A 230,686-nucleotide genomic window follows, 5' to 3' on the forward strand; every position below is an offset into this window, starting at 1 on the left:
CTTGCGACACCTGACACTTTTGACAGTACCGGTAAAGGCTTCCGACAGGCTGAATGACTTGACCCCGAATACATCCTGGGGCCTGGAAAAATCAGCAATCAACAGGGAGTAAATCATGTCGACTAACAACACTATTGAAACACTTCGTAACGCGAGCGAACTAGACCCTAGCTTTGGCGATAAAGGCCTCGCCCGACTCCAGTCGCCAAATCCCAACTATCCTAACTATGAATCAATGACAGTCGCCACCGGCCCTGACAACAAAATTTACGTTGCAGGCTTGGCATATAAGGAATCCAGCCACTCGATCTACACGTTGGCGCGACTCGACGAAAATGGCTTTATCGATATAAGTTTTGGCGAGCAAGGTTATTTCAGCGATTTTTTTACCAATTTTCCATCTAATTTTTACTGCGATAATATTAATTTTTTGAATGGCAAAATTGTGCTTAGCGGGCTTCTCATTCATCGTGAGAACGGTAGTTCAAGGCTGGACAAGGGGGTTTCTTGCATTCTTCCAAGCGGAAAAATCGACGAGAATTTTGCAGACCATGGAAAGTTTATTTTCAGAGCTCCGCGAGAGTCAGAACATCCGATTATTGCACCAGCCAACAATGAAGACCTCAGCGAAAAAGCCAGATTGAAGCCAGGTAACCCCCCTCATTCGAGAGTCTCTGAACGGAGTATTCAAAAAATCTGCACGATTACCAACGAGCACATTTTGCTGTTGCACGCGACCAGTACGGGCGGAACTCAGGATAGCTTTATCATTCGCCTCGATCACCGCGGGGTGCTCGATTACACGTTCAATGGCGCTGGCTTCGTTCGCGTCAAACACGAAATTTTTAACCGACTGGAGCTGTCCAGCCTGATCGTTGATGACAGTGGAAATTACATAAGCAGTGGTAACGTCAGAGTTATTGATGGCGGCTTACCGGACGCCATAGTCTTGGTAAAACACCATCAGGATGGCAGGCTTGATACAACCTATCAGCGGGGTGGATTCCTGTTTCTGTCGAGTGAAAACCCAGGGCACCACTTCGTTCTTGAAAAGACTGTAAAGCAACCGAACAACCGCGTTCTGTGCGCAGGCACGGTTGTCGACCCAAATAGTCTGGAAAGGCCCGGACTGTTAATCAGTCGTGAAGCAGATGGATCCAGCAATATCCAGTTCAATAAGGGGAACCCTGTCCTTACTGCCGTGAGCTCGTCACGAGTATTATTGTTTAATACCGATTTCCAGCCCGACGGCAGTTTCCTCGCCACTGCAGTTGTAGAGACGGATGACTTATCGAGTAACAATTACGGTATTGCACGCTTTTTACATGACGGAACTCATGACAAAAGCTTCGGCAACGGTGAAGGCTGGCTGAATTACATAGACTCACAACACTTCAGACAGCACACGTCAGTCATTACAAACAAAGGCGTTGTGATATCTGTGGAGTTTAACAACGGCGGGGTATTTGACAGTGCCCTCGCACGCGGCCTGCTCCCCTGATTGGCAAAAGCCCCACACCTGATGAAGGTGTGGGGCTTTCGGCCACCCGTGTGACATGGCCTGGCTCATAGTGAATTCTTGCCTGAGAACTCAACGCTTAAGCACGGGGCAGGAACACGTCCGCCAGCAGTTGATTGCGCGGCAATCCCGCCAGATACAAGCGCCGGGCAAACGCATCGACGCTGTCCGGTGCCCCACAGACCAAAGCCAGGGTTTGCCGGGAAACAATCCGCAGTTGTGCCAAAGCCGCCGGCAACTCGGCCGGGGTCCAGAGCTCGATACTGAGGTTCGGGCGGCTGGCCGCCATGGCTTGCAGGGGTTTGGCCAGGTAATGTTCATTGGCGTCATGGGCCAGGTGGATGACGCGGATGGCGCCCCGATGATCCTGACGCAACGCTTCGCGCAACACGCCAAACAACGGGCCCAGCCCGGTGCCGGCCGCCATCAGCCACAGCGGACGGTCGTGCCAGTCCGGATCGTAGTGCAACGCGCCACCACGCAACTCGCCGAGGCGGATCGGGTCGCCGATGCTCAGCTGACGGGCTGCCTCGCAAAATTCCCCCGACTGGCGACAATCAAGGTGAAACTCGAGAAAGCGGTCCTCTTCCGGCAGGCTGGCGAGGGAGTATGGCCGCGCCACATTGCCCGCCCATAACACCAGATGCTGGCCGGCGCTGTAGCGCAATGGCCGCTGCGCAGTCAGGCGCAAGCGCAACACGCTGGGGCTCAGCCAATCGGCGGCAGCGACCTCGGCCGGGCGACCGTCCTGTTGCGGGTCGAAGGTGTGCACCTGCAAGTCCTCGACCACCTGACACTGGCAGGCCAGGCGCCAGCCTTGCTGACGCTGCTCTGCGCTCAGAGCATCGGGGCGACTGTCGCTCGGCAGCCCTTGCACGCATTGCACCAGGCACGCATGGCAACTGCCGGCACGACAGCTGTAAGGCACTGACACGCCGTTCTGATTCAGGGCATCCAGCAGATTACTGCCAGTGGCCACCGACCATTGGCGGTCGCCAACACGCAACTCAGGCATCGACGTTTTCCCATGCCGCTGCGCACCGGTTGCGACCGTCACGCTTGGCCCGATAAAGTGCCTGGTCAGCCCGCTGCAAGGCCTCGTCAAGATCATCGCCCGGTAACAGCAGGGTCATGCCCGCGGACAGGCTGAGACTGCCGACCTTCAAGCCGATCAACTGTACATCGATGAAGGCGAGGCGCAGCCGCTCGCAACACGCCGTCAATCGCCCGGCATCGCAATCAGGCAGCAACACCACGAACTCTTCTCCGCCGTAGCGCGCCAGGACATCACCGTCGCGCAGGCAGGCTGACGCCACGCCGGCAAATGCCTGCAACACCTGATCGCCAGCCGCATGGCCGTGAATGTCGTTGATGCGTTTGAAGTGATCAAGGTCGATCAGCGCCAGGCCATGCACGACACTGGCGTCCATGGCCTTGAGTTCGCGCGAAGCCAGGCGCAGGAAATGCCGGCGATTGAACAAACCGGTCAATTCGTCGGTGGCCACCAGGTCCTCGAGCTGGCGCATCATCCCGCGCAACGTATCCTGGTGTGCCTGCAAGGCGAAGCGGCGCTGACGCATGCGCAGGCGGGAGGCCTGGACGTAACGGGCGTACAGCTCCAGCCAGACCAGCACGATAAACAGCACGCACACCTGCAACACGGCCAGCGCCGGATCGGCCAGCTGGAGGTGGTAGCCCTCCCACAGCGTGATCGTGCTGAAACTGAAAAATACCAGCAACGCGCACCGTGCAAAGGCACGGCGCGACAGATGAAACAGCCCGAACAACAGAATCAGCACGTAGAACACCAGGAACGCGCCGCGGGCCTCATCCAGATTGGCAATCAACCAGGTTTGCCAGCCCAGCCCCAGCAGCACTTGCGGCTCGGTCAGGCTGGGGTCGGAAAAACGCAGGTTGCAACCGCTGTAGAACACCACGAACAACGCCGCCTGGCTGATGACCACCAGCGCGCTGCCGACGGCGACATTGGCCAGCGGCTCATCGTAATGGCCGGTGAAAAACGCCAGCCACAGCAGTAGAAGAGCCAGGGCGTAGGTGCCGGCTGCGAGGCCAAAACGTTTGAGCAACAGGCGCTGGATGGCGTTATGGGTCAATCGTTGACTCACCCTATGAAAGGAGACTGACAGAGCGTCCTACTCTACAGACCGAATGTCACTTTAGTGGTGCGGCCGATAAATAACCATTCAATTTTTGTAGGAGCTGGCTTGCCAGCGAAGGCGTCCGTCCAGTCAATAAATGGGCCGTCTCACCCACCGCTTTCGCTGGCAAGCCAGCTCCTACAGGGATCGGGGCATGACAGCCATCGGATGCCAGGCCTAACTATGCGACCAACGATTGACTGTCGGCGGGTGTGCCCGCTTGCGAGGCGCGCTATACTGCCGCGCCTTTTTAGCGTCGCGCCAGCATGCCCGGCGTGCCTTGAAAGGTGCTTGCAACCGACCGATGCACCCAAGCTGCAAGCACCTTATTGAATGTTCCCGTCTTTTAGAGGAGCGCGACTCATGACCGTGATCAAGCAAGACGACCTGATTCAGAGCGTTGCCGACGCCCTGCAGTTCATTTCCTACTACCACCCCGTGGATTTCATCCAGGCGATGCACGAAGCCTACCTGCGCGAAGAATCGCCAGCGGCCCGTGACTCCATGGCGCAGATCCTGATCAACTCGCGGATGTGCGCCACCGGCCACCGCCCGATCTGCCAGGACACCGGCATCGTCACCGTGTTCGTGCGCGTAGGCATGGACGTTCGTTGGGATGGCGCCACCATGGGCCTGGACGACATGATCAACGAAGGCGTGCGCCGGGCTTACAACCTGCCGGAAAACGTCCTGCGTGCCTCGATCCTCGCCGACCCGGCGGGTGCTCGTAAAAACACCAAGGACAATACCCCGGCCGTTATCCACTACTCCATCGTTCCGGGTAACACCGTGGAAGTGGACGTGGCGGCCAAGGGCGGTGGTTCCGAGAACAAGTCGAAAATGGCCATGCTCAACCCGTCCGACTCGATCGTCGACTGGGTTCTGAAGACCGTTCCGACCATGGGCGCCGGCTGGTGCCCACCGGGCATGCTCGGTATCGGCATCGGCGGCACCGCCGAGAAAGCCGCGGTGATGGCCAAGGAAGTGTTGATGGAATCCATCGACATTCACGAGCTCAAAGCCCGCGGCCCGCAGAACCGCATCGAAGAAATGCGCCTGGAGCTGTTCGAGAAGGTCAACCAACTGGGCATCGGCGCCCAGGGCCTCGGTGGCCTGACCACAGTGCTCGACGTGAAGATCATGGATTACCCGACCCACGCCGCGTCCCTGCCGGTGTGCATGATCCCGAACTGCGCCGCCACCCGTCACGCGCACTTCGTGCTCGACGGTTCCGGCCCGGCCTCCCTGGAGGCGCCGCCGTTGGACGCCTACCCGGAAATCGTCTGGGAAGCCGGCCCGTCGGCCCGTCGCGTCAACCTCGACACCCTGACCCCGGAAGAAGTGCAGAGTTGGAAGCCGGGCGAAACCGTCCTGCTCAACGGCAAGATGCTCACCGGTCGCGATGCTGCGCACAAGCGCATGGTCGAGATGCTGAACAAGGGTGAAACCCTGCCGGTGGACCTGAAAGGTCGCTTCATCTACTACGTCGGCCCGGTCGATCCGGTGCGCGAAGAAGTGGTTGGCCCTGCCGGTCCTACTACCGCAACGCGTATGGACAAGTTCACCCGCCAGATCCTCGAGCAAACCGGCCTGCTGGGCATGATCGGCAAATCCGAGCGTGGCCCGACCGCGATCGACGCGATCAAGGACCACAAGGCCGTTTACCTGATGGCAGTGGGCGGCGCGGCTTACCTGGTGGCGCAAGCGATCAAGAAATCCCGCGTGGTGGCATTCGCTGAACTGGGGATGGAAGCCATCTACGAGTTCGACGTGAAAGACATGCCTGTGACTGTTGCAGTCGACAGCAAGGGCGAGTCGGTACACATCACCGGTCCTGCCATCTGGCAGCAAAAGATCAGTGAAAGCCTGGCGGTAGAAGTGCAGTAAAACGCACTGAAACCTCAAAAAACCGGCCGGTCGGCAACGACAGGCCGGTTTTTTTTGGCTGGTAACAAGCTGAAACGCCTGCAATCGACCATCACGGTAAAACCCGCGCCAGCGCATGGGTTCGGGCGAGAGATGACTGCCGTCCACATGGTATGGTGCTCCCCCTCATTTTCACCTGTTGTCCACTGCATGCTGCCGACTTCCCGATCCCTGCGCCTGGCGCTGTACACCGTGCTGATCATCGCCGGTGCCGCCATTGCTGCCACCCTGGCCATGCGCCACACCGTACGCCAATCCCTGGTCGAAGACGCGGCCCGTGCCAATCAGCAACTGGCGTTGTACGCCACGTCGCTGCATACCCTGATCGAACGTTACCGCGCCCTGCCCTCGGTGCTGGCGCTGGACCCTCAATTGCGTGACGCACTCAAGGGCCCGGTAAGCCCCGAACAACAGGAAGTGCTTAACCGCAAACTGGAAAAGATCAACGGGGCCGCCGAGTCCTCGACCCTGGAACTGCTCGATCGTACTGGCCTGGCCGTGGCGGCGAGCAACTGGCGTTTGCCCAGCAGTTACGTCGGTCATAACTACGGTTTTCGCCCCTACTTCAATCAGACCCGAACCCAGGGCACCGGGCGTTTTTATGCCGTGGGGGTGACCAGCGGGATACCGGGTTACTTCCTGTCCAGCGCCGTGACCAACGACGACGGGCAGTTTCTCGGCGCCATGGTGGTGAAGCTCGAGTTTCCCGAGCTGGAACGCGAATGGCGCCAAGGCAGCGACACGCTGCTGGTCAGCGATGCACGCGGGATTATCTTCATCGCCAATCAGCCGGGCTGGCGCTATCGCCAATTGAAACCGCTGAGCGACAGCGATCAGGCCGAGCTCAAGGCCACCCGCCAATACGACAAGCAGCCGCTGACACTGCTCGACTATCAATCGCTACGCCGTTTCGACGACAACAGCGAACTGGCGCGGGTCGACGGACCGGACGGCAAAACGGATTACCTGTGGGAGTCCCTGCCGCTGACCGCCGAGGGCTGGACGCTGCACCTGCTGCGTCGTCCGCAAGTGGCGTTCGAAGACAGCCGCAACGCCGCCCTCGCCGCGGCCGGCCTGTGGCTGACGCTGGTGTTCCTGCTGCTGTTCCTCAACCAGCGCTGGCGCCTGGCGAAAATGCGCCAGCGCAGTCGCGAAGAACTCGAACAGCTGGTGGAAGAACGCACCCGCGACCTGCGCACCGCCCAGGACGGTCTGGTGCAGTCGGCCAAGCTCGCAGCCCTCGGTCAGATGTCGGCGGCGCTGGCCCATGAAATCAATCAGCCGTTGACCGCCCAGCGCATGCAGCTGGCGACCTTGCGCCTGTTGCTCGAACACGGCCGGGTCGACGACGCCTACAAGGCACTCAAACCGGTGGATGACATGCTGACGCGCATGGCCGCCCTCACCGGCCACCTGAAAACCTTTGCCCGTAAAAGTCCCAGCGGCTTGCGCGAACGCCTGGACCTGGCGGCGGTGGTGGACCAATCACTTGAGCTGCTCGACACTCGCCTGCGCGACGAACAGGTCAGCACCGTGCTGCACCTGACCCGCCCGGCGTGGGTGCGCGGCGATGCGATTCGCCTGGAACAGGTGCTGATCAATCTGCTGCGCAACGCCCTGGATGCGATGCAGGATAAACCCTGCAAACGCCTGGAAATCCGCCTCGAAGCCGACGAACAACTGTGGCGCCTGAGCGTTATCGACAACGGTGGTGGCATCGCCGAAGAAAACCTGTCGAAGGTCTTCGATCCCTTTTTCACCACTAAACCGGTGGGCGATGGCCTGGGCATCGGTCTGGCCGTATCCTTTGCCATTGTTCACGAATCGGGCGGACGCCTGAGCGCCGATAATCACGACAACGGCGCGGTGTTCACACTCACCTTGCCTATCGATCCGGAGGCCCCTGGCACATGCTCAATTCAGTGATGGTGGTCGACGACGAAAGCAGCATCCGCAGCGCCGTCGAACAATGGCTGAGCCTGTCGGGCTTCCAGGTGCAACTGTTCAGCCGCGCCGATGAATGCCTGGCGCAACTGCCCGCGCATTACCCCGGTGTGATCCTCAGCGACGTGCGCATGCCCGGCATGTCCGGGCTGGAGCTGCTGGCCGAAGTCCAGCGCCGCGATGCCGACTTGCCGGTGATTCTGCTGACCGGCCATGGCGACGTGCCAATGGCGGTCGATGCGATGCGCGATGGCGCCTACGACTTCCTCGAAAAACCCTTCAGCCCGCAAACCCTGCTTGGCAGCCTGCGCCGCGCGCTGGACAAACGCCGGCTGGTGCTGGAAAACCGCGCGTTGCACGAGCAGGCCGACAACCGCGCCAAACTCGATGCGACGTTGCTGGGGGTGTCCCGAGGCTTGCAAACGCTGCGCCGGCAAGTTCTGGACCTGGCGGCGTTGCCGGTCAACGTATTGATCCGCGGTGAAACCGGCAGCGGCAAGGAGCTGGTTGCCCGCTGCCTGCACGACTTCGGCCCACGCGCCGCTAAACCCTTCGTCGCCTTGAACTGCGCGGCCATCCCCGAACAACTGTTCGAGGCCGAGCTGTTTGGCCACGAAAGCGGCGCGTTCACCGGCGCCCAGGGCAAGCGGATCGGCAAGCTCGAATACGCCGATGGCGGCACGCTGTTTCTCGATGAAATCGAAAGCATGCCCCTGGCGCAGCAGGTGAAATTGCTGCGGGTGTTGCAGGAGCAGAAGCTTGAGCGCCTGGGCTCGAACCAGAGCATTCGTGTGGATTTGCGCATCATCGCCGCGACCAAGCCGGACCTGCTCGACGAGGCACGGGCCGGGCGTTTTCGCGAAGACCTGGCTTACCGCTTGAACGTCGCCGAATTGCGCCTGCCACCGTTGCGCGACCGTCGCGAAGACATTCCGTTGTTGTACGAGGCCTTTGCCCAGAGTGCCGCCGAGCGCCTGGGACGCACCTTTGCACCGTTGAGCGGGCCGCAGTTGAGCCATCTGTTAAGTCACGACTGGCCAGGCAATGTGCGCGAACTGGCAAACGTGGCCGAGCGCCAGGTGTTGGGCCTTGGCGAGCCTGTACCGGCGGGCATCGAGCCGGGTCAGTCTCTGGCAGCGCAGCAGGAAGCCTTCGAAGCGCAGTGCCTGCGCGCCGCGTTGACCCGGCACAAGGGTGATGTGAAAGCGGTGCTCGAAGAGCTGCAACTGCCACGCCGCACGTTCAATGAAAAGATGCAGCGGCATGGACTGACCCGCGAGATGTTCCTGCAAGAGAACTGATTCTTGCAGTGCTTCTACTGGCCTCATCGCGAGCAGGCTCGCTCCCACATTGAGCTGCGTACACCGGCCCCTTGTGGGAGCGAGCCTGCTCGCGATGAGGCCGGTACACGCAAAGCAACTTCAGGAACTGTTAAGCGGTTTTTCGCTCACACCCTCTCCAGAATAAGCGGATTTCCGCTCACAAAAACCTCAAACCCCCTCTAAACCGGCCCTCTCCCTCTTGGCACAGCTCCTGCTATAGCCCCCGCAGGCTGCGTTTATGCGCGCTCCACAAAAAATAATTAGACGAAGGATCCTTCAATGGATAACTCCAATACCCTGCCCCGTGGGTCGGTTGCCGCGCCGACAAAAGAACGAACCACCTCCAGCCGCATCAAATCGATCTTCAGCGGCTCCGTCGGCAACATGGTCGAGTGGTATGACTGGTATGTCTACGCCGCTTTCTCCCTCTATTTCGCCAAGACCTTTTTCCCCAAAGGCGACACCACTGCACAACTGCTGAACACCGCTGCGATCTTCGCCGTGGGCTTCCTGATGCGCCCTATCGGCGGATGGCTGATGGGCCTGTACGCCGACAAGGTCGGACGCAAGAAGGCCCTGATGGCCTCGGTGTACCTGATGTGCTTCGGCTCGCTGCTGATCGCCCTGAGCCCAGGCTATGAAATCATCGGTATCGGTGCGCCGATCCTGCTGGTGTTCGCCCGCTTGCTGCAAGGCCTGTCGGTCGGTGGCGAATACGGCACCTCCGCCACTTACCTCAGCGAGATGGCGACCAAGGAACGTCGTGGTTTCTACTCCAGCTTCCAATACGTGACCCTGATCTCCGGTCAGCTCATCGCCTTGGCCGTACTGATCATCCTGCAAAACGTACTGACCACCGAAGAGCTGTACGCCTGGGGCTGGCGCATTCCGTTCGCCATCGGCGCGCTGTGTGCCGTAGTCGCGCTGTACCTGCGTCGTGGCATGGAAGAAACCGAGTCGTTCACCAAGAAGGAAAAGGCCAAGGAAAGCGCGATGCGCACCTTGATGCGCCATCCAAAAGAGCTGTTGACCGTGGTCGGCCTGACCATGGGCGGCACCCTGGCGTTCTACACCTACACCACCTACATGCAGAAATACCTGGTGAACACCGTCGGCATGAGCATTTCCGACTCCACCACCATCTCTGCCGCCACACTGTTCCTGTTCATGTGCCTGCAACCGATCATCGGTGGCCTGTCGGACAAGATCGGCCGTCGTCCGATCCTGATCGCCTTTGGCGTACTGGGCACGATTTTCACCGTGCCGATCCTCACCACCCTGCACACCATCACGACCTGGTGGGGCGCGTTCTTCCTGATCATGGCGGCACTGATCATCGTCAGCGGCTACACCTCGATCAACGCAGTGGTCAAGGCCGAGCTGTTCCCGACCGAAATCCGCGCCCTGGGCGTTGGCCTGCCGTACGCCCTGACCGTGTCGATCTTCGGCGGTACCGCTGAATACATCGCGCTGTGGTTCAAGAGCATTGGCATGGAAACCGGTTACTACTGGTATGTCACCGCGTGCATCGCCGTGTCGTTGCTGGTGTATGTCACCATGAAGGACACCCGTAAGCATTCGCGGATCGTCACTGACTGACAGCCGCATCGAGGTCGGTCATACCGGCCTCTTCGCGAGCAAGCCTCGCTCCTACAGGTTTGAGTCGATCACAAATGTGTGAACGGCATCGAACTGTAGGAGCGAGGCTTGCCCGCGAAGGGGGGCACCTCGGTATCAAGTCAACTCGGCTGCCGACTGTTTCCCGTACTTGTTCTGCGCGTACGAAGCCCCCGCAATCATCACCACCAGAATCCCCGCCAACACCAGCGATGAACCGATAGTGCCGAAGTCCAGGCCACCCTTTTCATGGGGCTTGGTCAGGAAATCACCCAGCGTCGCGCCGAACGGCCGGGTGAGCACGAACGCCACCCAGAACAACAGCACCGACGAAATTTTCGTGAAGTATTTGAGCAGCACGACCAACGCAATGGTCGAGCCGATCAACAGCGCGCCACCGGCAAAGCCAAGGCCCGAATCATCGGCCAGGTAATCGCCAAGCGCGGTGCCCAGGGTGTTGGAAAACAGAATCGCCATCCAATAAAACATCTCGCCACGGAACGTCTGGACCTTGGTCACGTTCAGCGAATCGCCGCTCAGGCGCCAGGCGGCAAAAATCCCTATCAAAATCGCAATCAGGATCATCGAGCCCGTGGCGTAGCCCAACTCAAGAGTGCGGTCCATGAAGTCGGACATGGTGGTGCCCGCCGTGCTGGTCGACAGGATCACGATCCAGTACAGCACCGGCTTGTAGGTTTTGGCCATCAATTGCGTAACCAGTGTCAGCACAAACACGCTGATCAATATCAGCGAGCTGATGGCATAGCCTACGTTGAGGGTCATCGACAGCAAATCTCCGGCGGTTTCCCCCAGAGTCGTCGCGCAGATTTTCATCACCCAGAACGCCAGGGTGATTTGAGGAAGTTTATTCATCGGGGATAGAGCTCCAGTATTCATGACGACCCTTTCTTCGGGTTATGCCGCGGTGCGCAGACTGGAGGTCAGTGGGTGAAAAATGGGTAGGCGCTTTATGAAAAATCTGTCACACGGGCAAAAGAGCGGATTAATCACGAGTTAATGCGCTCCCCTCATCCTGAACCTGCCTGATCGATTAACTGCCATGCGCCCATTCAAACCTTGAAAGCGCTGACGTCTATTGGCGTTAACATCTACTTAATCGATTGTTTTTAGCATTATTTTGCGCTTTTTAATCAGTTTAATTGGCGTAGCATGAAACCCATGCCCAAGAGACAAAACGCCAAAGAACCTGGAGAAATGAAGATGAAAACCAAACTGTTCCTCGCCATCGCCCTGTCCGTACTGGCCGCCAACACCTTCGCCGCCGACGGTTACGACCGTACTGGCTCCGCTGTTGCAGCAGACGGCTATGACCGCACGGGTTCCGCCACAGTCGCCGCGGATGGCTACGACCGCACTGGCGGCGCCACCGTTGCCGAAGATGGTTACGATCGTACTGGCGGTGCTTCCGTCAGCTAATCCGCAAAAGCGGCACCAAAGCCCGGCTTCGGCCGGGCTTAGTCATTTCTGGGGTACACAAATGCCGGGTTTAACCACAGAACCTGTGGGAGCGAGCCTGCTCGCGATAGCGGATTGAAATTCACCATTGATGTTGACTGACAGATTGCAATCGCGAGCAGGCTCGCTCCTACAAGTAATTCATCTGACTGGAAATCAGCGGCCCGCCCTTGCACTATGGCGCTCCTCCGATTCACGCCTTCAGGAAGACCGGCCATGCCCGACGACATCCACTATTACGAACCCGCGAACGGCCACGGCCTGCCCCACGATCCGTTCAACGCGATCGTCGGCCCGCGTCCCATTGGCTGGATTTCTTCACAGGATGCCGAAGGCCACTTGAACCTGGCGCCCTACAGCTTTTTCAACGCCTTCAACTACATCCCGCCGATCATTGGTTTTTCCAGCATTGGGCGCAAAGACAGCCTGAACAACATCGAACAGACCGGCGAATTCGCCTGGAACCTGGCCACCCGGCCATTGGCCGAGCAGATGAACCAGAGCTGCGCCGCTGTCGGTCCGCAGGTCAATGAGTTCGAATTGGCCGGGCTGACAACCGTCGCCTCGAAAGTCATTGCAGTGCCACGGGTCGCCGAAAGCCCGGTGTCCTTCGAATGCAAGGTCACCCAGATCATTCAGCTGCAGCGGGCGGACGGAAATGTGGTGCCGAGCTGGCTGATTCTCGGCGAAGTGGTCGCCGTGCACATCGCCAAGTGGCTGTTGAAGGATGGGGTGTACGACACCGCCGCGGCAGAACCGATTCTGCGCGGCGGCGGGCCAGCGGATTATTTCCAGCTGGGGCCTGAGGCGTTGTTCAAGATGTATCGCCCGGGGGCGGTGAAGTAATTACCAGAGCAGGTCGGCGTCTTCTTTGACGTCCTTGAGGCGGGTCAGCTCTTTGGCGGCCGCCAGATCGGCGTCGTGAGCGGTCTTGAAGGTCTGGCCTTCCAGTACTTTGTGAAAACGCGGGGCGCCGGAACCACCCAACGCTTTGACGGCGATTGCGGCATGGTAACCACCCTCGCCCGGTACTACGGCTGAAACGGCTTCGAAGTGTTCAAAGGCTTTGCGTGCCATGTCGCGCATCCTGGCTGGTTGAGAATGCTGCCATTAAACCCTCAACCGGCCAGTTTGTGTACCGCTGCACCGGACTGACGCAACGCCTGCGCCGCCGACACCTCCTTGAAGGTGTGAAAATCCAGGCTGTCGACCACCAGTTCCTGCACCAGCTCGGCAAAAACCTCCATGGCCGGCGTGCTGAAGTACGCAGTCATGGCCTGCTGATTGGCCCAGAAGCCGGAAACCAGCCACAACTGCGGGTCGCATTGCGAGTGCTGCAAGGCAAAGCTCAGGCAGCCTTTCGCTGCGCGGGACGGCTCGATCAAGGCGCTCAGGCGCACACCCAGCTCTTGAGAGCGCCCGGGGCGCGCCCGGACAAAGGCCATATGACTGACGGGGATCTGCTTTGACATGTTCAACCCTCCCAGGGAGTCGCGTGGCAGCCAGGGGACGGGCTGCGACAGGATCCAAGATTAAAGGCTGGCACGCGCCTGTCGTTAGTCGATTCCTGCCGCTGCGTTGCACGATCCTGCGAGACTGAGCGGGCAGCCGGTAACAATGCGTAAAACGCTACCAATGTTCTGCCCTGCGAGTTTTGTGTAGGAGCAAGCTTGCTCGCGATGGTCGTCAACGATAACGCTGGAAACCTGATACCCCGCGTCGCTCTCGGGTTCATCGCGAGCAGGCTCGCTCCTACAGGGGGTTGGCAGTCTGCCTGGGCGCTGAGCATGCGCAGAAATAGAAGCCACCCCGTGCAGAATCAGGCAAGCATCAGGCAGGATGTGTCTACCGCTGTTGCTTGCACAAACATATGCTCTGCCCCATCACCCATGCCTTGCCGAGGATGCCTTGCATGTCGTCTCTCGATCACTTTTCACAGCCGCCGCAAGCCCCGCTGGACGCCGACATGGAAAAGCAGCGCGCGGAACTGGCGGCGATCATCCGCCGCAACACCGCCGAAGATGGCACTTATGCCACCGCTGTCGGCTCGCTGTTCATGTCGCGCCACAGCCAGAATCACGATTTCGCCCCGGTGCTTGCACAACCGGCGCTGTGCATCATGGCCCAGGGTCGCAAGGAAGTTCGCCTGGCCGACGAGTACTTCAATTACGACCCGCTCAATTACCTGGTGGTCTCGGTCTCGATGCCGCTCAGCGGGCGGGTGGTGAATGTTTCGGTAGAGGAGCCGATCCTCGCGGTGCGGCTGGACATCGACCCGGCGGAAATCACCGCGCTGATAGCCGACGCCGGCCCGCTCGGTTTGCCCACCCGGCCGACCGGGCGCGGCTTGTATGTTGAACAACTCGACAGCGCAATGCTCGATGCCGTGCTGCGCCTGGCGCGGTTGCTCGACACCCCGAAAGACATCGCCATGCTCGCACCGCTGGTTCGCCGGGAAATTCTCTACCGGTTGCTACGCAGCAAGCAGGGGCACCGGCTGTATGAAATCGCCATTGCCAACAGCCAGAGTCACCGCATCAGCCAGGCGATCAAGTGGCTCAATGGCAACTTCGAGCAGCCGCTGCGCATTGACGATCTGGCGAAGGAAGTGAACCTGAGTGTGTCGACCCTGCACCATCGCTTCAAGGCGATGACGGCGATGAGTCCGTTGCAGTATCAGAAGCAGCTGCGCCTGCAGGAGGCGCGGCGCCTGATGTTGGCCGAAGGGCTGGAAGCTTCGGCGGCGGGGTATCGGGTGGGGTATGAAAGCCCTTCGCAGTTCAGCCGGGAGTACAGCCGATTGTTCGGGGCTCCGCCGCTTAGGGATTTGGCTCGGTTGCGGTCATCGGTCTGATCTGGAATTTGCGTTGTTGCCGATGACGCTTTCGCTGGCAAGCCAGCTCCTACAGGGATATCACGAGCCTTGTAGGAGCTGGCTTGCCAGCGAAGGGGCCAGCAAGGCCAACATCAAATCAGGATCAGGCACCGAGTACGCGGCAAGCCTCCGCCGGCAATGTCACCGACACCGGATGCCCAACGCTTAAGCCAATCCCCTGACACGGCGTGCTCAGCGCCGTAAACGACACCCCGGAACACTCCACCGTGGTCTCGATGGTCGCGCCGATATCGCGTACGAACGTCACCTTGCCCAGCAAGCGGTTACCCGCCGTGGCCTGCGGCGCCGACAGTTGCAGGTCTTCCGGGCGAATCAGCATCTTCACTTTTTCACCGACCACAATGCTGCTGCAGATCGGTACTTGCAGCGCATCGCCGCCCGGCAGGCTGACCTTGCCGTTGCCCAGCGCCGTGGCCGGGAAGATGTTGCCCGAGCCGATGAAGTCCGCAACGAACTCGTTGGCCGGGTGGCGGTAGATCTCGATCGGCGTACCCACCTGCTGCACCCGGTGCTCGCCCAGCACGACGACGATATCGGCCATGGTCATGGCCTCGCGCTGGTCGTGGGTGACCATGATGGTGGTGATGTTCAGGCGCTGTTGCAGTTGACGGATTTCCACCTGCATCGATTCACGCAGCTTGGCGTCCAGCGCCGACAGCGGTTCGTCGAGCAACAGGATTTTCGGGTGATTGGCAATCGCCCGGGCAATCGCCACGCGCTGACGCTGGCCACCGGAGAGTTTCGCCACCGGCCGATCAATCATCGGTTGCAGCTGGATCAACTCCAGCAACTCCACCACCCGCGCCTGCTGATCAGCCTTGCTGACCCCGCGCAGTTTCAGTGGATAAGCAATGTTCTCGCCCACGGTCATGTGCGGGAACAGCGCCAGGGACTGGAACACCATGCCGAAATTACGCAGGTGCGCAGGCGTTTGGCCGATGTCCTCGCCATCCAGGCGAATCTCGCCGCCGGTCAGGGTTTCCAGCCCGGCGATCATCCGCAGCAAGGTGGTTTTGCCACAGCCCGAAGGCCCGAGGAAACACACCAGTTTGCCCTCGGGCAAATGCAGGTTCACATCTTTTACCGCGCAGGCCGAGCCGTAGTGTTTCTCGACGTTTTCCAGAATCAGACCAGACATAAAGCACCTCAAGAAATCAGAACGAAACGCCACCTTCACCGACCAGCTTCTCCAGCGCCCAGATCAGGACGAAGTCGATCAGCACGATCAGCACGGCAAACGAAAATACGGTGGGGTCGAGGGAAGACACGGTGCGGCTGTACATCCAGATCGGCACGGTCATCACATCGATGGTGTAGAGGAAATAGGTCACGGTGAATTCGTTGAACGAGACGATGAACGCCAGCAGCATGCCCGCCAGGATCCCCGACTTCATCAACGGCACCACCACGTCGACAATCGCCCGCAGCGGTGAAGCGCCGAGCATTTGCGCGGCCTCCTCGACTTCGCTGCCAATCGAGAGCATGGCCGCCGTGCAGTTCTTCACCACGAACGGCAACGCCAGGATCACGTGGGCGATCACCAGCCGCGAGGTGGTCATCTGGAACGGCAGGCTGTCGAACACCAGCAGCAACGCCAGGCCCAGCACCACCATCGGGAACACCAGGGGCAGCGACATCAGTTGCAGTGCCACCGCCTTGCCACGGAACTCGCAACGGGTCAGCGCATAGGCCGCCGGCACCGCGATCAGCGTGGCGAAGACCATGGTCAGGCACGAGACCATCAGGCTGGTGGTCATGGCCTTGCCCAGGCTCAGCACATCGCTGGCATCCGGTGAGACGAAGGTGTGCCAGGCCGCCTTGTACCATTGCAGGCTGTAGCTGCTCGGCGGAAAGTCGAGGTTCGACGCGCCGCTGAAGGACATGACGATCATGGTCAGGATCGGCAACACCGCCAGCAGCAGGATGAAGCCCGAGAGGATGCCGGCGAACTTGCCGGTATCACCTGGCAACAACGACTGGCGCTTCTTGATCAGGGTACTCATTGCGAAGCCTCCAGCATGCGCCGACGACGGCCAGTGATGTATTCGGACAGGGTCATGATCGCGAGGGTCGTGACGATCAGCACTACGCCAGCGGCGGATGCGGCGGGCCAGTTCATCAGCGGGGCGATCTGGTCATGCACCATCACCGCCAGCATCGGCACGCGACGGCCGCCAAGCAGCAAAGGCACCACGAAGCTGCTGGCGTTGTAGGCAAATACCAGCGTCGCACCGGTGATGATCCCCGGCAGGCTCATCGGCAGCACCACCTGGCGGAACACCTGCAGGCGACTGGCGCCGAGGGTGGCGGCGGCTTCTTCGTAGCTGCGGGCGACGCCGCGCATGGCGCTGGCAATCGGCAGCACGGCCAGCGGGAAGGCGGTTTGCACCAGGCCCATCAACACGCCGTTCTGGTTGTACAGCAACATGATCGGACGCTTGATCAGGCCCAGGCCCATCAGTGCCTGGTTGAGCATGCCGCCGGGACCGAGGATCACCAGCCAGCCGTAGCTTTGCAGCAGCAGGTTGACCAGCAACGGCAACAGCACCGCGGCGAGGAAGATCCGCCGCACGAACGGCGAGGTCAGGCGGGACATGGTGTAGGCCACCGGGATCGCCAGAATCACCGCGATCACCGCGCTGATCAGCGCCAGGCGCAGGGTCAGCATCAGCGATTTGAGGTAGTAGGGTTCGAGCAATTGGGCGTAACTGGCCAGGCTGAACCCGGACCATTCCGCGCCTTTGGTACCCACGCTCATGCGCAGCACCAGCAGGCTGGCGGCGATCAGCACGCCCAGAAACAGCATCGACGGGGTGAGGAAAAACCAGGCACGGGCCGTCGGCGAAACACCCCGATTCGGGCGCGGCTCAGCGACGCTGACCGAATGGGTCAAAGGTTGGTGTTCCATAGCAAAGGGTCTCGTCAATGGAAAGCAGCTGGCGAACACAGGACCTCAGGCCACCCCGGCCCCTTGTAGGAGTGAGCCTGCTCGCGATGGCGATCTGTCAGCCAACATTGTGGGTAAATGTCAGTGCGCAATCGCGAGCAGGCTCACTCCTACAGGGATCTTCAGTGTTTGAAGATCCTGTGTAGGTCACTCGATCAGGAAGAAAAGATTTCCGTGTAACGACGAATCCATTGGTCATGCACGGTGGCCAGGAAGGCGTTGTCGTGCATGATCGCCTTCTCGGCAATCTGCTCAGGCGTGAGGATGAACGGGCTCTTGCGTGCTTCGGCGGAGATGATCGCCTTGGCGTTGACCGGGCCGTTGTAGATGTCTTCAGCCATCTTGCCCTGCACCAGCGGGTCCAGGGAGTGGTTGATGAACGCGTAGGTCAGGTCGGTATCGCCAGGACGATTCTTCGGCATCACCGAGAGCATCAGGTCGGTGTAGAAACCTTCCTTCATGCCGAAGGTGGCACCCAGGCCGTAGTTCGGATCGCGGATCTGTTTCGGGAAGAAGGCCGGTGCGTACAGGCCACCCATGTCCAGGGAACCGGTGCGGAACAGCTCGGCGATCTGGTTCGGGTTCTCGCCCAGGGTCACCACACGATCCTTGAGCTCGGCGAGTTTCTTGAAGCCAGGTTCAATGTTGTGCTCGTCACCACCGGCCAGTTTGGCGGCGATGATGATCAGGTCCATGGCCTCGGTCCAGTTTGGCGGCGGCAGGAAGATGTTCGGCGACAGGTCGGCGTCCCACAGGGCGGCGTAGCTGTTCGGCGCTTCCTTGATGGTGCGCGTGCTGTAGACCAGGCTGTTGCACCAGAGCAGGTAACCGATGCCGTGGCCATTGGCGCCAGTGCGGTATTTTTCCGGTACGTCGACCAGGTTGGGAATGCGGTTGAGGTCGGGTTTTTCCAGCAGGTTGGCGGCGGCCAGGCCTTCGGCACCGACGCCGGCCAGGGTGATGATGTCGTATTGCGGACGATCCCCGCCGGCCTTGAGTTTGGCGACCATTTCCGAGGTACTGCCGGTGCGGTCGGCGATGACCTTGCAGCCGTACTTGTCTTCAAAGGTCGCGGCGATGTTGCGCAGTGCAGCCAGGCCGGTGTCGTCGGACCAGGTCAACAGGCGCAGGGTCTTGCCTTGAAAGCGGGTGTCGCTGGCATTGGCCTTGACGAACGGCAGGCTCATGGCCGCCGCGGCAACCGAGGCTACGCCCACGGTCTTGATGAATTGACGTCTGTTCAGATCATGCTCGCCCATTACGGACTCCCTTTGTTTTTGTAGGTATAAGGCAGGTCGAAACTGTTGCATCCGCGCGGCTGGACCCGCGTTACCCCTCGTATTTTCGAGGGCTTTACTGAGCCAGCGGGTTCATCCTGAGGTCGTGTAAAACACCTGACTATCGATAAAAATTCATTGAAGCCATGACGCCGGCGCATGCCTCACCAGGAGGCATGCGTTGACCTTTTTCGGGCCTTCAGACGGCGCGAATCACGTGTTTGATTTCCTGGAAAGCCTGCAAGCCCCACGGCCCCAATTCGCGGCCGATGCTGCTCTGCTTGTAGCCACCCCAGGCGGTCTGCGGGAAGATCACTTGCGGCGCATTGATCCATACAAGCCCCGCCTGCAAGGCGTTGGCGACGCGGTCGGCCGTTTCGGCGTTACGCGTAACGACGCTGGCGACCAGACCGAACTGGCTGTCGTTGGCCAGGGCAATCGCTTCGGCTTCCGAGGCAAAACGGCGTACGCAAATCACCGGACCGAAAATCTCTTCGCACCACAGCGCACTGTCCAGAGGCACGTCGGTGAAGACGGTCGGCTGCAAAAAATATCCGCGCGGCAGGTCTGCCGGACGATTGCCGCCGCAAACCAGTTTGGCGCCAGCGCTCAAACCGCGATCGATGTGGCCGAGCACACGCTGGTACTGCGCCTGGTTGACCAGCGCGCCCATTTCCACGTTCGGGTCGAACGGGTCGGCCACGCGAATGGCTTCGGCGCGGGCCTTCACACGGCTGAGGAACTCATCGGCCAGCTCATCGGCGACCAGCACGCGGCTGGTGGCGGAGCACATCTGCCCGGCATTGAAGAAACCGCCACCGCAGGCCACTTCCACCGCCAGGTCGAGGTCGGCATCGGCCAGCACCAGCAAGGAGGATTTGCCGCCCAGTTCCAGGCTCACGCCTTTGACCGTTTCCGCCGCCCGTTGCATGACCTGCACGCCCACCGCGTTGCTGCCAGTGAACGACACCTTGGCGATACGCGGGTCCGCCGACAGCGGTGCACCAACGGCCAGGCCGGTGCCGCACACCAGGTTGAACACACCGGCCGGCAAGCCGGCCTGGGCAATGATCGTCGCCAGTTCCAGTTCCGGCAGCGGCGTCACTTCCGAGGGCTTGAGCACCACGCAGCAACCGGCGGCCAGGGCCGGGGCGAGTTTCCATGCGGTAGTGACCATCGGGAAGTTCCACGGCACGATCAGGCCGACCACACCGCAAGGCTCACGACGCAGGCGCGCACTGAAATCGTCGGTCGGCAGTTCAACCGGGCTGTCCTGTTTCGCGTCCAGGCCTTCGGCCAGGCCGGCGTAATACTCGAACGTGGCGATCACGTCGTCGACGTCGATGGCCGCTTCGAACAATGGCTTGCCGTTGTTGCTCGACTGCAAGTGCATCAGTCGCTCGCGACCGGCCTGCACGCCCTGCGCAATCTTGCGCAGGATCGCACCGCGCTCGGCGCCGCTGGTTTGCGACCAGGCGGCGAAAGCCTTGGTTGCCGCGCCCACGGCCAGGTCGACGGCGCGTTCGTCACCGCCGTTGACCGTGGTCAACAGCGCTTCGGTGGCCGGGTTGATCACGCGCAAGTGTTCGTTGCCCGCCGACCATTTACCCTCGATGAAAAGGCCATCCAGAGTCGTCGGAAAAGTCGTGGAAACGCTCATTTCGACACCGCCTTCGTCCACTCGGTCTGATCGATTTCAATCAGGGTCGGCCCCTGGCGATCGGTGGCCACACGCAATGCCGTACGCAGTTGCTCAACACCGTTGACCGCCTCGGCGGCGCAACCCAAAGCCTTGGCCACACCGATGAAGTCCGGGGTGTAGATGTCCACGCCCACCGGCTCGATGGCACGGTTGACCATGTACTTCTTGATCTCTTCGTAACCCTGGTTATTCCACAGCAGCACGATCACCGGGGTGCGCGCTTCAACGGCGCTGGCCAGTTCCGGCAGGGTGAACTGCAGGCCGCCGTCGCCGATCAGGCACACCACTGGCGGACGTGCGCCGCCTTCGACGGTGCCGCCCAACCAGGCGCCGATCGCCGCCGGCAAGGCATAACCGAGGGTGCCGTAGCCGGTGGAGGAGTTGAACCAGCGACGCGGGCGTTCCGGGTTGAAGGTCAGGTTGCCGGTGTACACCGGTTGGGTCGAATCGCCGACGAATACTGCGTTCGGCAGTTCGTGCAGGACGGTTTCCAGGAAACGGGTCTGGGCCAGGGTCGGCGCATCCCAGGTGGCGGCCAGTTCTTCGCGCAAGCGGGCGGCGCGCACCTGGCCCCAATCGTTGCGGCGCTCGGCCAGCGGCTTGTGCGACAGCGCGCTGAGCAAGGCCTGGGCGGCGTTGCGCGAGTCGGCGACCAAGGCCACGTGTGGCGGGTAGTTGCGTACGGTCTGGTCCGGATCGATGTCGACGCGCAGCAGCTTGCCAGGAATCTCGAAACCACCGGCGAAGGTCACGTCGTAGTCGGTTTCAGCCAGCTCGGTACCGATGGCCAGCACCACGTCGGCCTCGGCGACCAGTGCGCGCGTGGCGACCAGGCTCTGGGTCGAACCGATCAGCAGCGGATGAGCGGAGTGCAGCATGCCCTTGGCATTGATGGTCAGCGCGACGGGCGCGTCCAGCAGTTCGGCCAGTTCAGTCAGCTCGGCGGCGGCATCGATGGCGCCACCACCGGCGAGGATCAACGGACGCTTGGCGTCGGCCAGCAGCTCGGTCATGCGGCTCACGGCGGACGGTGCGGCACCGGCGCGGTCGATGTTTACCGGGATGCTGGCGAGCAGGTCGTCGGCTTCTTCAACCAGAACGTCCAACGGAATTTCGATGTGCACCGGACGCGGACGACCCGCCTGGAACAGCGCGAAGGCACGGGCCAGCACGCCCGGCAACTCGGACGCCGACATCAGGGTATGGGAGAACGCCGCCACGCCGCCGACCAGTGCGCTTTGGTTCGGCAGCTCGTGGAGCTTGCCGCGACCGCCGCCCAGCTGGTTGCGGGTCTGTACGCTGGAGATCACCAGCATCGGGATCGAGTCGGCATACGCCTGGCCCATTGCCGTGGTGATGTTGGTCATGCCAGGGCCGGTGATGATGAAGCACACACCCGGCTTGCCGCTGGTGCGGGCATAGCCGTCAGCCATGAAGCCGGCGCCCTGCTCGTGACGCGGGGTGACGTGGTTGATGCTCGAACGGGCCAGCCCGCGATACAGCTCCACGGTGTGAACCCCGGGAATGCCGAATACCTGCTCGACTCCGTAACCTTCGAGTAACTTGACCAATACTTCGCCGCACGTCGCCATGTCATTGCCCTTCTTGTTCGTTTGAGACGCCGGGCCTGCGCAGTGTTTATGATGGATTCGCAGGTCCAGGGATGGCCTCATTGGAACGGGCGACACATAGCCGCAACAATGGATAAAAAGTCATACTAGCCATGTCCTCACGTCATACCTTGGATCCCAATGAAACGACTGCCTCCCCTGCCGGCGCTGCACACATTCCTGATTACCGCGCAGTGCTGCAATTTCACCCGTGCTGCCGAACAGCTGTTTATCACCCAGGGCGCGGTGAGTCGGCAGATCGCCGGGCTGGAAGATTTCCTCGGTTATGAATTGTTCATCCGCCAGGCCCGAGGCCTGGACCTGACCGCCGAAGGACGGGAATGGCTACCACGGGTCCAGCAGATTTTCGGCCTGATCGACGAGGCGGTGGAGCAGATCGGCGAGAAGCGCGAAACCTTGCAGCTCAAGGCCCCGACCTGTGTCATGCGCTGGTTGCTGCCACGCCTGTTGCAATGGCAAAGGGAACGCCCGGACGTGCCGGTGGAGCTGACCACCACGGTCAAGCACGGCGTGGATTTTCATCGCGAACAGTTCGATGCGGCAGTGATGTATGGCGCGCCGCCGGACGGCTTACTGGTGTCGCAAAAACTCTTCGATGAGCAACTGACGCCGGTGTGTTCCAAGCCATTGCTCGAAGGTTCGGTGCCGCTCCAGTCGCCGGAAGATCTGGAGCAGCACATGCTCCTGCACCCGACCCGGGATGAACGGGACTGGAAGGCCTGGCTGGCCACTGCGGATATTCGCCTGAGCAATGTGAGCAAGGGCCAGCATTTCGAAACCCTGGACCTGGCCATGTCGATGGCCTCCCAAGGCACAGGCGTGGCGATCGGTGACTGGTCGTTGATCGGCGATGACCTGAGTGCCGGGAGGCTGGTCATGCCCTTTGAATTGAAGGTGAAAACCGGGCTGGCGTATTACCTGGTTTTCCCGGAGAAGCCTGCGCCTTCGCCGAAGTTGCGCGAGTTGATGGGGTGGTTGGTGGAGCAGGCGCAATCACGGTGATCAAAAACCTGTAGGAGCGAGCCTGCTCGCGATGGACGTTAACGATGACGAGGGCTGCCTGATTCAACGCGGTGCCCCTACCACCATCGCGAGCAGGCTCGCTCCTACAGGAGATCAGTGAGCTCAATACCCGACGGTAAACCGCTGGCGAGATTGCTTCGGCGCTTCGATTTCATCGAGCATCGCAATCGCATAATCGGCGAACGTGATCCAGCTACGCCCCGCGCTGCTCACCAGCAAATCATCCTTGCCGACCCGAAAAGCCCCGGTACGCTCACCTTCGACAAACTCCGCCGACGGCGACAAGAAGGTCCAGTCCAGATCCTTTTCCTGACGCAGCTTTTCCAGGAACTCGGCACCCGCGCCCGCTTCTGCCTTGTACTCCGCCGGGAAGCCTGCGCTATCGATCACCCGGGTACCGTCCGGCAACAACAGTGAACCGGCACCGCCCACCACCAGCAGGCGTTTGACCCCGGCCTGTTTCACCGGCCCGATGACGGCACTGGCAGGCAGTGTCGCGAAATGCGCCGCGCTGATCACTACGTCATGGCCGGCGATTGCCGCCTGCAACGCGGCGGCATCCAGCGCATCGACAGCCTTGCTCACCACACCCTCACGCGCGCCGATCTTCGAGGTGTCACGGGCAATGGCGGTAACGCTGTGACCGCGACGCAGGGCTTCTTCCAGCAGTTGGCTACCGGCACGACCGGTGGCACCGATGATTGCGATTTTGCTCATAGCGTTCTCCAGTTGGGTTGGGTCAGACATGATCGTTCCCACGCTCTGCGTGGGAATGCAGCCCGGGACGCTCTGCGTCCCATTGGAACGCGGAGCGTCCCTTGAGGCATTCCCACGCGGAGCGTGGGAACGATCATCTCGATGGCGAAAATTCATTCACCCCACTTCATCTCGCCCTTGGCGACCTTGGCGCTCAGCTCCAGCGAGCTTTCCTCGCCCAGTGCCGGGAAGCGTTTTTTCATGGCCGCGATCAGTGCCGCCGAATCCTTGGCCTTGGCAGCTTCTTCGTCGAAGGCCTTGATGTAATCGGCGGTGAACTGCACGGCAGCCAGGGAGCGACCACTCTCGCCGAGGTAATGCCCCGGCACGACGGTGTTCGGCTTCAGGGTTTCGATCGAATGCAGCGTAGCCAACCAATCGGCATGGGACTGCGCGGTCTGGGTGTCGGCCATCCACACGTGGATGTTTTCTGCCACGACCACACCACCCACCACGGCCTTGATCGACGGAATCCACACAAAGCTGCGATCCGGTTGTTTGCCTTGCAGACCGAGCACCTGCAACTTCTGCCCTTCGAGCATCAGGCTGTCGCCCTTGAGCACATCCGGCACGATGGTTTTGGCGGGTGCGTCAGCCCCAAGCTTCGGTCCCCAGAACGCCAGTTTGCCGTCGACGGTGTGCTTGATGTGATCGACGGTCGGCTGTGAAGCGAGCACTTTGGCCTTGGGGAAAGCAGCCGTCAGGGTATCGAGGCCGAAGTAGTAATCCGGGTCGCCATGGCTGATGTAGATGGTGGTCAGTTGCTTGCCGCTGGCGCGGATTTTTTCCACCACTTGCGCGGCCTGGGACTTGCCGAACTGGGCGTCCACCAGGATCGCCTCTTTTTCGCCGCTGACCAGTACCGAAGTCACCGGGAATATCGCTTTATCGCCGGGGTTGTAGACATCCAGCGTCAATGTCGACGCGGCGGCGTGGGCGGCGAAACCGAGGGCGGTGGTCGCCAGCAAAACGCGCTTGAGTGTGGTGAAACCGATCATCTGATGCTCCGTGGTTCGCGGGCCAGGCTTGGCTGATAGGGGACAGAGCTTAGTTGCCTGCTTCAGTACAAAAAATGCGATGATCGAACATAGTTTGTTTCTGAAATCGGGCAAATCATGGATCGTCTACACGCTATGCGGGTGTTCGTCACGGTGGTCGATCTCGGCAGCCAGTCGGCCGCCGCCGATCACTTGGAGCTATCACGACCGGTGGTTTCGCGCTATCTGGCGGAACTGGAAAACTGGGTCGGCGCACGCCTGATGCACCGCACCACGCGCAAATTGAGCCTGACCGCCGCCGGCAGCGAAATGCTGCCCCGCTGCCGGCAGATGCTCGATCTGTCCACGGACATGCAAGCGGCCGTCAGCGTGCCGCACGATGCACCCCGTGGCCTGCTGCGAATCAGCGTCAGCACCTCGTTCGGCCAGGCGCAACTGGCCGATGCCATGGCGGCCTTCGTCAAGCGCTACCCGGGTGTCAGCATCGACATGCAGATGCTTGACCGCACGGTGAACCTGGTGGATGAGCGCATCGACCTGGCCATTCGCACCAGCAATGACCTGGACCCGAACCTGATCGCCCGGCGACTGACCGTCTGCCGCTCAGTGATCTGCGCCTCCCCCGCTTACCTGCGCGAGCACCCGACGCCCCGGCGGGTCGAAGACCTGAGCCTGCACAATTGCCTGACCCACTCCTATTTCGGCAAAAGCCTCTGGCATTTCGAACAAGACGGCGAGCAGGTGTCGGTGCCGGTGCAAGGCAACATCAGCGCCAACGAAGCCAGCACATTGCTGCGCGCAGCCATGGCCGGCGCCGGGGTGGCGATGTTGCCGACTTATCAGGCGGGTGTGCATATCCACAGCGGCGAACTGGTTCGCCTGCTGCCCCATGCCGAACCCCGGCAGATGAACGTGTACGCGGTGTACGCCTCACGCAAACACATGCCATCGGCGCTGCGCTGCCTGCTGGATTTTCTGGTGGTGAGGTTTCCCGAAGAACCGGCGTGGGACGCAAACCTGTAGGAGCTGACCTATGCTCAAGGTAGTACCGAAGGGTATTCGTTCAGAGGTCTACGCCATGAACATCAAAACAAGAAGGTACCTCGCCATCTTCATCACCTGCGCGGTCACGCTCGGGCTGTATGGCGCTGCCGCCTGGCGCGTCGAGCAGTTGCGCAACCTGCCCCGGGAATCCGCCAGCTGCAATTTCGAGCGTTGCATTCCGCACAACGCGACCCTGAACGCCCTGCGCTAACGGACGGGTCAGGCCTCGTTGTCCTGATCGGCCTTCAAGCGGTCGCGGAACGCCTTTGGCGAGATGCCCACGCGGCGCCGGAACAGGCGCGTGAAGTTGGTCGGATCAGAGAACCCCAACATGTCGGACATTTCATAAATGGTCATGCTGGTGTAGGTCAGCAGGCGCTTGGCCTCCAGCAACTGCCGTTCGTGCATGATCTGCAACGCCGGTTGCCCCGCCAGCTCACGGCAGGTGCCATTGAGGTGAGAGACCGAAATCCCCAGCCGATGGGCCAGGTCTTCAACCTTGACGTGCTGGCGATAGGTTTCTTCCACCAACTGAATGTAGCCATTGAGGTATTCCCGCGCCCGCTGCGGTCGTTGGCTGGCTGAGCGGCGCTGGATCACCTGGCGGCTGACCCACACCATGATCACGCTGACCAGCGAATGCATGAGCATTTCCCGCGCCGGTTGGTGGCTGGTGTATTCGTTCTGCAACGCGCTGAACAAACTCTTGAGGTACTCGGCGTCCTGGCCCGCCGGGTAGCTCTCGGCCTGGGCCAGGGCATTCACCGAATGCCCCAGTTGCGCCTGAAGATGCGCGATCAGCGGTGCCGCGAGGGTAACCACGAACCCCTCGACATCTTCGCTGAAGCGAAAGCCATGCACCGACAGCGGCGGCAGGATCTGGATTGCCGGCTCGGTCAGTTGCGTACGTTTACCTTCGATTTCAAGCTCTGCCTGACCTTTGAATACGAAGAGCAACTGACATAAATCGGCGTGGCGGTGAGGTTTGATTTCCCATTGATGTTCGCGACTGCGTTTGGAAATGGTTTCACAGTGCAGCAAGTCCGGGGTCGGCCAATCCAGGCTTTCACCGTAGAGCTTGAACACCGGAATCGAAGGCAGGTCAGGCTTGTTCATCACTTCAATCCAGGTTTCGGAATGGACGACGGGCGCTAATCGCACCGATTGGCAGAATGTACAGCTATCCACTCAGTTTTCACCTTCAATTGACCGACCCGCAAGTGAAAAATGCAAGCTTTCGATCCATAAAAACCATTTACCAGCCTTGATCGCCTGCGATCTGCAAGCGCTGGCCAGTGGCAAAACGGTGATGATTGACGGCCAAACCGAAGTCACCCGCGACCTGATGGCCGCTCGTCAGGTCGAAGCTTTGCAAACGATTTACCAGGCCTTCCATATGAGGCTATCGAATAGCTTCCTATCGACTTACACTGACGAGTATCCAGCTCGCCTTGCCTCTGGCGGGTCATTCACTGCCGCAGGTTTACCCGTGACCAATCTCCACCAGCCTGAATTGCCCAAACCGGCCATCCGCAGCGTGCTGATCGCGCTGATGCTGGCGATTTTCCTCGGTGCGCTGGACCAGACCATCGTGGCCGTATCGATGCCGGCCATTTCCGCGCAATTCAAGGACGTCAGCCTGCTGGCCTGGGTGATTTCCGGCTACATGGTGGCGATGACGGTGGCAGTGCCGATCTACGGCAAATTGGGCGACTTGTACGGCCGGCGCAAATTGATGCTGTTTGGCATGGGACTGTTCACCTTGGCGTCGCTGTTCTGCGGCATGGCCCAGAGCATGGAACAGCTGGTGCTGGCGCGAATTCTCCAGGGGATCGGTGCCGGTGGCATGATCTCGGTCAGCCAGGCGATCATCGGCGACATCGTGCCGCCCCGCGAGCGCGGCCGTTACCAGGGCTACTTCAGCAGCATGTATGCGGTGGCCAGCGTCGCCGGCCCGGTACTGGGCGGGTACATGACCGAATACCTGTCCTGGCGCTGGGTCTTCCTGATCAACCTGCCGCTGGGCCTGGGGGCGTGGCTGGTAGCCAATCGCACGCTGGTGGGCTTGCCGGTTCCGCAACGCAAGCCGGTGATCGATTACCTCGGTACCCTGTTGATGATCATCGGGCTGACGGCCTTGTTGCTGGGCATCACCCAGTTCGGTCAGGGTCATTCCTGGCGCAGTGCCGAGGTATTGGGGTTGCTGGCTTGTGCGGCCGCGGTGCTGGGCCTGTTCGTGCTGCATGAACGACGGACGTCGGAGCCCTTGCTACCGATGCACCTGTTCGCCAACCGCAATGCAATCCTGTGCTGGTGCACGATTTTCTTCACCAGCTTCCAGGCCATCTCGTTGATCGTGCTGATGCCCCTGCGTTTCCAGAGTGTCACGGGAGCCGGTGCGGACAGCGCCGCCCTGCACCTGCTGCCCCTGGCCATGGGCTTGCCGATCGGCGCGTATTTCGCCGGCCGTCGTACCTCCGTGACCGGGCGCTACAAGCCGATGATCCTGACCGGCGCTGTGCTCATGCCCTTGTCGATCCTCGGTATGGCGTTCAGCCCGCCCCAGGCCTTTTTGCTCAGCAGCCTGTTCATGCTGTTGTGCGGGATCGCCTCGGGCATGCAGTTTCCGACCTCCCTGGTCGGTACACAGAACTCGGTGCAACAGCGTGACATCGGCGTTGCCACCAGCACCACCAACCTGTTCCGCTCATTGGGCGGTGCGGTGGGCGTGGCGTTGATGTCGGCGCTGTTGCTGGCATTGTTGCAGGATTCGAGCTTCGCCCATCTGGCCGGCGCTTCGCTGATGGCCGAAGGTCACTCGGGGAATGTCTTGCTGGACGGCCTGAACGCCGCGCCGGGGGATGCGCAAGATGCCTTGCGCGCGGAACTGCTGCTGACGTTCAGGCATTTGCTGATGGTGAGTGCGGCGGTGTCGCTGCTGGGGCTGGCAGCGGCAATCGCCATGCCGAACATGCTGTTGCGCGGACGGGAAGACCGGGCCTTGTAGGAGCCAGGCTTGCCGGCGAAGAACGATAACGCGGTCTTACAGACACACCGCGGCGTCTGGTTCGCGGGCAAGCCTCGCTCCTACAGAAGACAGGCCATTCAAGGGCTGTAATACCCCACAGCCACCAGGAAATGCCCGACCTTTTTCAGGTAGGCATGCTTGTTCTCGACCTTCCCGGTCACCGGGTTTTTCCAGCGGTACTCATACTCGCCGTAATCCTGTTGCGCGATCAGCGCCAGCATCGGTTCCCCTACCGGCTTTCCATCCGGATCAGTGATCTTGCTGAAATCGGTGTTGATCAATCGCAGGTTGGTGCCGTGGGCGACGTAGCGCCGGGTATCGAGGTCGACGACGAATACATACAGGTCATCCTGCAGGTAGCCGCCCTTGAGGGAGTTGATCGCTTTCAGGGTGCCCTTCTCGTCCTTGGCCAGGTCGGTCGCCGCCTTGTTCAGCAAAGCCATGGCCTGTTCCGCCGAAGCCCGTGGCAGGTAGTAGCCGACCGCGAGGATTCGCTGGCCGACACGCTGATAGTAGACATGCTTGCGCTCGACCTTGCCGTCAGACCAGTTTTGCCAACGGTACTCCGCTTGCTGGATACCATTGCCCTCGGGCACTTTCAGCGCATCCTTGAAGGCCTTCTGAAGATCCGGCCCGAGCACATCCGACACATCCCGGCCAATCAGCGCCGCCGAGGGCCCGCCGCTGGCGAGCATCACGCCCTTGGTATCGACCACGAAGACATAGCGGTCCTGGTCGACAAACTCTCCCTGGCGGCTGAACGCGGCGAAGGCCTTGTCGCCATTGTCGTGGTAGTAGGCAAGGGCTTTTTCCAGCAAGGCGATGGCGGCCTGGCTGTCAGCCTTTTCGGTTCCGGCAGCCTGAACCTGGCCCAGGCACATCAGTAGCATGCCGCACAGCCAGGCCAACTTGTGCACAACTCCCATGGCGCGTCCCTCGTTCCTTTAGATGTTTGAAGGAGCGTAGACGGCAATGGCGCATGCAGGGACATTCAGCTAATCGAGGTGCACAAGGGCTCCATTCCCGGCGAACCGGGAATGAGGCAGGGCCTATTGGCGAGTGCGCAGCTGCTGTTGCAGGTTCTGGATCTGCGCTTGCAGGCTGTTGATGGTCCGGGTGACCTGGCTACGGAAGGCATCGAACTCAGCGGTGCTTGCGCCTTGAGGGGCGCCGGGACGATTGTCCTGCTGGCTCTTGAGGACGACGATGTCCTGTTCCAGGCGGTCGATGGCGGCGTTCGGATTGCCCTGTTTCTTCAGCGCCGTGATGTCGGCGCCCAGGCTCTTCAGTTGCGCGTCGAATTTCTCGGTGTCCGCCGGGGTATTTTTCAGCGTGGTCAGTTCACTGCCCAAGGCTTTGACCTGTTCCTGCACTTGCGCATTGGCCTTTTGCTGCTCGGTGTCCTGGGCGGCTATCTGGGCCAGGCGCTTGTCCAGGTCGCTGGTCTGCGCGGTCATCTGCGCCAAGCGCTTGTCAAGGTCCGAGGCCTGGCCGGCGACGCCCTGTTGTTGCTTGCCCTGGTCCTGCAACTGGCTTTGCAGCTGGCGGATTTGCAGCTTCAGCGCTTCGCTGTCGGTGCTGACGTTGGTCTGGCTGGCGACCACCTTGCCGGAAATATCCTGCAGGCGCCCCGCCGCTTCTTCACTGATTCGCGCAAAGCTTTCCTGGGTTGCCACCAGTTGTTGCTCCATCAGCGAAATCTGCTGGAAGCTCCACCAGGCAAGGCCCGCAAAGGCAAAGAACAGGGCGCCGACCAGTGCCCACAACGGGCCGGTGCTCGCCGCCTTGACCTTGACCACGGACGGCGTGCGCGAATGCACGGTGGTGCGAGTGCTCTTCGGGAAATCATCGTCATCGAGGATGTCTGCACGCAGGCTCGGTACATCGTCGAAGTCATCGTTGGCATCGTTACGCATGGACATTGAGTCAACCTTTGTGAAACGCGGTGATGGCTTGATGCGGCGCAGTATAACCCCCATGGCCGCAACCATTGACCCTGAACCCGAACCTCGGTTCAGTGAAGCGGGTTTCAGCGAATGTCCTGAGCCTTCCACCAGGCGCAGAACTCATCGAGCGCCGTCCAGAGACTGACCTTGGGGTCGTAGTCCAGATAATGCCGGGCGCGACTGATATCCAGGGTGAAATTTTTCTTCATGACCTGCATGCCCAGTCGCGACAGGGTCGGCTCGGGACGTCCCGGCCACACCTTGCAAAACCCCTCATTGAGCGCCGCGGCGGTGTAGCCCAGGCCGTAGGAACGGTAGCGCGTCACTTGTGGGACTTCCATTTTACGCATGACGTAATTGACCACATCCCACAGCGGGATCGGCGCTCCGTTACTGATGTTGTACACCTTGCCCAAGGCTGAACCGCTGGCCAGCAAACTGCTGAGCAACGCTTCGTTGAGGTTGTGCACACTGGTGAAGTCGACCTTGTTCAAACCGTTGCCGATGATCGCCAGGCGCCCCTTGCGCTGCATGTTGAGCAAGCGCGGGAAGATGCTCATGTCACCCGCCCCGGTCACGAAACGCGGACGCAGCGCCAGGGTTTCGAGGCCAAACTCCTGGGCGCCGAAGACTTTTTGCTCGGCCAGGTACTTGGTCGCGGCGTACGGGTGCTTGAAGCGTTTGGGCACCTGCTCTTCGGTCAGCCCCAGGTGATCGCGGCCATCGAAATAGATCGATGGCGACGACAGGTGCACCAGGCGCCGCACTCGCTGTTTCAGGCAGGCTTCGACCACATTTTCGGTGACCTGGACGTTGCCCAGGTGAAAGTCCTGATAACGCCCCCACAGGCCAACGGCACCGGCGCAATGCACCACGGCCTCGACCCCGGAACACAGGTCGCGTGCCAGCAGCGGGTCGCTCAAGTCGCCCTGGATGAACTCGGCGCCACGGCGCACCAGATGCTCGACACTTTCGGCCCGGCGACCGTTGACCCGTACGTCCAGGCCCTGCTCCAGGGCGAAACGCGCAAAGCGCCCGCCAATGAAGCCGCTTGCGCCGGTGACCAGAATCTTCATGTAGTGCTCCGAATATTTCGTTTTTTGCGTATTGCGTGAGGTCTTGACGCTGCCCGTCAGTCCAACGGCACCAACCATTGCCTGGACGCCTGCACCAATTGCTCGGTCAGCAACCCCAACAACTGACCGCCATTGCGCCAATGATGCCAGTACAGCGGCACGTCGATCGGTTTATCTGGCAAAAGCTCCAGCAAAATGCCGCGCTCCAGTTGTTCGCGCACCTGCAGTTCCGGCACCAGGCCCCAGCCAAGCCCGGCTTCGGTGAGGCGGATAAAGCCTTCGGACGATGGGCACAGGTGGTGTACGAAACCGCCATCGACGCCGAGGGACGCCAGGTAGCGATGCTGCAGGAAGTCGTCCGGGCCGAACACCAGCGCCGGGGTCCGGGCCAACTGATCGGCGCGCACGCCTTGAGGAAAGTGCCGGGCAATGAAGGCCGGGCTGGCCAACGCACGGTAGCGCATCGCTCCGAGCAATACGCTGCGCGCACCGGCTACCGGGCGCTCGCTGGCACACAGGCACGCCGCGACTTCGCCTGCGCGCATGCGCTTGAGGCCGACGGTCTGGTCCTCGACCACCAGATCCATCAACAGATGGTGTTGCGCGCAAAAATCCCCCACGGCCTGGGCCCACCAGGTCGCCAGGCTATCGGCGTTCAGGGCGATCCGCAGGCGCTCCGGCAGGCCCTCTTCGTCCAGCGCCGGCACCAGCGTCTGCAAATCCCGCTCAAGCAGACGCACCTGCTGCACGTGGTTGAGCAGACGCCGGCCGAGCTCGGTCGGCGACGGCCGCGTGCCCCGCACCAACACCGGTTGGCCGACCCGCGCCTCGAGCAATTTGATGCGTTGGGAAATGGCCGATTGTGACAAACCCAACACCTGGGCTGCCCGTTCGAAACCGGCCTGCTCGACCACCGCGGCCAAGGCAGAAAGCAATTTATAGTCGAACATCAGTTTTCCTAATGAGCGATCAGCAATATTGGTTTTTCTTATACAGGTTCCTACCGGAGAATGGCCAGCACGAACTCTTGCACAAGGATCATCCATATGGCTGGCGAAACATCACTGGCAACGCTGCTGCGCAGCATGAGCCCGCAACTCAACGCCGGCGAATACGTGTTCTGCACCCTGCGCGACGGCCGGCTGCCAACAGGTCTTGAGATCGTCGGCAGCTTTCGCGAGCAGGAAGGCCTGACCGTGATCCTCGAACGTTCCCACGCAGAACAGGCTGGTTTCAGCTTCGACTACATCGCCGCATGGATCACCCTGAACGTGCACTCGGCACTTGAAGCCGTCGGCCTCACTGCGGCGTTCGCCACGGCCCTGGGCAAGGCTGGCATCAGCTGCAACGTGATCGCCGGTTACTACCACGACCATTTGTTTGTCGGCCAGGCCGACGCCGAACGCGCGATGCAAGTGCTGCGCGACCTGGCAGCCAACGCGGAGTAAAGAATAATGTGGCAAAGCTATATGAACGGCCTGTTGGTGGCCTTCGGACTGATCATGGCGATCGGCACGCAGAATGCGTTTGTGCTGGCGCAAAGCCTGCGCCGTGAACATCACCTGCCGGTGGCGGCGCTCTGCGTGGCCTGCGATGCCTTGCTGGTGGCCGCCGGGGTATTTGGCCTGGCGACGGTGCTGGCACAAAACCCGACCCTGTTGGCCATTGCCCGTTGGGGCGGCGCGGCGTTTCTGTTGTGGTACGGCAGCCAGGCGTTGCGTCGGGCCTGTTCCAGACAGAGCCTGCAACAGGGTGAGAACCAGACCGTTCGTTCGCTGCGTGCGGTGATGCTCAGTGCCTTGGCGGTGACCCTGCTCAATCCGCACGTTTACCTGGACACCGTTCTGTTGATCGGCTCCCTTGGCGCCCAACAAACGGAGCCCGGCGCGTACGTGGTGGGGGCGGCCAGTGCATCATTGTTGTGGTTTTTCACCCTGGCGCTCGGCGCGGCATGGTTGGCTCCGTGGCTGGCCCGGCCGAGCACCTGGCGGATTCTTGACCTGTTGGTGGCGGTGATGATGTTCGCCGTAGCATTACAGCTGATCAGCGCTGGCTGATTTATTCCAAAAGGCTCTGGAACCTCTATTCCACACAGATGTTGCGTGGTTATGCCGCACCCCCGGTGCTATGATCCGATCCGATGCGCCGCAAAGAGTACAAACTCCCCGGCGCTTGTCTGGCCGCCCGTGATCGGCCTTGCGCTCACCGCAACTGACCTGATTAGGAGAATCATAATGGCTTTCGAATTGCCGCCGCTGCCGTACGCACACGATGCCCTGCAGCCGCACATTTCCAAGGAAACCCTGGAATTTCACCACGACAAGCACCACAACACCTATGTCGTGAACCTGAACAACCTGGTGCCTGGCACCGAGTTCGAAGGCAAGACCCTGGAAGAAATCGTCAAGACTTCCTCGGGCGGCATCTTCAACAACGCCGCTCAAGTGTGGAACCACACTTTCTACTGGAACTGCCTGGCGCCAAACGCTGGCGGTCAACCAACCGGCGCGCTGGCTGAAGCCATCAACGCAGCCTTCGGTTCGTTCGACAAGTTCAAGGAAGAGTTCAGCAAGACTTCCATCGGCACTTTCGGTTCCGGTTGGGGCTGGTTGGTGAAAAAGGCTGATGGTTCCCTGGGCCTGGCAAGCACCATCGGTGCCGGCAACCCGCTGACCAACGGCGACACCCCGCTGCTGACCTGCGACGTCTGGGAACACGCTTACTACATCGACTACCGCAACCTGCGTCCGAAGTACGTTGAAGCGTTCTGGAACCTGGTTAACTGGAAATTCGTGGCTGAGCAGTTCGAAGGCAAAACCTTCACCGCTTAAGCTCGACGCTCCTGAAAAAACCCGGCTTTCATGCCGGGTTTTTTTTCGGTTCAAAAAATGAAGACCATAAAAAAACCCGCTGACGAATCAGCGGGTTTTTCAGGGCGGCGATCAAAGGATCAGAAATCCTCCAATCGCCACACCTCATACGCCGGTGTCTCGTAGGGGTGGCTCTGTTTCAGAGCCGCCACCACCGAGCGGATCAACTCATCGGCCACTACAAGTTCAACCTTCCACTCCTCGACCTGCTCGACCTGCCCTGCCTCGCCAATGAACGGCTGGCTGCCGTCCAGTGGGCGAAACTGACCAAGCCCCCGCACTTGCCATGAACAGTGGTCGTAAGCGCCGATCCGTCCGCCACCAGCGGCGAATACGGCACTCTTGACCCCATCGACATGACTGTCGGGAACGAAGAAGCTGAGCTTGTACACGGCCCTTAGTTCACCCACACACGAGCGTTACGGAACATGCGCATCCAAGGTGCGTCTTCGTTCCAGTCTTCCGAGCGCCACGAGTTCTGCACGGCGCGGAACACACGCTCCGGGTGCGGCATCATGATGGTCACGCGACCGTCGCGGCTGGTCAAACCGGTGATCCCGCGCGGCGAGCCGTTCGGGTTGGCCGGGTAGCTTTCGGTGACCTTGCCGTGGTTGTCGACGAAACGCATTGCCACGCAACCGGACAGATCGGCTTCCAGCAGTGCCTCTTCGCTGGCGAACTCGGCATGGCCTTCACCGTGGGCGATGGCGATCGGCATGCGCGAACCGGCCATGCCTTGCAGGAAGATCGAGTTCGACTCCTGGATCTGCACCATGGCCACACGGGCTTCGAACTGCTCGGAACGGTTACGCACAAAGTGCGGCCAGAACTCGCTGCCCGGGATCAGCTCGTGCAGGTTGGACATCATCTGGCAACCGTTGCACACGCCGAGGGTGAAGCTGTCGTTACGTTCAAAGAAGCCCTGGAACGCATCGCGGGCGCGGCTGTTGAACAGCGCCGACTTGGCCCAGCCTTCACCGGCACCCAGTACGTCGCCGTAGGAGAAACCGCCGCAGGCAACAAGGCCCTTGAACTCGTTCAGGTCGACACGACCGGCCAGGATGTCGCTCATGTGCACGTCGATCGCGTTGAAGCCGGCGCGGTCGAACGCGGCCGCCATTTCCACCTGACCGTTGACGCCCTGCTCACGCAGCACGGCAACCTGTGGGCGGATGCCTTTCTTGATGTAAGGCGCGGCGATGTCCTGGTTGACGTCGTAGCTGAGCTTGACGCTCAGGCCCGGGTTGTCTTCTTCCAGCAGCACGTCGAATTCCTGATCGGCGCAGTCGGCGTTGTCACGCAGACGCTGGATCTGGTAGCTGGTCTCGGCCCACTGGCGCTGCAGCAGACGACGCTGGCCTTCGAACACGGTGTCACCGTTGAAGGTGATGTCGATCTGGCCGTTGTTGATCGGCTGACCGATCACCGACACGCACTCGCCCAGGCCGGCAGCGCTGAACTGCGCAAGGATGTCCGGGGTAGCATCCTGACGAACCTGGATCACGGCGCCCAGCTCTTCGTTGAACAGGATCGCGGCGATGTCAGCAGACGTTTCCGCCAGACCGTCGAGGTTCAAGCTCAGGCCGCAATGACCGGCGAAGGCCATTTCCACCACGCTGGTCAGCAGGCCACCGTCGGAACGGTCGTGGTAGGCCAGCAGGTGGCCGTCGGCGTTGAGGCCCTGGATCACCGCGAAGAAGGCTTTCAGGTCTTCCGCGTCGTCGACGTCCGGAGCCTGCTTGCCGAGCTTGCCGTGAACCTGTGCCAGGATCGAGGCGCCCATGCGGTTCTGGCCACGGCCCAGGTCGATCAGGATCAGGTCGGTGGTGCCCTTGTCCATGCGCAGTTGCGGGGTCAGGGTCTGACGGATGTCAGTCACTGGCGCGAAACCGGTCACGATCAGGGACATTGGCGAAGTCACGGCCTTGTCCACGCCTTCATCGTTCCAGCGCGTGGCCATGGACATCGAGTCCTTGCCCACCGGAATGGTGATGCCCAGCTCAGGGCACAGCTCCATGCCGACCGCTTTCACGGTGTCGTACAGACGCGCGTCTTCACCCGGGTGACCGGCGGCAGACATCCAGTTCGCCGACAGCTTGATGTCGGAGATCTTGCCGATGCGCGAAGCGGCGATGTTGGTCAGGGTTTCGCCGATGGCCATGCGGCCCGACGCCGGAGCGTCCAGCAGCGCCAGCGGAGTACGCTCACCCATGGCCATGGCTTCACCGGTGTAGACGTCGAAGCTGGTGGCGGTGACGGCAACGTCGGCTACCGGAACCTGCCACGGACCGACCATCTGGTCACGGGCCACGAGGCCGGTGATGGTGCGGTCGCCGATGGTGATCAGGAAGCTCTTGCTCGCCACGGCCGGGTGATGCAGGACGCGCTCGACGCAGTTGGCGATGTCCAGGGTGGACGGATCGAAATCGTCGCCCAGCTCGTTTTCACGGACCACCGAACGGTGCATGCGCGGGGCTTTGCCCAGCAGCACTTCGAGCGGCATGTCCACCGGGCTGTTGCCGAAGTGGCTGTCGGTGACGGTCAGCTGCGGCTCGGCCGTGGCTTCGCCGACGACGGCGAACGGGCAGCGCTCGCGTTCGCAGATCGCCTTGAAGCGTTCGAAATCTGCTGGACCCACGGCCAGAACGTAACGCTCCTGGGATTCGTTGGACCAGATTTCGTGCGGGGCCATGCCCGGCTCGTCGTTTGGAATGTTGCGCAGTTCGAAACGGCCACCGCGGTCGCCGTCGTTGACCAGTTCCGGGAAGGCGTTAGACAGACCACCGGCACCCACGTCGTGGATGAAGCTGATCGGGTTCTTGTCGCCCAGCTGCCAGCAACGGTCGATGACTTCCTGGCAGCGACGTTCCATTTCAGGGTTTTCGCGCTGAACGGAGGCGAAGTCCAGGTCCGCCGAGCTGGTGCCGGTGGCCATGGAGGAAGCGGCGCCGCCGCCCAGGCCGATCAGCATTGCCGGGCCGCCAAGCACGATCAGCTTGGAGCCAACGACGATCTCGCCTTTCTTGACGTGCTCTTCACGGATGTTGCCCATGCCGCCAGCCAGCATGATCGGCTTGTGGTAACCGCGAACTTCGTCACCGTGCGGGGTGGTGATGGACTGTTCGAAGGTACGGAAGTAACCGGTCAGGGCCGGACGACCGAATTCGTTGTTGAACGCAGCGCCGCCCAGCGGGCCTTCGATCATGATGTCCAGCGCGGTAACGATGCGCTCAGGCTTGCCGTACGGCACTTCCCACGGCTGTTCGAAACCAGGGATCTGCAGGTTGGACACGGTGAAACCGGTCAGGCCGGCTTTTGGCTTGGCGCCACGACCGGTCGCACCTTCGTCGCGGATCTCGCCACCGGAACCGGTGGATGCGCCCGGGAACGGGGCGATCGCGGTCGGGTGGTTGTGGGTCTCGACCTTCATCAGGATGTGCACTGGCTCCTGCACCGCGCCGTACTGGCGGGTTTCAGGGTCCGGGAAGAAACGCCCGGCCACGGAGCCGACGATCACCGAAGCGTTGTCCTTATAAGCCGACAGGACACCTTCGCTGTGCATCACGTAGGTGTTCTTGATCATGCCGAACAGGCTTTTTTCCTGGCTCTCGCCGTCGATGTCCCAGCTGGCGTTGAAGATCTTGTGGCGGCAGTGCTCGGAGTTCGCCTGGGCGAACATCATCAGTTCGATGTCGTGCGGGTTGCGCTTCAAGCCAACGAAGGCGTTGACCAGGTAGTCGATCTCGTCTTCGGCCAGGGCCAGGCCCAGCTCGGTGTTGGCTTTTTCCAGCGCGGCGCGGCCGCCACCCAACACGTCGATCGCGGTCAGGGGTTTTGGCTCGGCGTGGCTGAACAGGCCGGCGGCCTGTTCCAGGTTGCCCAGGACGATCTGGGTCATGCGGTCGTGCAGTGCATCGGCGATCAGTTGGGCGTCAGCATCGCTGAACTGGCCGGCAACGTAGAACGCAATGCCGCGTTCCAGGCGCTGGATCTTGGTCAGGCCGCAATTGCGAGCGATGTCGCTGGCCTTGCTCGACCACGGCGAGATGGTGCCGAAACGCGGCAGCACCAGGAACAGACGACCGGTAGGCTCCTGGACAGGAACGCTTGGACCGTACTTCAGAAGGCGCGCAAGCACCTGCTGTTCGTCGCCGGTCAGGACGCCGGTAACTTCGGCGAAGTGAGCGAATTCAGCATACAGGCCACTGACAGCCGGGACCTTCTGGCTCAGTTGCTCAAGGAGCTTGCTGTGGCGAAAGGCAGAAAGGGCAGGAGCGCCGCGCAGGATCAACATCTTCGGGACAGCCTCGGGAAGGGGTGTGCTTTGAGGCCGTGCATTCTAGCCTAAACAGCCCGCGACGGCACCCGAAACGCTACGCACGGTTGCACTCGGGTGCCGATCTGTGTTTCTGATTTGAGAGTCAGGTTAACCGGGCGTGTAACAACAGCTTATTTTTACTGTATCAAAATGCACAAAAGGCCCATTCCTACGGTGTTTCGGCCCTTTTTTTGATTGCTAGCAGACTCCCCCCATCGCTGTCGAGATATGGCGCCCGTGGTCCTTTGCGTATACTGCGCAAATGTTTTCCCCAACGGCTTTGCGTCCGCGGTACGCCAAATGGCTGATCGCAACCGGACTCTTCCTGATGCTCAGTGGCTGTGTTGATAAACCCAACACGCTGGAGCGCATAAAGGAGGATGGTGTGCTGCGGGTGGTTACCCGTAACAGCCCCGCCACCTACTTTCAGGATCGCAACGGTGAAACCGGCTTCGAATACGAGCTGGTGAAGCGCTTCGCCGACGATCTGGGGGTCGAGCTCAAGATCGAGACGGCCGACAACCTCGACGACCTGTTCAACCAGGTGGGCAAGCCCAATGGCCCGGTACTGGCGGCCGCCGGCCTGGTCAGCAGCGAAGCACGCAAGAAGCAGGTGCGGTTTTCCCACCCCTACCTGGAAGTCACTCCGCAGATCATCTACCGCAACGGCAAGTCGCGCCCTACCGATGCGAAGGATCTGGTCGGCAAGAAGATCATGGTGCTCAAGGGCAGCACCCATGCCGAGCAGCTCGCACAGCTGAAACAGAAATTTCCCGGCATCGACTACGAAGAATCCGACGCGGTCGAGGTCGTTGATCTCCTGCGCATGGTCGACGAAGGTCAGATCGACCTGACACTGGTCGACTCCAACGAAGTGGCGATGAACCAGGTGTACTTCACCAACATCCGGGTCGCCTTCGACCTGGGTGACGCCAGCAATCAGAGCTGGGCGGTGGCGGCCGGTGACGACAACAGCCTGCTCAACGAGATCAACGAGTACCTCGACAAGGTCAAGAAGAACGGCACCCTGCAACGCTTGAAGGACCGCTACTACGGGCACGTCGACGTACTCGGCTACATGGGCGCCACCACCTTCGCCCAGCACCTGCAGCAACGCCTGCCCAAGTACGAGCAGCACTTCAAGGCGTACGCCAAGAAAGAGAAAGTCGACTGGCGTCTGCTGGCGGCAGTCGGTTATCAGGAATCGTTATGGCAGCCCGCAGTGACGTCCAAGACCGGCGTGCGCGGCCTGATGATGCTGACCCAGAACACCGCGCAAGCGATGGGCGTGTCCAACCGCCTCGATCCCAAGCAGAGCATCATGGGCGGTGCCAAGTACCTGGCCTACATGAAGGATCAGCTGGACGAGTCGATCCAGGAACCGGATCGCACCTGGTTTGCCCTGGCCGCCTACAACGTCGGCAGCGGTCACCTTGACGACGCCCGCAAGCTGGCGGCCAAGGAAGGCTTGAATCCGGACAAATGGCTGGACGTGAAAAAAATCCTGCCGCGCCTGTCCGAGAAGAAGTGGTACAGCAAAACCCGTTACGGCTACGCCCGTGGCGGCGAACCGGTGCATTTCGTGGCGAACATCCGTCGCTACTACGACATCCTGACCTGGGTGACGCAACCACAGCTTGAGGGCGAGCAGGTGGCCGAGGGCAAATTGCATGTGCCGGGGATCGACAAGACCAAACCGGCCCAGGAACCTGCCCCGCTCTAATCGCCACCACCCATCAAATGTGGGAGCGAGCCTGCTCGCGATAGCGGTTTATCATTCAACATTTCTGTTGGCTGACACTCCGCTATCGCGAGCAGGCTCACTCCTACAGGGTTTTGTATTGGATCTTAGGCCTTGGCGGCAGCCGCCAGAATCAGCGTCTTCATCTCCGAAACAGCCGACTTGAAGCCCACGAACAACGCATGGGCCACCAGCGCGTGGCCGATGTTCAGTTCGTTGATGCCCTTGATCGCGGCTACCGCCTCGACGTTGTGATAGTGCAGGCCGTGGCCGGCATTGACGATCAGGCCTTGCGCCAGGCCGAACGCTACGCCGTCGGCGACGCGCTTGAGCTCTTCAGCCACGTCGGTTGGCGTCTCGGCATCGGCATAACGACCGGTGTGCAATTCAATGGCCGGTGCACCCACACGGCGCGAGGCTTCGATCTGCCGTTCGTCGGCGTCGATGAACAGTGACACTTCAGAGCCGATCTTCGACAGGCGCTCCACGGCAGCCTTGATCCGCGCCTCCTGCCCTGCCACGTCCAGCCCACCTTCGGTGGTCAGCTCCTGACGGGTTTCCGGCACCAGGCAGATGTGCGCCGGGCGGATGCGCTCGGCGAACTGCATCATTTCCTCGGTGATGCCCATTTCGAAGTTCATGCGGGTTTGCAGCACGTCCTTGAGCACCAGCACGTCGCGCTCCTGGATGTGTCGGCGGTCTTCGCGCAGGTGCACGGTGATGCCGTCCGCGCCCGCCTCTTCCGCATCCAGTGCCGCCTTGACCGGGTCCGGGTAGCGTGTGCCCCGGGCCTGACGCAGGGTGGCAACGTGGTCGATGTTCACGCCAAGAAGAATGCGGGTGCTGGTGGTCACGGAAGCGCTCCAGAATAAGAAAAAGTTCGGTGCACAGCATACGGGGAGACTACGGCTTGCGAAACAGCTCGCGACTGACCAGGGGACGACCACCCAGGTGAACCGCCAGTGCCTGGCGCATCAAACGCTTGGCCGCGGACAACGCACCCGGTGCACTCCAGTCGGCTTCAGACATGGCCAGCAGTTCGGCGCCGTTGAACAACCCCGGCTGCAGCAGATAGACCCGCTCCAGTCCCGCATCCACCTGCAGACGGTAGAGACCGTCTGGTGCAATGGGTTCGTCGTGGATATCGGCCGTCAATGAAAAGCCGTAGCCCAGGTCATCCAGCAAGCGCCATTCGAACGAGCGCAGCAGCGGCTCCAGCGCCCGACCTTCGGCCAGGGCAAGCAAGGTCGCGGCATAGTGATCGAACACCGAAGGGAAAGGGTCTTCAGCGGGCAGCAGGCGAATCAGCAGCTCGTTGAGGTAAAGACCGCTGAACAGTGCCTCGCCGTTGAGCCAGGTGGCGATGCCGGCACTCTCCATGCGCCCCACATTCTTCAGCTCGCCACGCCCGCGAAACTCGACCTCCAGCGGCACGAACGGCCGCGCCAGCGTCCCGGCCTTGCCCCGCGCACTGCGCAGCACCGCCCGCAGCCGACCTTGGGGCGTGAGGAAGTCCACCAGGGCGCTGTTTTCGCGGTAGGCGCGGGAATGCAGGACGTAGGCGGGTTGCGGGATGGGTTGGGACATGGAGCTCTCAATGATGGATCGCGATTTTACTGACAACCCAAAACCAATGTGGGAGCGAGCCTGCTCGCGAAAGCGGTGTAACAGTCAACATGAATGCTGAATGTTACATCCTCTTCGCGAGCAGGCTCGCTCCCACAGTGGATCTTTATGCAGTCTTACAGGTCGCCGTAACCCAGAGAACGCAAGGCGCGCTCGTCGTCGGACCAGCCGCCCTTCACCTTGACCCACAGGTTGAGCATGATCTTGGAGTCGAACAACAGCTCCATGTCCTTGCGCGCTTCGGTGCCGATGCGCTTGATACGCTCGCCCTTGTCGCCAATGATGATCTTCTTCTGGCCATCACGCTCGACGAGGATCAGGGCATGGATGTGCAGGGTCTTGCCCTGCTGCTTGAACTCTTCGATTTCGACGGTGATCTGGTACGGCAGCTCGGCGCCCAGCTGGCGCATGATTTTCTCGCGCACAAGCTCCGCGGCGAGGAAACGGCTGCTGCGGTCGGTGATCTGGTCTTCCGGGAAGAAGTGATCGTTTTCCGGCAGATGGTCGGCGATCACCCGCTCCAGCGCATCGAGGTTGTGCCCGTGCTGCGCGGAAATCGGGATGATCTGTGCGTTCGGCAGCTGCTCCTGCAACCAGGACAGGTGCGGCATCAGCTCGGCCTTGTCCTCGATGCGATCGGTCTTGTTCAGTGCCACGATCAGCGGACCGGTCACGTACTGGACGCGCTCGAGGACCATCTGGTCTTCGTCGGTCCACTTGGTGCGGTCCACCACGAAGATCACCACGTCGACGTCTTTCAACGCCGCCGAAGCGGTCTTGTTCATGTAACGGTTCAAGGCCTTTTCGCCACCCTTGTGCATACCGGGTGTATCGACGTAGATCGCCTGCACATCACCCTCGGTCTTGATGCCGAGCATGTTGTGACGGGTGGTCTGCGGCTTGCGCGAGGTGATCGCCAGCTTCTGGCCGAGGATGTGGTTGAGCAGCGTGGACTTGCCCACGTTCGGACGGCCGACGATGGCAACATAGCCACAGCGCGTTGCGTTTGTATCAGTCATTGCCATTCTCCACACCCAGGGCAATCAGTGCTGCGGCGGCCGCTACCTGTTCGGCAATACGACGGCTCACACCCTGACCTCGGCTTTTTTCATTCAAAAGGGTGATTTCACATTCGACGAAGAACGTCCGGCAATGCGGTTCACCCTGGATATCCACCACTTCGTAACGCGGCAGCTCGCAACCACGGGACTGCAGGAATTCCTGCAGGCGGGTTTTTGGATCTTTGTTGGTGTCGACCAGCGTCAGGCCTTCGAACTCTCCAGCCAGCCAGGCCAGCACGCGCTCGCGTGCCACTTCCATGCCGGCGTCCAGGTAGATCGCGCCAATCAGCGCTTCCAGGGCATCGGCCAGAATCGACTCGCGACGAAAGCCGCCGCTTTTCAGTTCACCGGAGCCCAGGCGCAGGTATTCGCCCAGGTCGAAACCACGGGCCAGTACGGCCAGGGTCTCACCTTTGACCAGGCGTGCGCGCAAACGCGACAACTGGCCTTCGCGGGCCAGCGGGAAGCGATCGAACAACGCCTCGCCGGCAACGAAGTTGAGGATGGCATCACCGAGGAATTCCAGGCGTTCGTTGTTACGCCCGGCAAAACTGCGGTGAGTCAGGGCCAGGACCATCAGTTCCTGGTCCTTGAAGGTGTAGCCGAGCTGACGCTCGAGACGGCTTAAGGAGACGCTCACGGTTTACCCACGCTGAGTTCGTGGTTGGATTCCACCGCCATCGCCGGGAATTGGCGCAGGCTTGGGACAATTAACGCTGTGTTCAAAAATAACGTCCTGAATATCGTTGTTTTCATGCCTCTGTCGCCGATTGTGCCGACTCCAGAAATGCATTCGGCGCTGTGTTCAACAGCGCCGTGTCTGATTACTGGATCAGGCCAACCCGCGAGAAATTCGGCAGGTGACTGAGTTTGGGTTCCGGCCAGCTCATCCAGACCGCGAAGGCCTTGCCGACGATATTCTTGTCGGGAACCATGCCCAGCAGATCCTTGGGAATGGCTGGATCATCCCAGTAGCGACTGTCGTTGGAGTTGTCGCGGTTGTCGCCCATCATGAAGTAGTGCCCGGCGGGCACCGTCCATGTACGGTCCGGCGTTGCGCGGTAGCGGCTCATTTCCTTGCGGATCAGGTGCTCGGCGACACCGAGTTTTTCCTTGTAGAGCTCGGCGCTGCCCAAGGTGCCCGGCTCGGAGCCGACCAGCTTTTCGGCAATTGACTCACCGTTGACGAACAGACGCTTGTCAGCGGTGTACCGCACCGTATCGCCCGGCAGCCCCACTACACGCTTGATGTAGTTGACGTTCGGGTCGCTCGGATAACGGAACACCATCACATCGCCACGCTGCGGCTCACCGACTTCGATGACTTTCTTGTCGATCACCGGCAAGCGGATCCCGTAGGAAAACTTGCTCACCAGGATGAAGTCGCCGACGTCCAGGGTCGGTTTCATCGAGCCGGACGGGATCTGGAACGGTTCCACCAGGAACGAACGCAGCACCAGCACGATGAACAACACCGGGAAGAACGACTTGCCGTATTCGACCAGCAGGGGTTCCTTGCTCAGCTTCTCGACCACCACCCCGTCAGGCTGGCTGACGCTGCCCTGATAGGAGGCGATGGCAGCACGCCGACGCGGCGCCAGGATCAACAGATCAAGCAACGCCAACAGGCCGCAGACGAACACGGCGATGACCAGCAACAGCGGGAAATTTAGTGACATAGGACCTAGCTATCCAACCTGAGCACGGCAAGGAAGGCTTCCTGTGGAATTTCCACGTTGCCGACCTGCTTCATGCGTTTTTTACCGGCCTTTTGCTTTTCCAGCAGCTTTTTCTTACGGCTTACGTCACCGCCGTAGCATTTGGCCAATACGTTCTTTCTGAGCGCCTTGACGGTTGTACGCGCCACAATCTGCCCGCCAATGGCGGCCTGGATTGCCACGTCGAACATCTGCCGCGGAATCAGTTCTTTCATCTTCTCGGTCAACTGGCGACCTTTGTAGTGCGCATTGTCACGGTGCACGATCAACGCCAGGGCGTCGACCTTGTCGCCGTTGATCAGCACGTCCAGTTTCACCAGACTAGCCGATTGGTAACGATCGAAATGGTAATCCAGCGAAGCATAGCCGCGGCTGGTGGATTTCAGGCGATCGAAGAAGTCCAGGACCACTTCGTTCATCGGCAAGTCGTAGGTCACTTGTACCTGGGAGCCAAGGAACAGCATGTCGACCTGCACACCACGTTTCTCGATGCACAGCGTAATGACGTTACCCAGGTGCTCTTGCGGCACAAGAATGTTGGCGCGCACGATCGGCTCGCGCATGTCTTCGATGGAAGACAGGTCTGGCAGCTTCGACGGGTTATCGACGTAGATCGTCTCGCCGGTCTTGAGCAGCAGTTCGAAGATTACCGTCGGCGCCGTGGTGATCAGGTCCAGGTCATACTCGCGCTCCAGGCGCTCCTGGATGATTTCCATGTGCAACATGCCGAGGAACCCGCAACGGAAGCCGAAGCCCAAGGCATCGGAGCTTTCCGGGGTGTACTGCAGCGACGAATCGTTCAGGGTGAGCTTTTGCAGGGCCTCACGGAAATCTTCGAAGTCGTCGGAGCTGACCGGAAACAGGCCCGCGTAGACCTGCGGCTGAATGCGCTTGAAACCTGGCAGTACATCGACATCCGGCGTCGAGCTCAAGGTCAGGGTGTCACCCACCGGTGCACCGTGAATGTCCTTGATGCTGGCGATGATGAAGCCCACTTCACCGGCCTTCAGGTCGGCGGTCGGGGTGTGTTTCGGGTTGAATACACCGACGCTATCCACCAGGTGGACCTTGCCGGTGGACTTGACCAGGATCTTGTCACCCTTCTTCACGCGACCGTGGCGCACGCGCACCAGGGACACGACGCCCAGGTAGTTGTCGAACCAGGAGTCGATGATCAACGCTTGCAGCGGATCTTCGATGTTGCCGGTCGGTGCAGGAATGGTGGTGACCAGGCGCTCAAGCACTTCATCGACGCCCAGGCCGGTCTTGGCAGAGCACGTGACCGCGTCGGTGGCATCGATGCCGATGATTTTTTCGATTTCTTCCTTGACGCGGTCCGGATCGGCCTGTGGCAGGTCGATCTTGTTCAGCACCGGCATCACTTCCAGGCCCTGCTCGATCGCCGTGTAGCAGTTGGCAACCGACTGTGCTTCAACACCTTGACCGGCATCGACCACCAGCAGCGCGCCTTCACAGGCGGCCAGCGAACGGCTCACCTCATAGGTGAAGTCAACGTGACCAGGGGTGTCGATGAAGTTCAACTGGTAGTTGATACCATCGCGAGCCTTGTAATACAGCGTAACGCTGTGCGCCTTGATGGTGATCCCGCGCTCACGCTCAAGATCCATGGAATCCAGTACCTGGGCTTCCATTTCACGCTCGGCCAGGCCGCCGCACATCTGGATGAAGCGATCGGCCAGCGTCGACTTGCCATGGTCAATGTGGGCGATGATGGAGAAATTGCGGATATGACTCAAATCACTCACGGATCAACACTCAAAAAGGCTGCAGGCATAGCCCGCCGAAAAATAGCCGGGAATTGTACCTGATCCACGGCGCAAGCGTCACGTTTGCAGGCCAGACGGCCCGTACAAAAACGCCCCGGTCTTGCGACAGGGGCGTTTTTGATCAGCTGCGAAGCGATGAACAGGCCGCCATCAACCGGCGCGACGCAACAACCACAGCCCGGCCAGGGCACAGACACTGGCTGGCACAAGCACTGCAAACAGTGGCGAAAAACCGAAAACCAGGCTTGAAGGCCCGAGCAAATCCTGGGCAATACGGAAAGTGAAGCCCACCAGCACACCGGTAAATACCCGCTGACCGAGGGTCACCGAGCGCAGCGGACCAAAGATGAAGGAGATCGCCATCAGCACCAGGGCAGCGGTGACCAGCGGCTGCAACACCTTGACCCAAAATGCCAACCAGTAACGGCCATTGTTCAGCCCCTGGTCAGCCAGGTAGTGGATATAGCCCCACAGCCCCGAGATCGACAGCGATTCCGGCGCCATGACCACCGTACTCAGCAATTGCGGGCTCAACGCCACGTCCCAGCGCTCGACCGGGGCGCTCACCACTTCGGTGCTCTTTTCGTGGAATACCGTGGTGGTGACGTCGGACAACTGCCAGTGATCCTTGTCGAACTCGGCACGCTTGGCGAAGCTCGCCGACAGCATGTGCCGCTCCTTGTCGAAGTGATAGCGGGTCACGCCATACAGCAGGCCGTTGGGTTGCACGGAGTTGACGTGGATGAATTCGTCACCCTGGCGATGCCACAGGCCGTGCTTGGCGCTTTGCGCGTCGCCACTGCCCTGGGCCAGCGAGCGGTTGGCCTGGGCGGTGCTTTCAGTCGCAGGCGCCACGTACTCACCAATCAGCACCCCCACCACCATCAGCACCAGCATCGGCTTCATGACCGCCCAGACGATCCGCCCGATGGACACGCCGGCCGCACGCATGATGGTCAACTCGCTGTTGCTGGCCAGGCTGCCGAGACCGATCAGACAACCGATCAGGGCCGCCATCGGCAGCATGTCGTAGAGCCGGCGTGGCGCTGTCAGCAGCACATAGCTCAGCACATCGACCAAGGTGTAGGTATCACTGGCGTCGCCCATCTCATCGATGAAGGCGAACAACGTGGCCAGGCCGAGAATGATCCCCAGTACCGCCAGGATCGCCACGAACACGCTGCTACCAATGTAGCGATCGAGCTTAACCACGGGCCACCTCCAACGCGCTGCGGCGACTCGCCATCTTCAAGCGCAAAGGCTCCCAGTAGAGCAGGCCCAGGCCAATGGCCAGGAATATCCCGTGCACCCACCACAAGCCCAGCGCTGGCGGGATCTTGCCCTTTTCAAGCGCGCCGCGAGCGGCAATCAGGATGGTCAGGTAGGCCATATAAAGAAGGATTGCCGGCAACAGCTTGAGGAAACGCCCCTGGCGCGGGTTGACCCGCGACAGCGGCACCGCCATCAAGGTCACGATGAACACCAGCAACGGCAGGGACAGGCGCCATTGCAGCTCGGTGCGCGAACGGATGTCGTCGCTGCCCAGCAAGGTCGCCGTGGTCATGGCATCACGGTCGGTCACTTCGTCGCTGACGTCCGGCTTGGGCAGCAGCACGCCGTATTCGTCGTACTTGATCGCCCGGTAATCGGCTTGCCCAGGATTGCCGTCATAACGGTAGCCGTTATCGAGGATCAGGTAGCGGTTGCCGTCGGGGCGAATTTCCTGGCGGCCTTTTTCCGCCACCAGCACGGAGATCCCGCGATCCTTCTTGTCGGAACTGAGGTTCTTTTGCGAAATGAAGACGCCCGCCAGATTGATGCGATCGTCGGACAACTGCTCGGTATAGGTTACCCGCGTACCATCGCGCAGGGCCTGGAAGCGGCCAGGCTCCAGGGTGTCGAACTCGGTCAGGGCATCCTGCTTGTTCAGCAGCAACTGGAACTGATTGGCGCCCTGTGGCGCCAGGCTCAGGCTCAACCAGGCAACGACCAGCGCCACCAGGGTGGCCGGAAACAGGGTCATGCGAAACAGGCGTTGCTGGCTCATGCCGGTGGCCGACAGCACGGTCATCTCGCTTTCAAGGTACAAGCGGCCATAGGCCAGCAGGATCCCGAGAAACAGGCCCAGCGGCAGGATCAGCTGCAGGAATCCCGGCAGGCGAAAACCCATGATGAGAAACAGCGAGCCCGGGTCCAGTTGACCCGAAGCGGCCTGTGCGAGGTACTTGATGAAGCGTCCACTCATGATGATGACCAGCAGCACCGCACTGACGGCACTCAAGGTCAACAGGACTTCACGGGATAGATAACGAAAGACGATCAAACCAGACACTCCAGGGTTGTCAGGCTATGGCGGCCAAACAAACAAATACATCAGGCAGCCCGCAAGGCAGAGCCGCCGAAAAAAGATTGCGCATTATCCTGTGATTGGGTGCGCCTGTCACTGCGCAATGCATTGCAGGACTGTAGGAGCGAGCATGCTCGCGATGGTCGTGAACGATAAAGCGGGAAGCCTGACACCCCTTGGCGGCCTGAGGTTCTTCGCGAGCAGTCGAGCGTCGACCGGCTGCTCCCACAATCGTACAACCGAGGGTTGTCAGGCGCCGCTGGCGAGGTTCAAACTGCCGCCTTCGTCGCCGGTCGATCCTGGCGCCTCTCTATTTATAAGCAAGCGCTGCCCACACCTTGTCGAGCGCTTGCGTTTTGACCACCAATTCAGGGACCCGGACATGGAACTGGTTGTAAAAAGCGTCAACCCGCAAACGTTGAAAACCGCCACGCTGGTGGTTGCCGTCGGCGAAGGCCGCAAGCTCGGCGCCGTCGCCAAACAGCTCGACGAACTCAGCGCTGGCGCCATCAGTGCCGTACTCAAGCGCGGCGACCTGGCCGGCAAGGTTGGCCAGAGCCTGTTGCTGCACAGCCTGCCGAACCTGAAAGCCGAACGCGTATTGCTGGTCGGCGTGGGCAAGGATGAAGAACTGGGTGACCGCCCGTTCCGCAAAATCATTGCCGGCATCCTCAACACCCTCAAAGGCCTGGGTGGCAGCGACGCCGTGCTGGCCCTGGACGAAATCGTGGTCAAGGGCCGCGACAGCTATGGCAAGACCCGCCTGCTGGCCGAAACCCTGGTGGATGGCGAATACCAGTTCGACCAGTTCAAGAGCCAGAAAGCCGAGCCGCGTGCCCTGAAGAAAATCACCCTGGTGACCATCAAGGCCGCCGAGGCTGAAGTGCAACGCGCCGTGACCCACGCCACCGCCATCGCCAACGGCATGGCCTTCACCCGCAACCTGGGCAACCTGCCGCCGAACATCTGCCACCCAACCTTCCTAGGTGAACAGGCGAAAGACCTGGGCAAAGAGTTCAAGGACCTGAAAGTCGAAGTCCTCGACGAGAAAAAGATCAAGGCCCTGGGCATGGGCTCGTTTTACGCCGTCGGCCAGGGCAGCGCCCAGCCGCCACGCCTGATCGTCATGCAATACAACGGTGGCAAGAAGTCCGAGAAGCCCTACGCCCTGGTTGGCAAGGGCATCACCTTCGACACCGGCGGCATCAGCCTCAAGCCGGGTGCCGGGATGGATGAAATGAAGTACGACATGGGCGGCGCTGCCAGCGTGTTCGGCACCCTGCGTGCCGTGCTCGAACTGAAGTTGCCGATCAACCTGGTGTGCATCCTGGCTTGCGCCGAGAACATGCCAAGCGGCAATGCTTCGCGCCCGGGCGACATCGTCACCACCATGAGCGGCCAGACCGTGGAAATCCTCAACACCGACGCCGAAGGCCGTCTGGTGCTGTGCGACGCCCTGACCTACTCCGAGCGTTTCAAGCCGCAAGCGGTCATCGACATCGCGACCCTGACCGGCGCCTGCGTAGTCGCCCTGGGTTCCCACACCTCGGGCCTGCTGGGCAACAACGAGCAATTGATCGACCAACTGCTGAGCGCCGGCAAGGCTGCCGACGACCGCGCCTGGCAACTGCCGCTGTTCGATGAGTACCAGGAGCAGCTGGACAGCCCATTCGCCGACATCGCCAACATCGGCGGTCCGAAAGCCGGCACCATCACGGCGGCCTGCTTTCTGTCGCGCTTCACCAAGAACCTGAACTGGGCGCACCTGGACATCGCCGGCACCGCATGGACCAGCGGCGGCAAGGACAAGGGCGCCACTGGCCGTCCGGTTCCCCTGCTGACCCAATACCTGCTGGACCGCGCCAAAGCCTGAAACCAGTGATCCCGGGCGGCGTCACTTTCGGGTGACGCCGCACAAGGGTCAGGAACCGCAATGACCAAAGTCGACTTCTATATCCTGCCCAGCGCCGATCCTTCGGCGCGGCTGGATTTCGCCTGCAAGCTCACCGAAAAAGCCTGGCGCATGGGCCATCGCGTCTACCTGCATTGCAGCGATGCGGCCCAGCGCGATGACCTCGATGCGCGTCTCTGGGCCTTCAAGGGCGAAAGCTTCGTGCCCCACGGCCCCGCCGAAAGCGAACCGGACAGCCTGATCGTGCTGGGCCTTGGCGATGACTGCGGTCAGCATCAGGACCTGCTGGTCAATCTCGACCTGAAAGTGCCGGCCTTTGCCCAGCGTTTCGCCCGCGTGGCGGAAGTGGTGGTCGAAGATCCGGTGATACGCACGGCTGCGCGGGAGAGTTTCCGTTTCTACCGCGAACAGGGCTATCCTCTGCAAGATCACCGTTTACAGCGACTCTGAGCATTCCGATGGACACTCCAAAACCGCTGCAACAATCCGCGCACCTGCTGGACGACCTCGAGTCGATCCGCCAATTGCTCGGCGATGACAACCTGCAACCGCCCCTGCTGACCGACACCGTTGAAGAAGGCGACCAGGAACAGATTCCAATGCTGTTCGACACCGTCAGCGAACCCACGCCGACCGTCGAGCCGACACCGCCCAAGCCCGCCGCCGAACCCGCGCCGGGCAACAACCAGAACGCCGATGCGTTGCTTTACCTGGACAGCGAACTGCGCGCCGCCGCGCAATTGATCATGCAAGACGTGATCGACGACTTCGCGCCGCACATCGAAACCGAAATCAAACGCCGCCTCAGTGCGCGGATGGAACGGTTGCTGAGCCAATACAACGACTGAACCAAACACCGCCCCCCCCTGTAGGAGTGAGCCTGCTCGCGATGGCGGTGTACCAGTCACCATTCAACTCGACTGACACACCGCCATCGCGAGCAGGCTCACTCCTACAAGGTATCTGCCGCGCCGTTAATGAGGCGCGCCGTCCGCCCCCGCTCGCCCTCTGCCCCAGGCCCCGCTATACTCGTCGGCTTTTCCTGAATTAATGCCAATAGGGTCCCGCCGCGCATGGATAAGACCTACCAGCCGCACGCCATTGAAACTTCCTGGTACAACACCTGGGAGTCAGAGAATTACTTCGCCCCGCAAGGCGCGGGCGAGTCCTACACCATCATGATCCCGCCGCCGAACGTCACCGGCAGCCTGCACATGGGGCATGGCTTCAACAACGCGATCATGGACGCCCTGATCCGTTTCCGCCGCATGCAGGGTCGCAACACCCTGTGGCAACCGGGTACCGACCACGCCGGTATCGCCACGCAGATGCTGGTGGAGCGTCAACTCGAAGCCCAAGGCCAGAATCGCCACGACCTGGGCCGCGACAAGTTCCTAGAGAAAGTCTGGGAATGGAAGGATCAGTCCGGCGGCAACATCAGCCGTCAGATCCGTCGTCTCGGCTCGTCCGTGGACTGGAGCCGCGAGCGCTTCACCATGGACGACGGCCTCTCGGAAGCCGTGAAGGAAGCGTTCGTGCGCCTGCACGAAGACGGCCTGATCTACCGCGGCAAGCGTCTGGTCAACTGGGACACCAAGCTGCACACGGCGATTTCCGACCTTGAAGTGGAAAACCACGACGAGAAAGGTTTCCTGTGGAACCTGAAGTACCCGCTGGCCGATGGCGCGAAGACCGCTGAAGGCAACGCGTTCCTGATCGTCGCGACCACCCGTCCGGAAACCATGCTCGGCGACTCCGCCGTCGCGGTTAACCCGAACGATGAGCGCTACAAAGCCCTGATCGGCAAATTTGTCGAGCTGCCGCTGGTCGGCCGCCGCATCCCGATCATTGCCGACGATTACTGCGATCCTGAATTCGGCACCGGCTGCGTGAAAATCACCCCGGCCCACGATTTCAATGACTACGAAGTCGGCAAGCGCCACAACCTGCCGCTGCTGAACATCTTCGACAAGAATGCCAATGTCCTGCCTGCGGCTCAGGCGTTCAACCTCGATGGCACCTTGAACGAAACCATCGACGGCAAGATCCCGGCTGAATATGCCGGTCTGGACCGCTTCGAAGCGCGCAAGCAGATCGTTGCGGCGTTCGAGGCCGCAGGCCTGCTGGTCAGCGTCGACGATCACGCCCTGAAAGTGCCGAAAGGCGACCGTTCCGGCACCATCATCGAGCCGTGGCTGACCGACCAGTGGTACGTTTCCACCAAGCCGTTGGCCGAGCCTGCGATTGCCGCCGTCGAAGACGGTCGCATCCAGTTCGTGCCGAAACAGTACGAAAACATGTATTTCTCGTGGATGCGTGACATCCAGGACTGGTGCATCAGCCGTCAGCTGTGGTGGGGCCACCGGATTCCGGCCTGGTACGACGAGTCGGGCAAAGTCTACGTCGGCCGCGACGAAGCCGAAGTGCGCGCCAAGCACAACCTCGGCCCGGACGTCGCGCTGCAACAGGACAACGACGTACTCGACACCTGGTTCAGCTCGGGCCTGTGGACCTTCTCCACGCTCGGCTGGCCGGAAAAAACCGAGTTCCTGAAGAAATTCCACTCCACCGACGTGCTGGTCACCGGCTTCGACATCATTTTCTTCTGGGTTGCCCGGATGATCATGCTGACGATGCACCTGATCAAGAACGAGGATGGTACGCCGCAGGTGCCGTTCAAGACCGTGTACGTGCACGGCCTGGTGCGTGATGGCCAGGGCCAGAAGATGTCCAAGTCCAAGGGCAACGTCCTGGACCCGCTGGATATCATCGACGGTATCGAGCTGGAAGAGCTGGTGCAGAAACGCACCTCCGGCCTGATGCAGCCGAAACTGGCGAAGAAGATCGAGAAGCAGACCCGCGACGAGTTCGCCGAGGGCATCGCCAGCTACGGCACCGACGCCCTGCGCTTCACTTTCTGCTCGCTGGCCTCCACCGGTCGCGACATCAAGTTCGACATGGGCCGCGTCGAAGGCTATCGCAACTTCTGCAACAAGATCTGGAACGCGGCGCGCTACGTGCTGGACAAGGGCGAAGACTGTGGTCAGAACGGCGAAGCCTACGAGCTCTCGCTGGCTGATCGCTGGATCATTTCGCAGCTGCAACGCACCGAAGCCGAAGTGACCCGCCAGCTCGACCAGTTCCGTTTCGACCTGGCCGCGCAAGCCTTGTACGAGTTCATCTGGAACCAGTATTGCGACTGGTACCTGGAACTGTCCAAGCCTGTGCTGTGGGACGAAAACGCACCGGTCGAACGCCAGCGCGGCACCCGCCGCACTTTGGTACGCGTACTGGAAGTCGCCCTGCGCCTGGCGCACCCGTTCATGCCGTTCATCACCGAAGAAATCTGGCAGCGCCTCGCGCCGCTGGCGGGTATCGAAGGCAAGACGATCATGCTGCAACCTTGGCCTGTGGCCAATGAAGCACGCATCGACCAGGCCGCCGAAGACGACATCGAATGGCTCAAGGGCCTGATGCTTGGCACGCGTAACATCCGTGGTGAAATGAACATCGGCCCGGGCAAACCGCTGCCGCTGTTCCTGAAGAACGTCAGTGCAGAAGATCAGCGTCGCCTGAGCGAGAACGAAGCGCTGCTGAAGAAACTGGCGCGCCTCGAATCGATCACCGTGCTGGGCGCTGGCGAAGAAGCACCGCTGTCCGCCACCGCACTGGTCGGCGAGATGGAAGTGCTGGTGCCGATGGCCGGCCTGATCGACAAAGGCGCCGAGCTTGCGCGTCTGGACAAGGAAATCCAGCGCCTGCAAGGCGAAGTGCAGCGCGTCGGCGGCAAGCTGTCCAACGCCGGCTTCGTTGACAAGGCCCCGGCCGAAGTCATCGACAAGGAACGCGCCAAACTGGCCGAAGCCGAACAGGCTCTGGGCAAGTTGGCCGAGCAGCATGCGCGGATTGCCAGCCTGTAACGGCAAATCGCAATAAGAAAGGGAGGCCCAAGTGGCCTCCCTTTTTTATTCCAGAAACACCAACATCCATTGCAGGAGTGAGCCTGCTCGCGATAGCGGTATGCCAGTCGCGATCGTCATCGACTGATCCACCGCTATCGCGAGCAGGCTCACTCCTACAATTGGTCGGTGTTGCCCCACAGATGTGGGACAATGCCCGCCACTTTTAGCCATACCCGAATCGACACGCCCATGACTGCCCCCCGCACACCCAAACCTGCGCGTAAAAAGCCTGCAAACGCGACCCCGGCCAAAGCCGTGGAACCGCGCGAAAAGGCCAGCCTGCATCCGCGCAACCGCCATCAGGGTCGTTACGACTTCCCGGCGCTGATCAAGACCACGCCGGAACTGGCGAAGTTCGTGATCATCAACCCGTACGGCAAGGAAAGCATCGACTTCGCCAGCCCGGACGCGGTCAGGGTATTCAACCGGGCGTTGCTCAAGTCGTTCTACGGCATCGCCCACTGGGACATTCCGGCTGACTACCTGTGCCCGCCGGTTCCGGGCCGTGCGGACTATGTGCACTTCCTCGCCGACCTGCTGGCCAGCGCCAATGAAGGCGTGATTCCGCGGGGCGCCGCGGTCAAGGTGCTGGACATCGGCATGGGCGCCAACTGCGTGTATCCGCTGATCGGTCACAGCGACTACCGCTGGCAATTCCTCGGTTCAGAGATTGATTCGACTGCCATCGCTGCGGCAAAAGCCATCATTCAAGCCAATGGTCTCAACAAAGCCATCCAGATTCGCCAGCAGAACAACCCCAGGCAGATCCTGCTGGGGCTGTTGGAGAGCGCCGAGCGCTTTGACCTGACGATGTGCAACCCGCCATTCCATGCCTCCCTGGACGAAGCCACGCGCGGCAGCACACGCAAATGGCGCGCGTTGGGTAAGGCCGATCCGAAACGCAAACTGCCGGTGCTGAATTTTGGCGGCCAGGCCGCGGAATTGTGGTGTGAGGGCGGTGAAGCGCGATTCGTCACCCAACTGATCAGCGAAAGCGCGCAGGTGGGGCAACAGGTGCTGTGGTTCAGCACACTGGTATCGAAAGCTTCGAACCTGCCAGCGATCCAGACTGCGCTGAAAAAAGCCGGGGCTCTGCAAAGCCAGGTGGTGGAAATGTCCCAGGGCCAGAAACAGAGCCGCTTCGTGGCCTGGACGTTCCAGACCCCAGCGCAACAACAGGCCTGGCGTCAGGCGCGCTGGGTGAAACCTTCAGCGTAATAAACTGCGGACACAAAAAAACCGTGCCCGGATCACTCCGGCGCACGGTTTTTTTTAACAAGTCTTACTTGTTAACAGCGTCGGTCAGGCCTTTAGCCACAACCAGCTTGATCACTTTCTTGGCAGCGATTTCGATGGCAGCGCCAGTCGAAGGGTTACGGCCAGTACGGGCAGGACGCTCAGTCACTTTCAGTTTGCCGATACCTGGCAGAGTGATTTCGCCGCCGTTTTCCAGCTGATCGGCAACGATTTGGCCCAGTTGGTCCAGAGCGTTACGCGCGGTGGTTTTCGGCGCGTCGATAGCTTCAGCGATGTCGGCGATCAGTTGGTCTTTAGTAAGAGCCATGTAGTGTTCCTTCCCTATCAAATTCATATGGATTGCAGAGTGCAGTGTCAGCCATCGAGCCCGATCTTTTGGATCCGGCACCCTCGGCCAAATAACCACGGGATCGGGGTTATAGATTCCGAAATCAGGGTTTGGTTCGACCTGACAAATGCTGAATGCACGCTTAACGCAGTGACTACGCGTAAGACCGGGCAAAACTAGCACAGAGGCGGGGAAATATCCGCCTCTAGCTACCCAATTGGTCAGCTTTATTGCTCTAAACCGGGAAAAAAACGCATAAGCACCACCGGTCGCCCTGCAAATGCCGTTCGCACCGCGCCAAAACCAGTGGTTGCGGTACACTGGGCGCTTTTTCGGGGAGCTCGCCCTGCTCTCTCCAACCAGCCGAGAAGCCCATGCCGATCCGTCATTGCATCGTCCACCTGATCGACAAAAAACCCGACGGCACTCCAGCGGTTCTCCACGCTCGCGACTCTGAACTGGCCGAGTCTGCAGCCATCGAGAACATGCTTGCCGACCTCAACGAAAACTACAACGCCAAACAAGGCAAAGCCTGGGGTCTGTTTCATCCGGAGTCCGGCGCCTTTCCATTCAGCGGCTGGCTGAAGGAATACCTCGATGGCGCTCAGGACTTCACGGCTTTCAGCCGCGTGGCGGTGGAACACCTGCAGAAGCTGATGGAAGAGTCCAACCTCTCGGTCGGCGGTCACGTCCTGTTCGCCCACTATCAGCAAGGCATGACCGATTACCTGGCCATCGCCCTGCTGCACCACAGCGAAGGCGTCGCGGTGACCGAACAGCTCGACGTGACCCCGTCCCGTCACCTGGACCTGGGCCAGTTGCACCTGGCGGCGCGGATCAACGTGTCGGAGTGGCAGAACAACAAGCAATCCAAGCAGTACATTTCTTTCATCAAAGGCAAGAACGGCAAAAAAGTTTCGGAGTATTTCCGCGACTTCATCGGCTGTCAGGAAGGCGTCGACGGCCCCGGCGAAACCCGCACCCTGCTCAAGGCTTTCAGTGACTTCGTCGAAAGCGAAGACCTGCCCGAAGAGGACGCCCGCGAGAAAACCAAGACCCTGGTGGATTACGCCAGCAGCCAGGCCAAGCTCGGCGAACCGATGGGCCTGGAAGAGTTGTCTGGACTGATCGACGAAGACCGCCCGAAAGCCTTCTACGACCACATCCGCAACAAGGACTACGGACTGTCGCCGGAAATCCCGGCCGATAAACGCACCCTCAACCAGTTCCGCCGCTTCACCGGCCGCGCCGAAGGCCTGTCCATCAGCTTCGAAGCGCACCTGCTGGGCTCGAAGATCGAGTACGACGAAGACGCCGGCACCTTGATCATCAAAGGCCTGCCCACTTCGCTCACCGACCAGCTCAAGCGTCGCAACTGATGCTCGGTAGCGTATTGAAGAAGTTCTTGCTGATCCTGCTGGTGGTCGTGGTCTATCAGCACTGGGGCAAGATCGAGCGGGTGTTCAACCCGTCGCAAGTGGTGTCCGAGCAGACCCAGGCCAAGGCCAACGTCGTGCTGTACGCCACCGAGTGGTGTGGCTACTGCAAGCTGACCCGGCGCTTTCTCGATCAGAAAGGCATCCCGTACAAGGAATTCGATATCGAGAAGGATGCCGTGGCGCGCAAGGCCTATGAGGCCTTGGGCGGCGGCGGGATTCCGATCATCGATGTGAACGGGACGCTGATTCGCGGGTACGACCCGGATGCGATTCTGGCCGCACTGAAATAATCCGAAACTTGTAGGAGCGTGCGGTGCGGCGACCCGACTTGCCCGCGAAGAACGATGAAGCGGTGTAACTGTTGAACCGTGTCATCGTTCTTCGCGGGCAAGCCTCGCTCCTACAAAGACATCATTGTGCTTCTATGCGGAAACCAAACCGCGGAACGTGCACATGCACCACACCGCCGCGCTCGTCTTCCCGGCGCACGATCAATTCTTCGACACCGGCAAACAGCAACTCCCCTACTATCGGATCAATGCCATAGTCCGTGGCCGCGATCAGCACTTGCTGACCGGCCTTGAAACCGTTCGGGTCGACGAACTGCTCATCCGGCAACGCTGCTGGCGTGGCATTGCGCGCAATCTCCAACGCTTCCTCGGACGTCAGATCGCTGAAAGCACCGTGACCGAAACCCAATACCCGCGCGTGCCACGCGGCAACCGCCGGGTAAGCATCGACCAGCGGCGCAGTGACCGGTGTCGCTTTAAGGAACCACAACGGGTGAGCCATGGCGAAATCGGCAATCGACGGTTCGCCGAACAGGTAATCGCCCTCTTCACGCTGCAGTTGCTGCTCCAGGCGCGCCATGATCGTCGGCCATTGGTGCCTGGCCTGCTCGGCGGATAAACGGGTTGCACTGCCGCCACTGAACAAGGCCGCCCGGTCGGCGATAAACGCCTTGATCGCCTCGGGGGGCAAATTGGCAAAACGCACCGCTATCGATTCCGGCTGGAACACCAGGCTGACCGCATGCTGGAACACGATCGAATCGGCCCAGGCCGCGAAGGTCGCGGCGACCATTTCCTGGCCTTCCGGAAAGAACGCCGGCAGGGCTTTTTCCTGTTCCAGACGGCGGGCAATCAAGGCCGTGTCGCAATAGATATCCGCACCGATCTGCAGCACCGGCGTCTTGCGATAACCGCCAGTCAACGCCGTCAAATCGGGCTTTGGCATCACCGGCGAGATTTTCACCGAACGCCAGGACAACCCTTTGAAACCCAGGAGCAAACGGGCTTTTTCGGCGAAAGGGGACGTCGGGTAATGATGCAGGATCAACTCGGACATGCTCGGCTCCGCCGCACGAATAGGAAACCCAGCTTAGCGCGCAATCGGCACGCGGCCTACAGGTCTGCCTGATGGGAACTGATCAGTCAGATTGATAAGCCGGCGGCGGCACTGGCCACCAGGCATTCCTTGGCGCTTTTCCTGAGTTTCTTGATCAGCCGTTCCTGGCGCAGCGCTTCGCTTTTATCGCGGCAGAGTTCGGTGTAGACCAGCGCCACGGCCGGGCTGGAAAGAAAGAACCGCGCGCCCTTGCCACTTTGATGGGTGGCAAAGCGACGCACAGGATCATCGCTGATTCCGCAGTAGAGCGAACCATTGGCCGCGCGAACCAGATAGACGAACCACGGCTTGGTCACCTGTGACTCGGCGTCGGCAGGTTTTTCGTTGAGGGTGCTCACGTAACGATCAAGACTTGAAAGGAAACAAGCGGCGATCTTATCAGCGACTGGCCTGGAACGCCTTCAGGCCCTTCAACGCTTGAGCGCGAACAGCGTTCTTCACCAGTGGCGTCCAGCCCAGCAACAGGCCTTTGAAACCCAGTGCCTGACGTGACCAGGCCCATAGGTCGAAACTGTCGTGATGCTCGCAGATCTTGCCGTCACGGAAGACAAAACGCGCCTGGATATCGTTGACCACGGTGTTGCCCGTCTGGCTGAACAAATACGTCGCCACCCAATGGGCGCCGCCGGTGCGTTCATCGCTGCGCACATTGTCGAATGTCAGGGAAAAATCCTTGGCCCGGGTAGTGAGCATGCGCCACATGTCGCCAGCCGCTTGGCCACGCAATTCACCGAACGCCGGATCACTGAACACCACGTCATCGGTATAGCAGGCGCTCATGGCCTCGGCATCCAGCCGCTGGAAGGCTTGGTAGAACTGGGTAATCAATGCGTTATGGGCATCACTCATGGGCAGGCTCCGTACGGTTGATGGATTGCCTGCACAATAGTCTCCAAAGACGCCGAACACTATCGGCATTCGCAGGGCGAATACCGACAGTGCGCAGGCGTCAGACCTTTTCGCTTTCGACTTGTACGTAGAGTGCCCGCCCCGCACCGAGCCCGGCGATGATCGCACCCAAGCCGATCACCCCGAAGATCCAGCCCACGGCGCTCCAGCCGCCGGTCCAGTCGTGCACGATGCCGACCGCGAACGGCCCCATCGAGGCCAGCGTGTAGCCGAAACCCTGGGCCATGCTCGACAGGTTCGCCGCCACGTGGGAATCGCGCGAGCGCAATACGATCAGGGTCAATGCCAGGCTGAAGGTAGCGCCCTGCCCCAGCCCCAGCACGATCGCCCAACCCCACAATCCTTCGATCGGGGCGTACAGGCAACCGAACAAGCCACCCAGGGTCAGCGCCATGACGATCACGATCGCCAGGCGCTGGTCCTTGCCGCGCGTCGCCAGCCAGGGTGCGGCGAGGGAGCTGATCAATTGAACGATCACCGAGCCCGACAACACCAGGCCGGCCTGGGTTGCGCTCAGGCCACGACCGATCAGGATCGACGGCAACCAGCCAAACACGATGTAGGCCAGGGACGATTGCAGCCCCATGTACAAGGTGACTTGCCAGGCCAACGGGTCGCGCAGCAGCCCCCGCACGCGGTAGGCAACGTTATGCGCGCCATGTTTTTGCCCGGTTTGCGGCAGCCAGAACATCGCCGCGATCAAGGCTGGAATCATCCAGAACCCGAGGCCCAAGCTCCAGCGGTTGTCGAAGTGTTCGCTCAGCGGCACCGTGGCACCCGCCGCCATGGCCGCGCCCAGGCACAGGGCCATGGTGTAGACACCGGTCATGGTCCCGGCCTGTTTGGCGAAGTCGCGCTTGACGATGCCCGGCAGCAACACGCCGATCACGCCGATGCTGGCACCTGCCAGCACACTGCCGGCAAACAGGCCGATTTCGCCGAAGGAACTGCGCAGGATGATCCCGCCGGCCAGTGTCAGGAGAATGCCCAACACCACGCGTTCGGCGCCGAAACGACGCGCCAGCACCGGTGCCAGCGGGGCGAACAGGCCCAGGCACAACACTGGCAACGTGGTCAGCAACCCGGCCTGTGACGCCGACAACCCGAGGTTTTTCGACACCTCGCTCAGCATCGGCGCCATGCTCGACAGTGCCGGGCGCAGGTTCAGTGCCACCAGGATCAGGCCCAGCAGCAACAACCACGGGCGCCGCAGGATCGGCTGGGTTTGCTGGACCTGTTCGTCATCGGCCTCGGCGTCGATCAGCAGCTCCTCCAGCTCTGCCGTGCGCTTGGGTGAGGTCAGATCGGTGTGCTGGCTGGACATGGTGTTCTCGGTTTCAAGGTTCATTGATCAACTGCCTCGACAGGGCTTTGGCCCGCTCCGGGTCGCGTTGCTCCACGGCATCGAGCAGCTCGACGTGCAGGTCGAAGACCTCCTGGCGTCGGGGGGTGATGTTCAGGCAGTGGCGCAATTGCTCGCCGACAACACTGGAGAAATAGCGATACAGCTCACTGAGGGTCGAGTTGTGCGCGGCGTCCACCAGGCGGCGGTGGAACACCAGATCACAGGCGATATAAGTGTCGAGATCGCCGTGATAGTGGCTGCCGCTGACGCCCAGCGCCTCACGCAAGGCCACCAGGTCTTCATCGGTGCGACGCATGGCGGCCAGGCCGATGGCCTCGACTTCAAGGATGTGCCGGGTCTCGCGGGCCTGCTCGAGTGAGCAGCGGGACAACGCCTTGAGGGTGTCCAGCGGATCGACCACCGCGCGCAGGTAGCTGCCGTCGCCCTGGCGGATTTCGATCAACCCGGAAAACGCCAACACGCGCATGGCTTCGCGCACCGTGTTGCGGCTGATGCCCAACTCCGCGGACAGCTCAGGCTCGGTGGGCAAGCGCTGGCCGACCGCCCAGGCGCCCTGGTTGATGCGCAGGCGCAACTGCTCCAGGGCTTGATCGACCAGGGAGCGCTTGATTAACGGAGAAGTGTCTGACATGGGATTCGTCCTTTCATCCAATCATAGGATGAATTTTCTGACATGTTAGTCAGCTTCACCCCAAAGGACAACCTCCCCGTAACCTGTAGGAGCGAGCCTGCTCGCGATGGACGTTAACGATGGCGCGGGTAGCCTGACACCCCGCGGAGTTCTCAAGTTCATCGCGAGCAGGCTCGCTCCTACAATGTTCAGGCGAAAAAAAAAGGCCCTTCACGGTTTGCCGTGAAGGGCCTTTTTTGACGCCCGAGTATCAGGCTTCGGTCTTGGCTGCTGCAGCTTTGGCCGCGGCGTCCTTGATCAGCGCCTGCAACGAACCATCAGCGGACATTTCAGTCATGATGTCGCTACCGCCAACCAGCTCGCCAGCTACCCACAATTGCGGGAAGGTTGGCCAGTTGGCGTATTTTGGCAGGTTGGCGCGGATTTCCGGGTTCTGCAGGATATCCACGTACGCAAATTTTTCGCCACACGCCATCACGGCCTGCGCGGCTTTCGCGGAGAAGCCACACTGCGGGGCATTCGGCGAGCCTTTCATGTAAAGCAGAATGGTGTTGTTGGCAATCTGCTCTTTAATCGTTTCGATGATATCCATGGAGCACCTCGGCTGAACTTTCCGACTCATGGGTCGGCACGGTGGCGCATTGTAACGGAAAGCCGAGCGCCCTGCTCGGTCTCTCCGTCAGATGCGATCAGGCCGCTTCCACGGTCACCGGCACACCGTTCAAGGCCGCGTTACCCGACAACTCATCGAGCTGACACTCGTCGGTCAGGTCATTGGCGCTGGAGCCTGGCTGACCACTGGCGATGCTCATTTGCACACCCGGCCGGGCATGGCCCCAACCGTGCGGAAGGCTGACCACACCTTTCATCATATCCGGGCTGGCCAGCACTTCCACTTCGATCACCCCGACCCGCGAACGGACCCGCACCCTCTGCCCGTCGCTTAACGCGCGACTGGCCAGATCATCCGGGTGCATCAACAACTGATGGCGGGGCTTGCCCTTCACCAGGCGGTGATAGTTATGCATCCACGAGTTGTTGCTGCGCACATGGCGCCGGCCGATCATCAACAACTCATCGCTGGTCGGTGCCTGCAAGGCCGCGAAGCGCGCCAGGTCGGCGAGGATTACAGCGGGGGCCGCCTGGATTCGCTGGTTGGCGGTTTTCAGGCGGGGCGCCAGGTTGGGTTTCAGTGCGCCCAGGTCAACCCCATGGGGATGATCGAACAGGGTTGCCAGTGACAGCTTGTGCGGCGACGCATCGCCGTACAGCCCCATGCGCAAACCGCGGTCGATCATCTGCGCCGGGGCGATGGTGGGCTTGAGCTCCTTGCCGGTCTTCGCCGCGAACGCCTTGGCCAACTCGACGAAAATCTCCCAGTCGTGCAAGGCACCCTCAGGCTTGGGCAGGATGGCGCGGTTGAAGCGGCTGACGTTGCGCACTGCAAACATATTGAAGGTGGTGTCGTAATGATCGTTTTCCAGTGCCGAGGTGGACGGCAGGATCAGGTCGGCATAGCGCGTGGTTTCGTTGATGTAGAGGTCGACACTGACCATGAACTCCAGGCCGTCCAGCGCCTGCTCCAACTGGCGGCCATTAGGCGTGGACAGCACCGGGTTGCCCGCCACGGTGATCAGCGCACGGACCTGTCCGTCGCCTTCGGTGAGCATCTCTTCGGCCAGCGCCGACACCGGCAGTTCGCCGCCGTACTCAGGGCGCCCGGACACCCGGCTCTGCCACAAATTGAAATGCCCGCCCGACGTCGAAGCCACCAGGTCAACCGCAGGTTCCGTGCACAAGGCGCCGCCGACGCGGTCGAGGTTGCCGGTGACCAGGTTGATCAACTGCACCAGCCAATGGCACAGCGTGCCGAAAGCCTGGGTCGAGACACCCATGCGGCCGTAGCAAACCGCTGTGGGTGCGGCGGCAAAATCCCGTGCCAGTTGGCGAATTTGCTCCGCCGGCACCGCACACAATGGGCTCATGGTTTCGGCGCTGAAACCGGCAACGGCTTCGCGCACCTGATCCAGACCGTCCACTGGCAAATGACTGTCGCGGGTCAGGCCTTCGGCGAACAGGGTATTGAGCAGACCGAACAGCAGCGCCGCATCGCCACCGGGGCGCACGAACAGATGCTGGTCGGCAATTGCCGCCGTTTCACTGCGACGCGGGTCGACCACCACGACCTTGCCGCCCCGGGCCTGGATCGCCTTCAAGCGTTTTTCCACATCCGGCACAGTCATGATGCTGCCATTGGAGGCCAGCGGATTGCCGCCCAGGATCAACATGAAGTCGGTGTGGTCGATGTCCGGAATCGGCAGCAGCAAGCCGTGGCCGTACATCAGGTGACTGGTCAGGTGATGGGGCAACTGGTCGACCGACGTCGCGGAAAACCGGTTACGGGTTTTCAGCAGTCCGAGAAAATAGTTGCTGTGGGTCATCAGCCCATAGTTGTGCACGCTGGGATTGCCTTGATAGACCGCCACCGCGTTTTGCCCGTGGCGCTCCTGAATCGCGGCCAGGCGTTCAGCGACCAGGTTGAAGGCGTCTTCCCACTCGATGGGTTGCCATTCGCTGCCCACCCGCCGCATTGGCTGATGCAAGCGATCCGGATCGTTCTGGATATCTTGCAGGGCAACCGCCTTGGGGCAGATGTGCCCGCGGCTGAAGGTGTCCTGGGGATCGCCCTTGATCGAGGTGATCTGCAGGTTGCCTTCGAGCTCGGTGGTTTCGATGGTCAGGCCACAAATGGCCTCACACAAATGGCACGCACGGTGATGGAGAGTCTTGGTCATGGCCAGTCTCTGTCTTGTTCTGGGCGGGCAATAGCGACCGCGGGAACAAAACTATGGCGCCTGCCCCAACACCGCGCCAGCGACGTTCGTCTTGTGAATCGGTGGCCATCAGGCCTGCCGATAACTGCGCCCGATCAGCTCGAAGGCAACCTCGGCGGCGTGTGCAACTGGATTTCCTGGAGGGGGGGTTCGACCTCCCCGTGGGAGGGATGCACACCGGTCAGCTCGCCGATCAGCCGCCAGTGCTCGTCAAGCCCGGCACTGATGGTGACCATGCGGTCGATCATGCGCCGTCCTGCGTCCCGCGTGACCTGGTCGTCACTGCGCAGCAGTTCGAAAGACATCGATGTCATGGAGGCGGTCAGGTGAGTCAGGGAGCGGGCCGTAAGGCCGAGCAATTCCATAAGCTGCTGTTCTTTCGATTCCATCGCTGAGCTTCCTGCGTCACTCGTGAATTAGTTATAACCCAGCACTTTGCATTCGCAAGTATTTCAGATCGCCTGCGCCCGCCCCCAAGGCCCCGAACGACAGGTCGAAAACCGACTGTCTGCTCGCCATCCCCGCCCCGCTGGATTGCCAAGTTCCACGGCGCCGGTGTACAAATGCCTGGCTGCTGTCAGGAAACAGGCTTCAAAAAGCGTTATCGCAGTCATCCGATAGCCTCTCTGAAATCCCCTAATAACCGTAGCCCTATTGGTAAGACGCGACATTTAATTATAAGATCGCGCCTTCCCCTATTTCGTCGCCCCGTGCGGCTTACGCCGCAGGTCTCGCCCGTTGTTCCGTTAAACAAGGCTTTGAGCATCTGCGGTTTGTAGCAAAAAGGTAGTCAATGATGAGCGCAAGGCACTTTCTCTCCCTGATGGATTGCACGCCCCAAGAGCTGGTCAGCGTGATCCGTCGAGGCGTTGAGCTCAAAGACCTGCGTAACCGCGGCGTACTGTTCGAGCCTTTGAAAAACCGCGTGCTCGGGATGATTTTCGAAAAGTCCTCGACCCGCACCCGAATTTCCTTCGAAGCCGGCATGATCCAGCTCGGTGGCCAGGCGATCTTCCTGTCGCCCCGTGATACCCAACTGGGCCGTGGCGAGCCGATCGGCGACTGCGCGATCGTCATGTCGAGCATGCTCGACGCCGTGATGATCCGCACCTTTGCCCACAGCAACCTGACCGAATTCGCCGCCAACTCCCGCGTGCCGGTGATCAACGGCCTGTCCGACGACCTGCACCCGTGCCAGTTGCTGGCCGACATGCAGACGTTCCTCGAACACCGTGGCTCCATCCAGGGCAAGACCGTGGCCTGGATCGGTGACGGCAACAACATGTGCAACAGCTATATAGAAGCGGCGATCCAGTTCGACTTCCAGTTGCGCATCGCCTGCCCGGAAGGTTACGAACCCAATCCCGAATTCGTGGCCAAGGCCGGCGATCGGGTGACCATCGTTCGTGATCCGCAGGACGCCGTGCGCGGTGCGCACCTGGTGAGCACCGACGTCTGGACCTCCATGGGCCAGGAAGAAGAAACCGCCAAGCGCCTGCAGCTGTTTGCCCCGTACCAGGTCAACCGCGCCCTGCTCGACCTGGCCGCCCCGGACGTGCTGTTCATGCATTGCCTGCCGGCTCACCGCGGCGAAGAGATCAGCGTCGACCTGCTCGACGACCCGCGCTCGGTGGCATGGGACCAGGCTGAAAACCGGCTTCACGCACAAAAGGCCCTGCTCGAGTTTCTCGTCCCGCCTTCGTACCATCACGCATGAGCCAGCCATTACTGCTTAACCTGCGCAACCTCGCCTGCGGCTATCAAGACCAGCGCGTGGTGCAAAACCTCAACCTGCACTTGAACGCAGGTGACATCGGTTGCCTGCTGGGCTCTTCAGGTTGCGGCAAGACCACCACCCTGCGCGCCATTGCCGGCTTCGAACCGGTGCACGAAGGTGATATCCAGCTGGCTGGCGAGACCATCTCCAGTGCCGGTTTCACCCTCGCGCCGGAGAAACGTCGCATCGGCATGGTGTTCCAGGATTACGCCCTGTTCCCGCATTTGAGCGTGGCCGACAACATTGCCTTCGGTATTCGCAAACATCCGGACAAGGATCGCGTCACCGAAGAGTTGCTCGAACTGGTCAACCTGAAGAACCTCGGCAAGCGTTATCCCCACGAGCTTTCCGGCGGCCAGCAGCAACGGGTCGCCCTGGCTCGCGCCCTGGCGCCGGAACCGCAATTGCTGCTGCTGGACGAACCGTTCTCCAACCTCGATGGTGAATTGCGCCGCAAACTCAGCCACGAGGTGCGCGACATCCTCAAGGCCCGCGGCACCAGTGCGATCCTGGTGACCCACGACCAGGAAGAAGCCTTCGCGGTCAGCGATCACGTCGGCGTGTTCAAGGAAGGCCGGCTTGAGCAATGGGATACGCCCTACAACCTTTATCACGAACCCCTGACACCCTATGTGGCCAGTTTCATCGGCCAGGGTTACTTCATTCGCGGCCAACTGAGCAGCCCGGAGTCGGTGCAGACCGAATTGGGTGAACTGCGCGGCAACCGCGCCTACACCTGGCCGGTCGGTGGTGCGGTGGATGTCTTGCTGCGTCCGGACGATATCGTTTATGCGCCAGACAGTGCATTGAAGGCGCGGATCGTCGGCAAGTCTTTCCAGGGCGCCTCGACGCTTTATCGCCTGCAAATGCTGACGGGTGCACAACTGGAAGCGATCTTCCCGAGCCATGTCGATCATCTGATCGGCGCAGAAGTCGGCATTCGTGTAGCGGCGGAACACCTGGTGCTGTTCCAGGCATCCGGCAGCATGGCGGCGCAGATTCCGGTGGTTGAATCAGGCGTTCGCCGCTACAGCAGCGCGCACTGAAATCCGAACCTGTGTAGGAGCGAGGCTTGCCCGCGAAGGCGTAGTGTCAGTCAACATCATCGTTTACTGATATGACGCCTTCGCGGGCAAGCCTCGCTCCTACAAAGTTCAGGCGCGGCCGATGTCGGCGAACTTTGCCTGGGTGTGTTCGGCCAGCACGGCGGGAGCCAACTCCACTTCCAGCCCCCGCCGTCCCGCACTCACAAAAATGCTCGCAAACGGCTGCGCCGAATTGTCGATAAAGGTCCGCAAGCGCTTCTTCTGCCCCAGCGGGCTGATACCGCCCAGTAGATAACCGGTGGAGCGCTGGGCCGCCGCAGGGTCGGCCATTTCGACTTTCTTCACCCCCGCCGCCTGCGCCAGGGCCTTCAGGTCCAGGCTGCCACCAACCGGCACCACCGCCACCAGCAACTCGCCTTTTTCACTGGCCGCCAGCAAGGTCTTGAACACTTGCGCCGGGTCCAGTCCGAGCTTCTCCGCGGCTTCCAACCCATAGGACGCCGCCTTCGGGTCATGTTCATAACTGTGCACGCGGTGTTCGGCCCGAACCTTTTTCAGCAGATCCAATGCGGGTGTCATAACAGCTCCAGACTGGGTGGCAGTAGAAAATCCTGCGCCGGATTCTAGGACATTGATCCCCAAAAGGCTCTATCGCGGCGCCGCTTCAAAAGGCGCCCGGTTCCCGCCTTCCTCCCCTGCAACGCGCGATCATTCATGTGACTAATAGTTTATTTGTGACCAACGGTTCACTTTCGACCTTTGACAGCAGCGTTTCTTGTCTATATTTTTTCGTTTCTGAAACTGTATGAAATGTCCTACCGCAGTGCCCTGCTGTAAAACGGGAACAGGATGGGGATCCTGGCTCAATGAGAAACGCGCTTTGACCATGATGGAATGGAAGCGTCACACAAGAAAAACAATGAGGTTTCAATGACAACTGCTTTACAACAACCGTCGCTGTCGAGCCAATGCATGGCCGAGTTCCTGGGTACTGCGCTGCTGATCTTCTTTGGTACGGGCTGTGTTGCCGCGCTCAAGGTCGCGGGCGCCAGCTTTGGCCTCTGGGAAATCAGCATTATCTGGGGGGTCGGCGTGAGCATGGCGATCTACTTGACCGCCGGGGTTTCCGGCGCTCATCTGAACCCTGCCGTCAGTATCGCGCTGAGCATTTTTGCCGACTTCGAAAAGCGCAAACTGCCTTTCTATATCTTCGCGCAGGTGGCGGGTGCCTTTTGCGGCGCCTTGTTGGTTTACACGCTTTACAGCAACCTATTCTTCGATTTCGAACAAACTCAGCAAATGGTTCGCGGCAGCACAGCCAGCCTTGAACTGGCGTCGGTGCTCTCTACCTTCCCCAACCCAAGCCTGTCCCCGGCCCAGGCGTTCCTGGTCGAAGTGATCATCACCGCCATCCTGATGGGCGTGATCATGTCGCTGACCGACGACAACAATGGCCTGCCCAACGGCCCGCTGGCGCCCATCCTGATCGGCCTGCTGATTGCGGTGATTGGCAGCTCGATGGGGCCGCTGACCGGTTTCGCGATGAACCCGGCACGGGACTTCGGCCCCAAACTGATGACTTTCTTCGCTGGCTGGGGTGAAATTTCCTTCACTGGCGGCCGCGATATTCCGTACTTCCTGGTTCCGGTTTTTGCACCGATTGTCGGTGCCTGCCTGGGTGCTGCTGCCTACCGCGGCTTGATTGCCCGTCACTTGCCTGGCGCCGCACCTGCTACAAAGGATGCACTACCTGCCATTGACGGCAAGCCCAGAATTTCTTGATAGCGTTGGTGCGCGACCCTGCCCGTTTGCTCGCGCGCCGAACCTCACATCCCTTTTTCGTCCAAGGCAATCGACATGACCGACACACAGAACAAGAACTACATCATTGCCCTCGATCAGGGTACGACCAGCTCCCGCGCGATCATTTTCGACCGCGACGCCAACGTGGTCTGCACCGCACAGCGCGAGTTCGCGCAGCATTATCCGCAAGCCGGCTGGGTCGAACATGACCCGATGGAAATCTTCGCCACCCAGAGCGCAGTGATGGTCGAAGCCCTGGCGCAAGCTGGCCTGCATCACGATCAGGTCGCGGCCATCGGCATCACCAACCAGCGTGAAACCACCGTGGTGTGGGACAAGAACACCGGCCGCCCGATCTACAACGCGATCGTCTGGCAGTGCCGACGCAGCACCGAGATCTGCCAGCAGCTCAAGCGCGATGGCCATGAGCAATACATCAGCGAAACCACGGGCCTCGTCACCGACCCGTACTTCTCCGGCACCAAGCTCAAGTGGATTCTCGACAACGTCGAAGGCAGTCGCGAACGCGCGCGCAATGGCGAGCTACTGTTCGGCACTGTCGACAGCTGGCTGATCTGGAAATTCACCGGCGGCAAGGTGCACGTCACTGACTACACCAACGCCTCGCGCACGATGCTCTTCAACATCCACACCCTGGAGTGGGATGCGAAGATGCTGGAACTGCTGGATATCCCGCGGGAAATGCTGCCCCAGGTGAAGTCCTCTTCGGAAATCTACGGCCACACCAAAAGCGGCATCGCCATCGGTGGTATCGCCGGCGACCAGCAGGCCGCCCTGTTCGGCCAGATGTGTGTCGAAGCCGGCCAAGCGAAAAACACCTACGGCACCGGTTGTTTCCTGCTGATGAACACCGGCGACAAAGCCGTGAAGTCCAACCACGGCATGCTCACGACCATCGCTTGCGGCCCACGTGGCGAAGTCGCCTACGCGCTGGAAGGGGCGGTGTTCAACGGCGGCTCCACCGTCCAATGGCTGCGCGACGAGCTGAAGATCATCAACGATGCCCACGACACCGAATACTTCGCCAACAAGGTCAAGGACAGCAACGGCGTGTACCTGGTACCGGCCTTCACCGGCCTGGGCGCGCCGTACTGGGACCCTTACGCCCGTGGCGCGCTGTTCGGCCTGACCCGTGGCGTGCGTGTCGACCACATCATCCGCGCTGCGCTGGAATCGATCGCCTACCAGACCCGCGACGTGCTCGACGCCATGCAGCAGGATGCAGGTGAACGCCTCAAGGCCCTGCGCGTCGACGGCGGTGCAGTGGCGAACAACTTCCTGATGCAGTTCCAGGCCGACATTCTCGGCACCCAGGTCGAGCGTCCGCAGATGCGCGAAACCACGGCACTGGGCGCCGCTTACCTGGCGGGCCTGGCCTGCGGTTTCTGGGGCAGCCTGGACGAGTTGCGCGGCAAGGCGGTGATCGAGCGCCAGTTCGAACCGACACTCGATGAAGCGGCGAAGGAAAAACTCTACGCCGGCTGGAAAAAAGCCGTCAGCCGCACGCGCGATTGGGCGGCTGAAGACGAGGCCGAATAAACCGGGATACGAGCGCGTATCTGCATGTAACTGGTAGGGAGCAGATTCCTGCGGCATCATGGGCAAATTTTGCACGGCAGCCCAAAGGACGCCCCATGAATCTGCCTCCCCGTCAGCAGCAAATCCTCGAACTGGTCCGCGAACGCGGTTATGTCAGCATCGAGGAAATGGCCACGCTGTTCGTTGTTACTCCGCAGACCATCCGCCGCGATATCAATCAACTGGCGGAAGCCAATCTGTTGCGCCGCTACCACGGTGGCGCGGCTTACGACTCCAGTGTTGAAAACACCGCCTACGCCATGCGCGCCGATCAGATGCGCGATGAGAAACAGCGCATCGGCGAAGCCATTGCCGCGCAGATCCCCGACCATGCCTCGCTGTTCATCAATATCGGTACGACCACCGAGTCGATTGCCCGCGCCCTGCTCAACCACAATCACCTGAAGATCATCACCAACAACCTGCATGTGGCCTCGATGCTCAGCGCCAAGGACGACTTCGACGTCCTGCTGACCGGGGGCAATGTGCGGCGTGACGGTGGCGTGGTCGGCCAGGCCAGCGTCGATTTCATCAACCAGTTCAAGGTCGACTTTGCCCTGGTCGGCATCAGCGGCATCGATGAAGACGGCAGCCTGCTGGATTTCGATTATCAGGAAGTGCGGGTATCCCAGGCGATCATCGCCAACGCCCGCAAGGTGATCCTCGCCGCCGACTCCAGCAAGTTCGGACGCAACGCCATGATCCGCCTGGGGCCGATCAGCCTGATCGATTGCCTGGTCACCGACCAGCAACCGGTGCCGGCACTGACGCAGTTGTTGAATCAGCACAAGATTCGCCTAGAGGTCGTTTAACCCCCTCCTGTGGTGAGGGGATTTCTGTGGCGAGGGGATTTATCCCCGTTCGGCTGCGCAGCAGTCGTCAAACCATTGCATGCGGTTTGACATTGAAATGCTGGGGCTGCTTCGCAGCCCAACGGGGATAAATCCCCTCGCCACAAAGTCCTCCTCCCGCCTGCAAAATGTTCGAATATTTTCCTTTAGCCGCCCTTCGATGAGTTTTTTCAATCGAAGTCGACTGGCTGTGCGCGTCTTTATGGGCTAAGATTTTCGCAAATGAACATTAATGTTCGAATTCAAATACAGAAAATCAAAGAATTCCGAGGCCTTAGCCGATGCCCACTTCTACTTCTCCTACGCCACCTCTCGCCGAGGTCTACGATATCGCCGTCATCGGTGGCGGCATCAATGGCGCAGGGATCGCGGCAGATGCCGCTGGTCGCGGCCTCTCGGTGTTCCTTTGCGAAAAGGATGACCTGGCCAGCCACACCTCATCGGCCAGCAGCAAGCTGATCCACGGCGGCCTGCGCTACCTGGAACATTACGAATTCCGCCTGGTCCGCGAAGCCCTGGCCGAGCGCGAAGTGCTGCTGGCCAAGGCCCCGCACATCGTCAAGCCCATGCGCTTCGTGCTACCGCATCGCCCGCACCTGCGCCCGGCCTGGATGATCCGCGCCGGCCTGTTCCTTTATGACAACCTGGGCAAACGGGAAAAACTGGCCGGCTCCAAAAGCCTGAAGTTCGGCCCCGACAGCGCGCTAAAAAGCGAAATCACCAAGGGTTTCGAGTATTCCGACTGCTGGGTCGACGATGCGCGCCTGGTGGTATTGAACGCCATGGCGGCCCGGGAAAAAGGCGCCCACGTCCACACCCAGACCCGCTGCGTCAGCGCGCGTCGCACCAAAGGCCTGTGGCACCTGCACCTGGAACGCGCCGACGGCAGCCTGTTTTCGATCCGCGCCAAGGCGCTGGTGAACGCGGCCGGCCCCTGGGTCGCCAAGTTCATTCGTGACGACCTGAAGATGGAGTCGCCCTACGGTATCCGCCTGATTCAGGGCAGCCACCTGATCGTACCCAAGCTGTACGAAGGCGAGCATGCGCACATCCTGCAAAATGAAGATCAGCGCATCGTGTTCACCATTCCGTACCTCAATCAATTCACCCTGATCGGCACCACCGACCGTGAGTACACCGGCGACCCGGCAAAAGTGGCGATCACCGAAGTCGAAACCGATTACCTGCTGCAAGTGGTCAACGCCCACTTCAAAAAACAGATCGGCCGTGACGATATCCTGCACAGCTATTCCGGCGTTCGTCCGCTGTGCAACGACGAGTCCGACAACCCGTCGGCCGTTACCCGCGACTACACCCTGGCACTGTCAGGCAGCGGCGAGGAAGCGCCCCTGCTGTCGGTGTTCGGCGGCAAGCTGACCACCTACCGCAAACTGGCCGAGTCGGCGCTGGCGCAACTGGCGTCGCACTTCCCGCATATCAAGCCAAGCTGGACCGCCAACGCCACCCTGCCGGGCGGCGAAGACATGAGCACACCGCAGGCGCTGAGCTCGCTGATCCGCGACAAGTTCGACTGGATCCCCAGCGAAATCTCGCGCCGCTGGGCCACCACCTACGGCAGTCGCACCTGGCGCATGCTCGAAGGCGTGCAGAATCTCAACGACATGGGCGAACACATCGGCGGCGGCCTCTACACCCGTGAGGTCGATTACCTGTGCAGCGAAGAGTGGGCAACCAGCGCCCACGACATCCTCTGGCGTCGCAGTAAACTCGGCTTGTTCACCACCCCCGAGCAACAGCAACGGCTCGCTGATTACTTGAGCAAGGTTGAGCAGAACCGCAGCAAGATCGAAGCGGCCTGATCTCCATCCAGGTAATGCAATGCCCCTGAATCTTCCGATTCAGGGGCATTTTGCATTCTGCGCCACCGGCGGCATTCGGTTTTCCGAACGCGACTTGGCGGTCGATTCGGTAAACCGGATTTCTTCTGCCAAAAAAAACCTCAATAAATATTTAATCTCCTTATAAATCAATGTATTGAGCCGTTCAGCCTGGCCTGGCACGAGTCATGCTCTACACTCTTGGACGAATGCCTGTTGCACGACACTTCAGGAGCCGTCAGGGCATTCGAAGCACAAAAGGGCCGATGAACTGGCTCCATAAAAAAAACAATGTCGAGGAAAATTTGATGCGCATCGTTCCCCATATCCTGGGCGCAGCCATTGCTGCCGCTCTGATCAGCACGCCAGTGTTCGCCGCCGAACTCACCGGCACCCTGAAGAAGATCAAAGAGTCCGGTGTCATCACCCTCGGGCATCGTGACGCTTCCATTCCTTTCTCCTACATCGCGGACGCTACCGGCAAACCGGTCGGCTACTCCCACGACATCCAGCTGAAAGTCGTCGAAGCCCTGAAAAAAGACCTGGACCTGCCGAACCTGCAGGTCAAGTACAACCTGGTCACCTCGCAAACCCGTATCCCGCTGGTGCAGAACGGCACCGTGGACCTGGAGTGCGGCTCCACCACCAACAACGTCGAGCGTCAGCAACAAGTTGACTTCTCCGTTGGCATCTTCGAAATCGGTACTCGCCTGCTGTCCAAGGCAGACTCCAAGTACAAGGATTTCCCGGACTTGGCCGGCAAGAACGTCGTGACCACCGCCGGCACCACCTCCGAGCGCATCCTCAAGGCGATGAACGCCGACAAGCAGATGGGCATGAACGTCATCTCCGCCAAAGACCACGGCGAGTCCTTCCAGATGCTGGAAAGCGGCCGCGCCGTAGCCTTCATGATGGACGACGCCCTGCTGGCCGGTGAAGCGGCCAAGGCCAAGAAAGCCAGCGACTGGGCCGTGACCGGTACTCCACAGTCCTACGAAATCTACGGCTGCATGGTGCGCAAAGGTGACGAGCCGTTCAAAAAGGCCGTGGATGACGCCATCAAGGCCACCTACGCATCGGGCGAGATCAACAAGATCTACGAAAAATGGTTCATGCAGCCAATCCCGCCAAAAGGTCTGAACCTGAACTTCCCGATGAGCGACGAGCTCAAGGCCCTGATCGCCAATCCGACCGATAAAGCGGCTGACGACAAGAAGTCCTGATTTTCTGACTAACCTTATCTCCTGAGAGGGCCCCGCCCTCTCGGGAGGTTGTCACTCCCTGCTGGCATTTTTGGAAACACTCGGACCGGTGGCTGTCGAGCCGATCGCGTGTGCCTGAACATCACGTTCAGGCGGGAACGGAGCTTCCCCCAAGCGGGTACTTGTACATCGATCGATCTGAGGGGAGACCCTAATGAATTACAACTGGGACTGGGGCGTGTTCTTCAAGTCCACCGGCGTGGGCAGCGAGACGTATATCGACTGGTTCATCTCCGGGCTGGGCTGGACCATTGGCATCGCCGTCGCGGCCTGGATCATCGCCCTGACACTGGGCTCGATCCTGGGCGTCATGCGCACCGTGCCGAACCGCATCGTATCGGGCATCGCCACCTGCTACGTCGAACTCTTCCGTAACGTGCCGCTACTGGTTCAGCTGTTCATCTGGTACTTCCTGGTGCCCGACCTGCTGCCGCCGGATTTGCAGGAGTGGTACAAGCAGGACCTGAACCCGACCACCTCGGCCTTCATCAGTGTCGTCGTGTGCCTGGGCCTGTTCACCGCCGCTCGTGTTTGTGAACAGGTGCGCACGGGTATCCAGGCGCTGCCAAAAGGCCAGGAATCCGCGGCACGCGCCATGGGCTTCAAGCTGCCGCAGATCTACTGGAACGTGCTGCTGCCCCAGGCCTACCGGATCATCATTCCGCCGCTCACCTCGGAATTCCTCAACGTCTTCAAGAACTCGTCCGTGGCTTCGCTGATCGGCCTGATGGAGTTGCTCGCGCAGACCAAGCAGACCGCTGAGTTCTCCGCCAACCTGTTCGAAGCGTTCACCCTGGCCACGCTGATCTACTTCACCCTGAACATGAGCCTGATGCTGCTGATGCGCATGGTCGAGAAGAAAGTCGCCGTACCGGGCCTGATTTCCGTAGGGGGTAAATGATGGAATTCGACTTCTCGGGCATCATCCCGTCCCTGCCGGGCCTGTGGAACGGCATGATCATGACCCTCAAGCTGATGGTCATGGGCGTGATCGGCGGGATAATCCTCGGCACCATCCTGGCGCTGTGCCGCCTGTCGCACAACAAACTGCTGTCGAACCTGGCCGGCGCGTACGTCAACTATTTCCGCTCGATCCCGCTGCTGCTGGTGATCACCTGGTTCTACCTGGCGGTGCCGTTCGTGCTGCGCTGGATCACTGGCGAAGACACACCGATCGGCGCATTCACCTCGTGCATCGTGGCCTTCATGATGTTCGAAGCGGCGTACTTCTGTGAAATCGTCCGCGCCGGTGTGCAGTCGATTCCCAAGGGCCAGATGGGGGCCGCGCAAGCACTGGGCATGAACTATGGCCAGATGATGCGCCTGATCATCCTGCCGCAAGCGTTCCGCAAGATGACCCCGCTGTTACTGCAACAGAGCATCATCCTGTTCCAGGACACCTCGCTGGTCTACGCCGTCGGCCTGGTGGACTTCCTCAACGCTTCGCGCGCCAGTGGCGACATCATTGGCCGCTCCAATGAGTTCCTGGTCTTCGCAGGTCTCGTGTACTTCATCATCAGCTTTGCCGCCTCGCAGCTGGTCAAGCGTCTGCAAAAAAGGTTCGCCGTATGATCTCTATCAAAAACATCAACAAGTGGTATGGGGACTTCCAGGTGCTGACTGATTGCAGCACCGAGGTCAAGAAAGGCGAAGTGATCGTGGTGTGCGGGCCGTCCGGTTCCGGCAAGTCGACCCTGATCAAGTGCGTCAACGCCCTGGAACCGTTCCAGAAAGGCGACATCGTGGTCGACGGCACCTCCATTGCCGACCCGAAGACCAACCTGCCGAAGCTGCGCTCGCGCGTGGGCATGGTGTTCCAGCATTTCGAACTTTTCCCGCACCTCACCATCACCGAAAACCTGACCATCGCGCAGATCAAGGTACTGGGACGCAGCAAGGAAGAGGCCACCAAGAAAGGCCTGCAACTGCTGGAACGTGTCGGCCTCTCGGCCCACGCCCACAAGCATCCTGGCCAATTGTCCGGTGGCCAACAGCAGCGTGTGGCGATTGCCCGTGCGCTGGCGATGGACCCGATCGTCATGCTGTTCGACGAACCGACCTCGGCGCTGGACCCGGAAATGGTCAACGAAGTGCTGGACGTGATGGTGCAACTGGCCCACGAAGGCATGACCATGATGTGCGTGACCCACGAAATGGGCTTCGCCCGTAAAGTGGCCGACCGTGTGATTTTCATGGATGCGGGCAAGATCATCGAGGACTGCAAGAAAGAGGAGTTCTTCGGCGACATCAGCCACCGTGCCGAGCGTACACAGCACTTCCTCAACAAGATTCTGCAGCACTAAGCAAAACGCCGTTCCCCTGTAGGAGCTGGCTTGCCAGCGAAGGCGGTGTCCAGACGAACTCTGGTATCCGGGCTATCGCCTTCGCCGGCAAGCCGGCTCCTACAGGGGGCGGGGCAAGGTTTGGATTTGTGTTGTGGTTGACCCAAGGCATCTGTGATGAAATGCGACCCCACTCTCTATCGCGCCACGTCGCCATCACTCGCCGTGAAACCTCGCCTGATTCGCCATCTGTTCCTGCCGCCGCTGATCATCGCGCTGATGATCGGACTGGGTTATGTCGGCTTCTGGACCAGTGAGCACTATGGCATCCGCAGCCTCGGCGAAAACGGCCAGCGCCAGCTGGAACTGCACGCCCGCGCCGTCGAGAGCGAGATCAGCAAGTACACCTACCTGCCCAGCCTGCTGGAACTCGAAACCAGTGTTTCGACACTGCTGGCCGACCCGACGCCGGAGCACCGGCAGACCGTCAACGATTACCTCGAAGGGCTGAACCGACGCAGCCGCAGCCGGGCCATCTACGTGATGGACACCACCGGCCGTGTCATGGCCACCAGCAACTGGCGCGATGTCGACAGCTACCTGGGTGAAGACCTTTCCTTCCGTGCCTATTTCCAGAATGCCGTGCGTGGCCAGCCCGGACGTTTCTACGGTATTGGCAGCACCAACGGCGAACCCGGTTACTACCTGGCCCATGGCCTGGAAGAACACGGCAAGATCATCGGCGTCGCGGTGGTCAAGGTGCGCCTCGAAGCCATGGAAGAACGCTGGCAACGCGCGCGTCTGGAAGCCTTCGTCAGCGACGAAAACGGCATCATCATTCTCTCCAGCGACCCCGCGCGACGGCTGAAATCGGTGGTGCCGCTGAGCGAGGAAACCAAGGAAAAGCTGGCCCGCAGTCTCCAGTACTACTGGTTCCCGCTGAACGAGTTGCAACCGCTAGCCCGGGAAACCCTGTCCGAGGGCGTGGAAAAACTCACCTTCCCCGCCAATAGCGAACTGGTTTCCGATGACGAAAACATCAGCTACCTGTCGCAAACCCGCCCTTTGAGCGATACGCCGTGGAACTTCACCCTGCTCACGCCGCTGCAGGACCTGCGCCGCGAAGCGATCAACCAGGGGATCCTGGTCGCCGTGGCCTTTGCCCTCGTGGCGTTCCTGCTGATTGCCTGGAACGAGCGGCGCAAAGTGATCGCCACCCGCCTCGCCGCTCGCGAAGCCCTGCAGGAAGCCAACAACCAATTGGAGCGTCGGATTACCGAACGCACCACCGACCTGCGCGCCAGCAACGAGCGGCTCAAGGGGCAGATCCGCGAACGCCGTCATGCCGAAGAGACGCTGCGCCGTGCCCAGGATGAACTGGTGCAGGCCGGGAAACTCGCGGCGATTGGCCAGATGTCCACCAGCATCGCCCACGAATTGAACCAGCCGTTGGCGGCGCTGCGCACCCTGTCCGGCAACACCGTGCGCTTTCTCGAGCGCGGTCAGCTGGACGTGGCCAGCACCAACCTCAAGACCATCAACGAATTGATCGACCGCATGGGCCGGATCACCGCCAGCCTGCGCTCCTTCGCCCGACGTGGTGACGACAAGGGCCAGGCCGGTCTCGGTAAAGCCGTGGAGGCGGCCTTGCAATTGCTCGGCGGCCGTGTGGAAAACGCCCATCTGCAATTGAATCGCCACTTCGACGATGTGCAACTGCAGATCGACCAGACCCGCCTGGAGCAAATCCTGGTCAACCTCATCGGCAATGCCCTGGACGCCATGCAGGCGCAGCCGCAGCCAGAGTTGTGGCTCGAAGGCGAAGAATTCGAGGGTAAATATCGGCTTCACGTAAGGGACAATGGCCACGGCATCGATGCCGAAGCGCGCAAGCACCTGTTCGAACCGTTTTTCACCACCAAGCCCGGCGAACAAGGCCTGGGCCTGGGCCTGACCCTCTCCGCGAGCCTGGCCGCCGCCACTGGCGGTCACCTGGGTGTCGAGCACCCGGCCAGCGGTGGTACCGCTTTTGTCCTCAGTTTACCGTTGGTAAGCCCCATTTCCGCTGAGCCAATATGAACAACGACCTTAGTGTATTGATCGTCGAAGACGACCCCCATGTGCTGCTCGGCTGCCAACAGGCGCTGACCCTGGAAGACATTCCCTGCATCGGTGTCGGCAGTGCCGAGGAAGCCCTGGAGCGTGTGGGCGAGAACTTCGCCGGCATCGTCATCAGCGACATTCGCCTGCCGGGCATCGATGGCCTGGAACTGCTGAACCGGCTCAAGGCCCGCGATCGCAGCCTGCCAGTGGTGCTGATTACCGGTCACGGCGACATTTCCATGGCCGTCGGCGCCATGCAGAAAGGTGCCTATGACTTCATGGAGAAACCCTTCTCGCCCGAACGCCTGGTGGATGTAGCCCGCCGTGCCCTGGAGCAGCGCAGCCTGGCACGGGAAGTCTCGTCGTTGCGCCGGCAACTGGCCGAGCGCGATTCCCTTGAAGGCCGGATCATCGGCCGCTCACCGGCCATGCAGAACCTGCGCGAGCTGATCGCCAATGTCGCCGATACGTCGGCCAACGTGCTGATCGAAGGCGAAACCGGCACCGGCAAGGAACTGGTCGCGCGCTGCCTGCACGATTTCAGTCGTCGGCACACCCGGCAATTCGTCGCACTCAATTGCGGGGGCCTGCCGGAAAACCTCTTCGAAAGCGAGATCTTCGGCCACGAAGCCAACGCCTTCACCGGCGCGGGCAAACGGCGGATCGGCAAGATCGAGCACGCCGATGGCGGCACGCTGTTCCTCGACGAAGTGGAAAGCATGCCCCTGCCCCTGCAGATCAAGCTGCTGCGGGTGTTGCAGGAACGCACGCTGGAACGCCTCGGTTCAAACCAGAGCGTGGCGGTGGACTGCCGGGTGATCGCGGCCACCAAATCCGATCTCGACGAGTCGAGCAAGGCGGGTGAATTTCGCAGCGACCTGTATTACCGCCTCAACGTGGTGACCCTGGAACTGCCGCCCCTGCGCGAGCGCCGCGAAGACATCCTGCAATTGTTCGAATACTTTTTGCAGCAGTCGTCCTTGCGTTTCGACCGCACCGCACCGGAACTGGATAACCAGACCCTGTCAAACCTGATGAGCCACGACTGGCCAGGAAACGTGCGCGAACTGCGCAACGTCGCCGAGCGCTTTGCCCTGGGCCTGCCGGCGTTCAAGAAACCGGGCGCCGGCGGCAGCGCCCAAGGCCTGGCCTTCGCTGAAGCGGTGGAGGCTTTCGAGCGCAACCTGCTGAGCGACGCCTTGCAACGCAGCGGCGGCAACCTGACCCAGGCCAGCCAGGAACTGGGCATGGCCAAGACCACACTGTTCGACAAAGTGAAAAAGTATGGGCTGAGCCACTGATGGATCTGATTCTCAAGGCAACCCTGGGCGCGGCGGTGGTGGTGATCCTAGCCGCCCTGGCCAAGACCAGAAACTATTACATCGCCGGTTTGGTGCCACTGTTTCCAACCTTCGCGCTCATCGCCCACTACATCGTCGGCAAGGGTCGTTCGCTGGATGACTTGAAGACCACCATCGTGTTCGGCATGTGGTCGATCATTCCGTACTTCATTTACCTGGCGACCCTCTATGTGATGGTCGACCGCATGCGCCTCGAGGCATCGCTGGCCGTGGCGGCGGTGGCGTGGTTGATCGCGGCGACGGCGCTGGTCAGCGTCTGGGTTCGCCTGCACGGCTGAGCCCGCGTGTTAAAGAAGGTTGTGTTCAGCCACAGGCTCAATCTGCGCCCAATGCGAAGTATCCTCTCGGTGAGCGCGCAGATACGGCAACACGGCCGCCAGCAACGGCGCCTTGAACGCTTCCTGGAAACGATGAGCCAGCCCCGGTATCAACTTCAACTGGCTGCCACGCAGATGCGCCGCCAGGTGCACGCCGTGCATCACCGGCAACAACGGATCGGCCGTGCCATGCACCACCAGCGCCGGCACCCGCAGTTGGTTGAGCAACGCCACCCGGCTCGGCTCGGCCAGGATCGCCAGGATCTGGCGCTTGGCCCCCTCGGGATTGAATGCCCGGTCATACGCCTGTGCCGCCTGCAGCAGCAGCGCCTGTCGATCGTCAGTCACCGCCGGGCTGCCCAGTGCCGCCAGCAGGTCCGCCTGCTGCTCCAGTGCGACTTCACGATTGGGCGCACCCCGACGCGCCAGCAACTGCAGCAGCGCCGCACTCGGCGCGGGCAAACCTTCGGCGCCGGATGTGCTCATGATCAGGGTCAGGCTCTCGACCCGTTGAGGCGCCATCGCCGCCATGTGCTGGGCAATCATTCCACCCATGCTGGCGCCCAGCACATGGAATTGCTCAATGTGCAGCGCGTCCATCAGGCTCAGCCCGTCGTCCGCCATATCGGTCAATGAGTAGGGGGCCGAGACCGGCAGGCCCAGCTTGTAGCGCAACACCTCAAACGTCAGGTTGGCCTCCACCGGGGTTTGACGCCAGGTCGACAGGCCAACGTCGCGATTGTCGTAGCGAATCACCCGAAACCCTTGCTGGCAGAGCGCGACCACCACCTCGTCAGGCCAGTGAATCAACTGCCCACCCAAGCCCATCACCAGCAGCAACGCCGGGTCCGAGGCGCGGCCGATGCTCTGGTACGCCAGGCTTACCTGATCCAGGTCGACCCGCTCGGTCGCCACGTTGACGTCACAGCGAGACGCCGAAAAAGAGGGAAAACTCAACAACAACGCGGTCAAGAAGACCGCTGTCGATAAAAATCGTGCACACATGAAAAACACCGAAACGCAGAACCCCAGTAGAGCGCGAGTCTGATGAAGTTTGTTCAAGCGCGCTGCCACAGTTGCATGACAGTTTCATGAATGCCGCTCAGTGGTCGATGCGATAACTATGTAGTGCCACGGTCCCGGGGGATTTTTTTTTAATGGCGTTTGATCAGGAGTGGACCCGCCGCTCCCCCTGGATGAGCCCCATCACCATGACCGAAAGACTGCTCCCGACCCTTCCCGTGTCCTCGCTAACCGCCATCCCCGAGTTTTCAACGCTGACGAGCCATATCGATCAGAGCCTTTTGCAAAGCGCCTTGACCCGTTGGCAGGCATGCCAGGAAGGTTTGCAGGCGCTGTTTGCAGGCAAGCCGCTGAACGAAGGCGCAGATACCTATTGGAATGCCCGCGCCCCCGGTACACCGCTGTCGCGGCGTGATCGGGCCACCCAGTTGTACCGCGAGCATATCGAAGCAACGGCTCAAGTGGCATTCGCCCTCAGCACCCTGAGCGCCGAACAATTGAAACCGCTGTGGTTGGTTCTGGATTCCGGGACTGTGGGAATGCGTCTGGACGATCAGTTGATCCAGTGCGAACACCTGGCGCTTAGGTTGAGCGACAACAGCCTCCTGAAACTGCCGGGGGCCTGGGTGATCAGCGTGGGCCACCAGCCACCGGTCGCGCAGTTGCTCTACCTGCCCTCTCGATCGGTGCCCATCCAGGCCTTCAAGGAACGGCGCGACATGGAGCACTGGTTGTCCACGCAATTACTCGCTCCGCCAGCGTTACCCAGCCATTACAGCTTCGAATACACGGCCAGCACCAGGCCGTTGACTACAGGCATCGCGGAGCTGTTTTCGCCCGAGCTGCAAGCCCGCCCCGCCGAGCTGTTTGCCCAAGCGCCAACCCTCGAGAACCTGGAGCTGAGCGAAGGTTTTGGCGATGAAGATCAACCATCGCTATTCGATAGCCTGGCTGCCGATATCCCACTGGCCCTGCGCAAGGCCTCGCTTGGCAAACAGCGTGCGGCGCTGGAAACACTGCTGGGCGAGGACCTGGACAGTGACCGTCATCAGTCACTCGACGACGCGCTCAAGGCACTGGAAACCGCAGAGCTCGCTGCAGACACGGCCGCATCCACCCTGCTTTACCGATCGCGCACGCTGGACCTGGTGACGTTCAATAGTGCCTTCAACGCACTTTACCAGGCACACAAGGCCGGCTTGAGGGCCGAGGTTGAGCTTCAACGCACACTCAATCAGCTCGATAGCACGGAACTCGAGTTGCTTAGTCTCATGCTCGCCCCACCTGACGCCGCCGAGCGCGACCCTGACGTTGCATTCGCCGGCCTGTCGCTGAGCATGAGTACAGACACTGGCGCCCCGTTGCGCCAAGAGCTCACGGGCGTGTTTGTCATTGGCCGACCGCAAGCGCTGTCCGACCCGGAATCGCCCCATGGCCTGCTGCTCTACTGGCCCGGTATCGGCGGCGGTTTGCAGCGATTCGCCAACCGCAAAGAGCTGGAACAACAGTTGCTGAAAATACAGGGGCAGGACCCGATGCTGGCCCTGCAACTGAAGACCATCACGACCGATCCGCTGCTGTACAGCCTCAATCAACAGACCAGCCTTTTCGAAGAACAGGCCGCGCACATACGCCAGCGCGCCCCTGACAACGCGCAGGCATCACAGGAACTGGAAAAGCTGCGCAGGCAAACACTGGCGTTGCTGCAGGTCCCGGTGAACGCAGCGAGAAGCCTGGCCCTCATGCACCTGCAGGAACAACGCCGCAGTGCCTCGATGGTTGCCCGTCTTCCCTCCTGGCTGGCCACCTTGGCGGCCCCTGACAGTGCCAGGCTCAAAAGCCTGACCAGCGCTTATATCCAGGCCATGCAGCGCAGCCACGAGCAACTGGAAACAATCCTGGTGCCTCGCGACGCCTTCACCCGCCGACACCTTCAGGCGCAGCTGCGCGAAGACTTTTCACTCAAAGGCGACTTCGACGTCCAATTGGACCTGCCCGACTCCGTCACGCTGCAAAAACAACTGGCGGACGGTGCGGCTCCCGGCACTCCGCAAAAACTGGTGGCAGTGCCCAGTGCCGCCAGAAGCAAGATGTCACTCGAAGAACTGGCCCAGCTCAATATCGACAACACGCCGTCGATGCAACTTGAGCCCTTGTCCCTGCGCCTGGGCTTCATGCGGGTGGAGGTCACGACGCCGGACGACGGCGAACGCCAGGCCCTGACAGCCGGTATCACCCAGGCCTACCTGCGCAAGACGCTGCCGGCGCTGGATTTGCCCAAGGCCTACGAACAGCTCATCTACGACACCTTCATGGGCAGTCTCAGCGAACCGCTGTTTGTCAGGGAGCATCGCCGGGAATGCCTGATCGAGCCCTGGCGCCTGACTCTCAAGATGCAAGGTGAGTGTGCACGCCTGCAAAGACAGATCAGCCTCGATGACCTGCAAGTCCTGAACACCGCCATCGATGCCGATACCCCGCAAGCCTGGCAAGCCGGCGGCAAGCGCATCCAGCTATTGCCGGCCTACCTGAGCGCGGGTGGCAAGGACACGCCCAACGAAGGCCCGGTGACCTTGTCTGGCGTGACGTTCATTCAAGAACAGGTCAGCGGCATGACGTTGCTGTACCTGCCGGACAGCCCCGATGGTCAGTGCCTGCGCCGCTACGACAGCCTCGAAGACGCGCGCAAGACCCTGTTCAACCTGTGCCTGCGCAGCGAGATGGCCAGCTATCTGGCCGGTCGCGCCTTGCAGGGAGACGTGCGCGCTCATGAAAGCCGGATCAACCAGGCTGTCCTCAAACACTTCGACGCCATGATCGGTGTCGGTGGGCGCTGGCCGGCAGTCACTTCCCTGGCCGCGCACCTGCTCAATACACAGATGGGACGCCTGATCGAAGCCCATCGCGGCACATCGCGCTCCAACGCTGCGTTATTCATGGAACGCTACGCGCTCAGCGGACCGAAGGCGTTGAATTACATCAGAATGGCCTTGGGGCTTGTACCCTTTGTTGGCACAGCCATTGCCCTGGACGATGCCTGGAGCAGTGCCAATCGGGCCGTCGCAGCACTGTTACGCGCTGACGTGGGTGAAGGCCTGACAGAAATAGAGTCGGTGCTATTGTCCCTGGTCGATGCCGCCATGGACCTTCTTCCCGGTACGCTGGGCAGCAAATCGGCCACGGCCGCCCGCGCGTTGACCCGTGCTCGTCAGTTGCAGGCGCTCGGCAAAGGCGCCATGGCCTTGCCAGCGACATCAAAACACCAGGCGCGGCACATCGCCCAACGTTTCGCCGGTTACGAGTATGAGAAACCGATCTCCCTCGTCGGCTTGCAGCCGGTCGAGCACGGTGTCTATCGCAATATCTACCGTCATGCCGATGGCGATTTCATAACTCGCCAGGGCCGTTTTTACCAGGTTGAACCGAGCACGGACTCTCGCGGCTGGCGACTGAGCGGCACAAATAAAAAAACCTACAAGCAACCTGTCGCTCTCGATGAAGCAGGCCGCTGGGATACCTGGTTCGGTGTTTACGGATCGACCTTCGAGGGCGGCGGGCTGGGTGGTGGTGGCGTGCTCGGGCATCTGGCGGACACCCTCGACCCGATCTGGCCGGCCGCCGTTCGCCAACGACTGCCACGGTGGTGGGCCGATCAGGCGCATCGCCGTCACCTTGCATTGACTGAAACCGCCGACAACCTGGCGCCGCTAATCGATACGCGGGTCCAGCGCACCAAAGCGGTCCTGGATGCCTACAACAGCAGCCCCATCGAAGCCCGCCCGGCCCTGCTGCAAACCGCCGAAGCAGCCTGCATCGGCGACATCGAAATGGCCAGCACCCACCACCAGACCCTGGCCGAACTGGCGCCCCTGACCCATGGCAATAAACGACGCGAGCTCAGGGACATGCAAAGTCATGACGCCCTGCTGATTGCCGACAGGCATAAGCAGCTGGTTTTTCTCGCCAACCATCGGACTGAGCCGCTCATTGGAAGAATCGACGCTTTAGTCGACCAACTGGACACACTACCGGACAGTGCGATTGTCGAACGCATTCGGATCCTGCACGACATCCGAAAGCTGCGTGCGGAATTCGTCGGCCACATGGAGCAGATTGAAACGGGCATGCGCAACCTCAACATCTGGTACGAACGCATTACGGTCAGGACCGAAAGGGCACAACTGACACCCGAAGTAGCGATGTTGAACGGACGCCTCAGCGAAACCAATTTGCTTTACCTGAAAACCGGTCAACTGCTGGAAATAGTCAAACGCTTCGACACGACAAAGGATTTTTCCTGGTTCGATCTACAAGTCCAAGCCGAGAGCCTGCGGACCCAGGTCGACCGGGCATTGTTCGTCCAATACAGCCTGCCGGAAGTCACTGCCACCCGCGCCCAGCGCAACCAGATTCTTCAGGAGTGCCTTGAACACTACCGGCAATTCCGTCGTGGCATGAATGCCTGGACCGCCAGCTATCCCCAGCACTTTCATCTCGACGCCGTGGCGCCCTTGCTGGAGGGTATCGAGAAAATGGCCGAACGAGCCCGCAAGTTCATCGACCTGCCGGCCCCATCCATGCCAGGCAGGCAACGCAGCAAGAAAGTCTTCATCACGGAAGACGACCAATTGTTGATCGGGGTGGAACGCTGGGAACCGACGACGCAGAAGCACCAATACCTCCTGACCGGCCGGGGTGGCGTCGAGGAAATATGGGAACAGGGTGCAAACGGCAAGTTTCGCTTGCTCAATCCATCCGAGCCGACCGTTCGTCCCGCACAAAGGGACCCGAGTGCCATGATTGAAGAGGCGCGTATCCGTCTGCAGGCGCAGCCGGGCTATCAGACGAAGATTCAAGCCTATGCAGCACAGGACATGCTCCCGGTCGATCTGGAGCACATGATGGTCAGCGAGGCCAGCGAACTGACACGCCGGGCGCTCGATATCGAAGCCGTTGCCCCACAGAGCCCCGTCATCGAGCAACTGCGAAACAAGGCCACGGAACTGATTGCCATCGGACGGCAAATGCGCACCCGGCAGTCACTGCGCAGCAAAAAACCTACGGATGGCATGCTCGATGATCTGATCAGCCAAAACGCCGTGGAGATACGCAAGACCAGCCCGATCAAAAGTCTGCGAAAGCGCCCTGACGGCCGAACCGATTACATGCAGGAATACGAAATCTGGGACCTGACCGACGCCCCGCCCAACGTGTTGTGGTACGCCCATTTTCATTACACCAAGGCGGCGCCTGCCTTCGCCGAGTTCGAAAAGGCCCACTTGAAGCTGCCGCTGCACCGGTTTTTGACCCACGCCGACGACGCCACCCTGCCCTATGCCGACATCGGCAAAAGGTCACCGGCACTGCGCCATTTCGATCAGGTCTGACAGGTGCAACGGGAGCGGTCGATCCGCTCCCGTTTTCTATCTCAAGCCAGTTGGCTGCGCAGTTGTCGTGCCGCGGCAACCATGTTCACCAGGGCGGCCTCGGTTTCCGGCCACGCCCGGGTCTTCAAACCGCAATCGGGGTTGACCCACAACCGCTCGGCCGGGATCCGCTTCACGGCCTTGCTGATCAACTTGACCATCTCGGCGGTGTCCGGCACCCGTGGCGAATGGATGTCGTAGACGCCTGGACCTAAGTCGTTCGGGTAATCGAAGGCTTCGAAGGCTTGCAGCAACTCCATGTCCGAGCGTGAGGTTTCGATGGTGATCACATCGGCGTCCATCTTTGCGATGGCCTCGATCACATCGTTGAACTCGCTGTAGCACATGTGGGTGTGGATCTGGGTTTCGTCACGCACACCGCTGGCGCTCAAGCGGAACGCCTCTACCGCCCAGTCCAGGTATTCCTGCCATTGCGCCCGACGCAGCGGCAGGCCTTCGCGGAACGCCGCTTCGTCGATCTGCACGATCTTGATGCCGGCGGCTTCCAGGTCCAGCACCTCGTCACGCAGGGCCAGGGCCAGTTGTTGCGCCTGGACTTTGCGCGACACGTCTTCGCGGGGGAAGGACCACATCAGCATGGTCACGGGGCCGGTGAGCATGCCTTTCATGACCTTGTCGGTCTGGCTCTGCGCATAGCTGATCCAGTCCACCGTCATGGCTTTGGGGCGGCTCAGGTCGCCGTAGATGATCGCCGGTTTCACGCAGCGCGAACCGTAGCTCTGCACCCAGCCGAAGCGGGTGAAGGCATACCCATCCAACTGCTCGGCGAAGTACTCGACCATGTCGTTGCGCTCGGCTTCGCCGTGCACCAGCACGTCCAGCCCCAGGCGCTCCTGAATCTGCACGGCGTGGCGGATTTCGTGGTGCATGGCATCGGTGTAATCGTTGGCCGACAGCTTGCCTTGCTTGAAGGCCTGGCGCGCCAGGCGAATCGAACCGGTCTGCGGAAACGAGCCGATGGTGGTGGTCGGGAACGCGGGCAGCTTCAAGCGCGCTCGCTGCTGCTCGATGCGTTTGGCGAACGGCGAATGACGTTGGCTGTCGGCTGTGCCAATGGCATCGATGCGCGCTTGCACCTCGGTTTTATGGATACGTGGCGATTCGGCGCGACTGGCGGCAATCGCGCGACTTTCCGCCAGCGCGGCTTGCACCTTGGGCGCTTGCGGGTCGTTCAGGGCATCGCGCAGTACGGCGATTTCGCCACACTTTTGCACCGCAAACGCCAGCCAGCTTTTCAGTTCCGGATCGAGCTTGTCTTCGCGTTCCAGGTCCACCGGGCTGTGCAGCAGCGAACAGGAGCTGCTGACCCACAGGTTGTCGCCAAAACGCTCCTGGGCAAATTGCAGCTGCGCCAACACCGGTTCCAGCTCACAGCGCCAGACGTTGCGGCCGTTGACCAGTCCCACCGAAAGGATCTTGTAGGTTGGCAGGCGATCGAGCACGTGCAGCAGTTGATCCGGCGCACGCACCGCATCGATGTGCAAGCCTTGCACCGGCAGGCCGACGGCCAGGCCGAGGTTGTCCTGCAGGCCGCTGAAGTAGGTGGCCAAGAGCTTTTTCAGCGGCGAGTACTGCAGGATGTGGTAGGCGCGCTCAAAGGCGTTTTTCCATTCCTGCGGCAAGTCGAGGGTCAGGATCGGTTCATCGATCTGTACCCATTCCACCCCTTGATCAGCGAGGCGCACGAGGATTTCGTTATAGACCGGCAGCAGGCGTTCCAACAGGTCGAGTTTGTCGAAGTCTGCGCCTTTGACTTTGCCCAGCCACAGGTAGGTCAGCGGGCCGATGATCACCGGCTTGACGGTGTGCCCCAGGGCCTGGGCTTCGTCGACTTCATCGAACAGCTGTTCCCAGCTCAGCTTGAACTGTTGATCAGCCGTGAATTCCGGGACCAGGTAGTGGTAATTGGTGTCGAACCACTTGGTCAGCTCCTGGGCGTATTGCGCCTGGCCATGCTCAACACCGCAGCAGCTAGCCGTGGCGCCACGGGCCATGGCGAACAGCGTGTCGAGGGTCGGCAGGCCACGTTCGTCCCGGGTGCTGGCGAAACGCTCGGGGATCACGCCAAAGGCCAGGGAATGGGTCAGTACCTGGTCGTACCAGGCGAAGTCGCCGACCGGCAGCAGGTCGATGCCGGCGTCTTTCTGTAATTGCCAGTGGGTGGCGCGCAATTGGCGACCGACGCTTTTCAGCGCTTGCTGGTCAAGGTCGCCCTTCCAGTAGGATTCGAGGGCTTTTTTCAGTTCGCGGTCGGCACCGATGCGGGGAAAACCAAGGGTGTGGGCTACGGCCATGTCGAATTGCTCCTGGGTAAAAGATGGCGCTATTGTCGACATCCGACCCATCATGAGACAAACTCAACCTTTTCGTGTTGATCACAAGTTTTCCTCATGGAGCCCCCGGTGCTTGAAATCCGTCACCTGAAGACCCTGCACGCCTTGCGCGAGGCCGATAGCCTGGTGGATGCGGCCGACCGCCTGCACCTGACCCAGTCGGCGCTGTCCCATCAGTTCAAGGAGCTTGAGGAACGCATGGGCATGCCGTTGTTCGTACGCAAGACCAAGCCGGTGCGTTTCACCAGCGCCGGCTTGCGCCTGCTGCAACTGGCCGATGCCACCCTGCCGCTGCTGCGCGCCGCCGAACGCGACATCGCGCGGCTGGCCGGCGGCACCGCCGGGCGCCTGCACATGGCCATCGAGTGCCACAGTTGCTTCCAGTGGCTGATGCCGACCATCGACCAGTTCCGCGACGCCTGGCCGGAAGTCGAGCTGGACCTGGCTTCGGGCTTCTCCTTCGCCCCGTTGCCTGCCCTGGCCCGTGGCGACCTGGACCTGGTGGTGACGTCCGACCCGGTGGACCTCGTAGGGATCACCTACGTGCCGCTGTTTACCTATGAAGCGATGCTCGCGGTGGCGAACCAGCACCGCCTGGCCAGCAAGGCCTACATCGTCCCGCAGGACTTGCTCACCGAGACCCTGATCACCTACCCGGTGGAACGTGACCGTCTGGATATCTTCACGCGCTTCCTGGAACCGGCCGACGTCGAACCGGCCCAGGTCCGCACCTCGGAACTGACGGTGATGATGATGCAGCTGGTGGCCAGCGGACGCGGCGTGTGCGGCATGCCCCATTGGGCGCTGCATGAGTACAGCTCACGGGGCTACGTGAAGGCCAAGCGCCTGGGCGAGAAAGGCTTGTTCGCGACGCTGTACGCGGCCATTCGCGCCGACATGCTCGATGCGCCGTACATGCGCGACTTTTTGCTGACGGCCAAGGACACGTCGTTTTCGACGCTCGATGGAGTCAGCGCCGTTCGATAGAGCGACGAATACCTTGTAGGAGCGAGGCTTGCCCGCGAAGAACGATAACGCGGTCTGTCTGAATGACCGCGTTATCGTTCTTCGCGGGCAAGCCTCGCTCCTACAGGGGTAGTGGTGGTTTCAGAGTTCGCGCCACATGTGGATTTTGTCGAAGTATTGCTCGCCCACCCGCACCGCCATCGGCTCCAGGCCAAACTGGACGAAGCCGCAGCGCCGATAGAGGTTGAACGCCGCATCGTTGCCGGCGGTGACGGTCAGTTTGACCAGCCGCAGATGCGGGTGGCTCCGCGCCTCGGCCAGCACCGCTTGCACCAATTGATAGCCAAGCCCGCGCTGGCGCACGTCGGCAGACACGTACATGCCGAACAGCGTCGCCTTGTGCCGGGCTTTTTCCCGGGGCTCGAAGGCCAGCCCGGCGATGCCCGCCAACCGGTCCTCGTCGAAAGCCCCGAACACCACATCGAGTTTGCCGGTCAGGCGCGACTCCCACCAGCTCAAGGGCATTGCCGAACGCTCGCGCACGCTGGAGGTGAACGCCTGCGGGTGCCGGTCACAGGCTTCCAGCGTCATCGCCCGGTAGTCCAGCGCATGGCTGGCATCCAGCCGCTGAATCCACATGTTCAGGCCATCCGTTTTTGCTCGAGCATCAAGCGCAGCGCCAGTGCCGACAACACAAAACCCATGAAATAACGCTGCATTGCCAGCCAGGTCGGATTGCTGACAAACCATGACGCAATGCCCGCCGCGAACAGGGCGATCATCAGGTTCACGCAGAAACTGACGCTAATCTGCGTCAGGCCCAGCACGATACTTTGCGTGAACACCGAACCGTGCTCGGGGGTGATGAATTGCGGAAACACCGACAGGTAGAACACCGCAATCTTCGGGTTCAGGGCGCTGGTGAGAAACCCCATCGTGATCAGCTTGCGCGACGAGTCCGGTGGCAACTGTTGGGCTTCGAACGGCGAACGCGCACCCGGCTTGACCGCCTGCCAGGCCAGCCACAACAGGTACAGCGCGCCGGCCCACTTCAACACTTCATAGGCCATCGGCACCGCCAGGAACACCGCGGTCAAACCGGCCGCGGCGGCGAACAGATGCACAAAGAACCCCGCGACCACGCCGAGCAACGAAGTCACCCCGGCCTTGCGCCCCTGGCAGATCGAACGGGAGATCAGGTAGATCATGTTCGGCCCCGGCGTCAGCACCATCAACAACGCGGCGGCGGCGAAAATCAACAGGTCTGGAAGCGGGATCATGGGCGAAGTCCTTTGCGTGAATGATCAGGCGGTCGCGGTCAGCGAAGCTCGATAAAACGGCAGGATCAGGTCCCGTGTCAATGGCGCCAGAACGACACCACCGTCGGTGAGCGGATCGATCCACAGCACCTCTTCGATCTCGGCCGCGGGGGTGACGTCTGAATCAATGCCCAGCAAAAAAATCTCGGCTTTCACCACATAACCCGGCTCATTGGCGGCCGGCGCCGAAAACTGGCCGAGGAAGGTGGCATGCGCCGGGTCGATGACCAGCCCCAACTCTTCTTCCAGCTCCCGGGCCAAAGCGTGGACCGGTTGTTCATGGGCCTCGATCTTGCCCCCCGGTTGCATGAACGCCTGGGTGCCGCGCTTGCGCACCAGCAGGGTACGGCCATCGGGGCCGATCAACAGGGCAGCGGCGATGTGGATAAGTCCGATGGGTTGGGCTGTAAGCGTCGACATGAACAAAGGCCTTTGACTCAAAAGCGGCAAGGATCACATGTCCGCCACCGATTGTGTAGGAGCCGGGTTTGATCGTTCCCACGCAGAGCATGGGAACGATCAGTCAGCGCGCAGGAATCATCAGCTCCCGCAATCCACAAGCATGTTCGACCAATTCCCCCGGCAACTTCAGCCGCTGGTCCTCCAGGTATCGATAATCCTGACGCGCCGCCGTTAACCGCTTCAGGTCCAGTTCCACCACATACTGCCCCTCGTCACGCCCGGCCTCGAACAACAGCGTGCCCAAGGGATCGACCAGCGCGCTGCCACCGGCGAACAACAACCCGCCATCACCCTCTTGCACCCGGTTTACCATCAGCGCAAACGCCTGGTTTTCCTGGGCACGGGCCATGATCGCGGTGCGGTGGGTGGGACCGTAGGGGTCCATGTTGCCGTTGGTCACCAGCAGCAACTCGGCACCCAGTTGCGCCAGGGCGCGGGCGGTTTCCGGGAACTCGATGTCGTAGCAGATCAGCAGGCCGACGCGCACCCCGTTCCACAGGCAAGTGGCGTAGCGATCACCGGTTTCATACACACCACGATCCGACGCCCACAGGTGCGTCTTGCGGTATTTGAGCGCGATCCCCTCGGGAGTGATCAACAACGTCGTGTTGTAGAAGCGGCCGTTGTCGTTCTCGCTGGTGCCGATGAGCACGGCGATGTTGCGTTCACGGGCGGCGGCGACAATCGCGCTGACGGTCGGCCCCTCCAGCGGTTCGGCGACCTCGGCCACAGATTCGGCAGAGGGGAAGCCCATCAGGTGGCTTTCCGGGAACATGATCAGTTGCGTATCGGCAGCGCAGGCGTTGATCGCTGCCAAGGCGCGTTCGAGGTTGTAGGCCGTGTCGTTGTCACGGCCCGCCAATTGGGCGAGTTCGACTTTCATGGGGAGTCCTTGTTCGGCGCACCGGAAAGATTGCCCGGTGGTTGTGTGTGCGCCAGTATGCGCAGCAAGCACGCGGCCTGAAATCACGCCGCAGGGGTAACACGATAGGGGTAGTGGCATGACACTCTCGCTGGACGACATCGCCTGGCACCGTTCGGTCGGGCAATTGATCGATGCCCTGGACAAGCCCAATTTCTGGACCCAGCTGGTGCGCCTGCTGGATCAATACGTGCCCTGCGACAGCTGGGTGGCCTTGCTGTTCAGCGCCGATCAGCACCCACAAGTGTTCGCCGAATGCCCTGGCATTGACGGCGGCCCCGACCCGCTGTTCCAGGATTACCTGCGCGGCCTGTACCTGCTCGACCCGTTCTACATCGCTTGCCGCGAGCAGTCGCACAGCGGTTTGTATCGCCTGTCGGAAGTGGCGCCGGAGCATTTCGAACTCACCGAGTACTATCAACGATACTTTCGTGTAAATGTCGTGGCCGACGAAATACAGTTTAATTGCCAACTGGAGGGCGACCGCACGTTGTGCCTGTCACTGGGCAGCCAGCAACGCTTCAGCGCCCAGCAGATTGCCCTGCTGTCGCTGATCCAGCCGTGGGTGCTCGGACTGTTGCGCCAGCGTCTACCCTACGAAATCAACCAAGGGGTGGCCCTTGCCCCAGTGCCGGTACAAGGTGACTGGCGAGTGCAACTGGAAGCCTCGGTGCAGCAACTCATGGGCGCGCAATTGACCGCGCGGGAGCTGGATGTCGGGCGCTTGATGCTCAGCGGTTGCTCCAGCAAGGAAATCGCCCGCAAACTGGAAATCTCCATCGAGACCGTGAAAGTCCATAAGAAACACATGTACAGCAAGCTGGGGATCAAGTCCCAGTCCGAGCTGTTTTCGATTTTTCTCCAGGCACAAAACGCCTGACGTAACACCGAAATGCCTTTCTGTGGGAATAGATTCCCTGTGGCGAGGGGATTTATCCCCGATCGGCTGCGAAGCAGTCGCAAAACCAATGCATGCGGTATTTCAGTTAAACCGCGGTGAATGGTTTTGGGGCGGCTTCGCCGCCCATCGGGGATAAATCCCCTCACCACAAAAGCCCTTGCCACAGGTTTGCAAACCATTGAGTCCGAACCCAAGGAAACCGTATGAGCCTGTCACTCCTGAGCCGCTACGCCTTCTTTGCCGCGTGCGTGATCTTCACCCTCGCCAGCCTGCCCTTCCTCGAGCACGACTGGCTGTGGCCAATCACCGTCGTTACCGGCATCCTCAGCCTGATCGGCATTGGCGACTTGCTGCAAAGCCCCCACGCGGTGCGGCGCAATTATCCTGTGCTGGGCAACATCCGCTACCTGGTCGAAGCCATCCGCCCGGAAATCCGCCAATACTTGCTCGAATCCGACAGCGACGCCCTGCCCTTCTCCCGCGCACAGCGCTCGCTGGTCTATTCCCGGGCCAAGAATGAGAGCGCCGACAAACCCTTCGGTACCTTGATTGACGTGTACCAGTCCGGTTTTGAATTCATCGGCCACTCGATGCGCCCTGCGCCCTTGAGCGACCCGAGCGCTTTTCGCGTCACCGTCGGCGGCCCGCAGTGCACCCAGCCGTATTCGGCGTCGGTGTTCAACATCTCGGCCATGAGCTTCGGCTCGCTCAGCGCCAACGCCATCCGCGCGTTGAACCAGGGCGCCAAGCTTGGCAACTTCGCCCATGACACCGGCGAAGGCAGCATCAGCCCCTATCACCGCGAACACGGCGGCGACCTGACCTGGGAACTGGGCAGCGGCTACTTCGGTTGTCGCACCGCCGACGGACGCTTCGACCCGCAACGCTTCGCCGCGCAAGCACAGACACCGCAAGTGCGCATGATCGAAATCAAGATGAGCCAGGGCGCCAAGCCGGGCCACGGCGGGATCCTGCCCAAGCACAAGGTCACCCAGGAAATCGCCGACACCCGCGGCATCAGCATGGGCGAAGACTGCATCTCGCCGTCACGCCACAGCGCCTTCTCCACGCCGATCGAAATGATGCATTTCATCCAGCAATTGCGCGAACTGTCCGGCGGCAAACCGGTGGGTTTCAAGTTCTGCCTGGGTCACCCATGGGAGTTCATGGGCATCGCCAAGGCCATGCTGGAAACCGGCATTCTCCCGGACTTCATCGTGGTCGATGGCAAGGAAGGCGGCACCGGTGCCGCACCGGTGGAGTTCACCGACCACATCGGCGTGCCGATGCGCGAAGGCCTGTTGTTCGTGCACAACACCCTGGTGGGCTTGAACCTGCGGGACAAAATCAAGCTCGGCGCCAGCGGCAAGATCGTCAGTGCATTTGATATCGCCAGCGTGCTGGCCATCGGCGCCGACTGGGCCAACTCGGCGCGCGGTTTCATGTTCGCCATCGGTTGCATCCAGTCGCAAAGCTGCCACACCAACAAATGCCCGACCGGCGTCGCCACCCAGGACACCCTGCGCCAACGTGCGCTAGTGGTGCCGGACAAGGCCCAACGCGTCTACAACTTCCACCGCAACACCCTCAAGGGCCTGGCCGAGATGCTCGCCGCCGCGGGCCTTGAACACCCATCGCAACTGTCGGCCAAGCACCTGGTGCGGCGCATGTCGGCGACCGAGATCAAACTGTTCTCACAGCTGCATGTGTTCCTCAAACCGGGGGAATTGCTGACCGGTGAAATCAATGGCGAGTTCTACTCGCGGATGTGGCAGATGGCGCGGGCGGACAGTTTCGAGCCCAATGAAGTGGCGGCAGCCTGACCTTCACGGCCCCGACATTGCGCGTCACCAACGCAGCGATTTGATCGGGGCCGGTTCTTTCATGACGATGAATCCGTAATCGCCAATCAGGTAAATCCGGTAGAACTGAGTCTCCACCAGCGGCGTGTAGTCTTGATAACCCACCCGTGTCGCGTTGCGTCGCTCCTTCTCCGCGACCACGTTGGTGATGCCGACTTTCGGCAGGTTTTCAGCCAGTATGTAGAAGTCGACGTTCAGCAGATAATGCAACACGGGCAGTTGCTTGAACGAACCCGCCGCCGCCATTAACCAGTGATCGGAATAGGTTACCGACATGTAGATACGCTTGGCGTCACGCAAGGGTTGATGGCTGGCGATGTCGCGCTCAAGGCTGTTCAGCGCACTGCTGGCGAAGGCTTTCTGCACCGTCAGGACCCGGCCATAGGCAAAACACAACGACAACATCGCCAGCAGCGGCACCAGCAACAGCAATGGCAAACGCTCGTGAAGCGTTGCCAGCGCCAGATGACTCAAATAGAACAGCAGCACCAGCAACACCGCGAACCCCATCAAGGTCCTGGCGCCTTCATTGAAGTCGCGGAAAAACAGCGCGACACCGGACACCAACACCACCACGACCGGCACGGTCAGCAGACACAGCAGGCCGATCAGGAGCTTCTTTGGCCCGCTGTCCTTGCGCTCGATAATCTTCAATCCCAGGCAAACAGCACCGGCAATGGCGCAGAGCAACAACCCGGCGCACACCCAGGCAAATCCGCCATGGAACAGCAGCACGACTTTCTCCAGGACTCGCGCGATGTTGATGTGGATTTGCAGCAAAGGCTGCGCCCCCCAGTCAAGCAACACCGTGCGACCTTGTCCCATAAAAGGGAATGCACTGACCCAGTAGATTAGCCACCCGAGAAACATCTGGGCGATTCGCCAGCCGATCAAAGCGCCCCAGCGCGACCAGGCCACTTGGTCACTGACCGCCCTGAATACTTCAAGGCAGCACAGGCCGAGAAATACATTGATGCTGATTTGGTAAAGGCCCAGCGCCAGCGCAATCAGGAAGGAAGGCACCAGCCATTGCAGAATGCGTGAAGGGTGATGAAAGGTGATGGCGAAGATCACCGCCACCACACTCAGGGTCATGACCGGGCCGTCGTATTGATAGGTCAGGTTTTGCAGGAAGAACGGGCTGTACCACAGCGGCAACAGCACCAGGCAACAGCTGATGGTCGGCGCGCGGAAGTGATGAAAGGTCAGGCTGGTCAGTGCCCAGGACATGGCCAGGGTGGCGATCAACAGCGGCAGTGGAAAGATGTTCGGCGCACCAGTGCTGAAGGTCAGCGCGTTGTAGAACAACTCGGCGAACAACCGGCCTTCCTGTGCCCAGGCCATGCCGGCCGACAGCGAGCGCCAGTTGTCATCGATGTAGGGAAAATCCGTGAGGATGATCGGCAGGACGTACATGAAAGTCGCAGGCAGAAAAAACAGCCAGGCCTGGCGTCGGGTGAGTTCCTTGATGAAGAAATCGCTGAACCTGCCCATGCTAGGGTTCGCGCCTGTGTTTGCCGCCGACGATGTCCTTGACCACATAGCGTGGCCGGTGCTTGGCTTCGATGTAGATGCGCCCGACGTATTCGCCAAGGATGCCGATGCCGATCAATTGCACGCCGCCGAGAAACAGAATGGCGGTCATCAATGAAGGATAACCAGGCACGCTGTTACCGAAGAAAATCTTGTCCAGCACCATGTACACCGCGTACAGCACTGCAAAAATCGAAATGCCGCCGCCAACGTAGGTCCACAGGCGCAACGGCACGGTGCTGAACGACGTCACGCCCTCCAGTGCCAGGTTCCACAGTTTCCACACATTGAACTTGCTGCTGCCGGCCACGCGCTCGGCCCGCTCGTATTCCACCACCACGGTGTTGAACCCGGCCCAGGACAGCACGCCTTTCATGAACAACTGATGCTCGGGCAAGGTGCGGATCACGTCCACCACCTTGCGGTCCATGAGCCGGAAGTCACCGACGTTCTCTTCGATGCGGGTGTAGGAAATCCGATTCAACAGGTGATAGAACAGCGCTGCGCTGTGGCGCTTCAAGTAACTATCGGCGGTGCGGTCGCGGCGCTTGGCCAGAACCACGTCCGCGCCTTTTTGCCATTGTTCGATCAACCGCGGGATGACGCTGATCGGGTCCTGCAGGTCGACGTCCATCGGGATGACTGCATCGCCGCTGGCATATTCCAGCCCGGCGAACAGCGCCGGTTCCTTGCCGAAATTGCGCGAGAAATTGATCAGCATCACCTGTTCGTCCGCCTGCGCCAGGGCCGATGCCTGTGCGGCGGTGCCATCGGAGCTGCCGTCATTGATGAACACGATCTCGACCTCAGTCCCGTCGAGTTTCAACTCACGTCGTACCGCCTGATAAAACAGATTGATCGCCTGTTCTTCGTTGAACACCGGGACGATAAGCGAAACCTTCATGAATCACGCTCACGAAACACCACGTACTTGGAAAACAGGAAGCCGAACACCAGGCTCAGCGCAGAAAACAGTGCTACGGTCAGCAAGCCATGCAAGCGCCAGACATCGCCGGCATGGCCAACGCCGAGGCTCAGCGCGCCCATCGCCAGCATGAACGACAGGTAGCCGCCGACTGACGCCTTGGCATCAAAGGTATAGAGCGCGTTCATGTAGAAGGAAAACGAGGCGGCCACGCAAAAGGCGGCCAGGTTGCTGAGCGCCTGGGTGAAGCCGGCGGCCACGCTCAAGAGAAAAAAGATCTGCCAGTGAATCAGCGTGTTCGCGACGCCAATCACTGTGTAGCTGGACAAGCCTTTGCATGAAAGTCTCACGTCAAGCTCCTGCAATAGAACGATCCTTACACAGGTATTTGAGCTTGTCTGCTGTCAGAAATCGCAGGTAAGGCGACCTTTCAGACCAGCGGTCAGGGACACGCCACGAGACATTCCGAAATACCCCGCCTTTGCAATTGCCGGCGAATCAGTCCACCCTGCGCGCCGCCGATATGCGGCGCGCAACTTTTTGCGCCTTCGTCCAATCCTTTGTTCAATACCTGTCTACGAGCCTGCCGTCATGACGCTAGCGCGCGATCACCGGATCGATTTTTTTCGCGGCCTGGCACTGATCTTCATTTTCTGGGATCACGTGCCCCACAACCCTCTGGGTCAAATCACCCTGCGCAACTTCGGCTTCAGCGATGCCGCCGAAGTCTTCGTGTTCCTGGCCGGTTACGCGGCCGTCCTGGCCTATGGCAAAGTCCTTGCGCGCGAGGGCTTTTTGATCGCCTGCGTGAAAATCCTGCGCCGCGCCTGGGTGCTCTATGTGGTGCACATCTTCCTGCTGGCGATGCTGATGGGCATTGTGTTCTTCGCCAACAGCCACGTGGAAACCCGCGACCTGGTGGAAGAAATGGGCATGCACCATTTCATCAGCGACCCTCAGCAGGCCTTGATCGATGAGCTGTTGTTGCGTTTCAAACCGAACCTGATGGACCCGCTGCCGCTGTACATCGTGCTGCTGGCAGGCTTGCCGCTGGTGCTGCCGATACTGGTGCGCAAGGTCTGGCCGGTGGTGGCGGTGTCCTTTGCGCTGTACCTGACCGTGCCGTTGTTTGGCTGGAACCTGGCCGCGATCAAGGATGGCGTCTGGTACTTCAACCCCGTGGCCTGGCAACTGCTGTTTGTGCTCGGTGGCGCGGCGGCGATACAGGCTCAACGCCCACGCTTGCCCGACACCCGGCCGCTGCTGCACCAGCCGTTGTTCATGACGGCGGCGGTGTATGCGGTACTCGCCGGGGTGCTGACGATCGCCTGGCGCTGGCCACAGATCCACGACGCCCTGATGCCCGCCAGCCTGAGCAACCTGCTGTATCCGATCAGCAAGACCAACCTGTCGCCTGTGCGCCTGCTGCACTTCCTGGCGCTGGCCTACGTCACGGCGAAACTGCTGCCCGATACCGGTTGGACACAAAACTGGCTGGCACAGCAATGCTGTCGCATGGGGCGTTTTTCACTGGAGATTTTCTGCCTGGGCGTGCTGCTGGCGCCCTTGGCGGACATGCTCAATGCGCTGACCGACGATGCGTTCGCCATGCAGATATTCACGGCGCTGGTGGGGGCTGGGTTGATGGCGTTGCTGGGGGCGTGGCTTGAGTTCAACAAGCGCTTGAATCGACCGGCTCCAGCGGTCACCGCCTTGTAATAAAAGCCGTATTTAAGAACTGGATTGGGGGGGATATCCATTGCTGCGGTAACGGCCACCTATGGTTTCGCCCTTACGGCGACTCACTTTTTCAAACGCCGGAGTGCCGGCCCAGCAAAAAGTAAGCAAAAGGCTTTGCCCCACCACTCGGTGCCTCGCCTAGGCTCGGCATGCCCTCACTCCGGCATTGCTCCGTGGGTCGCCCCAGATCAAAAACAAAAGCGAGGCGGCCTTAAAGCCGACCTGACTTTTGCACATACCCCCAATTCCCTGTGGGAGCCAGCCTGCTGGCGATGGTCGTCAACGATAACGCGCCCTGTCTGGATGAACGCGTTGCCTGGAAGTCCATCGCCAGCAGGCTGGCTCCCACAATGGGATCGCGGACAGGTCGGCTGTCAGGCCGCCTCGCTTTTGCGTTTGATCTTGATCTGGCTTTTGATTTTCTTGCCCCATCGAGAGGCCGAGTGGAGGTTCTGCGCAGTGGGTAAACCGGCATGGATGCCGGTTTAGCCGCGCTGGGCCAAGGATGGCCCATCGCGGCGGGCCCTGTAGGAGCGAGTATGCTCCGGGCGGCGTTCCGACGAAAAACCTGAGAGCACCACGGGGTGTCAGGCTCCCCGTGTCATCGTTGACGACCATCGCGAGCAGGCTCGCTCCTACAGGGCTCTTCCAAGTAACTCGCCGTAAGGGCGAAACCATAGGTCGCCGTTACCGCAGCAACGGATATACCCCCAATCCAAACGTTACGACTTACGAAGCCGAACGCACCACACCTTGGGTCGTATTAGTCGGTTGCAACTTGAACACATAGAACAACACCGTCAGCAGCACCAGGAACGCAGGCCCCACATACAGCGCCACACGCGTGTCCGGGAAATACGCCATCAGGCCCACCACCAGCACCAGGAACGCCAGCGCCAGATACGAGCTGATCGGGTACCACCACATGCGGTACTTGAGGCCGGCACGCTCGCTGGCGCTCAGGCCTTTGCGGAACTTGAGCTGGGCCAGCAGGATCATCACCCAGGTCCAGATCGCGCCGAAGGTGGCAATCGCCGTCACCCAGACAAACACCTTCTCAGGCACCAGGTAGTTGAGCAGTACACCCAGCAGCAAGGCGCCAATCGACAGCAGCAAGGCTCGACGCGGCACGCCATTGCTGGAGGTCTTGGCAAAACCGGCCGGGGCCTGGCCGTTCTGCGCCAGGCTGTAGAGCATGCGCCCGGTGCTGAAGATGCCACCGTTGCAGGACGACAACGCGGCCGTAATCACCACGAAGTTGATAATGCCGGCGGCGGTCTTGATGCCCAGGCGCTCGAAAGTCATTACGAACGGGCTGCCCTGGGTGCCGATTTCGTTCCACGGGTAGATCGACAGGATCACGAACAGCGCGCCGACGTAGAACAGCAGGATCCGCCAGAACACCGAGCCGATGGCGCTGGGAATGGTCTTCTGCGGGTTCTTCGCTTCACCGGCGGTCAGGCCGATCATTTCCACGCCGAGGTAGGCGAACATGACCATTTGCAGGGACATCAACACGCCCTGCACGCCGTTTGGCATGAAGCCGCCGTGGGTCCAGAGATTGGAGATCCCCAGGGCCACACCGTCGTTGCCGAAACCGAATGCGATGATGCCGATACCACCGAACACCATCGCAATGATGGTGACGATCTTGATCAGGGCAAACCAGAATTCGAATTCACCGAAGGCTTTCACCGCGATCAGGTTAATCGAACCCATGCTGATTAATGCCGCCAGCGCCCAGATCCAGCGCGGCACATCGGGGAACCACACGCCCATGTACACCGCCACGGCAGTGATTTCCGCGACACAGGTCACCAGCCACAGGAACCAGTAGTTCCAGCCGGTCAGGAAGCCCGCCAGCGGGCCGAGGTAGTCTTGGGCGTAACGGCTGAACGAGCCGGCGACCGGGTTGTGCACGGCCATCTCGCCGAGCGCGCGCATGATCACCAGGATTGCCAGGCCGCCAATGATGTAGGACAGCATGATGGCCGGGCCAGCCATTTCAATGGCCTTGGCCGAACCGAGAAACAGACCGACGCCAATACAGGCACCGAGTGCCATCAAGCGAATATGCCGTTCGCCGAGTTCACGTTTGAGCGGGCCGCCCTGGGCGGTCTCGCCGTGGGGCAGGTGATTGCCTACGGGCATGGGTACAACCTCGTATTGTTATTGGATATATCCACCGAGTGGCGAAGCGTTGACCGATAAGCCATCGCCTCCCTTGACCGACCCTGCTTCGTGGGCAGAACCGTCTTGCAGGCCAAAACCTGCGAGATCAGCGGGGGCAGTAGTATAAAAAGCCGATGATAGAGATTTTCACTCTATAAACCACAAAAATCAGGCATAAATCTCGTCAAAAACCCTATCCACGGAGATGAATTATCTTAGTCTTGTAGGATTTTTCGCTTTTGAAACGATGCCGAGTAGTGCGCGGTATTTGGAACAGCACTGTTTGTGGTGAGGGGATTTATCCCCGTTCGGCTGCGCAGCAGTCGCCTCAACCTTCAAATTCGATTTGGTTTTTGGGGCGGCTGCGCCGCCCGACGGGGATAAATCCCCTCGCCACAGATAAATCCCCCCGCCACAGATAAATCCCCTCGCTACAGATATATCCCCTCGCCACAAAGGCACACTCACCATTCCTTCATCACAATCAGAATATTCACTCAACAATTGAGGACCCGAAATGGCTCTCGGCACCTAGCCTTACAGCGTCACCCGACAATCACGCGAAGGAGGCAATGGATTGCCTACTCATCCGAATTCACATCGCCTACGCTACGGCCGGCATTCCGAAAACGGTCGCGCCTATCTCATCACTACCGTCATCCACGCGCGCCAGCCCATCTTTTCTGACTGGCGTTTAGGGCGCCTGGTTGTTGCGGAACTTCGTCGAGCTCATGAGTCGGGGCTAGTGAACTCCATTGCCTGGGTTGTCATGCCCGATCACTTTCATTGGCTGATGCAGTTGCATGACAGCAATCTAGGGAGTGTCATCGGCGCGACCAAAGCACGCAGCACCCAATCAGTGAACAAAATGATTGGTCGGCATGGCCCACTCTGGCAAACCAGCTATCACGACCGGGCGATTCGCGATGGTGAAGATCTCTTGCCATTCGCACGCTACATCGTCACCAATCCATTGCGCGCAGGACTTGTAGAGAAAATCGGCGACTACCCGCTTTGGGATGCAAGTTGGCTCTGATGTATCACTTATGTGACAAACGGACTTTCTGTAGTGGAGGATTTGCTGTGGCGAGGGGATTTATCCCCGTCCGGCTGCGCAGCAGTCGTAAATCCTGGCAGCTCAGTCAGTCTGAATGGACGCAGGAGGCGGCTGCGCCACCCAACGGGGATAAATCCCCTCACCACAGATAAATCCACTCTGCACAGATAAATCCCCCTGCCACAGATCAAAGTGGATCCATGATGATTGGAGCTTCACAATTTTTTCACCATCGCCAACCACCGACTAAGCTTCAGACAAGTCAGATCAATCTGCGTGAATGGATCAATCGACTATGGGCGCTTTACAGCAATCCGATTCGAGTACAACCGTGGTCCAGACTGAACCTGTGGATGAAGCGCCATCACCTGAAAAAACACCTCGTCGCCGCGTCAAGCACGGCTGGAAAGCGTTCTGGTTGTTGCTGGTAATCATTGCGATTGTCGTGGGCCTGGCGGCGTCCAAGGAGATGCGCACCTCGAGGTTTCAAGCCAGGGAAGTCAGCAAGTTTGCCAAAACCCTGAGCTATGAACTCAAACCCGGTCCCAGCGACGCAATTCATTATCCTGGCGCCGGGCCATTCGACCTGCGCCTGGGTTACAGCTCGCTGGATGAATTCCTGCCGCGCCTGCTCAAGCGTGATTACGTCATTTCCGCCCAGACCCGGTTTTCCCAGGCCTTGATGGACTACACGGACAAGGGCCTGTTCGTGCCTTATGCGGAGAAAATCCAGGCGGGCTTGTCCATCACCGATTGCCGCGCCAACCCCTTGTACCAGTACAAGTATCCGCAACAGCTCTATGCCAGCTTCGAGGCGATCCCGCCGGTGGTGGTCAATAGCCTGCTGTTCATCGAAAACCGCTTTTTGCTCGACCCGCGCCAACCCCTTGCCAACCCTGCTGTGGACTGGCCGCGATTCGGCATGGCGGCGTATACCCAGGTCGCCAAGATGTTGCACCTGCCCGGTCAATCGGCCGGTGGCAGTACCCTGGCAACGCAACTCGAGAAGTATCGGCACTCACCCGATGGCCTGACCGTGTCGGGCGGGGAAAAAATACGCCAGATGATTTCCGCCACCGTGCGCGCCTATCAGGATGGGCCGCAAACACTCAAGGCGCGGCAGAACGTGGTGCGCGACTACCTCAATAGCGTGCCGCTGTCGGCCGTACCAGGTCACGGTGAAGTGCATGGCATGGCGGAGGGTTTGCGCGTGTGGTACGGCGCCGACTTCAACAAGGCCAACGAAACCCTGGCGAGCAACGCCACGGATCCGCAAAGCCTGGCGGAAAAAGGCCTGGCCCTGCGCGAGATGCTGTCGTTGATGATTGCCCAGCGCCGACCTTCCCACTACCTCACCAAGGGCCATGATGAACTGGCCGATCTCACCGACAGCCACATTCGCCTGCTGGCACAAAACGGCGTGATCGATGCGCCCTTTGCCGCCGCAGCATTGGCCAGCAAGGTCACGTACCGCGACTGGGCGACCCAGCCGACCATTCAACCGATCGAAACCAACAAGGGCATCAGCGTGGCTCGCAGCCGCCTGGCCGGACTGCTCAATCGTCCGCTGTACGATCTCGACCGCCTCGATCTCTCGGCCACCAGCACCCTGCAAGGCGAACTGCAAACCCAGGCCACCGCTTACCTCAAACGCCTGGCCGACCCGGCCTATGCCGCCGAAATCGGCCTGATGGGCGAACGCTTGCTGACCCCCACCAGCACCACCCAGGTGCGCTACAGCTTCACGTTGTTCGAGCTGACACCGGATGGCTCACGGGTGCGGGTACAAACCGACAGCACCGATCAACCCTTCGATATCAATGAAGGCAGCAAACTGGAACTGGGCTCCACCGCCAAAATGCGCGTGCTGACCACTTACCTGCAGATCATTGCCGAGTTGCACGACAAATATGGCGAGATGTCCGTCCCGGACCTGAAGAAACTTGAGGTGCCGGAGCAGGATCGCCTGAGCCGCTGGGTGGTCGATTACCTGATCCAGAACAAGGACCACAGCCTGCAACCCATGCTCGGCGCCGCGCTGGATCGCAAGTACTCCGCCAGCCCCGGCGAAGCGTTTTTCACCGGTGGCGGTTTGCATGTGTTCAATAACTTCCGCAAGGAAGACAACGGTCGCAACCCGACCCTGCGCGATGCCCTGCGTGAGTCGATCAACCTGCCGTTCATTCGCCTGATGCGCGACATCGTGCGCTACACCACGTATTCGGGCCCCAACAACAGGGCGGAACTGCTCAAGGACGACCGCGACCCGCGGCGCCAGGAATACCTGGCGTCCTTTGCCGACCGCGAAGGCACGTCGTTCCTGCTCAAGTTCTGGAAAAAATACCGCAACAAGGACACCCAGGCGCGCCTCGAGACTTTCCTCGACAGCATGCGCCCGACCCCGATCCGCCTGGCCGCGGTACACCGCTACCTGTTGCCGCAAGCCAGCCAGCAAAGCTTCAACACCTTCGTGCGTTCGCACCTCACGGGCGAAAAGGCCAGCATCGACAAGGAGAAACTCACCGACGAGCGCCTCGAACGCCTGTACCTCGCCTATGGACCCGGCACCTACGACTTGCCCGACCAGGGTTTCATCGCCAAGGTCCACCCGCTGGACCTGTGGATGATGGGCTACTTGCTGACGCACCCGGACGCCACGTTCAAGGACATCGTCAAAGCCAGCCAGTTCGAGCGCCAGGAAGTCTACAGCTGGCTGTTCAAGAGCCGTCACAAGGGCGCGCGTGACAACCGGATCCGCACCATCCTGGAGATCGAAGCCTTCCTCGACATTCACCAGCGCTGGCAGCAAGTCGGCTACCCGTTTGATCACCTGGTACCGTCGCTGGCCACCGCCATCGGCAGTTCCGGCGACCGTCCGGCCGCCCTGGCCGAGCTGATCGGCACCATCCTCAACGACGGAGTACGCATGCCGACGCTGCGCATCGACAGCCTGCACTTCGCGGCGAACACACCCTATGAAACCAAGCTGATCAATGACCCGGATGTCGGCAAGCGGGTGATGCCGTCCGAGGTTGCCACGGCCATGCGCGAAGCCTTGTCGCAGGTGGTGGACGCCGGTACGGCCAAACGCGTTGCCGGCAGCTTCACCACCCCGGATGGCAAAGCCCTGGCCATGGGCGGCAAGACCGGTACCGGTGACAACCGCATCGAGGCCATCGGTTCAGGCGGTCGCATCCTCAGTTCGAAATCGATCAACCGCACGGCAACCTTCGTGTTCTACATCGGCGACACCCATTTCGGCACCCTGACCGCGTTTGTGCCGGGGCGCACGGCCGAAGCCTTCAAGTTCACCTCAGCCTTGCCGGTGCAAGTGCTCAAGGGCATGGCACCGATTCTCACGCCGTATCTGCAAGCGGGGAGCAACACCCAGTGCCTGCCGGTCGAGGTGGCTCGGCGCTGAAGATGAGTTGAGCAGAAAGCTGACCCGTGCGGCGTTGCAAAAAGACGCCAAGCAGTAACCGGAAAACCCTGATGCATGAGTCGATGCATCAGGGTTCTTCACCAACCCACTTCCGAGTCCCAGATCACCGTGACACTACCCGAGTAGCTCCGCGCCATCCCGGGCTTGAGCATCTCCGCGGTTTCGCCCTGGGCAATCTCGAAGTGCAGGGTTGCCGGTTTTCGATCGACATAAAAGCGCGGCTGGAACAACTCGGTGCCACTGCCGTCGCGCCGCAATGGCCGGCGGTTGACGGGCATATCGGCGTCATCCACCAGGCCATGGGGCAGGCTCACGCTGACATCCAGCGGCACGACATGCCCGGACACCGGGTCGCGCACTGCGCAGCGGTTACCATCGAGGCTGTACTGGCAGTCCATGTTCATCTTGAAGCGGCTCGACGTAGACATATTGAACGTCTGATCACGAAACAGCCGTGTCGGCTTGCGTCCCTGGGTCAGCCAGGCTTGCCAGCCGCCTTGCGGGACCAGTTCAACTCGATTGCCGCCGGGGGGGATGTCGACCTTGAGGGTGTGTTGCACCTCCAGGGTGAAATGCAAGATCAGCTCCGAATCGGTCGGCTGCATGACATCGCCCATGTCGAAATCGCCAAGTGGCCCAACGCTATAGGACAGGCGTCCCGTATACCTGCCCGAGGACATCCCCAGCGGGTTGGGTGTTACCAGCTCATAGGCGAAATCCAGATAGTCATAACGCAACCAGGGCACATTGAAACGCGCCTGCTTATCGCAGGTGCCTTCGGTTGGCGTCTTCCAGAAAAATGAATAGCTAGTCGGCGAAAAGTACCCTTCCCCACTGTAGCCGCAGGGGGCAGGCGCATTCACCCAGCTGGCGCCCCACAGTCGATGATGAGCGTCTCGATAGTCGCTGGAGCCGTCGACCAGGCTGATGACATCTTCTGTGACATACCTGGAGCCCAAACCGGCAATCCGCACCCTGACCGTCTCGGGCTCTCCCGTGGTCTCGTGGAACACGGACAGTTCACGCGACAGGGCAGGTACCTTGAACGTAGCCCCCTGGCGAGGCGAAGGGTGATGCGCTGCGATCGATGCATTGGAGTTGAACTGTATCGGCAGGCGCAAGCTGAACATCTGGTTCGCGTGACACTGGGCCGGATAGGTTGCGCAGTAGCCACTGGGTGGCGTGTCGTTGGTGAATTTGTTCCGCTGTGGGTTCGCAGAATCCGGCCTGAACGACGCCTGGATAGACACGTCTATCGCCCAGGCCGAAGAGCCGCACAGGGTTAACCATAGACTCAGGCCGACGCGAAGTCCTTTTGGGCAGGCATGCTTTAAACGGCTCATTTGACTGCTACTCCCTTGCATCATGCCTCCGGCAGCACCGCATTAAAAACCATATTGACGCTGCCAAAATAACTGCCGGGTTTGTAAACGCCGTCGGCCGGCGGCATTGGCAACACTTCCAGCAACACCCGCTTGCCTTGCGCCGCTTCGCTCATCGGCACCACCTCGCTACTGGCCAGCTCGCTTAGCAACTTGCCGTTGAACAGCACGCGCAGACCTATGTCATCGACATCCCTGCCATTTGACAGATAAGGTCGACCTTCAAGCTTGGCCTCGATGGAACCGGACTCATTCCTCACATCGAAATACTTGCGCAAACCACCCAGGGTCGAGTTCACCAGATTCCACGGCAACTGCTGCTCGCGGTGGATCCAGCCGGGGTCTGCGGGAATGACATAGAACGCCTGGCTTGGTATGGTCACGAACACTTCGAAGTGCTGCACTTCGCGGGCTGCAAATGCCGGATGGCATGCCATTGCAGACACCATCAGAACCGTCAGTTTTCTGAACATAGTCATCAACCCTTCACATCGAGTTTCTTGCTGCTCTCGCCTTCAACCAGCGTGAAGCGGTACTCGCGACCGGCCTGTTTTTCGAACTCGAAACTGCGGCCCGCCAGAATGTGATGCTTGGTGGTCGGCATGCAGTCCTGCTCGTTCTTGACCGAGCAATCCTTGAACTCATCGATCACCACCACGGTGTTGCCGTTGTTGCGAATGCGGTAATCCTTTGCGCCGTTCTCGATCACGCTGGCGTAACGCGTGTCTTTGGGACGGACGAAAAACACCGCGCCATACCCCGCCAGCACCGTGACCCCGGCGGACAGGGTTTTCTTGTACTCCTCACGCTCTTCGCCAGAGACCGCGAACTCGTCTTCCTTTTCGGGCACCACCGGCACGAAACGCACGCGGAAATAACGCTCTCGGTCACGCTGGCCCATGTACAACAGTCGCGTGCCCTGCATGCCATTGGCGGGTACGATCAACCGTGCCGGGCTGGCCATCAAGCCGTCCCGGGCGTTGCCGTCGGCACTGGACTTGAGGGGGACTTCCTGCGGCTTGCCATCGGCGTCGTAGAGGATTTCCAGGATGTTGACCTTGACGAATGCGGTGCTGTCGCCGCCGTTGAAGACGCGCTTCAGGTAGGTGCTTTTATCGCCATCCAGATAGTCGTACACCACCCCGATATTGATGCTCGGGCCCGCATAAGTGATTTGGCTCATTAAACAAAAACCAAATGATGCCAACAGGCGTTTCATATTCCAGTACCTCGTTGATTGTATGCAGCAGTGCTGCGAAGACCTGTTTCAAGAACTGGCTAAATCTCAGAATCCCAGATAACCGCCACATTGCCGGAGTATTGCCGGGACGCGTCTGGACGGATCATTTCGGCCACTTCGCCCGGAGGAATTTCGAAGTGCAGCGTTCCCGGTTTACTTTCCACATAAAAACCCGGCTGGAACAATTCGGTACCACTGCCATCACGCAGTAACTGCCGACGATTGACAGATTGCCCGCCAGCGTCGGTCAAGCCATGGGGAAGACTCACACTGACTTTCAGCGGCACCACATGACCGGAAACAGGCTCTCGTAACGAACAGCTATTACCATCCTGGGTGTACTCGCACTCCATGCGCATCTTGAATTGGGTGGAGGTCGAGATGTTGAAGGTTTGATCGCGAAATAACCGTGTTGGTCTTCGTCCTTGATTCAGCCAGGCCTGCCAACCACCTTGTGGTTCAAGCTGCACCCGATTACCGCCCGGCGGTACATCGACTTTAAGAAGGTGTTCTACCCTCAAGCTGAAATTCAATTCGATCGTGTTGTTGTCCGGTAACATGATATCGCCCATATCAATATCTGCACTTGGCCCCAGTGACACAGTCAGGCTGCCGGTGTAAGTCCCGGTCGCCATTTCCAGCGGGTTCGGAGTGCGCAGTTCGTAGGCAAAATCGAAGGCGTAGTATTGAAGTTCGGGAATATCGAAGTTGGCGTTTTTCGCGCACAGCCCATCAACAGGGATCAACCAGAAAAACAAAAACTGACTGGGCCAGGGAACAGCCTGGGCCCCCGTTGTTAAACAAGGTCGTGGGGCCGCATCCCAGTGGCCTTGATTGCCTCCGGTCCAGAGCAGACGATGTGCCATAGGATCGTTGGGAGCTACACCCACCAACTCGGCAACCGGTGTGGTGGTCTTATAGGTACTGGAAATCCCGGATATCCGAAAGCTCAACCTTTCCGATTTCCCGCCCCCGACCGGAACTACCTCCAGATCCCGCCATCCTGACCTGGCCTGTATCATCGCCCCCATGCGCGGGTTGGTATGCTTGGCACTAATAGGCCCTGTCGAGTTAAACAAGATGGGGGTATTGATGCTGAACAAGTTTCTTGATCGACAAAAAGCACTGTATTGACTGTGAGCGCAAATTCCCGTTATCGGCGTTGTGTTCTTAAAATAATTAGCGCTGGGGTTGGTGCGATCGGGTTTGAACTCGGCGGTAATAGGCACCGTTACAGCGAATGCAGGCACTGTGAAAAACAACGTCATGGCGGTAGCCAGGAGTTTCCTGGCCACACGCTCAGCCAACTCTTTCGGGATAGTCATATCAAATCCAAGTATCAAATGTATTGGTCAACTGGCCGTTTCAGCGGCATAAGTCGCCTCCGCCAGAGAGTCCGGCGTGCACCGCAAGTCACCGATCATCAGTACTTCGCTCTCGCGCCTGGCCTGACCTGGGTCGAGGCGGAACTGGCACAGCAACTGATCGCCATAACGTACTTCCAGGGTCGGTGAGCCAGCCTTCATTTCCATCGAGAAGAACCCGTCCACTTCACTGACCCCACGGCTGGCGTGGTTGATGATGTGATGACCCTTGAGCGGTTTGCCCTGAGGGTCGATCAAACGGCCGAGCACGGTCAGGGTTTTGCTGATGGTGATCTTGCGGTAATCCACACCGCCCTTGTTCAGGTGATAGCTCGACCGCGCCGGCTGGATGGTGGCGGCGGGCACGTGATTGCCTTCGAAGTCGAAGCTGACCGAGCTGCTCTTGTAGGCGGTGATCGGCACGAAATTGCGCCCGGGCTTGAGCAGCGCGCTGCCGCCGCTCAAGTCGTCGGCGCGCAGGGCGATGCCGTCGATGTCCGACTCGACATCGATGATCATGCCGGCGCCGTTGCGGCTGTACTGGCTGGTCATGACCATCTTTTGCCCACCGACGGCCACGGTGCTGTCCAGGTTGAGGCCGCCAGTGAGGTCATTGTTGTAGGACGAACGCTGGATGAATCCGTCGCCGTGGACCACGTCCGTCTGCATCGTTGCCATCGCATTCAAGCCGACGCCGTAGGTGTCGGTGATGGCCGTGGCCGAGACGCTTTGCAGCAGGTGATCCTGCAGGTCTTTGCGGTAGGTGACCGAAGCGTTGTTATCCCGCCCGCCGTCTCGGTCCGTGCGAGTGCCAATGCTGCCGGAGATCTGCTCACCCGGGCCGCCCAAGGCAATGTTGACGCTCAGGTCGATGCCTCGATTGCGGTCGTCACCCGAACTGAAGCTGCCGGGTCGGTCGAACAATGCCAGCCGCCAGTTGGCATCACTGCCAAACAGTCGGGTGCGCTGGGTCCAGCCCAGGTCCACGCCGGTGCCTTCGGTGTTGCCTTCGCTGTGGGAGACCCTGGCATTGACCGAGCTTTTGCTGGTGATTCGATGGTTCACCGACAGCGACGAGTTACTGGTCTGGCCGACAAACACATTGCGCTGGCGCACTCGCGTGCCGTCGGGCAGGGTGTCGTAGAGCCGGGTGGTGTCGAGCCAGCTGCGGTTATGGCTGGCGACGATGCTGCCGCTGCCGTAGGAATACAGCCCCTGCACATCCAGGCCGGTGCCGTAATCTTCAGTCTGGTAGACGTTGGCATAGAGACTGGCATTGTTGACGATCGCCCAATCCACCGAAGTGCCGTACTGCAACGCGTCGCGCACCTGTCGCCCGCTCAACCCCAGGATGACCCGTGGGTGCAGCAGGTAATTGAACGCCGCGCCCGCGGTCATGTCGCCATCGTCCTGCTCGTCCCAGTTGCTGAATACTTTGGACTCACGACCGGCAAACAGGTTGTAGCGCCAGCGTTCGTCGTGATTGCGCCAGTTGCTCGGTTTGTACACCAGTTCCTGGGTGCTGGAGGTGATCTGACCGTCTTCGATCAGGCGTACCTCCACTTCATAGATGCCACCCGGTAGCGGGCGGGTATCGAGGGTTTGCAACCCGGCGGGCATCGCCTGGGTATTGATCAACAAACCGTCGCGGTAGATTTCCACCGAGCCCTGGCGATTGGCGGTGACATAAATCGGATAGACCGCCGGTTTCGGGTTATTGATCGCCAGGCTGTCGGAACTGCCATACATCACGCCCAGCGCTGTGTCGGGGCTGGTGCCGAAGGTACGCGGTTGTCGGGTCAGCCCTTCGGACGAGGGCGTGAACAAACCTAAACGCAGGAAACTGCCCTCCAGTTCGCGCTGGGTGTAGAGCTCGTTCACCGAGTGATACAGCTGGTTATCCAGGCCACCCAGTCGTGACAGTTGAATGTTGACCGCTTGGGTCCAGTTACCCAGGCTGCTGCTGGCTTCAAGGCCATAGCGCCCACCCAGGTCCTGATTCTGCCCGCCGTTGAGGTTGAGCTGGTTGCGCACGATCAACCCGGTGCTGCCGCCTTCGGGCTGGCTGTAATAAAGCGGTGCCTGATCATCGCGCTCGGCGTTTTCCGTAAGGATCGACACCAGGGAGTTTTCCAGGCTGTAGTGCACCGCCAATAGTTGTTCGGGGCATTTGGCCTGGCACCCGCCCAACACCACGCCTTGTTTTAAATAGTTGGCCCAGATGTCGCGCTCGCTGGCAGTAACAACGCTGTCGCTGACATCGGCAAAGTCCATTAACGTGATGCGATCGTCGCGGCTTAGCACCACCATCGCCTCACCCAGAAACTGTTGATCAAGTTCCACCCGCACCGCCAGCGGCACATCAAAGAAGTGCTCTTCGAACTCGCTGGGCAAGCCCTTGGCCTGAGCCAATAAATTGCGCGGCGTATGGCCATTTTCAGTGGGGGCGGCAAATGCCGTTGCGCAAAAAAAAAGGGCAAGCGCCGTCGCGATGGGCGTCATCGGGAACATGAACGTAATACTCTTTATATAAGTTCGGTAAAGCCGATCGACAGATGAAATCCACCTGCCGATCGGTCTGGCCAGCGGCCAAGGGTTAACCTTGATTCAATGGCGCTTACGGGATACGCGGGATGGCGTCGAAGATCACGACCGGGTTGGCCGCGTACAAACCAACCTGGCTGGCCGTCGGTTTGGCTGCCTTGATCCGAAGCTCCGCACGCATGCCGCCGTTGGACTCGGTATCACCGACCACTTCCTGGCTGGCACCGGTCAAGGTAACGCCGTTGAAGGTGTAGGTCAGGGCAATGTTCTGCGTCGGGTTACCGTTGAACAAGTCTTGTGGACCACCTTCGACATAAGCACCCACCGAACCGTTGGTGTGCTGGATGTCGTAAAGGCCGGCCACGTCGGTCAGGGTGCCGGTGCCGAGGGTGTATCGCATGATTTCGTCTTTACCGAAGTCCGGGTTCACCGGTTGGGCGTGGAAGACCTTGCTCGGAATGTCGGCGGTGATGTTGATGGTGGAGCGCGATTCTTCCGCGGCGAAGGCCATCGAAGCACTCAGGGCCAGGAGGGTTGCGGGAACGGCGACTACAAACTTTTTGAACATTGTGGAGTACCTGTTTTTTTCGAGTAATTGGTATGTGAAAGTCGGGCTTTTATATTTTTATCGCCGTCAGTAGTGGCGATCTGGCTCAACTTTCGACGGGATGAATATTCAACCAATTTCCTGAGAAAGTAAGTACGTAAATTCCACACACCCTGTAGTAAAAACCAACTACAACTGGAAAGAAAAAACCTCACAACATTGAAATTAAACTGTTTGACCGTCAGAACCATACTACATACAGTTTTAACCGAAAAAGCAGACAGGAATAAAGCCCTTTATTTCCGGGCATGTCAGCACTTATATATAAATATCAAATGCGGTTTTAGATTAATAGCTCTAAATTACCTTGAGCGAATTTCCGGCACGCGCCCAGACTTTCCTACAAACCACCCCCTTGACCGTCGATCCGTTGCGTTTGCCTTCGCACAAGATATATCTTACGTTGTATCTAAACACGACGAGAGAAGACGCAGATGAGAGACCATCATTCCCCCCACCGCGAACACGGCGACGGCCGTGACGGCTTCGAAAAACGTCCCGGCCGCGAACGCGGCGGCCGCGGCCCACGGGTGTTCGCCCCCGGTGACCTGAAATTGCTGCTACTGGCGCTGATTGCCGAGCAGCCTTGCCACGGCTATGACCTGATCCGCCAGATCGAAGGCATGTTCGACGGCGCCTACAGCCCCAGCCCCGGGGTGATCTACCCCACCCTGACCTTTCTGGAAGAAAGTGAAATGATCCAGGGCGATGCCGAAGGCGGAAAAAAACGCTACAGCGTGACCGATGCCGGACGTCTGTCTTTAAGCGAGCAAGCGATTGCCCTGGAAGGCGTGCGCACACGCATCGACGTCAGCAAGCGTTCGTTGCGCGGCCATGATCGCCCGCCGCAAATCCACGAGGCTGTGCATAACCTGCGCCATGCCTTGCAACTGCACCACGGCCGCTGGAGCGCCGAAGAAATCCAGCGCGTCGCCACCCTGCTCAACAACACCGCGAAAGCCATTGTCGACGGCCCCGCCGTTCAATCTGCCCAGGAGCCCGCCGTATGACTGAAGTAATCATGCCTTCCCAAACCATCCACCGCGTCATGCATGAAATAAAACGTCGTCGTCTGGAGGTGCTGCGCGTCGTCGACCTGACCCCGCGCATGCGCCGCATTACGCTGGGGGGGCCTGAACTGGCCGGCTTCGTCAGCCTTGGTACCGACGACCACGTCAAACTGCTGTTCCCGCAAAACGCGGCAGAACAAGCGGCGCTGCAGACCCTGGTGCTCGGCGCCGGCAAAGACAACGGCCCGATGCCGGCCATGCGCGACTACACCCCGCGCCGCTACGACCTGGAAACCCTGGAGCTGGATATCGATTTCGTGCTGCACGGCGACGGCCCTGCCTCGACCTGGGCCGAACAGGCTCAACCCGGGCAGTTCCTGCACATCGGCGGGCCCCGGGGATCGATGATCGTGCCGGATATCTTCGACAGCTACCTGCTGATCGGCGACGAGACCGCCCTGCCCGCGATCGCCCGACGCCTCGAAGGCCTGGCGGCTAATCGACGAGCACTGGTGGTCATAGAAGTGGAAAACGGCGCCGAGCAACAAAAGCTGGAAAGTGCGGCGCAGGTCGATGTGATCTGGGTGTTGCGCGAGGGCGGCAAGGACCACTTGTTGAGCATTGTGAAACAACTGACGGTGCCCAGTGGCAGCCTGTATGCGTGGGTGGCGACCGAGAGCAAAATGTCACGGCAGATTCGCCGGGTGCTGCTGGACCAGCATGGGCTGGACGAGCAGTTCGTCAAGGCGGTCGGCTACTGGCGCCTGGATGACAGCGAGGAAGAGTGAGCCCGGCGGTCCAACCCGATCACGATCAGCGCAATCAGCACAAAACCCGCCAGCAGCCCGCCGGCGTTGGCGAACACCTGTGGATAACCCAGTTTGTCCACATCGATGAATGGATACGGATACACCGCCAGCACATGCCCGCGCAGCAACGAGTAGGCGAAGTACACCAGCGGGTAAATCACCCAGAGGCCGATGTGCCACACGCGCAACGTGCCTTTGGGGACGCACCACCACCAATAGCCCAGGAACAGCAGCGGCATGACGTCGTGCAGCAGCTCATCGGCCAGCCACTGCCAGCCTTCGGGGTGCCACAAATGGCGCAGCAAAACGCTGTAGCCCAGGCCGACCACGGCGATGCTCACCGCCACCGCGCTGCTCACCCACGGCTGTAGAAACCAGCGCCGCAACGACGATTCCCGGGAAGTCCATTCGCAGGTCAGGACGCTCGCCACCAGGGTGTTGCTCAGCACCGTGAAAAAACTGAAAAAACTCAGCAACCCGCCCATGAGGCTGGCATCGATGCTCCAGCGCGAATAGAGGATCAGATACAGCTGGATACTCAATCCCGCCCAGCCGAGGATGGCGGCAACTGCCACAAAACGCCGTCGCGCGGCAGTTGGCTGCCCCATGCTCAGACCGGGCGCTTGGTGCGCATCAGCTTCACGTAAAGCCGCTCGACTTTCTCCCGCGCCCATGGGGTCTTGCGCAGGAATGCCAGGCTGGACTTGATGCTCGGATCGCTCTTGAAGCAACGGATATCGATGCGCTCGGCCAACCCCGACCATTGGTAATGGGTCACCAGCGCATTGAGGATCTGTTCCAGGGTCACGCCGTGCAGCGGATCGGGGTTGTGTTCGTTCATGCCAGGCCTTTGGGCAAAGTAAAAATGCAGAAGGCGCGCACCTTAGCCGAGGGCTTCGCTCGGGGGAAGCGCTCTGTGTGCTCTGGATTAAATGTAGGTGAATCGCAAAAGATCGTCTGCACGCGGCCCGAACCTTCGGCAGCTCCAAGAGGCACTGTTACCAAATTTGAAAGGATGCATGTCAGTAAAAGCCCTTTCTCTATTTGTAACAGAACATTATCCTTACGCCCGCCCTAGCTGAAACGCTTCCGCCATCCGCTTTGCGTCTGCTGTCCCCGTTCATTCCCCAGAAAAAGATCAAGAATTTCTTCCCTATGCCTGATTTTCAATTCTCGCAAGACAGCGCTGTCTTTACGTCTGTCGCTCGCCGAAAAACCCTGGGCCTGTTTGCCGGGCTTGGCGCCCTGAGCCTCGCCACCGGCACCCAGGCGGCGCCCGCCTTCGATAGCGACTCACCGTGGATGCTCGGTGACTGGAACGGCACCCGCAGCGAACTGTCGGCAAAGGGCTACGACTTCAAGATCGATTACACCGGTGAAATGGGCAGCAACCTGCATGGCGGCTACGACCACGATCGCACCGCTCGCTACAGCGATCAGTTCGCGCTTGGCACTCACCTGGACCTGCAGAAAATCCTCGGCTGGGACGACGCCGAGTTCCAGCTGACCATCACCAAACGCAGCGGCAACAACATCAGCAACGACCGGATCAACGACCCGCGGGTCGGCGGATTCACCTCGGCGCAGGAAGTCTGGGGCCGTGGCCAGACCACGCGCCTGACACAGATGTGGTACCAGCAGAAGTTCTTCGACCAGAAACTCGACATCAAGGTAGGCCGCTTCGGCGAAGGCGAGGATTTCAACAGTTTTCCCTGCGACTTCCAGAACCTGGCGTTCTGCGGCTCCCAGGTCGGCAACTGGGTGGGTGACATCTGGTACAACTGGCCTGTCAGCCAGTGGGCGATGCGGGTCAAGTATCACCTGACTCCCGAGCTGTATGCGCAGGTTGGCGCCTATGAGCAAAACCCGTCGAACCTCGATCGCGACAATGGTTTCAAGCTCAGCGGCAGCGGCACCCAAGGGGCAATCCTGCCGGTGGAACTGGTGTGGACGCCAAAACTCAACGGTCTGCCGGGTGAATACCGTGCCGGCTATTACTACAGCAACGCCGACGCCACCGATGTCTACAAGGACAGCAACGGCCAGCCTGCCGCCCTGAGTGGCGAGGCTTACCGCAGCGCATCGAGCAAGCACGGTGTGTGGCTCGGCCTGCAACAGCAAGTCACCAGCATCGCCAGCGACCACTCCCGTGGCCTGAGCCTGTTCGCCAACGGCACGATGCACGACAAGAAGACCAACGCCATCGACAACTATGTCCAGGCCGGCATCGTCTACAAGGGCCTGTTCGACGCCCGCGCCAGGGATGACATCGGCTTTGCCATGGCCCGCGTGCACGTCAACCCGGCGTATCGCAAGAATGCCGAGGCGAGCAATCAGGCCAAGGCCGTCTTTGACTACGACAACCCTGCCTTCCTGCCGCCGCAGGACACCGAATACAGCGCCGAACTCTATTACGGCGTGCACGTCACGAACTGGCTGACGGTGCGCCCGAACCTGCAATACATCCGCCATCCCGGTGGCGTGAACGAGGTCGATGACGCGCTGATTGGCGGGATCAAGATCCAGTCGTCGTTCTAACCAACACCACAAAACCCTGTAGGAGCCGGCTTGCCGGCGAAGGCGTTGTATCAGTCGACATCTATGCCATCCGACACACCGCTTTCGCTGGCAAGCCAGCTCCTACAAGGGATTGCGTCAATCGTCAGTTTTTGTATGAACCACGCCCCCGCGGGATCCTCATCTACAGTGAACCTGCGCGGGACCACTTGAAACGTCACGGAGAACCAAACTATGAGCACTGACGGTGCTTTGAGTCGAAGCCGTCTATTGCCGACCCTGCTCGGCATACTGCTTCTGCTAATGGGCCTGGCCATGCTGGCCGGCGGGATCAAGCTGAGCATGCTCGGCGGCTCGCTGTACTACCTGCTGGCCGGTATCGGCCTGGCGCTGACCGGCATCCTGCTGATCGCCGCGCGCCGTGCCGCGCTGGGCCTGTACGCACTGGTGCTGTTCGCCAGCACCGTCTGGGCACTGTGGGAAGTCGGCCTCGACTGGTGGCAGCTGGTGCCGCGCCTGGCGATGCTGTTCGCGCTGGGCCTGGTCATGTTGCTGCCGTGGTTCCGTCGTCCACTCCTGCGTAATGGCGCCGCCCCCCTGGGCACCGGCGCCCTGAGCGTAGCCGTGGTGATCGCGGGCGCAACGGCCCTGGCCAGCCAGTTCACCAACCCCGGTGAAATCAAGGGTCAACTGGACCGCGACAGCGTGCCGGGCATGACCAACACCGCCCCGGCCATGCCCGACGGTGACTGGAACTCCTACGGCCGCAGCGCCCACGGTGACCGTTACTCGCCGCTGGCGCAGATCACCCCGCAAAACGTCAACAAGCTGGTACCGGCCTGGACCTACCGCACCGGTGACCTGCCAGGGCCGAACGACCCGGGCGAAACCACCGCCGAAAACACCCCGCTGAAAGTCAACGGCATGCTCTACGTGTGCACGCCGCACAGCCAGGTGATCGCGCTGGACCCGGACACCGGCAAGGAAATCTGGCGTTTCGATCCGAAGCTTTCGACGCAGAATGCGGCGAACTTCAAGGGTTGGGCGCACATGACCTGCCGTGGCGTGACCTATCACGATGACGCGGTGTATGCCTCCGAACAGAGCCCGACCGGTTCGGCCAGCCCGGCTCCGGCCAGCGCTTGCCCGCGCAAGATCTTCCTGCCGACCGCCGACACCCGCCTGATCGCGCTGAACGCCGACACCGGCAAGATGTGCGAAGACTTCGGCGACAAGGGCCAGGTCGACCTGCGCGCCAACATCGGCGGCTTCACGGCCGGCGGTTATTACTCCACCTCGCCACCGGCGGTCACCAAGGACCTGGTGGTGATTGGCGGCCATGTCACCGACAACGTCTCCACCGACGAGCCTAGCGGCGTGATCCGCGCGTTCGACGTGCATACCGGCAAGCTGGTGTGGAACTGGGACAGCGGCAACCCGGACGATACGACGCCGATTGCCGAGGGCAAGACCTACACCCGCAACTCGCCGAACATGTGGTCCATGTTCGCGGTCGATGAAAAACTCGGCATGCTGTACCTGCCGATGGGCAACCAGACCCCGGACCAGTTCGGCGGCGCGCGTACCCCTGAATCGGAACTGCACGCGGCCGGCCTGACCGCCCTGGACATCGCCACCGGTAAAGTGCGCTGGCACTTCCAGTTCACCCACCATGACCTGTGGGACATGGACGTCGGTGGCCAACCGACCCTGATGGACCTGAAAACCGCTGATGGCGTGAAACAGGCCGTCCTGGCGTCGACCAAGCAAGGCAGCATCTACGTGCTGGACCGCAGCACCGGCCAGGCCATCGTGCCAATCAACGAAGTGCCGGTGCCACAAGGCGCGGTGGAAGGCGACCACACCTCGCCGACGCAACCGAAATCCGACCTGAACCTGATGCCGCCGCCGCTGCAAGAGCGCGACATGTGGGGCGTCACGCCGTTCGACCAACTGATCTGCCGGATCGACTTCAAATCCATGCGCTACGACGGCCCGTTCACCCCGCCGTCGCTGCAGGGTTCGATCGTGTACCCGGGCAATTTCGGTGTGTTCGACTGGGGCGGTATCTCGGTTGACCCGGTGCGTCAGATCGCCTTCGTGAACCCGAGCTACATGGCGTTCAAATCGAAAATGATCCCGGCCGCCGAAATCGCTGCCCAAGGCCCGCGCAAAAGCGAAACCGAAGGCGTGCAGCCAAACAAGGGCGCGCCGTACGGCGTGGTGCTCGAAGCCTTGCTGTCGCCAATGGGCCTGCCGTGCCAGGCGCCAGCGTGGGGCTACGTGGCCGCGATCGACCTGACCACCCATGAAAAAATCTGGATGCACAAGAACGGTACCGTGCGCGACAGCTCGCCGGTTCCGATCCCGCTGAGCATGGGCGTCCCGAGCCTGGGCGGCACCTTCACCACCGCCGGTGGCGTCGGCTTCCTCAGTGGCACCCTGGACCAGTACCTGCGTGCCTACGACGTGAAAAACGGCAAGCAACTGTGGGAAGGCCGCCTGCCAGCAGGCGCGCAAACCACGCCGATGACCTACACCGGCAAGGACGGCAAGCAGTACGTGCTGGTCGTGGCTGGCGGTCACGGTTCACTGGGCACCAAACAGGGTGACTATGTGATTGCCTATAAACTGTCGGAATAAGCGACAACCGTAGTTGAAGCCAAGGCGACTCCCGCAAGGGGGTCGCCTTTTTTGTAGGTGAACGAGCCGTCTGGCACCTTGCCTCAACGCCACAGCCGTCTAACATCAAACGAAAGGAAATTTTGTCCCCTTCCCCTCAAGTTGAAGGACTCGACTACCGACACAGTACTGATCGGGCAATTGCCCCAGACAACAGCAAATCGGCCAAGCTGCAGGCATTATCCCGCAGGATGGATTGTCCCTTTGACTGCCATCACGGGATTGCCAATACTCATGGCTACTTGACGCTACCCGCACGGAACAAGGAATAACCCTTTGAAGCTGGAACTCAAGAACAGCTTGTCGGTGAAGTTGCTCCGGGTTGTGCTCCTGTCGGCATTGATCGTCGGCGTGGTCTTGAGCTGCGCGCAGATCGTGTTCGATGCCTATAAAACACGCCAGGCCGTCGCCGGCGATGCCGAACGCATCCTCGACATGTTCCGCGACCCCTCCACCCAGGCCGTCTACAGCCTGGACCGGGAAATGGGCATGCAGGTGATCGAAGGCCTGTTTCAGGATGATGCGGTGCGTCAGGCTTCCATTGGCCATCCCAACGAAGCCATGCTGGCGCAAAAATCCCGTGAGCTGCAGCACTCCAGCAGTCGCTGGCTGACCGACCTGATTCTCGGCAAGGAACGCACCTTCACCACCCAGTTGGTGGGGCGCGGCCCTTACAGCGAGTATTACGGCGACCTGAGCATCACCCTCGACACCGCCACCTACGGCAAGGGCTTTATCGTCAGTTCGGTGATCATCTTCATTTCCGGGGTACTGCGTGCCATGGCAATGGGACTGGTGCTGTACCTGGTCTATCACTGGCTGTTGACCAAACCCCTGTCGCGAATCATCGAACACCTGACCGAAATCAACCCCGACCGCCCCAGCGAGCACAAGATTCCATTGCTCAAGGGTCACGAGAAGAACGAACTGGGGCTGTGGATCAACACCGCCAACCAGTTGCTCGAATCCATCGAGCGCAACACCCACCTGCGCCACGAAGCGGAAAACAGCCTGTTGCGCATGGCCCAGTACGATTTCCTCACCGGCCTGCCGAACCGCCAGCAATTGCAAACGCAACTGGACAAGATCCTCGTCGACGCCGGCAAGCTGCAACGCCGGGTTGCGGTGCTGTGTGTCGGGCTCGATGACTTCAAGGGCATCAACGAACAATTCAGCTACCAGACCGGCGACCAGTTGCTGCTGGCCCTGGCCGATCGCCTGCGCGCGCACAGCGGACGCCTTGGCGCCCTCGCCCGCCTGGGTGGCGACCAGTTCGCCCTGGTGCAGGCCGATATCGAACAACCCTACGAAGCCGCCGAACTGGCCCAAAGCATCCTCGATGACCTGGAAGCGGCGTTTGCCCTGGATCATCAGCAGATCCGCCTGCGCGCCACTATCGGCATCACCTTGTTCCCCGAGGATGGCGACAGTACCGAGAAGTTGCTGCAAAAAGCCGAACAGACCATGACCCTGGCCAAGACGCGCTCGCGTAACCGCTATCAGTTCTATATCGCCAGCGTCGACACCGAAATGCGTCGCCGTCGCGAGCTGGAAAAAGACCTGCGCGATGCACTGATCCGCGACCAGTTCTACCTGGTCTACCAACCGCAAATCAGCTATCGCGATCACCGGGTGGTCGGCGTCGAAGCGTTGATCCGCTGGCAGCATCCCGAGCACGGGCTGGTACCACCGGACCTGTTCATCCCGCTGGCCGAGCAGAACGGCACCATCATCGCCATCGGTGAATGGGTGCTGGACCAGGCCTGCAAGCAGTTGCGCGACTGGCATGACCAGGGCTTCAGCGACATGCGCATGGCGGTGAATCTTTCCACCGTGCAGTTGCACCACGCCGAGTTGCCGCGGGTGATCAACAACCTGATGCAAATGTATCGCCTGCCTCCGCGCAGCCTGGAGCTGGAAGTCACCGAAACCGGCCTGATGGAAGACATCAGCACCGCCGCCCAGCACTTGCTCAGCCTGCGTCGCTCCGGTGCGCTGATCGCGATCGACGACTTCGGTACGGGTTATTCGTCACTGAGTTATCTGAAAAGCCTGCCGCTGGACAAGATCAAGATCGACAAGAGTTTCGTCCAGGACCTGCTCGATGACGATGATGACGCAACCATCGTTCGCGCCATCATTCAATTGGGCAAGAGCCTGGGCATGCAGGTGATTGCCGAAGGCGTGGAAACCTCCGAGCAGGAAGCCTACATCATCTCCGAAGGCTGCCACGAGGGTCAGGGCTACTTCTACAGCAAACCCCTGCCGGCCCGGGAGCTGGTGGCTTACCTGAAGCAGGCCCAGCGCAGTAACGCCGCTATTTTGTAACCCCCCTTGTAGGAGCCCGGCTTGCCGGCGAACCAGGCGATGCGGTGTGTCAGTAAGGCCGCCTTCGCCGGCAAGCCGGGCTCCTACAGATTGCGATGGTGCTGCGATCCCTGCCTGAATAAGAAATATTTCCAAGCACAACCCTTTACACATAATGCGAAAGATTTGCATTATGTGGCAGTTTTGCGCGCCGGACGCGTTATACCACCCCCTCTCGAAGCAGGATGTTCGCCATGATTCGTATGCCTCTGGCTACCGCCAGTCTGTTGGCCATCGCAATTTCCCTCGCCGGTTGCGGTGAAGGCAAAGACAAAGAAAAAGCGGCCGCTCCTGCGCCAGCGGCCAGCACTGCCGCAGCCCCGGTCGCACCAGCCGCCGCACCTGCCGCTGCCAGCAAGGTCGACGAAGCGGCTGCCAAAGCCGTTGTCGCGCATTACGCCGACATGGTTTTCGCCGTTTACAGCGACGCCGAATCTACCGCGAAAACCCTGCAAACCGCCGTCGACGCCTTCCTGGCCAAGCCGAACGCCGACACCCTGAAAGCCGCCAAGGCCGCCTGGATCGCTGCTCGCGTTCCTTACCTGCAGAGCGAAGTGTTCCGCTTCGGCAACACCATCATCGACGACTGGGAAGGTCAGGTGAACGCCTGGCCACTGGACGAAGGCCTGATCGACTACGTCGACAAATCCTACGAGCACGCACTGGGTAACCCTGGCGCCACGGCCAACATCATCGCCAATACGCAAATCCAGATCGGCGAAGACAAGGTCGACGTGAAGGACATCACCCCGGAGAAACTCGCCAGCCTGAACGAGCTGGGCGGTTCCGAGGCCAACGTCGCCACCGGCTACCACGCCATCGAATTCCTGCTCTGGGGCCAGGACCTGAACGGCACCGGCCCTGGCGCCGGCAACCGTCCAGCTTCCGACTACCTGGAAGGCAAAGGCGCCACCGGCGGTCACAACGATCGTCGCCGTGCCTACCTGAAATCCGTGACTCAATTGCTGGTCAGCGACCTGGAAGAGATGGTCGGCAACTGGAAGCCGAACGTGGCCGACAACTACCGCGCCACCCTGGAAGCGGAACCTGCTGAAAGCGGCCTGCGTAAAATGCTGTTCGGCATGGGCAGCCTGTCCCTGGGCGAACTGGCGGGCGAGCGCATGAAGGTTTCCCTGGAAGCCAACTCCCCGGAAGACGAACACGACTGCTTCAGCGACAACACCCACAACTCGCAGTTCTACGATGCCAAAGGCGTGCGTAACGTGTACCTGGGCGAATACACCCGCGTCGACGGCACCAAAATGACCGGCGCCAGCCTGTCGTCCCTGGTGGCCAAGGTCGATCCAGCGGCAGACACCGCACTGAAAGCCGACCTGGCTGCGACCGAAGCCAAGATGCAGGTCATCGTCGACCACGCCAACAAGGGTGAGCACTACGACCAGCTGATCGCTGCCGGCAACACCGCTGGCAACCAGATCGTCCGTGACGCCATCGCATCCCTGGTCAAGCAGACCGGTTCGATCGAAGCCGCCGCTGGCAAACTGGGCATCAGCGACCTGAACCCGGACAACGCTGATCACGAGTTCTGATCAACGCTGGCTGGATAGAAAGGCGACCTTCGGGTCGCCGATCGTTCCCACGCTCTGCGTGGGAATGCCTCAACGGACGCTCCGCGTTCGGCTTTTGATTTGGGACGCGGAGCGTCCCGGGCTGCATTCCCACGCAGAGGGTGGGAACGATCATTGCCCCACATCAAGCAAACGATAATTCCTCTTATTCAAATTCCCATCCCCTGTTAGACTTTGCGCCCTTGTTTTGCTCGTCTTGCAGGATGTCTGATGCCCTCGCTGCCTCTTCGCTTGTCCGCACTGTTGCTGGCCCTGGGCCTGAGTGCCTGCGATGACGCCCCGAAGTTCACCCAGGCCGAACCCGGTGAAGCCCGCTCCGGCGGCGGCACGACCGTGCGCAAGACCGATCAGAACGCCTTTTCGCTGCCCTCCGCTAACCTGCCGCCGTCGCGGCGCGTGGACTTCAGCGTCGGCAACAGCTTCTTTCGCAACCCCTGGGTGATCGCCCCCTCGACCACCACCGCCCGCGACGGCCTCGGCCCGCTGTTCAACACCAACGCCTGCCAGGGCTGCCATATCAAGGACGGCCGCGGTCACCCGCCGGCGCCCGATGCACAAAATGCCGTGTCGATGCTGGTACGCCTGTCGATCCCCGACGCCCCGGCCTACGCCAAGGTCATCGAGCAACAGGGTGTCGTACCGGAGCCCGTCTATGGCGGGCAGTTCCAGGACATGGCCGTGCCCGGTGTCACGCCGGAAGGCAAGGTGCGGGTCGACTACACCCCTGTGTCGATTCGCTTCAAGGACGGCACCGAGGTCGAGCTGCGCAAACCGAGCCTGAACATCACCCAGCTGAACTACGGCCCGATGCACCCCGACACGCGATTCTCGGCACGTGTGGCACCGCCGATGATTGGCCTGGGCTTGCTGGAGGCCATTCCTGAAGAGGCCATCCTGGCGAATGCGCACGCGCAGGCTAATGCGAAAAACGGCATCGCCGGACGCCCGAACCGGGTCTGGGATGACGTGCAGCAGAAAACCGTGCTCGGGCGATTTGGCTGGAAAGCCGGGCAGCCGAACCTCAATCAACAAAATGTGCACGCGTTTTCCGGTGATATGGGCCTCACCACCGGCCTGAGACCCTTTGACGACTGCACCGACGCGCAAGCGGCCTGCAAGCAGGCACCAAGTGGCAACGGCCCCGATGGCGAGCCGGAAGTCAGCGACAACATCCTGCGCCTGGTGCTGTTCTACACCCGCAACCTCGCCGTACCGGCGCGCCGCGATGTCGGCACGCCTCAAGTGCTGGCCGGCAAGAATCTGTTCTACCAGGCCGGTTGCCAATCCTGTCACACACCCAAGTACACCACCGCCGCCAACGCCGCCGAACCTGAACTGGCCAATCAAGTGATTCGCCCGTACAGCGATCTGCTGCTGCATGACATGGGCGACGGCCTGGCCGACAACCGCACTGAATTCCAGGCCGGTGGCCGCGACTGGCGTACCCCGCCGTTGTGGGGCATCGGTTTGACTGAAGCCGTCAGTGGCCACACCCAGTTCCTGCATGACGGCCGCGCCCGCAATCTGCTCGAAGCCGTGCTCTGGCATGGCGGCGAGGCAAAAGCGGCGCAGCAACAGGTTTTGTCTTTCAATGCCGAGCAGCGCGCTGCGTTGCTGGCGTTCTTGAATTCCCTTTAATACGCATCTTCCCGCGGGAGCCCGACATGTTCCGTCCCAAATTGTTGTTCACCAGCCTTGCCGCGTTAGCCCTGGGCGCCTGTTCGCCACAGGACCCACAAGCCGTCACCTCGGCCGCGATCGCCAAGTCAGTGATTCTGCCGACCTATACCCGCTGGGTTGAAGCAGACCGCCAGTTGGCCGTCAGCGCCCTCGCCTATTGCGAAGGCAAGGCGAACCTCGAAACAGCCCGCGCCGACTTCCTGCACGCGCAAAAAGCCTGGGCCGAGTTGCAGCCGCTGCTGATTGGTCCACTGGCCGAGGGCAACCGTGCCTGGCAGGTGCAATTCTGGCCGGACAAGAAGAACCTGGTCGGCCGCCAGGTCGAGCAACTGGTCACTGCGCAACCGCAGATCGATGCCGCCGCCCTGGCCAAGTCCAGCGTGGTGGTTCAAGGCCTGTCGGCCTACGAATACATTCTGTTCGACAGCAAGCCTGATGTGGCCAATGCCGAGCAGAAGGCCAAGTACTGCCCGCTGCTAATCGCCATTGGCGAGCGTCAGAAACAGCTGGCAGAAGAGATTCTCAAAAGCTGGAACAACACCGACGGCATGCTCGCGCAGATGAGCAAATTCCCGAACCAGCGCTACGCCGACTCCCACGAAGCGATCGCCGATCTGCTGCGCGTGCAGGTCACCGCCCTCGATACCTTGAAGAAAAAGCTCGGCACGCCGATGGGCCGCCAGAGCAAAGGCGTGCCGCAGCCGTTCCAGGCCGATGCCTGGCGCAGCCAGTCGTCCCTGACCGCCCTGGAGGCCAGCCTCGCCGCTGCCAAAACCGTGTGGGAAGGTGTCGACAACAAAGGCCTGCGCGGCCTGTTGCCGAGCGAGCAGAAGCCATTGGCCGACAAAATCGACGCCGCCTATGCCGCCTCGTTGAAACTGTTCGCCAGCAACCAGCGCTCGTTGACCGAAATGCTCAACGACGACGCCGGTCGCCAGCAACTCAACGATCTCTACGACAGCCTCAACGTCGTCCACCGCCTGCACGAAGGCGAGCTGGCCAAGGCGCTGGGTATCCAACTGGGCTTCAATGCCAACGACGGTGACTGATGAGGGCAAGTGACATGCTGCGACGCCAGGCTCTGACATTAGGGAGTTTGCTGCTAGGAGCAGTGACACTGGGCGGCTGGACGCTGTTCAAGCGCAAGGATCAAAGCCCGCTGCTGCTCTCGGCGCGGGACGATACCGACGGCAAGCACTACGCCGTCGGTTACCGGCTGGACGGCACCCGGGTGTTTGCCACCCAGGTCGGCCAGCGCTGCCATGACATCATCAACCACCCGGCACTGCCGATCGCGCTGTTCGTTGCCCGGCGCCCGGGCACCGAGAGCTACCTGATCGACCTGCGTGACGGCACGCTGCTGCAAACCGTGACGTCCCGGCCCAACCGGCACTTCTACGGTCACGCGGTAATCCACCACAGCGGTGACTGGCTGTACGCCACCGAAAACGACACCACCGATCCGGGTCGCGGCCTGCTCGGTGTTTACAAGTTCGAAGGCGAACGACTGGTCCATAGCGGCGAGATTTCCACCCACGGCATCGGGCCGCATCAAGTGTCGTGGATGCCCGACGGCGAAACCCTGGTGGTGGCCAACGGCGGCATCCGCACCGAAGCCGAAAGCCGGGTCGAGATGAACCTCAACGCCATGGAGCCAAGCCTGGTCCTGATGCAGCGCGACGGCACCCTGCTGAGCAAGGAAACCCTCGCCCAGCAGATGAACAGCGTGCGTCACCTGGGCATTGCCAGCGATGGCACCATCGTCGCCGGCCAGCAATTCATGGGGGCGGCTCATGAGCAATCGGAGCTGCTGGCGATCAAGCGTCCCGGCCAGCCGTTCGTGGCATTCCCGGTGCCCGAGCATCAATTGCAGGCCATGGGGCACTACACCGCCAGCGTTGCGGTGCACAGCGACTTGCGCCTGGTCGCTTTGACCGCGCCTCGGGGCAACCGCTTTTTCATCTGGGACCTGGACAGCGGCGAAGTGCGGCTGGACGCGCCACTGCCCGATTGCGCCGGGGTGGGCACGGTGGCAGACGGTTTCGTCGTGACCTCGGGCCAGGGGCGTTGCCGGTACTACGACTGCCGTCAGACAAATCTGGTTGCAAAACCGCTGGAGCTGCCGGCGGGGCTCTGGGATAACCACCTGCACCTGATCTGAGTACCCTGCTCTTGTAGGAGCGAAGCTTGCTCGCGAAGGCGGCGGCACATTCAGGTGCGATGTGCCTTGACATGCCGCCTTCGCGAGCAAGCTTCGCTCCTACAGGTTGGCGCCTGCCTGTAACAAGTGCCAGTTGGATTCACGCTTCCACTCGCGGTAATGTGCCCTACTGTCTCACCTGATTTTCTCCAAGGAACTGGAAATATGCTGCGTCGCCGCATGCTGATCATGTTGGGTGTTGTTCTGCTGATCGTGCTGGTGCTGGCCGGGTACAAAGCCTTCTCCATCTACACGATGATCCAAGGCTTCTCCGCGCCCAAACCGCCGATCAGCGTCGCCGTGGCCACCGCCACCGAACGGCCCTGGCAAGCTCGCCTGCCTACCGTAGGCACCCTAAAGGCGCTACAAGGCGTCGACCTGAGCCTGGAGACCGACGGCACAGTCGTCGATTTGCAGTTCGAGTCCGGGCAGAAAGTCAAAGCCGGTCAACCACTCCTGCGCCTGGACAGTGCCGTCGAAAGCGCCTTGCTCGAAACCGCCCTGGCCGACCTCGGGCTGGCGCAACTCGATTACGGTCGCGGCAGCCAGCTGGTGGGCAGCCAGGCCATTTCCAAAGGCGAGTTCGATCGCCTGTCGGCGGTACTGAAAAAGAGCAAGGCCACGGTCAATCAACTCAAGGCAGCCCTGGGCAAAAAAAGCATCGTCGCCCCCTTCAGCGGGACCATCGGCATTCGCCAGGTGGACGTTGGCGACTATCTGGCCAGTGGCACCATGATTGCCACCCTGCAAGACCTCAGCAGCCTCTACGTCGACTTTTTCGTGCCCGAGCAGTCGGTGCCGAAGATCGCCCTCGGCCAGCCGGTTGAAATTATCGTCGCGGCCTATCCGTCCCAGACCTTCCCGGGCACCATCAGTGCGATCAACCCGAAACTGGAAAACAGCACGCGCAACATGCAGGTCCGCGCGACCCTGGCCAACCCCGATAGCAAGCTGCTGCCAGGCATGTTCGCCAACCTGCAGGTGATGTTGCCCGACCCACGGCCGAGCATCGTCGTGCCGGAAAGCGCGATCACCTACACGCTCTATGGCAACTCCCTGTATGTCGTCGCTGAGAAAAAGACCGAAGACGGCAGCCTCGAAAAAGACGACAAGGGCCAACCGATCCTGATCGCTGAACGGCGGTTCATTGAAACCGGCGAACGCCGCGACGGACAGGTGGTGATCAGCAAAGGCGTACAGAACGGCGAAAAAGTGGTCACGGCCGGCCAGATCAAACTGGACAACGGTGCGCACATCGCCATCAGCGACGACAAGACCCTGGCCGAGAAGAACAGTCAGCCACGCGCGGACTGATCAAGGAACCCCCAATGGCTTTTACCGACCCGTTCATCCGTCGCCCGGTGCTCGCCACCGTGGTCAGCCTGTTGATTGTGCTGCTGGGCTTCCAGGCCTGGAACAAGTTGCCGCTGCGCCAATACCCGCAAATGGAAAATGCCCTGATCACGGTCACCACCGCGTACCCGGGGGCCAACGCCGAAACCATCCAGGGCTACATCACCCAACCCTTGCAACAGAGCCTGGCCAGCGCCGAGGGTATCGACTACATGACCTCGGTCAGTCGCCAGAACTTCTCGGTGATCTCGATCTACGCGCGCATCGGCTCCAATACCGACCGCTTGTTCACCGAGCTGCTGGCCAAGGCCAACGAGGTCAAGAACCAGCTACCCCAGGATGCCGAAGACCCAGTGCTGAGCAAGGAAGCCGCCGACGCCTCGGCGCTGATGTACATCAGTTTCTTCAGCAAGGAATTGAGCAACCCGCAGATTACCGACTACCTGTCGCGGGTCATCCAGCCGAAACTGGCGACCCTGCCGGGCATGGCCGAAGCCGAGATACTTGGCAACCAGGTATTCGCCATGCGCCTGTGGCTGGACCCGGTGAAGCTGGCCGGTTTTGGCCTGAGCGCCAGCGACGTGACCAACGCGGTGCGCCAGTACAACTTCCTTTCCGCCGCTGGCGAAGTGAAAGGCGAGTACGTGGTCACCAGCATCAACGCCAACACCGAACTCAAGTCAACTGAAGCCTTCGCCGCGATCCCGCTCAAGGTCGACGGTGACAGTCGCGTGCTGCTGCGCGATGTCGCGCGGGTCGAGATGGGTGCGGAGAACTACGACACCATTAGCTCGTTCGGCGGTACGCCTTCGGTGTATATCGGCATCAAGGCCACGCCCGCGGCCAACCCGCTGGACGTGATCAAGGAAGTGCGCAAGATCATGCCGGAGCTGGAGGCCCAGTTGCCGCCCAACCTCAAGGGGGAAATCGCCTACGACGCGACGCTGTTCATCCAGGCCTCGATCGACGAAGTTGTGAAGACCCTGTTCGAAGCGGTGCTGATCGTGATCGTGGTGGTATTCCTGTTCCTCGGTGCGTTGCGCTCGGTGGTGATCCCGGTTGTCACCATTCCGTTGTCCATGATCGGCGTGATGTTCTTCATGCAGATGATGGGTTATTCCCTGAACCTGCTGACCCTGCTGGCGATGGTGTTGGCCATCGGCCTGGTGGTGGACGACGCCATCGTGGTGGTGGAAAACATCCACCGCCACATCGAGGAAGGCAAGACACCGCTGGACGCCGCCCTCGAGGGCGCCCGGGAGATCGCCATGCCGGTGGTCTCGATGACCATCACCCTGGCGGCGGTGTATGCACCGATAGGCTTCCTGACGGGCCTTACCGGGGCGCTGTTCAAGGAGTTCGCCCTGACCCTGGCCGGTGCGGTGGTGATCTCCGGCATCGTCGCCCTGACCCTGTCGCCGATGATGTGCGCCCTGCTGCTGCGTCACGATGAAAACCCCACGGGCCTGGCCCATCGCCTGGACCTGATTTTCGAAAGCCTCAAGCGCCGTTACCAGACAATGCTGCACGGCACCCTCAACACCCGGCCGGTGGTACTGGTGTTTGCGGTGATCGTGCTGTGCCTGATTCCCGTGCTGCTCAAGTTCACCAAGTCGGAACTGGCGCCGGAGGAGGACCAGGGCATCATTTTCATGCTGGCCAACGCCCCGCAACCGACCAACCTCGACTACCTGAACACCTATACCGACGAATTCATCGAGATCTTCAAGGCCTTTCCCGAGTACTACTCGTCGTTCCAGATCAACGGCTTCAACGGTGTGCAATCGGGTATCGGCGGTTTCCTGCTCAAGCCCTGGAACGAACGCAGCCGCACGCAGATGGAGATCCTGCCCGAGGTTCAGGCCAAGCTGGAAAGCATTTCGGGGTTGCAGGTTTTCGGCTTCAACCTGCCTTCCCTGCCGGGCACGGGCGAGGGTCTGCCGTTCCAGTTCGTCATCAACACCGCCAACGATTACGAGCTGCTGCTGCAAGTAGTCGACCGGGTGAAAAAACGCGCGATGGAGTCGGGCAAATTCGCCTTCGTCGACGTCGACCTGGCCTTCGACAAGCCTGAGGTGGTGGTGGATATCGACCGTGCCAAGGCTGCCCAGATGGGGGTGTCGATGCAGGATCTGGGCGGGACACTGGCGACCTTGCTGGGGGAGTCGGAAATCAACCGTTTCACCGTTGATGGCCGCAGTTACAAAGTCATTGCCCAGGTCGAGCGTCCCTTCCGGGATAACCCTGACTGGCTGAACAATTACTACGTCAAGAACACCCAGGGCGAACTGCTCGCCCTCTCGACCCTGATCACCGTGAGCGACCGGGCGCGCCCTCGGCAACTGAACCAGTTCCAGCAACTCAACTCGGCGATTCTTTCCGGGGTGCCGCTGGTCAGCATGGGGGAAGCCATCGATGCCGTGCGTCAGATCGCCCGTGAGGAAGCGCCGGCGGGCTTTGCCTTCGACTATGCCGGTGCATCGCGCCAATACGTTCAGGAAGGCAGTGCGCTATGGGTGACCTTCGGCCTGGCACTGGCGATCATTTTCCTGGTACTGGCTGCCCAGTTCGAAAGCTTCCGCGACCCGCTGGTGATCCTGGTGACCGTCCCGCTGTCGATCTGCGGCGCCTTGCTGCCGCTGTTCCTCGGCTGGTCGAGCATGAATATCTATACCCAGGTCGGGTTGGTGACGTTGATCGGCCTGATCAGCAAGCACGGGATCCTGATCGTCGAATTCGCCAACCAGCTGCGCAAGGACAAGGGCCTGACGCCCCGCGAAGCGGTGGAGGAAGCCGCGGCCATTCGTCTGCGTCCGGTGTTGATGACGACAGCGGCAATGGTGTTCGGCATGGTGCCATTGATCATCGCAACGGGGGCGGGTGCGGTGAGCCGGTTCGATATCGGTACGGTTATCGCCACCGGGATGTCGATTGGTACGTTGTTTACCCTGTTTGTGTTGCCGTGCGTCTACACGTTGCTGGCTAAACCCGATAAACCCTCACGCTAAGATCGTTCCCACGCGCAGCAAAGGAATGCCTCAACGGACGCTCTGCGTTCGGCTTTGGAAGGGACGCGGAGCGTCCCGGGCTGCATTCCCACGCAGAGCGTGGGAACGATCAGCCTGGCGCAGCAACAAAAAAGGCCTCGCATTAGCGAGGCCTTTATTTGGGCTTCAATCTGTTCAACTTTGCGGCCTCAATCCTTGAGAAAGTCCGAACATGAACAGCAACAAATCATGATCGGGTTGAGTTGCCACGGATGCCTTGGCAACCCGTGGCAACGGACAGTGCGCGTCACTGTGTACTGAACTGAGGACTTGCGTGCGGGGCTGCTCCCATGCAGCCACCGCGAGTGAAGCAACTGCCAAGGCTCCTACCAGAAACAAACCTCGCGCAACTTCAAGTTTCATTGCTATAAACCTTTGATAGCGCTGCCAAACGCCGTCTCATAAAAATAGACGAGTTTCTTCCAGTCCGTCGTGCTGAATGACGAGTGGCGGCGCAGTTGTTTCATGTCATGGGCAGCCGCCTGCCGGGCGCTCAAACGCTGCCGGCACTTCTCCAGATCGATCAACGCAACCTCTACTTTGGCAGCCTCGCCCTCACCAGTGACGCGAACGAATACGTGCTTGATATAGATGCAGCTGTGTTGCCAACGCCCCTTGTGCATCCGCGCCAGATTTTCGGCCAGGTCCTTGAGCACGCGATCATGCACAGCCTCACCATGGCGCTCGCGTCCGCCACCTTCGTACCAGCGCTCGATTTCCTCGAAACCGTCCAGGGACTTGGTCACCAGCAATGCGCGCCATTTGTGCACGGGATCGCGTTGAGCTTCGCAAAACACGATTTCCGGGACTCGCACATCGAGCAGGCGCAGGCCGGTGAGTGCATCACGCTCGCGCAACACCGTCGGTCGCCCGAAAGGGTGCAAAAGACCACGATGGATATGGCCGGTCTGGCGCTTTACGTAAAGCAGTTGTCCATCACTGCCCATGAGGCGCTGCACGCCACTCTCGCCACCGCGCCGCACGTTGGGCTCTTCCACCCATTCTCCACGCTGATTCCAGAAGTAATCGAATCGATCCTGGGAAGCCACGCCAGATCCTGCTGCAACCTGCTCTACCATCTGTTACCTCTTGCGCAATACATAAACTCGCCACATGGCATAGAGCGGCAAAAAGTCGATACGTTCCTGAATACGGAAACCTGCCTGCTCAAATTCTTTTTCTACAGTAGCCGCCGGTAACACAAATCGATTTTGGTAACCTTCCTGCCCACGGGTTCTCTCCGCGCGCTTGCGTTTCCAGGCTTTGAAGTTGCCATCAACCCACAGCGAGAGGATGACGCTGTCACGGCTGACGCGCTCGAATTCGCGCAAAATCGCCAGTCGATGCTCGGCTTCACCGATGTGGTGGAGCAAACGCATGCAGAAAATACTGTCGACGGCGTTATCCGGCAAGGCGATGTCGAAGGCAGATGTCTGCAAGGGTTGTACCCGTTTCACCACTTCAGCCGGTTGCGACTGGGTCGCGATCTTGATCATGGACTCGGAATTGTCGGCACCAATGATCACGCGGTTGGGTTTTTCCGCCAGCAACGGCCAGAAACGCCCCGCGCCGCAGGGCAGATCGAGGACCAGGCCCGGTTCGCCGACCAACGTCAGTGCCTTGCGCGCCATTTGCTCATCGCGCCAGTGGGACAAACGACGGCCAACGCCATCCTTATGCTTACGCAAGTAACGCTGGGCGTGTTGATCGTCGTACTTATTGGAAAAATCCAGTTTGATCGGGCCATCCACCATCATCAATCTCCTGAGCTTCTGATTCCAACCACCTTAGGTAGCGATGTGTGAGTGTCAGGTCATGCGATTGTGAAAATTTCGTGAAGGACATGTCGAATCGTATCGAGGTATTACAAGGAGGCAATTTCAACCAACCGTACAGCGGCCATCAACTCACAGTCGAGGTATTGAACTGGACCTGAAAACGACAGCCATTGGGTTCCATGGTCGTCAGGCTGACACTCCAGCCCTGGTTTTCACAGATCCGTTGTACTAACGATAGCCCAAGCCCGAGGCCTTCTCCGCGTTTCTCGTTACCTCGCACGAAAGGTTCGAACATCGCTTCGCGTTTTTCCTCGGGAATGCCTACACCACTGTCCTCGACCATGAACCCCATGGACATCAGGCTCAACCGGATAAACCCCCGGTCGGTGTAATGCAGCGCATTACGCAGCAGGTTGCCCATGACCGCATGCAGGAGCGTCGCGTTGTAACGAGTAGGGTTGGGGGCGCCCAGGTCAACGATCAGCTTGAGACCCTTGGCTTCGATCGGTCCGCGCCACAGGTTGATCAAGCCATCGGCCACTTCGCCCAGCGTCTGCTGCGCAGACATGCCGGCGTCTTCGCGCTGAGCGCGGGCCAGCATCAGGAAGGTCTGTACCAACTCGCGCATTTCTTCACTCGCGCGGGCAATTCGCTCTACCTGGGCGCGGCCGCGCTGGTCGATGCCGGGGTTTTCCAACAGCAATTCACAGGAACTGGCCAGCACCATCAAGGGCGTACGCAGTTCATGGCTGACGTCACTGGTGAACATGCGTTCGCGGGTCAGCGCCTGGCGCAAACGGCCAAGGGTCGCGTCAAAGGCCACGGCCAGTTCGCCCACTTCATCGGCCGCATAATCCGGCGCCAGGGGCGGAGCCAGCCCCAGCAACTGATCGCGATGCCGTACCTGGCGCGCCAACCTCACCACCGGCGCCATCACCTTGCGCGCCAGCACCCAGCCGAGGAACACCGCCAGCGCCAGACTCAGCACGAACCCCACCAGCACCACGGCAAACAGCACCCGCTCGCGCTCTTCGAAGTCACTCTGGTCCTGCAACAGCACATACCGCCGGCCATCGACGATCTCGACCATCGCGTGGTACGACAGCTGCTCGCGAAAGACCTCGTGAAACCCCGAATCCAAGTGCCGCAAGTCTTTGGGCAACTCGAAATCACCCGGCCCGCCGCTGAAATAGAACAACTGGTCCGGTTCCGGGCGATGACTCCAGTCCGAGACGTTGTCCATCAGCAACAGGCGCTGCAAATCGCCGCCCAGGCCCGCCGAGATCAGTTTTTCTTCCACCAGGTGCACAGTGGCGACGATGCCCATGGCAAAGGCGCCCGCCACCAGTGCGCTCATCAGCGCAAAGGCAATGATGATCCGTTGAGAAAGGCTCTGTCTAAACTCCATCACGCCCCTCGGCCAGGCGGTAACCCACGCCGTGCACGGTGTGCAGCAGCGGTTTGGCGAACGGCTTGTCGATCACCTGGCGCAATTGATGGACGTGGCTGCGCAGGCTGTCGCTGTCCGGGCAGTCATCGCCCCACAGGGCTTCTTCGAGAATTTCGCGGCGCAGTACATGGGGGCTTTTCTGCATCAGGACGGCCAGCAACTTCAGGCCCACCGGGTTGAGCTTGAGTAATCGACCTTCGCGGGTGACTTCCAGCGTGTCGAGGTCGTAACTCAGGTCGCCGACTTGCAAGGTTCGGCGACCGCCGCCTTGGGTGCGACGCATCACGGCTTCGACCCGCGCCGCCAGTTCAGACAAGGCGAAGGGTTTGATCAGGTAATCGTCGGCACCTGACTTGAAACCCTGTAGCCGGTCATCCAGTTGATCGCGTGCGGTGAGCATGATCACCGGCGTGTCGCGTCGGGCATCTTCGCGCAGGCGTTTACACAGGGTATAACCGTCGATGCCGGGCAGCATGATATCGAGCACGATCAAGTCGTAATGCTCGGTGGCCGCCAGGTGCAGGCCCGACAAACCGTCCTGTGCGCAATCCACGGTATAGCCTTTGAGTCCCAGGTAATCGGCCAGATTGGCCAGGATATCGCGGTTGTCTTCAACCAATAAAATTCGCATGGGCACCTTCTCCGTACACAGTAACGGCCGTCTTGGCCCGCGCAGCTTAAGGCCAAGTGTGGCTCAGGGCCAGAGTTGTGTGCAGCCGTCTGTTTCACGAAATGGCCAGCTCAAGCCTCAACGTTTTTTTCACTATAGGTTCACGGGCTGGCGACAGGATCGAGTTCACACTCCGCGCGGCTGCGTATTCAAGAACATTTCACTGACCAAGGATTTGCCATGGTTTCAATCTCTGCACGCCCCGCTTCCCGACCGCTCAACTTCTGGGTGTGCCTGGGTGTTCCTGCCTTTGCAGCAATCATTTTGGTATTGCTCGAACTAACGACCCTGGACATGGACCTGGCCAGGCTGTTCTACGACCCGGTCGCCGGGGAATTCATCGGGCGGCACAGTTATTTCCTGGAAACCATCCTGCATGATCGGGCCAAACAAGTGGTCATCGCCTTCTCGGTGCTGGCGATCCTCGGTTTTGCCGGTTCGTTCTTCATGATCCGGCTCAAGCCGTTCAAGCGTGAACTGGGTTGCCTGGTGCTGTCGTTGGGGCTGGCGACTTCCTTCGTCACGCCGATGAAGGCGGTGACGGCGGTGCAATGCCCGTGGAGCCTTGAGCAATTCGGCGGTCACGAGACCTACAGCGAATTGTTGAGCCCGCGTCCGGCCACGGAAAAACCGGGTCGTTGCTGGCCTGGCGGCCATGCCGCGACCGGTTTCACCCTGTTTGCGCTGTTCTTCGTGTTGCGTGATCGCCGTCCACGCATGGCGCGTGCGGCGCTGGTTTTCGCCTTCACCCTGGGCTCGGTGTTTTCCATTGGCCGGATGCTGCAGGGGGCGCACTTTTTCTCGCATAACGTGTGGACGGCGGTGTTCTGCTGGCTGATTTGCCTGGGGTCGTATTACTGGATTTTGTATCAGCCAGCGGTGAAGGTTGAGCACGTAGGCAAAACGGAGCCGGTCGGCGCCTGAACTGACGCCTTCGCGGGCAAGCCTCGCTCCTACAATGGATTGGTGTGATTCTCAAAATGGAGGCAATAAAAAACCCCGCCTGCTTACGCAGGCGGGGTTTTTAGTACAGGGGTAAGGCTGGCTTACATCATGCCGCCCATGCCGCCCATACCGCCCATGTCTGGCATACCGCCGCCAGCACCGCTGTCTTTCTTCGGTGCATCAGCTACCGCAGCTTCGGTGGTCAGGATCAGACCGCCGATGGAAGCTGCAGCTTGCAGAGCCGAACGGGTTACCTTGGTTGGGTCCAGGATGCCCATTTCGATCATGTCGCCGTATTCGCCAGTCGCAGCGTTGTAGCCGAAGCTGCCTTCGCCGTTCTTGACCTTGTCGACCACTACGCTTGGCTCGTCGCCGGAGTTGGCAACGATCTGGCGCAGCGGCGCTTCAACAGCGCGACGCAGTACAGCGATACCCACGTCCTGATCGGCGTTGTCGCCTTTCAGCTCGGTCAGTGCTTCCAGAGCACGGATCAGGGCTACGCCACCGCCAGGTACCACGCCTTCTTCAACGGCTGCACGGGTAGCGTGCAGGGCGTCTTCAACGCGGGCTTTCTTCTCTTTCATTTCAACTTCGGAACCAGCGCCAACCTTGATCACTGCAACGCCGCCGGACAGCTTGGCCAGACGCTCTTGCAGTTTTTCACGGTCGTAGTCCGAGGAAGTCTCGGCAACCTGGGCACGGATCTGGTTGATGCGTGCTTCGATGTCGCCTTGAACGCCAGCACCGTCAACGATGATGGTGTTTTCCTTGGACAGGGTTACGCGCTTGGCGTTACCCAGGTGCTCCAGGGTGGTGCTTTCCAGGCTCAGGCCGATCTCTTCGGAGATGACGGTACCGCCGGTCAGAACAGCGATGTCCTGCAGCATGGCCTTGCGACGGTCGCCGAAGCCTGGCGCCTTGACGGCTGCGACTTTAACGATACCGCGCATGTTGTTCACAACCAGAGTCGCCAGGGCTTCGCCTTCAACGTCTTCGGCCACGATCAGCAGTGGACGGCCGGCTTTGGCAACGGCTTCCAGTACTGGCAGCATTTCGCGGATGTTCGAGATCTTTTTGTCGACCAGCAGGATCAGCGGGCCGTCCAGCTCAGCGACCATGGTCTCTGGCTTGTTGACGAAGTACGGGGACAGGTAGCCACGGTCGAACTGCATGCCTTCAACAACCGACAGTTCGTTTTCCAGGCCCGAGCCTTCTTCAACGGTGATCACGCCTTCTTTACCGACTTTTTCCATTGCTTCGGCAATGATGTCGCCGATGGAGTTGTCGGAGTTGGCGGAGATGGTGCCTACCTGAGCGATTGCCTTGGTGTCAGCGCATGGCTTGGACAGGGCTTTCAGCTCTTTGACGATCGCGATGGTCGCTTTGTCGATACCGCGCTTCAGATCCATCGGGTTCATGCCGGCAGCGACGGCTTTCAGGCCTTCGTTGACGATCGACTGAGCCAGAACGGTAGCGGTGGTGGTGCCGTCGCCTGCGTCATCGTTCGCACGGGAGGCAACGTCTTTGACCAGCTGCGCGCCCATGTTTTCGAAACGGTCTTCCAGTTCGATTTCTTTGGCTACGGAAACGCCGTCCTTGGTGATGGTCGGAGCGCCGAAGCTCTTCTCGATGATCACGTTACGGCCTTTCGGGCCCAGGGTCGCTTTTACTGCGTCAGCCAGGACGTTCACACCGGTGAGCATTTTCTTGCGGGCGGAATCGCCGAATTTAACTTCTTTAGCAGCCATGATCGATATTCCTTAAATACTTTGTAGTAACGGGAAAATGAGCGGGTAATCAGCCTTCGATAACAGCGAGGATTTCGTTCTCGCTCATTACCAGCAGGTCTTCGCCGTCGACTTTCACGGTGTTGCTGCCGGAGTAAGGACCGAACACAACCTTGTCGCCCACTTTCACGGACAGTGCACGCACTTCACCGTTTTCCAGTACGCGGCCGGTGCCTACAGCGAGGATTTCGCCGCTGTTGGCTTTTTCAGCAGCCGAACCTGGCAGGACGATACCGCCAGCGGTTTTCTTTTCTTCTTCGCTGCGACGGATGACGACGCGGTCATGCAGAGGACGAAGCTTCATTGTCGATCTCTCCTAATTGTGGTTTTCATCGGCCGGTGTAGTCCCGGCGGGTTTAACAAAGTCCGGCGGTGCCGGGTGCGGTTCGTCGAGCGAACCGCGGAAGTCTGTCTGGCGTGATCACCAGAAACCTTGCGGTGACCGATACATAAGGGCGCATAAGCTTATTACAAGGGCGGGGATCGAAAAATTTTTACGCCGATCTCCCGAAAACGAACACGGCACCCGAAGGTGCCGTGTCGATAGGGGGTGTTACTTGGTATCGCGGTGTTCGAACTCGCCTTCGATCACATTGGGCTCGCGGCCCAGCGGCTCGCGTGGCACAGGACCGCCCCGGGGCTGGAGGTCATCGGCGAACGCACGCTGGCGGATCGCCTGCTCCTCGGCACGCTGGCGCATTTTATTGGCCAGCAGGCGACGGCTGATCGGCAGCAGCATGATCAGGCCGATCACGTCGCTGATGAAACCCGGAAGGATCAACAGGCCACCAGCCAACGCCAGCATCAGGCCTTCAAGCATGGTCTGGGCCGGCAGCTCACCTCGGTTCAGGCTTTCACGGGCACGCAGCGCCGTGGCCAGCCCGGCGACGCGCAGCACGAACACACCGAACATCGAGCCGAGAATGATCAGCAGCAGGGCCGGGAAAAACCCGATCGCCCCTGCCACCTTGACGAATACGAACAGCTCCAACACCGGGAACAGCAGAAAGAGCAACAAAAAAGGGCGCATCAAATGGTTCCTCAACGCAAGAATGCCTTGCCAGTCTTCCCTAGATGACGTCGCCATTGCGTGAATTCAAGCGTCGGCCACTGCATTTTTCGGCCAATGTTCGGCGTGAGCCAGGAAAACCAAGGCTTCGCGAACTTGTGTCGGCGTATTACATGGTGCCTGGAATCGCAGCCAGTAGAGACTTTGGCCGATGCGCAGGTGCATACCTTCGCTGTCGATACCCACCAGTTGCGCCGGCGAGGTTTTCGGCAGGCCGGCCAGATCCACGTAATGGGCAATGGCCTTGGCGTGATCGGCGTTCATGTGCTCGACCATGCTCACCTCGGCCTTGCCCGCAAAAGGGTTGGCCAAGATCAGGTCATTGACCCAGTGAATCGCACCAAAACCGCCGATGTACCGATGGCGAACAGGCTTGAGTACCCAAAAATCGAAATCGTGGGCCTTGTGATAGTTCTGCGAATCGGGGAAGTAGCGGTAATAACGCTCGGCAGCCGCTTCGATGGCCGCCTCGTCTTGAAGCTGCTCTGCCTCGGCCAGGTAGGTCAGCCGACCAACGGCTTGCACGTCTTCAGCCCCACGCTCGCCGACAAAAAGCGAGCATTTCGGGTCTTTTTGCAGATTATGGGTGTGTTGGGCGATGCGGCTGATCAGGATCAGCGGTCGCCCCTCGTCGTCCAGGCAATAAGGCACCACAGAACCAAACGGAAAACCTGGCATAGACTTGGAGTGCGTCGAGAGCACTCCACGGTATTCCTTGAGAAGCAATTCTCGGGCATTCTTGGCCGCTTCAACGCTCAATTTATGACTCCTTATAGAGATTCCGTCTAAAATACGGACGGGCGACCCGGGAAAAGTCCCGGTACGCGATCGGGGCAGTTCTCATGTGCAGCCAGGCCATGTCAGGCGCAGATCGAGAGACTCTCTAAAAAGGAAATCACTCAGATCCGCTACCGGGGGCATACGAATGCAACTCACTGACAAAGTAATCATTATCACCGGCGGTTGCCAGGGTTTAGGCCGCTCCATGGCCGAGTATTTCGCCGCCAGGGGCGCGAAGCTGGCGCTTGTGGACCTCAACCAGGAAAAGCTCGACGACACCGTCGCTGCCTGCACGGCCTTGGGCGTCGAAGCCCGCGCCTACCTGTGCAACGTGGCCAATGAAGAGCAGGTGAGCCACATGGTCGCCCAGGTCGCCGACGACTTCGGCGCGATCCATGGCCTGATCAACAACGCCGGGATCCTGCGTGACGGCCTGCTGCTCAAGGTCAAGGATGGCGAAATGACCAAGATGAGCCTGGCCCAGTGGCAGGCGGTCATCGACGTCAACCTGACCGGCGTCTTCCTGTGCACCCGTGAGGTCGCGGCGAAAATGGTCGAGCTCGACAACCGCGGCGCGATCATCAATATCTCGTCGATTTCCCGCGCCGGCAACGTTGGCCAGACCAATTACTCCGCCGCCAAGGCCGGTGTTGCGGCGGCCACCGTGACCTGGGCCAAGGAACTGGCGCGCTACGGCATTCGCGTGGCCGGCATCGCACCGGGCTTCATCGAAACCGAAATGACCCTGAGCATGAAACCTGAGGCGCTGGAGAAGATAACGTCGGGGATTCCGCTCAAGCGCATGGGCAAGCCTGAGGAAATCGCCCAATCGGCGGTTTACATCTTCGAAAACGACTATTACACCGGTCGGATTCTGGAGTTGGATGGCGGCTTGCGGATCTAAGGCATACACGAAACCAATGTGGGAGCGGCTGTGGCGAGGGGATTTATCCCCGTTGGGCGGCGCAGCCACCCCAAAAAAAGGGCCTGCTTCGCAGTCCAACGGGGATAAATCCCCTCGCCACAGTCGCTCCCACAATTGGACCGCGTTTCTACAGATCATCAATCGTCGCTGATGGTGATGTTCGGCATCGCCGGCGTCGCGGCTTCCTGCAGCACGATCCGCGCGCCGACGTGGCGGGCCAGTTCCTGGTAAACCAGGGCAATCGGGCTGTCCGGCTCAGCGATCACCGTTGGCTTGCCGCCATCGGCCTGTTCGCGGATTGCCATCGCCAGTGGCAACGAAGCCAGCAGCTCGACGCCATACTGATTGGCCAGTTTCACACCGCCGCCCTCACCGAACAGATGCTCGGCATGCCCGCAGTTCGAGCAGATGTGCACGGCCATGTTTTCCACCACGCCCAGCACCGGGATGTTGACCTTGCGGAACATCTCCACGCCCTTGCGTGCGTCCAGCAATGCCAGGTCCTGTGGCGTGGTCACGATCACCGCGCCGGCCACCGGGACTTTCTGCGCCAGAGTCAGCTGAATGTCACCGGTGCCTGGCGGCATGTCGATGACCAGGTAATCCAGGTCGCCCCACGCGGTTTGTGTCACCAGTTGCAACAATGCGCCGGAGACCATCGGACCGCGCCAGACCATCGGCGTGTTGTCGTCGGTGAGGAACGCCATGGACATCACTTCTACGCCATGGGACTGGATCGGCACGAACCATTTCTGATCCTTGATCTGCGGCCGGGTGCCTTCGGCGATGCCGAACATGATGCCCTGGCTAGGACCGTAGATGTCCGCATCGAGAATCCCCACTTTGGCGCCTTCGCGGGCCAGGGCCAGCGCGAGGTTGGCGGCGGTGGTGGACTTGCCCACGCCGCCCTTGCCGGACGCCACGGCCACGACGTTCTTGACGTTGGCCAGGCCCGGGACCTGTGCCTGGGCCTTGTGCGCGGCGATCACACTGGTGATGTCGACGCGGGCAGCGCTGACACCGTCAAGGCCTTCAATGGCCATTTGCAGCATCTGCGCCCAACCGCTCTTGAACAGACCGGCGGCATAACCCAGCTCCAGCTGCACGCTGACGCGCTCGCCCTGGATCTCGATGTTGCGCACGCACCCGGCGCTGACCGGATCCTGGTTGAGATAGGGGTCGGTGTATTGGCGAAGGACGGCTTCCACCGCTGCGCGATTGACGGCGCTCATGGGCAACTCCGAAACAAGACTGGGAAAAGATGGCGGGTATCCTACCCCTTCTGTCTTCCGGACGGCATGCCCGGCAACGATTTGCAGGGGTGAAATATCTTTGCCAGCGCTTTATAGTGGCCGACCTCCGTTTCATCAAGTAGCCGAGCCCCATGTCCGAGCCACGCAAGATCCTCGTCACCAGCGCCCTGCCCTATGCCAATGGTTCGATCCATCTTGGCCACATGCTGGAATACATCCAGACCGATATGTGGGTGCGCTTCCAGAAGCACCGCGGCAACCAATGCATCTATGTCTGCGCCGACGACGCCCACGGCTCGGCGATCATGCTGCGCGCGGAAAAGGAAGGCATCACCCCGGAACAACTGATCGCCAACGTCCAGGCTGAACACAGCGCCGACTTTGCCGAGTTCCTGGTGGACTTCGACAATTTCCACTCCACTCACGCCGAAGAAAACCGTGAGCTGTCGAGCCAGATCTACCTGAAGCTGCGCGACGCCGGGCACATCGCCACGCGTTCGATCACCCAGTACTTCGACCCGGAAAAGAAAATGTTCCTGGCCGACCGCTTCATCAAGGGCACCTGCCCGAAATGCGGCACCGAAGACCAGTACGGCGATAACTGCGAAAAATGCGGTGCGACCTACGCACCGACCGACCTGAAGGATCCGAAGTCGGCAATCTCCGGCGCCACCCCGGTGCTCAAGGATTCCCAGCACTTCTTCTTCAAGCTGCCGGACTTCCAGGAAATGCTGCAATCCTGGACCCGCAGCGGCACCCTGCAGGACGCCGTGGCCAACAAGATCGCCGAATGGCTGGATGCCGGCCTGCAACAGTGGGACATCTCCCGTGATGCGCCGTACTTCGGCTTTGAAATCCCCGACGAACCGGGCAAGTATTTCTACGTGTGGCTCGACGCACCGATCGGCTACATGGCGAGTTTCAAGAACCTCTGCGACCGCACGCCGGAGCTGGATTTCGACGCGTTCTGGGGCAAGGATTCCACCGCCGAGCTGTACCACTTCATCGGGAAGGACATCGTCAACTTCCACGCCCTGTTCTGGCCAGCGATGCTCGAAGGTGCGGGCTACCGCAAGCCGACCGGCATCAACGTGCACGGCTACCTGACCGTCAACGGCCAGAAAATGTCCAAGTCCCGCGGCACCTTCATCAAGGCCCGGACCTACCTGGACCACCTGTCGCCGGAATACCTGCGCTACTACTACGCAGCCAAGCTGAGCCGTGGCGTCGACGACCTGGACCTGAACCTCGAAGACTTCGTGCAGAAGGTCAACTCCGACCTGGTCGGCAAAGTCGTCAACATCGCCAGCCGTTGCGCCGGGTTCATCAACAAGGGCAATGCCGGGGTGATGGTCGAGACCAACGCCGCGCCGGAGCTGACCGAAGCGTTCCTGGCCGCCGCGCCAAGCATCGCCGACGCCTATGAAGCCCGCGACTTTGCCCGCGCCATGCGCGAGATCATGGGCCTGGCCGACCGTGCCAACGCCTGGATCGCCGACAAGGCGCCATGGTCGCTGAACAAGCAGGAAGGCAAACAGGAAGAAGTCCAGGCCATCTGCGCCACCGGCGTGAACCTGTTCCGCCAACTGGTGATCTTCCTTAAGCCGGTGCTGCCGCTGCTGGCCGCCGATGCCGAGGCGTTCCTCAACGTCGCGCCGCTGACCTGGAACGACCACGCGACCTTGCTCGCCAACCATCAGCTGAACGAGTTCAAGCCGCTGATGACCCGTATTGACCCGGTAAAAGTGCAGGCCATGACCGACGCTTCGAAAGAAGACCTGACCGCCAGCCAGACCGACACCGGCGAAGCCGCACCTGCCGGCAACGGTGAACTGGCCAAGGATCCTTTGTCGCCGGAAATCGAGTTCGACACCTTCGCGGCAGTCGATCTGCGCGTCGCACTGATCGTCAAGGCCGAGCACGTGGAGGGCGCCGACAAGCTGTTGCGCCTGACCCTGGACATCGGTGACGAGCAGCGCAACGTATTCTCCGGGATCAAGAGCGCTTATCCGGACCCGTCCAAGCTCGATGGTCGCCTGACGATGATGATCGCCAACCTCAAGCCGCGCAAAATGAAGTTCGGCATCTCCGAAGGCATGGTGATGGCGGCCGGCCCCGGCGGTGAAGAGATCTACCTGCTGAGCCCTGACAGCGGCGCCAAGCCTGGTCAGCGGATCAAGTAAGATACGGCGGTAACCCGATCCCACAGTCGTGCCTGGCGCGACTGTGGGATTTTCATGTCTGGCCCACCCTCCGTCCTTGCCGGATAATGCCTAAGCTTTTTAGACCGCTGCGTTGAAAGCCGCCGTAACGCTGTTCGGCGAGCAAGAAATCTGTGGCGAGGGGATTTATCCCCGTTGGGCCGCGAAGCGGCCCTCAGCGTCCGTTCAAACAGACCGAGTTGTTCGGATTTACGACTGCTTCGCAGCCGAACGGGGATAAATCCCCTCGCCACAAAGCACGATCATGACCGAAACCCTGCTTACGCTCATCAGCACCGCCCTGCTCAACAACCTCGTGTTGCACTGGCCTCTGGGTGTCGATCCGCTGTTGGGCAGCGAACGTCACCAGGTCCACGCCCTGGGCATCGCGACGACCTGCCTGATGCTGATCACCGGGGTGCTCGGCTATGCGCTCTATCAATGGCTGCTGGTACCGCTGGGTTTGACGGCGCTGCACCTGTTCGTGTTTCTGCCATTGAGTGCGCTGCTGATCGGCCCGTTGTTGAAGCTGCTTGCACGGGTGTTTTCGACGCTGTCTTTCGAAGGGCTCTGGCCGTTGCTGCTGTGCAATGCCGGGGTGCTGGGCGTGGCATTGCTCAACGCTCGGGAGGACAACGGTTTTTTTCACGCCACAGCCTTGAGCATCGGTGCCGGGCTGGGCTTCTGGCTGGTCCTGAGTCTGTTCCATGACCTGCGCCAGCGCACACTCGACAACGATGTGCCCCTGCCCTTTCGCGGCCTGCCGATCGACCTGATCGGTGCCGGTTTGATTGCAGTGGCCTTTCTCGGATTCAGCGGACTGATCAAAACATGAGTCTGATTCAAAGCATCGACGCCCTCTTGCCGCAGACCCAATGCGGCAAGTGTGGCCATCCCGGATGCAAGCCGTACGCTGCTGGCATCGCCAGCGGTGAGCCGATCAACAAATGCCCGCCTGGCGGCAGTGAAACCATCAGCGCCCTGGCCGAACTGTTGAACGTGCCGGTGCTGGAACTGGACGTCAGCCGCGGCTCGGCCCCGGCGCAGATAGCCTATATTCGCGAAGCGGAGTGCATTGGTTGCACCAAATGCATTCAGGCCTGCCCGGTGGACGCCATCGTCGGTGCGGCCAAGTTGATGCACACGGTCATCATCGACGAATGCACCGGTTGCGACCTGTGCGTGGCGCCATGCCCGGTGGACTGCATCGAAATGCATCCGTTGCTCTTGAGCGGCGTGCTGCCGATAGTCGGTGGCCTGGCCTTCAGCCTGGAAGAGCAACGAGCGCGCGCAGCCAAACGCAACCATGCACGGCGCCGTTTCGAGCAGCGCAACGCCCGCTTGCAGCGTGAAGAACAGCAAAAAACTGCCGAGCGAGAGGCCCGTGCGCAACGGGCCGCCCAACCCAGCCCGGCACACACGGATATGCCGCTCGACCCGGTACAGGCAGCCCTGGAACGCGTGCGCGCGCAGAAGGCCGCGAATGCCGATGCAGCCTTGAAAAAAGCCAAGGTCGACCTGGCGATGAGCCGGGCGCAATTGAACAAGTCGCTCAAGGCCTTCGGTCATCCGCCGACCTTCGAACAGCAATCGCAGCTGATTGTCCTGCAACAGCAGTTCGAAGTCGCCGAGCAAGCCTTGGCCCAACTGGAACGAACTGCGCCGCCGGCCCCTGCCCCCGTGGCGGCTCCGGCGAACGACGCCGAGCTGAAACGGGCGAAAATCCAGCTGGCCATGCGCCGCGCCGAACTGAAGAAAGCCCAGGCCAGCGCCGCGCCCGCGGAGCAGATCGAAGCCCTGGAGCGCGCCCTGGGCGAAGCCGAACGCCAGGTGGATGCCCATGCCACCCCTTGAATCGGTCGACGAACGCCTGCAGCAGGCAATGAAACTGGTTCTACTGGCGACGCTGCCAGGGATGTTGGTGTTGCTCTGGTTCTACGGCTGGGGGGTGTTGATCAACCTGATCCTGGCAGGCGCCAGTGCATTAGCCGCGGAAGCGGCGGTGCTGCGATTGCGCAAGCGCGCGCTCAAGCCGACCTTGAGCGATGGCAGCGCCCTGGTCAGTGCCACGCTATTGGCCCTGGCCTTGCCGCCCTACTGCCCCTGGTGGCTGACAGTCAGCGCTGCCGCGCTTGCGATGTGGTTCGGCAAGCACCTGTATGGCGGGGTCGGCAGCAACCCATTCAACCCGGCGATGCTCGGTTTCGCCCTGGTGATGGTGACCTTTCCACAGCAGATGACCCATTGGCCCGCCGCCCATGGCATGGACCTGTGGGGGGGTGTGCAGCAAGTGTTCGGTGCAGGCCAAGGCCCGGACGCCTGGGTGCGGGCCACGGCACTGGACAGCCTGCGGATTAACAAAAGCCTGACCATGGACGAACTGTTCTCGGCAAATCCCGCCTTTGGTCAGTTCGGTGGCCGCGGCGTGGAATGGGTCAACCTGGCCTTTCTCGTCGGCGGCTTGTTTTTGCTGCAACGCCGCGTGTTCAGCTGGCACGCGCCGGTCGGCATGCTCACCAGCCTGTTCGTCATCAGCCTGTTGTGCTGGAACGGTTCGGGCTCAGACTCCCATGGTTCGCCGCTGTTTCACCTATTCACTGGCGCCAGCATGCTGGGTGCTTTCTTCATCGTCACTGAACCGGTGTCTGGCGCGAAAAGCCCCATTGCGCGATTGCTGTTTGGTGCAGGCGTGGGGTTGCTGACCTACCTTATTCGCACCTGGGGCGGCTACCCGGACGGCGTGGCCTTTGCCGTGCTGTTGATGAACCTTTGTGTACCGGCGCTGGAGCGGTTTGTCGCGGCCAGGCAGGAGCTGCGCGCCCCATGAACCGAGCGTCGAGCGCTGCCATCCTGGCATTACTGGCCACCCTCGGGGCTGGCCTGACCTATCTCGCGCAGCAGGTCAGCGCGCCACGGATTGCGGCTGAACAGCGTCTGATCGACAGTCGCAACCTGCTGGACCTGCTACCGCCCGACAGCTATGACAATCAACCGCTGGAACAACCCCTCAGCCTCGAAAACACCGCGCTGGCCAACAGCGCACTGTTGGCGGGTTACCGCGCGACCAAGGCCGGCCGAGCCTATGCCGTGCTGCTGCGCAGCCAGACCCTGGGCTACGAGGGCGCCATCGACCTGCTGATCGCCATCGATACCGACGGCAGAGTGTTGGGGGTCAAAACCCTCAAGCAAACGGAAACCCCGGGGCTCGGCGCACGCATCGCCGACTGGCCCAATGCCTGGCTAGAGACCTTTTCCGGCAGGTCGCGAACCGATCCGGGCGACAACGCCTGGGCCTTGAAAAAGGACCAGGGACAGTTCGACCAGATTGCAGGAGCGACCATCACCTCAAGAGCGGTGATCCAGGCCACCCATGACGCCTTGCGCTATTTCGATGAGCACCGGCGCTCACTGCTTGGGAGCCCTCCAGATGAATAAAGCGTTGTGGTTGCAGAACTCCTTGATGCTGGCGCCGCTGATTGGCGCTACCGGCTCACTGGTGAGCGCCCTGGGCCTGTGGGTGATGTTCATTGTGGTGACCAGTGCCTTTGGCCTCTGCATGAACGCCTTGCGCTCGCGGCTGCTCTCGGCGACCCATTTGCCGGCCAGCGTACTGCTTGCCGCAACACTGACCAGTTGCGCAGAATTCGGCGCGCAGGCCTGGTCGCTGCAGTGGCATCAGCATGCGGGGATCTACGCCGGCTTGATCGCCTTGCAATGCGTCGTACTGGAGCGCAATGATTTCTTCCTGAGGCCCTGGCGCGAACGCTGGCGCCTCTGCGGCCTGTTCGGCGCATCAATGGTGGGCCTGGGCCTGCTGCGCGAACTCATTGGCTACGGGACACTCGGCAATCATCTGCCGTGGCTGGTTGCTGCGACGCACGCCGATTGGCAGGGCTGGGTACTCACCGCTGACGGTGGCTTGCGGCTGGCCACGCTGGCCCCTGGCGGTTTCATACTGCTGGGATTGCTGATCGCCGCCTGGCAAGCCTGGCACCGCCCGCCCCCCTCACATTGAACGCCTTCGAGGAAACTCACCGCACATGAACGCCGCAAAACGTCTGGAAATTTTCCGCAGGCTGCATGAAGACAATCCGGAACCGAAGACCGAACTGGCCTATTCCTCACCCTTTGAACTGCTGATTGCGGTGATTCTTTCGGCGCAATCGACCGATGTCGGCGTCAACAAGGCCACGGCAAAACTGTTTCCGATTGCCAACACCCCGGCGGCGATTCATGCCTTGGGGGTCGAAGGATTGTCGGAATACATCAAGACCATCGGCCTGTACAACAGCAAGGCAAAAAACGTGATCGAGACCTGCCGCCTGCTGGTTGAGCGTCATGCCGGTGAAGTGCCGCAGACCCGCGAGGAACTGGAAGCCTTGCCCGGCGTAGGCCGCAAGACCGCCAACGTGGTGCTCAACACTGCATTTCGCCAATTGACGATGGCCGTGGACACCCACATTTTTCGGGTCAGCAACCGCACCGGCATCGCGCCCGGCAAGAATGTGGTCGAGGTCGAGAATAAACTGATGAAGTTCGTGCCCAAGGAGTACCTGCTCGACTCCCATCACTGGCTGATCCTTCACGGACGTTACGTTTGCCTGGCCCGCAAGCCTCGCTGCGGCAGTTGCCGGATCGAAGACTTGTGCGAATACAAGCACAAGACCTCGGACGATTGAGCCGCTATTGGGTTTTTCGATTTATCGATTGAAAAAATCTTTTTTACCCGTCGCACGATTGCCGATATAAGGAGCCCCAAGGGCCTTCTTCGCCTGGAGTAACTAAATGAGCACTGGCAAAGAGCAATTGGACGTAGATGAAGACTTCACCACCACAGAGGCTGATGATGCCGAACCCGTGGCTGAAGTTGCGAAAACCAACCTGAGCAAGCGCCGGACCATCGACAACCTGCTCGAGGAGCGCCGACTGCAAAAGCAATTGGCCGATTACGATTTTGACCTGTAAAACCTAAAAGCCTCCCGAAACGGAGGCTTTTTACCAAGTGTCGAGTCGCGATAAATGCTCGCCTGTCGCACTCCATCAACCCCAGGCACATCATGCCAGCCCGTTACGCTGGGCCAGTTCGATCAGATCGACAAGGGAGCGCGCATTGAGTTTCAACAGCAATCGGGTCTTGTAAGTACTGACGGTCTTGTTGCTGAGAAACATCCCATCGGCAATCTCTTTATTGGTCTTGCCTCGGGCCAACTGCTGCAACACCATCATTTCCCGCCCTGACAGACGATCCACCATATCGGCTTCACTGGCGTTGCCAAGACTGGCACGCACTGTATGCAAGGCCTGATTGGGAAAGTAACTGTAGCCTGACAAGACAGCCTTTATTGCACTGAGTAATTCTGTCAGGTCCTGTTGTTTGCACACATATCCGGCGGCTCCCGACTGCATGCAGCGCATGGAGAAATGCCCAGGGGACTGAGAGGTCAATATCAGCACTTTCATCGGCATCGCAGCCGATGTCAGTCGCGCAATAACTTCCAGCCCATCCAGTTTCGGTATTCCAATATCCAGGATGACAATGTCCGGCATGTATTCTCGGGCTAGTTGTAATGCATCCACGCCATTATCTGTTTCTGCAATGACTTCGTAGCCATGACGCTCCATCAGCATTCGTACCGCAAGACGAATGACGGGGTGATCATCCACAATCAGCACTTTATTCATGGGCAAGTCCAATTTCGCTGTTCGAATTTTTAGAGCCCGCACAATAGCCTAGTCGTTTCCCCCCTGGCATGTCGCTCCCCCCGGTCACTCGCACCAAGAGACATTCCCTACAAACATCAGAGACTTTTCTTACAAAAAACCCATGAAATCACCGGGCAGAAAACTTTTGTTGAGGACTTGACTTTCCAATTGTAATTATTTTTTTGTATCGATCTGCAACAAAAAAACCAGGGAGATTTTATTTTCAGACAGCGACCAGACATGTACCGCCCCAACCAAAAAACTAAAAAGCAATCGATTCATCAAATATCGACCCTCACCCAAGAAATATCACACGCAACTTATCAGCTCACTCTTACAGCAAAAAACAACACATCATCGATCATAAGAAAACCGCTAACGGGAAGAGCACCCGCCTGACATTAAATCAATTGAAAAACAGAAACCCCGGGATGCCAAAGATACGTTAGATGCATTAAATTCAAAACAAGCATTACCGAACCCACAAACACAACGAGAATGAAAATGGATAAGCTCAAACAAAAAATAAGCAACCCCATGACAGTGATTGCCATATTCGCAACACTGTCGGAAACATCAGCAGCCGTTTCACTACCCTTCCTTGATGACGAGGATAGGGACGTCTACATCTGGTTCCTGATCAGCTTTCCCTTTTATCTGCTGTTGCTGTTTTTCGCCACGCTCAACTTCAACTATCGATCGCTGTACGCCCCCTCCGACTTCGAAAAAGGAAAACATTTCATAAAAGCCATGGACGGTGTCGAGCAACCCGAGAACAGGAAGAGGAGAAAATCCGCTGGCAGGTCGTCAGGCAGTGGCGGCCGATCCGCTCACCGTCCCTCCAAAGCACAAGACCCTCCCTCAGAATCAATCCCTGGCGTCGCGCTTTCGGCGCTACACCGCCTACGTCTGCCTGAACGGCTGAGGGACCTGTACGTGGTTGATGCACGCGCGATGACAGGCAACGCCGAGTTCAGCCACTTGATGGAGAGCATTCACAACGAACCGGGAAAAGCTGCACGTGCAGTCGTATTCCTCACCTGTACCGAGTCAGATTCAAAGCTGAGGAAAAGCGCGGCCACCCCTTCACAACACGGGAAACAACGCTGCCGCACAACGTTCTGCGCTGCTTACAACCTGAGTTCACAGGGTTTGACGGTCATTGATCAACAGGTGCCAATCGACGCACGGCAGCCCGCAGCGCTTGACGATCAATCAGAAGGGAAGGATGAGAGAGGTAGTTGCAGAAACCAGGAAGAATGCTGAAGCGAGCAGGATCCCCCTTTTCAAATGTGCGGCCCCGTCGATGACCGGGCCACACATTCCATTACATCAGAGGTCTCAGAACAGCTTGCGACCTTTGTTCGCCGCGATGCGCATGCGCAAGGCGTTGAGCTTGATGAAGCCCGCTGCGTCAGCCTGGTTGTACGCGCCGCCATCTTCTTCGAAAGTGGCGATGTTGGCGTCGAACAGCGACTCGTCGGACTTGCGACCGGTGACGATCACGTTGCCTTTATACAGCTTCAGGCGAACCACACCGTTCACGTGGGCCTGGGAGGCGTCGATCATCTGTTGCAGCATCAGACGCTCAGGGCTCCACCAGTAGCCGGTGTAGATCAGGCTGGCGTACTTGGGCATCAGCTCGTCTTTGAGGTGAGCCACTTCGCGGTCCAGGGTGATCGATTCGATCGCACGGTGGGCGCGCAGCATGATGGTGCCGCCAGGGGTTTCGTAGCAGCCACGGGACTTCATGCCCACGTAACGGTTCTCGACGATGTCCAGGCGGCCGATACCGTGTTCGCCACCGATGCGGTTCAGGGTCGCCAGCACGGTGGCCGGGGTCATTTCGACGCCGTCCAGTGCCACGATGTCGCCGTTGCGGTAGGTCAGTTCCAAGTACTGCGGCTTGTCGGGAGCGTTCTCCGGGGAGACGGTCCAGCGCCACATGTCTTCTTCGTGCTCGGTCCAGGTGTCTTCCAGCACGCCGCCTTCATAGGAGATGTGCAGCAGGTTGGCATCCATCGAGTACGGGGATTTTTTCTTGCCGTGACGCTCGATCGGGATAGCGTGCTTTTCAGCGTAATCCATCAGCTTCTCACGGGACAGCAGGTCCCATTCGCGCCAAGGAGCGATCACTTTCACACCTGGTTTCAAGGCGTAGGCGCCCAGTTCGAAGCGAACCTGGTCGTTACCCTTGCCGGTGGCGCCGTGGGAAATGGCGTCAGCACCGGTTTCGTTGGCGATTTCGATCAGGCGTTTGGCGATCAACGGACGAGCGATGGAAGTACCCAGCAGGTACTCGCCTTCGTAAACGGTGTTGGCGCGGAACATCGGGAAAACGAAATCGCGCACGAACTCTTCGCGCAAGTCGTCGATGTAGATCTCTTTCACGCCCATGGCTTGAGCCTTGGCGCGTGCAGGTTCGACCTCTTCGCCCTGACCCAGGTCAGCGGTGAAGGTCACCACTTCACAGTTATAAGTATCCTGCAGCCACTTGAGGATCACCGAAGTGTCCAGGCCGCCGGAATACGCCAGAACGACCTTGTTTACGTCCGCCATGCCATCACTCCACGGGGTTCTACGGAAAGCCGTCAAGTCTACCGCCCATACAGAATAATTTACAGTGGCGCGACAGCTTATGACGACGAAGCGACAGATTATGTCGAGAGCGCGACGATGACCAAAGGGTCAGGAAGTTGCCGAAGCGCCGGGCTTCGTCGCTTGAGGGGCCACCTGCTCCGCGGGGGCTCCCCGCTCCAGGCGTATCGCTACCCGGCGGTTTTTCGCACGGTTGACGTTGCTGGTATTGGGCGCCAGCGGATAGCGCTCGCCATGGAAGCGCAGGGTGATTTGCGATTCCTGGATGCCGTTGGCCTTGAAGAACTCCATCACCGCCAGCGCCCGTCGTCGTGACAGGTCACGGTTGGTCAGGCGATTGCCGCTGTTGTCGGAGTGGCCGTCCAGTTCGATGCGATTGACCGTCGGATCGGCCTTCATGTATTCCAGCATGACTTGCAGCCTGGCCTTGGCGGCCTCGTCCAGATCGATACCGCCACCGGGGAAGCCGACCTGGGATTGCTTCACCTGATCGAAGTTCTGCGGCAGTAACTTGGCCACACAACCTTGATAGTCGGCAAATGCCTTGGTGAACCTGACCGGCAACAAACGCACCTCCGACACCCGGCCATCGCCCGAAGAGTGCCGGACCACCGGGCTGCGCCCGTCAATCAAGCCGCTGATCAGACGTCCGGCCTGGGCCTGCGAACTATTGAACAGGACATTGCCGCTGCCGATTCGCACCGTGCCCAGGTTGATATCACCGCGTCCCGGCTGCCAGGGCGCGGCGGCGGCCAGCAAAGTGGCAGAACCGCCGCCCATCATTGCGTTGTAGGCATTCAAACGAAACGTCGCCTGTTCGCCAGCGCGCCGCACGAATTCGCCCGAGCCGAAATCGGTGATCGGCTGAGTCAGCCGGCACTCGAATTTGTCGCCTTCGACCGTCCACTCGATGCTCTCCAGGCGAGTCTGGAAAGTGAGCGCCATGGCGGGAAGGCTGGCAAACACACTGAGCAAGGCTAAATAACGCTGGCGCACGGGAGGCTCCACTGACTTCTACGACAAAAAGACCGACACACAGATGTTTACGGCATACCTGTTGGATATCGGAAGCTTCCCGTAAAACTTGATAGCGAGTGCCTGCAAGAGTCTTTTCCGGTAGCATTCCCTTGAGTTTGACCCGCCTGGAATCCCCTCATGTCCGACCGCCTGACCCTGCTGCGTCCCGACGACTGGCATATTCATCTTCGCGATGGTGCCGTGTTGACCAATACCGTCGCGGATGTTGCGCGCACCTTTGGCCGCGCCATCATCATGCCCAACCTGGTACCACCGGTGCGCAATGCGGCTGAAGCCGACGGCTATCGCCAGCGGATTCTTGCTGCCCGCCCGGCCGGCAGCCAGTTCGAACCGCTGATGGTGCTGTACCTCACCGACCGCACCCAGCCTGAAGAAATTCGCGAGGCCAAGGCCAGCGGTTTCGTTCACGCCGCCAAGCTGTACCCGGCCGGCGCGACCACCAACTCGGACTCTGGCGTCACCAGCATCGACAAGATCTTCCCTGCACTCGAGGCCATGGCCGAAGTCGGGATGCCTTTGTTGATCCACGGTGAAGTCACCCGCGGCGATGTCGACGTGTTCGACCGCGAAAAAATCTTCATCGATGAGCACATGCGTCGCGTGGTCGAGCGTTTCCCGACGCTCAAAGTGGTGTTCGAACACATCACCACCGCCGACGCCGTGCAGTTTGTCAACTCGGCGTCAGCCAACGTTGGCGCGACCATCACCGCGCATCACCTGCTGTACAACCGCAACCACATGCTGGTGGGCGGGATTCGGCCGCACTTCTATTGCCTGCCGATCCTCAAGCGCAATACGCACCAGGAAGCCCTGCTCGACGCCGCCACCAGCGGCAGCGAAAAGTTCTTCCTCGGCACCGACTCGGCGCCCCACGCCCAGCACGCCAAAGAGGCCGCTTGCGGCTGCGCCGGCTGCTACACCGCCTATGCGGCGATCGAGATGTACGCCGAAGCCTTCGAACAGCGCAACGCACTGGACAAGCTTGAAGCCTTCGCCAGCCTCAACGGCCCGCGTTTCTATGGCCTGCCGGCCAACACCGATCGCATTACCCTGGTCCGCGAAGAATGGACCGCCCCGACCAGCCTGCCGTTTGGCGAGCTGACCGTTATCCCGCTGCGCGCCGGTGAAAAACTGCGCTGGCGCCTGCTGGAGGAACACGCGTGAGTGAAGACCATTTCGACGACGAACAGGAAGGTCAAGGCGGTGGCGGTGGTTCACGTCATCCAATGGCCGCCAGGTTTCGTGGCTACCTGCCAGTTGTCGTCGACGTAGAAACCGGTGGTTTCAACTCGGCCACCGACGCCCTGCTGGAAATCGCCGCAACGACGATCGCCATGGATGAAAAGGGTTTTGTGTACCCCGATCACACCTACTTCTTCCGGGTCGAGCCTTTTGAAGGCGCGAACATCGAAGCGGCAGCCCTGGAGTTTACCGGGATCAAGCTCGATCACCCGCTGCGCATGGCCGTGAGTGAAGAAGCGGCGCTGAACGATATCTTCCGCGGCGTGCGCAAGGCGCTCAAGGCCAACGGTTGCAAACGGGCGATCCTGGTTGGGCACAACAGCAGCTTCGACCTGGGCTTCCTCAATGCCGCGGTCGCGCGCCTGGACATGAAGCGCAACCCGTTCCACCCATTCTCCAGTTTCGATACCGCGACGCTCGCGGGCCTGGCTTATGGCCAGACCGTGCTGGCCAAGGCCTGCCAGGCCGCCGATATCGACTTCGACGGTCGCGAGGCTCACTCGGCTCGCTACGACACCGAGAAGACTGCCGAGCTGTTCTGCGGCATCGTCAATCGCTGGAAACAAATGGGTGGTTGGGAAGATTTCGGCGACTGATTGCCATTGCACGTTCAATTGTAGGAGCTGGCTTGCCAGCGAAGGGGCCCTCCAGTACACAGCAATTGCGGGGGTGTGGCGATAAACGCCTTCGCTGGCAAGCCAGCTCCTACAGGGTCGCGGGTTTATCTCGCGCATAAAAAAACCGGCCTCTGAGGCCGGTTTTTTTTTGTACCTGCTTTTTATAGCAGGAGCGTGTGCCTTACAGCGCAGCAGCGTGCTCGGTCAGGTAAGCCGCAACGCCTTCTGGCGAAGCGTTCATGCCTTTGTCGCCTTTTTTCCAGTTGGCAGGGCAAACTTCGCCGTGCTCTTCGTGGAATTGCAGGGCGTCGACCAGACGCAGCAGCTCTTCCATGTTACGGCCCAGCGGCAGGTCGTTGATGATCTGCGAGCGGACAACGCCTTTGTCGTCGATCAGGAATGCGCCACGGAAAGCAACGCCGTCAGCGGACTGAACGTCGTAGGCCTTCATGATTTCCTGCTTGATGTCGGCAGCCATGGTGTAACGAACCGCGCCGATACCACCATCGTTTACCGGGGTGTTGCGCCAGGCGTTGTGGGTGAAGTGCGAGTCGATCGACACAGCGACCACTTCAACGTTGCGCGCCTTGAACTCGGACATGCGGTTGTCCAGAGCGATCAGCTCCGACGGGCAAACGAAGGTGAAGTCCAGTGGGTAGAAGAACACCAGGCCGTATTTGCCTTTGATGGCCGACGACAGGGTGAAGCTGTCCACGATTTCGCCATTGCCGAGTACGGCCGGTACGGTGAAGTCAGGGGCTTGTTTGCCTACGAGTACGCTCATTGGATATCTCCTGGTGTAGAAGCGTTAAGAACAAGGTTTGCATCAGCCTGCCACCCTCAGGCGACAGCCCTGTGACACGAACCCGTTTCGAAAAGACCGGCCATCATACACTGCGTTTTTGGCCTGTCCGTAACGGTTTCTCCCCTGGGCGTAAAAAAGGACGAAGGGTATTTCGGTTTACTGCGCAGGGTTGGCCAACCGTTCGTCAGACCTGTCAAAAAGCGCTCTCAAAGCACTTTGACAATCATTCTCGTTAACATTAAGATCCATCGCATTCGAGACATAAACAGCGACGGTTTTCACTTATGTATGTTTGCCTCTGCACTGGCGTCACCGACGGCCAAATCCGCGATGCGATCTATGAAGGATGCTGCAGCTACAAGGAAGTGCGCCAGGCCACCGGCGTTGCCAGTCAATGCGGCAAATGTGCCTGCCTTGCCAAGGAAGTGGTCCGCGAGACCCTGACCAAATTGCAAACGGCCCAGGCTGCGATTCCTTTCCCAGTTGAATTTACTGCCGCATAAATACCGTATTTCAAAGAACCGGACTCATGTCCGGTTTTTTTATGCCTGAAAATCAATTGCTTAGGCTCTAGACGCGGAACACAAACATTCTTATTCCGATTAATTTTCACTTAAGTTTCAATAACTTAGGTTTGACACTCTTAGTTGTGCGGCTCAAACTCTGCCTTATAGACGGCTAATACAGGGCAGGACCCCATCATGAAAGGCGACGTTACAGTCATCCAGCATCTCAACAAGATCCTTGCCAATGAGCTGGTCGCGATCAATCAGTACTTCCTGCATGCACGCATGTACGAAGATTGGGGCCTGAACAAGCTCGGCAAGCACGAGTACCACGAATCCATCGACGAGATGAAGCACGCGGACAAGCTGATCAAGCGCATCCTGTTCCTTGAAGGCCTGCCGAACGTCCAGGACCTTGGCAAGCTGCAGATCGGCGAGCACACCCAGGAAATGATCGAGTGTGACCTGCGAATCGAGAAGACCGGCCATGCCGATCTGAAAGTGGCGATCGCGCATTGCGAAACAGTGGGCGACTTCGGCAGCCGTGAACTGCTTGAAGATATCCTCGAGTCCGAAGAAGAACATATCGACTGGCTGGAAACCCAGCTGGGCCTGATCGACAAGATCGGAATCGAGAACTACCTGCAATCGCAGATGGGCGACGACGAGTAAGTTCTACACCGCCCGCCTCAATGTAAAACAAAGCCCCGCTCTCTTTTAAAGAGACGGGGCTTTTTTGTTTCAATTTGCACGGCTCTGGACCGGCCCAGGGGATTTTTCCTAAAGCCTGCCCCCGACACGTCGATAACCTGACATCGATAGCTGTGGGTGATCCACCGATCACCCCGCCACCTTTTTTCCACAGAAGGTTTTTATGTCCTCCACCAAAGCCCGCGCAGATTCACTTTCGCTTCTGCTGTTTACCTTGCGCAGCGGCAAGCTGATGGCGATCAACCTGCTCAAAGTCAGTGAAATCATCCCGTGCCCGCCACTGACCAAACTCCCCGAATCGCACCCCCACGTCAAAGGTATCGCCACCCTGCGCGGCGCCTCGTTGTCGGTGATCGACCTCAGCCGCGCCATCGGGGAGCGCCCACTGGAAGACCCTGACGGCGGTTGCCTGATCGTCACTGACGTCAGCCGCTCCAAGCAAGGCTTGCATGTACAGGCGGTGAGCAAGATCGTGCACTGCCTGACCACCGACATCCGTCCGCCGCCCTTTGGCTCAGGAGGCTCGCGCTCGTACATCACCGGTGTCACCTCGGTCGACGGCACCCTGGTGCAGGTGCTGGACATCGAAAAGGTCATCCATGGCATCGCCCCGGTACCCATCGACATGGCGCCGACCGAGCTGAGCATGGAAGATGCAGAAATACTGGGCAGCGCTCGTATCCTGGTGGTCGATGACAGTCAGGTCGCGCTGCAACAATCGGTGCACACCTTGCGCAACCTGGGCCTGCAATGCCACACGGCCCGCAGCGCCAAGGAAGCCATCGACTGCCTGCTGGACCTGCAAGGCACCGCCCAGCAGATCAACCTGATCGTCTCCGATATCGAAATGTCCGAAATGGACGGCTACGCGTTCACTCGCACCCTGCGTGAAACTCCCGATTTCGCACACCTTTATGTGCTGTTGCATACTTCCCTGGACAGCGCGATGAACAGTGAGAAAGCCCGTCTTGCCGGGGCGAATGCGGTACTGACCAAGTTCTCTTCGCCGGAGCTGACCAAGTGCCTTATCGACGCGGCCAAGGCTGTGGCCGAACAAGGTCATTGAGTCTTGAGCGAGCCATTCTGCTTTCTCATGCGGCGCAGTCTCACTGAAGCCGTGCCCGCCATCACCTGGCCTCAGGGGATCGTCCTGACCGGGTATGGTCCAGGCCAGGCAGAAGAGGTTCATCGCTTGCTGCAACTGGGTCACTCCCAAGGAGGTGGCCGCGTCCCGGCCCTGGACGTTTGGCAACAGCGATTTGAAACCGATCCTGAATACGATCCGGCATTGTGCTTCATCGCCCTGGATGCCCAGGGTATCGCGGGTGTATGCCAGTGCTGGACCAGTGCCTACATCAAGAATCTGGTGGTGCATCCACGGGCTCAAGGCCGCGGCCTGGGAAGAGCGTTGCTGCTCAATGCCTTCAAGGTGTTTCAACTGCGGCGCGAAGGGTATGTCGATTTGAAAGTGCTGGAAGACAACGTTCGCGCACGACGGCTGTATGAAAGCGCTGGGATGTATGTAGTCCGCCGGGAACCGGTGCCGGTCTGACCCAGACCTTCAGGCATACTCAGGCCTTGGCCCACACCCGCCCAAGGATCCCTGAACCATGAAAGCTGTCGCCCTGACCTTCGTTTGCCTCACAGCCCTCGCTACCCAAGCCTATGCCTCAAGCCCCGAGGCCTGGGCCGCCTTCGACAAAGCCGTACTCACCAGCTGCACCAAGGCCAGCGGCCTGGCGAATGCCAAACCCGTCGGCAACGCCGCGCAGTTCGATGATCGGGTCGGCTACACCGCCCTGCTGCTGCAAGGCCAGTACCCGCAAAAGCACATGAAAGGCCGACAAGGTACCGAACTGTGCCTCTACAACAAAAAAAGCAAGACAGCCTACGTGACCGAGTGGGACTCCATTCGACCAAACTGACACGGCTGTCAGTCAGCAGTCACTTTCCTGACCGGGTCACAGGGATATAACGTAGTAGATAAAGCTGCGCACACTTCCATCTTCCGACCCGGCGCCCCTCTCGCATGCGAACCCAGAAAAAAACCGTCGTTCTTGCAGCCTTTCTGATCGTGCTGGTAGCGCTGGGTGCGTGGTACCTGGCCAAACCCTCCGCGGCCAGGGTGGCAGCACCGACCGCCATTCCGGTGCGCGTGGTCAACGTGGTCGAAAAAGACGTGCCCCGCTACGTCAGTGGCATCGGTTCGGTGCTGTCGCTGCACAGCGTGGTGGTCCGGCCGCAAATCGACGGCATCCTCACCAAAATCCTGGTCAAGGAAGGCCAACTGGTGAGCAAAGGCGACCTGCTGGCCACGATCGATGATCGATCTATTCGCGCCAGCCTGGACCAGGCCAGGGCGCAACTGGGCGAAAGCCAGGCGCAACTGCAAGTGGCTCAGGTCAACCTCAAGCGCTACAAACTGTTGAGCGTCGACGACGGTGTGTCCAAACAGACCTACGACCAGCAACAGGCATTGGTCAACCAGCTCAAGGCCACGGCTCAGGGCAACCAGGCTTCGATTGATGCGGCCCAGGTGCAGTTGTCGTACACGCAGATTCGCTCCCCGGTCAGTGGCCGCGTCGGTATTCGTACCGTGGATGAAGGTAACTTCCTGCGCATGAGTGACACCCAAGGCCTGTTCACGGTGACCCAGATCGACCCCATCGCCGTGGAGTTCTCCCTGCCGCAGCAAATGCTGCCGACCCTGCAAGGCCTGATCAGCGATCCACAACACGCGAAGGTCAAGGCCTACATCGGTGCCGACACCGACGGCGAAACCGGCAACCTGCTGGGCGAAGGCCACTTGACCCTGATCGACAACCAGATCAACGCCAACACCGGCACCATCCGCGCCAAAGCCGAATTCAATAATCCCGGGCAAAAACTCTGGCCCGGCCTGTTGGTGACGGTAAAGATTCAGACAGCGCTGGATAAAGATGCGCTGGTCGTACCGCCCACCGTCGTACAGCGCGGCCTCGATCAGCACTTCGTGTATCGGGTAAACGGCAACAAGGTTGAAACCGTGCCGGTGCAGATGGTTCACCAGGGCAGCGGCCAGACCATCATCAAAGGGGTGAACCCCGGTGACGTGCTGGTCAGCGACGGCCAGTCGCGGCTCAAGCCCGGTGCCACCGTGCAAGTGCTCACCGAGCCGCCGCAGGTCGTGCAATCGGAGTCGACCCCATGAAAGGCCATGGTTCGGTATCCGCCTGGTGCATCGACCACCCCGTGGCAACGATTCTGCTGACGTTTGCCTTGGTGCTGCTGGGAGTCATCGCCTTCCCGCGCCTGCCCATCGCGCCGCTCCCGGAGGCGGAATTCCCGACGATACAGGTGGCCGCCCAGCTGCCCGGCGCCAGCCCGGAAACCATGGCGTCATCGGTGGCCACGCCCCTTGAAGTGCAATTCAGCGCCATTCCCGGCGTGACGCAAATGACCTCGAGCAGCGCCCTGGGCTCAACCATCCTGACCCTGCAGTTCACCCTCGACAAAAGCATCGATACAGCCGCCCAGGAAGTCCAGGCCGCCATCAACACCGCTGCCGGCAAGCTGCCCAAGGACATGCCGAACCTGCCGACCTGGCGCAAGGTCAATCCGGCCGACAGCCCGGTGCTGATCCTCAGCGTCAACTCGTCCTTGATGCCAGGCCCCGAACTCAGCGATCTGGTGGAAACCCTGCTGTCCCGTCAGATCAGTCAGATCGACGGTGTAGGCCAGGTCGCTATCACCGGCCAGCAACGTCCGGCGATTCGTGTCCAGGTTTCCGCGGACAAACTGGCGGCCATCGGCCTGACCCTGGCCGATATTCGCCTGGCGATCCAGCAGACCAGCCTCAACCTGGCCAAAGGTGCACTCTATGGGGAATCGAGCATCTCGACCCTGTCCACCAACGACCAGTTGTTCCATCCCGAGCAATACGACCAACTGATCGTTTCCTACAAGGACGGCGCACCGGTTCATCTAAGGGATGTCGCCAAAGTCGTCAACGGCTCGGAAGATGCCTACGTCCAGGCCTGGGCGGGCTCACAACCGGGCGTCAACCTGGTGATCTTCCGCCAGCCGGGGGCCAATATCGTCGAGACCGTGGACCGGATCCAGGCGGCGCTTCCGGGCCTGGAAGGGATGCTGCCGGCCTCGGTGCAGGTCAAGACACTGATCGACCGCACCCAGACTATCCGCGCTTCGCTGCATGAAGTGGAAATCACCCTGCTGATCGCGATCATGCTGGTGGTGGCGGTGATGGCGTTGTTCCTGCGCCAGCTGTCGGCAACCCTGATCGTGTCGGCAGTACTGGGGGTTTCACTGATCGCCAGTTTTGCATTGATGTACGTGATGGGCTTCAGCCTGAACAACCTGACGCTGGTGGCGATCGTGGTGGCCGTGGGGTTTGTGGTCGACGATGCGATTGTGGTGGTGGAAAACATTCACCGCCACCTGGAGGCTGGCGACGGCATGCGCGAGGCCGCGATCAAGGGCGCCGGGGAAATCGGCTTCACCGTGGTATCGATCAGTTTCTCGCTGGTGGCGGCGTTCATTCCGTTGCTATTCATGGGAGGCGTGGTCGGACGCCTGTTCAAGGAGTTCGCCCTGACCGCCACCTCCACCATCATGATTTCGGTGGTGGTGTCGCTGACGTTGGCGCCCACCCTGGCAGCGCTGTTCATGCGCGCGCCCGTGCATCACGCCCACGACAAGCCGGGCTTCGGCGAACGCCTGCTGGCGCTGTACGAAAAAGGCCTGCGCCGCGCGCTTGCGCACCAGAAGTTGATGATCGGCGTGTTCGGCCTGTCGCTGGCCCTGGCCATTGCCGGTTACATTTTTATTCCCAAGGGTTTCTTCCCGATCCAGGACACCGGGTTCGTCCTCGGTACAACCGAAGCTGCCGCCGATATTTCCTACGGCGACATGGTGAAAAAACACCTGGCAATGGCTGAAATCGTCGCCGCCGACCCCGCAGTCCAGGCCTTCTCGCACTCGGTCGGGGTGTCGGGCAGCAACCAGACCATCGCCAACGGCCGCTTCTGGATCGCCCTGAAAAAACGCGGCGACCGCGATGTTTCAGCCAGCGAGTTCATCGACCGTATTCGCCCGCAATTGATGAAAGTGCCGGGCATCGTCCTGTACCTGCGCGCCGGACAAGACATCAACCTCAGTTCCGGCCCGAGCCGGGCCCAGTACCAATACGTGCTCAAGAGCAACGACGGTGCGGTCCTGAGCACCTGGACCCAGCGCCTGACGGAAAAACTGCGCGGCAACCCGGCCTTCCGCGACATTTCCAACGACCTGCAACTGGGCGGCAGCATCACCCATATCAGCATCGACCGCAGTGCCGCGGCACGTTTTGGCCTGACCGCCAGCGACGTCGACGAAGCGCTGTACGACGCCTTCGGCCAGCGCCAGATCAACGAGTTCCAGACCCAGACCAACCAGTACAACGTGATCCTGGAGCTGGACACCCGGCAACGCGGCAAGGCCGAAAGCCTCAACTACTTCTACCTGCGCTCGCCCCTGAGCGGGGAAATGGTGCCGCTGTCGGCGCTGGCGAAGTTCGATGCGCCCACGGTGGGGCCGCTTTCCATCGCCCATGACGGCATGTTCCCGGCCGCCAACCTGTCATTTAACCTGGCGCCCGGCGTGGCGCTGGGCGATGCAGTAATCATGCTCAACCAGGCCAAGGTCGACATCGGCATGCCAACGGCCATCAGCGGTAACTTCCAGGGCGCGGCCCAGGCGTTCCAGAGTTCGCTGGCCAGCCAGCCTTGGTTGATCCTGGCGGCACTGGTCGCGGTGTATATCATTCTCGGCGTGCTCTACGAGAGCTTCGTCCACCCGCTTACAATCATCTCGACACTGCCCTCGGCCGGGCTGGGCGCGGTGATCATGCTGTGGATCTGCGGCCAGGACTTTTCGATCATGGCGCTGATCGGGCTGGTGCTGCTGATCGGCATCGTGAAGAAAAACGGCATCCTGATGATCGACTTCGCCCTCGACGCGCAGCGCAACGGTGGCCTGGCGCCGCAAGAAGCGATCTACCAGGCGTGCCTCACGCGTTTCCGGCCGATCATCATGACCACCCTCGCCGCCCTGCTCGGCGCCCTGCCGCTGATGCTCGGCTACGGCACCGGTGCCGAACTGCGCCAACCCCTGGGAATCGCCGTGGTCGGCGGCCTGCTGGTGAGCCAGGCACTGACGCTGTTCACCACGCCGGTCATATACTTGTGGCTGGAGCGGCTATTTCATCGACCTGAACCTACAGCGCTGCCGGCGCTGGCGACCACAGACTGAGGCGGGGTCATGCGCGTCCTGATTATCGAAGACGAAGAAAAAACCGCGGACTATCTGCACCGCGGCCTGACGGAACAGGGCTACACCGTGGACCTGGCCCGCGATGGCGTGGAAGGCCTGCACCTGGCGCTGGAAAGCGACTACGCGGTGATCGTTCTCGACGTCATGCTGCCGGGCCTGGACGGCTTCGGTGTATTGCGCGCCCTGCGTGCGCGCAAGCAAACCCCGGTGATCATGCTCACCGCCCGCGAACGGGTCGAAGACCGCATCAAGGGCCTGCGCGACGGTGCCGACGATTACCTGGGCAAACCGTTTTCCTTCCTCGAACTGGTGGCACGCCTGCAGGCGCTGACCCGGCGCAGCGGTGGCCACGAACCGGTGCAAGTGAGCATCGCCGACCTGTGGATAGATTTGATCAGCCGCAAGGCCACACGTGGCGGCACGCGCCTGGACCTGACCGCCAAGGAGTTCTCGTTGCTCAGTGTGCTGGCCCGCCGCCAGGGTGAAATCCTGTCGAAAACCGCCATCGCCGAAATGGTCTGGGACATCAATTTCGACAGCGACGCCAACGTCGTCGAAGTCGCGATCAAGCGCCTGCGGGCCAAGCTCGACGGGCCGTTCGAAGAGAAACTGCTGCACACCATCCGTGGCATGGGCTATGTGCTGGAGAGCCGTGGTGTCCAGTAATTCGATTGCGCTGCGCCTGAGCGGGATGTTCACGCTGGTGGCGCTTTTGGTGTTCCTGTTGATTGGTTGGGCGCTTTATCAACAGGTGGACAAAGGTCTGGGCCTGCTGCCCGAGGCTGAGTTGGACGCGCGCTACAGCGTGCTCGAGTCCACCGTCGGCCGCTACGGCACGCCCGAGCACTGGGTGAAGATCAATAACAAGCTCAAGCTGCTCGGCGAAGAAGACAAGCGCATCAGTTTCTGGATCGTCAGCGGCGATCCGCACTACGAATACGGCAATCCGACACCGACCATCCGTGCCTTCGCCGAGGGACCGCTGGGCACGCGCGACATGCAACTGGCGGATCACCCCTACCCGCTGAAAGTGCTGGTCAGTCAATTCCCGGCCAAGGACCAGCGCCCGCCCCTGCGCTTCATGATCGGTATCGATACCGAAACGTTCTACCATACCCAGCACCAGTTGCTGATCGCCCTGATAAGCCTGGCGGTTATCGGCGTGCTGATGGCCTCGGCGCTGGGTTACTGGGTGGCGCGGATCGGGCTCAAGCCGTTGATCAAGCTGTCCCAGGAAGCCCAGCGCCTGGCCCCGCCGTTGCGTTCAGGCCGCTTGCGCCTGTCATCGCTGCCCCCGGAGCTGAACCAGTTCGTCGACTCGTTCAACTCGACACTGGAGCGGGTCGAGCAGGCCTACTCGCGCCTGGAATCGTTCAACGCCGATGTCGCCCATGAACTGCGCTCGCCGCTGACCAACCTGATCGGCCAGACCCAGGTCGCCCTCACACGCGGACGTTCGGCAGAGCACTATTTCGAGGTGCTGCAATCGAACCTTGAAGAGCTTGAGCGACTGCGCTCGATCATCAATGACATGCTGTTCCTGGCCAGCGCCGACCAGGGCAGCAAGGCCACCAAACTGACGTCCACCTCGCTGGCGGAAGAAGTGGCCACGACCCTGGACTACCTCGATTTCATTCTTGAGGATGCCCAGGTACAGGTTCAGGTCAGCGGCGATGCCTTGGTTCGAATCGAGATCGCGCACCTGCGCCGGGCCTTGATCAACCTGCTGAATAACGCCGTGCAGCACACCGGGCCCGGGCAAGTCATCGAGGTGCGAATCGAAGCGGGCGAACACCAGGTCAGCATCGGCGTCGCGAACCCGGGCGTACCGATTTCAAGCGAGCATCTGCCGCGCCTGTTCGAGCGCTTCTACCGGGTAGACGCCTCTCGCAGCAACAGTGGCAACAACCACGGGTTGGGACTGGCCATCGTCAAGGCGATTGCCCTGATGCATGGCGGCGATGTGTTCGTGCGCAGCGACCATGGCATGAACACCTTTGGCATGCATTTGCCCGTCTGACTGGGCGCAATAGATCACACCCTTCGTCCCGACATCGATCCCGTAGGAGCCAGCGGTGCGGCGATCCGACTTGCCGGCGAAGGCGTTCTTGAATTTTGCGCCTGTCTTCCGGGCGCCTTCGCATTGTAGGAGCCAGGCTTGCCGGCGAAGGCGTTCTTGAATATTGCGCCTGTCTTCCGGGCGCCTTCGCGGGCAAGCCTCGCTCCTACAGGCGAAGGGGCCCTCGAATATTGCGCTTGTCTTTCGGGCGCCTTCGCCGGCAAGCCTGGCTCCTACAGTGAAAGCGTCCACCCGTTGTCCTGGGCAAACGATCTTTGCTCTTTGCGTAACAGTCCTTTCATGAATCCGCTCTTTTTCCTTTCCCCCAAGCCCCTTATCTTTGCCCGCACCAAACAGCACTTGCCAAGCAAGAAGGTTTAAAAGATGTCCAACAGTATGGGTATTGCCAGCGCTTTCGTTCTGTCTTCTCTGTTCCTGTCTCCGTTCGCCATGGCTGAAGAGTCGCAGGCCTTCGTCGCGCAAAATACCGCACGAGCCGCCGCGTACGAAGAGCACCAGATCGAGATGACCGCCAAAGCCCAGGAGGCCACCCAAGCCCCACAAGCGTCGAGCATCCAGGCCAAACAGGCTGAGAAAGACAGCTGATTTACGCGCATTGCTCCAGTTTCCCTCGACACTTTTCATCGGCTCTTCCCAATGAAAAGTTGTCTTCAAAGCCGCTGCCATCAGCGGCTTTTTTTCGTTGTGTTTTTACAACCTGCCGCGCCCTCCCCGCCGAAAAGAAATCGCTGCGGCTGCAAGAAAAGTGATGTATCCAGCTGACCCAGGAGCTTTACCCCACGTGCGTTTCCCATTCAGTACACCTGCCCTGTTCGTTGCAATCGCTGCAACGATGGCCGCCAATGCTCACGCTGCCGAAGATTCGGCCGCCGAGGGTTTCGCCGAAGGCGCCAGCCTCACCCTCAACGCACGCAACTACTACATGAACCGCAATCGCCAGCAACAGGCCGACGACAACATTGAATGGGGTCAAGGTTTGCTGGGCATCTTCGAGTCGGGCTACACCGAAGGCAGCGTCGGGTTCGGCTTCGACGCCCATGCCATGCTCGGGCTCAAGCTCGACGGTGGCGGCGGCACGGACAACTCGAGCATCCTGCCGGTCAGCGATGGCAACGGCAAAGCACCGGGCTCGTTCTCCACGGCGGGCGGCACCCTGAAAATGCGTGCCTTCGATACCGAATTGAAGGCCGGCGACCTGTTTCTCGCCAACCCGGTGATTGCCGGCGGTGAGACCCGCATGCTGCCGCAGACCTTTCGCGGCGTCAGCCTGACCAACCACAGTTTCGACGGCTGGCTGATCGAAGGGGGTCAAGCGAGCTTCACCAAACTGTACAACCAAAGCGGCCATACCCGTATCGGTACGTCCTACGGCACCCTGGCCGAGGGTGACGAGAGCCAGCATCTCAACTGGGCTGGCGTGGCCTGGAGCGGTCTGCCGGGCGTGACCAGCAACCTGTATGCCGCCGAGCTCAAGGACATCTGGAACCAGTACTACTACGACCTCGACTACACCTATGCGCTCAACGAAGTGGTCAGCCTCAACCCGGGCCTGCACTTCTATCACACCCAAGACACGGGCGATGCGCTGCTCGGCCACATCGACAACAACACCTACAGCCTGCATTTCACCGTCGGCGTCGGCAATCACAGCGTCACCACCGCTTACCAGCGGGTCAACGGCAACACGCCGTTCGACTACATCAGCCAGGGCGACAGCGTCTTCCTCGACAACTCCCTGCAATACTCGGACTTCAACGGCCCGAACGAACGCTCGTGGAAACTCAAGTACGCCTATGACTTTGTCGGGTTCGGCCTGCCGGGACTGACCTCGGCGCTGTCCTACTCCCGAGGCAAGCTGGACCTGACCAAGGTCGATCCAGACAGCCCAGGGTACAGCGCGTGGTACAACCCCGACGGCAAAAACGCCAAGCACTGGGAACGCGACATCGAACTCAGGTACGTGGTCCAGGCCGGCCAGGCGAAAAACCTCGCGCTGCGCCTGCAATGGGCAACCAACCGGGGTGGCAACGGGTATGGCGCACTGGACCAGGACACCGACGAGTACCGGGTGATTTTCGACTACCCGCTCAATGTCTTCTAAGCTTCAGTAAACAAAAGGCCGGCAGGTTTTGCTGGCCTTTTTTTTATCCGGAGTGCGCAGGGATGCTGTGGATGTGACGGGTGTCCGGGACGCTGCCCGATTCTTGTAAAAGAATGTTCCCGACGCCTAGACAGCAGAAGCCAGAATCATGAGCGAGCGCAGCGCGACATTTCACCCAACAACCCCATCCACGCGCTCCGAGCGATTGGTGATTGTCGGCAGCGTGTTGATGGTGATCGCGATCCTCGGCATCGTGGCGTTCCTGCTGGTGCGTGAGCGCGCCAATGCCGAACTGTCAGCCAGCCGCTCCGCCGCCAACATCGTGCAATTGATCGAAGCCGACGTCCTGCGCAACGTCGAGCTCTACGACGTCTCCTTGCTCGGCTTGATCGCGACCTCCCGACGCGAAGACCTCATGCAGGTTTCCCCGCAGATCCGCCATCTGGCCTTGTTCGATCGCGCCACCGCGGCTCCGTACAAGGGTGACATCCTGTTGCTTGACCAGCAGGGCAACGTGGTCGCCGACTCGGCTTCGCGAGAACCCAGGACAGGCAACTTTGCCGACCGCGAATACTTCCAGTCCCACGTGAACAACAGCGACCCGAGCATGTTCATCAGCCGTCCTTTTCGCTCCCGGTTGGCAAACAATGAATGGCGCATCAGCTTCAGTCGCCGTATCAGTGGCGCCCAGGGCGAGTTCCTCGGGGTCGCCGAAGCGGCCATGCGCCTGAGCTACTTCGAGCAGCTGTTCAACAGCTTGAACATCGGTCCTGACAGCTCGATCAGCCTGATCAACAAGGATGGAATCCTGCTGGCCCAGGTGCCCCGCCTGGGAGAAGACCTGACCGGCTCGGACTTCAGCAACCGCCCCAATTTCCAGCGCATCGTCAAGGAAGGCAACGGCAGCTTCAGCAGTGTCTCGGCTCGCTACCAGGATCAACGGCTGTACACCTTTTCCCAGGTCGGCAATCTGCCGCTGATTGTCATCGTCGCACTGTCGGGCGCAGAAGTGTTCGCTTCGTGGCAACGCACGGCGCTGGTGGTCAGCTTGGCCACGATCGCCCTGTGTGCGTGCCTGCTGTGGCTGACCTGGCTGCTCTGCCGCGAACTGCGCCTGCGCCACCATGCCGAGCTGGAACTGGCGCAACTGGCCGCCACCGATGCCTTGACCGGCCTGGCGAACCGCCGCACGCTCGACCAGACGTTGCGTCATGAGTGGTTTCGCGCCCAGCGTTCCGGCAAGCCGTTGTCGCTGCTGATGATCGACGCCGATCACTTCAAGGCCTTCAACGACCGCCATGGCCATCAAGCCGGTGACGAGGCCTTGCGCGCGGTGGCCAATGTGCTGCGCACCCACGTACGGCGGCCTGCCGACCTGGTCGCGCGCTACGGTGGCGAGGAGTTTTCGGTGGTGCTGGCGGAAACCGACATGGCGGGCGCACAACAGATCGCCGAGCGCATTCGAGAGGCCGTCGAGCAGCTGCCGCCGATCGACGGTGCCGACTCGCCGATTACCGTGAGCATTGGCATCAGCACCTGGAATGCCTGCTCAGACATCAACCTGGAGGTGCTGATGTTTGCCGCGGACAAGGCGTTGTATCAAGCCAAGGAGACTGGGCGTAACCGGGTGGTCGCGCTGTAGCGGCTGGCGATGAACATCCGCACATAAAAAAAGGCCACCCGAAGGCAGCCTTTAAAAACTAGAGAGGTTTTTTACTTACACGGCCGCAACAGGGCGCATGTAAGAGATCGGTGCGGTGCTGGCATCTTCGAACGTCACGACTTCCCAGGCATCTGTCTGCTCAATCAACTTGCGCAGCAGCTGGTTGTTCAGCGCGTGGCCGGACTTGAAGCCCTTGAACTCACCAATCAGGCTATTGCCCAGCAGGTAGAGGTCACCAATTGCATCGAGGATCTTGTGCTTCACGAATTCGTCTTCGTAGCGAAGGCCGTCTTCGTTCAGTACACCATCGGCGTCAACCACAATAGCGTTTTCAACGCTGCCGCCGAGTGCGAGGTTGTGCTTGCGCAGGTACTCGATGTCACTCATGAAACCAAAGGTACGGGCGCGGCTGACTTCTTTTACGAACGAAGTGCTGGAAAAATCCACGCTTGCACTTTGGGTGCGGTCACGGAAAACCGGGTGATCGAAATCGATCTCGAAGCTCACCTTGAAACCTTCGAAAGGGACGAAAGTGGCGCGCTTGTCGCCGTCTTCCACCGTCACTTCGCGCAGGATACGAATGAACTTCTTGGCGGCGTCCTGTTCTTCCAGGCCCGCCGACTGAATCAGGAATACGAAAGGTCCAGCGCTGCCATCCATGATAGGTACTTCGGACGCGGAGAGCTCGACGTAGGCGTTATCGATGCCCAGGCCAGCCATGGCCGAGAGCAAGTGCTCCACCGTATCCACTTTGACGTCACCGTTGACCAGCGTGGTCGACATGGTGGTTTCGCCAACGTTTTCTGCGCGTGCAGGGATCTGCACCACAGGATCGAGGTCGGCACGACAAAACACAATGCCGGTGTCGATCGGCGCAGGCTTGAGGGTCAGGTATACCTTCTCCCCGGAGTGCAGACCTACACCTGTGGCACGGATAATATTTTTCAGTGTGCGTTGTTTAATCATGGCTTGGGCCGCTTCAGCGCAAATTGCGAACTGGTATCAACAAAGGCTGGCGATGATAGCAGACCACGCCTTTGCTGAACACCAATCACCTTCATAGCCCTGATACATTTCATCAATCGGCCTGACGACGCAGGAAGGCCGGGATGTCCAGGTAGTCCAGATCATCTTGCGGATTCATCTTCGCGGCAGTCGCAGCACCGGCCTGGGCCTGGTTGCGCATGACGGTCGGACGGTCCAGGTCACGGTAGTTCACCGCTGGAGCTTCCTGACGAACAGGGGCTTGTTGTTGCGGCTGGGAAGCCATCGACGTGTGCACGGTATTGTCGATGATCTTCACCGGCTTCTCGATTTTAGCGCCCAAACCGGTCGCAACGACAGTCACGTGCAACTCATCGCGCATGTCCGGATCGATAACGGTACCGACCTTGACCATGGCGTGCTCGGAAGCGAAGGCTTCGATGATGCTACCCACGTCGGAGTACTCACCCAGGGACAGGTCAGGGCCGGCGGTGATGTTCACCAGGATGCCGCGTGCACCTTGCAGGTTCACGTCTTCGAGCAGCGGGTTGCGAATGGCCGCTTCGGTGGCCTCGCGTGCACGGTTCGGACCGCTGGCGCAGCCAGTGCCCATCATCGCCATGCCCATTTCGCTCATCACGGTACGTACGTCGGCAAAGTCGACGTTGATCATGCCCGGACGCTTGATGATGTCGGAGATACCGCGAACGGCACCGGCCAGTACATCGTCAGCCTTGGCGAAAGCCGACAACAGGCTTGCGTCCTTGCCGAGGATGGTCAGCAGTTTCTCGTTGGGAATGGTGATCAACGAGTCAACGCTTTCCGACAGCAGGCGGATGCCTTCGTCGGCGATCTGCATGCGCTTGCGACCTTCGAACGGGAACGGACGAGTCACCACCGCAACGGTGAGAATGCCCATTTCCTTGGCCACTTCGGCAATGATCGGCGCAGCACCGGTACCGGTACCACCGCCCATGCCAGTGGTGATGAACACCATGTTGGTGCCCTGCAGGACTTCGGCGATGCGCTCACGATCTTCGAGAGCGGCCTGACGACCTACTTCAGGGTTGGCGCCAGCGCCCAGACCTTTGGTCACGCCGGTACCCAGTTGCAGGATGGTCCGCGCGCCAATGCTCTTGAGCGCCTGGGCATCAGTGTTGGCGCAGATGAACTCGACGCCTTCAATGTTGCTCTTGACCATGTGATTCACGGCGTTGCCGCCGCCACCGCCGACACCGATAACTTTAATAACCGGGCTTGCGGGGATGTTGTCTACGAGTTCGAACATTTTCCCTCTCCTTTACGTTCTCTAGTTTTTTCGCCTACTGCCTGTATCTACAACGGTGTAACGGTGTTGCGGTAAATCTTAGAAATTGCCCTGCACCCAGCTCTTGATACGATCGAGCAAGGCGCCTTTGGGTTCTTCGTTGCTGAAGCTGTCGCGGCTGCCGATACCCGAGAACGAGATGCCGTCGGATTGCTTCTGCAGGCCGTACATCAACAGGCCAACGCCCGTGGAGTAAATCGGGTTGCGCACTACGTCATCCAGGCCCTTGACGCCATGGGGCACGCCCAGGCGCACTGGCATGTGGAAGATTTCCTCGGCGAGTTCGGTGGCGCCTTCCATCTTCGCCGTACCGCCGGTCAGCACGATGCCGGCCGGGATCAGGTCTTCGTAGCCACTGCGACGCAGCTCGGCCTGGATCAGCGTGAACAGCTCGTCGTAACGCGGCTCGACCACTTCGGCCAGGGCCTGACGGGACAGCTCGCGCGGCGGACGGTCGCCGACGCTCGGGACCTTGATGGTTTCACCGGCGCCCGCCAGTTTGGCCAGGGCACAGGCGTAGCGGATCTTGATTTCTTCGGCGTACTGGGTCGGGGTGCGCAACGCCATGGCGATGTCGTTGGTCACCTGGTCGCCCGCGATCGGGATCACCGCGGTGTGGCGGATCGCGCCTTCGGTGAAGATCGCGATGTCGGTGGTGCCGCCACCGATGTCCACCAGGCACACGCCCAGCTCTTTCTCGTCATCGGTCAGCACCGAGTAGGCGGACGCCAGTTGCTCGAGAATGATGTCGTCGATTTCCAGGCCGCAGCGGCGCACGCATTTTTCAATGTTCTGTGCGGCGTTGACGGCGCAGGTGACCACGTGGACCTTGGCTTCCAGACGCACACCGGACATGCCCAGTGGCTCGCGGACACCTTCCTGGTTATCGATCACGTAATCCTGCGGCAAGGTGTGCAGCACCCGCTGGTCAGCCGGGATCGCCACGGCCTGGGCGGCGTCGAGTACGCGCTCAAGGTCGGCGGAGCTGACTTCGCGATCACGAATCGCCACGATGCCGTGGGAGTTCAGGCTGCGGATATGGTTGCCGGCCACGCCGACAAACGCCGAGTGGATGCGGCAGCCAGCCATCAACTGCGCTTCTTCGATGGCGCGCTGGATCGACTGCACGGTGGACTCGATGTTCACCACCACGCCTTTCTTCAGGCCACGGGACGGATGGGTGCCGATCCCGACGATTTCCAGCGTGCCGTCGTCCGCGACCTCGCCGACCAGCGCCACCACCTTGGAGGTGCCGATATCGAGACCGACGATCATTTTGCCGCTTTGCACGTTTGCCATGGGGTCCTGCCTCTCTTAATTCTTCGCGACAGCGGGTACGGCTGCCGTCGGCGCTACAGGTTCCCGCCAGCCAACAGCGAGGCCGTTGGCGTAGCGCAGATCGATGCGCGCAATGTTCGTAATCTGCTCTTTGAGCGTCTTGTCATAGATGGCAATGAAACGGCGCATCTTTTCCACCAGGTTGCCGCGTCCCAGCAGCAGTTCGATCCCGGGCCCGGCACTGCCAGGGCCGGTCGTCAGGAACCAGCTGCCTCGTTCGCGCAACTCCAGGCGCGCAATCGAGAAGCCCAATGGCCTGAGCAACTGGCTCAGTACCTGATATTGCTGCATCACTTGCTGTTGAGCCCGCTGTGGACCAAACAACTGCGGCAAGTGTTCGTAATTGGCCAGTTCGCGCGGGGTAAACGCCTGGCCCTGGTTGTTCAGCAGCGATTCGTCGCCCCAACGGGCCACCGGCAATTGTTCCTCCAGGCGAATCACCACCTGGTCCGGCCACACCCTGCGCACTTCGGCATGGGCAATCCATGGCATCGTTTCAAGCTCGGTGCGCATGCTCTCCAGGTCGATGGTGAAGAAGCTCGACGCCACGAACGGGGCGATTCGCTGCTGCACCGCTTGCTGGCTGATGTAGCTCAGGTCGCCCTGCACCGCGATCTTGGTGATCGGTCGGTCGGCGTACGGCATCAAACGCTGTGCGCCTTCATAAGTACCGAACCCCAATGCGACCAGCAGCACTGGCCAGAACAGGGCTTTGAGAACACCGAAGTTGGCTTTCGGCAGGCGCGCGGACATCGGCTCTTTGGCCACCATTCGGCTGGCACCCCGCGGCACCGGCTTGCGGCCGGGTGCGGGTGGCTGATGTCTCAACTGTGCGCCTTGCATGGTCTTAACCTCGCGGCTCTTGCTTGCCGAAGCTCTCAGCCAGAATGGCCAGAACCAGCTGCTGGAAATCCAGACCGGCAGCACGGGCCGCCATCGGCACCAGGCTGTGATCGGTCATGCCCGGCGCCGTGTTGACTTCCAGGAACCAGAACTGCCCCTCGGCGTCCTGCATCACGTCCGCCCTGCCCCAACCGGCGATACCCAGGGCTTCACAGGCTTTCGCCGTGAGGTCCATGAGCTCCTTTTCCTTGGCGCTGTCCAGGCCGCACGGAATGCGGTACTGGGTATCATTGGCGATGTACTTGGCGTCGTAGTCGTAGAAGCTGTGCGTCGTGCCCAGGGCGATTGGCGGCAACACCTGGTCACGCAGGGTGGCGATGGTGAACTCCGGACCTTGAATCCATTGCTCGACCAACACTTGCGAATCGTAGGTACTGGCCGCTTTCCAGGCGTCGATCAATTCAGACGCGGAACTCACTTTGGCCATCCCGATACTTGAACCTTCATGGGCCGGTTTGACGATCAAAGGGAAGCCCAGTTCCGTCGCTGCCGAAATACAATCGGCTTCGCTGCTCAGTACCGCGTGACGTGGCGTCGGAATGCCCAGGCTGTGCCAGACCTGCTTGGTGCGCAGCTTGTCCATGGCCAGCGCCGAGGCGAGGATACCGCTGCCGGTGTAGGGAATCCCCAGGCACTCGAGCAGGCCCTGCATGCTGCCGTCTTCACCGCCACGGCCGTGGAGGATGATGAAGGCGCGGTCGATCTTTTCGTTCAGCAGACGCTGCAGCAGGTCATCGCCGACGTCGAGGCCGAACGCATCCACGCCTGCACTTTGCAGCGCATCGAGAACGGCGTTGCCCGACTTCAGGGACACTTCGCGTTCGGCACTCTTGCCGCCGAACAGCACGGCGACGCGGCCGAAATCTTTCGGCGCGAGGGTGCTGGCGAGGTTGGTGTAGGCAGCAGTCATTTCAACTTCCCCTCGACCGGCGCGACAACGGCACCGGCGAACAACTCACTTTTCAACAGTTTCGGTGCGAGACCGCCGATATCACCGGCGCCCTGGCACAGCAGGATGTCGCCAGCACGCAACAGCGGCTTGACCAGCGGCGCGAGGTCGACACCGCGCTCGATGTAGATCGGGTCGAGCTGGCCGCGCTGGCGGATGCTGTTGCACAGCTTGCGGCTGTCGGCACCGGGGATCGGTTCTTCACCGGCCGGGTAGACTTCCATCAGCAGCAAAACGTTGGCGTCGGCCAGTACATTGACGAAGTCGTCGTACAGGTCGCGGGTACGGCTGTAGCGGTGCGGCTGGTAGACCATCACCAGGCGACGTTCCGGCCAGCCACCGCGCACGGCCTTGATCACTGCGGCGACTTCGGTCGGGTGGTGACCGTAATCGTCCACCAGCATCACCTGGCCACCGTCCACTGGCAGTTCGCCGTAGACCTGGAAACGTCGGCCAACACCCTGGAACCCGGACAGGCCCTGGACGATGGCCTCATCGCTGACGCCCTCGTCGGTGGCGATGCAGATGGTTGCCAGGGCGTTCAATACGTTGTGGTTGCCCGGCATGTTCACCGACACATCCAGTGGCTCGCGGTCTGGGCGCAGCACGGTAAAGAACGTCTGCATGCCTTGCTGGCGCACATTGATGGCGCGCACGTCGCAGTCTTCGCCGAAGCCGTAGGTGACGGTCGGACGCTTGACCTGCGGGAGGATTTCACGCACCACCGGATCGTCCAGGCACACCACCGCCAAGCCATAGAAAGGCAGGTTGTGGAGGAACTCGACGAAGGTTTTCTTCAGTTTGTTGAAGTCACCGTCGTAGGTCGCCATGTGGTCGGCGTCGATGTTGGTGACCACGGCCACCAGCGGCTGCAAGTGCAGGAAACTGGCGTCGCTTTCGTCGGCTTCGGCGATCAGGTAGCGGCTGGTACCAAGCTGGGCATTGGTGCCCGCTGCATTCAGGCGGCCACCGATGACGAACGTCGGGTCCAGGCCACCGGCGGCGAACACCGAGGCGATCAGGCTGGTGGTGGTGGTTTTGCCGTGGGTACCGGCAACGGCGATGCCGTGGCGATAACGCATCAGCTCAGCCAGCATTTCTGCCCGCGGCACGACCGGGATACGACGTTCCAGCGCGGTGGCGACTTCCGGGTTGGACGTATTCACGGCACTGGACACCACCAGCACGTCGGCAGCGGCAGCGTTCTCGGCGCGGTGACCGATGAAAATCTGCGCGCCGAAAGATTCCAGGCGCTCGGTGACCGGCGAAGCCTTGAGGTCGGAACCAGACACTTCGTAGCCCAGGTTCAACAGCACCTCGGCAATCCCGCACATGCCCACGCCGCCGATCCCGACGAAGTGGATGCGACGGATGCGGCGCATTTCCGGTTGTGGCATGGCTTTCTGATTCTCAACCATGGGCCACCTCCAGGCAGGTATCGACCACGTTACGGGTGGCATCGGGTTTGGCCAGGCGGCGGGCCGCAGTGGCCATATCGTTGAGTCGTTGTGGTTGCATCAGGACCTCTGTCAGGCGCGCGGCAAGATCCGCTGCACCGGTCGTTCTTTGCGGCATCAGGAAGGCAGCGCCTTCACGGGCCAAATAATCGGCGTTGCGGGTCTGGTGATCGTCGATCGCGTGGGGCAACGGCACCAGCATCGAGGGCAGACCGGCGGCAGCCAGTTCACTGATGGTCAGCGCACCTGCGCGACATACCACCAGGTCGGCCCAGCCATAGGCTTGGGCCATGTCTTTGATGAAGGGCTGCACCTGCGCCTCTACGCCAGCCGCGCGATAGCGCTCTGCAGTCACTTCATCGTGGTTTTTGCCGGCCTGATGGAACACTTCCGGACGCAAGTCGACGGCGACTTGCGACAGGGCTTCAGGCAGCAGCTTGTTCAACGGCTCTGCCCCCAGGCTTCCACCCAGGATCAGCAAACGCGCCTTGCGACCCGCCAGAGCGGTCCGCGGTGTTTCGAGGAACAGCTCGGTGCGCACCGGGTTACCGGTGGTCCGTCGGCTGCTCGACAGGGTAAAGGTGTCGGGGAACGCTTCACAGACTCGGGCGGCCAACGGCACCAGCAACCGATTGGCGGTACCGGCCACGGCGTTCTGTTCGTGAACGATCACCGGCACACCGGCCAGTTTGGCCGCGACACCGCCAGGACCGGTCACAAAACCGCCAAAACCCACCACGCAAGCCGGCTGCAAACGACGAATGATCGCCCGCGCCTGCCAGACCGACTTGAGCAACATGAACGGCGCCTTGAGCAGGGACAACTTGCCCTTGCCACGCAAACCGCTGGCGTTGATCCGGTGCAGTTCGATGCCGGCCGCCGGGACCAGCTCGTTCTCGATGCCACGCGGCGTGCCCAGCCAGTGCACGGTGTAACCGCGGGACTGGAACTCGCGAGCGCAAGCCAGCGCCGGGAACACGTGGCCCCCGGTGCCGCCGGCCATGATCAATACGTTAGCGCCCATGGTTCGGCTCCTCGGCGAAGTCGCTCTCATGGAACTCCATCTCTTCGCTGCCCAGGTGGGTTCGACTCTCCCACTCGATGCGCAGCAACAAGCCCAGACAGGCACAGCAGATCACCAGCGAACTGCCGCCATAGCTGAGGAACGGCAGCGTCAGGCCCTTGGTCGGCAGCAGGCCGACGTTCACGCCGATGTTGATCAGGAACTGGCCGATCCACAGGAACGACAAACCGTAGGCGACATAGGCGGCGAAGAACTGCTTGGCCTTCTCGGCCCACAAGCCGATGTACATGCCGCGAATACACACGAAGACGAACAGCGCCACCGTGCACAGGGAACCCACGGCACCCAGCTCTTCGGCCAGGACCGAGAACACGAAGTCGGTGTGGGCTTCCGGCAGGTAGAACTGTTTCTGCACGCTGTTGCCCAGGCCGACGCCCAGCCATTCACCGCGACCGAAAGCGATCAACGCCTGGGACAACTGATAACCGGCACCGAACTGGTCGGCCCACGGATCGGCAAAGTTGGTCAGACGCGCCATCCGATACGGCTGCATCTGGATCAACAACACCACCGCCCCGACCGCCAGGACCACCATCAGGGAGAACCGGAACAGCCCGACCCCGCCGAGGAACAACATCGCCGCCGCAGCGCCCATCATTACCACGGTGGCACCGAAGTCCGGCTCCATCAGCAACAGGCCTGCCATCGGCAGCAGTACGATGAATGGCTTGAAGAAACCCATCCAGCTTTCACGCACTTCTTTCTGGCGACGCACCAGATAACCGGCGAGGTAGATCACCACGAACACCTTGGCGATCTCGGAAGGCTGGACGTTGAAAAAACTGAAGCCGATCCAGCGCATCGAACCGTTCACCTCACGGCCGATCCCCGGAATGATCACCATCACCAGCAACCCGAAGGCCCCCAGCAGCATCAACCAGCCCAGGCGCTGCCAGGTGGCGATCGGGATCATCATGGTGACGATGCAGGCACCCAGGCCCAGCACCACATAGATGAGGTGACGAATCATGTAATACAGGGCGCTGCCCGACTGGACCGCCGCCACTTCGGTGGAGGCCGATGCAATCATGACCAGCCCCAGGCCGAGCAGCGTCAGGCAACCGGCGAGCATCGGGAAGTCGAGGTCAATACCGCGCCCGGTGATGAGCGGCGATGGGTACGGCTTGATGATGCCTCGAAGACTCATGCCAGTTCCTCCACGGCTTGGACGAACTGGTGACCACGGTCTTCGTAGTTCTTGAACATGTCGAAACTGGCGCACGCCGGCGACAGCAGCACCACGTCGCCCGGTTGCGCAGCAGCGCGGCATTGCTCGACGGCCTCGACCAGGGAGCCTGCACGAATCAGTGGAACGGCATCGCCAATGGCCTGGCCGATCTTGTCGGAATCGCGCCCCATGAGGATCACGGCGCGGCAGTTGGCCGCCACCGGATCACGCAGGTCCTTGAATTCGGCACCCTTGCCGTCGCCACCGGCGATCAGCACGATTTTGCCGTCGATGTCCGCACCCAGGCCTTCGATGGCCGCCAGTGCGGCGCCCACGTTGGTGGCTTTGGAGTCGTTGTAGTAGCCCACGCCATCCAGGTCGCGGACCCACTGGCAGCGGTGCTCGAGACCGGCGAAATTGCGCAGGGCCGACAGCATGGCGTCGAACGGCAAGCCGACGGCGTGACCCAGGGCCAATGCCGCCAGGGCATTGGACTGGTTATGGGCGCCGCGCACTTTCAATTCACGCACAGGCATCAGGTTCTGGAACTCGAAGGCCAGGTACTTCTCGCCGTCTTCTTCACGGATCCCGAAGGCCTTGAAGTCAGGCTTGTTCAGGCCGAAGGTCCAGCATGGCTGGCCCTCGCCCATCAGCGGCCGGCTCAGGGCGTCCTGGCGGTTGACCACGAACTGCCTGGCACCACGGAAGATCCGGTGCTTGGCCAGGTGATAGGCCGGCAGGCCGCTGTAGCGGTCCATGTGGTCTTCGCTGATGTTGAGCACGGTCGCCACTTCGGCGTTGAGTTGATCGGTGGTTTCCAGCTGGAAACTCGACAGCTCCATCACGTACAGCTCGACGTCATCGCCCAGCAAGTCCAGCGCCGGCGTACCCAGGTTGCCGCCGACGGCCACTCGCTTGCCCGCCGCAGCGGCCATCTCGCCGACCAGGGTGGTCACGGTGCTCTTCGCGTTGGAACCGCTGATGGCGACGATCGGCGCCTTCGCGTTACGCGCGAACAGCTCGATATCGCCGGACAGCTTCACGCCACGGGCAGCGGCGGCCTGCAGGGCCGGGGTCGCCAGCGCCAGGCCGGGGCTCACGTAGAGCTCGTCGGCACGGCACAGGAACTCGACATCCAGCTCGCCACAACGCACTTCCACCTGCGGATAGTCACGCTTGAGCGTGGCCAGTTCCGGTGGATTTTCCCGCGTATCGGCCACCGCAAACGCCACGCCCCGGTTCGCCAGGAAGCGAACCAGGGACATGCCGCTCTTGCCGAGGCCGACAACGATGCGGAAGTGGTCAGACGCGATCAGGGACACGGGTTTCTACCTCAGTTTCAGGGTGGCAAGGCCGATCAGCACGAGAATCACGGTGATGATCCAGAAGCGGACAATCACGCGCGGCTCGGGCCAGCCCTTGAGTTCAAAGTGGTGGTGAATCGGTGCCATGCGGAACACACGGCGACCGGTCAGCTTAAAGGACGCAACCTGAATGACGACTGACAGGGTTTCCATCACGAACACGCCGCCCATGATGAACAGGACGATTTCCTGGCGAACGATCACCGCGATGGTGCCCAGGGCCGCGCCCAGCGCCAGCGCGCCGACGTCCCCCATGAAGACTTGTGCCGGATAGGTGTTGAACCACAGGAAACCCAGGCCCGCACCGATCAGCGCGCCGCAGAACACGATCAGCTCACCCGCGCCCGGTACATACGGGATCAGCAGGTATTCGGCGAATTTCACGTTACCCGACAGGTAGCAGAAGATCCCCAGGCCACCGCCGACCATCACGGTCGGCATGATCGCCAGGCCGTCGAGGCCGTCGGTCAGGTTGACCGCGTTGCTCGAGCCCACGATCACGAAATAGGTCAGGACGATGAAACCCGCACCCAGTGCAATGCTGTGGTCCTTGAGCATCGGCAGGATCAGCGTGGTTTCCACCGGGGTTGCGGCAGTCATATAAAGGAAGATCGCTGCCCCAAGACCGAACACCGACTGCCAGAAGTACTTCCAGCGGCTCGGCAAGCCACGGGAGTTCTTCTCGATCACCTTGCGGTAGTCGTCGACCCAGCCAATGGCGCCGAACAACAGGGTCACCAACAGCACGACCCAGACATACCGGTTGGTCAGGTCAGCCCACAGCAGGGTGCTGACACCAATCGACGACAGGATCAGCGCACCGCCCATGGTCGGGGTGCCGGACTTGGAGAGGTGCGATTGCGGGCCGTCGTTGCGAACGGACTGGCCGATCTGACGGTTCTGCAGGGTGCGGATCATCCACGGGCCATAGCACAGCGACAAAACCAGCGCGGTCAGTACACCGAGAATCCCGCGCAGGGTCAGGTACTGGAAGACCGCGAAGCCTTTGTAGAACTGTTGCAGATACTCCGCTAGCAGCAGCAGCATTAATGTTTCTCCAGACTGGTCCCGCACAAAGCGGCAACGATGTTTTCCATCGCAGCGCTGCGCGAGCCCTTGATCAAAATGGTGGTGTTTGTGTCTTGCTCGGCGCCCAGGGCCTTGATCAGTTCAGCTTGCGTGCTGAAGTGAAAGGCTTGGGGTCCGAAGGCGTTGACGGCGTGAACCATCATCGGCCCGACGGCGTACAACGCAGAAACCTTGCCACGGGCGTACTCGCCCACGTCGCGGTGCCCCTGCTCTGCCCAATCGCCCAACTCGCCGATATCCCCGAGCACCAGGACGGTGCGACCGGAAAAGCCGGCCAGTATATCAACGGCAGCGCACATGGAGGTGGGGTTCGCGTTGTAAGTGTCATCGATCACGCGCATGCCATTGCTGGCCAGTTGCGCGACAGTGCGACCCTTGACCGGTTGTACCGCGCCGAGGCCGGTGGCGATGCCGAACAGCGACACACCCAGCGCATGGGCGGCAGCCGCGGCGGCCATGGCATTGGCGACGTTATGGGTGCCCAGCAGGTTCAATTGAACGCGCTCCACACCTTCAGGCGTGTGCAGGTTGAACGCAGGGCAACCGCGGGCGTCGCGGTCCAGATCACTGGCGTAGAAATCGGCACTGACGTTACTCAGGGCGAATGTCAGCACCTTGCGACCGGCAGCGCGGGTCTTCCAGATTTCGAATGCCTTGTCGTCCAGATTGAGAACGGCGACGCCATCGGCCGCCAGCCCATCAATAATCTCGCCCTTGGCTTCGACAATTTTTTCCGGCCCGCCAAACTCGCCGACATGGGCGGTTCCGGCATTGTTCAGAATGGCCACATGGGGTTTGGTCAGGCCCACGGTGTAGGCAATTTCGCCCAGGCGCGAAGCACCGAGCTCGATCACCGCGGCGGTGTGTTCCGGCGCCAGTTCGAGCAGAGTCAAAGGCGCGCCGAGGTCGTTGTTCAGGTTGCCACGGGTGGCCAGCACCGGACCGCGGGTGCGCAGGATGCTCGCGAGCATTTCCTTGACCGTGGTCTTGCCGCTCGAGCCGGTGATGGCGGCGACTGGCTGGGTGAACGCCGCGCGATTGAGCGCGCCCAGTTGCCCCAGCGCCTGACGGGTATCGCTGACCAGCAATTGCGGCAGCGTGCTGTCGGCGACTTCGCGCTCGACCAGGGCCGCCACGGCGCCTTTGGCCGCGACTTCATTGAGGTAGTCATGACCATCGAACCGCGGACCGGCCAAGGCAATGAACAGCTGGCCCGGCTTGATTGCGCGGCTGTCGATGCTGACGCCGTCGAAGCTCGCATCAGCGGCGATCAACCGCCCATTCAGCGCGCCAGTCAGTTCGCTCAGTTTCAAGGCTTTAAGCATGGGCCACCTCCCAGGCGGTCAAGGCATGATCAGCCTCGACCAGATCGGAAAAGGCATGGCGCTCGCCGTTGATTTCCTGGTAGTCCTCATGACCTTTCCCGGCGAGGACAATCACGTCATCCGCCGACGCACCGGCGATCAACTGGGCAATCGCCTGGCCACGGCCGGCCACGAAGGTCACTTTATCCACAGCGGTGAAGCCGGCACGGATGTCGTCGAAAATCACCGACGGGTCTTCAGTGCGTGGGTTGTCGTCGGTAACCAGCACGCCATCGGCCAGGCGCTCGACCACTTCGGCCATCAGCGGACGCTTGCCGCGATCGCGGTCGCCACCACAGCCGAACAGGCACAACAGGCGGCCTTTGACGTGAGGGCGCAGGGCGGTCAGGACTTTTTCCAGAGCATCCGGGGTGTGGGCGTAGTCGACCACCACCAACGGCTGGGTGCCGCCACCCAGGCGCTGCATGCGTCCGGCCGGGCCTTCGAGTTTCGGCAGTACCTTGAGAATTTCGTCCAGGGCGTAATCCAGGCCGAGCAAGGCGCCAATTGCCGCCAGGACGTTGCTCAGGTTGAAACGACCCAGCAACGTGCTGCGCAGGTGGTGTTCGCCCTGGGGCGTGACCAGCGTGGCACGCACGCCTTCGTCGTCGAACTGTGCCTGGCGGCAGTAGAGGTAAGCGCTGCTGTCGAGCAGGCTGTAGGTGATCAGCCGCGATTCGCGCTTGTCGGCGGCCAGTTGCCGGCCGAACTCGTCGTCGAGGTTGATCACCCGGCATTTCAGGTCGTTCCAGGCAAACAGCCTGGCCTTGGCTTCGCCATAGGCCTGCATGGTGCCGTGGTAATCCAGGTGGTCGCGGGACAGGTTGGTCATCACGGCCACATCGAATGCCAGCGCGGTGACCCGGCCCTGATCCAGGCCATGGGACGAGACTTCCATGGCAACGGCCTTGGCCCCGGCCTTTTTCAGGTCGCCCAAGGTCGCTTGCACCGCAATCGGGTTGGGCGTGGTGTGCAGGCCGCTTTCCAGCGCGCCATGAAAACCGCAGCCGAGGGTGCCGACAATGCCGCAATGCTGGCCCAGCAGATCCAGTGCCTGGGCCACCAACTGGGTCACGCTGGTCTTGCCGTTGGTGCCGGTCACGCCCACCAGTTTCAGGTGATGGCTTGGCTCGCCATAAAAGCGCCCGGCAATGTCCGACAGCTGCGCCGCCAGGCCCTTGACCGGAATCAGCGGCACGTCAGTGATCGGCAGCACCGTGGCGCCTTCCACTTCATAAGCCACGGCCGCCGCGCCGCGCGCAAGCGCATCGCCGATGTGCGCACGGCCATCGAATCTGCCGCCCGGCACCGCGAGGAACAAGTCACCGGCGCGTACGTTGCGACTGTCCAGCGCCAATTCACGGATCAACAGATCGTGGCCGGCGTGGGGAAAAATCTTGTTCAGGCTCAGAGACATCAGCCGCGCCCTCCATTGGCTTTCGGTGGAACGACCGGCGTTGCGTTCGCTTGTTGGGTAGGTGGCAGGTTGTCCGGGGTGATGTTCATCAAGCGCAGGGTGCCGGACATCACGCGGCTGAACACCGGCGCAGAGACCAGGCCACCGAAGTAGCCGGCCTTGGTCGGCTCGTCGATGACCACCACGATGGCGTAGCGCGGGTCGCTCATCGGGCCGAAACCGGCGAACAGCGAGCGGTAGGAGTTCTCGGCGTAGCCTTTGGTTCCGACCGAGGTTTTACGCGCAGTACCCGACTTGCCGCCCACGTGATAAGCCGGCACCTGTGCACGGAATACACCGCGCGGCGCTTCGATCACTTGCTGCAGCATGCCTTGCATGGTTTTCGCGACGGCTTCCGGCAGTACCTGGGTGGTTTGCGGTGCCTTGTCGGTTTTGATCAGTGTCAGTGGCGCGAGGCGACCGTTGTTGGCCAGCGCCGAGAAGGCGTGAACCAACTGGATCGCCGTCACCGAAACACCGTAGCCGTAGGACAGCGTGGCGGTTTCAGCCTTGCGCCAGTCACGGTAGTTCGGCAGGTTGCCGACACGTTCGCCCGGGAAGCCGAGGCCGGTATCCTGGCCAAGGCCGACTTTCTGAGCCAGACGGAAAATCGTCTCGCCACCGATATCGAACGCGATCTTGCTCATGCCGACGTTACTGGAATTGATCAGGATGCCAGCCAGGTCGAGCACCGGACCTTCACTCTTGGAGACGTCCTTGATGGTGTATTTGCCAATCTGCAAGGAGCCCGGATACACCTCGACGGTGTCGCTCGGTTTCCAGCGCCCGGTTTCGATGGCGGCGCTCATGGAGATCGCCTTCATGGTCGAACCCGGTTCGAACACGTCGATCATCGCGCGGTTACGCATCATCGCCGGTTGCAGGTTGCGACGGTTGTTCGGGTTGTAGGTCGGCTGGTTGACCATGGCGAGGATTTCGCCGGTCTTCACGTCCATGATCACCAGGCTGCCAGCCTTGGCGCCGTTCTCGATGATTGCGTTGCGCAGCTCGCGGTTGGCCAGATATTGCAGGCGCAGGTCAATGGACAACGCCAAGGGCTTTCCGGCCTTGGCGTTTTTGGTGACCTGGACATCCTTGATCAACCGGCCGCGCCGGTCCTTGATCACTTGCCGTTTGCCGGGGACCCCGGCCAGCCATTCATCGTAGGCTAGCTCGACGCCTTCGCGTCCGTGGTCATCGATGTCGGTAAAGCCGACCATGTGGGCGGTGACCTCACCGGCCGGATAGAAACGGCGGAACTCTTCGATCCCGTAGACACCCGGCACTTTCAGGTCGAGTACGGCCTGGCCTTGCTCAGGCGTCAGCCCGCGCACCAGATAAATGAATTCCTTGCTGGCTTGTGCCTCGAGACGCTCGGCCAGGGCCTTGGGGTCTTGTCCCAGCGCGGCAGCCAGTGCTGGCCACTTTTCCTTGGCCAGTTGCATTTCCTTGGCATTGGCCCACAGGGTGGTGACCGGAGTACTCACGGCCAAGGGTTCGCCATTACGGTCGGTGATCAGGCCACGGTGGGCCGGAATCGGAATATGCCGAACGCTGCGCGCATCGCCCTGGCCCTTGAGGAAGGCACGGTCGACCACTTGCAGGTCAATGATGCGCCAGGCGATCGCCGCCACCATGACCCCGAGCAGGCCCAGCACCAGGCGGAAGCGCCACGGAAACAGAGCGCCTTCGAGTTTCATCATGGCGCCACCATCTGCACTTCGGCGGCACCGGGAATGCGCATTTTCAGCTGTTCGGTGGCCAGCACTTCGATACGGCTATGGGCGGTCCAGGTGCTTTGCTCAAGAATCAAGCGCCCCCATTCGGCCTGCGCCTTGTCGCGCACGCTCAACTCGTTGTACAGCGCGTTCAGCAACTGGCGGTTCCAGTGTGCGCTGTAGGACACGCCAATGGCCGACACGAGCACGCCAACGAACAACAGCAGCATGAAAAAGCTTCCGCCGGGCAGTGGCTTGGCGAAAAGCTTGCTCACCGCAGCTTCTCCGCCACACGCATGACAGCGCTACGGGAACGTGGGTTGGCCTTGAGCTCGGCGTCGGAGGCCGTCTGCGCTTTGCCATGGATTTTGATTTTCGGTTCGAAAGCGACGTGGCGAACCGGCAGGTTGCGTGGCAGGTTGTCGGCTTCGCCTTTGACCAGCTTGCGCATGAACAGTTTGACGATGCGATCTTCCAGCGAATGGAAGCTGATGACCACCAGGCGACCGCCCACTTCCAGGCTTTCCAGCGCCGCTTCGAGACCGGCTTCCAGATCGCCCAGTTCGTTGTTGACGTGAATGCGCAGACCCTGGAATGCACGGGTCGCCGGGTTCTTGCCCTTTTCCCAGGCCGGATTCGCGACTTTCAGGACTTCAGCCAGATCGGCGGTGCGCTCGAACGGCTTGATATCGCGACGTTCAGCCACGGCACGGGCCATGCGCCCGGAAAAGCGCTCTTCGCCGTATTCCTTGAACACCCGGGCGATTTCTTCCACGGGCGCGGTGTTGACGAATTCGGCGGCGCTGATCCCGCGGGACGGGTCCATGCGCATGTCCAGCGGACCATCGTTGAGGAAGCTGAAACCGCGTTCCGGGTCGTCCAGCTGTGGCGACGAGACGCCCAGGTCCAGCAACACACCGCTGACCTTGCCGTTCATGCCGCGCGCGGCAACTTCCGCACCCAGCTCGGCAAAGCTGCGCTGTACAACGACAAAGCGGCCGTCTTCGGCCGCTAGCGTCTGCCCGGTGGCAATCGCTTGAGGGTCTTTGTCGAACCCGAGCAACCGACCATCGGGACCTAGCTGGCTGAGGATCAACCGGCTGTGTCCGCCGCGTCCGAACGTGCCGTCCAGATAGCAGCCATCAGGACGTACAGCGAGAGCCTCGACGGCTTCGTCGAGCAGTACGGTGATGTGGTTAAAGCCGCTATCTATAGTCACAGGATCAATTCACGCAGTTGGTCAGGCATCGCGCCCGGTTCTTGAATAGCAGCCAGGTCTGCGGCAGCAACCGCATCCCAGGCATCCTCGTCCCACAATTGGAACTTGTTCAGTTGGCCTACCAACATCGCGCGCTTATCCAACTTGGCATATTCACGAAGACGCGGCGGAACCAGAAAACGACCACTGCCATCGAGCTCGAGGTCGACGGCATTACCAATCAGTAAACGTTGCAGACGACGGTTCGCTTCGTGAAGCGAAGGCAGTGCGCGCAGTTTGGTTTCAATAATTTCCCACTCATCGAGGGGGTAAACACACAAACACGGATCAACGGCATCAATTGTGACGATTAACTGACCAGAACTCCGCGAAACCAGCTCGTCACGGTACCGGCTCGGCATGGCGAGACGGCCCTTGGCATCGAGACTGATAGCGTTGGCTCCGCGAAACACGTCAGCGTCTCTCCAAATTCTAGCGTTTTTAGCTCAAAAAACCCACTTCATGCCACTTTCCGCCACTTGCGCACACTATAGGAATGCGCCCACTGCACCGTCAAGGCGCGGATCAAAGGAAAACCCTTACAGAACTGAGATTTAGGAGCATATGGAGGGGAGCAAGCAGGATCGGGGGGATGAAACCGACCAATAACTTGAATCAGCACAAGGGGCTGCGTTCAGAAGTTAAAGTGATTTATTAAGTGTAAGATTTTTTTGATATTACGAAAGTGATAATGAGGACGTTTGAGAAAGGAGGGTAATTGCCATCATCAGACCCCTGCTCAATGATTTAAGCAGAGGGAGAAAAAAGGTGGAGAGTCGATCTGTAAGCCGGGTTCTGTCTTGAACAGTCATTCGTCTACGATGGCCATCACTGGACACCTTTAGCAACCTACCCGGTCCCAGCGCGGGCCACGCCTTGGGACCCTATTTGGTCTTGCTCCAAGTGGGGTTTACCTAGCCACGAACTGTTGCCAGACGTGCGGTGCGCTCTTACCGCACCTTTTCACCCTTACCGGCGCCGAAGCGCTTAGGCGGTTATTTTCTGTGGCACTTTCCGTAGGCTCACGCCTCCCAGGCATTACCTGGCACTTCGCCCTATGGAGCCCGGACTTTCCTCCCCCCCCTAATTTTCATAGAGGGCAGCGACTGTCCGATCGACTCTCCGCCGCGAAGGTTAACGGCAGAGCGGCCGAAGAACAAGCGATAAACGCCTCCAGCCACGCCAATGCGTCGGGTTTTTACTCGCCTTTCTGCTTATCCAGCGCAATCTGGTAGAGAACATTCTTGCGCTCGCCGGTAATTTGCGCGGCCAGCGCCGCGGCACGCTTGAGCGGCATCTCTTCGAGCAACAGATCGAGGATGCGCATCGCTTCACTGCTGACAGCACCCTCCTCCTCGGGAGCCGTCCAGCCCGCCACCAACACCACACACTCGCCACGCTGCTGGTTGCTGTCCGACTCGACGAACTCGCGCAACTGGGCGAGCGGCAAACCCTTGAGCGTTTCGAACGTCTTGGTCAGCTCCCGCGCCAGCAATGCCGGGCGCTCAGCGCCGAATACCTGCTCCATATCCTGCAGGCATTCGAGGATTCGGTGCGGCGCCTCATAGAAAATCAGCGTTCGCGGCTCCTCCTTGATCAGCTCCAGGCGCGCACGCCGCCCCACCGCCTTGGCCGGCAGGAAGCCTTCGAAGATGAAACGGTCGGACGGCAAACCCGCCGCCGACAGGGCCGCAATCAACGCACAAGCCCCCGGCACCGGAACCACATTGATGCCCGCCGCACGCGCCTGGCGGACCAAGTGATAGCCCGGATCGGAAATCAGCGGCGTACCAGCATCGGAAATCAATGCGACATCGTCCCCCGCGAGCAAGCGGGTAATAAAGCGGCTACCCTCATCGCGCTCGTTGTGCTCATGACAGGCCGCCAGGGGTGTGGGAATGCCGAAGTGCTGCATCAGGCGCTGGGAATGACGGGTGTCCTCGGCGGCAATCAAGGCGACCTCACGCAGGATCTTCAGCGCCCGGGCACTGATATCGTCCAGGTTGCCGATGGGCGTCGCCACCACATAGAGCGAGCCAGCAGCGGAATTCAAAGCACCTGGAGCAGTCAAAGCACACACCTCATGATCGGTAAAACGGCCATTGTAGCGCGTAGCGACGCTCGCGATACGGGCAAGCAGCACCCGCTTTTGCAGCCTTTTGTGCCGCACAGCAACATTTACACCCGCTAAATTGGTCGATTCGCACCAGTAACATCGCGCCCCGGCCAGTGCTTGGGTACAATTCCACGCTAATTTGATCGAGTATCAGGAACACTACATGATCGCTTGCCTGCGGCTGTTCTCTGCCCTATGCCTCGCTGCCTTGCTGGCGGCTTGCGCCAGCTCGCCCTCCTCCAGCCTTGGCGAACTTCCACGGACCCCGGATGCCAGCATCGAGCAACTGCTCGAAAAGGCCGCCAAAAGCAAAACGCCGGAAGACGCGGCACTGCTGCGCCTGAGCGCAGCCGACCTGGCCTATCGCCAGGGCAATGCCGGCCAGTCCGCGCAGATCCTGCAACAGGTTCCCGTGGAAACACTCAAGCCGGGCCAGCAGATCTTCGCCAACACCCTGGCGGCTGAACTGGCCATGACCCGCAACCAGCCCAAAGCCGCGCTGACCGCCTTGAGCCATCCAAGCCTGCAGCGCCTGGGTGAAATGCCGGAAGAGCAACAAGTGCGCACCGGCACCGTTCGTGCCCGCGCCCTTGAAGCCGATGGCCAGGCCCTCGCCGCCGCACGGGAACGCATCTTCATCGCGCCGATGCTCAGCGGCGAAGCGGCCAGCAAGAACCATGAGGCGATCTGGAGCCTGATCGCTTCATTGCCGACCGACCAACTGCAGCCGACCACCACCGACGATCTAGGCGGCTGGATGGCTTTGGCGCTGGCCGTGAAATCTGCCGGCACCCTCGAAGAACAGCAGGCGGCGATCGACAACTGGCGCGCCCAGAACCCGAAACACCCGGCTGCCAAACAGCTGCCACTGCCACTGACCAACCTCAAGGACCTGGCCAGCCAGCCCCTGAGCAAAATTGCCCTGCTCCTGCCACAGGACGGCCCGCTGGCATCGGTCGGTAAAGCACTTCGCGAAGGCTTCATGGCCGCCCACTACCAGGCACAACAAGCCGGGCAGAAACCACCAGCCATCGAGTTCTACGACAGTTCGCGCCTGACCTCGCTCGACGACTTCTATCGCAAGGCCCAGGCCGATGGCGTGCAACTGGTCGTAGGCCCGCTGGAAAAACCACTGGTCAAACAGCTCAGCACCCGCCCGCAACTGCCGATCACTACCTTGGCACTGAACTACAGCGAAGGCGCACAAGGACCGGCCCAGCTGTTCCAGTTTGGCTTGGCCGCTGAAGACGAAGCCCGCGAAGTATCGCGCCGCGCTCGCGCCGACGGCCTGCATCGCGCCGCCATCATGGTGCCCAAGGGTGAATGGGGCGACCGCGTTCTCAAGGCGTTCAGCCAGGACTGGCAAGCCAACGGCGGCAGCATCGTCGCCACCGAGCGCGTCGACCAGCCGGTACAACTGGCCCAGCAGATTGCCGACATGTTCCAGCTGCGCCAGAGCGAAGGTCGCGCCAAGAGCCTGCAATCCACTGTTGGCTCGCAGGTAGCCGCCCAGCCGTCGCGTCGCCAGGACATCGAGTTCATTTTCCTCGCCGCAACGCCACAACAGGCGCAGCAGATCAAGCCGACCCTGAATTTCCAGTACGCCGGTGACGTTCCGGTCTACGCCACCTCCCACGTCTTCAGCGCCAGCGGCGACGTCAACCAGTACAACGACATGAATGGCGTGCGCTTCTGCGAAACCCCATGGTTGCTGGACGCCAATGACCCACTGCGGCGCCAGGTCACCGCGCAATGGCCACAAGCAGCCGGCAGCCTGGGCCGCCTGTACGCCATGGGCGTGGACGCCTACCGCCTGGCACCCCGCCTGGGCCAGCTCAAGGCCCTGCCGGATAGCCGTATCGAAGGCCAATCGGGCAGCCTGAGCATGACCCAGACCCAGCGAGTGGTGCGTGAGTTGCCATGGGCGGAGTTCGTCAATGGCCAGGTTCAACGCTTGCCGAACACCCCACGCTGATGCCTCAAAGGTCACGCCAGCAATGCGGTAAAGATGCCGAGCGCCATGCGCTCGAGCATCTTCAGCAACACGGCCTGCAGCTACTGGCGCAGAACTGGTTGTGTAAACGCGGCGAGCTTGATCTGGTCATGCTGGAGGGCGATACAGTAGTATTCGTTGAAGTTCGCTACAGAAAAAACACTCAATGGGGTGGCGCGCTCGATAGCATCGATGAGCGCAAACGGCAAAAACTGATTTTTGCCGCGCAGCACTTTCTTCAGCGAGAGTCGCGCTGGGCCGACTCCCCTTGCCGCTTCGACGTGGTTGCGATCGACAGCAACCTCGATCAGTTGAACTGGTTGCAAAATGCCTTCGACAGCTGATTGCCTACGCCCCGAACCGGACACCACCACTCAACACTTTTGCTCTTTGCTTTGCGGGCTGCACATTCACGTGCCGGACAGCCGCGCTCATTAAGGTCACACAGATGGACATGCAATCCCGAATTCGCCAGCTTTTTCAGGCCAGTATCGATACCAAGCAAATGGCGATGGACGTACTTGCACCGCACATCGAGCAAGCCAGCGAGGTGATGGTCAACGCCCTGCTCAACGGGGGCAAGATCCTGTGCTGCGGCAACGGTGGCTCTGCCGGCGACGCCCAGCATTTTTCCTCGGAGTTGCTCAACCGCTTCGAACGCGAGCGTCCAAGCCTGCCAGCCATTGCGCTGACCACCGACAGCTCCACGATCACCTCGATCGCCAATGACTACAGCTTCAACGAAATCTTCTCCAAGCAGATCCGCGCCCTCGGCCAACCGGGCGATGTTTTGCTGGCAATTTCGACCAGCGGTAACTCGGCCAATATTATTCAGGCAATCCAGGCTGCACATGATCGCGAAATGATTGTCGTAGCAATGACCGGGCGTGATGGAGGCGGGATGGCGTCGCTGCTTTTACCAGAGGACGCCGAGATTCGCGTTCCAGCCAACGTCACTGCACGCATCCAGGAAGTCCACCTGCTGACGATCCATTGCCTTTGCGACTTGATCGACAGCCTATTGTTCGGGAGTGAAGAATGACCCCTAATCGCCTCGGCCTACTGGCCCTGACCCTGTGCCTCGGCATCAGCGGCTGCACCTCGGTGGTTAATGCCAGCCGTGAAGCACCGATTGAAGATGACCGCGGCACCCGCACTTTCGGCAGCAAGATCGATGATTCGTTGATCGACACCAAGGTCGGCGTCAACATCGCCAAGGCCGATCCGGCCCTGGACAACGACTCGCACATTGTCGTCACCAGTTTCAACGGCGTCGTGCTGCTCGCCGGGCAAACCCCGCGCGCCGACCTCAAGGCCAAGGCCGAACAAGCCGCTGCTGCCGTGCAGCGGGTGAAGACGGTCCACAACGAACTGCAGGTCCTGCCACCCTCCGGCTTCCTTGCCCGCCAGAACGACACCTGGCTGACCTCCAAGATCAAGACCCAGATGCTCACCGACCCGAACATCCCCGGCTCGCGCATCAAGGTGGTCACCGAGAACGGCATCGTTTATCTGCTGGGCCTGCTGACCAAGCAGGAAGCTGCCCAGGCGACGAGCCTGGTGCAAGGGGTTTCCGGGGTGCAGAAGATTGTGAAGCTGTTTGAGTACATCGACTGACCCTCCTCGGCGATCGCGATTCTGAAATCGCCATCGCCCTGTAGGAGCCCGGCTTGCCGGCGAAGGGGCCCTCAAGATCGCCTTCGCCCTGTAGGAGCCCGGCTTGCCGGCGAAGGGGCCCTCAAGATCGCCTTCGCCGGCAAGCCGGGCTCCTACAACAGAAATAAAAAAAGGGCGATCCCTTCGGATCGCCCTTTTTTATTTCACCACCTTCAAGCTCGGTCGACCGCTTGGTCGCGGCGGCTCGCTGTCCGGAGGCGGAATATCATCATCCGGCTCGATCTCTTCCTCGTCCTCCATGGGCGACTCCAGATCGAACACCATGCCCTGGCCATTCTCCCGGGCGTAGATGCCCAGGATCGAGGCTATAGGCACGTACAGGGTATGCGGCACCCCACCAAAGCGGCCTTCGAAGCTAACCGCCTCGTTGTCCATGTGCAAATGACGCACGGCCTGTGGCGATACGTTCAGGACGATCTGGCCGTCACTGGCAAAACCTTGCGGCACCTGCACCGAGGGATACTCGGAATTGACCAGCATGTGCGGGGTACAATCGTTATCAACAATCCACTCGTAGAGCGCACGGACCAGATAAGGTCGACTGGAGTTCATATCGGCTCCTTAAGCCTTAGCGCATGTCGCGTTCGACACCAGACAGACTCGCCTGGAAAGCCTCACGCGCAAACTGGCGCTCCATGTAATCAAGCAGCGGCTTGGCTGGCCGCGGCAGTTCTATACCTAGAATCGGCAATCGCCAGAGTATTGGCAATAGGCAGCAATCCACCAGACTTTGTTCCTCACTGAGGAAAAATGGCTTGTCGGCAAACAGCGGCGACACACCCGTCAGGCTCTCGCGCAGCTCTTTGCGCGCCACGGCACGCGCCGCTTCCTTGGTCCGCGAATCCAGGATCAGATCCACCAGGCCACACCAGTCACGCTGAATGCGATGAATCAGCAAACGACTGTTGGCACGCGCCACCGGATAGACCGGCAACAGCGGCGGGTGTGGATAACGCTCATCCAGATATTCCATCACCACCGTAGATTCCCACAACGCCAGGTCACGGTCGACCAGCGTCGGCAAGCTGCCGTAAGGGTTCACTTCGATCAGTTTAGGCGGCTGGCGACCAGCCTCCACGTAAATGATCTCGGCGCTGACACCCTTCTCTGCCAGTACGATTCGCACTCGGTGGGAATAGTGGTCGGCGGGGTCGGAGTAACAGGCCAACCGATTGGTCACGCCCATGGCGATCCTCCTCGCTTGTTGAAATGATCGGAAGCAGAAAAACGAGCGCGCCCAGAGGACGCCTCCCGTAACGCCTGGCTCACCAGGCTCGTTACCCTTTCAGAGGCGCCCTTGGGCGCGCGCGATTAACAGCAATTGCTTGAAGCTTTATCAGTGCACATCTTTCCAGTATTCGCGCTTGAGCAAGTAAGCGAATACGAAGAAGAACGCCAGGTACAGCAATACGTACGTACCGATGCGCTGATGTTGCAGCTTAACCGGGTTAGCCGAGTAAGCCAGGAAGGTTACCAGATTCTTGACCTTCTCATCGAACTGCTCTTCGGTCAGGGCACCACTCTTCGGCACGATGGTCAGCTGATCGCACGCTTCATGAGTCAGCGGTGTACCGGTCAGCGGATCATATTGCTTCTTGCCGTCTTCGACGATTTGAACCTGTTTGCAGCCGACGACCTGACGACCTTGCAGGCCGACCAGCACGTTAGGCATACCGACGTTCGGGAAGACCTTGTTGTTCACACCCCATGGGCGCGACGGGTCTTCATAGAACGACTTCAGGTAACCGTAGAGCCAATCGGTGCCACGCACACGAGCCACCAGGGTGAGATCGGGCGGCGCCGCGCCGAACCAGGCCTTGGCGTCGGCCGGCTGCATGCCGATGCTCATGTGATCGCCGATCTTGGCACCGGTGAACACCAGCTTCTCGAGCATCAGCTCGTGCGGAATGCCGAGGTCATCGGCAACACGCTCGTAACGCTGGAACTTGGCGCTGTGGCAACCCATGCAATAGTTGGCGAACGTACGTGCGCCATCCTGCATTGCAGCCTTATCGGAAACGTCGATGTCGACTTTTTCCAGCTCGGGACCACCGTGTTCAGCCGCAAAGGACAACACCGGCAGGGCAGCAAGAATCAGTACAGCAAATAGTTTTTTCATCAGCCAGTCACCCTTTCCGGAACCGGTTTGGTCTTCTCGAGCCTGGTGTAGAACGGCATCAGAATGAAGTAGGCGAAGTACAGGAAGGTACATACCTGCGACAGCAACGTACGGCCCGGAGTCGGCGCCAGAACACCCAACACGCCCAGGATCACGAACGAAATGCAGAACACCCAGAGCCAGATCTTGCTCATCCAGCCCTTGTAGCGCATCGACTTGACCGGGCTACGGTCCAGCCATGGCAGGACGAACAGCACGGCGATGGCCGCACCCATGGCGATCACACCCAGGAGCTTGTCCGGAACCGCACGCAAGATCGCGTAGAATGGCGTGAAGTACCAGACCGGAGCGATGTGCTCTGGGGTCTTGAAGGCGTTCGCCACTTCGAAGTTCGGCTTCTCGAGGAAGTAACCGCCCATTTCCGGGAAGAAGAACACGATCGAGCAGAAGATGAACAGGAACACCACCACACCGACGATATCTTTCACGGTGTAGTACGGGTGGAAGGCAATGCCATCCAGCGGTACGCCGTTTTCGTCCTTGTATTTCTTGATGTCCACGCCGTCCGGGTTGTTCGAACCGACTTCGTGCAGCGCCAGGACGTGCAGCACCACCAGGCCGAGAATCACGATGGGCAGCGCCACCACATGCAAGGCGAAGAAGCGGTTCAGGGTGATACCGGAAATCAGGTAGTCACCACGAATCCACTGGGTCAGGTCGTTGCCGATGACCGGGATCGCACCGAACAGCGAGATGATCACCTGGGCACCCCAGTAGGACATCTGGCCCCACGGCAGCAGGTAGCCCATGAAGGCCTCGGCCATCAGCGCCAGGTAAATCAGCATGCCGAAGACCCACACCAGCTCACGCGGCTTCTGGTACGACCCGTAGAGCAAGCCACGGAACATGTGCAGATAGACCACGATGAAGAACGCCGAAGCGCCGGTGGAGTGCAGCAGGCGCAGGATCGAGCCGTACTCGACGTCGCGCATGATGTACTCGACGGAAGCGAAGGCTTCTTCCGCCGACGGGGTGTAGCTCATGGTCAGCCAGACACCGGTGACGATCTGGTTGACCAGAACGAGCAGCGCCAGGGAGCCAAAGAAATAGAAGAAGTTGAAGTTCTTCGGGGCGTAGTACTTGCTGAGATGGTCTTCCCACATCTTGGTCGCGGGAAAGCGCGCATCAACCCAATCCATGAACTTGCTCATCACGCTTTCTCCGTATCGACGCCAACGACGATGATGTCATCGGTCTCATAGGAATGCGGGGGAACTGGCAGGTTCAAAGGCGCAGGTTGCGACTTGTAGACGCGGCCAGCCAGGTCGTAGTGGGAGCCGTGGCAAGGGCAGAAATAACCGCCTACCCAGTCCTTTCCCAAGTCCGCGGGCGCGACTTCGGGACGGAAGGTCGGCGAGCAACCCAGGTGCGTGCAGATGCCGATCAACAGCAAAACTTCAGGCTTGATCGACCGCGTTTCGGGGTCGACATAGGTCGGTTGTGTCGAGTTCTTGGAGGTAGGGTCAGAGAGCTGGCCCTCGATCTTCTTCAGATTCCCCAGGATTTCCTCGGTACGGCGGACGATGAACACCGGCTGGCCGCGCCATTCAGCAATCATCTGCTGGCCTGGCTCGATCTTGCTGACATTCACTTTCACCGGTGCACCTGCGGCTTTCGCCTTGGCACTGGGAAACCATGACCCCACGAACGGGACCGCAGCCCCCACCGCTCCTGCAGCACCCACCACGGATGTGGCTGCTACCAAGAAGCGACGCCGGCCTGCATTCACGCCGTCATTGCTCATTCAGTCCTCTCCCATCAGCTTTGTGGCCTGTTAAATCAGGCATCTACTAAGTAAAACGCTGTACTTATAAAAATTTTGCCGAATGGTAATGAAAAGCCCCAATTCTGACAAGGTAATTACCCTGGGGCACCACTGCCAAGCCTTGTAGTATAGGGCCTCTGACGATGTGGCAAGTTGTCACAGCGCAATTCTTTGAGAAAATCACACGCACAAAAAAACGCCCAGCTCCGTGAGGAGACTGGGCGTTCTTTTTGAACGTGGAAGCGAATTAACGCTTCGAGTACTGCGGACGCTTACGCGCTTTACGCAGACCAACTTTCTTACGTTCAACTTCACGTGCATCGCGGGTTACGAAGCCGGCTTTACGCAGAGCGCTGCGCAGAGTTTCGTCGTAGTCCATCAGAGCGCGGGTGATGCCGTGGCGGATTGCGCCAGCTTGACCACTCACACCACCGCCGATCACGGTGACGTAGATGTCGAACTTCTCGACAGTCTCAGTCAATTCCAGCGGCTGACGAACTACCATGCGGGCAGTTTCGCGGCCGAAGAAATTATCCAGCGAACGGTTGTTGATGGAGATGTTACCAGTACCCGGACGCAGGAAAACGCGTGCGGTTGCGGTCTTGCGACGGCCAGTGCCGTAATTTTGAGTCGCCGACATAATGAACTATTCCGTTAAATCTTCAGTTCTTGGGGCTGCTGAGCAGTATGAGGGTGTGCAGCGCCCGCATAGACTTTCAGCTTACGGTACATGTCGCGACCCAGCGGGTTCTTAGGCAGCATGCCTTTGACCGCGGTCTCGATCACGCGCTCAGGGGCCTTGGCGATCAGCTTTTCAAAGTTGATCGACTTGATGCCGCCCGGGAAACCGGAGTGGGAGTAGTACATTTTGTCAGTGGTTTTAGCGCCGGTAACACGGATCTGCTCGGCGTTGATTACGACGATGTAGTCGCCGGTGTCAACGTGAGGAGTGTACTCAGGCTTGTGCTTGCCACGCAGACGGCTCGCGATTTCGGTGGCCAGACGACCCAGGGTCTGACCAGCAGCGTCGACGACAAACCAGTCGCGCTTTACTGTTTCCGGTTTAGCAGTAAAAGTTTTCATTCTTTATAGCCTCAGGGGCCGCCCTGTAAATTAGACGGCGGATCTTACTGAATAGTGCGTACTTTGACAAGTCAAAGGCAGCCGGATACAGACGCTTTCGGGGGCTCGGGTCGGCGCGTCCGTTCAACGGCAAGATTCTTCGGCGGCGGCGCATCACTTCCACTGCAGAAAGAGGTGCGCAATTATGCAGATTGCGAAAAATAATTCAACCTGCTTTTATGATTGTTTTGCCCAAGGAGCTCCCCGATGGAGTATCGCCAGCTAGGCCGGACCAACCTGAACGTGAGCGCAATCTGCCTCGGAACCATGACCTGGGGCGAGCAAAACAGCGAGGCAGACGCCTTCGCCCAGATCGAGCGCGCCAAGGCCGCCGGGATCAACTTCATCGATACTGCTGAAATGTACCCGGTGCCGCCCAAGGCCGAAACCTACGCCACCACCGAACGCTACATCGGCAATTACTTCAAGAGCCGCGGCGATCGCAGCGACTGGATCCTCGCCAGCAAGATCGCCGGCCCGGGCAACACCATCGACTACATCCGCGACAAAAACCTGCGGCACAATCGCCAGCACATCACCGAGGCCGTGGATGCCAGCCTGCAGCGCCTGCAGACCGACTACATCGACCTGTACCAGCTGCACTGGCCGGAGCGCAGCACCAATTTCTTCGGACAACTGGGCTACAAGCACCAGACCGAAGCCAACCTGACGCCCCTGGAAGACACCCTCGAAGCGCTGGACGAACAGGTCAGGGCCGGCAAGATCCGCCACATCGGCCTGTCCAACGAAACGCCGTGGGGCACCATGCGCTTCCTGGCCCTGGCCGAGCAACGCGGCTGGCCGCGCGCGGTGTCGATCCAGAACCCCTACAACCTGCTCAACCGCAGCTTCGAGGTCGGCCTGGCGGAAATCGCCATTCGCGAACAGTGCGGCCTGCTCGCCTATTCGCCGCTGGCGTTCGGTTTCCTGTCAGGCAAGTACGAAGGTGGGGCCCGCCCGCCAAAAGGCCGCCTGAGCCTCTACAGCCGCTTCAGCCGCTATTTCAACCCGCAGTCGGAAGCGGCATGCAGCCGCTACGTCGCACTGGCCCGGGAGCACGGCCTGGACCCGGCGCAAATGGCCCTGGCATTCGTCACGCAACAGCCGTTCGTGACCAGCAACATCATTGGTGCGACGACACTGGAGCAACTGGAGAGCAACATTGCCAGTTTTGACCTGAAGCTGTCGGATGAAGTGCTGGAAGGGATCGAGGCGATTCACAGGGATCACCCGAACCCCGCGCCTTGACTGATCGTTCCCACGCTCTGCGTGGGAATGCAGCCCGGGACGCTCCGCGTCCCTTTCTGAAGCTGGAACGCGGAGCGTCCCTTGAGGCATTCCCACGCGGAGCGTGGGAACGATCAACACTGCATTACAGTGACCGCGCAATGATCTCCTTCATGATTTCATTGGTCCCGGCATAGATCCGCTGCACCCGCGCATCCGCCCACGCCCGGGCAATCGGGTATTCCCACATGAACCCGTAACCGCCATGCAGCTGCACGCACTCATCGAGCACCTTGCACTGCAGGTCCGTACCCCAATACTTCGCCATCGCCGCCGTTGGCACGTCGAGCTTGCCTTGCAGGTGCAACTCCAGGCAGCGGTCGACAAAGACCCGGCCGATCTGGATCTCGGTCGCCATCTCGGCAAGTTTGAAACGGGTGTTCTGGAAGTCGGCAACTGCCTGGCCGAAGGCTTTGCGCTCGCGGGTATATTCCAGGGTCCATTGCAACGCCGCTTCAGCTGAAGCCAGGCCGCCGATGGCCACGGTTAGACGCTCCTGCGGCAACTCCTGCATCAAATACGCGAACCCCATCCCCGCCTGGCCCAGCAGATTTTCCTTGGGCACCCGGACATCCTGGAAGAACAGCTCCGAGGTGTCCTGGGCCTTCATGCCGACCTTTTCCAGGCGCTTGCCCTTGTCGAAGCCCGGCGTATCGGCCTCCACCAGGAACAGACTGGTGCCCTTCGCACCGGCCTTCGGGTCGGTCTTGGCGACGACGATCACCAGGTCTGCGAGGAAGCCATTGGTGATGAACGTCTTCGAGCCGTTGATCACATACTCGTCACCATCGAGCACTGCGGTGGTCTTCACCCCTTGCAGGTCGGAACCGGCACCGGGCTCGGTCATGGCAATGGCGCTGACCATCTCGCCAGACACCAGTTTGGGCAGGTATTTGTGTTTCAGCGTTTCACTGCCGTAATGCAGGATGTAGGGTGCAACAATGTCCGAATGCAGGGAAAAACCGATACCGGTCAACCCCAGGCGCCCTATCTCTTCGATGACCACCGCGCTGTACAGAAAGTCCGCCCCCAACCCGCCGTACTCTTCCGGCAGATGCGAGCACAACATCCCCGCCTCCCCTGCCTTGTTCCAGAGTTGACGGTCGATATAGCCCTGTTTTTCCCATTGCCCATGGAACGGCACCGCTTCTTTCTCGAGGAACGTTCGCACGCTGTCGCGAAAGAGTTCGTGCTCGGAACTGAACAAGGTTCTCGGAATCATGCGGCACCCTTATCTTTGTTTTTTAAAGGAATGGACCTTCAGAGACTATGCCTGGCGTCCGATACAGGACACTGGACACATCCGACAAAAAATAAGACGATCCAGCCGTCTGGTGACCACTTTCCCCTATAAGAATAAAGTTGAATTATGTCTAACCAAGCCTCCACGCCCTTGCGGCGCGTCAGCATCCTGGCCATTGACCGGGTTTTCGCTTCCACCCTCATGCAGGCCAAGGATTTCTTCCACCTCGCCAGCCTGCGCTACGGCAAACAACTGGGCCACGGCCTGACTCCAGCGTTCGAAACCCGACTGGTCAGCCCCGACGGCAAACCGGTCAACACCTTCAGCGACGTGGTGATCCCGGTGGACGGCGGCCTGGAAAATGCCGACATCATCGTCATTCCCGCGTTCTGGGACGATTTCGAGACCCTGAGCAAACGTCATCCACAGGTCCTGTCCTGGCTGCGTCAGCAACATGCCCGCGGCGCTGTACTCTGCGGCGAGGCCACCGGGGTGTTCTGGCTCGCCGAAGCCGGCCTGCTCGATGGCAAGGAGGCGACCACTTACTGGCGCTTCTTCAATGCCTTCGCAGAACGTTTCCCGAAGGTCCAACTCAATCAGGACAAGCACCTGACCGACGCCGACAACCTGTATTGCGCAGGCGGCACCACCTCGGCATGCGACCTGTACGTCTACCTGATCGAGCGCTTCTGCGGCGCCAACGTCTCCCAGGCCGTGGCGCGAGACATCCTCTATGAAGTGCAACGCAGCTACTCGCCGGGAAGAATCGGCTTCGGCGGGCAAAAGCTGCACCAGGACGTGATCATCCTGCAGATCCAGCACTGGCTCGAAGAACACTTCGCCGACAAATTCCGCTTCGAGGACGTCGCCCGCGAACACGGCATGAGCATCCGCAACTTCATGCGGCGCTTCCAGACCGCCACCGGTGACAAGCCACTGCACTACCTGCAGCGCCTGCGCATCGAAACCGCCAAAGGCTTGCTGTCCGGCAGCCGCAAGAGCATCAAGACCATCAGTTATGAAGTCGGTTATGACGATGCGAGCTTCTTCGCCAGGCTATTCCGCCAACATACGGAGTTGTCGCCGAACCAGTATCGGCAGCAGTTTCAGCAGGCTGCCTGAACCCTGAAGCCCACCCTTTTCAATGTGAGAGCGAGCCTGCTCGCGATGGCGTCGGCACACTCAGCAATGATGTGACTGACATACCGCTATCGCGAGCAGGCTCGCTCCCACAGGGGATTGCGGTGAATTTGAGGGTTCTTCAGCGCACATAAAAAAGGGCCTGCAAATGCAGGCCCTTTTTATTTTTCGAATCGTCCTACGGCTTGTGCGCCCGGGACAGGAATTCGTGGGACTGCATTTCCAGCAGGCGGCTCAGGGTTCGCTGGAACTCGAAGTTCAGGCGACCGCCGGTGTAGAGGTCTTTGAGTTCTACTTCGGCAGAAATGATCAGCTTGACGTTGCGATCGTAGAACTCGTCAACCATGTTGATGAAGCGTCGGGCGATGTCGTCGGTGGTGACGCTCATCTGCTCGACACCGCTGAGCAACACGGCGTGGAAGATCTTGCCCAGTTCGATGTAGTCGTTCTGGCTACGTGGGCCGTCGCACAGTTCACGGAAATCGAACCAGGCCACGTCATCACAGGTACGCAGGGCACGGATTTCGCGGTTCTCGATCATCAGCACATCGTTTTCGATCGCTGCAGTGCATTCCGGCGTCAGCGCGCGGAAGCTTTTACGCAGGCTTTCGTGGGAGGCTTCGTCGAGCGGGAAGTGGAACAGTTCCGCTTGTTCGAGGTGACGCAGGCGATAGTCGACGCCGCTGTCGACGTTGACGATCTCGGTATTCTGCTTGATCAGCGCGATGGCCGGCAGGAAGCGCGCGCGTTGCAGGCCGTCCTTGTACAGGCCGTCGGGCACGATGTTCGACGTCGCAACCAGGGTCACACCGTTCTTGAACAGCTCTTCCATCAAGGTGCCGAGGATCATGGCGTCGGTGATGTCGGAGACGAAGAATTCATCGAAGCAGATCACCCGGGCTTCGGTGGAAAAGCGCTTGGCGATGATGGTCAGCGGGTTTTTCTCGCCGCCCAGGGTCTTCATCTCTTCGTGCACGCGCTTCATGAAGCGGTGGAAGTGAGTACGGGACTTCTCCTTGAACGGCAGCGCTTCGAAGAAGGTGTCGACCAGGTAAGTCTTGCCGCGACCCACGCCGCCCCAGAAGTACAGGCCCTTGACCGGTGCCTGATCCTTCTTGCCAAACAGTTTGCCCAGCAGGCCCGGTTTGTTCTGCTCGGCCGCGACCAGATCGTCGTACAGGCGCTGCAGATGACGCACGGCAGTTTCCTGCGCGGCATCATGGAAGAATTCCGGGCGTTTCAGATCAGCTTGATATCGTTCTAGGGGCGTCATAATTCGTTAGCAAGGCAACAAAAACGGGCCGTCACTGTAGCGATGGCCCGTGGGAATGGCAATCAGCCCTTGGTCGGGCCGAGCCGTTGATTAGTCCTGGACTGGCGTCAGGGCGATCCGCAATGCCTCGATCGCAGCATCGCGCGCGGCGCTGTCAGCGAACGCCGGGCTGTCACCCACGCACTGACCTTCAAGCCAGACGCTAAAGCTCAGGTCTTCGCTGCGCACGTCCAATGGCTGGCCCGATTGCAGTTGCTTGGTCACCTGACCTGCGGTTTTACCGTCGGCGAAGTTACGCGACAGCAGCAGTTGCTCGCCATCGGCCGCCAGCAGACGGAAGCGGAAACTGCCATCGTCTTCACGGAAGCTGACAAAACGCGCGGCCTTCGCGGCTTTCTTCTTGGTGGTCGCTGCCACTTGAGCCTGGGCAACGAACGAACGCAGGCCTACCGCTTCGCGCAACTCGTTGAGGAAAGGGGTCGCGACTGCACGCGCCTTTTTCGCCCCGTGCTGCAGGATGTCTTCAAGATCCGCCGGGCGCTCGATCAGTTGGTTGTAACGCTCGCGGGACTCGCCCAGCTCGCTGTCCAGCAGCTGGAACAAGCGATTCTTCGCCTCGCCCCAACCTAGCCCCTGCAGCAGATCGCTGCGGAACTCGTCGGCTTGCGCCGGGGTGGCGAACGCCTGGAACAGGGTGAACAGGTGCGAGTTGTCCGGATCCTTTGCCTCACCCGGTGCACGGGAGTCGGTGACGATACGGGAAATCGCGTCCTTCATTTCTTTGGCGCTGCTGAACAACGGAATGGTGTTGTCGTAGCTCTTCGACATCTTGCGGCCGTCCAGGCCCGGCAGCGTGGCCACGCTCTCTTCGATCAGCGCCTCGGGCATGGTGAAGAACTCCTTGCCCTGGCCAAACAGGTGGTTGAAACGCTGGCCGATGTCCCGGGCCATTTCCACGTGCTGGATCTGGTCGCGGCCGACCGGCACCTTGTGCGCGTTGAACATCAGGATGTCCGCGGCCATCAGCACCGGGTAGCTGTACAGGCCCATGGTGATGCCGGCGTCCGGGTCTTCACCGGTCTCGACGTTCTTGTCCACCGACGCCTTGTAGGCGTGGGCACGGTTGAGCAGGCCCTTGGCGGCAACGCAGGTCAGCAGCCAGGTCAACTCGGGGATTTCCGGGATGTCGGACTGACGGTAGAAGGTCACGCGGTCCACATCCAGGCCACCGGCCAGCCAGGTCGCGGCGATTTCCAGGCGCGAGCGCTGGATGCGCAGCGGGTCATCGCACTTGATCAGGGCGTGGTAGTCGGCCAGGAAATAGAACGAATCGGCATTGCTGTCACGGCTGGCAAGGATCGCCGGGCGGATGGCGCCTGCGTAGTTGCCCAGGTGCGGCGTGCCGGTGGTGGTGATGCCGGTGAGGATACGGGTACGAGTCGTCATGGGTAATCGCTTGTCAGACTGCAATCAATTCGAGAGACGCGGCAGGATCAGATCCTTGAGATCGGTCAGCTTGCCATGAAAAAAGTGTCCGCATTCTGCCACTTTCAGCAGCTCATGGGGACGTTCGAGCTTGTCGGACCATTGGTAAACCAGCTGCGGATCAATCACTTCGTCGGTTTCCGGCTGGATCAGCGTCAATTCACCCTGCTGCGGCAGTTGATCCTGAGCGCCCAGACGCATAACCGCTGGAGCGACCATGAACAGATGCTTGAGCTGCTCGCCCTGCGCTTCCAGACGCCCGCCGAGACTTGCTGCAACAAAACCGCCGAAGGAAAAACCGAACAGGGTCAGCGGCAACTCAGGGTGCCTGGCGCGAAACCATTCGGCCACGGCCTGCGCATCGTCGACTTCGCCGGTACCCATGTCGTGGGAGCCTTCGCTGGCACCGACGCCACGGTAGTTGAAACGCAAAGTGATCAAGCCGGCATCGCGCGCGGTGCGCTGCAGGGTCGAGACCACTTTGTTGAGCATGGTTCCGCCCTGCACCGGGTTCGGATGGCAGATGAGCGCGAGGCCGCGCGGCTGCTCATTGTCCAGGTACAGTGCTTCCAGCTGGCCGACCGGGCCATCAATCACTACAGGGGTTTCACGCATAAGCAAGGAAGGAACTCCGTGACCTCGAATCGGGTCGACTCGTCTAGCAAATTGTCTGCGGCTGTCCATTGCGAGTGAATCGCGGTATACAGCGCAGGTTCGAGCCGTTAACGTAAAGCAAAGCCGTTTATAGAGGAAGGACTCGTGGAACACTCGCTCTTAGTTTGGTTGTTACCGACTCTTGCCCTGGTTGTGGGTGTCGCCATTGGGTTTCTGATCGCTCGCCTTGCGCCGAATGCCGCGCCTAGCAGCACGCAACGTCAGCTGGACGACATTCAGGAACGTTTCGACAGTTATCAGAACGAAGTGGTGACCCACTTCAACAGCACCGCGACGCTGGTCAAGAAACTGACTGCGAGCTATCAGGAAGTGCAGGATCATCTCGCCGAGGGTGCCAACCGCCTGGCCCTGGATGAGCAGACCCGCCAACGCCTGCTGGCCTCCCTGCACGCCGATGCGACGCAGGCTCCACGGGAACGCCTGACGCCACCGCGCAATCAGGAACCACCGCGCGACTACGCACCGAAAGCCCCGAACGCGCCGGGCATGCTCGATGAGCATTACGGCCTGAAGAAGTAATCAGGTTTCAGGTGTGAAAAAGCCCTCGGACGAGTGATTGTCCGGGGGCTTTTTTGTTTCTGTTATTCCAGAGTTCCGGTGCCTGTTCTGGCCTCTTCGCGGGCAAGCCTCGCTCCTACAGGTTTTGCGTGCCTCCTGTAGGAGCGAAGCCTGCTCGCGAAGGGGCCGGTTTTTTTATGCCTGGGGTTCAGTCAGGCGATCAAGGGAACGGCTGAACGTCACCTTGTTGCTGGCCACCATATTGCTGGCCTGGAATCGCCTTCAGGTTCACCTCTACCCGGCGGTTCTGCGCCCGCCCATTGGTGTCGGCGTTGCTGGCGACCGGGTTATCCGGGCCGGCGCCACGGGCGCTCAGGTTGGTACCGCTCACGCCTTGCGAGGTCAGGTAAGTTGCCACGCTCTGGGCGCGACGCTGGGACAGGTCCATGTTGTGCTGGCGGCTGCCGGTGCTGTCGGTGTAGCCGACAATTTCGATCTGGTTCTGGTTGAACTCTTTCAGCGAACCGGCCAGGTTGTTCAGCGGCTGGTAGAAGCTCGAAGCGATGTTCGCCGAATCGGTGGCGAACGTGATGTTGCCCGGCATGATCAGCTTGATCTGATCACCTTCACGCTGCACTTCGACACCGGTGTTGGCCATGCTCTCACGCAGTTTTTTCTCCTGCTGGTCAGCGTAGTAGCCGTAACCGGCAGCGGAAGCACCCACTACAGCAGCACCAATCAGCGCGCCCTTGCCACGGTTGTCGTGGTTGATGGCAGCACCGGCCAATGCACCGGCCAGAGCCCCGAGGCCACCGTATTTGGCGGTCTTGCTCATGCCCGTGGAGCCGCTATTGGCCTGGCCCTGGTTGTCGTAAGGGTTGGGCGAGGCGCAACCGGCCAACAGTGCCACGGCAGTAGCGACAATAATCAAACGAGGCGTGGTGAACATGTAGAGCTCCTACTTTTTTGCATTCTGTGGTGCAACGGACTTAAGCATCGAACCTTTGCGGGCGTTGGATCATTTCGACAAGTGAAAATTCCACTTGTTACAAATCAGGCGCGAACAAAAGGGTTCTCGCGCATTTCATCACCCAAGCGGGTATCCGGACCATGCCCAGCCACGACCGTCGCCTCTTCGTCGAGGGTGTACAAACGCTGCTTGATCGAACGCACGATGGTCGCCTGGTCGCCGCCCCACAGATCCGTGCGCCCTACCCCGCGCCGGAACAAGGTGTCCCCGGCAATCAACAGCTTGGCCTCGGAAAACCAGAAGCTCATGGAGCCTGGTGTGTGACCCGGTGTGTGCAATGCCACGCCACAACCACACGCCAGCTCTTCATCGTCGGCCAGCCAGCGGTCCGGCGACGGTACCGGCGTGTAGGGCACACCGAACATCTGGCATTGCATCTCCAGGTTGTCCCAAAGAAATTGGTCTTCCTTGTGCAAATGCAGGGTGGCGCCGGTTTTTTCCTTCAACTGGCCCGAGGCCAGGAAGTGATCGAGGTGCGCATGGGTGTGAATGATGCTGACCACCTTCAGGCCCAGGGCATCGAGCCGCGCGAGGATCAGTTCATGATTGCCGCCCGGGTCGACCACAATGGCTTTTTTCGTGATCGGATCGCCGATGATCGTGCAGTTGCACTGCAAGGGGCCGACGGGGAAGGTTTCGCGGATCAGCGCAGGTTTGGCAGCGTCCATGGGTGTTCCTGGAAAAAATGGATGGCCTATTCTGGCACAGGCATGTCCGATTGCGGGACGTGGGGGGCGCCCAACACTACACCAACACCCCCAACTCCTTCGCCCGCGCCACCGCTTGCGTGCGCCGCTCGACCCCCAGCTTGCTGTTGATATGGCTGGCATGGGTTTTCACCGTATGCAGCGAAATAAACAGCTGGTCGCTGATTTCCTGGTTCGAGCAGCCCTGGGCGATCAGGCGCAGGACGGCCATTTCCCGGGTACTGAGTTGTTCCGACGGGGGAATGGGCTCCAGCGCCGGGCGAGAGGCCATGGCTGGAAGTTTTTCTGCAAGGTCCTGGGAAACCGTGGTCGGCGCACAGAGTTGAAGTTGCCCACGCAGCCAGTCCGGATGCTCGGCCAACAGCCCTTCAAAGGGTTGCAGCACACCGCCGGCTGCTGCGTCCAATGCCTGGACCAGCGCCTTGCGGGCCTCGGGTTCGCGTCCGCTGCCCAGCAACAGTGAAACTTTTTGCGTCAGCGCCATTGCACTGAGCATCTGCCGGCCAGTTTGCTGACCATGTTCGAGCAGCGCATTCAAACGTCCTTCGGCCAGCATCGGTTGGTTCTGGATGACCTCCAGTAACGCTTGCTGTAGTTCGATGTGCAGCGGCAGTTGCGGATGGAATTCCGGTGGTGCGGCCGGCTGCTCGCCGTTATAGGTCTGCCCCAAACGCGCCAACCAGGCTTGCGCCAGATCGGTACGCCCCTGGGCCAGCCAGAGTTCGCATTTGACCAGGGTAATCATTGCCAGGTAGTAGATCGGCGGCACGTCCCAGATGTGCATCAGTCGTTCGGCTTCGGCGAGCTCGGCAAAAGCCTTGGCGAACTCCCCGCTGCTGCCTTCCAGTCGGGCGATCACGCAATGGCCGATCAGGACGCTGATGTCGCGACAGGCGCGGGCTTCACCCAAGCCGGCCTGCAAGCGCAGCCGCGCCGCTTGGGGTTGCAGGCGCAAGGCTAACAGGAAGCCCTCGTACAACGTCAGTCGGGCGCGTACCGCATAGAGTCGCTGCGCAGACAGCCCCTGCAAGCGTTGCAGCCCTTGCCGGACTTCATCGAGCGAGCGCAGTATTTCGCCCCGTGCCTGCAATACGCGAGCGCGGTCGTAATGGGCCAACGCCTCGAACAACGGGTTGCCCACCCGTTGCGCCAGTTCCAGGGAGTCACGGTTCAACTTCCTGGCACGCCACATATCGCCATCGGCAATCGCCAGGTTGGACAGGGTCGAGAGACACATCAATCGCTGTCCATAGCGCTTGCACGGAAGGCTCTCCAGCGCTTCGGTGCAATAACGTATCGTCAGTTCGCGATTGCCGCGCCCGCGCGCGATGATCCCGCTCAGGGCCAGCCATTGCGCCAGCATCGACTTTTGCGCGGTGGCCGACGGTGCCGGCAGGAATCGGCTCAGGTGGCTGGCCAGTTCCTCGGCGGCGTCCAGCTGGCAGGCCAGGCCCAACGCCCAGCTGTAGAGCACGATCAGGCGCGGTGTGCTGATCAGAAGGCTATCGGGCAAGTCCATTTTCCAGCGCAGCAACATGCCGACATTCTGCTCGGCCAGCAGTTGTTCTTCGGAAAGGTTTTGCACCAGGTTTGCCGCAACGTCCAGGTGCCCGGCCCGCAACGCCTGCTCGACCGCTTCATCGAGCAGGCCCTGGGCATTGAACCAGCGACAGGCGCGCAGGTGCAGGCTGGCGGCAGGCACCATCGATTGCGCCCCTGGCCGTGTGCGCAGCAGGTCGGAAAACAGATGATGATAGCGATACCAGTGGCCGTGCTCGTCCAGCGGCACCAGGAACACCTGGTGGGCAGCCAGGAAGCGCAGGATTTCGGCGCTGTCATGGGCGTCTCGAATGGCGTCGCACAGTTCGCTGCAAAAACGTTCCTGGTGGGCGGTGTCGTAGAGAAAGGCTTGCACTTCGGCGGGCAGGCAATCGATCACTTCCTCGAGCAGGTAATCGCGGATCAACCCTTCCCCGCCGTGGAGCGCCTGGGGCAATGCTCCCTGGGTGCCTGCCTCGGACGCGGCCAGCAACCAGAAGCGCAACCCGGCAACCCAGCCTTCGCTGCGCTGGATCAGGTTTTCCAGCGCCTCGCCACGCAAGGAACTGCTGTGCCGATCGAGCAGGCTCAAGGCTTCATCGTGGGTCAGGCGCAGATCCTGCTCATGCAACTCCAGCAGCTGGCGCGACAGGCGCAACCGCGCCAGGTGCCAGTCTGGACGCTGTCGACTGGTGACCATCACCAGCAAGCCATCGGGAAGGTGATTGAGGAAAAACTGCAGGCAGCGATCAAGCACCGGCCCCTGGGCCAGGTGATAGTCATCGAGCACCAGCAACAGGGGGGTCGCGGTCGACAGGTGCACGGCCAGTTCGTCGAGCAGCCCGTCCAGCCATTCTTCGAAGGCGAACGGCTGGTGCCGCTGGCGCATCTTCAATAACCCGAGGGACTGCCTGCCTAACTGCGGGAAAAAATCCTGCAGGCCTTCGAGCAATCGCTCGAGGAATCGGCCCGGGTCGCTGTCGCGCGGGCTCAACCCCAGCCAGAGACTTTGCCAATGGGCGGGCAGCGCCTGGCAGAACTCCACCGCCAACGAACTCTTGCCGAACCCGGCCGGTGCGCTGACCAGCAGCAACCTGCCACCGAGACCGGCGCTCAAGCGCTCGCACAGGCGTGGGCGCAGCACATGGCCGTCGGGCAATGGCGGTCGGAAAAAGCGCCCGTCCAGCGCGGCGACAGCGACGCTTGCAGGACCTGGTGGTGGGGACAGATCAGTCATGGCCGGCTCTTGTTTGTGTTGCGGGTGGCGGCGTTGCAGATGTCCGCAGACTAGCGGTAAACGAGGAGGGAATGAAGGTTATTGCTACAAATGGCTACAAAAAGTCTACACACCCTGTAGGAGCGAGCCTGCTCCGGGCGGCGTTCCGACGATGGACGTGAACGCGTGAAGTCTGGCACCACGCGGTGCTCTCTGGTTTTTCGCGAGCAGGCTCGCTCCTACAGTGAAAACGCAAAAAAAAACGCCCCGAACCAGTCGGGGCGTTTTTCCGGAGGATGCGGCCTCAGGTCATTGCATGTTAACGAACACCATCCTGACGCAGTGCCGCCGGGGTGAAGTCGCTGGTGGTGGCGGTGAAGCCGAAGTCATACGCCGACTTCTCTTCGTTCTTCATGCCCAGTGCCAGGTAACGGCCCGACTGCAGGTCGTACAGCGCTTCCAGGGTGTACCACGGTACCTGGACGTTGTAATAGTTCTGGGCATGAGCTTCCGCCACACGCCAGAGTTGATTACGACCGTCGTAGTGGTCGATCACCGCCGCCTGCCAGGTGTCTTCATCGATGTAGAAGTCACGCTTGGCGTAGATGTGGCGCTGACCTTCCTTCAAGGTTGCCACCACGTGCCAGACCCGGCGCAGCTCGTAGCGAGCCAGGTCTTGGTTAATGTGGCCAGCCTTGATGATGTCGCCGTACTTGAGCTTCGGATCATCGAGCTTGTAGGCGTCGGAAGCGATGTACATCTCTTTCTTGCCTTCGAGCTTCCAGTCGTAACGATCCGGCGCACCGTTGTACATGTCCAGGTTGTCTGAGGTACGCAGGCCGTCTGCAGCGGTACCCGGGCCGTCATAGGACACTTGCGGCGCACGGCGCACGCGACGTTGACCGGCGTTGTAGACCCACGCCGAACGCGGTTCCGCCACTTGGTCGAGGGTTTCGTGCACCAGCAACACACCACCGGCCAGACGCGCCGGCGCGGTCACTTTCTGCTTGAAGTAGAACAGGATGTTGCCCGGGTTCGCCGGGTCGTAGTCCTTCATCTTGTCACGGAACACGAACTGGTCCTGGAAGTACACCAGGCTGAACGAGCCGTTCGGCTGTGGCGTGGCCTGGGTGACCAGTCGGGTTACGCTGCCGCCGCGATAACGGGTGATGTGGTTCCAGATGACTTCCACGCCGCTTTTCGGAATCGGGAACGGTACCGCGGTTTCAAAGTTTTTCAGCCCGTTACCGCCGGATACCAGCTCGGTGTTGGTGGCGTTCTTCTTGATGGAGGCGAACACGTCATCCGGCACGGTGGCACCGCGATGGGACGGGTAAACCGGCATCTTGTAGGTTTCCGGGTAGCGTTTGAACATCGCGTACTGGCCCGGAGCGAGCTTGGCCTTGTACTGGTCGACGTTCTGCGCGGTGATGGTAAACAGCGGTTTTTCGCTGGCATACGGATCTGACAGGAAACCCTTGCTGTCGACGGTGCCGGCATTTTTCGGCATCGGTTTCCAGGCCGGGATCGAACCGTCGGCATTGCCCGCCATTTCGGCGCCCATCGGGGTCAGGCTCTTGCCCAGCTTGTCCGCTTCTGCCGCCGGGACCGCCGCCATTACGCTGGTCGCCAGCAGCGAAAGTCCCAGGACACCAGCGTGGAACAGACTCTTGGTTATTTTCATGTGTGTGCTCGTCCTGAAAATAGTGCTTAGAAGTTCACGCCAAAGCTGAGCGCAACGAAGTCGCGGTCATCCACGGTGGTGTACTTGCCGTCGAAGAAGTTGGTGTACGCCAGGCTTGCGGTGTAGGTGTTCTGGTACTCGGCATCGACACCCAGGCTGACCGCTTTGCGACCTTCCTCGAAGTTGCCGCCAGGGCCAGGGGAGTAACCTTCCACGTCGTGGGACCAGGCCACGTTCGGCTTGAGGTTCACACCGGCGAATACGTCGTTGTATTCCCAGATGGCGCGACCGCGATAACCCCAGGAGTTGGCCGTGGTGAAGCCGTCGTTTTCGCAGTAGCGACTGACGTTGTTTTGTGGCCCGCCTGCCAGCGTTCCGGTGTTCAGCGCCACGCACTGGTTGTTTGGCAATGGGCCAGGGCCGTAGCTCGGGTCACGGCCGTAACGTGCCTTGGAGTTGCTTTCCAGGCCGCCGACGTGGGTCCAGCCGACTTCACCCACCAGGGTCAGACGCTCGGCGCCCATCACCTGGTCGAAGAAGTGGGTCAAGGTCGTTTGCAGCTGGGTCACTTCCTTGCGGCGATAACCTTGCTGGTCCTGCCCTGGCGTGCCCTGGAGCACGGACACGCTAGGGTTCAGCGGCGTCAGGCCGGAAAACAGGATGTCGGTGGTGTTGAGCTGGACTGGCGCATTCGGCCGGTAGCTGACTTCACCACTCCACGCGGTGCCTGTCGGCAAGGTGGTGGAGAAGCTCAAGCCGTACAGGCGGATGTCTTCAGGGTATTCGACGTAGTAGCTGGAGTTGCCCGCCACCACCAACGGCAGCAAGGTCGGTGCCAGGCCCGCCGCGACGTTCAGTGGTATACCGGCGCCCACCAGGCCGCCCACCAGACCTGCACCACTGTAGGCGCTCGCCGGGGCCCCGTGACCGCTGAAAATCGGCGCACGGCTGTGGTAGTTCATGAAGTAGGCACCGAATTCGGTGTCCAGCGGATCGAACATGTACTTGAAGGACACACCGAACTGGCCGCTGTCACGGGCGTCGCGATCCGGGCCACGACGCACGATCACGCCTTCATCCGGGTTACCCCAGGTCACGCCCCTGGCAGCCAGCGTGTTGATGGCAGCGTTACGCGCACCGGCTGGCAGCCCCGCCGCCGCCAGAGCGTTGTTGAGCCCGTTCTGGGTGCGCAGCACAGCCAGGTTGTTGTCGCAACCATCGGCGATCACGTCCGGTTGCGAGAAGAAGGTGCCGCAGTTGTCGGCAACCGTCTGGTCCCATTCGATCTGGTAGAACGCTTCGGTCGACAGATTCTCGGTGAGGCTCTGGGACACATAGAACATGTTGACCGGGATCAGGCCTTCCTTGATCTCGGCACCGGGACGACGGAATGCGGACACGTCGATCGGGTTGATCGAGTTGATACCGCCGCCGATGAAAGTACTTTCACCCCAGCTCACTACTTGCTTGCCCAGGCGTACGGAACCCGGTTGATCGGCAATGGCGTAGTTGTGATAGACGAAGGCGTCGAGGATTTGACCGCCAGCAGATTTTGCGCCTTCCTTGCGATTGTCGTCGCTGATGTCCTTGAACGGACGGCTCTCGTCCTTGAGTTCAAAGTCGTACCAGTATTTGCCACGGACAAAAATGCCGGTGTCGCCATACTTCAACTCAAGGTCATGGATGCCCTTGAAGATTTTCGAGAAGGTTTCACCGCTTTTGAAGTTCAAGTGACCGTCATCGGAAGTCTGGGACAGGCCGCGACCGCCGTTGTTGACGCCGATGAGGTTTTTGTTGGCGCTTTCAGTAGACCAACTCGCACCGATCGACAGGGAAGAGTCGAATTGACCTTCGATTTCACCGATGTTGAAACTGACGCCGAATGCAGGCCCGGCGAGCGTAGAGGCAAGGCTGACAGCCAAAGGCAGTTTAGCCCGGCGCCAGAACTGGTTTACTGATGTCATCGACGCTACTCCATGTGCATTTTATTGTTATGGCAAATAGCACTTCTAAAAACGCTTGGATAACAGGGAGCCATGGCTTCCCAAAGTCATTCCAAAGTTGCATCGCCCCGGTTTGTGCGTTTGCTCCGTTCTTAAAAATCCTTGAGCGGACTATAGCCAGCAGGTAGTAGTGCTTGATCCCTCTAAAGTGTGATTTGCGCCTGCCAGCCACTCTGGAACAGTCCTTTGCCATGCCGACACCCGTCGGCCCGGCAAGAATGGCTGAAAATACGGATTTAACAAGCCAAGCGCTTGCTTGGTGGGGCTGGCGTGCCCTTTTGGGCACGCCAAGGGACGCTTAAAGCGTCGAGAGGAAGGTGCTGTTGTTGGCCTGCCATTCGGTGATATCGACGCGAATGCGCTTCTTGTCGAGCTTACCGACGCTGGTCTTGGGAATTTCAGTAACAAGGGCGATCTGGCTCGGGATCGCCCACTTGCTCAGGTGCCCCAGTTCCACGAACGGCTTGAGGTGCTCCTTGAGCTCCCGGGCGCCAATGGCATGGCCCTCGCGTAATACCAGCAAGGCAAACGGGCGCTCGCCCCACTGCGGATCGGCAATCCCCACCACTGCTACTTCGCGTACCGCCGCGTGGCGACTGATCAGGTCTTCGAGGTCCAGGGAGGAGATCCACTCGCCACCAGTCTTGATCACGTCCTTGATCCGGTCGCGAATGTCGATCACCCCCATGCTGTCCAGGGTCGCCACGTCCCCGGTGTGCAGCCAGCCGCCGGCCCAGAGTTCGGCGCCCTTCTGCGGTTCGTTGAAATAGCCCTCGGTAAGCCACGGCGCGCGCAACACCAGCTCGCCCTGGGTTTCACCATCGGCGGGCAGAAAGTTGCCTTCGGTGTCGACGATCGCCGCTTCCACCAACGGCCCTGGCACGCCGGCCTTGATCCGGTAGGTGGTGCGTTCGTCTTCGGTGCCGGCCATCAGTTCATCATTGAGGTGCGCGCACGATACCAGTGGCCCGGTTTCCGACATGCCATAGGCGGCGGTCAGTTGAATGCCCTTGGCCTTGGCCGCGTCGTACAACGCATGATTGAGCGCACTGCCACCGATGACGATTTTCCAGCCACCGAAATCGGTGTCCTGGGCAGCCTTGGCATTGAGGACCATCTGCAGGATGGTCGGTACGCAGTGCGAGAAGGAGACCTTTTCCTTGCGCCACAACTCCACCAGGTACTCCGGATCGTAGCGTCCCGGGTACACCTGCTTGAGCCCGAGCATGGTCGCCACATAGGGCAGGCCCCAGGCATGCACGTGGAACATCGGCGTGATGGGCATGTACACGTCGTTGGTGCCCAACAGGCGCACGCTGTCGATCGCCCCCATGATCGTCGACACCCCCATGGTATGCAGCACCAGCTGCCGATGGGTGAAATACACGCCCTTGGGGTTGCCGGTGGTGCCGGTGGTATAGAACGTGGTCGCCACCGAGTTTTCGTCGAAGTCCTGGAAGTCGTAGTGCGGGCTTGCCGCTGCCAGCAACTGCTCGTACTCACCGACGAGATTCGGCAGGTCGGCGGTCTTTTCCGGCAGGTCGGTCAGGAGCAGGGTTTTCTCGACCGTGGTCAGCTGCCCGGCGATCGCGTTGTACAGTCCGACGAACTCGCTGTTGACCAGGACAAAGCGGTCCACGGCGTGATTCATGGTGTAGAGGATCTGCTCCGGCGACAGGCGCACGTTGATGGTGTGGATCACCGCGCCGATCATCGGAATGGCAAACATGCACTCCAGGTATCGGTGGCTGTCCCAATCCATCACCGCCACGGTATCCCCGGGCTTGACCCCGGCAGCCGTCAGCACATTGGCCAGCCGTGCGACCCGTTCGATCAGGGTCGGATAGCTATAGCGCAACTGGTCGCGGTAAACGATCTCGCGGGTTTTCTCATAACGCGCGCCGGACATCAGCAGCCGTTTGATCAGCAGCGGATACTGGTAAGCGCCTTCGGCTGGGGGGATAACGCGAGTCTGCAACATAAGAATCCCTTTTCTGACTACTCGGTCGTGGCTGTAGAGTAAGCACTGTAGTGCCCCTGATCGCCAGCCAAATCAGCCAAAGGGATGATTTGCAAAACCGCACGAATGCTAGCGTTTCGCCAGCATTCGCCGTACAGATGTGGGATCCGTGTGGGATCAGTGCATCTCGGTAAACGCGAGTTTCACGCCAATGGCGATCAACACCGCGCCCATGGTCCGGTCGAACCAATGCCCCATGCGGGCGAAGCCGGCGCGCACTCGCTGCTGGCTGAACAGCATGGCCACCAGGCAAAACCAGATCGCTGTCGCCACCGCCAGGTAAATCCCGTAACCGGCCTGCACGGTCAGCGGCGTATGCGGATTGATCACCACGGTGAACAGCGACAGGAAAAACAGCGTGGCTTTCGGGTTCAGGCCGTTGGTCACGAACCCGGATGTGAAGGCGCCCCGCGCGGTGCGCTCGCCGGCTTCCTTGTGCAGATCGTCGGTCACGGCCTTGGCCGGTTGCGCCCGCAGCGCCTTGAAGCCGATGTACAGCAGATAAGCGGCGGCGGCCCATTTCAAGGCGTTGAACAGGACGATCGACTGGGACACGATCAAGCCGATACCCAGCAGCGAGTAGCCGACGTGGAGGAAAATCGCCGAACCGACTCCAAGCGCTGTCCAGGTGCCGGCGCGACGACCATGGGTCACGCTTTCTCGTACCACGACGGCAAAGTCCGGGCCGGGGCTGGCGACGGCCAACAGGTGGATCAGTGCAACGGTCAAGAACTCGGTCCAGTACATGAGGGCTCCTTCAGGCCAAGCGTAACTATTTATTTCATCTGGTAGGCTCGGCAGATTACGCCTTCAGTTCATTGCACAAAAGGTACAGTTGATGACGAACATTCACCGCGCTGTTTTCCTCGACCATCCGTCCCTGGACCTGGGCGATCTCGACCTCAGCCCCCTGCGCGAATGCTTTAGCGAACTGCAGCTGTTCGCCCAGACCCTGCCCGATCAGGTGATCGAACACCTCAAGGGCGCCACCGTCGCCATCACCAACAAGATCCGGATCGACGCGGCCGCCATCGCGGCCAGTCCCGAACTGAAACTGATCCTGATCAGCGCCACCGGCACCAACAACGTCGATCTCGAGGCGGCCCGTGCCCACGGAATAACCGTGTGCAACTGCCAGGGCTACGGCACACCATCCGTGGCCCAACATACGATCATGCTGCTGCTCAACCTGGCCACGCGCCTGGCCGACTACCAGAAAGCCGTCGGTGAAGGGCGTTGGCAACAGGCCAAACAGTTCTGCCTGCTGGATTACCCGATCGTCGAGCTGCAAGGCAAAACCCTTGGTCTGCTCGGTCACGGCGAATTGGGCGGCGCGGTCGCGCGCCTGGCCGAAGCATTCGGCATGCGCGTGTTGCTGGGCCAAATTCCGGGGCGCCCTGCCCGGCCAGACCGCTTGCCACTGGACCAGCTACTGCCGCAAATCGACGCGCTGACCCTGCACTGCCCGCTCAACGAACACACCCGTCACTTCATCGGCGCCCGTGAACTGGCGTCGATGAAACCCGGCGCGTTCGTGGTCAACACCGCCCGTGGCGGCCTGATCGACGAGCAGGCGCTGGCCGACGCCTTGCGCAACGGTCACCTGGGCGGTGCCGCCACCGACGTGCTGACCGTGGAGCCGCCGGTCAACGGCAATCCACTGCTGGCCCAGGACATTCCACGCCTGATCGTCACCCCGCACAACGCCTGGGGCAGTCGCGAAGCGCGGCAACGAATCGTGGGTCAATTGACCGAAAACGCCCGGGGATACTTCAGCGCTAAGGCGCTGCGGGTCGTCAGTTGATAAACTGCGGCACTTTTTTTTCACAGGAGCAGTTATGGATCCGCGCAGTGAAGTACTGCTTCGTCAGGCTGAATTATTCCAGGGCCAAGTACTGTTGGCCGGCCTGCCCGCCGACGACTTGCTGGGCCGCCTGCCCGACGCACATGGCTGGAGCTGGCATGCTGGCGATCAGGCCGCGCTGGATGCGCGCTTCGCCGAGCGCAGCCATTTTGGGGTCAACGCGCCTGAGCGCGCATTCGATAGCGCCGTGGTGTTCCTGCCCAAGTCCAAGGACCTGACGGACTACATCCTCAACGCACTCGCTTCCCGGCTGGCCGGCCGCGAGCTGTACCTGGTCGGTGAGAAAAAAAGCGGCATCGAAGGCGCAGCCAAACAGCTGAACCCGTTTGGCAAACCACGCAAGCTCGACAGTGCGCGGCATTGCCAGCTCTGGCTGGTCACCGTGGCCAACGCACCCGCCGCCAAACCACTGGAAAGCCTGGCCCAGACCTATGAATTGCCGCTGGCCGAAGGCCCGTTGAAAGTCATTAGCCTGCCAGGCGTATTCAGCCACGGTCGACTGGATCGCGGCAGTGCGCTGTTGCTGGAACACCTGGACAAACTGCCAAGCGGCCACTTGCTGGACTTCGGTTGCGGCGCAGGGGTGTTGGGCGCGGCGGTGAAACGTCGTTACCCGCACAACCAGGTCACGATGCTGGATGTCGACGCCTTTGCCGCTGCCAGCAGTCGCCTGACCCTGGCGGCCAACGGTCTGGAAGCCGATGTGATTACCGGCGACGGCATCGACGCGGCACCGATGGGATTGAGCGCCATCCTGAGCAACCCCCCCTTCCATGTCGGCGTGCACACCGATTACTACGCCACAGAGAACCTGCTGCGAAAAGCGGCAAAACATCTGAAAAATGGCGGCGAACTTCGGCTTGTCGCCAACAGCTTCCTGAAGTATCAACCGCTGATCGAAGAGCACCTGGGGGCCTGCGCAATCAAGGCCGAAGGACAGGGTTTCCGTATCTACCGTGCCAAACGCGGATAAAACTTTGTGCTTGCGCAATGGATTTTGCCTAGGCAGAATCCGCTCCGTCCTAGGGGAGTAGTCTCCCACGAGCGCCATGCTCGTCCGGCATGCGTCAACATACTTGGTCAACAGACCATGGCGCATGCGACCCAAGCGTCCGCATCAGACGGATCGCAGGGTTTGACAAGACCTATGACACGAACACCTTACCCGGGGCGGGAAGGCTGTACGTGTCATAGCCGTGTCGACCCGCCCCTTAGGAAAACCCCTGATGCTGGATTCACTACTGGTACCCACCGCAATCGTTGCCTTGGCCGAAATCGGCGACAAGACGCAACTGCTCGCGCTCATTCTCGCCGCCCGTTTTCGCAAGCCCTGGCCGATCATCGCCGGCATCGTCGCCGCGACCCTGGCCAACCATGCGGCAGCCGGTGCGGTAGGCGCCTGGGTTGGCAGCTTCTTCTCGGATACGCTACTTCACTGGATTCTGGCCGCCAGCTTTGCCGCGACCGCGCTGTGGACCCTGGTGCCGGACAAAATGGACGATGACGAAGCCAGTACCGCCCGCAAGTTCGGACCGTTCCTGACCACGTTGATTGCGTTTTTCCTCGCGGAAATCGGCGACAAGACCCAGATCGCGACCGTGATGCTCGCCGCGCAATATCCTGAACTGTGGCTGGTGATCATCGGCACCACCCTCGGCATGTTGATTGCCAACGTACCGGTGGTCCTGGCGGGCAACTTTGCGGCGGACAAACTGCCATTGACGCTGATCCGTCGACTGGCGGCGTCGGCGTTCTTCATCCTGGCGATTGTCGCGGTGTACAAGGCGATGCAGAGCAGTGGGTGGGTTTGATGGTGTAGGTCGGTAGACCGCGTCATCGTTCTTCGCGAGCAGGCTCGCTCCCACATTGGATCGAGTTCACATGTGGGAGCGAGCCCGCTCCGGGCGGCGTTCCGACGAAAGGGCCGTCAGCAGCGCCGCAGGGACATCAGTGCTTCCTGGACTGCTCGTAAAGCGGCATGACCTTCGGAATCGCCGCCTGCAACGAGGCAATACGGCTCGACGAAGCCGGGTGGGTACTCATGAACTCCGGCGGCGAACCTTCCGAGGCCTTGGCCATCTTGTTCCACAAGGTGATCGCGGCGTTCGGGTCGTAGCCGGCACGGGCGGCCAGCTCGAGGCCGATCAGGTCCGCTTCGTTTTCATTGGAGCGACTGTTGGGCAAGGTCATGCCGTAGTTGGCCACTGCATCCGCCAGCGCCAGGCTGCCCTGGCCCAGGCCGAACAAGGCACCGGCGCCCTGCTTGGCCATTTCGATGCCATAGGCCTTGGACATCGCCTCACGACCGTGCTCGCGCAGGGCGTGGGCGATTTCGTGGCCAAGGATCGCGGCGATTTCGTCATCGGTCAGCTGCAGCTTGTCCATCAGGCCGGTATAGAAAATGATCTTGCCACCGGGCCCGCAGTTGGCGTTGAGCTCATCGCTCTTGATCAGGTTGACTTCCCACTTCCACTGGGCCGAATCCGGACGGAACACCGGAGCCTGGGCAATCAGCCGATCGGAAATCAGCTGGATGCGCTTGGCATCGTTGCTGGTCTTGTCCAGCACACCCTTGCTGTTCGCCTCGCCCACCGTATTCTGGTAAGACTGGGCGTACATCTGATTGACCTCATCAGTGGACAGCATGCTGAACATGTATTGCTTGCGCTCAACACCTACGGCGCCACCGCTGGTAGTGTTGACCGACTGACAGCCGGCGAGCAGCAGCGCTGCGCCGAGTGCACCTACAACCAAAATCTTGTTCATCGAAAGACTCCATGAAAACTGCCGCCTATCCTAGGCGTGGGAATGTATCGACGCCAGATACACAGAAGATAAGACGCTTTTTTCAAGCAAAGCGCTCATCGATGCAGGAAAAATTCACGACACCAATTGAACGGACGGCAGTGAGCTAACGAGCAAGATCAAAAGATCGCAGGCTGCGATCTTTTCAACCCGGAGTAAGACACTCCGGCCCATTGAGCTTCGGATCATTGACCATGTTGGCCAGCACCCGCTCACGCAACGCGGCGGGTTCGCTGGCGAGCAAGGCTTGCAGGGCATGCAGCGGCGTCTCGGGATCGAGCCAGATTTGCTGCCCCGCCTCATCCAGAATCAACGGTCGGCGCTGGCTCGCCGCCGGTTGCGTGATCACCGCCGTGCTCAGCCACACTTGTTCCTGCACCGGGTAGGCCTCCCAGATGGCGGCGAAAAACAGCGACGAGCCCTCACCCGGTGTCAGCCAATATGGCCGCTTGCGAGTGGTACCGCGCCATTCGTAGAAACCGTTGGCCGGCAGCAGGCAACGGCGCTCGCGCAAGGCCTGGCGAAACATCGGCTGTTCGGCAACGGTCTCGGCCCGGGCATGGGCCGGGGTGCGGGACAAGTCGGTCAGCCACGGCGGCGTCAGGCCCCAGCGGGCACGGGCCAGTTCACGCTGGCCGTCCTGGCCTGCGCGCAGCATCAGCACCGAATCATTGGGGGAAATGTTCCACTGGGCCTGCTGATCGGCAGGGAAACCTGGCAGGCTCGCAAAGTCGCGATTCCAGCGAAACAGGGCATAACGTCCACACATGGGGTAGCACGACTCTAGATCAAACGAACGCCAGCCTAACAGACCAGCGTGCCGGGAAAACTGTCCGGTTCATCGCCGGACAGCGGCAGCGCAGCATTGTACGCGGTGATCAGCTCGCGGGCGTATTGCGCCTGGTCATTATCCACCGCCAGCCCCAACAGGCCGAAGATCGGCAACTCACCTGTGGCGCCCACCAGATCGCGCCCCACCAGATGCGCCTCGACGCCTTCGCTGGCGAGCATGCCTTGCAGCAACTCGCCCTCCATCAGGTTTTCCGGTTCGTAGATGCGCTGCATATGCGCCCTCACTCGTTTTCACTGAATACTTCGAGGTGCCATTCGTCTTCGTGAACTTGCAACACAAATGTTATCGGCCGGCAACACACCTGACAGTCTTCAATATAGGTCTGATCGCCACCGGACAGATCCACGGTGGTCTCGACTTCCTCACCACAATACGGACATTCATAAAGTGCGCTTTCCAGCATCGCGGTCTCCCAGGTGACTTGTGCGTATAATCGCCGGTCTATTTGCAGGGCTATTTTTGTCTGGCTACTTTTTCAGACCGTGCCCCGCTGGTTTTCGATCAAAACCTTTACTTACCCTAGCCGTTTCTAACAAGAGAGCATGATGGGCGAATTCGATGCCATCCGACCTTACGACGATAGCGAAGTCCCAGCGGTGCTGGCACGACTGCTCGGCGACAAGGCGTTTCTAGATATCCTCACCCACTTCCGCTTTCCGCGTTTTGCCGGCGCCTTAGGCTGGGCGCTCAAACCCCTTATAGCTCATCGGCTGCGCCGTGAGTTCGCCGGTATCACATCGGTGGCCACCTTGCAGGACAAAGTCGAATACTACGTCGACCACACCATCGAGCGCGCCACGGACGGTGTAACGTACACCGGCGTGGAGCAGTTCAAGTCCGGCAGCGCCTATCTGTTCATCGCCAATCACCGCGACATCGTGATGGACCCGGCCTTCGTCAATTACGCTGTGTACCACGCCGGCCTGCCGACCCCGCGCATCGCCATTGGTGACAACCTGCTGCAAAAGCCCTTCGTCAGCGACCTCATGCGCCTGAACAAGAGTTTCATCGTGCACCGTTCGATCACCGGACGTCGCGAGAAAATGGCGGCGTACCAACTGCTGTCGGCGTACATCAACCATTCGATCCGCAACGATTGCGCCTCGATCTGGATCGCCCAGGCCGAAGGCCGGGCCAAGGACGGCGACGACCGTACCGAGTCGGCGATCCTCAAGATGTTCCACATGAGCCGCAAGGACGAACCGTTCGGTGAAGTCATCCGCTCGCTGAACCTGACTCCCGTGTCGATCAGCTACGAGTACGATCCGTGCGACCAGGCCAAGGCCCGCGAACTCTACATCCGCGCCACCACCGGCAGCTACACCAAGGCCCCGGGCGAAGATGACGTGAGCATCGCCAAGGGCATCACCGGCTACAAAGGCCGGGTGCACGTGAACTTTGCGGCGCCCATCACCGACCTGTTCGAAGACACCAAGCAATTGGCGGTCGAGATGGACAAGCAGATCCTCGGCGGTTATCGCTTGTTCCCGGTGCACTACCTGGCCTACGCCCAATGGCAGGATGCCGACCCGCAACTGCAGGTGCCAAGCGCCAACACGCTGTTCCCGGCCGACGAACTGGCCAAGGCTCAGGACCAATGGCAGCAACGCCTGGATGCCTGCCCCGAGGAACATCGTCCGTTCCTGGTGCTGCAGTATGCGACCCCGGTACGCAACCAGTATCGGGTGAAGGCTGGATTGCCGCTTTAACTGCGGATACGAAAACGGCGCCTTCGGGCGCCGTTTTTTTAAGCATTAAAACGGTTTAGACCTGGGTGCTGATCCACGACACCAGCAGCGCCAGCCCCATGCAGGCAAAACCGAAGCGATAGAAAAACCGGTTCATGCGCAGGGTTGCCCAATCCAGCGTCGGCTCCTGGCTTGGGCTGCTCTGGCGCTGTGCCTGGAGACTGGCCATCGCGCGTTGTTCGCGGCGACGCGTGGCGTGCAGCAGCCAGCTGCCCGGGAAGGCCAGCAGCAAGGCCAGCAGATTGATCAATTTGGCGGGATGGGCGGTAAACAGCGTCATCAAATGCAGCGACATCACGAACCTCAAACAAAATCTTGGCAGCGGGCACCTGCGACCGCGGGCGGATTCTACCGAAAGCCCGCGCGCCTGCCCCTGCCTTTGCGACGATTAACGAATCAAATGACCAGTGGCCATGAAAAAAGCCCGAGGCCATCGCTGGCTCCGGGCTTTTCGGCCTCTGGCGAAGCTTTTACTCGCCCAAAACCTGACCCACGGTTGGGTCCTTGAACAAGCGGGTCAACGCATCGCTCAACACGTCGCTGACCAGCTTGGTGTTGGTTTCCTGATTCGGCGCCATGCCGAAACGCTGGTCCAGGGACGCGCCGTAACGGCCGCTGTAACGACGATTGGCATTTTGCACATCGGAACGGAACGTCGCGCCAATGGTGGCCTCGGTCACGTACATGCCTTCTTTGGGCGACTGGTACTTCAACTCGGCCAGGGTCACGGTGATCTGTGGCGCGTTCAGCGCATTCGCCGTCGGGGTGAAGCCCAGCAACCGCACGGCCGCTTCGGCCTGCGCCTGCAGCTTCGGCAGGATCTGCGCGCCCTGCACGGTAATCGCGCTGGTTTCCGGGTACAGGCCGCCACGGGTGCCCAGGGTTGGCGACGGACGCCCGTCGACCACGCGCACCACCACCGGCTGGCCGTGGCCGACCGGCGCCAGTTGCGCCGTCAGCTTGGGTTCCGGGTTCAGTTGTTGCGGGCTGTGGGCGCAGCCGACCAACGTCAAGCTGGTCACAGTGATCAAACCGAACAACAGGCGTTGCAACATACTCTTCTCTCCAGAATCAGGCACTAACAGGCCCGCAGTATAGCGGTGCGCCACTGCAGCGAACCAGCGCAACAATTGCAGAAAATTCTGACAAAAGTTTCAGAAACCCCTTCCTGTCACACATCTGTCACCCCCCATACACTTGCACGTAACGGCTCGCTGCCATTCTTCACCGCAGTCACCCAAAAGGTACTTCGCCATGCGCTTTCTCGTTTCGCTGTTCGCCCCACGCCCACGGCACCGCAGCTTTGCCCTGCTCGACAGCAACGGCCATTGCCAGGCATTCAAGCAGTGCAGCCTCCAGCCCATGGGCGATGGCTGGGTCGAAATCGAGGAAATTCGCCTCAACTGGCTGCAGCAACCCCTGCCCGCCAGCGCCCGCGTCAGCCAGCCTCCAGCGCGCTCACGGGCACAACACCTGATGGCGACCTGACCAGACGCCTAATAAAAGTCATTAAACACGACCAATTCCCTGCGTTTCTTCGCTACAATCTCCCCCCGATTATAAGGACGTCTCCTGATCGGGCCTCGCAGCATCGTCAATGCTTCGGTTTTGGCACCCCGCACCGCCCACAGAGAGCCGCCCACACAGATCGAGTGAAGCTGGCGCGCTTGCTGTTCCTCAAGCACGACCACCACTTTTCGCGAATCTGCAGAGCTGTCATTACGCTCGGTCACTGAGCTGTTTGCCCGTATTGCCTGCCTGGTTTTCCCTGGCGGCAAACCATCCGGGCACGGTGCCAGGCTGGGACAGCCCTTTTTTGAGGTTCACGTCTTCAAAAGAGCGTGAAAAAAACGGGTTTTCACAACTTCACAAGAGTGTGGCGAGCAAATGAATAGTTTTGCGTCTGAATATGCACCATTAGCGTCCAGTACAGCCCAACGACACAGGACCGAGTACACCTCGAATACCGGAGCCTGAAGCCTGTCCGCTACGGATTTGGTTGCACAAGCGGATGTATCGACCATAAGTCGAATTGCCAGTCGCACGTTGAAATGAGTTCATATGACTCTTATTAGACCCGGCAGGTAGCGTCCGTCGAAGTTGCGAAAAATTGCGAAGATTCGGACATGGCGATACTGCCATGAGTTCGAGGGGCATCACTGACTCGCCCCGGAACGCCTGGCAGCCATGCCGACAATTTGGTGCTGCAGATTTTGGAGACGCGTTAAATGGCGCATAACGAAGCAGTCGACGTAGTACTGGTTGGGGCCGGCATCATGAGTGCCACCCTCGCGGTACTGCTCAAAGAGCTCGACCCCGCGATCAAGCTGGAAGTCGTCGAGCTGATGGATTCCGGTGCGGCGGAGAGTTCCAACCCGTGGAACAACGCCGGTACCGGTCACGCCGGCCTGTGCGAGCTGAACTACACGCCGCAGGCTGCCAATGGCACCGTCGACATCAAGAAAGCCGTGCACATCAACACCCAGTTCGAGGTGTCGAAGCAGTTCTGGTCGTACCTGACCAAGAAAGGCACGTTCGGCTCGTGCAAATCGTTTATCAGCCCGGTGCCACACCTGAGTTTCGTGCAAGGCGACAGCGGCGTGTCCTTCCTCAAGGAACGCTTCAACGTGCTGCATAAGCACCACGCCTTCGCCGACATGGAATACACCGAAGACAAGGCCAAGATGGCCGAGTGGATGCCGCTGATGATGCCGGGACGCGATCCTGGCGAAACCCTCGCGGCCACTCGCGTGATCAACGGTACCGACGTCAACTTCGGCGCCCTGACCAACCAGTTGCTCAAGCACCTGACCAGCGCTCCCGATGCCCAGGTCAAGTACTGCAAGCGCGTGACCGGCCTCAAGCGCAGCAACGGCGGCTGGACTGTCAGCATCAAGGACGTCAACAGCGGTAATACCCGTGAAGTCGACGCCAAGTTCGTCTTCCTCGGCGCCGGCGGCGCGGCATTGCCGCTGTTGCAGGCTTCGGGCATCGAAGAGAGCAAAGGTTTCGGCGGTTTCCCGATCAGTGGCCAATGGCTGCGTTGCGACAACCCGGAAGTGGTCAAGCACCACCAGGCCAAGGTCTACAGCCAGGCTGCCGTGGGCTCGCCACCAATGTCCGTGCCACACCTGGACACCCGCGTCGTCGACGGCAAGAAATCCCTGCTGTTCGGGCCTTACGCCGGTTTCACCACCAAGTTCCTCAAGCACGGTTCCTTCATGGACCTGCCAATGTCGGTTCGCGCCGGTAACATCGGCCCAATGCTGGCGGTGGCGAAAAACAACATGGACCTGACCAAGTACCTGGTCAGCGAAGTGATGCAGTCGATGGAGCAGCGCCTGGAGTCCCTGCGTCGCTTCTACCCTGAAGCGAAAGCCGAAGACTGGCGCCTGGAAGTGGCCGGCCAACGGGTGCAGATCATCAAGAAAGACCCGAAAAAAGGTGGCGTCCTGCAATTCGGTACCGAACTGGTCGCGGCCAAGGACGGTTCCCTCGCCGCCCTGCTCGGCGCCTCGCCAGGCGCCTCGGTAACGGTTTCGATCATGCTGGAACTGATCGAAAAATGCTTCCCGGGCAAAGCCAAGGGTGAATGGGCTGCCAAACTGGCCGAGATCTTCCCGGCCCGGGAGAAAGTCCTGGAAACCGACGCCGCGCTGTATCGCAAGATCAACACGCAGAACAACATCGCCCTGGAACTGGTTGAAGCCAGCAGCGAGACTGAAAGCTACGCTTGATCCGACCCCATGAAAAACGCCCCGTCCATCATTGATGGCGGGGCGTTTTTTTATGCCTGATGAAACCAATATTGCTGGCTCACCTGACTTTGTGGCGAGGGGATTTATCCCCGTTGGGCTGCGAAGCGGCCCCAAAACCTGCTGACGTGGTGTGTCAGGCAAACCGCATTCATTAGATTTGCGACTGCTGCGCAGCCGAGCGGGGATAAATCCCCTCGCCACAGGTATTCGGTTCGCGTCAGATAGATCAGCCGCGAGCCTTTTCGATCAGCTCGATGTAATCCGGTGCATTACGCTGATCCTGGATCAGGGCAACGAAGTCATTGCCGTGTTCGTCCTTGCCGTTCACGTCATAACCGGCCTCGACGAAGAACGTCAGGAAGCGCTCGAAATCGTCGATCCGCAGACCACGGTAAGCCTTGATCAGCTTGTGCAGGGACGGAGAAGTCGCGTCGACCGGTTCGAAATCGAGGAACAACTTGATCTGCTCATCGCCGATCTCGTCACCAATCACTTGTTTCTTATCTTTACGCATTGCCGACTCCAGCTCGCAGACATTTCACGGGGCGGGCAGTTTACCCCTGCGCGGGCGCCGGGCTCAACGCGGACGAACAGCCCCGGTGTGCAGATCGGCCCAGATATGGCCGTTGGCGTAGCTGAGAAACTGGCAATACACCGTGTCGTTACGCAACAAGTCAATGATGACCCGGTATTGAGCCAGCGGGTAATACAGCGTCAGGGTCTTGCTCTTGTCGTCGTAGAGCGGTTTTTTCAGGCTTTTGCTTTCGCCATCGAAATTGACC

206 protein-coding genes, 1 other RNA gene and 1 riboswitch (1 of these 208 cut by a window edge) are annotated in these 230,686 nt (G+C 60.4%); of the genes, 92 read left to right on the forward strand and 115 right to left on the reverse strand.

Features of this window, described 5'->3' with window-relative positions; all coding sequences use genetic code 11:
• Window positions 1-115: 115 nt before the first annotated feature.
• Window positions 116-1,501 carry a delta-60 repeat domain-containing protein gene (locus HFK74_RS21230; protein WP_180205206.1) on the forward strand — a complete coding sequence of 462 codons (1,386 nt, stop codon included), beginning with the start codon at window positions 116-118 and terminating at the stop codon, window positions 1,499-1,501.
• Between the two features lie 97 nt (window positions 1,502-1,598).
• On the opposite strand, the gene HFK74_RS21235 is transcribed toward HFK74_RS21230, so the two are convergent.
• Both HFK74_RS21235 and HFK74_RS21240 read right to left on the reverse strand, forming a co-directional pair.
• Entirely contained in the window at window positions 1,599-2,534 is a 936-nt protein-coding gene (locus tag HFK74_RS21235) for an iron-sulfur-binding ferredoxin reductase (protein WP_180205207.1), read from the reverse strand.
• Window positions 2,527-3,633 (reverse strand): GGDEF domain-containing protein, encoded by a 1,107-nt coding sequence (locus HFK74_RS21240; RefSeq protein WP_180205208.1) that lies wholly within the window; start codon window positions 3,631-3,633, stop codon window positions 2,527-2,529. The genes HFK74_RS21235 and HFK74_RS21240 overlap by 8 nt, the downstream gene beginning before the upstream one ends.
• A 408-nt stretch (window positions 3,634-4,041) precedes the next feature.
• Between HFK74_RS21240 and HFK74_RS21245 the strand changes: the two genes are divergently transcribed.
• From HFK74_RS21245 to HFK74_RS21260, 4 genes are all read left to right on the forward strand, one after another.
• Window positions 4,042-5,565, forward strand: coding sequence for a fumarate hydratase (locus HFK74_RS21245; protein ID WP_008061943.1), 1,524 nt, complete (start codon window positions 4,042-4,044; stop codon window positions 5,563-5,565).
• Window positions 5,566-5,754: 189 nt separating this feature from the next.
• Window positions 5,755-7,530: an ATP-binding protein gene (locus HFK74_RS21250; RefSeq protein WP_180205209.1), complete on the forward strand. Its 1,776-nt coding sequence runs from the start codon at window positions 5,755-5,757 to the stop codon at window positions 7,528-7,530.
• Window positions 7,515-8,849: a sigma-54 dependent transcriptional regulator gene (locus HFK74_RS21255; RefSeq protein WP_180205210.1), complete on the forward strand. Its 1,335-nt coding sequence runs from the start codon at window positions 7,515-7,517 to the stop codon at window positions 8,847-8,849. The genes HFK74_RS21250 and HFK74_RS21255 overlap by 16 nt, the downstream gene beginning before the upstream one ends.
• Window positions 8,850-9,149: 300 nt before the next feature.
• On the forward strand, window positions 9,150-10,469 hold the full coding sequence (locus tag HFK74_RS21260; RefSeq protein ID WP_180205211.1) for an MFS transporter: 1,320 nt from the start codon (window positions 9,150-9,152) through the stop codon (window positions 10,467-10,469).
• A gap of 135 nt (window positions 10,470-10,604) precedes the next feature.
• Here HFK74_RS21260 and HFK74_RS21265 read toward each other — a convergent pair whose 3' ends face one another.
• Window positions 10,605-11,360, reverse strand: a complete 756-nt coding sequence (locus HFK74_RS21265; protein WP_180205212.1) for a hypothetical protein — start codon at window positions 11,358-11,360, stop codon at window positions 10,605-10,607.
• Window positions 11,361-11,708: 348 nt separating this feature from the next.
• On the opposite strand from HFK74_RS21265, the gene HFK74_RS21270 reads away from it, so the two are divergent.
• Both HFK74_RS21270 and HFK74_RS21275 read left to right on the forward strand, forming a co-directional pair.
• Window positions 11,709-11,924, forward strand: coding sequence for a hypothetical protein (locus HFK74_RS21270; protein ID WP_008061934.1), 216 nt, complete (start codon window positions 11,709-11,711; stop codon window positions 11,922-11,924).
• Between the two features lie 255 nt (window positions 11,925-12,179).
• The gene (locus tag HFK74_RS21275) at window positions 12,180-12,809 is read left to right on the forward strand and encodes a flavin reductase family protein (RefSeq protein WP_180205213.1); all 630 of its coding nucleotides are present in this window, start codon (window positions 12,180-12,182) and stop codon (window positions 12,807-12,809) included.
• Here the strand turns inward: HFK74_RS21275 and HFK74_RS21280 are convergent, their stop codons facing one another.
• Window positions 12,810-13,040: a hypothetical protein gene (locus tag HFK74_RS21280; protein ID WP_008061930.1), complete on the reverse strand. Its 231-nt coding sequence runs from the start codon at window positions 13,038-13,040 to the stop codon at window positions 12,810-12,812.
• 41 nt (window positions 13,041-13,081) lie between these two features.
• Window positions 13,082-13,435: a putative quinol monooxygenase gene (locus HFK74_RS21285; protein WP_180205214.1), complete on the reverse strand. Its 354-nt coding sequence runs from the start codon at window positions 13,433-13,435 to the stop codon at window positions 13,082-13,084.
• A gap of 440 nt (window positions 13,436-13,875) precedes the next feature.
• On the opposite strand from HFK74_RS21285, the gene HFK74_RS21290 reads away from it, so the two are divergent.
• Entirely contained in the window at window positions 13,876-14,817 is a 942-nt protein-coding gene (locus HFK74_RS21290; protein WP_180205215.1) for an AraC family transcriptional regulator, read from the forward strand.
• Between the two features lie 124 nt (window positions 14,818-14,941).
• Here the strand turns inward: HFK74_RS21290 and HFK74_RS21295 are convergent, their stop codons facing one another.
• From HFK74_RS21295 to HFK74_RS21320, 6 genes are all read right to left on the reverse strand, one after another.
• Window positions 14,942-15,997 carry an ABC transporter ATP-binding protein gene (locus HFK74_RS21295; RefSeq protein WP_180205216.1) on the reverse strand — a complete coding sequence of 352 codons (1,056 nt, stop codon included), beginning with the start codon at window positions 15,995-15,997 and terminating at the stop codon, window positions 14,942-14,944.
• 16 nt (window positions 15,998-16,013) lie between these two features.
• Window positions 16,014-16,862 carry an ABC transporter permease gene (locus HFK74_RS21300; RefSeq protein WP_180205217.1) on the reverse strand — a complete coding sequence of 283 codons (849 nt, stop codon included), beginning with the start codon at window positions 16,860-16,862 and terminating at the stop codon, window positions 16,014-16,016.
• Window positions 16,859-17,767 carry an ABC transporter permease gene (locus HFK74_RS21305; protein WP_008061922.1) on the reverse strand — a complete coding sequence of 303 codons (909 nt, stop codon included), beginning with the start codon at window positions 17,765-17,767 and terminating at the stop codon, window positions 16,859-16,861. The genes HFK74_RS21300 and HFK74_RS21305 overlap by 4 nt, the downstream gene beginning before the upstream one ends.
• Before the next feature lie 194 nt (window positions 17,768-17,961).
• A complete protein-coding gene (locus HFK74_RS21310; protein WP_008061921.1) occupies window positions 17,962-19,065 on the reverse strand; it encodes an extracellular solute-binding protein in 1,104 nt (367 codons plus the stop codon).
• Window positions 19,066-19,282: 217 nt separating this feature from the next.
• Window positions 19,283-20,743 (reverse strand): aldehyde dehydrogenase family protein, encoded by a 1,461-nt coding sequence (locus HFK74_RS21315; RefSeq protein ID WP_180205218.1) that lies wholly within the window; start codon window positions 20,741-20,743, stop codon window positions 19,283-19,285.
• A complete protein-coding gene (locus HFK74_RS21320) occupies window positions 20,740-22,377 on the reverse strand; it encodes a 5-guanidino-2-oxopentanoate decarboxylase (RefSeq protein ID WP_180205219.1) in 1,638 nt (545 codons plus the stop codon). Before HFK74_RS21320 ends, HFK74_RS21315 begins: the two co-directional genes overlap by 4 nt.
• Before the next feature lie 159 nt (window positions 22,378-22,536).
• Between HFK74_RS21320 and HFK74_RS21325 the strand changes: the two genes are divergently transcribed.
• Window positions 22,537-23,418: a LysR substrate-binding domain-containing protein gene (locus tag HFK74_RS21325; RefSeq protein WP_180205220.1), complete on the forward strand. Its 882-nt coding sequence runs from the start codon at window positions 22,537-22,539 to the stop codon at window positions 23,416-23,418.
• 123 nt (window positions 23,419-23,541) lie between these two features.
• Here the strand turns inward: HFK74_RS21325 and HFK74_RS21330 are convergent, their stop codons facing one another.
• Complete coding sequence (locus HFK74_RS21330) at window positions 23,542-24,156, reverse strand: NAD(P)-dependent oxidoreductase (RefSeq protein WP_180205221.1); 615 nt, start codon at window positions 24,154-24,156, stop codon at window positions 23,542-23,544.
• 152 nt (window positions 24,157-24,308) lie between these two features.
• Window positions 24,309-25,193, reverse strand: a complete 885-nt coding sequence (locus HFK74_RS21335; RefSeq protein ID WP_180205222.1) for an MBL fold metallo-hydrolase — start codon at window positions 25,191-25,193, stop codon at window positions 24,309-24,311.
• 117 nt (window positions 25,194-25,310) lie between these two features.
• Here HFK74_RS21335 and HFK74_RS21340 point away from each other — a divergent pair, with 117 nt between their 5' ends.
• Window positions 25,311-26,216 carry a LysR family transcriptional regulator gene (locus HFK74_RS21340; protein ID WP_218953772.1) on the forward strand — a complete coding sequence of 302 codons (906 nt, stop codon included), beginning with the start codon at window positions 25,311-25,313 and terminating at the stop codon, window positions 26,214-26,216.
• Window positions 26,217-26,226: 10 nt separating this feature from the next.
• Window positions 26,227-26,448, forward strand: a complete 222-nt coding sequence (locus tag HFK74_RS21345; RefSeq protein ID WP_180205170.1) for a hypothetical protein — start codon at window positions 26,227-26,229, stop codon at window positions 26,446-26,448.
• Window positions 26,449-26,456: 8 nt separating this feature from the next.
• Here the strand turns inward: HFK74_RS21345 and HFK74_RS21350 are convergent, their stop codons facing one another.
• Both HFK74_RS21350 and HFK74_RS21355 read right to left on the reverse strand, forming a co-directional pair.
• Window positions 26,457-27,353 carry a helix-turn-helix domain-containing protein gene (locus tag HFK74_RS21350; RefSeq protein ID WP_180205223.1) on the reverse strand — a complete coding sequence of 299 codons (897 nt, stop codon included), beginning with the start codon at window positions 27,351-27,353 and terminating at the stop codon, window positions 26,457-26,459.
• Window positions 27,354-27,492: 139 nt separating this feature from the next.
• The gene (locus HFK74_RS21355; protein ID WP_180205224.1) at window positions 27,493-27,633 is read right to left on the reverse strand and encodes a hypothetical protein; all 141 of its coding nucleotides are present in this window, start codon (window positions 27,631-27,633) and stop codon (window positions 27,493-27,495) included.
• Window positions 27,634-27,726: 93 nt separating this feature from the next.
• On the opposite strand from HFK74_RS21355, the gene HFK74_RS21360 reads away from it, so the two are divergent.
• Window positions 27,727-29,244 (forward strand): MDR family MFS transporter, encoded by a 1,518-nt coding sequence (locus HFK74_RS21360; protein ID WP_180205225.1) that lies wholly within the window; start codon window positions 27,727-27,729, stop codon window positions 29,242-29,244.
• A 98-nt stretch (window positions 29,245-29,342) separates the two neighbouring features.
• Here HFK74_RS21360 and HFK74_RS21365 read toward each other — a convergent pair whose 3' ends face one another.
• The 4 genes from HFK74_RS21365 to HFK74_RS21380 form a co-directional block, all read right to left on the reverse strand.
• Window positions 29,343-30,191: a cache domain-containing protein gene (locus tag HFK74_RS21365; protein ID WP_180205226.1), complete on the reverse strand. Its 849-nt coding sequence runs from the start codon at window positions 30,189-30,191 to the stop codon at window positions 29,343-29,345.
• A gap of 123 nt (window positions 30,192-30,314) precedes the next feature.
• On the reverse strand, window positions 30,315-31,187 hold the full coding sequence (locus tag HFK74_RS21370; RefSeq protein ID WP_180205227.1) for an ATPase: 873 nt from the start codon (window positions 31,185-31,187) through the stop codon (window positions 30,315-30,317).
• Window positions 31,188-31,294: 107 nt separating this feature from the next.
• On the reverse strand, window positions 31,295-32,287 hold the full coding sequence (locus HFK74_RS21375) for an NAD(P)-dependent oxidoreductase (protein ID WP_180205228.1): 993 nt from the start codon (window positions 32,285-32,287) through the stop codon (window positions 31,295-31,297).
• Between the two features lie 56 nt (window positions 32,288-32,343).
• Entirely contained in the window at window positions 32,344-33,237 is an 894-nt protein-coding gene (locus tag HFK74_RS21380; protein WP_180205229.1) for a LysR family transcriptional regulator ArgP, read from the reverse strand.
• A 96-nt stretch (window positions 33,238-33,333) separates the two neighbouring features.
• On the opposite strand from HFK74_RS21380, the gene HFK74_RS21385 reads away from it, so the two are divergent.
• The 3 genes from HFK74_RS21385 to HFK74_RS21395 all read left to right on the forward strand — a co-directional run bounded on the left by HFK74_RS21385 (window position 33,334) and on the right by HFK74_RS21395 (window position 35,118).
• Window positions 33,334-33,735: an ACT domain-containing protein gene (locus tag HFK74_RS21385; RefSeq protein WP_180205230.1), complete on the forward strand. Its 402-nt coding sequence runs from the start codon at window positions 33,334-33,336 to the stop codon at window positions 33,733-33,735.
• 6 nt (window positions 33,736-33,741) lie between these two features.
• On the forward strand, window positions 33,742-34,344 hold the full coding sequence (locus HFK74_RS21390) for a LysE/ArgO family amino acid transporter (protein WP_020799466.1): 603 nt from the start codon (window positions 33,742-33,744) through the stop codon (window positions 34,342-34,344).
• A 177-nt stretch (window positions 34,345-34,521) separates the two neighbouring features.
• Complete coding sequence (locus HFK74_RS21395; RefSeq protein ID WP_008052532.1) at window positions 34,522-35,118, forward strand: superoxide dismutase; 597 nt, start codon at window positions 34,522-34,524, stop codon at window positions 35,116-35,118.
• A gap of 119 nt (window positions 35,119-35,237) precedes the next feature.
• On the opposite strand, the gene HFK74_RS21400 is transcribed toward HFK74_RS21395, so the two are convergent.
• Both HFK74_RS21400 and purL read right to left on the reverse strand, forming a co-directional pair.
• Window positions 35,238-35,549 carry a YqfO family protein gene (locus HFK74_RS21400; protein WP_180205231.1) on the reverse strand — a complete coding sequence of 104 codons (312 nt, stop codon included), beginning with the start codon at window positions 35,547-35,549 and terminating at the stop codon, window positions 35,238-35,240.
• A gap of 5 nt (window positions 35,550-35,554) precedes the next feature.
• On the reverse strand, window positions 35,555-39,451 hold the full coding sequence (purL, locus tag HFK74_RS21405) for a phosphoribosylformylglycinamidine synthase (RefSeq protein WP_180205232.1): 3,897 nt from the start codon (window positions 39,449-39,451) through the stop codon (window positions 35,555-35,557).
• Window positions 39,452-39,737: 286 nt separating this feature from the next.
• Between purL and mltF the strand changes: the two genes are divergently transcribed.
• Entirely contained in the window at window positions 39,738-41,198 is a 1,461-nt protein-coding gene (gene mltF, locus HFK74_RS21410; protein WP_180205233.1) for a membrane-bound lytic murein transglycosylase MltF, read from the forward strand.
• Between the two features lie 125 nt (window positions 41,199-41,323).
• Here the strand turns inward: mltF and pdxJ are convergent, their stop codons facing one another.
• From pdxJ to lptF, 8 genes are all read right to left on the reverse strand, one after another.
• Window positions 41,324-42,070, reverse strand: coding sequence for a pyridoxine 5'-phosphate synthase (gene pdxJ / locus HFK74_RS21415; protein WP_180205234.1), 747 nt, complete (start codon window positions 42,068-42,070; stop codon window positions 41,324-41,326).
• Window positions 42,071-42,119: 49 nt separating this feature from the next.
• Complete coding sequence (gene recO, locus HFK74_RS21420; RefSeq protein WP_180205235.1) at window positions 42,120-42,803, reverse strand: DNA repair protein RecO; 684 nt, start codon at window positions 42,801-42,803, stop codon at window positions 42,120-42,122.
• A 155-nt stretch (window positions 42,804-42,958) separates the two neighbouring features.
• Window positions 42,959-43,861 (reverse strand): GTPase Era, encoded by a 903-nt coding sequence (era, locus tag HFK74_RS21425; RefSeq protein WP_180205236.1) that lies wholly within the window; start codon window positions 43,859-43,861, stop codon window positions 42,959-42,961.
• Window positions 43,854-44,543 carry a ribonuclease III gene (gene rnc / locus HFK74_RS21430; protein ID WP_008056598.1) on the reverse strand — a complete coding sequence of 230 codons (690 nt, stop codon included), beginning with the start codon at window positions 44,541-44,543 and terminating at the stop codon, window positions 43,854-43,856. Before rnc ends, era begins: the two co-directional genes overlap by 8 nt.
• Window positions 44,544-44,727: 184 nt before the next feature.
• Window positions 44,728-45,582 (reverse strand): signal peptidase I, encoded by an 855-nt coding sequence (gene lepB, locus HFK74_RS21435; RefSeq protein WP_180205237.1) that lies wholly within the window; start codon window positions 45,580-45,582, stop codon window positions 44,728-44,730.
• Window positions 45,583-45,587: 5 nt separating this feature from the next.
• Window positions 45,588-47,387, reverse strand: coding sequence for a translation elongation factor 4 (gene lepA, locus HFK74_RS21440; protein ID WP_180205238.1), 1,800 nt, complete (start codon window positions 47,385-47,387; stop codon window positions 45,588-45,590).
• A 171-nt stretch (window positions 47,388-47,558) separates the two neighbouring features.
• A complete protein-coding gene (gene lptG, locus HFK74_RS21445; protein ID WP_180205239.1) occupies window positions 47,559-48,620 on the reverse strand; it encodes an LPS export ABC transporter permease LptG in 1,062 nt (353 codons plus the stop codon).
• Window positions 48,613-49,731: an LPS export ABC transporter permease LptF gene (gene lptF, locus HFK74_RS21450; protein WP_180205240.1), complete on the reverse strand. Its 1,119-nt coding sequence runs from the start codon at window positions 49,729-49,731 to the stop codon at window positions 48,613-48,615. The genes lptG and lptF overlap by 8 nt, the downstream gene beginning before the upstream one ends.
• A gap of 406 nt (window positions 49,732-50,137) precedes the next feature.
• On the opposite strand from lptF, the gene HFK74_RS21455 reads away from it, so the two are divergent.
• From HFK74_RS21455 to rlmF, 5 genes are all read left to right on the forward strand, one after another.
• The gene (locus HFK74_RS21455) at window positions 50,138-51,628 is read left to right on the forward strand and encodes a leucyl aminopeptidase (protein ID WP_180205241.1); all 1,491 of its coding nucleotides are present in this window, start codon (window positions 50,138-50,140) and stop codon (window positions 51,626-51,628) included.
• Between the two features lie 60 nt (window positions 51,629-51,688).
• A complete protein-coding gene (locus HFK74_RS21460; protein ID WP_180205242.1) occupies window positions 51,689-52,117 on the forward strand; it encodes a DNA polymerase III subunit chi in 429 nt (142 codons plus the stop codon).
• 8 nt (window positions 52,118-52,125) lie between these two features.
• Window positions 52,126-52,515, forward strand: a complete 390-nt coding sequence (locus HFK74_RS21465) for a DNA polymerase III subunit chi (RefSeq protein ID WP_180205243.1) — start codon at window positions 52,126-52,128, stop codon at window positions 52,513-52,515.
• A gap of 225 nt (window positions 52,516-52,740) precedes the next feature.
• A complete protein-coding gene (locus HFK74_RS21470) occupies window positions 52,741-55,587 on the forward strand; it encodes a valine--tRNA ligase (RefSeq protein WP_180205244.1) in 2,847 nt (948 codons plus the stop codon).
• A 231-nt stretch (window positions 55,588-55,818) separates the two neighbouring features.
• Window positions 55,819-56,847: a 23S rRNA (adenine(1618)-N(6))-methyltransferase RlmF gene (gene rlmF / locus HFK74_RS21475; RefSeq protein ID WP_180205245.1), complete on the forward strand. Its 1,029-nt coding sequence runs from the start codon at window positions 55,819-55,821 to the stop codon at window positions 56,845-56,847.
• 64 nt (window positions 56,848-56,911) lie between these two features.
• Here the strand turns inward: rlmF and HFK74_RS21480 are convergent, their stop codons facing one another.
• Complete coding sequence (locus tag HFK74_RS21480; protein ID WP_007905514.1) at window positions 56,912-57,193, reverse strand: HU family DNA-binding protein; 282 nt, start codon at window positions 57,191-57,193, stop codon at window positions 56,912-56,914.
• A 395-nt stretch (window positions 57,194-57,588) separates the two neighbouring features.
• Between HFK74_RS21480 and yejK the strand changes: the two genes are divergently transcribed.
• Both yejK and HFK74_RS21490 read left to right on the forward strand, forming a co-directional pair.
• Window positions 57,589-58,593: a nucleoid-associated protein YejK gene (gene yejK / locus HFK74_RS21485; protein ID WP_008056614.1), complete on the forward strand. Its 1,005-nt coding sequence runs from the start codon at window positions 57,589-57,591 to the stop codon at window positions 58,591-58,593.
• On the forward strand, window positions 58,593-58,943 hold the full coding sequence (locus tag HFK74_RS21490; RefSeq protein WP_180205246.1) for a glutaredoxin family protein: 351 nt from the start codon (window positions 58,593-58,595) through the stop codon (window positions 58,941-58,943). Before yejK ends, HFK74_RS21490 begins: the two co-directional genes overlap by 1 nt.
• A 121-nt stretch (window positions 58,944-59,064) precedes the next feature.
• On the opposite strand, the gene HFK74_RS21495 is transcribed toward HFK74_RS21490, so the two are convergent.
• The 8 genes from HFK74_RS21495 to HFK74_RS21530 form a co-directional block, all read right to left on the reverse strand.
• A complete protein-coding gene (locus HFK74_RS21495; RefSeq protein WP_180205247.1) occupies window positions 59,065-60,000 on the reverse strand; it encodes a glutathione S-transferase family protein in 936 nt (311 codons plus the stop codon).
• Window positions 60,001-60,086: 86 nt separating this feature from the next.
• Window positions 60,087-60,398, reverse strand: coding sequence for a GIY-YIG nuclease family protein (locus HFK74_RS21500; RefSeq protein WP_008056617.1), 312 nt, complete (start codon window positions 60,396-60,398; stop codon window positions 60,087-60,089).
• Window positions 60,399-60,438: 40 nt separating this feature from the next.
• Window positions 60,439-60,909, reverse strand: a complete 471-nt coding sequence (locus HFK74_RS21505) for a nuclear transport factor 2 family protein (RefSeq protein ID WP_180205248.1) — start codon at window positions 60,907-60,909, stop codon at window positions 60,439-60,441.
• A 100-nt stretch (window positions 60,910-61,009) separates the two neighbouring features.
• Window positions 61,010-62,317, reverse strand: coding sequence for a CynX/NimT family MFS transporter (locus HFK74_RS21510; RefSeq protein ID WP_180205249.1), 1,308 nt, complete (start codon window positions 62,315-62,317; stop codon window positions 61,010-61,012).
• Entirely contained in the window at window positions 62,307-62,966 is a 660-nt protein-coding gene (locus tag HFK74_RS21515; protein WP_008056620.1) for a FadR/GntR family transcriptional regulator, read from the reverse strand. The genes HFK74_RS21510 and HFK74_RS21515 overlap by 11 nt, the downstream gene beginning before the upstream one ends.
• Before the next feature lie 250 nt (window positions 62,967-63,216).
• Window positions 63,217-63,558: a Grx4 family monothiol glutaredoxin gene (gene grxD, locus HFK74_RS21520; protein WP_007938922.1), complete on the reverse strand. Its 342-nt coding sequence runs from the start codon at window positions 63,556-63,558 to the stop codon at window positions 63,217-63,219.
• A gap of 97 nt (window positions 63,559-63,655) precedes the next feature.
• On the reverse strand, window positions 63,656-65,761 hold the full coding sequence (locus tag HFK74_RS21525; RefSeq protein ID WP_180205250.1) for a molybdopterin-dependent oxidoreductase: 2,106 nt from the start codon (window positions 65,759-65,761) through the stop codon (window positions 63,656-63,658).
• 134 nt (window positions 65,762-65,895) lie between these two features.
• Entirely contained in the window at window positions 65,896-66,189 is a 294-nt protein-coding gene (locus HFK74_RS21530; protein ID WP_180205251.1) for a hypothetical protein, read from the reverse strand.
• Between the two features lie 407 nt (window positions 66,190-66,596).
• Between HFK74_RS21530 and argF the strand changes: the two genes are divergently transcribed.
• Window positions 66,597-67,517: an ornithine carbamoyltransferase gene (gene argF, locus HFK74_RS21535; RefSeq protein WP_180205252.1), complete on the forward strand. Its 921-nt coding sequence runs from the start codon at window positions 66,597-66,599 to the stop codon at window positions 67,515-67,517.
• Entirely contained in the window at window positions 67,514-68,623 is a 1,110-nt protein-coding gene (locus HFK74_RS21540) for an ABC transporter ATP-binding protein (protein ID WP_008056626.1), read from the forward strand. The genes argF and HFK74_RS21540 overlap by 4 nt, the downstream gene beginning before the upstream one ends.
• Before the next feature lie 108 nt (window positions 68,624-68,731).
• Here HFK74_RS21540 and ybaK read toward each other — a convergent pair whose 3' ends face one another.
• Window positions 68,732-69,202 (reverse strand): Cys-tRNA(Pro) deacylase, encoded by a 471-nt coding sequence (ybaK, locus tag HFK74_RS21545; protein ID WP_180205253.1) that lies wholly within the window; start codon window positions 69,200-69,202, stop codon window positions 68,732-68,734.
• 351 nt (window positions 69,203-69,553) lie between these two features.
• Between ybaK and HFK74_RS21550 the strand changes: the two genes are divergently transcribed.
• From HFK74_RS21550 to HFK74_RS21600, 11 genes are all read left to right on the forward strand, one after another.
• Window positions 69,554-70,405 (forward strand): MIP/aquaporin family protein, encoded by an 852-nt coding sequence (locus HFK74_RS21550; protein WP_180205254.1) that lies wholly within the window; start codon window positions 69,554-69,556, stop codon window positions 70,403-70,405.
• Window positions 70,406-70,480: 75 nt separating this feature from the next.
• Complete coding sequence (gene glpK / locus HFK74_RS21555; RefSeq protein WP_180205255.1) at window positions 70,481-71,986, forward strand: glycerol kinase GlpK; 1,506 nt, start codon at window positions 70,481-70,483, stop codon at window positions 71,984-71,986.
• A gap of 95 nt (window positions 71,987-72,081) precedes the next feature.
• Entirely contained in the window at window positions 72,082-72,837 is a 756-nt protein-coding gene (locus HFK74_RS21560; protein WP_008056633.1) for a DeoR/GlpR family transcriptional regulator, read from the forward strand.
• Between the two features lie 320 nt (window positions 72,838-73,157).
• On the forward strand, window positions 73,158-74,696 hold the full coding sequence (glpD, locus tag HFK74_RS21565) for a glycerol-3-phosphate dehydrogenase (RefSeq protein WP_180205256.1): 1,539 nt from the start codon (window positions 73,158-73,160) through the stop codon (window positions 74,694-74,696).
• Window positions 74,697-75,022: 326 nt separating this feature from the next.
• The gene (locus tag HFK74_RS21570; protein ID WP_180205257.1) at window positions 75,023-75,937 is read left to right on the forward strand and encodes a glutamate/aspartate ABC transporter substrate-binding protein; all 915 of its coding nucleotides are present in this window, start codon (window positions 75,023-75,025) and stop codon (window positions 75,935-75,937) included.
• 193 nt (window positions 75,938-76,130) lie between these two features.
• Complete coding sequence (locus tag HFK74_RS21575; RefSeq protein WP_180205258.1) at window positions 76,131-76,877, forward strand: amino acid ABC transporter permease; 747 nt, start codon at window positions 76,131-76,133, stop codon at window positions 76,875-76,877.
• Window positions 76,877-77,548, forward strand: a complete 672-nt coding sequence (locus HFK74_RS21580; RefSeq protein ID WP_180205259.1) for an amino acid ABC transporter permease — start codon at window positions 76,877-76,879, stop codon at window positions 77,546-77,548. The genes HFK74_RS21575 and HFK74_RS21580 overlap by 1 nt, the downstream gene beginning before the upstream one ends.
• On the forward strand, window positions 77,545-78,279 hold the full coding sequence (locus tag HFK74_RS21585; protein ID WP_008056645.1) for an amino acid ABC transporter ATP-binding protein: 735 nt from the start codon (window positions 77,545-77,547) through the stop codon (window positions 78,277-78,279). Before HFK74_RS21580 ends, HFK74_RS21585 begins: the two co-directional genes overlap by 4 nt.
• A gap of 156 nt (window positions 78,280-78,435) precedes the next feature.
• Entirely contained in the window at window positions 78,436-80,337 is a 1,902-nt protein-coding gene (locus tag HFK74_RS21590) for a sensor histidine kinase (protein ID WP_180205260.1), read from the forward strand.
• On the forward strand, window positions 80,334-81,662 hold the full coding sequence (locus tag HFK74_RS21595; protein ID WP_180205261.1) for a sigma-54 dependent transcriptional regulator: 1,329 nt from the start codon (window positions 80,334-80,336) through the stop codon (window positions 81,660-81,662). Before HFK74_RS21590 ends, HFK74_RS21595 begins: the two co-directional genes overlap by 4 nt.
• An 8-nt stretch (window positions 81,663-81,670) precedes the next feature.
• Window positions 81,671-82,000, forward strand: coding sequence for a GlpM family protein (locus HFK74_RS21600; RefSeq protein ID WP_180205389.1), 330 nt, complete (start codon window positions 81,671-81,673; stop codon window positions 81,998-82,000).
• 9 nt (window positions 82,001-82,009) lie between these two features.
• On the opposite strand, the gene HFK74_RS21605 is transcribed toward HFK74_RS21600, so the two are convergent.
• Window positions 82,010-83,044: an alpha/beta fold hydrolase gene (locus HFK74_RS21605; protein WP_180205262.1), complete on the reverse strand. Its 1,035-nt coding sequence runs from the start codon at window positions 83,042-83,044 to the stop codon at window positions 82,010-82,012.
• A 206-nt stretch (window positions 83,045-83,250) separates the two neighbouring features.
• Between HFK74_RS21605 and HFK74_RS21610 the strand changes: the two genes are divergently transcribed.
• Entirely contained in the window at window positions 83,251-88,449 is a 5,199-nt protein-coding gene (locus HFK74_RS21610) for a DUF6543 domain-containing protein (protein ID WP_180205263.1), read from the forward strand.
• A gap of 41 nt (window positions 88,450-88,490) precedes the next feature.
• On the opposite strand, the gene metE is transcribed toward HFK74_RS21610, so the two are convergent.
• Entirely contained in the window at window positions 88,491-90,803 is a 2,313-nt protein-coding gene (gene metE, locus HFK74_RS21615) for a 5-methyltetrahydropteroyltriglutamate--homocysteine S-methyltransferase (RefSeq protein ID WP_180205264.1), read from the reverse strand.
• 108 nt (window positions 90,804-90,911) lie between these two features.
• Here metE and metR point away from each other — a divergent pair, with 108 nt between their 5' ends.
• Window positions 90,912-91,829, forward strand: a complete 918-nt coding sequence (metR, locus tag HFK74_RS21620; protein ID WP_180205265.1) for a transcriptional regulator MetR — start codon at window positions 90,912-90,914, stop codon at window positions 91,827-91,829.
• Between the two features lie 120 nt (window positions 91,830-91,949).
• Here metR and HFK74_RS21625 read toward each other — a convergent pair whose 3' ends face one another.
• The 4 genes from HFK74_RS21625 to HFK74_RS21640 form a co-directional block, all read right to left on the reverse strand.
• Window positions 91,950-92,447: a GNAT family N-acetyltransferase gene (locus tag HFK74_RS21625; protein ID WP_180205266.1), complete on the reverse strand. Its 498-nt coding sequence runs from the start codon at window positions 92,445-92,447 to the stop codon at window positions 91,950-91,952.
• A gap of 2 nt (window positions 92,448-92,449) precedes the next feature.
• Window positions 92,450-93,088: a LysE family translocator gene (locus tag HFK74_RS21630; protein WP_180205267.1), complete on the reverse strand. Its 639-nt coding sequence runs from the start codon at window positions 93,086-93,088 to the stop codon at window positions 92,450-92,452.
• Between the two features lie 24 nt (window positions 93,089-93,112).
• Window positions 93,113-93,547 (reverse strand): NUDIX domain-containing protein, encoded by a 435-nt coding sequence (locus tag HFK74_RS21635; protein ID WP_180205268.1) that lies wholly within the window; start codon window positions 93,545-93,547, stop codon window positions 93,113-93,115.
• Between the two features lie 103 nt (window positions 93,548-93,650).
• A complete protein-coding gene (locus tag HFK74_RS21640; protein ID WP_180205269.1) occupies window positions 93,651-94,472 on the reverse strand; it encodes a carbon-nitrogen hydrolase family protein in 822 nt (273 codons plus the stop codon).
• 118 nt (window positions 94,473-94,590) lie between these two features.
• Between HFK74_RS21640 and HFK74_RS21645 the strand changes: the two genes are divergently transcribed.
• Both HFK74_RS21645 and HFK74_RS21650 read left to right on the forward strand, forming a co-directional pair.
• Window positions 94,591-95,391 carry a helix-turn-helix transcriptional regulator gene (locus HFK74_RS21645; RefSeq protein ID WP_180205270.1) on the forward strand — a complete coding sequence of 267 codons (801 nt, stop codon included), beginning with the start codon at window positions 94,591-94,593 and terminating at the stop codon, window positions 95,389-95,391.
• Window positions 95,392-95,615: 224 nt separating this feature from the next.
• Window positions 95,616-97,235, forward strand: coding sequence for an FMN-binding glutamate synthase family protein (locus HFK74_RS21650; RefSeq protein ID WP_180205271.1), 1,620 nt, complete (start codon window positions 95,616-95,618; stop codon window positions 97,233-97,235).
• Between the two features lie 24 nt (window positions 97,236-97,259).
• Here HFK74_RS21650 and HFK74_RS21655 read toward each other — a convergent pair whose 3' ends face one another.
• From HFK74_RS21655 to HFK74_RS21665, 3 genes are read right to left on the reverse strand one after another with little or no spacing between them, the layout of a single operon-like run.
• Entirely contained in the window at window positions 97,260-98,768 is a 1,509-nt protein-coding gene (locus HFK74_RS21655; protein WP_180205272.1) for a glucosyltransferase domain-containing protein, read from the reverse strand.
• 1 nt (window position 98,769) lies between these two features.
• Window positions 98,770-99,711 (reverse strand): glycosyltransferase family 2 protein, encoded by a 942-nt coding sequence (locus HFK74_RS21660; RefSeq protein ID WP_180205273.1) that lies wholly within the window; start codon window positions 99,709-99,711, stop codon window positions 98,770-98,772.
• Window positions 99,708-100,082, reverse strand: coding sequence for a GtrA family protein (locus HFK74_RS21665; RefSeq protein WP_180205274.1), 375 nt, complete (start codon window positions 100,080-100,082; stop codon window positions 99,708-99,710). The genes HFK74_RS21660 and HFK74_RS21665 overlap by 4 nt, the downstream gene beginning before the upstream one ends.
• A 241-nt stretch (window positions 100,083-100,323) precedes the next feature.
• On the opposite strand from HFK74_RS21665, the gene HFK74_RS21670 reads away from it, so the two are divergent.
• Window positions 100,324-101,451, forward strand: coding sequence for an OpgC family protein (locus HFK74_RS21670; RefSeq protein ID WP_180205275.1), 1,128 nt, complete (start codon window positions 100,324-100,326; stop codon window positions 101,449-101,451).
• Between the two features lie 750 nt (window positions 101,452-102,201).
• On the opposite strand, the gene HFK74_RS21675 is transcribed toward HFK74_RS21670, so the two are convergent.
• The gene (locus HFK74_RS21675; RefSeq protein WP_180205276.1) at window positions 102,202-103,623 is read right to left on the reverse strand and encodes an amino acid permease; all 1,422 of its coding nucleotides are present in this window, start codon (window positions 103,621-103,623) and stop codon (window positions 102,202-102,204) included.
• Window positions 103,624-104,221: 598 nt separating this feature from the next.
• Between HFK74_RS21675 and HFK74_RS21680 the strand changes: the two genes are divergently transcribed.
• On the forward strand, window positions 104,222-104,680 hold the full coding sequence (locus tag HFK74_RS21680; protein ID WP_180205277.1) for a transposase: 459 nt from the start codon (window positions 104,222-104,224) through the stop codon (window positions 104,678-104,680).
• Window positions 104,681-104,996: 316 nt separating this feature from the next.
• On the forward strand, window positions 104,997-108,122 hold the full coding sequence (locus tag HFK74_RS21685) for a transglycosylase domain-containing protein (RefSeq protein WP_180205278.1): 3,126 nt from the start codon (window positions 104,997-104,999) through the stop codon (window positions 108,120-108,122).
• 98 nt (window positions 108,123-108,220) lie between these two features.
• Here the strand turns inward: HFK74_RS21685 and HFK74_RS21690 are convergent, their stop codons facing one another.
• From HFK74_RS21690 to HFK74_RS21715, 6 genes are all read right to left on the reverse strand, one after another.
• Window positions 108,221-109,486, reverse strand: a complete 1,266-nt coding sequence (locus tag HFK74_RS21690; RefSeq protein ID WP_180205279.1) for a hypothetical protein — start codon at window positions 109,484-109,486, stop codon at window positions 108,221-108,223.
• A 20-nt stretch (window positions 109,487-109,506) separates the two neighbouring features.
• Window positions 109,507-109,998 carry a CS1 type fimbrial major subunit gene (locus HFK74_RS21695; RefSeq protein ID WP_180205280.1) on the reverse strand — a complete coding sequence of 164 codons (492 nt, stop codon included), beginning with the start codon at window positions 109,996-109,998 and terminating at the stop codon, window positions 109,507-109,509.
• A 5-nt stretch (window positions 109,999-110,003) separates the two neighbouring features.
• Window positions 110,004-110,744, reverse strand: a complete 741-nt coding sequence (locus tag HFK74_RS21700) for a molecular chaperone (protein WP_180205281.1) — start codon at window positions 110,742-110,744, stop codon at window positions 110,004-110,006.
• A gap of 59 nt (window positions 110,745-110,803) precedes the next feature.
• Window positions 110,804-112,090, reverse strand: coding sequence for a hypothetical protein (locus tag HFK74_RS21705; RefSeq protein WP_180205282.1), 1,287 nt, complete (start codon window positions 112,088-112,090; stop codon window positions 110,804-110,806).
• Between the two features lie 27 nt (window positions 112,091-112,117).
• Window positions 112,118-114,640 carry a TcfC E-set like domain-containing protein gene (locus HFK74_RS21710; protein WP_180205283.1) on the reverse strand — a complete coding sequence of 841 codons (2,523 nt, stop codon included), beginning with the start codon at window positions 114,638-114,640 and terminating at the stop codon, window positions 112,118-112,120.
• 106 nt (window positions 114,641-114,746) lie between these two features.
• Window positions 114,747-115,241 carry a CS1 type fimbrial major subunit gene (locus HFK74_RS21715; protein ID WP_180205284.1) on the reverse strand — a complete coding sequence of 165 codons (495 nt, stop codon included), beginning with the start codon at window positions 115,239-115,241 and terminating at the stop codon, window positions 114,747-114,749.
• Between the two features lie 473 nt (window positions 115,242-115,714).
• Between HFK74_RS21715 and HFK74_RS21720 the strand changes: the two genes are divergently transcribed.
• Window positions 115,715-116,290: a PadR family transcriptional regulator gene (locus HFK74_RS21720; protein ID WP_008057572.1), complete on the forward strand. Its 576-nt coding sequence runs from the start codon at window positions 115,715-115,717 to the stop codon at window positions 116,288-116,290.
• Window positions 116,287-117,078 carry a siderophore-interacting protein gene (locus HFK74_RS21725; RefSeq protein WP_180205285.1) on the forward strand — a complete coding sequence of 264 codons (792 nt, stop codon included), beginning with the start codon at window positions 116,287-116,289 and terminating at the stop codon, window positions 117,076-117,078. The genes HFK74_RS21720 and HFK74_RS21725 overlap by 4 nt, the downstream gene beginning before the upstream one ends.
• Here HFK74_RS21725 and HFK74_RS21730 read toward each other — a convergent pair.
• On the reverse strand, window positions 117,045-117,707 hold the full coding sequence (locus HFK74_RS21730; RefSeq protein ID WP_180205286.1) for a Pr6Pr family membrane protein: 663 nt from the start codon (window positions 117,705-117,707) through the stop codon (window positions 117,045-117,047). The two genes, HFK74_RS21725 and HFK74_RS21730, sit on opposite strands and share 34 nt — an antisense overlap.
• Before the next feature lie 2 nt (window positions 117,708-117,709).
• Window positions 117,710-117,940, reverse strand: a complete 231-nt coding sequence (locus HFK74_RS21735) for a VF530 family DNA-binding protein (protein WP_180205287.1) — start codon at window positions 117,938-117,940, stop codon at window positions 117,710-117,712.
• 314 nt (window positions 117,941-118,254) lie between these two features.
• Between HFK74_RS21735 and HFK74_RS21740 the strand changes: the two genes are divergently transcribed.
• The 9 genes from HFK74_RS21740 to HFK74_RS21780 all read left to right on the forward strand — a co-directional run bounded on the left by HFK74_RS21740 (window position 118,255) and on the right by HFK74_RS21780 (window position 134,495).
• Window positions 118,255-119,637 carry a carbohydrate porin gene (locus HFK74_RS21740; protein WP_180205288.1) on the forward strand — a complete coding sequence of 461 codons (1,383 nt, stop codon included), beginning with the start codon at window positions 118,255-118,257 and terminating at the stop codon, window positions 119,635-119,637.
• 213 nt (window positions 119,638-119,850) lie between these two features.
• Window positions 119,851-122,259, forward strand: a complete 2,409-nt coding sequence (locus tag HFK74_RS21745; protein WP_180205289.1) for a glucose/quinate/shikimate family membrane-bound PQQ-dependent dehydrogenase — start codon at window positions 119,851-119,853, stop codon at window positions 122,257-122,259.
• Between the two features lie 315 nt (window positions 122,260-122,574).
• Complete coding sequence (locus tag HFK74_RS21750; RefSeq protein WP_180205290.1) at window positions 122,575-124,626, forward strand: bifunctional diguanylate cyclase/phosphodiesterase; 2,052 nt, start codon at window positions 122,575-122,577, stop codon at window positions 124,624-124,626.
• Between the two features lie 233 nt (window positions 124,627-124,859).
• Window positions 124,860-126,215, forward strand: coding sequence for an imelysin family protein (locus tag HFK74_RS21755; protein ID WP_180205291.1), 1,356 nt, complete (start codon window positions 124,860-124,862; stop codon window positions 126,213-126,215).
• Window positions 126,216-126,464: 249 nt separating this feature from the next.
• A complete protein-coding gene (locus HFK74_RS21760; protein ID WP_180205292.1) occupies window positions 126,465-127,892 on the forward strand; it encodes a di-heme oxidoredictase family protein in 1,428 nt (475 codons plus the stop codon).
• Between the two features lie 26 nt (window positions 127,893-127,918).
• Window positions 127,919-128,983: an imelysin family protein gene (locus HFK74_RS21765; protein ID WP_180205293.1), complete on the forward strand. Its 1,065-nt coding sequence runs from the start codon at window positions 127,919-127,921 to the stop codon at window positions 128,981-128,983.
• A gap of 14 nt (window positions 128,984-128,997) precedes the next feature.
• Window positions 128,998-130,095: a DUF1513 domain-containing protein gene (locus HFK74_RS21770; RefSeq protein ID WP_180205294.1), complete on the forward strand. Its 1,098-nt coding sequence runs from the start codon at window positions 128,998-129,000 to the stop codon at window positions 130,093-130,095.
• Between the two features lie 204 nt (window positions 130,096-130,299).
• Complete coding sequence (locus tag HFK74_RS21775; RefSeq protein ID WP_180205295.1) at window positions 130,300-131,448, forward strand: efflux RND transporter periplasmic adaptor subunit; 1,149 nt, start codon at window positions 130,300-130,302, stop codon at window positions 131,446-131,448.
• A gap of 14 nt (window positions 131,449-131,462) precedes the next feature.
• Window positions 131,463-134,495: a multidrug efflux RND transporter permease subunit gene (locus HFK74_RS21780; protein ID WP_180205296.1), complete on the forward strand. Its 3,033-nt coding sequence runs from the start codon at window positions 131,463-131,465 to the stop codon at window positions 134,493-134,495.
• Window positions 134,496-134,669: 174 nt separating this feature from the next.
• On the opposite strand, the gene HFK74_RS21785 is transcribed toward HFK74_RS21780, so the two are convergent.
• The 5 genes from HFK74_RS21785 to colR form a co-directional block, all read right to left on the reverse strand.
• Window positions 134,670-134,897 (reverse strand): hypothetical protein, encoded by a 228-nt coding sequence (locus HFK74_RS21785; protein WP_081504798.1) that lies wholly within the window; start codon window positions 134,895-134,897, stop codon window positions 134,670-134,672.
• Window positions 134,898-134,899: 2 nt separating this feature from the next.
• Complete coding sequence (locus HFK74_RS21790; protein ID WP_180205297.1) at window positions 134,900-135,613, reverse strand: lipopolysaccharide kinase InaA family protein; 714 nt, start codon at window positions 135,611-135,613, stop codon at window positions 134,900-134,902.
• Window positions 135,614-135,616: 3 nt separating this feature from the next.
• Entirely contained in the window at window positions 135,617-136,285 is a 669-nt protein-coding gene (locus tag HFK74_RS21795) for a class I SAM-dependent methyltransferase (protein WP_180205390.1), read from the reverse strand.
• A gap of 151 nt (window positions 136,286-136,436) precedes the next feature.
• The gene (locus tag HFK74_RS21800) at window positions 136,437-137,720 is read right to left on the reverse strand and encodes a HAMP domain-containing sensor histidine kinase (RefSeq protein WP_180205298.1); all 1,284 of its coding nucleotides are present in this window, start codon (window positions 137,718-137,720) and stop codon (window positions 136,437-136,439) included.
• Complete coding sequence (gene colR / locus HFK74_RS21805) at window positions 137,710-138,393, reverse strand: two-component system response regulator ColR (RefSeq protein ID WP_008057556.1); 684 nt, start codon at window positions 138,391-138,393, stop codon at window positions 137,710-137,712. The genes HFK74_RS21800 and colR overlap by 11 nt, the downstream gene beginning before the upstream one ends.
• A 219-nt stretch (window positions 138,394-138,612) precedes the next feature.
• Between colR and HFK74_RS21810 the strand changes: the two genes are divergently transcribed.
• A complete protein-coding gene (locus HFK74_RS21810) occupies window positions 138,613-139,356 on the forward strand; it encodes a phosphatase PAP2 family protein (RefSeq protein WP_180205299.1) in 744 nt (247 codons plus the stop codon).
• Window positions 139,357-139,478: 122 nt separating this feature from the next.
• On the opposite strand, the gene groL is transcribed toward HFK74_RS21810, so the two are convergent.
• The 4 genes from groL to HFK74_RS21830 form a co-directional block, all read right to left on the reverse strand.
• The gene (gene groL / locus HFK74_RS21815) at window positions 139,479-141,125 is read right to left on the reverse strand and encodes a chaperonin GroEL (protein ID WP_180205300.1); all 1,647 of its coding nucleotides are present in this window, start codon (window positions 141,123-141,125) and stop codon (window positions 139,479-139,481) included.
• Window positions 141,126-141,174: 49 nt separating this feature from the next.
• Window positions 141,175-141,468, reverse strand: coding sequence for a co-chaperone GroES (locus HFK74_RS21820; protein ID WP_007985847.1), 294 nt, complete (start codon window positions 141,466-141,468; stop codon window positions 141,175-141,177).
• Between the two features lie 249 nt (window positions 141,469-141,717).
• Window positions 141,718-142,194, reverse strand: a complete 477-nt coding sequence (locus tag HFK74_RS21825; RefSeq protein WP_008057553.1) for an FxsA family protein — start codon at window positions 142,192-142,194, stop codon at window positions 141,718-141,720.
• A 66-nt stretch (window positions 142,195-142,260) separates the two neighbouring features.
• Window positions 142,261-142,992, reverse strand: a complete 732-nt coding sequence (locus HFK74_RS21830) for a HugZ family protein (protein WP_180205301.1) — start codon at window positions 142,990-142,992, stop codon at window positions 142,261-142,263.
• 166 nt (window positions 142,993-143,158) lie between these two features.
• On the opposite strand from HFK74_RS21830, the gene HFK74_RS21835 reads away from it, so the two are divergent.
• On the forward strand, window positions 143,159-143,917 hold the full coding sequence (locus tag HFK74_RS21835; protein ID WP_180205302.1) for an SDR family oxidoreductase: 759 nt from the start codon (window positions 143,159-143,161) through the stop codon (window positions 143,915-143,917).
• A 158-nt stretch (window positions 143,918-144,075) separates the two neighbouring features.
• Here HFK74_RS21835 and apbC read toward each other — a convergent pair whose 3' ends face one another.
• The gene (gene apbC, locus HFK74_RS21840) at window positions 144,076-145,170 is read right to left on the reverse strand and encodes an iron-sulfur cluster carrier protein ApbC (RefSeq protein ID WP_180205303.1); all 1,095 of its coding nucleotides are present in this window, start codon (window positions 145,168-145,170) and stop codon (window positions 144,076-144,078) included.
• 152 nt (window positions 145,171-145,322) lie between these two features.
• Between apbC and metG the strand changes: the two genes are divergently transcribed.
• The 8 genes from metG to HFK74_RS21880 all read left to right on the forward strand — a co-directional run bounded on the left by metG (window position 145,323) and on the right by HFK74_RS21880 (window position 152,357).
• Window positions 145,323-147,374 (forward strand): methionine--tRNA ligase, encoded by a 2,052-nt coding sequence (metG, locus tag HFK74_RS21845; RefSeq protein WP_180205304.1) that lies wholly within the window; start codon window positions 145,323-145,325, stop codon window positions 147,372-147,374.
• 283 nt (window positions 147,375-147,657) lie between these two features.
• Window positions 147,658-148,227, forward strand: a complete 570-nt coding sequence (locus tag HFK74_RS21850; RefSeq protein ID WP_180205305.1) for an electron transport complex protein RnfA — start codon at window positions 147,658-147,660, stop codon at window positions 148,225-148,227.
• Window positions 148,224-149,246, forward strand: coding sequence for an electron transport complex subunit RsxB (gene rsxB / locus HFK74_RS21855; protein WP_180205306.1), 1,023 nt, complete (start codon window positions 148,224-148,226; stop codon window positions 149,244-149,246). Before HFK74_RS21850 ends, rsxB begins: the two co-directional genes overlap by 4 nt.
• Entirely contained in the window at window positions 149,233-150,219 is a 987-nt protein-coding gene (locus HFK74_RS21860; RefSeq protein ID WP_180205307.1) for an RnfABCDGE type electron transport complex subunit D, read from the forward strand. Before rsxB ends, HFK74_RS21860 begins: the two co-directional genes overlap by 14 nt.
• A complete protein-coding gene (locus tag HFK74_RS21865; protein WP_180205308.1) occupies window positions 150,216-150,827 on the forward strand; it encodes an RnfABCDGE type electron transport complex subunit G in 612 nt (203 codons plus the stop codon). The genes HFK74_RS21860 and HFK74_RS21865 overlap by 4 nt, the downstream gene beginning before the upstream one ends.
• The gene (locus tag HFK74_RS21870) at window positions 150,820-151,407 is read left to right on the forward strand and encodes an Rnf-Nqr domain containing protein (RefSeq protein WP_180205309.1); all 588 of its coding nucleotides are present in this window, start codon (window positions 150,820-150,822) and stop codon (window positions 151,405-151,407) included. The genes HFK74_RS21865 and HFK74_RS21870 overlap by 8 nt, the downstream gene beginning before the upstream one ends.
• Window positions 151,408-151,432: 25 nt before the next feature.
• Complete coding sequence (gene nth, locus HFK74_RS21875; protein WP_180205310.1) at window positions 151,433-152,071, forward strand: endonuclease III; 639 nt, start codon at window positions 151,433-151,435, stop codon at window positions 152,069-152,071.
• A gap of 106 nt (window positions 152,072-152,177) precedes the next feature.
• Window positions 152,178-152,357, forward strand: coding sequence for a PA3496 family putative envelope integrity protein (locus HFK74_RS21880; RefSeq protein ID WP_180205311.1), 180 nt, complete (start codon window positions 152,178-152,180; stop codon window positions 152,355-152,357).
• A 90-nt stretch (window positions 152,358-152,447) separates the two neighbouring features.
• Here HFK74_RS21880 and HFK74_RS21885 read toward each other — a convergent pair whose 3' ends face one another.
• On the reverse strand, window positions 152,448-153,074 hold the full coding sequence (locus HFK74_RS21885; protein ID WP_008057539.1) for a response regulator transcription factor: 627 nt from the start codon (window positions 153,072-153,074) through the stop codon (window positions 152,448-152,450).
• A gap of 525 nt (window positions 153,075-153,599) precedes the next feature.
• Between HFK74_RS21885 and HFK74_RS21890 the strand changes: the two genes are divergently transcribed.
• Window positions 153,600-154,361 carry a hypothetical protein gene (locus tag HFK74_RS21890; protein ID WP_180205312.1) on the forward strand — a complete coding sequence of 254 codons (762 nt, stop codon included), beginning with the start codon at window positions 153,600-153,602 and terminating at the stop codon, window positions 154,359-154,361.
• Window positions 154,362-154,436: 75 nt separating this feature from the next.
• Here HFK74_RS21890 and HFK74_RS21895 read toward each other — a convergent pair whose 3' ends face one another.
• The gene (locus tag HFK74_RS21895) at window positions 154,437-155,654 is read right to left on the reverse strand and encodes an argininosuccinate synthase (protein ID WP_007938916.1); all 1,218 of its coding nucleotides are present in this window, start codon (window positions 155,652-155,654) and stop codon (window positions 154,437-154,439) included.
• A 129-nt stretch (window positions 155,655-155,783) separates the two neighbouring features.
• Window positions 155,784-156,689 carry an OmpA family protein gene (locus HFK74_RS21900; protein ID WP_180205313.1) on the reverse strand — a complete coding sequence of 302 codons (906 nt, stop codon included), beginning with the start codon at window positions 156,687-156,689 and terminating at the stop codon, window positions 155,784-155,786.
• 159 nt (window positions 156,690-156,848) lie between these two features.
• Here HFK74_RS21900 and pyrC point away from each other — a divergent pair, with 159 nt between their 5' ends.
• Both pyrC and rnt read left to right on the forward strand, forming a co-directional pair.
• Window positions 156,849-157,895: a dihydroorotase gene (gene pyrC, locus HFK74_RS21905; protein WP_180205314.1), complete on the forward strand. Its 1,047-nt coding sequence runs from the start codon at window positions 156,849-156,851 to the stop codon at window positions 157,893-157,895.
• Entirely contained in the window at window positions 157,892-158,569 is a 678-nt protein-coding gene (gene rnt, locus HFK74_RS21910) for a ribonuclease T (protein ID WP_008057533.1), read from the forward strand. The genes pyrC and rnt overlap by 4 nt, the downstream gene beginning before the upstream one ends.
• 202 nt (window positions 158,570-158,771) lie before the next feature.
• Here rnt and HFK74_RS21915 read toward each other — a convergent pair whose 3' ends face one another.
• Window positions 158,772-159,374 (reverse strand): peroxiredoxin, encoded by a 603-nt coding sequence (locus HFK74_RS21915; RefSeq protein WP_008057532.1) that lies wholly within the window; start codon window positions 159,372-159,374, stop codon window positions 158,772-158,774.
• Between the two features lie 305 nt (window positions 159,375-159,679).
• Here HFK74_RS21915 and HFK74_RS21920 point away from each other — a divergent pair, with 305 nt between their 5' ends.
• The 12 genes from HFK74_RS21920 (at window position 159,680) to HFK74_RS21975 (ending at window position 172,744) form a co-directional block, all read left to right on the forward strand.
• Window positions 159,680-159,898, forward strand: a complete 219-nt coding sequence (locus HFK74_RS21920) for a bacterioferritin-associated ferredoxin (RefSeq protein ID WP_008057530.1) — start codon at window positions 159,680-159,682, stop codon at window positions 159,896-159,898.
• Between the two features lie 198 nt (window positions 159,899-160,096).
• A complete protein-coding gene (bfr, locus tag HFK74_RS21925) occupies window positions 160,097-160,573 on the forward strand; it encodes a bacterioferritin (protein WP_180205315.1) in 477 nt (158 codons plus the stop codon).
• A 202-nt stretch (window positions 160,574-160,775) separates the two neighbouring features.
• Window positions 160,776-161,678 (forward strand): chemotaxis protein CheV, encoded by a 903-nt coding sequence (locus tag HFK74_RS21930; RefSeq protein ID WP_008057527.1) that lies wholly within the window; start codon window positions 160,776-160,778, stop codon window positions 161,676-161,678.
• Window positions 161,679-161,705: 27 nt separating this feature from the next.
• Window positions 161,706-162,164, forward strand: a complete 459-nt coding sequence (locus HFK74_RS21935) for an N-acetyltransferase (RefSeq protein WP_180205391.1) — start codon at window positions 161,706-161,708, stop codon at window positions 162,162-162,164.
• A gap of 58 nt (window positions 162,165-162,222) precedes the next feature.
• Window positions 162,223-162,537 (forward strand): hypothetical protein, encoded by a 315-nt coding sequence (locus HFK74_RS21940; RefSeq protein WP_180205316.1) that lies wholly within the window; start codon window positions 162,223-162,225, stop codon window positions 162,535-162,537.
• Between the two features lie 104 nt (window positions 162,538-162,641).
• On the forward strand, window positions 162,642-163,802 hold the full coding sequence (locus HFK74_RS21945; protein WP_180205317.1) for an efflux RND transporter periplasmic adaptor subunit: 1,161 nt from the start codon (window positions 162,642-162,644) through the stop codon (window positions 163,800-163,802).
• Entirely contained in the window at window positions 163,799-166,900 is a 3,102-nt protein-coding gene (locus HFK74_RS21950) for a multidrug efflux RND transporter permease subunit (protein WP_180205318.1), read from the forward strand. Before HFK74_RS21945 ends, HFK74_RS21950 begins: the two co-directional genes overlap by 4 nt.
• A gap of 9 nt (window positions 166,901-166,909) precedes the next feature.
• Complete coding sequence (locus tag HFK74_RS21955; protein ID WP_007998286.1) at window positions 166,910-167,587, forward strand: heavy metal response regulator transcription factor; 678 nt, start codon at window positions 166,910-166,912, stop codon at window positions 167,585-167,587.
• The gene (locus HFK74_RS21960) at window positions 167,577-168,941 is read left to right on the forward strand and encodes a heavy metal sensor histidine kinase (protein WP_008057522.1); all 1,365 of its coding nucleotides are present in this window, start codon (window positions 167,577-167,579) and stop codon (window positions 168,939-168,941) included. Before HFK74_RS21955 ends, HFK74_RS21960 begins: the two co-directional genes overlap by 11 nt.
• A gap of 423 nt (window positions 168,942-169,364) precedes the next feature.
• A complete protein-coding gene (locus HFK74_RS21965; RefSeq protein ID WP_180205319.1) occupies window positions 169,365-169,586 on the forward strand; it encodes a hypothetical protein in 222 nt (73 codons plus the stop codon).
• A 247-nt stretch (window positions 169,587-169,833) separates the two neighbouring features.
• Complete coding sequence (locus HFK74_RS21970) at window positions 169,834-171,102, forward strand: OprD family porin (RefSeq protein WP_306669917.1); 1,269 nt, start codon at window positions 169,834-169,836, stop codon at window positions 171,100-171,102.
• A gap of 148 nt (window positions 171,103-171,250) precedes the next feature.
• Window positions 171,251-172,744 (forward strand): sensor domain-containing diguanylate cyclase, encoded by a 1,494-nt coding sequence (locus HFK74_RS21975; protein WP_180205321.1) that lies wholly within the window; start codon window positions 171,251-171,253, stop codon window positions 172,742-172,744.
• 75 nt (window positions 172,745-172,819) lie between these two features.
• On the opposite strand, the gene lpxC is transcribed toward HFK74_RS21975, so the two are convergent.
• From lpxC to rsmI, 18 genes are all read right to left on the reverse strand, one after another.
• Window positions 172,820-173,731 carry a UDP-3-O-acyl-N-acetylglucosamine deacetylase gene (lpxC, locus tag HFK74_RS21980; protein ID WP_008060300.1) on the reverse strand — a complete coding sequence of 304 codons (912 nt, stop codon included), beginning with the start codon at window positions 173,729-173,731 and terminating at the stop codon, window positions 172,820-172,822.
• Between the two features lie 112 nt (window positions 173,732-173,843).
• Complete coding sequence (gene ftsZ / locus HFK74_RS21985; protein ID WP_046819017.1) at window positions 173,844-175,037, reverse strand: cell division protein FtsZ; 1,194 nt, start codon at window positions 175,035-175,037, stop codon at window positions 173,844-173,846.
• Window positions 175,038-175,115: 78 nt separating this feature from the next.
• On the reverse strand, window positions 175,116-176,375 hold the full coding sequence (gene ftsA / locus HFK74_RS21990; protein ID WP_008060298.1) for a cell division protein FtsA: 1,260 nt from the start codon (window positions 176,373-176,375) through the stop codon (window positions 175,116-175,118).
• A gap of 15 nt (window positions 176,376-176,390) precedes the next feature.
• Window positions 176,391-177,257: a cell division protein FtsQ/DivIB gene (locus tag HFK74_RS21995; RefSeq protein WP_180205322.1), complete on the reverse strand. Its 867-nt coding sequence runs from the start codon at window positions 177,255-177,257 to the stop codon at window positions 176,391-176,393.
• A 4-nt stretch (window positions 177,258-177,261) separates the two neighbouring features.
• The gene (locus tag HFK74_RS22000) at window positions 177,262-178,227 is read right to left on the reverse strand and encodes a D-alanine--D-alanine ligase (protein WP_180205323.1); all 966 of its coding nucleotides are present in this window, start codon (window positions 178,225-178,227) and stop codon (window positions 177,262-177,264) included.
• Complete coding sequence (gene murC, locus HFK74_RS22005; RefSeq protein WP_180205324.1) at window positions 178,224-179,684, reverse strand: UDP-N-acetylmuramate--L-alanine ligase; 1,461 nt, start codon at window positions 179,682-179,684, stop codon at window positions 178,224-178,226. Before murC ends, HFK74_RS22000 begins: the two co-directional genes overlap by 4 nt.
• Window positions 179,677-180,747 carry an undecaprenyldiphospho-muramoylpentapeptide beta-N-acetylglucosaminyltransferase gene (gene murG, locus HFK74_RS22010; protein WP_180205325.1) on the reverse strand — a complete coding sequence of 357 codons (1,071 nt, stop codon included), beginning with the start codon at window positions 180,745-180,747 and terminating at the stop codon, window positions 179,677-179,679. The genes murC and murG overlap by 8 nt, the downstream gene beginning before the upstream one ends.
• Complete coding sequence (gene ftsW, locus HFK74_RS22015; RefSeq protein ID WP_008060279.1) at window positions 180,737-181,954, reverse strand: putative lipid II flippase FtsW; 1,218 nt, start codon at window positions 181,952-181,954, stop codon at window positions 180,737-180,739. Before ftsW ends, murG begins: the two co-directional genes overlap by 11 nt.
• Complete coding sequence (gene murD, locus HFK74_RS22020) at window positions 181,951-183,297, reverse strand: UDP-N-acetylmuramoyl-L-alanine--D-glutamate ligase (protein WP_180205326.1); 1,347 nt, start codon at window positions 183,295-183,297, stop codon at window positions 181,951-181,953. The genes ftsW and murD overlap by 4 nt, the downstream gene beginning before the upstream one ends.
• A gap of 6 nt (window positions 183,298-183,303) precedes the next feature.
• The gene (gene mraY / locus HFK74_RS22025) at window positions 183,304-184,386 is read right to left on the reverse strand and encodes a phospho-N-acetylmuramoyl-pentapeptide-transferase (RefSeq protein WP_008060275.1); all 1,083 of its coding nucleotides are present in this window, start codon (window positions 184,384-184,386) and stop codon (window positions 183,304-183,306) included.
• Window positions 184,386-185,753 (reverse strand): UDP-N-acetylmuramoyl-tripeptide--D-alanyl-D-alanine ligase, encoded by a 1,368-nt coding sequence (gene murF / locus HFK74_RS22030; protein ID WP_180205327.1) that lies wholly within the window; start codon window positions 185,751-185,753, stop codon window positions 184,386-184,388. The genes mraY and murF overlap by 1 nt, the downstream gene beginning before the upstream one ends.
• Window positions 185,746-187,209: a UDP-N-acetylmuramoyl-L-alanyl-D-glutamate--2,6-diaminopimelate ligase gene (locus HFK74_RS22035; RefSeq protein WP_180205328.1), complete on the reverse strand. Its 1,464-nt coding sequence runs from the start codon at window positions 187,207-187,209 to the stop codon at window positions 185,746-185,748. Before HFK74_RS22035 ends, murF begins: the two co-directional genes overlap by 8 nt.
• Window positions 187,209-188,948, reverse strand: a complete 1,740-nt coding sequence (locus tag HFK74_RS22040; RefSeq protein ID WP_180205392.1) for a penicillin-binding protein 2 — start codon at window positions 188,946-188,948, stop codon at window positions 187,209-187,211. The genes HFK74_RS22035 and HFK74_RS22040 overlap by 1 nt, the downstream gene beginning before the upstream one ends.
• Window positions 188,948-189,241: a cell division protein FtsL gene (gene ftsL, locus HFK74_RS22045; protein WP_008060267.1), complete on the reverse strand. Its 294-nt coding sequence runs from the start codon at window positions 189,239-189,241 to the stop codon at window positions 188,948-188,950. Before ftsL ends, HFK74_RS22040 begins: the two co-directional genes overlap by 1 nt.
• Window positions 189,238-190,179, reverse strand: coding sequence for a 16S rRNA (cytosine(1402)-N(4))-methyltransferase RsmH (gene rsmH / locus HFK74_RS22050; protein ID WP_143512450.1), 942 nt, complete (start codon window positions 190,177-190,179; stop codon window positions 189,238-189,240). Before rsmH ends, ftsL begins: the two co-directional genes overlap by 4 nt.
• 2 nt (window positions 190,180-190,181) lie before the next feature.
• Window positions 190,182-190,637, reverse strand: a complete 456-nt coding sequence (gene mraZ / locus HFK74_RS22055; RefSeq protein ID WP_008060263.1) for a division/cell wall cluster transcriptional repressor MraZ — start codon at window positions 190,635-190,637, stop codon at window positions 190,182-190,184.
• 355 nt (window positions 190,638-190,992) lie between these two features.
• Window positions 190,993-191,346, reverse strand: an RNA gene (gene rnpB, locus HFK74_RS22060) — RNase P RNA component class A.
• Window positions 191,347-191,422: 76 nt separating this feature from the next.
• On the reverse strand, window positions 191,423-192,295 hold the full coding sequence (gene rsmI, locus HFK74_RS22065; protein ID WP_180205329.1) for a 16S rRNA (cytidine(1402)-2'-O)-methyltransferase: 873 nt from the start codon (window positions 192,293-192,295) through the stop codon (window positions 191,423-191,425).
• Window positions 192,296-192,503: 208 nt separating this feature from the next.
• Here rsmI and HFK74_RS22070 point away from each other — a divergent pair, with 208 nt between their 5' ends.
• From HFK74_RS22070 to HFK74_RS22085, 4 genes are all read left to right on the forward strand, one after another.
• Complete coding sequence (locus tag HFK74_RS22070; RefSeq protein WP_180205330.1) at window positions 192,504-194,315, forward strand: penicillin-binding protein activator; 1,812 nt, start codon at window positions 192,504-192,506, stop codon at window positions 194,313-194,315.
• Window positions 194,315-194,677, forward strand: coding sequence for a YraN family protein (locus HFK74_RS22075; RefSeq protein WP_180205393.1), 363 nt, complete (start codon window positions 194,315-194,317; stop codon window positions 194,675-194,677). The genes HFK74_RS22070 and HFK74_RS22075 overlap by 1 nt, the downstream gene beginning before the upstream one ends.
• 104 nt (window positions 194,678-194,781) lie before the next feature.
• A complete protein-coding gene (locus tag HFK74_RS22080; RefSeq protein WP_180205331.1) occupies window positions 194,782-195,375 on the forward strand; it encodes a phosphoheptose isomerase in 594 nt (197 codons plus the stop codon).
• Window positions 195,372-195,950 (forward strand): BON domain-containing protein, encoded by a 579-nt coding sequence (locus HFK74_RS22085; RefSeq protein WP_150702954.1) that lies wholly within the window; start codon window positions 195,372-195,374, stop codon window positions 195,948-195,950. The genes HFK74_RS22080 and HFK74_RS22085 overlap by 4 nt, the downstream gene beginning before the upstream one ends.
• Before the next feature lie 198 nt (window positions 195,951-196,148).
• On the opposite strand, the gene HFK74_RS22090 is transcribed toward HFK74_RS22085, so the two are convergent.
• The 7 genes from HFK74_RS22090 to rplM form a co-directional block, all read right to left on the reverse strand.
• Window positions 196,149-196,562: a ClpXP protease specificity-enhancing factor gene (locus HFK74_RS22090; protein ID WP_007943725.1), complete on the reverse strand. Its 414-nt coding sequence runs from the start codon at window positions 196,560-196,562 to the stop codon at window positions 196,149-196,151.
• Window positions 196,563-196,578: 16 nt separating this feature from the next.
• Entirely contained in the window at window positions 196,579-197,196 is a 618-nt protein-coding gene (locus tag HFK74_RS22095; RefSeq protein WP_007972581.1) for a glutathione S-transferase N-terminal domain-containing protein, read from the reverse strand.
• Between the two features lie 150 nt (window positions 197,197-197,346).
• On the reverse strand, window positions 197,347-198,129 hold the full coding sequence (locus tag HFK74_RS22100; RefSeq protein ID WP_180205332.1) for a cytochrome c1: 783 nt from the start codon (window positions 198,127-198,129) through the stop codon (window positions 197,347-197,349).
• On the reverse strand, window positions 198,129-199,340 hold the full coding sequence (locus HFK74_RS22105; protein WP_008060256.1) for a cytochrome bc complex cytochrome b subunit: 1,212 nt from the start codon (window positions 199,338-199,340) through the stop codon (window positions 198,129-198,131). The genes HFK74_RS22100 and HFK74_RS22105 overlap by 1 nt, the downstream gene beginning before the upstream one ends.
• On the reverse strand, window positions 199,340-199,933 hold the full coding sequence (petA, locus tag HFK74_RS22110; RefSeq protein WP_008060255.1) for a ubiquinol-cytochrome c reductase iron-sulfur subunit: 594 nt from the start codon (window positions 199,931-199,933) through the stop codon (window positions 199,340-199,342). Before petA ends, HFK74_RS22105 begins: the two co-directional genes overlap by 1 nt.
• A 268-nt stretch (window positions 199,934-200,201) precedes the next feature.
• Entirely contained in the window at window positions 200,202-200,594 is a 393-nt protein-coding gene (gene rpsI, locus HFK74_RS22115; protein WP_003228056.1) for a 30S ribosomal protein S9, read from the reverse strand.
• A 14-nt stretch (window positions 200,595-200,608) separates the two neighbouring features.
• A complete protein-coding gene (rplM, locus tag HFK74_RS22120; protein ID WP_003228062.1) occupies window positions 200,609-201,037 on the reverse strand; it encodes a 50S ribosomal protein L13 in 429 nt (142 codons plus the stop codon).
• A 246-nt stretch (window positions 201,038-201,283) separates the two neighbouring features.
• On the opposite strand from rplM, the gene HFK74_RS22125 reads away from it, so the two are divergent.
• Window positions 201,284-202,324, forward strand: coding sequence for an NADP(H)-dependent aldo-keto reductase (locus HFK74_RS22125; protein ID WP_180205333.1), 1,041 nt, complete (start codon window positions 201,284-201,286; stop codon window positions 202,322-202,324).
• 124 nt (window positions 202,325-202,448) lie between these two features.
• Here the strand turns inward: HFK74_RS22125 and HFK74_RS22130 are convergent, their stop codons facing one another.
• Window positions 202,449-203,585, reverse strand: coding sequence for an acyl-CoA dehydrogenase family protein (locus tag HFK74_RS22130; RefSeq protein WP_180205334.1), 1,137 nt, complete (start codon window positions 203,583-203,585; stop codon window positions 202,449-202,451).
• Between the two features lie 222 nt (window positions 203,586-203,807).
• On the opposite strand from HFK74_RS22130, the gene HFK74_RS22135 reads away from it, so the two are divergent.
• Window positions 203,808-204,728: a GlxA family transcriptional regulator gene (locus tag HFK74_RS22135; protein WP_177325075.1), complete on the forward strand. Its 921-nt coding sequence runs from the start codon at window positions 203,808-203,810 to the stop codon at window positions 204,726-204,728.
• Between the two features lie 196 nt (window positions 204,729-204,924).
• On the opposite strand, the gene zapE is transcribed toward HFK74_RS22135, so the two are convergent.
• The 3 genes from zapE to HFK74_RS22150 form a co-directional block, all read right to left on the reverse strand.
• Window positions 204,925-206,019: a cell division protein ZapE gene (zapE, locus tag HFK74_RS22140; protein WP_180205335.1), complete on the reverse strand. Its 1,095-nt coding sequence runs from the start codon at window positions 206,017-206,019 to the stop codon at window positions 204,925-204,927.
• Window positions 206,020-206,109: 90 nt separating this feature from the next.
• Window positions 206,110-207,465 carry a tryptophan--tRNA ligase gene (locus HFK74_RS22145; RefSeq protein ID WP_180205336.1) on the reverse strand — a complete coding sequence of 452 codons (1,356 nt, stop codon included), beginning with the start codon at window positions 207,463-207,465 and terminating at the stop codon, window positions 206,110-206,112.
• Window positions 207,466-207,489: 24 nt separating this feature from the next.
• Window positions 207,490-208,119, reverse strand: a complete 630-nt coding sequence (locus HFK74_RS22150; RefSeq protein WP_180205394.1) for an alpha/beta hydrolase — start codon at window positions 208,117-208,119, stop codon at window positions 207,490-207,492.
• A 144-nt stretch (window positions 208,120-208,263) separates the two neighbouring features.
• Between HFK74_RS22150 and HFK74_RS22155 the strand changes: the two genes are divergently transcribed.
• Window positions 208,264-208,698, forward strand: coding sequence for a YhcB family protein (locus HFK74_RS22155; RefSeq protein ID WP_008060245.1), 435 nt, complete (start codon window positions 208,264-208,266; stop codon window positions 208,696-208,698).
• A gap of 199 nt (window positions 208,699-208,897) precedes the next feature.
• Here HFK74_RS22155 and HFK74_RS22160 read toward each other — a convergent pair whose 3' ends face one another.
• The 7 genes from HFK74_RS22160 to HFK74_RS22190 form a co-directional block, all read right to left on the reverse strand.
• A complete protein-coding gene (locus tag HFK74_RS22160) occupies window positions 208,898-209,626 on the reverse strand; it encodes an OmpA family protein (protein WP_180205337.1) in 729 nt (242 codons plus the stop codon).
• A 104-nt stretch (window positions 209,627-209,730) separates the two neighbouring features.
• Entirely contained in the window at window positions 209,731-210,375 is a 645-nt protein-coding gene (locus HFK74_RS22165) for an MBL fold metallo-hydrolase (RefSeq protein WP_008060243.1), read from the reverse strand.
• A gap of 76 nt (window positions 210,376-210,451) precedes the next feature.
• Entirely contained in the window at window positions 210,452-213,190 is a 2,739-nt protein-coding gene (locus HFK74_RS22170; RefSeq protein ID WP_180205338.1) for a LuxR C-terminal-related transcriptional regulator, read from the reverse strand.
• Window positions 213,191-213,488: 298 nt separating this feature from the next.
• Window positions 213,489-214,853 (reverse strand): DUF1329 domain-containing protein, encoded by a 1,365-nt coding sequence (locus HFK74_RS22175; protein WP_180205339.1) that lies wholly within the window; start codon window positions 214,851-214,853, stop codon window positions 213,489-213,491.
• A gap of 26 nt (window positions 214,854-214,879) precedes the next feature.
• A complete protein-coding gene (locus HFK74_RS22180) occupies window positions 214,880-216,817 on the reverse strand; it encodes a DUF1302 domain-containing protein (protein ID WP_180205340.1) in 1,938 nt (645 codons plus the stop codon).
• Window positions 216,818-217,154: 337 nt separating this feature from the next.
• Entirely contained in the window at window positions 217,155-218,837 is a 1,683-nt protein-coding gene (locus HFK74_RS22185; protein WP_180205341.1) for a fatty acid--CoA ligase, read from the reverse strand.
• Window positions 218,838-218,993: 156 nt separating this feature from the next.
• On the reverse strand, window positions 218,994-219,623 hold the full coding sequence (locus tag HFK74_RS22190) for a LysE family translocator (protein ID WP_180205342.1): 630 nt from the start codon (window positions 219,621-219,623) through the stop codon (window positions 218,994-218,996).
• A gap of 91 nt (window positions 219,624-219,714) precedes the next feature.
• Between HFK74_RS22190 and HFK74_RS22195 the strand changes: the two genes are divergently transcribed.
• The 3 genes from HFK74_RS22195 (at window position 219,715) to HFK74_RS22205 (ending at window position 222,551) form a co-directional block, all read left to right on the forward strand.
• The gene (locus tag HFK74_RS22195) at window positions 219,715-220,680 is read left to right on the forward strand and encodes a 2-hydroxyacid dehydrogenase (RefSeq protein WP_180205343.1); all 966 of its coding nucleotides are present in this window, start codon (window positions 219,715-219,717) and stop codon (window positions 220,678-220,680) included.
• Window positions 220,681-220,714: 34 nt separating this feature from the next.
• Window positions 220,715-221,713 carry a class I SAM-dependent methyltransferase gene (locus HFK74_RS22200; RefSeq protein ID WP_180205344.1) on the forward strand — a complete coding sequence of 333 codons (999 nt, stop codon included), beginning with the start codon at window positions 220,715-220,717 and terminating at the stop codon, window positions 221,711-221,713.
• 40 nt (window positions 221,714-221,753) lie between these two features.
• A riboswitch (yybP-ykoY riboswitch) is annotated at window positions 221,754-221,876 on the forward strand.
• A gap of 90 nt (window positions 221,877-221,966) precedes the next feature.
• Window positions 221,967-222,551 (forward strand): TMEM165/GDT1 family protein, encoded by a 585-nt coding sequence (locus HFK74_RS22205; RefSeq protein WP_095192951.1) that lies wholly within the window; start codon window positions 221,967-221,969, stop codon window positions 222,549-222,551.
• A 136-nt stretch (window positions 222,552-222,687) separates the two neighbouring features.
• Here HFK74_RS22205 and HFK74_RS22210 read toward each other — a convergent pair whose 3' ends face one another.
• The 4 genes from HFK74_RS22210 to HFK74_RS22225 all read right to left on the reverse strand — a co-directional run bounded on the left by HFK74_RS22210 (window position 222,688) and on the right by HFK74_RS22225 (window position 224,801).
• Window positions 222,688-223,506 carry a M48 family metallopeptidase gene (locus tag HFK74_RS22210; protein ID WP_180205345.1) on the reverse strand — a complete coding sequence of 273 codons (819 nt, stop codon included), beginning with the start codon at window positions 223,504-223,506 and terminating at the stop codon, window positions 222,688-222,690.
• A gap of 184 nt (window positions 223,507-223,690) precedes the next feature.
• Window positions 223,691-224,314, reverse strand: a complete 624-nt coding sequence (locus HFK74_RS22215) for an SOS response-associated peptidase (RefSeq protein WP_180205346.1) — start codon at window positions 224,312-224,314, stop codon at window positions 223,691-223,693.
• A 35-nt stretch (window positions 224,315-224,349) separates the two neighbouring features.
• Window positions 224,350-224,610, reverse strand: a complete 261-nt coding sequence (locus tag HFK74_RS22220; RefSeq protein ID WP_180205347.1) for a DUF2007 domain-containing protein — start codon at window positions 224,608-224,610, stop codon at window positions 224,350-224,352.
• A gap of 8 nt (window positions 224,611-224,618) precedes the next feature.
• Window positions 224,619-224,801 (reverse strand): CPXCG motif-containing cysteine-rich protein, encoded by a 183-nt coding sequence (locus HFK74_RS22225; protein WP_095191731.1) that lies wholly within the window; start codon window positions 224,799-224,801, stop codon window positions 224,619-224,621.
• 139 nt (window positions 224,802-224,940) lie between these two features.
• Between HFK74_RS22225 and HFK74_RS22230 the strand changes: the two genes are divergently transcribed.
• Window positions 224,941-226,107 (forward strand): 1-acyl-sn-glycerol-3-phosphate acyltransferase, encoded by a 1,167-nt coding sequence (locus HFK74_RS22230; protein WP_180205348.1) that lies wholly within the window; start codon window positions 224,941-224,943, stop codon window positions 226,105-226,107.
• Window positions 226,108-226,162: 55 nt separating this feature from the next.
• Here the strand turns inward: HFK74_RS22230 and HFK74_RS22235 are convergent, their stop codons facing one another.
• Entirely contained in the window at window positions 226,163-226,441 is a 279-nt protein-coding gene (locus tag HFK74_RS22235; protein ID WP_020799764.1) for a hypothetical protein, read from the reverse strand.
• A gap of 175 nt (window positions 226,442-226,616) precedes the next feature.
• On the reverse strand, window positions 226,617-227,201 hold the full coding sequence (locus HFK74_RS22240; protein WP_008060219.1) for a YajG family lipoprotein: 585 nt from the start codon (window positions 227,199-227,201) through the stop codon (window positions 226,617-226,619).
• Between the two features lie 199 nt (window positions 227,202-227,400).
• Here HFK74_RS22240 and HFK74_RS22245 point away from each other — a divergent pair, with 199 nt between their 5' ends.
• Window positions 227,401-227,634, forward strand: a complete 234-nt coding sequence (locus HFK74_RS22245; RefSeq protein WP_008060218.1) for a hypothetical protein — start codon at window positions 227,401-227,403, stop codon at window positions 227,632-227,634.
• Window positions 227,635-228,374: 740 nt separating this feature from the next.
• Window positions 228,375-229,883, forward strand: a complete 1,509-nt coding sequence (mqo, locus tag HFK74_RS22250) for a malate dehydrogenase (quinone) (protein ID WP_008060217.1) — start codon at window positions 228,375-228,377, stop codon at window positions 229,881-229,883.
• Between the two features lie 247 nt (window positions 229,884-230,130).
• On the opposite strand, the gene HFK74_RS22255 is transcribed toward mqo, so the two are convergent.
• Together HFK74_RS22255 and HFK74_RS22260 are read right to left on the reverse strand one after the other, a co-directional pair.
• Window positions 230,131-230,418, reverse strand: a complete 288-nt coding sequence (locus tag HFK74_RS22255) for a PA4642 family protein (RefSeq protein WP_180205349.1) — start codon at window positions 230,416-230,418, stop codon at window positions 230,131-230,133.
• 63 nt (window positions 230,419-230,481) lie between these two features.
• Window positions 230,482-230,686 carry the 3' portion of a hypothetical protein gene (locus tag HFK74_RS22260; RefSeq protein WP_180205350.1) on the reverse strand. It continues 281 nt past the right edge of the window, so 205 of the gene's 486 nt are visible here — the last part of the coding sequence; its start codon lies off the right edge, out of view; its stop codon occupies window positions 230,482-230,484.

Origin of the sequence: Pseudomonas sp. SbOxS1 (assembly GCF_013416725.1) — a bacterium.
Taxonomy (GTDB): domain Bacteria; phylum Pseudomonadota; class Gammaproteobacteria; order Pseudomonadales; family Pseudomonadaceae; genus Aquipseudomonas.

Excerpts from the sequence above, each read along its gene's own strand:
- HFK74_RS21230 (WP_180205206.1), top strand. The coding sequence starts at position 116 with ATGTCGACTAACAACACTATTGAAACACTTCGTAACGCGAGCGAACTA.
- HFK74_RS21235 (WP_180205207.1), bottom strand. The coding sequence starts at position 2,534 with ATGCCTGAGTTGCGTGTTGGCGACCGCCAATGGTCGGTGGCCACTGGC.
- HFK74_RS21245 (WP_008061943.1), top strand. The coding sequence starts at position 4,042 with ATGACCGTGATCAAGCAAGACGACCTGATTCAGAGCGTTGCCGACGCC.
- HFK74_RS21250 (WP_180205209.1), top strand. The coding sequence starts at position 5,755 with ATGCTGCCGACTTCCCGATCCCTGCGCCTGGCGCTGTACACCGTGCTG.
- HFK74_RS21255 (WP_180205210.1), top strand. The coding sequence starts at position 7,515 with ATGCTCAATTCAGTGATGGTGGTCGACGACGAAAGCAGCATCCGCAGC.
- HFK74_RS21260 (WP_180205211.1), top strand. The coding sequence starts at position 9,150 with ATGGATAACTCCAATACCCTGCCCCGTGGGTCGGTTGCCGCGCCGACA.
- HFK74_RS21265 (WP_180205212.1), bottom strand. The coding sequence starts at position 11,360 with ATGAATAAACTTCCTCAAATCACCCTGGCGTTCTGGGTGATGAAAATC.
- HFK74_RS21270 (WP_008061934.1), top strand. The coding sequence starts at position 11,709 with ATGAAAACCAAACTGTTCCTCGCCATCGCCCTGTCCGTACTGGCCGCC.
- HFK74_RS21275 (WP_180205213.1), top strand. The coding sequence starts at position 12,180 with ATGCCCGACGACATCCACTATTACGAACCCGCGAACGGCCACGGCCTG.
- HFK74_RS21280 (WP_008061930.1), bottom strand. The coding sequence starts at position 13,040 with ATGGCACGCAAAGCCTTTGAACACTTCGAAGCCGTTTCAGCCGTAGTA.
- HFK74_RS21285 (WP_180205214.1), bottom strand. The coding sequence starts at position 13,435 with ATGTCAAAGCAGATCCCCGTCAGTCATATGGCCTTTGTCCGGGCGCGC.
- HFK74_RS21290 (WP_180205215.1), top strand. The coding sequence starts at position 13,876 with ATGTCGTCTCTCGATCACTTTTCACAGCCGCCGCAAGCCCCGCTGGAC.
- HFK74_RS21295 (WP_180205216.1), bottom strand. The coding sequence starts at position 15,997 with ATGTCTGGTCTGATTCTGGAAAACGTCGAGAAACACTACGGCTCGGCC.
- HFK74_RS21300 (WP_180205217.1), bottom strand. The coding sequence starts at position 16,862 with ATGAGTACCCTGATCAAGAAGCGCCAGTCGTTGTTGCCAGGTGATACC.
- HFK74_RS21305 (WP_008061922.1), bottom strand. The coding sequence starts at position 17,767 with ATGGAACACCAACCTTTGACCCATTCGGTCAGCGTCGCTGAGCCGCGC.
- HFK74_RS21310 (WP_008061921.1), bottom strand. The coding sequence starts at position 19,065 with ATGGGCGAGCATGATCTGAACAGACGTCAATTCATCAAGACCGTGGGC.
- HFK74_RS21315 (WP_180205218.1), bottom strand. The coding sequence starts at position 20,743 with ATGAGCGTTTCCACGACTTTTCCGACGACTCTGGATGGCCTTTTCATC.
- HFK74_RS21320 (WP_180205219.1), bottom strand. The coding sequence starts at position 22,377 with ATGGCGACGTGCGGCGAAGTATTGGTCAAGTTACTCGAAGGTTACGGA.
- HFK74_RS21325 (WP_180205220.1), top strand. The coding sequence starts at position 22,537 with ATGAAACGACTGCCTCCCCTGCCGGCGCTGCACACATTCCTGATTACC.
- HFK74_RS21330 (WP_180205221.1), bottom strand. The coding sequence starts at position 24,156 with ATGAGCAAAATCGCAATCATCGGTGCCACCGGTCGTGCCGGTAGCCAA.
- HFK74_RS21335 (WP_180205222.1), bottom strand. The coding sequence starts at position 25,193 with ATGATCGGTTTCACCACACTCAAGCGCGTTTTGCTGGCGACCACCGCC.
- HFK74_RS21340 (WP_218953772.1), top strand. The coding sequence starts at position 25,311 with ATGGATCGTCTACACGCTATGCGGGTGTTCGTCACGGTGGTCGATCTC.
- HFK74_RS21345 (WP_180205170.1), top strand. The coding sequence starts at position 26,227 with ATGCTCAAGGTAGTACCGAAGGGTATTCGTTCAGAGGTCTACGCCATG.
- HFK74_RS21350 (WP_180205223.1), bottom strand. The coding sequence starts at position 27,353 with ATGAACAAGCCTGACCTGCCTTCGATTCCGGTGTTCAAGCTCTACGGT.
- HFK74_RS21355 (WP_180205224.1), bottom strand. The coding sequence starts at position 27,633 with ATGGAAGGCCTGGTAAATCGTTTGCAAAGCTTCGACCTGACGAGCGGC.
- HFK74_RS21365 (WP_180205226.1), bottom strand. The coding sequence starts at position 30,191 with ATGGGAGTTGTGCACAAGTTGGCCTGGCTGTGCGGCATGCTACTGATG.
- HFK74_RS21370 (WP_180205227.1), bottom strand. The coding sequence starts at position 31,187 with ATGTCCATGCGTAACGATGCCAACGATGACTTCGACGATGTACCGAGC.
- HFK74_RS21375 (WP_180205228.1), bottom strand. The coding sequence starts at position 32,287 with ATGAAGATTCTGGTCACCGGCGCAAGCGGCTTCATTGGCGGGCGCTTT.
- HFK74_RS21380 (WP_180205229.1), bottom strand. The coding sequence starts at position 33,237 with ATGTTCGACTATAAATTGCTTTCTGCCTTGGCCGCGGTGGTCGAGCAG.
- HFK74_RS21385 (WP_180205230.1), top strand. The coding sequence starts at position 33,334 with ATGGCTGGCGAAACATCACTGGCAACGCTGCTGCGCAGCATGAGCCCG.
- HFK74_RS21390 (WP_020799466.1), top strand. The coding sequence starts at position 33,742 with ATGTGGCAAAGCTATATGAACGGCCTGTTGGTGGCCTTCGGACTGATC.
- HFK74_RS21395 (WP_008052532.1), top strand. The coding sequence starts at position 34,522 with ATGGCTTTCGAATTGCCGCCGCTGCCGTACGCACACGATGCCCTGCAG.
- purL (WP_180205232.1), bottom strand. The coding sequence starts at position 39,451 with ATGTTGATCCTGCGCGGCGCTCCTGCCCTTTCTGCCTTTCGCCACAGC.
- mltF (WP_180205233.1), top strand. The coding sequence starts at position 39,738 with ATGTTTTCCCCAACGGCTTTGCGTCCGCGGTACGCCAAATGGCTGATC.
- recO (WP_180205235.1), bottom strand. The coding sequence starts at position 42,803 with ATGTCCCAACCCATCCCGCAACCCGCCTACGTCCTGCATTCCCGCGCC.
- era (WP_180205236.1), bottom strand. The coding sequence starts at position 43,861 with ATGACTGATACAAACGCAACGCGCTGTGGCTATGTTGCCATCGTCGGC.
- lepB (WP_180205237.1), bottom strand. The coding sequence starts at position 45,582 with ATGTCACTAAATTTCCCGCTGTTGCTGGTCATCGCCGTGTTCGTCTGC.
- HFK74_RS21455 (WP_180205241.1), top strand. The coding sequence starts at position 50,138 with ATGGAACTGGTTGTAAAAAGCGTCAACCCGCAAACGTTGAAAACCGCC.
- HFK74_RS21460 (WP_180205242.1), top strand. The coding sequence starts at position 51,689 with ATGACCAAAGTCGACTTCTATATCCTGCCCAGCGCCGATCCTTCGGCG.
- HFK74_RS21465 (WP_180205243.1), top strand. The coding sequence starts at position 52,126 with ATGGACACTCCAAAACCGCTGCAACAATCCGCGCACCTGCTGGACGAC.
- HFK74_RS21470 (WP_180205244.1), top strand. The coding sequence starts at position 52,741 with ATGGATAAGACCTACCAGCCGCACGCCATTGAAACTTCCTGGTACAAC.
- rlmF (WP_180205245.1), top strand. The coding sequence starts at position 55,819 with ATGACTGCCCCCCGCACACCCAAACCTGCGCGTAAAAAGCCTGCAAAC.
- HFK74_RS21480 (WP_007905514.1), bottom strand. The coding sequence starts at position 57,193 with ATGGCTCTTACTAAAGACCAACTGATCGCCGACATCGCTGAAGCTATC.
- yejK (WP_008056614.1), top strand. The coding sequence starts at position 57,589 with ATGCCGATCCGTCATTGCATCGTCCACCTGATCGACAAAAAACCCGAC.
- HFK74_RS21490 (WP_180205246.1), top strand. The coding sequence starts at position 58,593 with ATGCTCGGTAGCGTATTGAAGAAGTTCTTGCTGATCCTGCTGGTGGTC.
- HFK74_RS21495 (WP_180205247.1), bottom strand. The coding sequence starts at position 60,000 with ATGTCCGAGTTGATCCTGCATCATTACCCGACGTCCCCTTTCGCCGAA.
- HFK74_RS21505 (WP_180205248.1), bottom strand. The coding sequence starts at position 60,909 with ATGAGTGATGCCCATAACGCATTGATTACCCAGTTCTACCAAGCCTTC.
- HFK74_RS21510 (WP_180205249.1), bottom strand. The coding sequence starts at position 62,317 with ATGAACCTTGAAACCGAGAACACCATGTCCAGCCAGCACACCGATCTG.
- HFK74_RS21515 (WP_008056620.1), bottom strand. The coding sequence starts at position 62,966 with ATGTCAGACACTTCTCCGTTAATCAAGCGCTCCCTGGTCGATCAAGCC.
- grxD (WP_007938922.1), bottom strand. The coding sequence starts at position 63,558 with ATGGATATCATCGAAACGATTAAAGAGCAGATTGCCAACAACACCATT.
- HFK74_RS21525 (WP_180205250.1), bottom strand. The coding sequence starts at position 65,761 with ATGACCAAGACTCTCCATCACCGTGCGTGCCATTTGTGTGAGGCCATT.
- HFK74_RS21530 (WP_180205251.1), bottom strand. The coding sequence starts at position 66,189 with ATGGAATCGAAAGAACAGCAGCTTATGGAATTGCTCGGCCTTACGGCC.
- argF (WP_180205252.1), top strand. The coding sequence starts at position 66,597 with ATGAGCGCAAGGCACTTTCTCTCCCTGATGGATTGCACGCCCCAAGAG.
- HFK74_RS21540 (WP_008056626.1), top strand. The coding sequence starts at position 67,514 with ATGAGCCAGCCATTACTGCTTAACCTGCGCAACCTCGCCTGCGGCTAT.
- ybaK (WP_180205253.1), bottom strand. The coding sequence starts at position 69,202 with ATGACACCCGCATTGGATCTGCTGAAAAAGGTTCGGGCCGAACACCGC.
- HFK74_RS21550 (WP_180205254.1), top strand. The coding sequence starts at position 69,554 with ATGACAACTGCTTTACAACAACCGTCGCTGTCGAGCCAATGCATGGCC.
- glpK (WP_180205255.1), top strand. The coding sequence starts at position 70,481 with ATGACCGACACACAGAACAAGAACTACATCATTGCCCTCGATCAGGGT.
- HFK74_RS21560 (WP_008056633.1), top strand. The coding sequence starts at position 72,082 with ATGAATCTGCCTCCCCGTCAGCAGCAAATCCTCGAACTGGTCCGCGAA.
- glpD (WP_180205256.1), top strand. The coding sequence starts at position 73,158 with ATGCCCACTTCTACTTCTCCTACGCCACCTCTCGCCGAGGTCTACGAT.
- HFK74_RS21570 (WP_180205257.1), top strand. The coding sequence starts at position 75,023 with ATGCGCATCGTTCCCCATATCCTGGGCGCAGCCATTGCTGCCGCTCTG.
- HFK74_RS21575 (WP_180205258.1), top strand. The coding sequence starts at position 76,131 with ATGAATTACAACTGGGACTGGGGCGTGTTCTTCAAGTCCACCGGCGTG.
- HFK74_RS21580 (WP_180205259.1), top strand. The coding sequence starts at position 76,877 with ATGGAATTCGACTTCTCGGGCATCATCCCGTCCCTGCCGGGCCTGTGG.
- HFK74_RS21585 (WP_008056645.1), top strand. The coding sequence starts at position 77,545 with ATGATCTCTATCAAAAACATCAACAAGTGGTATGGGGACTTCCAGGTG.
- HFK74_RS21590 (WP_180205260.1), top strand. The coding sequence starts at position 78,436 with ATGAAATGCGACCCCACTCTCTATCGCGCCACGTCGCCATCACTCGCC.
- HFK74_RS21595 (WP_180205261.1), top strand. The coding sequence starts at position 80,334 with ATGAACAACGACCTTAGTGTATTGATCGTCGAAGACGACCCCCATGTG.
- HFK74_RS21605 (WP_180205262.1), bottom strand. The coding sequence starts at position 83,044 with ATGTGTGCACGATTTTTATCGACAGCGGTCTTCTTGACCGCGTTGTTG.
- HFK74_RS21610 (WP_180205263.1), top strand. The coding sequence starts at position 83,251 with ATGACCGAAAGACTGCTCCCGACCCTTCCCGTGTCCTCGCTAACCGCC.
- metE (WP_180205264.1), bottom strand. The coding sequence starts at position 90,803 with ATGGCCGTAGCCCACACCCTTGGTTTTCCCCGCATCGGTGCCGACCGC.
- HFK74_RS21625 (WP_180205266.1), bottom strand. The coding sequence starts at position 92,447 with ATGTGGATTCAGCGGCTGGATGCCAGCCATGCGCTGGACTACCGGGCG.
- HFK74_RS21630 (WP_180205267.1), bottom strand. The coding sequence starts at position 93,088 with ATGATCCCGCTTCCAGACCTGTTGATTTTCGCCGCCGCCGCGTTGTTG.
- HFK74_RS21635 (WP_180205268.1), bottom strand. The coding sequence starts at position 93,547 with ATGTCGACGCTTACAGCCCAACCCATCGGACTTATCCACATCGCCGCT.
- HFK74_RS21640 (WP_180205269.1), bottom strand. The coding sequence starts at position 94,472 with ATGAAAGTCGAACTCGCCCAATTGGCGGGCCGTGACAACGACACGGCC.
- HFK74_RS21645 (WP_180205270.1), top strand. The coding sequence starts at position 94,591 with ATGACACTCTCGCTGGACGACATCGCCTGGCACCGTTCGGTCGGGCAA.
- HFK74_RS21650 (WP_180205271.1), top strand. The coding sequence starts at position 95,616 with ATGAGCCTGTCACTCCTGAGCCGCTACGCCTTCTTTGCCGCGTGCGTG.
- HFK74_RS21655 (WP_180205272.1), bottom strand. The coding sequence starts at position 98,768 with ATGGGCAGGTTCAGCGATTTCTTCATCAAGGAACTCACCCGACGCCAG.
- HFK74_RS21660 (WP_180205273.1), bottom strand. The coding sequence starts at position 99,711 with ATGAAGGTTTCGCTTATCGTCCCGGTGTTCAACGAAGAACAGGCGATC.
- HFK74_RS21670 (WP_180205275.1), top strand. The coding sequence starts at position 100,324 with ATGACGCTAGCGCGCGATCACCGGATCGATTTTTTTCGCGGCCTGGCA.
- HFK74_RS21675 (WP_180205276.1), bottom strand. The coding sequence starts at position 103,623 with ATGCCCGTAGGCAATCACCTGCCCCACGGCGAGACCGCCCAGGGCGGC.
- HFK74_RS21685 (WP_180205278.1), top strand. The coding sequence starts at position 104,997 with ATGGGCGCTTTACAGCAATCCGATTCGAGTACAACCGTGGTCCAGACT.
- HFK74_RS21690 (WP_180205279.1), bottom strand. The coding sequence starts at position 109,486 with ATGAGCCGTTTAAAGCATGCCTGCCCAAAAGGACTTCGCGTCGGCCTG.
- HFK74_RS21695 (WP_180205280.1), bottom strand. The coding sequence starts at position 109,998 with ATGTTCAGAAAACTGACGGTTCTGATGGTGTCTGCAATGGCATGCCAT.
- HFK74_RS21700 (WP_180205281.1), bottom strand. The coding sequence starts at position 110,744 with ATGAAACGCCTGTTGGCATCATTTGGTTTTTGTTTAATGAGCCAAATC.
- HFK74_RS21705 (WP_180205282.1), bottom strand. The coding sequence starts at position 112,090 with ATGACTATCCCGAAAGAGTTGGCTGAGCGTGTGGCCAGGAAACTCCTG.
- HFK74_RS21710 (WP_180205283.1), bottom strand. The coding sequence starts at position 114,640 with ATGTTCCCGATGACGCCCATCGCGACGGCGCTTGCCCTTTTTTTTTGC.
- HFK74_RS21715 (WP_180205284.1), bottom strand. The coding sequence starts at position 115,241 with ATGTTCAAAAAGTTTGTAGTCGCCGTTCCCGCAACCCTCCTGGCCCTG.
- HFK74_RS21720 (WP_008057572.1), top strand. The coding sequence starts at position 115,715 with ATGAGAGACCATCATTCCCCCCACCGCGAACACGGCGACGGCCGTGAC.
- HFK74_RS21725 (WP_180205285.1), top strand. The coding sequence starts at position 116,287 with ATGACTGAAGTAATCATGCCTTCCCAAACCATCCACCGCGTCATGCAT.
- HFK74_RS21730 (WP_180205286.1), bottom strand. The coding sequence starts at position 117,707 with ATGGGGCAGCCAACTGCCGCGCGACGGCGTTTTGTGGCAGTTGCCGCC.
- HFK74_RS21735 (WP_180205287.1), bottom strand. The coding sequence starts at position 117,940 with ATGAACGAACACAACCCCGATCCGCTGCACGGCGTGACCCTGGAACAG.
- HFK74_RS21740 (WP_180205288.1), top strand. The coding sequence starts at position 118,255 with ATGCCTGATTTTCAATTCTCGCAAGACAGCGCTGTCTTTACGTCTGTC.
- HFK74_RS21745 (WP_180205289.1), top strand. The coding sequence starts at position 119,851 with ATGAGCACTGACGGTGCTTTGAGTCGAAGCCGTCTATTGCCGACCCTG.
- HFK74_RS21755 (WP_180205291.1), top strand. The coding sequence starts at position 124,860 with ATGATTCGTATGCCTCTGGCTACCGCCAGTCTGTTGGCCATCGCAATT.
- HFK74_RS21760 (WP_180205292.1), top strand. The coding sequence starts at position 126,465 with ATGCCCTCGCTGCCTCTTCGCTTGTCCGCACTGTTGCTGGCCCTGGGC.
- HFK74_RS21765 (WP_180205293.1), top strand. The coding sequence starts at position 127,919 with ATGTTCCGTCCCAAATTGTTGTTCACCAGCCTTGCCGCGTTAGCCCTG.
- HFK74_RS21770 (WP_180205294.1), top strand. The coding sequence starts at position 128,998 with ATGCTGCGACGCCAGGCTCTGACATTAGGGAGTTTGCTGCTAGGAGCA.
- HFK74_RS21775 (WP_180205295.1), top strand. The coding sequence starts at position 130,300 with ATGCTGCGTCGCCGCATGCTGATCATGTTGGGTGTTGTTCTGCTGATC.
- HFK74_RS21780 (WP_180205296.1), top strand. The coding sequence starts at position 131,463 with ATGGCTTTTACCGACCCGTTCATCCGTCGCCCGGTGCTCGCCACCGTG.
- HFK74_RS21785 (WP_081504798.1), bottom strand. The coding sequence starts at position 134,897 with ATGAAACTTGAAGTTGCGCGAGGTTTGTTTCTGGTAGGAGCCTTGGCA.
- HFK74_RS21790 (WP_180205297.1), bottom strand. The coding sequence starts at position 135,613 with ATGGTAGAGCAGGTTGCAGCAGGATCTGGCGTGGCTTCCCAGGATCGA.
- HFK74_RS21800 (WP_180205298.1), bottom strand. The coding sequence starts at position 137,720 with ATGGAGTTTAGACAGAGCCTTTCTCAACGGATCATCATTGCCTTTGCG.
- colR (WP_008057556.1), bottom strand. The coding sequence starts at position 138,393 with ATGCGAATTTTATTGGTTGAAGACAACCGCGATATCCTGGCCAATCTG.
- HFK74_RS21810 (WP_180205299.1), top strand. The coding sequence starts at position 138,613 with ATGGTTTCAATCTCTGCACGCCCCGCTTCCCGACCGCTCAACTTCTGG.
- groL (WP_180205300.1), bottom strand. The coding sequence starts at position 141,125 with ATGGCTGCTAAAGAAGTTAAATTCGGCGATTCCGCCCGCAAGAAAATG.
- HFK74_RS21820 (WP_007985847.1), bottom strand. The coding sequence starts at position 141,468 with ATGAAGCTTCGTCCTCTGCATGACCGCGTCGTCATCCGTCGCAGCGAA.
- HFK74_RS21825 (WP_008057553.1), bottom strand. The coding sequence starts at position 142,194 with ATGCGCCCTTTTTTGTTGCTCTTTCTGCTGTTCCCGGTGTTGGAGCTG.
- HFK74_RS21835 (WP_180205302.1), top strand. The coding sequence starts at position 143,159 with ATGCAACTCACTGACAAAGTAATCATTATCACCGGCGGTTGCCAGGGT.
- apbC (WP_180205303.1), bottom strand. The coding sequence starts at position 145,170 with ATGAGCGCCGTCAATCGCGCAGCGGTGGAAGCCGTCCTTCGCCAATAC.
- metG (WP_180205304.1), top strand. The coding sequence starts at position 145,323 with ATGTCCGAGCCACGCAAGATCCTCGTCACCAGCGCCCTGCCCTATGCC.
- HFK74_RS21850 (WP_180205305.1), top strand. The coding sequence starts at position 147,658 with ATGACCGAAACCCTGCTTACGCTCATCAGCACCGCCCTGCTCAACAAC.
- rsxB (WP_180205306.1), top strand. The coding sequence starts at position 148,224 with ATGAGTCTGATTCAAAGCATCGACGCCCTCTTGCCGCAGACCCAATGC.
- HFK74_RS21860 (WP_180205307.1), top strand. The coding sequence starts at position 149,233 with ATGCCACCCCTTGAATCGGTCGACGAACGCCTGCAGCAGGCAATGAAA.
- HFK74_RS21865 (WP_180205308.1), top strand. The coding sequence starts at position 150,216 with ATGAACCGAGCGTCGAGCGCTGCCATCCTGGCATTACTGGCCACCCTC.
- HFK74_RS21870 (WP_180205309.1), top strand. The coding sequence starts at position 150,820 with ATGAATAAAGCGTTGTGGTTGCAGAACTCCTTGATGCTGGCGCCGCTG.
- nth (WP_180205310.1), top strand. The coding sequence starts at position 151,433 with ATGAACGCCGCAAAACGTCTGGAAATTTTCCGCAGGCTGCATGAAGAC.
- HFK74_RS21880 (WP_180205311.1), top strand. The coding sequence starts at position 152,178 with ATGAGCACTGGCAAAGAGCAATTGGACGTAGATGAAGACTTCACCACC.
- HFK74_RS21885 (WP_008057539.1), bottom strand. The coding sequence starts at position 153,074 with ATGAATAAAGTGCTGATTGTGGATGATCACCCCGTCATTCGTCTTGCG.
- HFK74_RS21890 (WP_180205312.1), top strand. The coding sequence starts at position 153,600 with ATGGATAAGCTCAAACAAAAAATAAGCAACCCCATGACAGTGATTGCC.
- HFK74_RS21895 (WP_007938916.1), bottom strand. The coding sequence starts at position 155,654 with ATGGCGGACGTAAACAAGGTCGTTCTGGCGTATTCCGGCGGCCTGGAC.
- pyrC (WP_180205314.1), top strand. The coding sequence starts at position 156,849 with ATGTCCGACCGCCTGACCCTGCTGCGTCCCGACGACTGGCATATTCAT.
- HFK74_RS21915 (WP_008057532.1), bottom strand. The coding sequence starts at position 159,374 with ATGAGCGTACTCGTAGGCAAACAAGCCCCTGACTTCACCGTACCGGCC.
- HFK74_RS21920 (WP_008057530.1), top strand. The coding sequence starts at position 159,680 with ATGTATGTTTGCCTCTGCACTGGCGTCACCGACGGCCAAATCCGCGAT.
- bfr (WP_180205315.1), top strand. The coding sequence starts at position 160,097 with ATGAAAGGCGACGTTACAGTCATCCAGCATCTCAACAAGATCCTTGCC.
- HFK74_RS21930 (WP_008057527.1), top strand. The coding sequence starts at position 160,776 with ATGTCCTCCACCAAAGCCCGCGCAGATTCACTTTCGCTTCTGCTGTTT.
- HFK74_RS21935 (WP_180205391.1), top strand. The coding sequence starts at position 161,706 with ATGCGGCGCAGTCTCACTGAAGCCGTGCCCGCCATCACCTGGCCTCAG.
- HFK74_RS21940 (WP_180205316.1), top strand. The coding sequence starts at position 162,223 with ATGAAAGCTGTCGCCCTGACCTTCGTTTGCCTCACAGCCCTCGCTACC.
- HFK74_RS21945 (WP_180205317.1), top strand. The coding sequence starts at position 162,642 with ATGCGAACCCAGAAAAAAACCGTCGTTCTTGCAGCCTTTCTGATCGTG.
- HFK74_RS21950 (WP_180205318.1), top strand. The coding sequence starts at position 163,799 with ATGAAAGGCCATGGTTCGGTATCCGCCTGGTGCATCGACCACCCCGTG.
- HFK74_RS21955 (WP_007998286.1), top strand. The coding sequence starts at position 166,910 with ATGCGCGTCCTGATTATCGAAGACGAAGAAAAAACCGCGGACTATCTG.
- HFK74_RS21965 (WP_180205319.1), top strand. The coding sequence starts at position 169,365 with ATGTCCAACAGTATGGGTATTGCCAGCGCTTTCGTTCTGTCTTCTCTG.
- HFK74_RS21970 (WP_306669917.1), top strand. The coding sequence starts at position 169,834 with ATGGCCGCCAATGCTCACGCTGCCGAAGATTCGGCCGCCGAGGGTTTC.
- HFK74_RS21975 (WP_180205321.1), top strand. The coding sequence starts at position 171,251 with ATGAGCGAGCGCAGCGCGACATTTCACCCAACAACCCCATCCACGCGC.
- lpxC (WP_008060300.1), bottom strand. The coding sequence starts at position 173,731 with ATGATTAAACAACGCACACTGAAAAATATTATCCGTGCCACAGGTGTA.
- ftsZ (WP_046819017.1), bottom strand. The coding sequence starts at position 175,037 with ATGTTCGAACTCGTAGACAACATCCCCGCAAGCCCGGTTATTAAAGTT.
- ftsA (WP_008060298.1), bottom strand. The coding sequence starts at position 176,375 with ATGGCAAACGTGCAAAGCGGCAAAATGATCGTCGGTCTCGATATCGGC.
- HFK74_RS21995 (WP_180205322.1), bottom strand. The coding sequence starts at position 177,257 with ATGCAAGGCGCACAGTTGAGACATCAGCCACCCGCACCCGGCCGCAAG.
- HFK74_RS22000 (WP_180205323.1), bottom strand. The coding sequence starts at position 178,227 with ATGACTGCTGCCTACACCAACCTCGCCAGCACCCTCGCGCCGAAAGAT.
- murC (WP_180205324.1), bottom strand. The coding sequence starts at position 179,684 with ATGGTTGAGAATCAGAAAGCCATGCCACAACCGGAAATGCGCCGCATC.
- murG (WP_180205325.1), bottom strand. The coding sequence starts at position 180,747 with ATGGGCGCTAACGTATTGATCATGGCCGGCGGCACCGGGGGCCACGTG.
- ftsW (WP_008060279.1), bottom strand. The coding sequence starts at position 181,954 with ATGAGTCTTCGAGGCATCATCAAGCCGTACCCATCGCCGCTCATCACC.
- mraY (WP_008060275.1), bottom strand. The coding sequence starts at position 184,386 with ATGCTGCTGCTGCTAGCGGAGTATCTGCAACAGTTCTACAAAGGCTTC.
- murF (WP_180205327.1), bottom strand. The coding sequence starts at position 185,753 with ATGCTTAAAGCCTTGAAACTGAGCGAACTGACTGGCGCGCTGAATGGG.
- HFK74_RS22035 (WP_180205328.1), bottom strand. The coding sequence starts at position 187,209 with ATGTCTCTGAGCCTGAACAAGATTTTTCCCCACGCCGGCCACGATCTG.
- HFK74_RS22040 (WP_180205392.1), bottom strand. The coding sequence starts at position 188,948 with ATGAAACTCGAAGGCGCTCTGTTTCCGTGGCGCTTCCGCCTGGTGCTG.
- HFK74_RS22070 (WP_180205330.1), top strand. The coding sequence starts at position 192,504 with ATGATCGCTTGCCTGCGGCTGTTCTCTGCCCTATGCCTCGCTGCCTTG.
- HFK74_RS22075 (WP_180205393.1), top strand. The coding sequence starts at position 194,315 with ATGCCTCAAAGGTCACGCCAGCAATGCGGTAAAGATGCCGAGCGCCAT.
- HFK74_RS22080 (WP_180205331.1), top strand. The coding sequence starts at position 194,782 with ATGGACATGCAATCCCGAATTCGCCAGCTTTTTCAGGCCAGTATCGAT.
- HFK74_RS22085 (WP_150702954.1), top strand. The coding sequence starts at position 195,372 with ATGACCCCTAATCGCCTCGGCCTACTGGCCCTGACCCTGTGCCTCGGC.
- HFK74_RS22090 (WP_007943725.1), bottom strand. The coding sequence starts at position 196,562 with ATGAACTCCAGTCGACCTTATCTGGTCCGTGCGCTCTACGAGTGGATT.
- HFK74_RS22095 (WP_007972581.1), bottom strand. The coding sequence starts at position 197,196 with ATGGGCGTGACCAATCGGTTGGCCTGTTACTCCGACCCCGCCGACCAC.
- HFK74_RS22100 (WP_180205332.1), bottom strand. The coding sequence starts at position 198,129 with ATGAAAAAACTATTTGCTGTACTGATTCTTGCTGCCCTGCCGGTGTTG.
- HFK74_RS22105 (WP_008060256.1), bottom strand. The coding sequence starts at position 199,340 with ATGAGCAAGTTCATGGATTGGGTTGATGCGCGCTTTCCCGCGACCAAG.
- petA (WP_008060255.1), bottom strand. The coding sequence starts at position 199,933 with ATGAGCAATGACGGCGTGAATGCAGGCCGGCGTCGCTTCTTGGTAGCA.
- rpsI (WP_003228056.1), bottom strand. The coding sequence starts at position 200,594 with ATGTCGGCGACTCAAAATTACGGCACTGGCCGTCGCAAGACCGCAACC.
- rplM (WP_003228062.1), bottom strand. The coding sequence starts at position 201,037 with ATGAAAACTTTTACTGCTAAACCGGAAACAGTAAAGCGCGACTGGTTT.
- HFK74_RS22125 (WP_180205333.1), top strand. The coding sequence starts at position 201,284 with ATGGAGTATCGCCAGCTAGGCCGGACCAACCTGAACGTGAGCGCAATC.
- HFK74_RS22130 (WP_180205334.1), bottom strand. The coding sequence starts at position 203,585 with ATGATTCCGAGAACCTTGTTCAGTTCCGAGCACGAACTCTTTCGCGAC.
- HFK74_RS22135 (WP_177325075.1), top strand. The coding sequence starts at position 203,808 with ATGCAGGCCAAGGATTTCTTCCACCTCGCCAGCCTGCGCTACGGCAAA.
- zapE (WP_180205335.1), bottom strand. The coding sequence starts at position 206,019 with ATGACGCCCCTAGAACGATATCAAGCTGATCTGAAACGCCCGGAATTC.
- HFK74_RS22145 (WP_180205336.1), bottom strand. The coding sequence starts at position 207,465 with ATGACGACTCGTACCCGTATCCTCACCGGCATCACCACCACCGGCACG.
- HFK74_RS22150 (WP_180205394.1), bottom strand. The coding sequence starts at position 208,119 with ATGCGTGAAACCCCTGTAGTGATTGATGGCCCGGTCGGCCAGCTGGAA.
- HFK74_RS22160 (WP_180205337.1), bottom strand. The coding sequence starts at position 209,626 with ATGTTCACCACGCCTCGTTTGATTATTGTCGCTACTGCCGTGGCACTG.
- HFK74_RS22165 (WP_008060243.1), bottom strand. The coding sequence starts at position 210,375 with ATGGACGCTGCCAAACCTGCGCTGATCCGCGAAACCTTCCCCGTCGGC.
- HFK74_RS22170 (WP_180205338.1), bottom strand. The coding sequence starts at position 213,190 with ATGACTGATCTGTCCCCACCACCAGGTCCTGCAAGCGTCGCTGTCGCC.
- HFK74_RS22175 (WP_180205339.1), bottom strand. The coding sequence starts at position 214,853 with ATGAAAATAACCAAGAGTCTGTTCCACGCTGGTGTCCTGGGACTTTCG.
- HFK74_RS22180 (WP_180205340.1), bottom strand. The coding sequence starts at position 216,817 with ATGACATCAGTAAACCAGTTCTGGCGCCGGGCTAAACTGCCTTTGGCT.
- HFK74_RS22185 (WP_180205341.1), bottom strand. The coding sequence starts at position 218,837 with ATGTTGCAGACTCGCGTTATCCCCCCAGCCGAAGGCGCTTACCAGTAT.
- HFK74_RS22190 (WP_180205342.1), bottom strand. The coding sequence starts at position 219,623 with ATGTACTGGACCGAGTTCTTGACCGTTGCACTGATCCACCTGTTGGCC.
- HFK74_RS22195 (WP_180205343.1), top strand. The coding sequence starts at position 219,715 with ATGACGAACATTCACCGCGCTGTTTTCCTCGACCATCCGTCCCTGGAC.
- HFK74_RS22200 (WP_180205344.1), top strand. The coding sequence starts at position 220,715 with ATGGATCCGCGCAGTGAAGTACTGCTTCGTCAGGCTGAATTATTCCAG.
- HFK74_RS22205 (WP_095192951.1), top strand. The coding sequence starts at position 221,967 with ATGCTGGATTCACTACTGGTACCCACCGCAATCGTTGCCTTGGCCGAA.
- HFK74_RS22210 (WP_180205345.1), bottom strand. The coding sequence starts at position 223,506 with ATGAACAAGATTTTGGTTGTAGGTGCACTCGGCGCAGCGCTGCTGCTC.
- HFK74_RS22215 (WP_180205346.1), bottom strand. The coding sequence starts at position 224,314 with ATGTGTGGACGTTATGCCCTGTTTCGCTGGAATCGCGACTTTGCGAGC.
- HFK74_RS22220 (WP_180205347.1), bottom strand. The coding sequence starts at position 224,610 with ATGCAGCGCATCTACGAACCGGAAAACCTGATGGAGGGCGAGTTGCTG.
- HFK74_RS22225 (WP_095191731.1), bottom strand. The coding sequence starts at position 224,801 with ATGCTGGAAAGCGCACTTTATGAATGTCCGTATTGTGGTGAGGAAGTC.
- HFK74_RS22230 (WP_180205348.1), top strand. The coding sequence starts at position 224,941 with ATGATGGGCGAATTCGATGCCATCCGACCTTACGACGATAGCGAAGTC.
- HFK74_RS22235 (WP_020799764.1), bottom strand. The coding sequence starts at position 226,441 with ATGTCGCTGCATTTGATGACGCTGTTTACCGCCCATCCCGCCAAATTG.
- HFK74_RS22240 (WP_008060219.1), bottom strand. The coding sequence starts at position 227,201 with ATGTTGCAACGCCTGTTGTTCGGTTTGATCACTGTGACCAGCTTGACG.
- HFK74_RS22245 (WP_008060218.1), top strand. The coding sequence starts at position 227,401 with ATGCGCTTTCTCGTTTCGCTGTTCGCCCCACGCCCACGGCACCGCAGC.
- mqo (WP_008060217.1), top strand. The coding sequence starts at position 228,375 with ATGGCGCATAACGAAGCAGTCGACGTAGTACTGGTTGGGGCCGGCATC.
- HFK74_RS22255 (WP_180205349.1), bottom strand. The coding sequence starts at position 230,418 with ATGCGTAAAGATAAGAAACAAGTGATTGGTGACGAGATCGGCGATGAG.